Raw genomic sequence first — 230,686 nt, forward strand, 5'->3', positions numbered from 1 at the left:
ATGTCAGGTAGTGGTTCATTATGTAAAATGGAACGAGCAGCTTCTAGCATAGAAGGTGAAGGTTCATAGAAACCATTGATTATTTCCTCTATCGTCAAAGTTTGTACTTCAGTTTTATCTAATATTCGGTTAATAATACTTTCCAATCCATCAACTGTTGAAAGGGTTACTTGAAAATCTTTTTGGAATTCCCATTGTTCACCTTCATAGTTTGTAAGCAGTAGAACACCTATGACTTGCATGTTAGATTGTTGAATAGCTGAGTGATAATGCTGGAGATCACGCATATAAAGTGATGTTTGAATGTATTCAGAAGGTGAAACGTGATTATAACTTTTACACTCGATGACTATCAAATAACCATTGATTAATAAAAGTATATCTGGACGGCGGCCACCTCCGCGTAAAATCTCATATTCAAAAATAAGTGATGCATCTAAATTAGGAAATCGATTAAATAAATCTTGTAGTTTATTGTAACTATCAATCCATGCTCTCTTTTGAGAAGCTATTTTAGAATCATTTGCATTGGTTTTATAGACATGATATTGCAATTGTTTAATGAATGATCTTAAATCTAATTCTTTAAATTGTTCAATAGTTCCAGCCCAGCCATAGTTCAAGATAAATGCCTCCTTAAGAAGTAGTAGAATATATGTAAACCTTTTAATTTTATACATATAGCAAACTTATTCGAAATTGTTCTTCTTTCTGTGAAACGTCGTGACTTTGTTCTAAATCTATATTAGCATTTGTGTATATAAAGTGAAAATAAGAGGGGCTACCATATGAAAATAAAAAAAATAACATATAGCATGATGATAAGTTTACTACTATTAACATCATGTGATATATCGAATAAAGAAATTGAACAAAAAGCACAAAATTATACAAAATCGGAGTATGGTCTTTCTGTTAAACTAGATCAAGTTGAAACAATTGGAAACGGTAAGGATATACTAGGGCCAGATGTACGAATAGCCCATGTACAGCAAGTAGATAAACCGTATTTACAATTTCAATTATCATTCGATGGACAAGTTTCTCCAAAAGTAGTGAATGATAATTATAAAATAAAAAAAGAAGCGAATGATTTAAAAGAAAAATTCAATACATATTATGCTGGAAAAGGAAATAATGATTTATTTACGTTTGAACAAATGTATACAGGAGATGCTGTTTTCGATAAAAAGGCTGAAGCAGAAATAGAAAAGAAAAATTCAAAGAAATATGTTACAGCAGTTTTTAGAAGTAATATCTTTTTGGATGTAAATAATCCCGCACATATGGAAAAATTAGCGGATCTTGCAAAAAGTGTCCAAGAATTTAATAAAACAATTGAAAATAATAAAAGTAGCGTGGAAGATATAACAATTCAGCTGCCAAATGCTAAGAAGGAATTATTACAAAACATTATAGTAGATTATGTATTAACGGCAGAAAATGCAAAAAAGACACTTGAGAGGAAAGAGGATTATATGAAAGCATTACAGCATACAAAGTAAAAAAGTAATGCTTTCAATTCTGTTGTCTAGATTCAATTCCTGTACCAGAAGAACATAGTAGATAAAGAAATAGGTTTTGCAATTAATAGGAGATGAGTACAAATAACTTTGAGTATAGCCTTCATGGTATCACCTTTTATATTATTCCATATGAACTGATAGGCTTCTAGATAATACTTGCATTGAGAAAGGAACAAAGCCATAGAATTTGATGTGTTTGAGAAGACGTAATAATCTTTGATACGTAATCTAAATGTTTTCTCAGAACCGAATGGAACAGTATAAGAGCTAACTGAGTCTAAAGAAGTCCCCACATATATAACACCATTAACAGTTAAAGCCTCAGAATATGAATGGGGTGTTTCCACTTCACTTACTTTCACATAAAGGTAATCGCCTTTAAGAACAGGAATAGATAAGTAATAACTTTGCACTATACATTTTGTTATTATCGCCTACAGCAGTAATGTTAACACTTCGTAGTGGGGAATAATCCGACTTTGAAATAAATGGTAAAAATGCTAGTGTAAGTGCAAAACATATAGCTAGTACGCTTGTCCCAGCAGGGGCATATAGATTGGTTTACAGATAAAGAACATAATCGGTATATTTTCCTAAAAGTTCCGGAGCTTTTAGCTGCATTAGCAGTCGAAGCTTTGGTTAGTGAGGCCAGCAGAATGGAATTTGAACAAGTTATTGATTATGTTTTAAAGAAGAGCGAAAGGCTTCCTTATCGCGACATAATTGAGGCTAACGTATTTGATCGGCTTAGTTGTGAAGGGGAATTCTCTTTATATGAATTCATAGTTTACTTAATTAATAGTTGTATGGTCAATGCTGAAATTTTAAATGAATGTTAAGTATTTTCACCGATTAATGTAAGACTAGAACATGAAATTAGAGCATATATACAAGGAAATTAATGAAGTTATTTTCTTGTATATAAAAAATGCTTATAGGTATTCATACTTTATATATTAAATTAGAATGCAATTTTAGGGATCACTTTTGTGGTCTCTTTTTTTGTAGATCGATCTAGATATCCCTGAGCGAGTTTATCCATACTAAAAATAAAAAAGTAAGGAGGTGTAATGTGTCGTTCCCATTAATCCTCTAAGGTAATTTGACTTGGTTTATTGAGTAATTCCTTGTTATTTATTTTAAATCTAAAGAAGGTAAAGATGTAAAATGAATGTGTTTATAACTAAGAAATGTTGTGAAATGAAAATATCAGTAGAGCCATAATGTGTAGAGAAATAAAGGAAATGAAACGACGGAGCAATCAGTCGTTCTTTTTGTATATACGGATGATATTATTCACATACAAACAGCGATAGTTTAATCTCTTAAGAAGATACGGTCATACAATATTAATTTTAAAAATCTTAGTTGTAATAGATAAAATTGTATTATAATAATAAAGTGTTTTTGGAATTTAAAAGAAAAAAGGTTTATCTAGATAGGAAGTGAAGTATGTGAAAGTGGAAAATGAACCAAAGAAGAATAAATTTATTGCGTGGTGTAAAGATTATAAATCTGATTTTAGTAAGATAATATTTAGTTTTTTAATGGGATATTCTTCAGTAATAGTTGTAGTTGTGATTCTATCATTTATTAATCAAGACTTTTTTAAAATTATATCAAGTAATAATACTCTTTATTCTATTTTAGGATGTTGCAGCAGTATGTTAGCGGTTGCTTCTGTATCTTTTGAAAAAAATAATACATCATATAACATATTACCTATGTTATATAATATTTTGTTTATATTACCGATTTTTGGGTTTATGAGTTATTTTTTAGTTGATAATAGTATCCAAATAAATACGGGAATTTTAACTACTATAACAATTATTGGTGTATTGTTATCATTTTATTATTTGGTAATATCGACAAATGAGGAAAGAATAAAAAGAAAAAAATTTGAAGATATGAGTCGTAATACGAAAAATCTTAGAAAACAAAGTGAAAAGACAACTCAAGGTAGTGTTGCTGGCACAAAGTTTGATGTTTGAGTAAGAAGATATTGAGGTGAATATATGAAAACTTTAAATTTAAAAGTAGAAAAGGTTATACAGCCAATAGGTGAGTTTTACGTAGCTCAAATTGAAAGTGAAATATTATACTCAATGGCAAAAGCGGATATCATGAGAATATCTAATGAGGAAGATACTTTATACGAAGGAATACAAAGAGAGTTAGATTTAAGGAAAGTAGAAAAGATTGAAAAATATTTAGAGTCAAAAGATGCTACTTTTCCTAATTCAATAATTTTAAATTTAAATAAAGATTTTTTAGTCGAGTTAACAGATAATAATTTGAAACTAAAAGTTAATGAAAATTCTTTTTCAATTATTGATGGACAACATCGACTTGAAGGTTTAAAAAATTATAATGGAAAGTTTAGTTTAAGTTGCTCTATTTTTATTGGTTTAGATATAAGAGAGCAATCAAGGATATTTGTTACGATTAATTCAGAGCAAACAAAAGTTAATCCTTCTGTGTCGGTGTATCAAGAATATGAGGATAATATAATGACGCCAAGAAAATTTGCTGCTGAAATAGCGGTTGCGTTTGCTACAGATGAAAAATCAAAATGGTATAAACAGATTAAACTTAGAGGATTTAAAGATGAAATCTCAGAACAAGGGAAAATTAGCCTCAGTGCATTTTATAAACCGATTTTAAATTTAATTTATGATGATGATTTCTATTATGAAGTTAGAAATATGTTAACGGAGGAGGGAAACAATCCTTTAATTCTAAAACAAGATTTTCATTATAATGTGAAATATAGTAATTCTGAAAAATATATATTTTGGGATTTGTATGTAGAAAATAAAAAAGAATTATTGTACAAGATATTAAATAATTACTTTGATGTTATAGCAGATGTGTTACCTATTGATTGGAAGTCAGAAAATAAGAGTATTATACAAAAAACTACAGGATATAATGCTATGATGATGCTATTTCAAGATTTGTTTGTTATTGGTTTGAAAAAAGGAACACTTACTAAAGAATTCTTTTTTAAATATTTAAGTAAATTGACGGTTCTTAATGGGGAAATTAATGCGAATAATTTTGAATCAAGTGGTCAACAATCAGCAAGATATTTATATTTTGAGTTCAGGAGAATTATATTTTCGTAAGGACAGTATTGCTTTTTAAATTGAATCAATTCATCCCTTTTCTAAATCAAATTTCAAAAACAAGCTGACACACCCCAACTTTTTAAGGGGTTTATATAAATGGAATTCTATTATAAAAGACTATGGTTATTGTAGGTTCTATGACCATTTGTGGTCACAAAATTATATTATTCACTGCCTGTATAATAGTAAAAAGAATGAGTTACCTCATTCTTTTTTTTGTAGTGTGTAGAAATTTTTTGTATTTAATGAAATTACTGACAATCAAATAAGTATCGGAGGCATTCAATGGATTGGTATTTATAGTGGCGGTTTAATTATTTTTACCATTGTAGTCTCGATAGTACTTGCTTTTATACGTGACAAAGGAAGATTATATAAAATTATGAAGTTTTTTAAATTCACGGCTTCACCATTTGATAACTTATGGGATGAAATCGTCTTTATTTATAGTTTAGAAAAGCAAGCACCCGTAATAATTGTTCATTTTGAAGAAGAGAGTTATGTAGGTTATTTACATCGTTCTTCCTTTGAATTAGATAAAAGTAATACAAAAGAGATCATTTTGGCTAAGCCTAGATATCGAAAAAAAGAAGATGTGAATTGGCAGGTTTGTCAAGAAAACATGGTTTATCTTAATCTAGATGATGTTAAATCTATACGTTTTTTTAATGGAGATATTCTGTTAAACTCAAAATTATAAGGTATATCCCTGTTAAGTGAACCAGTATAACCGCTCATCATCTACCACTTTTTCAGCTTATAAAAACATTTAGGATGGGTAGTATACATTGAAGAATAAGGCAGATGTTTTTAATTGTTCCAAAAACGAAAAAGGTGAATTGTTCATTTGAAAGGCGCGATTGTTGAGCAACACAGTTAAAAAATGATCAACCTTTTTTATAAACTAGACACTTAAATAGCAAAAGAAGAATCCATTTTGAACAAACTGTCTTTCAAAATGGATTCTTTTTATTTGTCTTAAATTTAATAAAATTACTGTTAATCGACAGTTTATTCATGTCCATCATAATAACCCATCATAGCGATCCATAAAACTACGAATGCCAGTTAGTATAAGCGATTCATCGGTCTCATTCTTATAGAGTTTTCGCGGTGTAAGAATTGGTATACCACTATGAGTATTCACTTGTGTTTCAATTTTGTCCTGATAAATAGAAATGTTTATACAATCATTCATATCACACTCTTCATTTCCGAATTTTAAATGACGATATTCATTTTTATGAGGATATTCCTTTATGAAAGTGACAATATAGTATCTATTTTTTAACGTTTTCTGGTTCTTAATGTATTGAGAGAGAGTATGCATTTCTTGTATATCGGTTAAGTCCATTGTAAATACACCTTTCATATTAGAATTCAAGTATAAAATTTAAAGATAATGAAAAAAATGAATTGGATAAGTTAATTATAATTTAAAAATCAATTATTGTCAGATTGGAGGTAAGAAAATGGATCGTGAATTATTGCAAGTCACTCTTTTTGAGACCGGACAGGGAGATTCTTTTTCAGAAATACATATGACATTTTCAGATTATAAGGTATTTCTTGAACATATAAAACAAGAGGGTATGAAGTATGATGATGGTGATATTGTACACAGTTATAAATATAAAAAAGTAGACCTTCGCCTTACTAAGGGGAAATTTGGTAATAAAGTATATAGAGCTGATGTAACTTTTTTTAAGGAAAGCGATTTATCATAGATGGATTTGTAAATAAAATTTTAATATTGCATCCAGTGTTGAGTTGAAATAAATTTTTATTAGAAATGATTTGAAAACCCTTATTGAATGAGCACTAAAAAGAATCCATTTTGAACAAACTGTCTTTCAAAATGGATTCTTTTCTATTCAAATAAACATTTGTTTATAAAAATGTTTGATTAAAATTCAATTAGAATTCTTTAATTAAAAGGGTAAAATATCGTAACTCAAAATTTCAGTAAAAGTTTGGTAAGCGCAATACATTAACAAAAATATTTTTGTTAAAAAAGTAAATATGATAGATTCCGAATATATTTTATAACAATATTTTAATGAAAGGAGTTTATTATTAGTGAAAATTAATAGAGAAGCATTTGATGAATTTAATCAAGTATGTAATGATTACTTTGAAAAAAATGCAAATAAACATTTTGAAATAAACACTAAAATTATGTCATCTAGAGCAGTTATAAATTATGCTTTGCAAGATATAAACAATAAAAATGATGATATTAATGTGTATGAATTAATATCAGTTTCAGACAAAATATTAACATCAATAGAATATTTGTTAAGAAAATTAACAGTCTATGACAAAAAGAACGACAAAAACGAGTATTATGGTGTTAAAAGTATAAAAAGGGATAAATATGATTATTTCAAAGCGATTAGATCATATATAATTGCTCATCCTCTAGAAACAACACATAAAGAATTTTTAAGGTTTGGATTTGGTGAAAATGTAGTATTTGAGGATATTTAAAAGACAAAAGAATTTCATAAAACTTTAATGAAAGAAATGATAGAAAATATTGAAACGGCTGATTATGTTATGACGTTTACAAGAATTAATTTTGATTTTGAAAATATTGATAACTTGGGCGAAACGTTTAAAAAAGGACTTAATATAGAAAAAGACATATTGAATCTAATTAGATATGCTATTGATAACAGGAAGGTCATAACAGAGCATTTAAAAGTTATGTGTTCTCAAAATGAGACCTTTTTTAATTGAGTAGTCTTTTTTTATTTTAATATTTTGATGGTAAAAATAAAAGTGATACAATTTGTCTATAATATCAATAGGGTATATGGAGGAATTTTAGATGAACGAATTAGCTAATCTTAAAGCGTTGAGAGATGATATGAAGTCAAAAGATGAAAATTTTGATATTTTTAAATTTCAATATAAAAAAAGAAATTACTTTGTGATAGTAGAGGTTTTTAATCGAGATGAAAAACCTCGATATGCGCTTGCAAAATTAATATTTTTACGTGCTAACAACGTAGCAGATAAGTTTGAAACATGGGCACAGTCGAATGGATTCTATAAAAATGATACTCAAAAAACCATAAAGTTTTTTGGTATTGAATATGGAAGTATAGGTACTATGTTTCAATCTCTATACACAGCATTAGGTGAGGTAATACCCAAAAGTTTTAATAAAGAGAGAAAAGATGAAAGAGATAACAAAACTGCTCTAACAGAGCATGTTATAACTAGTGATCCAAAAGACCCGAATAAAAAATATTGTTTTGGTGTAGGGAGAACTAGAGGTAATCGAAGTGCTTATAATGCTGAAAAGACTAAATTGCTGAAACCAGAACTTTATGAAGCTTTAGGGGAATATAAGGAACTCAGTTTTTTTTATTCGACAGATAAAAGCGAGGAAAAAGATAGTGCTACAATAATTGCTAATTTTACTGAAAGAAATAAAAATAGATAAAAAAGGAATGTTTCCAGTTCTTAATATGAATTGAAATGTATAATAGTTTTTATTTTACTAGGGTTTGTCAGTACTGAAAGCGCTTTTTCTGATATGATCTAGTAAGAAAGGCAGATAAAACTTTACTAGAACATCAGAGAGTAAGTGATTAAATGGCAGAAAACGAGCATATCATTGCCATTGAATATATTGAAATGCATATTCGCGAATTCATAAAATAAAGCACCCTGTACTTTACAAGGTGCTTTACTCATATTTTCAATTCTACGCACGGCGGTGCGGATATAAATTAACTACGTTTTGAAATCAACTAACGCAAGTATAAATAAACTCAAATTTTGTACAAAGTCCATTTTATAAGGCTAAAACGCTGTAAGTTTATGTAAGTAAAATGGTAGATTACATCATACCAATGTAATGATTATATTGCTGAGCTAGGTAAAAGGCATGCGTATGGTGTATGAACAGCATGCTCCCAGATAAAAAAGGGAATCCATATCTAGAAGCACATCATGTGGAAGTGCTATCAGAAGGCGGGAAAGATACAATTTGTAACACTGTTGGAGTATGTGCAAATTGTCATCGAAAGTTGCATGTTTTAAGCCTACATGAAGATGTTGCAAAATTAGAGGGGAAGCTAAAGCGGTATAAACAAGAAGACGAGAAGTAAAGAGTTTAAGTATTGAATAAGATGTGAAAGAAGTGACGATTCATGAAGAAGAAAGTATCGGTTGTTGGAGCTGTCATTTTTAATGAGAAAAATGAAGTACTATGTGCATTACGTTCTCCTAAAATGTCATTACCGAACTATTGGGAGTTTCCGGGTGGGGAAATTAATGAGGGGGAAATGCCGCAAGAAGCATTGGTGCGTGAGATTAAAGAAGAACTAGGATGTTTGATTAACGTAGGTGAAAAAATAGAAGAAGTGGATTATGAGTATGAGAATATTATAGTTCATCTAGTTACTTATAAGGCAAACATAAAGTCCGGTATACTTAAAGCACTTGAGCATGCAGAACTCAAGTGGGTTCAAGATAAAAAATTATTAGAGTTAAAGTGGGCACCTGCGGATATTCCAACTGTAAAGATATTAAGCTTATTGTTTTAATGTCTATTTAAAATTCTGCTTCAGCTTACTTATGTGTAAATAATTAAACTGAGTAGTTATCTATTGTTATTTTTATTAAATACAGAAATAAAGTTGGATTTATTAGTGTTAGAAACGCCCCTATAAATTAGTTATTTAGACAAAAATTTATTAAAGATGATAGAAGGTGAAATTTTATGGGGATTTATCGAGTGCCTGATTCTGTTTGGTTGGCCACAGCAATAATGGCTTATGAAACTTTTCATGAGTCAATTAATCCAACTTCAGAAATGATGTATTTTGAGCAAGGAGATATACAGAGGAAAGCTCAGGGTCTATGTAAACAGAATGTGGATAACGCAAGGATTTCACAATGGTGTACTGCAGATCATGCCAATAGTACATATAATTACCTATGTTCAGGAGATAGTTCTAAAAGACGTTTATCATTTCAAGATGAATTCGGTGGAAATAAGGAAGCGCCAGATTTAAAGCTAGATAATGTAGTAGATACTAGACTAGGTCCAAAAGTAATTAAAGAGATAATAAAGTTTATTAATAAGGAATATACTTTGTTATTTGCTAATAATACTTTTCAAACAGGTGATATTAAATGTACATCAATCTTGGATTATCTTGACGATTATGGAGAGCGGCACTATGAAAGCCCTGAAAAAGCAGATCAATATAAGAAACCTCAACTTTTAGAGATAAAGACTGCAGGTGGAGCTGCTGTTAAAGAACTAGATAAAATGGCCGAATTATGTGAGAGACAGTTTGAATTACAGAAGTATGGTTCTTCTAAATGGTTAAATGGTGGAAACAATAAAGTTAGGAAGTACCTATGGAGGCAATTGAAACTTAAGGGCCATGAGGATTGTCCTACAAGTATATCTTTATTTGCAGAGATAGTTGAAGGGAAAGCACGTTTTAAATTTTCAGTGGAACTACACGAGGCACAGAGCAAGAAAGAAGATTATATGGAGCATCATAGGATATTAGATAAGGATATATTAGATCCGTCAGACAATTTAATATATATTTTAAGTGGTAATAGTTCTGAAGATGAAATGAAAGATTTAAATTTATCAACAAAAGAAGTTAAACAGTATGTTGATAACGGGACATATAGAAAAATTCAAATTGCTCGGATTATTACTAGAGATGATATCGAAACTGAACTTCATGATGATAACGGGATCATACATGCAATGTTGACAGCCGTTAACGCCTTAATGCCTTATTATGGGCTTGTTCTCGGTAAGGATATTAATAAACGCTCTATAAAGTATCCACTAAATAGAGGTAAAGATGGTATGAGCTCAGTTGATGGGAAGGGGAAATTCAAAGTGTTAGAGGAGAACAAAAACATCATTTTATATGGTCCTCCTGGAACTGGTAAGACATATAATACTATAATTTATGCTGTAGCAATTGTTGAAGGGAAATCATTTGATGATATTAGTAGTGAAAAGTATAGTTCAGTTTTTGAAAGATATAAAGAATACAAAAATCAAGGAAAAGTTGCATTTACTACTTTTCATCAATCATATGGGTATGAAGAGTTTATTGAAGGTATAAAGCCACAATTGGCAGCTTCTGATGATGAGACAACAGAGAACTTAGAATACAAAATAGAGTCTGGCACATTTAAAAAATTTTGTGAGAGAGCAAAGCGTATTAAGGTTCAGACTGCATCACTAGGAATTAATTCTAATCCTACTATATGGAAAGTTTCTTTAAAGGGAAGCGGTAACAATGAGGTTAAAGATGACTGTTTTAAAAAGAATAGGATAAGGATAGGGTGGGCAAATAGAGACAAAGTTTTAACAGATGAGTCCATATTCCAATCAAATAAAGAAAAGGGTATTTTAATGTACTTTCAGGATGAAATGAAAGTTGGTGATATAGTTCTGACTTTGTTAGATCAAGAACATATTGATGGAATTGGGATTATTACTGGGGATGCTGAATGGCTTGATGATGGTGATCATTATCCTAGAAGTAGGTCAGTTCAATGGATAGCAACTGGAATTAAAGAAAATATTATAACTGTAAATCAAGGGACTAAGTTGACAAGTTCAACTGTTTATAGACTCGACAAGATTGATCAAACGGCAATTCATAAGATGATTGAGAAATACTCAATAAATAAAGATGTCGTTATAGAAGAGAATAAAAGTAACCATGTGTTTATAATTGATGAGATAAACAGAGGAAACATTTCTAAAATATTTGGTGAATTAATTACTTTAATTGAATCCACTAAACGTTTAGGAGAAAAGGAAGAAATAACAGCAAAATTGCCATACTCAGGAACTGAATTTGGTGTACCAAATAATGTTTTTATTCTTGGGACTATGAATACCGCAGATAGATCTATTGCATTAATGGATACAGCATTAAGACGAAGATTTAAGTTTATGGAAATGATGCCTAAAGTAGAAGTACTAACGGGAATTAAAGTTGGTGGAATTGATATTGCGAGGATGTTAAAAGCGATAAATGCAAGGATTGAATTTTTATATGACAGGGAACACACTGTTGGTCATGCATACTTTACATCACTTGCAAAAGAGCCAACATTAGAAAAATTAGCTGACATCTTCCAAAACTCAATTCTTCCATTAATGCAGGAATATTTCTATGAGGATTATAGTAAGATACAACTTATTTTTGGTGATAATGCAAAGGATGATAATGTTAAATTTATTAAGGATGAGTCATTTAAAATAATGGATATTTTTAAAGGTAATCCGGATGTTGACTTACCTGAAAAGAGATATATCATTCAAAAAGAGGCTTTTTATAAAGAGAAAAGCTACATTCAAATATATGAGTAGAGTGTGAAGAGCTTATGCAGAAGTTGTTGGAAGTTAGAGAGTATGACTCGATTACATGTAATATTGAATTACAAGATAATAGTCAATATAAGTATCTGGATGAAGAATCATTTAATCAATTAGAAGACCTTATTCTTTCCTTCAGCATGTAATGTGGGTTGCATGAGGATATGCTCAACCAGAAGCTGAGTGTCTAAGCAGAAGGGAGCTAGGGAAAGAGTAGTATGGTTAACGATAAGTGAATCTCTATAAGCATCGTCACCACAGTCGTTAGATAAGGCACGGTTAAGCTAACGTTTTATAGGTAGGGAAACTGTTCTCCCCTGAACAGTTTCATTGCAACCCATAAGCCTATCGGTGTATTGGAGAAACCTAACCTACTCATATCTGACAGAAGTCGAACTTGGTAAGTCCAATTGGGGTCCTTCATTGAAGGTAAGTCTAGCGTAAGCGAAACCCAATTCCCCAAGTGGATATAGGAAGTTGGAGCAAGCGAATGTTACCTTGCCGAAAGGCAACAGGAATCGGAAATAACTGGGTGAATAATGCCATTTGGCATAACCTGAAAGGGTGCTGACTTCCAACTGGTATGCAACATGGTAATAAAGCGTTGAAGAATTAATTGAAAGGATGGTAACAGTCGATGAACACTTCTACTAAGAAGTCCGCATTACCAGACATTACTGATTGGAACGACATCAATTGGTTAAGTATCAGTCAGTATGTAGAGAAATTACAGCAACGAATATACCATGCCGAACGTCTTGGAGAAATCCGCAAAGTAAGAAACTTACAAAGGTTGCTAATGAGGAGTCAAGCCGCACTTCTTCTATCAATTAGGAGAGTAACTCAAATTAACAAAGGCAAGCGGACTGCGGGTGTTGATGGATATAAAGCTCTGACCCCGTATGAGAGAGTCGAACTTTACAATATCATGAAGGGTATGAATATTTACAACCATAGACCTAAGCCTGCTTATCGCACGTATATTGAGAAAAAGAACGGAAAACTCAGACCTCTTGGGATACCAACTATTAAAGATAGAGTCTATCAAAATATCGCTAAATTAGCACTAGAACCACAATGGGAAGCTAAATTTGAACCCACCTCTTATGGCTTTAGACCAAAAAGGAATTGTCATGATGCGATTGAAAGGATCTTCAATACGATTGGAAACAAAAAGCAATGGATTTTCGAAGGTGATTTTAAAGGATGCTTTGACAATCTAAATCATGACTATATTCTTCAACAAATCAAAGGTTTTCCAGCATTAGATGTGGTAGAAAAGTGGCTGAAGGCAGGATTTGTAGACAACAACGTATTTCATACGACAGAGAACGGTACTCCACAGGGAGGAATTATATCACCTCTACTAGCAAACATTGCATTGCATGGTCTAGAAGACTTACTAGATATTAGCTATCGTGAGGTAAATAGGAAAACAAAAGTAACCTATGAAAACCGTTCTAAATTTGCAGTAGTAAAATATGCAGACGACTTCTTAATCTTATGTGAATCGGAAGAAGATGCTAACGGAATGTATAAAACCCTAGAACCCTATTTGGAAACTAGAGGTTTAGAGTTAGCAATGGATAAGACGAAAGTTACTCACATTGAAAAAGGATTTGACTTCTTAGGATTTAATATACGAAAATATAAAACTCATAATGGTAGTAAAGTTCTTATCAAACCTTCTAAAGATAGCATTAAAACGGCGAAAAGAAAGCTTGCAGATAAAATTAGACAACTTTATGGCAAAAATGTTCAAGTGCTTATCAGTACACTGAATCCTATTATTATAGGGACGGCAAATTATTGGAGTCCAAGTGTAGCAAAGGAAATCTTCTCCGAAATGGATTTCCACATCTGGAAAATCCAATACAAGTTCCTAAGAAGGCTCCATCCAAAGAAGAGCTGGAATTGGATTAAACATAGATACTATAAGCTAGACAAAACAGGGCAAAGTAAAAATAAATGGATACTAACAGACCCTATCACTAATAACCAACTCAAAAGAATGGCATGGACACCTATAGTAAGACATGTACAGATAAAGCATGATTATAGCCCTTTTAATACTGAACTCAAAGAATACTTTGAGAAACGTGATATTAAAGAGTTCGATAAAAACAATGTGGCGTATAGACAGAAATTAGCTAAAAAACAAAAATACAAATGTCCTTTGTGGGGTCATTCAATTACAGACGGCTCAGAAGGTTTAGAAACACACCATAAAACCCCAAGAGTCAAAGGCGGTACAGATGAATATAAAAATCTAGAGTTAGTCCATATATCATGTCATTTAGAATACCATAAGGTATTCCCTGCAAAAGGAGATATTCCAAACGATGCTCAATTTAGAGCAGTTAAGAAATATATCCGTAATAAGAAACTTTCAGGACTAATCTAGCAAGGCGTGGATAAAGGCATGCTTGAGCCGTATGTCAGGAAACTGACACGTACGGTTCTTAGGGGGGAAAGGAGTGGTAACACTCCTGACCTACCCGACAAAAGATGGAGATAACTTCAAAGTCTTACCTATTGCTATCTTCAGGCCATAGTATGGAATCTCAAGAAGATGTTGAAGTAACTAAGCGATTAAAAGAATGTGGAATTATTATTGGTATCCCTGTACTCTTATCTTAATCAAAAATATAGGGCAAAATTAGATTGGAGCTGAAAATACTCATGTATCTAATTTTTGCACTATGTTATTTTAGAATTTGTTTTAAGTACTTTAAAATGTGGCGAAAATTAATTATATGTAGTCGGATTTCTAATTTTGTAAAAGTAGATTATAAATTGGAGTTTATTTCTAAAAAGTCTCTTTTCTAATTGTGCATTATATAAATTTAAATGGTTTTTATAAAAATAAAAACAAACCCTTCTTTCTAAGTGCTTTAGAGAAATAAGGGTTTGTTTTTTTTACTTTCCTTGAGTTTGGTCATAAGTACAATTGTTATTTAATTTTCTAGATATCTGTATAACGTAGATTTACTAATTCCTGTTTCATCTTTTATTTGAGCTAGGCTATAATCCCCACTTTGATACATAATAATGGCGCGTTTTACATTTTCATCAGGTTTTCTTGGACGTCCTGGATTAACACCTTTTTGCTTAGCTTCATATAACCCTTTTTTTGTCTTTTCACTTATTACGTCACTTTGAAAATTAACAAGGTGTTTAACAATATGATTGAATTGATATCCAGCCGAATTGCTTGTATCGATGCCTTCGATCAGAGATTGAAAATAAGCACCTTTCATATCAATTTGTTCGATTAACTCCACTAAATGACGTGTCGAATCCGCCAATGCAAAAAGCTTTGTAACAACTATTTTATCCCCTTGTTTAAGGTTATTTATCATATTCTGGAGCTGTGTTCTTTTCTTCGCCGATGAATGTTCCTCTAAAATGATTGTTGCACAGTTTACTGTTTCTAAGTTTTTTAGTTGGTCTTTGCATTTTAGATCATCTTGATATGGTCTCATATATCCAATTAACATACTTGTTCTCCTAACAGTTAAGACATTTCTTTTATCATACCATAACTTGGTCTTGTAAAATTAGTATCAAAAAGGTTCCTTTTTGGGACGATAAATGTTAGACTGTTTTTATTAAATCGTGAAAGGGGCTTTTATGAGACTTAAAAGCCAAAAAATAAATGATATGAGGTGTATAAAACAGTGGTAGAAAAATTAAAAACAGAATGGTTTTCAAATGTTAGGGCAGATATCCTTGCGGGGATTGTGGTTGCACTAGCATTAATCCCGGAGGCGATTGCATTTTCCATTATTGCAGGGGTAGATCCAATGGTAGGGTTATATGCATCTTTTTGTATTGCGGTAATCATTGCATTCGTAGGTGGACGTCCTGGAATGATTTCAGCGGCAACTGGTGCAATGGCACTACTTATGGTTCCTTTGGTTAAAGAACATGGGCTAAATTATTTATTAGCAGCCACAATTTTGACAGGTGTTATACAAATTATTTTTGGGGTATTCAAAGTAGCAAGATTAATGAAATTTATTCCACGTGCGGTCATGATTGGTTTTGTTAATGCATTAGCAATTTTAATTTTTATGGCTCAAGTACCGCACTTTATCGGCATTTCTAATCTAACATATGTATTTGTTGCAATTACATTAGCAATTGTTTATATCGTACCTAGATTTATTAAATCTATTCCAGCGCCATTAATAGCTATCGTATTGTTAACAGCCGTAGCAATTTTTATGCATCTAGACTTACGAACAGTTGGTGACTTAGGAGCGATTACAAGAACATTACCATCATTCTTTATTCCAGACGTACCATTTACGTTTGAAACGTTACAAATTATTTTCCCATATTCAATCGCATTAGCAATTGTAGGCTTATTAGAATCTTTATTAACAGCATCCATTGTAGATGATATGACAGGAACCGATAGCAATAAGAATCAAGAATCAAGAGGACAAGGAATTGCCAATATTATTAATGGTTTCTTTGGTGGTATGGCAGGTTGTGCAATGATTGGGCAATCAGTAATTAACGTAAAATCAGGTGGACGTGGTAGATTGTCTACGCTAATTGCAGGATTATTTTTAATGTTTCTCATCATTGTGTTAGGAGATTTAGTTGTCCAAATTCCAATGCCTGTTTTAGTAGGTATTATGATTATGGTCTCCATTGGTACATTTGATTGGTCTTCTTTTTCTTATTTAGTAAAAGCACCAAAAAGTGATGCAGCAGTTATGTTAGTAACAGTTATTATCGTGGTTGCAACGCATGATTTATCAAAAGGTGTAATTGCTGGTGTGTTACTAAGCGCACTATTCTTTGTCTCTAAAATTTCAAAGATAAAAGTAACGAAACGACAAATTGATTCCTATATAACATTTGATGTAGAGGGTCAATTATTCTTTGCGTCAGTGGAAAGTTTTTTAGATGCATTTGATTTCAATGTTAAAAACAGGAGTATTATTATTGACTTCTCAAATATCCATGTTTGGGATGATTCAGGAGTCGGGGCTATCGATAAGGTAGTTATTAAATATCGTGAAAACAGTAATATTGTTACTATACAGAATTTAAATTCTTCTAGTAAAAAACTCGTAGAAAAATTAGCTGTATATAATAATCCAAATAGGAAAGCTTCATCTCATTAATCCAGTATTGGGAGTGAAAATCATGTATAAAAAAATACTATTAGCTGTTGATGGCTCTGAACATTCCTTACGTGCAACACAAGAGGCAGTCAAAATCGCTTCTTTAATAAATGATTGTAAAGTTGAAATTGTATTTGTGGTTGATTTTTCAAAAGCAAAGAACGAAGTTCTTCATGCGCATGGAAAAGAAGAATTAGAGTTGTCACGCCGTAAGAGACTTTTACCCATTGAGGAAAAATTGCTATCGGCTGGTGTATTTTATGAGATTAAGATCTTACATGGGGAACCTGGACCAACAATTGTAGATTATGCGAATAAAGGGAGTTTTGATTTAGTCGTGTTAGGTAGTCGAGGACTTAATGCCTTACAAGAAATGGTACTAGGAAGTGTAAGCCATAAAGTTGCAAAAAGGGTACAGTGCCCTGTACTGATTGTGAAATAGCATATAACGTTCATACTATTCCTGATTTTAAAGATTGTTCTTTTTAAATCAGGAATTTTTATAATTAGATATAAAGGAGTTGGAACATGGAGAAAATAGAAGTTGGGAAAACAAAGGTTTTTGCTTTAGGGGGACTTGGAGAAATTGGAAAAAACATGTATGTTGTTGAATACAACAATGAGATTCTTATTATCGATTCTGGGTTTAAATTTCCTGAAACAGAATTATTGGGGATTGACTATGTTATACCAGATTACACGTATTTAGAAAGAAATAAAGATAAAATAAAAGGTCTGTTCATTACACATGGACATGAAGATCATATTGGTGGAGTTCCTTTTTTATTTAAGCGCATACAAGTACCAATATATGCTGGGAAATTAGCCACAGCACTCATTAAAAGCAAGTTAGAGGAACATAATATCCGTCATGTTGAAATAAGAAATATTTTTGATGAAACAGAGGTTGAATTTCAACACACGAAAGTCCGGTTTTACCGAACAACACATAGTATTCCCGATGCATTTGGCGTGGTAATAACGACTCCAAACGGAAATATTGTACATACTGGTGATTTTAAATTTGATTTTACACCTGTTGGTACAGAGGCGAATCTACACAAGATTGCTGAAATCGGCAAGGAAGGTGTATTGTGTTTACTATCCGACAGTACAAATAGTGAGGTTCCTGGTTTTTCAATGTCAGAAAAAAAGGTTGGGAAATCTATAAAAGAGATTTTTTCAGAAGCACAAGGACGTATCTTATTTGCGACTTTTGCATCAAATATTCACAGATTACAACAAGTTGTAGAAGCTTCTATTTTGTATAATCGTAAAATTGTAGTTGTAGGAAGAAGCATGGAAAAAACAATTCAAATAGGAAAAGATTTAGGGTATATCCAAGCCCCTGACGACATATTCGTTGGAATACATGAAATAAATCATATTTCAAGTCATCAAGTAACAATTATATGTACAGGAAGTCAAGGGGAACCCATGGCAGCTTTATCTCGAATTGGAAATGGAAATCATCGCTATATTCAAATTATCCCTGGAGATACTGTTGTGCTTTCTTCCTCTCCGATTCCTGGAAATGTATTAAGTGTTAACAGAATTGTGAATCAATTATACCGAGTAGGTGCAAATGTAATCCATCACAAAATAAGTGATATTCATACATCTGGACATGGTGCACAGGAAGAACAAAAATTAATGCTCAAACTTTTAAAACCGAAATACTTTATGCCTATTCATGGAGAATATCGTATGCTAAAAAAGCATGTGGAATTAGCTATGGAGTGTGGTGTCCCTCAGGAAAACTGTTTTATTATGAACAATGGTCAAGTATTAGAAATCTCTGGGAGAGAGGCAAAAATTAGTAGTGAAACTATTCCTTCTCAAGCTGTATATGTTGACGGGAGTGGTATAGGTGACATTGGAACCATTGTATTGCGTGATCGTAAAATACTGTCAGAAGAAGGAATAATTATTATAAGTTTAAATTTGGATTGCAAACAAAAGAAGGTAGTATCTTCTCCAGCAATTGTTACCAGAGGTTTTGTATATATGCGTGAGTCAGAAGAACTCATAAAAAAAATGGAAACCATTGTAGTTGATTGTGTATTTGCTTTACTAAATGAAGAGATAACAAATTGGGGACAAATAAAACAAAAGCTTGTAGAGGTGTTAAGTCCATTCTTATATACTGAAACGGGACGGCGTCCTATGCTTCTACCAATTATTATGGAAGTGTAGCAACCTATTCTATAAAATTTAGAATTTAATAAAAAAATGATAGAAACACTTGTTTGTATTAGGCGAATCTGAGATAATATAACTATCGTGAGTAATTGCTAATCGAATTGAGGAAAATGGGGGATACAGATATGAAGAATATCAACGAAAGGGGATATTCAACCATTTTATAGCAATCGAGGTGATTACATATATGATAAGAATTTGCTACAAGAAAAATGGTGAAGATACAGAAATGTATTTTGAATGTAATTTCAAAAATATAATTCCTGTATTCACAACACCACCAGTCATCATTGAACTTATCAAACAATTATTTTTTTAATATATAATAAAAACAAAAAGCTAATCTCCTGTATAGTGAGATTAGCTTTTTGTTTAACAATTACCTGTTTCAGCGGATTGCTTAATACATTCACTAATTTCACAATCAACTTGAATTAGTGAAACAAGTCCATCTTAGAAGTCAAAAGATTTTGTCTGGAGAAACTATTTTCTGTTTTTCTGTTTTTGTAAGTTAAGTATTAACTCATTTTATAATTTGGTGAAAAACATAAGCTACTTTTTGAGCGAATAGTATTGGATTTTCAATTGAGCTAAAATGCACAAACATAAGTAATGGGTCCATAAACAACCAATGATTATGTAGGGAGTTAACAAATATTCCTTGCTGTTGTAGAAGTGATGTAAAAGGATATACCTCTTCTTGCCTTAAAGCAGTTTCTCCTAAATTTAAAGCATTTCCCTGTTCATCTAGGCTTTCAAATGAGAACATAGCTCCAATGACATGATCAGATACAGCATTCCTTCCCATAATCGAGGTATGTAAATTATTTCTTTTTATTTTTACTGAGCAAACTCCGTTCTCGATTGTATGTTTCCCACCTAAAATTTGTCCAAATTGTTCGCATAAAGTATATATATTAGGCATGAACATTGCTCCTTTTAAATAAGATTTATACTATAATTTTTATTTAAAAGGAGCAAGACATAGAACAGATAATGAACCCTTCTGAAATGAAAAAATATAGCTATAAATTTAAAATAAAATAGCAGCTCTCAGGAAACTACTGAGCATTCCTTCTTAATGCATACTAAGATTTTAGATTTTGGAAGTTTGAAATAACCTATAAATAATTTTATTGACTATTTGCTCCACAGCATTTAGTAATGAATTTTTATTTTTGTTTATTATAGAGAGTCCTGTGTTATACTCATCCAAATTAAACTTATTTTCTATATAATCAATACTTTTTATCATGTGTTGATAAGCGTTTGATATTTCATCTAACCCTTTTATAAGGATGGAATGTTCTTTTAGTATGAAGTTTGGAGGTATTGTTTTTTTTAGAGTTCTCAAATTTTTATCAAGATTCTTATTGTATGTCACTAATTTTTGATGCGTATCTTCCCCATAAGAGTTAGAAAGTAAAGCTAATTCATCAGATGATTCAATAAGAATTAAACCTATATTTTGTAAGTGTTTTCCGTATTCCGTGAGGTTAACGTTCATATACATCTTCCTTTCAATGGTGGAAAGAGTGTGGAAGGGATTTTTTATCCATGTATTTATTGAGTATACATTGTACTTTGTCAACCAAATCACATTGTCTATTTGATTTTTGATTAATAATTTTATTTATGGTTGAGGTTATACTATGCACCACTTTATATTTAGGTGAATACATTTCTTTTTGTATATATTGTCAATTAAAGTGCACCCTAAAAAATAAAAATGTTGTATATAGAAGGGTGATAATGTGAATTTTATTTGGCAATCGTTAATTTTAATTCTTGCGGGAATTCTGTTATTAAGAATTGCAGGAAGAAAATCAATCTCACAAATGACTTTAGCACAAACTATTGTCATGATTTCAATAGGTACAATTATTGTTCAACCCATCGTAGAAAAAAGTGTTAGTAAGGCTATTGCTAGTGCTTTTATTTTTGTAGTTACTGTTATTCTTTTGGAGTACTTTCAATTAAAGTCTAATGCTTTTGAAAAATTTATTACTGGTAAATCTAAAGTGGTAATTGAAAACGGTGCACTTAATATTTCAAACTTAACTAAACTACGGTTAACAGTCGATCAGTTAGAAATGCGTTTACGTAATCAAGGGATTTCTAAAATAGAAGATGTAAAAACAGCGACACTTGAGCCTAATGGTCAATTGGGATATGAATTGAAAGATGATGCAAAACCTTTAACAGTAAGGGATTTTCACAAATTAATGCAATCTTATTCTACTAATAATAAGTCCCTATGCGATATATATTATGAAGAGGAAGAAAATAATAATATATTTCAAGAAGTAAAAAAAACAAATAACCAGAATCATAAAAAGCTTAAATAAAATTTTTTTATCATGCCTTGGTTTAGGGATAAAAGAATTTAGTTTTAATTAATATGCTATGTTTTGCAAATATAGAGTGAACATAGCATATATGTAATTATATTTATTACTAAAAAAGAAATCTTATCAAAGGATAAATATAAATTAATAATTTTTTTGTATAAAAAGCCCATCTCCTTCTAGCCATTCTGCTAAAAAAACATCATTATAACTAGAGATATTTTGGGAAAGGAGTTGTTTTTTTAACCAGGATTCATCAAAGTTTAAATCTTTTAATTCATCCCATAAGACTTTTCCATCCCTTATAAGTGTTACAGGAACATACACTGGCGTATCAGGCATGTTAAAATCTTCTCGAGTAGTTTTTTGATATTGTATTTTTTTTAAGATGCTAATGGCCCCATTAGCTTCCAAATAACAAAACGCAACTTCTCGAATTGAAAAAGTCTCACTCTGTCTTAGTAAACTTTGTAATTGATTAATATTCATCTTATTGTTCTTTAAAGCTTCCCTGTCAATTATGCCATTTTTTATAAGTGCAGATGGCTTTCCTTCAAAAGCTCCTCTAAAAAATAAAAATTTTTGGCCAAGGTACTCCACAATAAAAAGTAAAAATCCCCATAAAGTCATAGAATAGATAATATGATAAACACTAATATTTTTGTCATAAACTGCATTTCCGAGTAATTCACCTAAGACTATGGCAGAGATAAATGTGAATGGGGTAATTTGATTAATAATTTTCCTGCCAACAAACTTAATTATTATAAAAAGAAGAAAAAAACCAATAATAAGTTCAGTAGTTAGATGCATATATATCATATTTTAAAAACTCCAATCATAAAGTTTTTAACAAAAGTAGTTCTAATAGAAAAATGAATTATAAGAAATATGGGAAGGAAGTTATAGTAGATAGTAAACTGTATTTTTGTTTAATCTCAAAAGGATATATTTTATGTTATTTCCAGCATATATGTTGCATATACATATCTCAATTTAATAAGGGGATTGACCAATTAAATAACATAAAAAACATGCTAATACATTGTTAGGAGTAAAAAATGAATTTCCCTCGCATAGGATAATTTGAACAAGAAATGGTTAATTTCTTGTTCGTCATAGTTTGAATTAGTTGTCACACAGTTCAGCCATATTAAACGTTTATGAATAATAGTTTTACGTATTAAGGGTACGGCAATAATCTTTTTTGGAGTCACTCACAAATTTATGATAAGAGGTAGTTCAAATAGTTAACTAACTACTTGAACTACCTCTTTGTTTTACCTAATTTGAGTACAGAAATGATTATAATTTAACCAATTAAGATTTTTTCTTCAGCATAACGAATCTTATTATGCTCATTTTTGGCCATAGCAAGCGCAAATGCCATCGTCAATGGTCCTAATCTTCCAATAAACATCATGATTGTAATCAAAATACGCCCTACAGGAGTAAGGTCTCCTGTTAATCCTGCGCTAAGTCCAACTGTTCCAAATGCAGAAACCGTTTCAAATAAAATTTGAGAGAATTCAGCATGTTTTTCAGTAATTGTTAATAAGAAAAATATAATAAAGATAAACATAACCGCTGTCGTAGCAATAGCGATTGCTCGATTCACTAAATTTTGGGGAATTCTTCTTTTAAATATATGAATTTCCTCTCTATTTCGTATGATTGCTGTAATGGATAATAAAAGCAGGAATGCTGTTGTTACCTTAATTCCACCACCAGTTGATCCAGAGGATGCTCCTATAAACATTAATGCAATCATATAGACTTGAGAACTCATTGCCATTTGTCCAATATCAATGGTATTAAATCCTGCTGTCCTAGGGACAACACCTTGGAAATATGATGCCCATATTTTATCATCGAACGACAATGTTCCTAATGTTGCAGGGTTATTGTATTCTAAAAATAAAATAATGATGGAACTTATGACGTTAAGAAACAGTGTGGCTACTAAAACAAGTTTGGTATGCAGCGAGAAATCTCTGATTTTTCTTTTCTTAATCACATCTAAAATTACAATAAAACCAATTCCACCACTTATAAATAAGAACGTAATTATTATATTGACTACAGGATCTCCTACCCACTTACTTAAACTGTCTGGTTCTAACCCAAATCCAGCATTATTAAATGCGGAAATCGTATGGAATACCCCATAATATATCGCTTTTGGCCAAGGCATTTCATATGACCAGCGAATCGCTAAAACAGTTGCTCCAACTAATTCAATCACAAGTGTAATCAAAATAATTTGTTGTACTAATTTTATAATTCCTTGCAAAGACAAAGAATTAATGGACTCCTGAAGTAACAGTCTCTTCTTTATCCCGATTTTTTTCCCTAAAATAAGAAACATCAAAATTCCACTTGTCATAAAACCCCAACCACCAAGCTGGATAAGGATAAGCAAAACAATTTGTCCAAATACAGTAAATGTGCTTCCTGTATCAACTACTGCAAGTCCTGTTACGCACACAGCCGATGTCGCCTCAAAAAGAGCATCAATAAACGATAAATGATGACGATCTTGGGTAGAAACAGGTAACATAAGTAAAAATGTTCCAATTAAAATCAAACCTAAAAAACCTAATACTAAAATATGTGCTGGATTTAGTTTAAAGACTAGGTTTTGTTTTTTGAAAATTTTATGAACCAAAATACTAACTCCCCTCAAATGATAAATGTATATGTGTGATTGCTTTTCCCATAAAAACAATATCATATAAAGAATAACAGTGTGATATAAATGTAAAAAATCCTCTTTTCGCTTGTCAGCTAAAAAGAGGATTTTTTACATATAGGATTCAATGGAATAAATTGTGAAAAGGTTGAATCTAGATAACAACTGGATACCTAAAAGTCAGTATATTTCGATGAGTTTGCCTTAAAAAGAGTTAAGGAAAAGCGATATTAAAACATTTAGAGGTGCAACTAAGATATATATATATTGGTTGAATCCTTTTATCATTTTGCAGAATTCTTCTTACACAAAAAACCCTGTGCACAATAGTGGATAATATCTCTTCTTTTAACAATACCTATAAAAATACCCTCATCATCTGTAACGGGAACAAAGTTTTGCTCCATAGCTCTTGATACAAGGTCTTCAATTTCTGCATTGATGGAAACAGGTTCATTAAATCGGTGTAATGAAATCTCACTTACCAGAACTTGATGGGTATTGTTAAAGTTTAAAGATGATGTTTTTTTTGAGCGTCCAGAGTAAATCACCTTCTGTAAGTGTACCTGCATATTCACCCTTATCATTGACTAAGGGAATAGCTGTATATCGATAGTGTTCTAATTTCTCTAAAGCCTGGCCCATTGTTGAATTCATGTTTATATATACAAGCTCACTCTTAGGAGTAAGAAAAAATGCAATGTTCATTTTATTGAATCTCCTTTAATAATTCATTCTCTAATTAATCTTTATATTTTATTCATAGCATTATTTAAAATCCAAAGTTTAAACTATGGATTTTTGACATAAATCTCGCATTTAATGGATTATCTCGTATTTCTTTTGAATAAACAAGTAGCTCTTTATTAAAGTTTATTAAAAACACTACATTGTCCTATTAAAAAGATGATGAAATATACAGAATAACCAAAAGAAAAAAGGTATGGCTCCCTTGTAATAAACCGACTGTTTATGGGACTGTATATATTTTTATCTAAATCCAAGAAAATACTATTTAAAATTAGTTTCAAAATGTATTATCAAAAATAAAAGTTCCTAACATATTAGTTATGTATAATATGTTAGGAATTTAATTGTTTTATGTGTTCTTGGATTTAGGACTTGATAAATTTAAAATAGTATAAAATTTACAAAGAACTCTTCAAAAATTATAAATAGCGAAATATAACAAAGGTGGTATATCTTTTTCATAAATCATATTCTGGGGGATTATCTTGGTTCTTGTTGTTTGGCTGTAAAGGAATTACTTTAGGAGAATTTAAATGTTTTATAGTTTGATAATCTAAATGCTTTTCTAATTCTTGTATAAATGATGTTGGATTTTCAAAGGTTTCTTGTAATGCTAAGTTTATGATATGTGATTTAGAGTTACCTGTATTTAGCATATTTACGAGTTCATTTTCTTTGTTACTATAGGTAAACATGGCTAATAATGATTTTTGAATTCTATAATTTTTTTGTTTTAGACTCTGAATGGTCAATTCTTGTTTATTTAATTTATTTTGTAATTTATTATTTTTATCTTCCAATTGTTTAATTTTTGCAGCGATATTGTACAAATGTTTATCATAAGGCTCTAAATACTCCCACAGTAAATCTTTGTTTTTCCCGCCATACTTATCAATCAGCTCTTTAATATCAATTAAGTCTAGTTCTATTGATTGAGAAATAGAGACTTTTTGTGACTGTATAGTATTAACTGTATCGACTAACTGACGGCCAATACGATCTTTCTTTTTCCAAAAATCATAGCTTGTTTTGATAGAGAATGTGCCTTGTTCATAAAGGTTAGTAGCATATTCCCAAATATGTTTATATTTTATTTGAGGGTAAGGATTGTGGTTTTGGTTATAAATTCTAAGTAAATATAGTATCTCTTGTTTAAGCTTTTCATTGAGTTCATATTTTTTTGGTCTGCCGGGTCCTTTATTTGAGTTCATCAATCTCCACTCCTAATAGGTATTGTAATCTTGCAATAGAAGTTTTGTCGTATTCTATTCTTTCAAATGTTGTCCTTAGCTCAGTTTTTAATTGAGGATTAATTTTTCCGAATTCATCTAAATGGTGTAAATTATATAGCCCTACTAAGTAATTAATCTTTTTTTGGATATTTTTATAAATTAAACTAATTTCTGTAATGATTAATTCTCGTTTTTCTTGCAACTCATGTAGTGATATGCCCCAATGTTTGCAGAAGTAACATCCTGTAAAGTTCCAATTGAATGAGGGACAGGGCATTGTTTTATCTTTACAATAACCCAGGTTCAATTCGATAAAATTACTGGATGCATTACGATTGTAGGTGTTACATTCACTATAAGCAATGTCATCGTATAGTTTTTCATATTCTTAAATACCATGTGGTGACACGAAGTTCTCTGTATTTTGTAATATAAATTGGTTTGTTAATCTTTGTATATCTGTGTCAATCCAAAATTTCATATGGTTCCCATAAGAATATTGTGTGTTAAGGTCAAAGTGGCCTGCCAGTCTCTCAATCTCGACTCGGTCATATCCTTGCATCATTAGTGATATGATAGCTATATGTCTCAAATCACCGGGTTTAAGTTGATGGTTAATCTCTAAGTTATATTCCTCTTTAATAACCTCCATATAAAAACATTCAATTAATTTTTGTAAATATTCTCGAGTGAATATTTTTTGTTCATAGTTTATAGAGCTCTTTATATTCTTTAATGTTAGTTCCTTAAAGGCTTCGAAAGATATTAGGTATTCGGAAGATTCATATTCTGATGTTAGCTGTAAGTATTGTGTAATTTTACCGTTTAATTCTTTTGGGATTGGCAATGTATCGTATGTTAGTTCAGTTCTGTTTTTTTTATTCCGTCTTTGCTTAAGACGAGGGAAAGTTAGGGTATTCTCTGTAAGAGAGAGACAATCTTTCTTAATTAAACAAAATTCACTAGGGCGCATTGGTATAATGGATGTTATATCCCACCATAGGATGACTGGGAAGAATTTAGTTAGCTTATTGAATTTTAATTTGTCTGTTATCTTATCTTGATGGGTTATAAAAAAATATTCTATACAGTCTTTAAAGACTAAGATATCTTTTGGTGGAGGCAAATCACGATTGCTTGTAGATGATTTTATTTTAGCTCTTTCATTTTCTAATATCTGAATGTAATACGGATCTATAGGGAGATCTGTATAAAATTTTGAAAAGCTAAGAAAACTATTTATAAAGCGTAGTATGGTTTCGGGAGCCACAGCTTTGGTTACATAGTCATTACTTCTAGAGTTTTTTCTACTATAGACTTTACCGGAGTTAATTAATTGGATTAAATTTTCATAGTTCGTTTGAAATCCTTTTGTGAGTCGACAAATAGAGTATAAATTACTAAAAAGTTTATAGGTTACCGAGGGGGATTTAGAATCTAAATGTAAAATAATCCAACATTTTAAAGCTAGTATACATTCATTAACTACTAAATTACTATTAAACTTAAGCAATGGTTGAAAAGATTCAAAATTGAAATAATAAGTTTGACCATTGATTAATTCAGTAAATGACCAGATATTACTTTCGAAATCCTTTGTTTGATTAAAAGATTTTATATCGAAATACTCGTTAAATAATTGTTGAGCCTCTATAACATTTTCATTAATATCAAATACGTTATCAAGGGTTGAAAGGTCTTCTAAAACTTTATGATTAATTTTTAACAAGCGAATCCTCCTTCATTACGCAATTGTATTTAATAGATTCCGTCTGTCAAATATTTTTTAGTCTTTGGTAATTGTTGAGAAAGGAGCGTGAATTTTTCTTTGCCACCTTCAACAAAATCATATATTAAATCACCAAACTGTACTTTAGCTGATTGAACTTGTACCCAAAGCAAGTAGAAATGATTGGCCATTTTTTTCTGTTCTCCTTCTTTAGCACTATCAAAATGAGAAATTATATGATGAATCCCTTTTAGATACGTGTTCATTAAATTTGATAAGGCATATACATTAACAATAGAAAAGGGACAACAGGTGCAGTCTCTATTACTGGTTATATCGTCATATTTGCATCTAGAAAAGACACACTGGTAATATTCTTGTTTAGAATATAATGTATTGGCCATTGCTTCAGAGAGGAGATGTTGAATCTCCTCTTTTTTTAAGCCGTTTATTAAATCTATAACTTCCCATTGTTCAGTTGCTAGACGATCTATGAGGCCAGAAGATACTTCTATTTTTTGAACATCACCAAATTTCTTTGTTAACTCTAGCATTTTTTGTGTTTCTACATTTTTTTCAATGCTTAATCCATCAAATAATTTGTTAGTTAATAGCTGAGTTATATAGCCGAAGGAACTTCTTTCAAAGATTTGCTCTATTAAATGAGTAAGTTGCTTCTCATCTAATTTAATGTAGTGCATTGTTGAATCTTCATTAAAGTGAGATCTTGAAACTTTAGCGGCGTTTAAAGATCTTAATACAGACCAAATCAAAGTAGTAAGCGTACGATTCATTTTTCGATTAGAAAATTTAAATTCATTTTTGAAATATTAAAAAAAGACTTTATGTATTGTATGTCTCGGTTGAACTGTATAACGAGTTTTAATCCATATTAAAGCACCTACATTTTTGGGGATATTCTTAGGTGATGTGTTTTTTTGATTTGAACTTGGAGCAACGATATGATAAGCGCTTACGCGTAATTGACAAATACTTATGGCTGTTGCAAAAGCGATTTTTAAAGGATCAGCAATCCGAAAAATGCTGTCTGCGCCAGTTTTGTGGATCTTTTTTACATAACGACCTACCTGGAAGATTATAGAGTTAGCATCATCTATTGAAGGGTTATTTTGTTTTAACCAATCTAGGTCTGTAATCGAAGTATTCGATAAGTCTACTTCTGGAATTTGAGTTATAACTGTTGCATGGCGCCAATTATTTGTAAGTTGTATTAATATGTATAACCAATAACTGTCATAATTACAGTATTTGTTTCCCTTAAGAAAAGATTCGACATCTTGAATTGCAGTAAGTTTGTGTATTGATAAGTCATTGACAAATCGATATAAATCTTTGTACTCCTCATAGGTATATCTAGATAAATCTACATCACGTTGATTTAAAAAATGGTTAGGATTAGTAAGTTTGTCCAGTGTGTAAGGTGGTTTTTGTGTAACCTCATAAATAGAAGCATAAACTTCTCGGCAAAAATGATATAGGATGCGCTGGTAAGTACGAGGTATGTTTGAGTTTTCTTCAAAAAAGAATTTGTTTAAGGATGATGCAGAATAACTATAGATTTCTTTAGTTAATAAATCTGCTAAATGGAAACTTGTTTTTGAGAGTTGGTTAATGTAAATGCTAATATTTGAACTTCTGGTAGCGTGTAATTGTTTTCGAACATATTGAAACCACAGATCTTTAGTTCGTATTAATTTTTTTGAAAAAGAAATTTGTAAAAGTGTTTCTGTTTTGTAAATGAACTCTTTAAAAGGGTCGTCCATTTCGATACTAATTAGGTTTTTGCTGTTTTTACGATCTAATAAATATTGGTGAACATCTTCTTTTCGAAATAAATTCTTACTGCCATTGTATCTTTTTAATACACCCATTAATAAAGAGGGACATTCAGTAGGTTGAATATTGTTTCTTGGTATATAGGAATACAAAAAATTTGTAGTAGAACCATCTTTGTCCATAAGTAATTTAATCTCCTGGATTGTGTAATATTCTTGCTTATATTGACGTTTTAGAAGCGTTTGTTTTTCGATTAAGTTATGGATTTCATCTTTTGAAAAGAAGTAAATAAAACTTATTTTATCTGTATTGAATTTGTATTCTAATATTTCTACGGGTTTAATGTCATAGTGATCTAATACAGTATTGATGTAATCACTACTGAGTGAAAGATAATTCATTACTTGCTTCTTTGTATAATATTTTTCCCTATACTCAATATATTTGTCATTGCGCTGGGCGTAACTGCCATTCCCTCCACTAGTAATTCCTTTTCTATACGTCTGTAAGTAGTGGTAATCGTTTTTTGAAATAAATTTGCCATCGTGGCTACTGCCATAAAGCGTATGTATTTTTATATTAATGTGATGTAAGAGGGTGACTAAGTTACTTCGCCCCATAGATAATTCATTTAATACTTTGTTGATACTCACATGTTGTTCAAAAAAATTAACGATTTTCTCACGAAGAAAAACATGGTGTTGGGGTTGAGTTATATTTTTGAAATATAAAGGTATTGTAAGTTCCTTGTAACCCAATAAGTTATTTAAATTGTATTTTTGAATGTTGTTAATCACACTTAGTAATGCCCGGCGTGGGAAAAATTTTTTTGATTTTTTATCTATAGAGCTTATTCTTAATAAATCATATCCAGTAATGTATTTATCATCGGTTATATACTTTTCAATGAATTCTAGTGGAATAAAAATATCTTTGTATATTGTGTTGAACTTATGTAGAGGAATATTATGTGTTTTACATAGCTTTCTTAATGTTTGAGGAGAAATATTACAGCTATCCATGATTTGTTTACCAGACATGTGTTTTGCTAGGTAGGCAGAGTCTTCATGTTGATTTAGAAAAAGTTTTGTATCATTTGTCTCCCAAACATCTAGAATATTTGCAGTGGCTAATTGTTTTAGTGTTTGTGTATACAGGTGTTTTGAAAAAAAGGTGCTGATGGATTTAAGCCAATTCTTTCTGCAAACTGATCACTACTAATTACAGCTTCTTTAATCTGTAAATTCTGTGTATCGGTTATCTGGATTAGCAAAGTGCATGACATCCTTCCATGTTTTATTCAATTCAATCTCTTCAAATTCATAGGATGAATCACTAGATTTAGGGGATATAATATCTATTGCGCGTATAATGCTACTTGTTGCAGTTAAAATATCGGTGTAGTCTAACATTGCTTGAGGTGATCTATCTCCTCTTAAGATAGCAGTTTGTACAGCACTGTAGAGCATCTAAGCAAAGGTTGGTAAAGGCACCACGTCCGATGTGTGTACTCCATTTTGTCTCACGAAACTCTTTGAAATCTTCATATCGCCCATTTGTATTTTTTAACATTCCTAAGTAAAAGCGTTTCAAATTATTGAACGTATTTCGGTAAGTATGGGTCTGCATTGCTTCCCCACGACTATTAATAAATAAAGCTAAATTACTTTTAAACTTACTTTTCCCTTTCATGGAACGATGCTTTTTATTCAACCAATCTAAATGTTTTTTGTATAAGTAAGGAACAAGTGGATCTAGTAAAACAGCTTGATCCCGTGGACGTTTCACTTGGTTGTTACTTTGAGGAGAATATAAAGGAAATAAATTTGATTGCCTATCTCGAATTTTTAAAATTATTCCTTTTTCCCCATATTGTGAGTTGTTTTGGGGCAGTACAGAATTTATATCAAGGTTCATACATTCGGCTGCACGTAACCCACCGAATATCTGTAAGCAAACTGCAAATGCTATATGAGGAAATTCTATTTTCGCTAGCATTAAAAATTCTCTTATTATTTTTAAACGTATGGCTTGTTTTTCTTGTGGTGTTGTCCACTTTTGAGTTAGGAAATCTTTTTTCTTAATTACGTCAAGGTCATAGTCTTGTTGTTTGGGCTTCTTATAATAGAGATTTACATTGAAGGTACTTGTTTGTCTATATGATTTGTTTCCATTTAAATTGTTGGAATGGCTTGATCTATTTATCAGAGGTGTATTCTTTAAAACTTTTTTTTGGATTCCAAAAAAGTAATAAAAATGTAGAAGGTAATATTCTTTGCGTTTAACAGTATCACGTAGGTTCCCTTTTTCTCCACAATACTCTAGAAAAGCTTCCATATGGCATAATCTTAAATCAGCGATACCTCTTATCTTTTTAAATATCGAATGACCACTGTTCTTTTGATGGAGTATATAGTTTAGAAATTGTACCAAGGTATCTGCAACTGCCTTTTCGCTGTTTATTGAACCTGATTCATTATATTAATTCTTATCAAGGAAGTCTGTAACTGGGTGAGGGATTATAATTTCATCTTCTATTAGAAGACCAATTATATATCGACTATCTGAAATGTATTCATTGCCTTTCATTCGGTATATGGGAACTTCTCTTTTAACGAATTTTATTGTATCTTCGTTAGACTCTAAATCCATATGTCCACCTATTCCTATTTTATAGTTAAATGCTTTAAAAGAATTTACTTCTATTCTAAGGGTTAGTTATCTTAATTTTAGCACAATTTTTGTAGAAAGGGCGTAAAAAGAAAGCTCTATACAGATGGTCTCTAGAGGGGATTCTTGAAAGAAATGATAGGATTCTATAATTTGCTCTTTTTTGTTTGGATATCTTCTAGATCATGTCATCATTGGAGATAATAGTTATGTAAGTTTATTGAAAAAGGGGATTATCTAATACAAAGCAATAAGCTAACTATGTTTAAGGGCATGTATGGAGGAATAGGAAGATTCCAGAGCGTTTATTCGCATGGATCTTCTTATTTTTTATTTGTAAGGTTGATTTATAAATGAATTCATAATATGTGATTCGTGGAAATGGATAGATTAAAAGTTCAGAAATATAGGATAAGAAAAAAAGGATCTATGCCTAATAAACTAACAAGATAGCTCTAACCTAAAGCGAGCAAAATTAGCTTAAAGGCTTTTGATATGAAGGAAAAAGAAGTAGCAAGCTGCTCAAGTGATAGAAAAGTAGTAGAAGAAAATCCAATAGCATTCAACGAGCAAACTTTGGAGTTAGTAAACCGTTTGTAGCTGAAGGGAATAATGCGGGGATTGAAGATTTGAATGCACAATTTGTTCTCAAGGCAATGGAAATAGCCTTAGAAAAGAATGCGCTTAAGGTGAACGTAAACGTTTAGAACAAGTATTAGCTAAATATCGAAAAGAAGCTTAAGTCAAATGGAATTTTCTTCCCTAAAAGAGCTGTTCCATTGTTATACATAAGAACCCCTCTTGAATATCAAGGAGGGAACGGTATAATCTCGTTTGGGTTCGAACCAGCGACCGCTACCTTGTTAAGGTGGCGGTCTTTTTGATATATTAATCTTCTTTCTGTATTATAAATTCCCAAAACTTCTTTAATTCCTCTCGCTTTTGGGGAGAGGCACTTTTAATTGATGTAAACCATTGCTCTAATTCTGTATTATGTACTTCGGTACTATCTTTTGCAATGAATCCTATTTCTTCTAATAAGGATTTAGTACTTATATTCATGGCGTTTGCTATCTTTTCTATTACTAATAGTGTTGGTTCTACAGGTTTTCCTGTTCTGGAATCTACGCCTTTTTCAAGTTTGTCTATATAAGTATGACTAACATCGCATTTTTGAGCAAAATCGCGCAAGGATAGTTTATTTGTTAATCGATAATTTTTAATAATTTCACCAAGAGTTTTCTTCATATGTAATCCTCCTATTACAATTGTAAACAATAATTTACAAAAAGAAACTAAAATAGAGAAAAAACATGTAAAACATTGTTGACGATTCAGTAAACTATGGTTTACAATTGATTTGTAATCATATGAATACATAAGCGGAGAGGAGTAGAGAAGTGAATAAGATAGCTGAATTACGGAAAGAAAAACTTATATCACAAGAAAAATTAGCGGAACAAGTTGGTTTATCGCGCACTTATATTTCTGAGATAGAGAATAATAAAAAACAACCAAACGTTAAGTTAGCTATAAAAATAGCAAAGGTTTTGGGAAAAAGCGTTGAATCTATTTTTGGGCCCAATTGTAAACTATAGTTTACAATTGGGTGAGTGAGAATTCAATTACCTTACATAGCAGCTACCTCATAATCTAAACAATTTAATTAACGGTAAAAAATACGGAGAAGGAAGTGGTTAAATATGAACATGAAAACATTTGAAATGCGTGAAAAACGATTAGCAGAACTACTAGGTGCGAAAGTATTATGGGAATTTATAAGTGCTGTAACAGAGGAAATTGAAAAGCAGGAATTAGAGTCGACACCAGGTTTGTTAGAAGATCTATTCATACATGTGAAAGAAACCATTCAAATTCAAAATATGAATCAACGCATAACAAAAGCCCCTGTAAAAACAGAGGCTGGTAGTATAGATAAAGAGACATTATATATAGAAGCATATGTAGAATTAATTAATCATAAGTTTCTTATTTCTGAATTAGCTGTAGAGCTTTCATCTGTTCTAAAAGAATTAAATTGTTTTGTTCAATCATCTTTGCCACAGCTTCAAAGTGAGCTTGATTCTCAAGAACCTCAATCTGCTTCTCTTTAGGGAGTGATTGAAGTATTTCTTTTATTTCTTTACACTCGTATATGTTATTCTCCGAGTCTTCGATTAATTTATTGCGACGATTGGTGTATTCAAGTGCACCTAAAGTCGCTAATGCGCGAGGATCTAATCCTAGAATTTCCATGTATCCCTCTCCTTTCCTCTACAATAATTCGATAGGGGGAAGGAGATTCCTTTAATGAATTAGTAGAGTCTTTATATAGCTATACAAATTGTAAATGATTAGTAGACATGTTACCTAGCAGGAATGTAATAGAATTAGACTTTAAAGAGCTTCTAAAAAGGATGAAAAGAAAGGAGAATCCAGTAATTCTTACTCTTTTCTCTTAAATAATCTACATATGATACGTTTGTTTTCTTTTATCATGAATTCTACATTGGATTCTTTGGGGAAGATTAGGGAGATATATAGGATATGGGGGATGGATGAATAGATAAACAAAATGAAAGAGAATTGTAAGAATTACAGGGATTGTTAAGGGGCTATTAGGTAATAAATTTTAAAGTATTTAAGAGTGGGAAGATGTGTATCACTCGTTACTTAAAAAGTAAAAGATTAGACATTAGAATAGGGAAAAGTATTTAAGTTACTTGTATAGATGAAATAATGGAGCATATGAAATTAAAGCATGATGAAACATGTTGAAATAAATAGAAGGGGATCTTTAGGTAGGCTAAGCAGAGAAATAAGGCATGCTGAGAAAGTGGCTATTGAATTCGAAGAAGTTAAATTGTAAAAGGTATCACTTATGTAAGAATATCTATTACTAATTTACTCTATATAAAAAAGCAGCTGTACAAAAGTACAGCTAGTCTTCTTCGCAAATTTATATGGCCTGGATGACGAATTGGGATTTAGGTATATATAGTAATTGTGCTGCTAAGGAAGTTGTTGTGTTAGCAAATGGATATGCTTCCTTATAAAGAAATTTACTATACACTATTTCATTCATTTCAAAGGTCGTATACTGTTTTTTAAGGATTTGTTGAGAAATTTTATTTGTACAAGCAGCAATAAAATCATAATCTCTTTTACTTATTTCTTGAATGGCATGTGAAAGAAGGGTAGTGACTATACCACTTCCCATCCAATCTGGATGACAAGCGCCCATATCTAGATAGACCAATTTTTCTTTATCTAAATGAGAAAACTCAATAGATTCTGTCTCTAATGTATCTAAAAGTTGAAAAATAGGTTCCATTTGCGGGCATAGTTCAACCGCTTTCTCTGTATCTATTAGTGGCTGGGTTACTTTTTTTGTTAAAAGAACTCCAACAATTTGAAAATTTTCTATTGCCACAAATGACATAGCTTGAGATACAGCTTGTTTCATCATTTCTTCGCACATTTTGTGAAAAGGAGCAAAAGGAATTTGTAAACTGCTTACAAGAGGTTCATTATTCACAAAAGAATGTGCAAGTAAATGTGCTGCATCTTTCACGTGGTGTGTATCAAGTAGCTCTATATTCATATGTTTTTCCTCTTTCCTGATGTAATTAATAGTAATTAAAAGGATTAAAAATTTTATTTAATTTAGTTAAGTTTAACTATTAAAGCGCTAACAAAAATGGTTATTAAACATATGAATAAATCTGTTTAGTAGCAATCGAAATATGTTCATAAAGAAATTCTACGATCTCATCTATACATTCAACAGTTGTATATGGAGAGATAGAAAAGAATTTTAATGTAGAAATTGGATTTCTATCATAACTGTTTATTACATCTACTACACAAGAACGAGTTGTATCACCAAAAAATACTTGATCACGATTTTTTCCTAGGTAATTAAATAGTTCTATATTTAATCGGTTTGTATCCTCAATCTCTTCTTTTGTTGCAAGGCCTATTCGTTCTTTTTCCCAATTTTCTTGGCCATCTCCATTCATATAGAAACGGAAAGTTGTAATTGGCCCAAATGTAAAATCATTTGTGATTGCGACTTGAGGTAGAGCCTCACGCAACTTCTCTCTAAATAATAGGTTTACACGAACATAATTTGCTAATAATTTTTGATATCCATCAATTCCAAAGGCTACTAGATTGATATACATGGGAATAGCACTACCAGCTCGTGAACATTCTAAAGTATAGCCTGTATGATAACTCCCATATGATCTATTACCAAGATAAGGTGTATCATCTTGGTCAATGTCCATCAGTTGTAAATCAGTATGATTTTTTACGATTAAAATACTTGAAGCATAAGGTGTTTGTCCTAATTTATGAAAATCAAAACATACACTATCTGCAAGAGACATATATTGCATTTTATCTTGTACGTATTGTAAGGCATTTTTTACATTAGGTTCAAATGAGAGTGGATTTTCTTCAAAATTATAATTATTAAAGAAGCTATAGAATCCGCCCATTGCAGAATCAGCATGGATATAAATAGGCTTTAATTTATATTTTTTCTGTATTGTTTCAGCGCTCTCTTTAATTTTTTTTATATCATCAATGGTAAATGTATCTGTGGACCCCATAGTAGCTAGAATATAGAGGGGGATACCGCCATTTTTAATAACCTGTATCATTTTATTCTCTAAATCTTCTATATCCATAGAATTTGTATAAGGATCAGTTTTTACTTTTATTAAGTGATTTGACCCGATGCCAGTTGCTTCAGCTGACTTTAATAAACTATAATGTGCATTTTCAGAAGCAAAGCAATATACATTTTGTGGAGCGCCATGTTCTTTTGCTGATGGGAATTGTTTAGAAATTGCTAAGCGCAAGCTCGAAAACACGCATCCTTGTCCACCCCATGTTGTATAGCCACCGCTATTATGGGGATTATAACCAATCAGTTTTGAAAGCATGGATACAACTTTTACTTCTGCTTCAGCTGCCCCTGGACCATATACATCCCAAACACCATTACCATTTAAAAGGGCCATGGTTATTACACCTAATAGTGAAGGTATACTTGGTAGTGGTACAGCGTTAGACAAGTAATATTTATTTGGATAAGGATGACCATTCATAAATTGGTTTAGCTCTTCTATAACCTCAGACATAGTGATTCCAGCTAGTGGAATATGACTTTGGTGAATTAAGCCATTGTAGTATCCTTCGGATTTTTCCTCACATTTACCTAAAGAAGCTCGCTCTTCATTTTTTAATCGGTCAAGATTTTTAATTATTTTCTGCATAGATTCTAATAAAAGTTGTTGTTTTTCTTCATTTCCGTCAACGCTCGGAAATAGTTTTAAAATATCTTGCATGCAGTCACTTCTCCTTGTGAAAAACTGGATTTTTATTTTACTTGGTTAAACATAAGGGTATAATGATTTGTAATTGCCCTTTCGAACACTTAGAAATGAGGAGCTATTTAGAAAAAAATGTAATTCCATAGAAGATTATATGAACTATGGAATTTAAAGTAAAGAAAAATTTTTTGATTTATTTTAAAAAAGTAATTGTGAGATAATGAAGTTTCTAAAAATATTTCTGAATTAATTGTTTATTCGGTTTGGATGTTGCCCTAGCATGTATTCAACTAGTGTAATAGATATTTTTATATAATGTAGAACGTATTATAAGGTAGTTGAATATAAGAGCTCAACTACCTTATAAACTGTAGATATTGTTGGAGAAAGATAAAAGAAATAGGTTGGAAGTGCTAAAGATATATTCTAGTGGAGAAGAAGTAGTAGTATGGATTTGGTAGAAAAATCAGCATAATTTTTTATGGAAGAATAATTACTTGATCAAAGTTGTTTAATGAATTCAATTTCATTATCTAATAATAATGGACGAATTAAATGTGGAGAGTTTTCTTTAACCTGATTAGAATTTTTTGCACCAGGAATAGCAACTGAAACGGCTGGGTGAAGGAGAAAAGGATGAGAATAGATCTACCAGATAAAGTAACAAAATATGATCATGTAGATTTATATGATGAGAATGGGAGTAAAATGGATGTTAAAAGTCCAGATGCCCTTATTCTATATACAAAGTAAGAATTGAGGTCGAAAAATGAGCGTAAGGAGAATACAAGCAAAATTCGAAGAGTTACACTATTGTGATGCATGGGTTACTAAATTAGTATGAGACTATTTTGGTGATGAGGTACATCTAACTTATAAGAATGAAAATGGTGACGTAGATTTTCAATTTAGCGGTTGCTATAGAATAGATTTCAAACATAGCATGGGATATGTAAAAGAAAAACCAATAAAAACATTTACATATGAACAGTTACCATATTTTCTTCATGATATTGAAATTGGTGAAGTAGAAAAAGAGGGCTTGAAATTATATACCTGTAATATAATTATGCCCCCTATGGAATTAGAAATATGGTGTAAGGATATAAAAATTGAAAGCTAAGTATTATAATAAAAAACGCTCCAATTATCGTTAAAAATTTACAAGTATTGGATGTGAAAATACTAGGATTTCCTACAGGTTTCAATATGAGAATAAATCTTGCAAATGCGTTTACGGACTGAGCTAATAGAATAGCAAGCCATAAGATTGATATTCCAGCTGCGAGAAATATTGATAACATTGATTTATGTAATGTGTTATATGACCTGGGTGTACCACAGGAAAAAACGTTAAGTTTATAGCGGGCTAAAAGTCTGCTAATCAATTCATGACAACATCATAGACTTTGTTTCTATACTGAGATGAAATAGAGAGGATATTTATTATAGAAACAATCCAATTAGATAACGGAAATTTACAAGTAAAGAGATAATGCATAAAATATTGAAAAATAAATTAGATTTACCGAATTATTATGGAGAGAATGCTGATGCATTGTGGGCTTGCTTAACAGCATGGGTTACTCTTCCTTTAACAATAGAATGGGAGTTTTTTTAAGATAGTAAGAATATGTTAGGCTCTGAAGCGGATTTGATTTTAGAAACATTTCAAGATGCTCAAGAAGAAATGACAGGTGAATTCTATATTGTTATAAGATAATGGAAAGAACCTTGAGTAAACATAAAACTGTGGAAATATTTAATTTCTGCGGTTTTTATTATATTAATTTCGATGATTTTAATTTTAAAAATTAAATTTTTGGTTGATAGGAGCTTGTATATGAAAGTAAAGTGTATAAAAAATTCAGGAGATACATTTTCAGAGGAGTTATTAAAACAAGGATATAATCGAGATTCAATAATAAATTTAGAAATCCATAAGGAATATGTGGTTTATGGTATGAGTTTATTCAATGGAGAATTAGACTATCTAATCTTAGGGAAAAATGAAAACTTGCCTTCATGGTACCCAGGTGAATTGTTTGAAGTGTCGAATCCTTTACAACCTTTAGAATGGTATTTTGCAGATCATAAACATAGTAAAGCGACAACAATAGAATATATATGGGGTTATAAAGAATTAGCTTTAAACGATAGACATGCTCTAGGTTTAATGGAAAGAGAGAATAAAGATATAGAAATATTTTTAAAGCGTAAAGCTGAAATGGATGAATTTGAGGAATTATAATAGTATATGAATTAATTGATTAACCTATAAAAAGCGTAGAAATTAAATATTTCTACGTTTTTTTGTACATAACATTTAAATAAACAGCTTATTTTTGGAAAAGTTGAAAGATGTCATTTATGTTGGCGCAAATATCTATTACAATGTATTCTATATAAAAATGTGCTGCAAGTGCAACTACTTTTTCATAAAAACATTATGATTCAAATAACACCTTTAGCGTAAACTTGCGCTTAATGGTACTTGAGAATAAACTGTGAAATTGTTACCATAAGTACCGTGTCTTGAAAATGAGGAAGAAATTGAACTGTTCCAACTTTTGTAGGTAGCCCCAGATGTATCTGTTCTTAGAAGTACATTTGAAAAGCTAGCTTGGCTAAAGGAGTTACGTCCAGTATCTTCAACCCCCTGAACCATTTTTACTGGCTCATATTGAGAAAATGAGCCATATACAGGCTGATTTGCATATCTAGGGTTTCCATTTACGTACATAGTAACCGTACCATTTCCGTTATTAACTATTTTAAGATTTACTCGATCACCATCTTTAATTGACGCATCAAACTGTGTGTTCCAATACTTACTGTTTTGACCTGATTCATTATATCCTGAATTTAGAAATACTTTATATCCACTTGGTGTTTTGGAAATACCACCCTCAACTTTAGATGCTCCAATACCTAAATACCAATTCACATATCCATCTTTAACAACAACTGATTTTGGTAGATTTATATCAGCTGCAATCCCAGTATAGGTACTATTTGTAACACTTTTTACAGCACCTTCTGTAGCTGCAAAACTAGTAGTTGAAAACATTGATAGAGAAATTAGAAGTGAACCAACTAGATACATCATTTTTTTCTTACTTTTTCTTAATACTTGATTCATTTTAGATCCCCCATATTTTAAATTATTAAATTTTATGGAAAGTTGGCCAACTAACTACAACTTACAAACTAAAGATATATCAGGTTTCATTTAATGTATATATTTTCCTGTTAGAAGTCATCGAAATGTCAAATAGATTTGTTTTTTCGTATTTATCAATATAGGTGGAGTTGACAGATTAAAGTAGTATGTCTATTTAAATGTAAGAAAATTTTGTTAAAAACCCTATAAAAACCTATAAATGTATTGAGGATAATATGTACTATGATTCATTTAGGAGAGAAAAATATGGAATGAATATAGTGGGATCTATCAAAGAGTATATCTGAAATGTTTATAAATAGATTAAATTCAAAGAAAATAAATAAATCGTTTTTCTTAAGGAATTCATTGAAATAGTCCGTAGATTAAGGGGAATATATGATTTATAAGATATGGATTTCCTATATAAAAGAAGAAAGGGGATCCAGGTATGGGAATTACAAATACAAGATCGAAGTTAGATAATGCAGCTATTGAAGAGGCTATAGAGGCATTAAAAGAGGAAAATGAATGTTTACGTATGGAAATTGATTACTTAAAAAAGTTAAAGGCCTTCGTTCAAAAAGAGATGGAATGACATAGCAAGACAAAGCAAGAGTAATTTATCTTACAAAATTCGAAAGTATAGAACATATTAAGATAGTATTTTAGATAATTATAGAGTTCATTACAATCGCAAAAAAATAAAAATACAGTTAAAAGGAATGAGTCCAGTACAATACCGGACTCACATTTAAACAGCCGCTTAATTTTTTGTTTAATTCTTCAGGTCCAATTCATTATAGGCAATCGAAAGTTGGCTTGCTACGCCTAGTGATTGTTATTCTTTAACTTATCTCATATTACGTTAGTTTAAGTATTTAGAGTAAAAGAATAGAAATAGAAAAATTAATGTTTTGCTAAATAATCTATTAAAGAAACTTAAAGGAATAACAAGTTCTCCTATTGTAAGGATTTTAAGTTTATCCTTATTTAATCCTTTTATTAATTCTTTTAATGTTTGGAAATTTATTTTATTAACGAAAGACCAATTTGGCACAGCTTTTGTATCTGAACCTATTTTGAAAATGATATGAATACTATGTGCATGAAAACCGCTTATTATTAAAATAAGCATAAACCCTAAAATAATGAACCAAGTCATTTTTCAACATCTCCTTTCAGTATTTAATATTAAGATATTAAAACTGTTGAGAAAGTGTGCTGTTGTCCATGAAAAATATTGAGAATTTGTTGAGGAAATGTTGAGAATGTTGCAATGTGATTGATTGTAGGGGAGTTAGAGTTAATAATGCTTGTCAGATTATATGCGTGAAAAAAGGAAATAGGTAAGAGAACAGTTGCGTAGACTGTTCTCTTAAGGAGCGGAAGTGCTGAACATTTTCAATGACAATGATTCAACCATTCCGTTAATAGTATGTGCAAATATTTATAATTCATACAAGAAAGGCGGCTATTAAAAATAGCCGCCTTTCCTCAGGGAGAATTCAAGAAAATCAGAGATTCATTATGAGAATAGATTGGTTTTCACCAATGCATTCTCATAATTGGAAATAATCTCATAAATTATTCTTAGGTTAAAATCTCAATTCATTGTAGGATGAGTGACATGCAAAGTAAAAAGAGCACTTTTTAAAAGTGCTCTTTTTAAGGTGTGTATTAGGACTTGAAAGAGGCATCAATGACAATTTAGAAAGAGATATCTCTATACAACATATGGAGGTACTATGGAAGGGTGACGATAAAAAATAAAAAGAGCAGTTAGAATGAACTAACTGCTCAGCTCTAGGGGAAATGAATAGTTTCAATTATCGAGACAATAAAAGGATAAGCAAAAAGGATTGAATTTGAAGAAAGTGTGTTGTTTTAATTGTATTAGGAGTTTTAATCATCGTATAACTATCTCTCCTATATGAATGAATAAATTGGAAAGAAGTCTTTGTATATCCTATAGGCTTAATTCTATGTATGATACTTGGACATTTTGGGTTACTAGAGTTTTATCATTTTAGCCAACAAGATTCCTTTCTCAAGGAACGCGAAGTGAGTAGGTGGGAGATGAATTGGCTTCGAACAAGGGATGGCAGAAAGCCATCTTAATTGTTCGACATACATAAAGTGTTACTTCACTATCCACCGAATATACGTTCGGTATATAATAGTCATATACCGAAATGGAGGTGAATCAAATGATAATTAATAAAGCCTATAAGTTTCGTATCTATCCAAATCAAGCACAAACAATTCTAATTAACAAAACAATAGGTTGTTCTCGCTTTGTATTCAATCATTTCCTATCCCTATGGGATTACGCATACAAAGAGACTGGAAAAGGTTTAACATATGGTACATGCTCTGCCAAACTTCCTGCCATGAAGAAAGAGTTTGTTTGGCTCAAAGAAGTGGATAGTATTGCAATTCAGTCGTCTGTTCGCAACCTTGCGGATGCATATACACGATTTTTCAAAAAACAAAATAGTGTCCCGCGTTTCAAATCTAAGAAGAATAATGTACAATCTTATACCACAAAACAAACAAATGAAAATATTGCCGTTGTAGGGAACAAAATAAAGTTGCCGAAACTAGGCCTTGTTCGATTTGCCAAAAGTCGCGAAGTAGAGGGACGTATTGTAAATGCGACTGTTAGACGAAACCCTTCTGGCAGATATTTTGTGTCACTATTAGTTGAAACAGAAGTACAAGAACTTCCGAAAACACATTCTTACATTGGAATAGATGTAGGACTAAAAGATTTCGCTATTTTGTCAGATGGAAAACCCTATAAAAATCCGAAGTTTTTCCGATCATTGGAAGATAAGTTGGCGAAAGCACAGCGTGTTCTTTCTAGAAGAATGAAAGGATCTTCTCGCTGGAATAAACAACGAGTCAAGGTAGCTAGAATTCATGAATACATATCAAATGCTAGAAAAGATTACTTGGATAAAATCTCAACTGACATCATCAAAAACCACGATGTGATCGGTATAGAGGATTTGCAAGTATTGAATATGTTAAAGAATCATAAGTTAGCAAAAGCAATTAGTGAGGTATCATGGTAACAATTTCGAACTATGTTGGAATATAAAGCAAAATGGTATGGCAAACAAGTCATTGTCGTATCGAAAACATTTCCTTCCAGCCAATTATGTTCATGTTGTGGATATCAAAATAAAGACGTTAAAAATTTAAACCTACGTGAATGGGACTGTCCTTCTTGTTGTACACACCATGATAGGGATATTAACGCAAGTATCAATATAAAGAATGAAGCGATAAGGCTTCTAACCGCAAGGACTGCGGGGTTAGCCTAATCAACTAGAGTTCGATAGAACTCTTTACTTAGGAATCCCTCACTTCTAAACGAAGTGAAAGTGGGGGTAGTTCAAATATGAGTAGGGTTAGTATGGTATGTATTGTATGAGGTATTCTTAGGGCAATAGGAATTAGTGTTATATAGAAAAAGGAACCCAGAAGGGTTCCTTTTCTTATTCCGATCTATCTTAAGCGCATATAAGATAATGTTATTTTACATCTTAATATTAGGAATTACAATAAAGAAGTAAAGATTACCATGAGGTGGTGTAAATAGGAGAAAGAACCATAAGTATTACTGCATGATCTGGTTGTAATGAGCCTTGCATGTGGATATTAAATGTCTATTAAGTAAATCGGTCAAATTTTTTCTACAGGTGTTTCATAAAGGTAGATTAATTCGTAAATATGAAGCGTTACGCTATAAGATAGAAATACTTACAAATTTTAAAAGAATTCTATTTGTGTACCAAGAAGTAAAATCTATTTATGATAAAATATAGAAAAAGATGATTAAGAAGGGACAATTAAAGTGAAACCAACAATTTATGATGTTGCGGAAAAAGCAGGTGTATCAATAGCGACTGTATCCAAGGTAATTAATCAAACTGGGCGTATTAGTGAAAAAACAATAAACAAAGTAAATCAGGTAATGGATGAATTAGATTACCAGCCGAGTAGTGTAGCAGCAGCGTTAACAGGTAAAAAAACATATACGATTGGGGTACTTGTCCCAGATATCTCAAATCCATTTTTTGCAGAAGTAGCAAGAGCTTTTGAAAATAGTGCGCGAGAATCAGGGTATACACTCATTTTATGTAGTACAGATCATCAAACAAAACGTGAGCACGAGTATATTGATTTATTATTTAAAAAGCAAGTAGATGGCATTATTATTGCGACGGAACTAAATGATTATAAACTTGTTAAAAAAATCGTGAATCGGGATTTGCCACTTGTTTTATTCACTGTAGATCATCCTTCCATCACGACTCATGTTGTGACAACTGATGATATGAGGGGAGGCTATCTAGCTGGAAGTTATCTAACTCAGAAAGGCCATACATCTTTAACGATTATGATGGAGAAGGATAGAAAAAGTAGCTTAGGGAGATTGACTGGTTTCAAACAAGCTCTTACAGATTCAGAGATTTCACTAGATGATGATGCTATAATTAGCTGCTATTCGACTGTGGAAGATAGCAAACGTGCAAGTAAAGAGTTACTTAATTTACCTAACAGACCCACAGCGGTTTTTGCTTGTACAGATTTGATTGCTATATGCCTATTGAATGAAGCAAGAAAACAAGGGCTTTCGATTCCGGAAGATTTATCAATTATCGGATTTGATAATACAATCTATGCTGAGATTGCAGATCCTGGGTTAACGACGATTGAACAGCCAATTAAACAAATGGCAGCCTGTACGTTTGAACAACTCTTAAAAACGATGGAAATGAAGGAGCATGCTAAGCAAAAAATTACTATTATTCCTCAATTAGTAGAACGATCCTCAGTAAAGGATATTACATGATAGCTTTTTTAATAGCCTATTTGAATGTAACGAAAAGAAGGTCATCGTAACCATGTGCAGTTATGATGACCTTCTTTTTATTTAGAGTTTATACTGAGAATTGCTCGCTGCTTTTCGTATTTAAATCCTGCTTCATTTCATTTTCCTTTGGAATAGTAAGGAAATGAGTTAAAAATGCACCAAAGAAGTACAAACCGGCAAAAATCCACATCACGCCGCCAACACCTAATGGACCGATAAAAGCAGTTACTACTAATGGCCCAACAAATGCTGATAATCCGGACCCTAAATTTAAGACAGACATTGCCGCTCCTTTGTTTTCAGGAGATAAAGATGGAACTAATGCTGTAAGAGGTACATAACCGGCAAGTGTTGCTCCATAGCAACAGGCAACAAATAATATTGCCCAATAATTATGTCCTACCATTTGTGGCACATAATAGAGTGCAAGAGTTACAATACCACAACCGACTCCACCGAACCATTTAATTGTATTTACCCAACCAAATTTGTCCCCAACGATACCAAAAATAATATTAAACACCATATTTACAAAGAATAGAGTACCCCAAATTTGAAGCCATTCAGTCATCGTAAAATTATATTTCATCATATAGGTAGGTAAGAAAACAACAAATCCAAACTGAGCAGCCGAGTTTATAATTTTAACAATACCACCTATACCAACTTTAGGATGTTCAAATGCGATGGTAATGCCTTTTAGTAATTCGCTTGATTTGTTAGAGCTTACGATTTGTGCTTTAAACTTGTCCTTATTTACAACAATTGAGAATAATCCCCCGATGACAACAAAAATTAAAGCGCTCCATAAAGTGGCGATTTCTCCGATTTTAGGAACCATATAACTAGAATAGAAGGCTCCGATAACACTAAGTCCAAGCTGGAATACGAACCAGAACCAGCCAACTGCTCTTGAGAGTATTTGCTGAGGAGTACTGTAAGATACCCAAACTAGGAAAGAATAGGCAAATAAGGGATAACCAAACCCTCGTAAGGCATAGCAAATTAATATTACGGGATAATTCATATGTTGAATTCCTATACCGATGAATCCGATTGAACCTAAAATGAATGATACTAAACCAAACGTCATGACTTTTCTTGGTCCCCACATTTGTACAAATACCCCTGAAAACCAAGAAGAAGCAGATACAGTAATTCCGTAAATAGTAAACAAGAAAGCAGCGTGTTCTAGCGTTAGTCCTTTTTCAACGAGATAAGGGGATAACCATCCCTGTTCTAAACCATCCCCAATCATAAAAACAATAATCCCTATATATCCCCAAGTTAAATTAGAAGGGATCCCAATCCTGTCCATAAATGTTTTGTTTGAACTAATAGCGTTCATTCTCCCACCACCGATAAGTTATTTTTGGTTAAGCGCTTAATTCTTTTTGATAAAAAAAGTATACGCTTACATTACGAGGTCGTCAATTTAATTTTTTGACAATTTACAACTTTCTTTTATAGAGGCATTCTATTTACTTATTGGACAATAAAATAATAGTGAGTATGAAAAGAAAGAAATACCTTATAGATGGGGGTTACTATTTAAAAGGCTTGGTTTTCTTTGTTATATCAGTATTTTAAAAGAATATATTTATAGCTTTTTAGATTATTTATTTCTAATTATTATTCTTTATTTTTATGTAATACGTTTATTGAAGGAACTTAAAATTCGGATGAAAAGGTAAGTATTCAAAAAAATAAAAATGTTTTCAATTTAGAATCAAGTGTGTATAATGAAGAAAAATAGGGAAAGCGCTTAACTTAAATAATTACGCTAAACCTTATAGACTTTCATTTTTTTCTTAAATTTAAATAAAGAGGGAGAAATCATATGAATGTATTAACGATTGGAATTATTGGGGCTGGACGAATTGGGAAACTACATGTTGATAATTTGCAGCTGATGCCACAAGTGAAAATTAAAGCGGTTTCAGATGTTGTGATTAGTCATCTGGAAAAGTGGGCCGAGGATAAAGGGATTTCCACTCTGACTACAAACTATCAGGATTTATTAGCAGATCCAGAAATTGATGCTGTCTTTATTTGTTCACCAACAAATACACATGCGCAAATTATAAAAGAAGCGGCTCTTGCGAAAAAACATATTTTCTGCGAAAAACCTGTTAGTTTCTCAGTAGAAGAAACATTAGATGCATTAGAAGTAGTAAAAGAACAAGGGGTATCTCTTCAAGTAGGTTTTAATCGTCGTTTCGATCCTAACTTCAGGAAAGTCTATGATCTTATTCAACAAGGAGAAGTAGGACAACCGCATATTTTAAAAATTACGTCACGCGATCCACAACCACCAAGTATAGAGTATGTTCGCTCTTCAGGCGGATTGTTTATGGATATGATGATTCATGATTTTGATATGGCTCGTTATGTGATGAATAGTGAAGTCGTTGAAGTATTTGCATATGGCACAACATTAATTGATCCATCCATTCAGGAAGTAAATGATGTTGATACAGCAATAGTCACATTGAAATTTGCGAATGGAGCTTTAGGAGTAATTGATAATAGCCGCCAAGCTGTTTATGGATATGACCAGCGTGTTGAAGTATTTGGTGAAAAAGGCGCGGTCGCTGCGGATAATTGTTGCCCGACAACAGTACAAGTTTCAAAAACAGAAGGTGTTGTAAAAGATAAGCCACTTTATTTCTTCTTAGAGCGTTACACGCAGGCGTATATTGAGGAAGTAACACAATTTACAAAGTCAATTATAGAAGGAAAAGCTGTTATTTGCAGTGGTAATGATGGATTACAAGCAGAGCGAATTGCGAAAGCTGCGAAGGAATCTTTGCTAACAGGAAAACCCGTTCAAATTGAACATAAACAGACTGCATTAAATCAATAAAGAGAGCGCTTACTTATAGATAGATAAAGAGTAATGAATAGTAAGTTTATAAAAATATGAACCATATCATTCACTCATTCATAAAGCATGGGAGGTAGAAATAATGAATCCACTTATTTTTAAAGAAGATTGTCCATTAGACCTAATTGCAGTTGGACGTTTATGCGTTGATTTAAATGCCAATGAAACACAACGTCCTATGGAAGAAACAAGAACGTTTACTAAGTACGTGGGGGGATCTCCTGCGAATATCGCAATTGGTGCGGCGCGTCTTGGCTTACAAACAGGATTTATCGGTAAAGTGTCCGATGATCAAATGGGCCGTTTTATTACAGGGTACCTAAAGGATAACAATATTAATACAGATCAGATATGTATTGATCGTACTGGTGCAGTGACAGGTTTAGCTTTCACAGAAATTAAAAGCCCTGAAGATTGCAGTATTTTAATGTATCGCGACAATGTCGCAGATTTAAATCTTGATCCAACAGAAGTTTCTGAGGACTATATTAAACAATCAAAAGCTCTCTTAATTTCAGGAACAGCTTTAGCGAAAAGTCCTTCTCGCGAGGCGGTATTTTTAGCGCTAGAATATGCGCGTAAGCATGATGTAGTTGTATTTTTTGATGTTGATTACCGCCCTTATACATGGCAGTCAGAGGCTGAAACGGCTGTGTATTATAATCTAGCGGCTGAAAAGTCTGATGTCATTATTGGAACGCGTGAAGAATTCGATATGATGGAGAAACTATTAAACTACGAACAATCGAATGATCGAGTTACGGCTGAAAGATGGTTTTCTCATCATGCGAAAATCGTAGTAATTAAGCACGGCGGGGATGGTTCAATCGCTTATACGAGAGACGGTCAATCTCACCGCGGCGGTATCTTTAAAACAAAGGTATTAAAGACGTTTGGCGCTGGCGACTCGTATGCTTCTGCGTTTATTTATGGCTTAATGCAAGGGCTTGAGATTCCTCAAGCGATGCGATTAGGAGGCGCTTCGGCTTCGATTGTTATTTCTAAACATAGCTGTTCTGATGCAATGCCAACAAGGGCAGAGATTTCAGCATTCATGGAAACGGCTGAAGAAATTGTATAGAAACATCATAAATGAGTAATCAAGTAAGGGCGTATCCTATGTACGCTTCTACATTACATAAAAGGGAGAGAATGAATATGACAGTACAAACAGCACAAATCGTAAAAAACTACATTGGCGGCGAATGGGTAGAATCCATTTCAACTAAGACGGAAGCTGTATATAATCCTGCAACAGGAGAAGTAATTGCACAGGTACCACTTTCAACAAAAGTAGATGTTGAACAAGCTGTATTAGCAGCAAATGAAGCATTCAAATCTTGGTCCAAAACAGCTGTGCCAAAACGTGCTCGTATTCTATTTAAATATCAACAATTACTAGTAGATAACTGGGAAGAGTTAGCGAAACTTATTACGATTGAAAACGGAAAAAGCTATAACGAAGCTTACGGTGAAGTTCTTCGTGGTATTGAGTGCGTGGAGTTTGCTGCAGGTGCTCCTACATTAATGATGGGAAAACAACTTCCTGATATTGCGACAGGTATTGAGTCTGGTATGTATCGTTACCCAATTGGTGTTATAGGCGGCATTACACCTTTTAACTTCCCAATGATGGTTCCATGCTGGATGTTCCCACTTGCAATTGCTTGTGGTAATACATTTGTATTAAAACCTTCAGAGCGTACACCACTCTTAGCAGCAAAATTAGCCGAATTAGCTGAAGAAGCTGGTTTACCTAAAGGTGTATTAAATATCGTAAATGGAGCACACGATGTAGTGAATGGTCTTCTGGAACATAAATTAGTGAAGGCAATTTCATTTGTAGGTTCTCAGCCTGTCGCAGAATATGTATACAAAAAAGGAACAGAAAACCTAAAACGCGTTCAAGCATTAGCGGGTGCGAAAAACCATTCCATTGTATTAAATGATGCGAATCTTGAACTAGCAACAAAGCAAATTATTAGTGCTGCATTCGGTTCAGCTGGTGAGCGTTGTATGGCTGCTTCTGTTGTAACAGTAGAAGAAGAAATTGCAGATCAATTAGTTGGAAAACTAGTAGAAGAAGCGAACAAAATTGTCATCGGAAATGGTCTTGATGAAGATGTATTTTTAGGACCAGTTATTCGTGATAACCATAAAGAGCGCACAATTGGTTACATCGATTCAGGTGTAGAGCAGGGCGCTACATTAGTTCGTGATGGACGAGAAGATACAGCTGTAAAAGGAGCTGGCTACTTCGTTGGTCCAACAATTTTTGACCATGTTACAAAAGAAATGAAAATCTGGCAAGATGAGATTTTTGCTCCTGTTTTATCTATTGTTCGTGTGAAATCATTGGATGAAGCGATTGACATTGCGAATGAGTCTCGTTTTGCAAATGGAGCTTGCATTTATACCGATAGCGGGGCAAGTGTACGTCAATTTCGTGAAACAATTGAATCAGGTATGTTAGGTGTGAATGTTGGGGTTCCGGCGCCAATGGCATTCTTCCCGTTCTCTGGCTGGAAAGATTCTTTCTATGGTGATCTTCATGCGAATGGTACTGACGGCGTTGAGTTTTATACAAGAAAGAAAATGCTTACATCTCGTTGGGAAAAGTAATCATTAAGAGAGAGGTAGACTCTTTCTAGTTGTTTGTAAGCGAAAGTAATGCAAGTGGTAAAACATAAGAAGGAAGTATTAGGAGTCTTTCAAATTCCTAATACTCCTTTTTCATATGCAGAATGACTGTTAGAGATAGAAAGGAGCAAATCATATGCAAACTGTTAGAATGACGACGGCGCAAGCATTGGTGAAATTTTTAAATCAGCAATACGTAGAGTTTGATGGAGAGCAACAAAAGTTTATTAAGGGAATCTTTACGATTTTTGGTCATGGAAATGTAGTAGGACTAGGTCAAGCTTTAGAAGAAGACGCAGGGGAATTAGAGGTATATCAAGGGAGAAATGAACAAGGAATGGCAAATGCTGCGATGGCTTTTGCGAAACAAAAACATAGAAAACAAATTATGGCATGTACTTCTTCTGTTGGTCCTGGATCAGCAAATATGATTACCTCTGCAGCAACAGCTTCTGCAAATAATATTCCCGTTTTACTGCTTCCAGGTGATGTATTTGCAACGAGACAACCTGATCCTGTTCTTCAACAAATTGAACAAACGCATGACTTATCTATTTCTACGAATGATGCTTTCCGTGCGGTAAGTAAGTATTGGGACCGGGTGAATCGTCCTGAGCAATTGATGACAGCTATGATTCAAGCCATGCGTGTTTTAACGAATCCGGCAGATACAGGTGCTGTAACAATTTGTTTACCACAAGACGTCCAAGGGGAAGCTTGGGATTTTCCAAGTTACTTCTTCCAAAAGCGTGTTCATCGTATTGAACGTCGCCTACCTACAAAAGCCAGCTTAGCGGATGCGGTTGAAATGATTAAGAGAAAGAAAAAGCCAATTATGATTTGCGGTGGTGGTGTAAGATACGCAGAAGCGGCAGAGGAACTGAAACAGTTTGCTGAGACATTCCGCATTCCATTTGGAGAAACGCAAGCTGGGAAAAGCGCGATAGAAAGTAGTCACTCATATAATCTTGGCGGCATTGGGGTAACTGGGAATTTAGCAGCTAATACAATTGCAAAGGAAGCGGACCTTGTTATTGGAATTGGGACAAGATTTACTGATTTTACAACAGCATCTAAGCAATTGTTCCAGAATAAAGAGGTTGAGTTTTTAAACATCAACATTTCGGAATTCCATGCGAACAAACTTGATGCATTGAAGGTTATAGCAGATGCGAAAGAAGCGCTTCATACTCTAATGGATGAACTGCAAGCAATTGATTATCAATCTAGTTACACAGTAGAAATCACTAATGTAAAAGAGGCTTGGGAAAAAGAATTAGCACGTCTACATAATATTCGCTTTACAGATCAAGGTTTCATGCCGGAAGTTGAAGGTCATTTCGATGAGAATTTAAATGAGTATGTAGACGCGCTTCGTACACAATTAACACAGACTACGGTCATTGGACAAATCAATACATTAATTGATGAAGATGCAATTATTGTTGGCGCGGCAGGAAGTCTTCCGGGTGATTTACAAAGAATGTGGGTAGCAAGAAAACCTAATACATATCACATGGAGTATGGGTACTCTTGCATGGGCTATGAGGTTGCAGGTGCACTTGGTGCAAAGCTAGCTGAACCATCGAAGGAAGTATATGCAATGGTAGGGGATGGCAGTTACCAAATGCTTCATTCTGAGCTTGTCACAAGTCTGCAAGAAAACAAAAAAATTAATGTTTTATTGTTTGATAACTCCGGATTTGGCTGCATTAATAACTTGCAAATGGGCAACGGAATGAGCAGCTTTGGAACAGAGTTTCGCTACCGAAACCAAGAAACACGTAAATTAAACGGGGCTATTATGAAAATTGATTTTGCAGCTAGCGCAGCTGGATATGGCGTAAAAACATATCGCGTTACATCGATAGAACAATTACGGGAAGCACTTAAGGATGCAAAAAAACAAACGGTTTCTACATTAATTGATATTAAAGTATTACCAAAAACAATGACAAATGGATACGATTCATGGTGGCATGTAGGTGTTGCAGAAGTATCTAATAGTCCAAGTGTACAAGCTTCGTATGAGAGTAAAGTAAGTAACTTGCAACAGGCAAGGTCTTATTAGATTAGGGCACAAAGAGAGCTTTTTATCTACATGCATATCGATTAGGAAGCTCTCTTTTTAATGACCAGTTAAGAGAATTTGGCGAAATTCTATCACATTTTGTAAAGAGGAGAGACAAGGGGATGTTCAAAGAAAATACAATTAAGCTTGGAATTGCACCAATTGCTTGGACAAATGATGATATTCCGGAGCTAGGAGCAGAAAATACGTTTGAACAATGTATTAGTGAGATGGCACTAGCTGGATTTAATGGAAGTGAAGTAGGGAATAAATACCCGAGAAATACAGTTGTATTAAAAAAATCTTTGGAATTACGAAACTTGGAGATTGCTAGTGCATGGTTTAGTACGTTTTTAACAACGAAGCCGATTGAAGAGACGGTAGAAGAATTTATTAAGCATAGGGATTTCTTGCATGACATGGGTGCAAAAGTCATCGTTGTTTCAGAGCAAGGGCATAGTATTCAAGGTTTAATGGATGTACCACTATTTAAAAATAAGCCTGTTTTTACAGAAGAAGAGTGGGAAAAGCTAGTGGATGGGTTACATCACCTCGGTAAATTAGCTCAGGAAAAGAGGCTACATATTGTATACCATCACCATATGGGTACGGGTGTTCAAACAACGGCCGAAATTGAAAAGTTAATGGATATGACGAATCCAGAGCTTGTATCCCTACTTTTTGATACAGGTCATCTTGTTTTTTCAGGAGAAGAGCCGCTTTATGTTTTGAAAAAATATTTACCTCGTATTAAACATGTACATTTAAAAGATATTCGCCAGGAAGTAGTTGATGCTGTAAAGGAAAACGAACTAAGCTTCTTGCAGGCAGTGAAGAAGGGGGCATTTACAGTTCCCGGGGATGGCGTAATAGGATTTGATGAAGTGTTTACTATTCTTGCAAACTCTGAATATAAAGGATGGTTTGTGGTAGAAGCAGAGCAAGATCCAGCTTTAGCGAATCCTTTTGAATACGCATTAAAAGCTCGAAAATTTATACAAGAAAAAGCAGGTTTGTAATTTAAGCATTTTAAGATTATCCCTAAGTAAATGATATGGTAATCAACATGTCTTCTTACAAAAGGGGTAAAAAGACGTGACGGTTGGTTTTACATTTAATAAATAATATTGAAATAGGGGAGTATGTAATGCCATTAGTTCAAATGAAAGATATTTTAATAAAGGCCAATCAAGAGAAATATGGGGTTGGAGCTTTTAGTGTCGCTAATATGGAAATGGTAATGGGAGCTATTCAAGCAGCTGAAGAGTTACGTTCCCCGCTCATTCTACAAATTGCGGAAGTTCGTTTGAATCATTCGCCCATTCATATGATTGGTCCTTTGATGGTAGCTGCAGCGAAAAAAGCAACTGTTCCAGTAGCAGTTCACTTTGATCACGGTATGACATTTGAAAAGATTCAAGAGACGTTAGAAATTGGTTTTAGTTCGGTTATGTTTGATGGCTCTCACTATCCGTTAGAAGAGAATATCCAAAGGACAAAAGAAGTTGTGGAGCTTGCGAAACAGTACGGAGCGACAGTAGAGGCTGAGATTGGCAGAGTAGGTGGTAGTGAGGACGGATCAGAAGATATTGAAATGATGCTGACAAGTACTAAAGAAGCAAAAAGATTTGCAGAAGAAACAGATGTTGATGCGTTAGCTGTTGCGATTGGAAATGCGCACGGGATGTACAATGGAGACCCTGATTTACGATTAGACCGCTTGCAGGAGATTAATGGGATAGTCGATATTCCTTTAGTATTACATGGTGGGTCTGGCATTAGCCCAGAGGATTTCAAGCAATGTATTCAACATGGTGTTCGAAAAATTAATGTAGCAACAGCGACATTTCAGCATGTAATTACTGCGGTTAACACTGCTGCCCTAAATACTCCGTATTCAGATTACTTTACGTATCATCAAGATGTAATTGAGGCTGCATACGAAAACGTTAAAAATCATATACGAATATTCGGAAGTGAAAACAAAGCATAATCAGAAAAACTTTCTTGATTAATAGTTAGAGGAAACTCGGAATTTAGTTAGCTGACAAAAGTGGAGAATGCGAGAGAAGCCATTAATTAAAAGGAGGAGAAAGCCATGTTAGGAAAATTAGGTGAATTAAATGAGGGGTATAATGTATTAACAGAAATGAACGGTCAATGCAGTGATATGTTAATGGATATAGGCATATATAAGATGTCTAATGGAAAAGAAGAGTTGCTATTTGATAATAAGAACGAAACGGCAGTACTTTTACTAGAAGGGGCAATACGTTTAGAGTGGGATGGAATGGAACAAGTTATTCAAAGGCAGTCTGTTTTTGAAGAAAACCCTTGGTGTTTACATGTGGCTAAAAATGTGAAGGTTACAATTACTGCTCTTTCAGATAGTGAAGTGCTTGTCCAAAAAACAGATAATGACCAAGAATTTGCGTCCAAGTTGTATACTCCAAATGAGTGTCAAAGTGTTGTAGCTGGAGAAGGAGTATGGGAGGGAACAGCGCAGCGTGTTATTCGGACAATTTTTGATTATAATAATGCAGCATATTCTAACATGGTTGTAGGAGAAGTTATTTCTTATCCAGGGAGATGGTCCAGTTATCCACCGCATCATCATGATCAACCGGAGGTATATTATTATCGTTTTAATAAACCGCAGGGATTTGGATGTGCGATGGTAGGTGAGAATGCTTATCGCGTTGTACATAATAGTTTTATTACAATTCCAGGTGAACTAGACCACCCACAAGCAACTGCGCCTGGATATGCAATGTATTTTTGTTGGATGATTCGACATCTTGAGAATAACCCATGGAATGATCGTATCATGGAGGAAGACCACAAGTGGTTATTAGAACCAAACGCGAAAATTTGGCCAGAAAAGGAATAGACGAAAATAAATACGAGCACTCCTATTTTTAGTAATAGGGTGCTCTTTTTTCTGTTTATGCTCAGAAAGGAAAATCCTTCTTACTGTTATCGTCGGATTATCGTCCTGCACACATTAGAAGAAGGAGAATTTCAATCTAATAAAATAAGATAGGATTTGATATTTTCTTAGTTTTGGTTAGGTAAGTTTATATACTTAAATTAAAGAACTTAATTTCAATTAAGGGGGAGAATAATTTGGAGGTATATAACTCAGTTGCTCCTGCGCAAACAAAAAACGAAGATTTACCATTCGATATTTCGTGGATGACTGATTGGATTATAGACTGGTTTAGTTCTTTGTTTAACGGCAGCAGTGATGTAATAAAAGATGGGGGAGACAAAATAGATGGGGCAGTTCATGCGAGTGTGCCTGCATTCTTTGATGTTATTTTCCTTATACTTTCTGTAGTAATTTTAATATCATTATTAGTTTTTGGGGCTTCGTTATGGTTTAAACATATAAAGTGGAAAAAAAGATCTATATATTTTGGAGTAGGTTCATTTATTCTCATACTTTTAATAAGGATTCTACCAGTGTTAATGTTGACGACACGTTCTTTTGATTTTCAAACCTTTATAAGTAATATGGTGGGCTTAATTACTTCTATAATTTTAGGAACAGCTGTATTAATGTTTTTGATATCTTTAGCATTAGGTATGCTTTATAAGAAATTTGAACATCCCAAATATGGAAAATGGAGTTCAAGTTTGAGATATAGTTCCATTTTTATATTTGTAACGACATTGTTAGTACCGGCCTTACTGCGACATTTATAATTTTGGTTTATATAAGGAGAAAGAGGAATAGCGAAGGTAACATTTATATTATTTCTTCTAAATATATTAGTACTTTTTCTCCTTTCGGTTTCTAATTTAAATCTAATAAGTTAAAAAGCTTTTTGTTGTATGAGGCTTTGGTAAGGGGGGATGGGTACTAGTGACTACGTTTATTGTAATGGTTAGTATTTTCTTAATTCTATTCGTAATTGGTCCTAAAGCGACTAAGAGAAAAGAAGAAAAAGAAAGAATAGAAAAGGAACATAAGCAGAAAATGGGGGATTTAGAGGAAGAAAAGATTGATTTAGATATCAATGGGACTAAAGTACGTTTACACAAGAAGCCTAAGCTAAAGAACAGTATATATAAAATAAAGGATAACGGGTAATTACTCAATTTTTTCATTTTGGCCAAGAAGACTTCTTCCTCAAGGAACGCGAAGTGAGTAGGTGGGAGATGAATCGGCTTCGGACAAGGGATGGAAAGAATTAGAACGTCACAAAATTTGTAATGTAACACAGTTAACAGAGTTATTAAATGTACCTCAATCTACTGTTTCTCAACATTTATCTAAAATGCGTGGAAAGATTCTGAGTTCAGAAAGAAAAGGATTAAAGATGTACTATCATATTGTGAATTCCAAAGCATGTCAGATTGTTAGTGTTTTAAGTCTATAAAGATTATGGATAAAAGAGTGAAAGAATGTTTATTAGTAAAATGGAATAAAGCTTAAATAGAAAATAATAAGGTTGAATTAAATTTGAAAGTATCAACGTATAATCTTATATCGAAACGTTATAGCACCATATACTAGCAAAACTGATCTTGTAAAATGTTTCTCAATATTCTTAATATATGAAATGTGGTAACATGAGAATAAAACTTATCTATACTAAGGATAAAGGGGGAGACAAAATGAATATTCAACTACAAGAAAACGATAAAGTTACACAGAAGTTAAATAGTTGGTATCATGAAATTCGTAAAAGAAATATCGAGAAATCTCGTGAATTAAAAGCTGAAATTGATTTATATATGCAAAACATAGATAAGAATCCAGATTTAGCTTTATATTATGCCTTATTAGAATTTAGGTTTGAATATTTAATAGGCCATTTAAATATTGGCAAAGGTAGCTTTGATAAAATTGAAGGACTTGAACAGTCACCGGATAATTTATTGTCCTATTACTATCATTTTTTTAAGGCTATGTATTTGGCGATAACTGGAGATTATAAGTTGGCGAAAAAACACTATGAAGAAGCTGAAGTGAAACTGCAGCATATTCCAGATGAATTAGAACATGCAGAATTCTATTATAAAATAGCTACATTTTACTGTCATAACCAACAATATGTTTTAGCTCTACAACAAGTAGATAAGGCTAAAGAGATCTTTAGTAAGCATAACGATTATGAATTAAATATAGGATACTGTAATAATCTTTATGGATTACTTTGTATTCATTTAAAAGAATATGAATTAGCTGAAGAGCGTTTAGTTTCTGCTTTGGATATATTTAAGAAAAATGAAGATAAGCATGCTAGTCTTATCGGTCGTCATAATTTAGGGTTTCTATACAGCAATCAAAATTTATCAGAATTAGCAATCCGTCATATATCTGAAGTAATTGCCGAGTCTCCTAACAATTATAGAGCACTTTTAATTTTGGCTTGTGAACTTGCAAAAGTGGGGGAAAAAGATAAAGCATTAAATGTATTTGAAACAGGATTGGAAATTAGTAATGATTTAAAAAATATAGAATATCAGCATCATTTCCAAATCTTAAAAGGCATACATCTAGATATTTCAGGAGAAGAGTTAGAAAAACTTATAGTATCTGGGAATGATTATTATACAAAGGAAAATTTATATGAATATATTCAAGAATATAATGAAAAATTAGCCATAAAATATTATGATGAAGATAATCATATGAAAGCATCTAGATACTTTTACTTAAGTTCAAAGGCAAATAGTGTGAATAAAGAAAGGGTGGGGTTAAAATGAAAAAATTAATATATTTATTGGCAGGAATCTCTACCGTTTTCGTTTTTAGTTTAGCGAGTGCAAATATTCAAAAAGAAACTTCAATAGTAACACAAGAAGTGACGCAATACTCACATGGAAACACTGGTGGTTAATAGAAAGGCTGCACTGGAACTTAGCGGAAAACCTTGCAATTTTGTAGGAATGCAAGGTTTTTTTCTTTATTCCAATTTAATTTCACCTTTATACTGATGTGAAATGAAATTGAGGATTTACAAAGAATTTAATATACGAATAAAAAAACATTGATTGTTAGCTGTATGCCTGACAAATTTTGAATTCGTTAGAAAAGGACTTTGAAATGTAAAATAGTATGTGAAATTTTAAAGCTTATTGGAGTTTTAGATTTATTATTGTTTTATTTATGAAGCTATTTGTAGTTGAGAAAATGTAAAAGCCCTGTTATGAAAGACAGGGCTTTTCAAAAAGGAATGACAGTTAACAACTGAAGGCACCTTTATATTACCATTATTAGTATTTTAATTCTATTTAGTTATGTTGAGAAATAATATATGTTTTGACACTCCCGCGGATAAAGCCACAAGCTGACTAACGTCAGTGGGATTCTTGCTACTAAAGGCGAATTCTATTTCTAGTATCGCTGACGTGCAAGATTGCGGTGTGCCATCACCACTCCGTATCCAGTGCATATAGCAGATACGGCACTCATTTTATTACCAAACGAGTCAGATTGTGAGTTCTCAAATGTGTTTTAGCGTCTTGTGCTTGACGACTCAATACATTTTACGGAGTAGAAGAATTTGTTACTCCAACCTCCTATGTATTCTGTTTTCAGAGAACAAGATTATTTTAGAGACTTTTACTTGTCTATTATGAAAATGATACCATTTCAAATTCTTGATGTACGGAACGTACCTTCGTTTTTTTTATTTGTACATCGTATTTGACCTCACTCTCATCCCACCCCTAAAGTGGGGGCTATCACACCGTAGTGGGCTTTCTCGTTCGGAAAATCTGTAAAAGGTGAGATGAACAGAGATTTCTTATACGTGTTACAATATAAAAAGTTAAATATCGAATTTAAAATTGTCTTTAAAGAAGGAGACAATTGCTTAATGAAGCTTATTAAGCCTTATTCAAAGTTATGTAAAAGAATAATTTCATAAACATTAATAAAATTAACAAAAAATATTCTAGCTAAAAATTAGAGGACATCCATTCATTGAAGCAGAAAAAATGTTTTCAGGATAGATGTCCTTTTTGTATTAAAAAAAGAATATATTTTCTCAACAGGACAAATAGTAATTATCTATAAGTGTTACTTATAGGGATAATAGGAGAATAGAAATTAATGATAAAGGAGAATGCGAAATGTTAACATTAATATCTAATAGTGATCTAGCTAAAATCCGTGAAGAAGATGTAGATGTATTAAAGGTAATGTCGCATCCGGTTCGATTAAAAATCATAAGTGAATTAATGCATCATAAAATGTGTAATGTTACACAGTTAACGGAAATATTAGGACTTCCACAGTCCACTGTTTCACAACATTTAGCAAAATTAAAAGGAATCGTACTCCGTGCAGATAGAAGAGGTTTAGAGATGCACTATTATATTGAGAATGCTAAAGCTCGTCAGATTGTAGAAATTTTAGGATTATAGGTCAATTTTTCAGAGTGTGGGGAACCCCTTTAGGATTTCCCACACTCTGAAAAAAAGACACCTTTCGAGTGTCTTTTCTTGTTGGTAAAAAGCCCACTCACATATTGATGAATTAGATAAGAAGCCATAACTCTACTATGGAATAAACAACGTAAAAAATTCTAACATCATCTGGAAAGAGAATAATATGTAATATTGCATTTGTTAGTCTGTATCTATATTGGTAGATAAAAAGGACATGCAGTCGTAACTGCTGCCCTTTTAGGAGGAATTCAAGATACCAACAGGACGCGTATTGGTAAACAGGTTCAAAAATAGTATATGTGTTAAGAAAAAGTCCTATACAAAAAAACTACTGTAAGCAAGCCTATTTGTATGTGATATAAAGAAGGGCCGTCCTATTTGGAGGGCTCTTCTCGTTTGAAGAATTAATATTCAGATAGTTTATCCATTAAATTTTGAATTTCACGTCTTCTTTTTTTCTATTTTCTTTTTATCAATTGTATACTAATTACCCTCAATTATTAATTGAGGGTAAAGAAGTAACTGTTGAGACTAAGTTTACTGAAAAAGAAAAAAGGTTTTGTAAAGCTAGCCATTACTTTCGTTGGTACTAAACAGCAAGAAAGAGAAAAAGTAGTGTTTGAAGACTTATTACATAAAGGTCAAGTAATTGTAACATACCCTGATGTTAATCAGATTTGGAAAAAGAAAAACAAATTTACACACTATACTTGGCATCTAGATGAGACTTATATCAAAGTCAAAGGAGAGTGGGATTATCTTTATTGTACAAGGGAGCAAGATGGAGTTAATGATGAATAGTTAATTTCATAATTAAGAAATAGTTAAGAAATAGTTAAGCCCGGTTTAAAATTTGCTTTCTATACTAAAAACATAAGCATACAAGAAAGTTGGTGTTCTTACATGAGCGCAATAATAAAGACTACAAATTTAACAAAGATTTATGGCAATCAGAAATCAGTGGATAATCTTAATATAACCGTAAATCAAGGAGAAATTTACGGCTTTTTAGGTCGAAATGGTGCAGGGAAGACGACTACAATTAGAATGTTATTAGGATTGATAAAGCCCACCCATGGAAAGATTGAAATATTTGGAGAAGATTTATTAAAAAATCAAAAAGAAATCCTTAAAAGAATTGGGTCTATTGTTGAAGTTCCTGGATTTTATGAGAATCTTACAGCACGGGAAAATCTACTAATTAATGCGAAAATTATTGGGATACACAAAAAAAATGCAATTGATGAAGCGTTAGAAATCGTGGGATTGCAACATGAAACTAAAAAGCTTGTGGGTAAATATTCTTTAGGGATGAAGCAAAGATTAGGGATTGCTAGAGCTCTTCTTCATTACCCAGAATTATTAATATTAGATGAGCCTACTAATGGTTTGGATCCAATAGGAATTAAGGAAATTAGAAGATTGATACAAAATTTGGCTAAAGAAAGAAAAATTACTTTATTAATATCCAGCCACATTTTATCAGAAATAGAACAGTTAGTAGATCATATGGGGATTATTCATGAAGGTAAGCTCTTAGAGGAAATCGAATTTAACAGCCTTAGAAAAAAGAATCGCAAATATATTGAGTTTCAAGTATCGAATGACAATAAAGCTACAAAAATCTTAGAGAAAAACTTTGGTATTTTTGATTATGAGGTTCATAATGAGGGGATTATTCGCGTGTATTCTAAACTTGGGCAACAAGGAGATATAAATAAAATATTTGTACAAAATGATATTCAGGTTTTGAAAATCTTGATGAGTGAAGACAGATTAGAAGATTACTTCACAAAATTAGTTGGAGGTGGAACAATTGGTTAATCTGTTATATACAGAATTATTAAAGCTAAAACGATCCCATATGTTCTTAATTAGTATTCTCGGTGCATCGGTAGTACCTTTTATGGTAGTAGTAGCATCATTTGTAAGCCTAAAAACTAAACATCCTACTCCTACTATTGTATTTAGTCAATTGTTTGGTGAAGTAAATTTATATACTGTTCTAATAATAGGAGTACCACTATATGGGGTAGTAACCGCCTACCTATTTATTCGGGAATATACAGAAGATACATTAAAGAATTTATTAACTATACCTGTATCACGTATGAATTTTCTTATAAGTAAATTCCTACTTCTATTTTCGTGGATTATGATGTTAACTTTTGTAGCATGGGGATTAACATTATTATTAGGGATAATATTTCAATTTGATGGACTAAGTTCATCCTTAATAAGGGAATCTTTTGTACAGTTTTTGATAGGTGGATTATTGCTTTTTATTTTATCAACACCAATCATACTTTTAACAATTGTACTTAAGAATTACGTACCGACCATTGTATTTACAGTTGTAATAACCATGATTAATTTAATGACAGCAAATTCAGAACATAGAGGATTGTTTCCATGGGCAGCAGCAGGTGATATCTCAAGAAATACGCTTCAGCCCACTTATCCTCCCGAGTACTCCTATATAGGTATATTCGGAACATCTATTATTGGATTAGTATTATTGATTTCATATTTTAAAAAGGTAGATATTCATTAAGAACAATAAAATGGGACCATCTAAAACTATTAGGTAGTAACAAAAAGTAGATTAAAAAATTTTAATTAGCGTTTGATTTATATATATGGTAAGGAGGAGTTTGAAAATGTCTTTTTCTCAGTTCAATATTGATGCTTTTCGAGCCGTTAACGATTTAGGTAAACAGTACCCATTTCTCAATTCTACTATGACGTTCGTGGCAGAATATATGGTATATTTCTTAGCTTTAATTATTGTAGTGTATTGGTTTACTCGATCTAACCAAAATCGAATGATGATTGTTCAAGCGATGATTGCTTTTGTGATTGCTGAGGTTATCGGGAAAATAGCAGGGAAGTTTCATTCAAATTATCAACCATTTGCAGAGTTACCCAATGTTAATAAATTGGTAGAGCATGCTGTTGATAATTCATTTCCAAGTGACCATACAATTTTATTCTTTTCAATTTGTTTTTCATTTTGGCTTGTTCATAAAAAGATTGGTTGGTTATGGATTACACTTGCATTCTGTGTAGCCATTTCTCGTATCTGGGTAGGAGTTCATTATCCTTTCGATGTTATAACAGGTGCTATTTTAGGGATTGTTTCAGCGATAATTGCTTATTGGTTAGTACCGAAAGTTACTTTCTTGAAAAGAATACTTTCTATATATGAAAAAGGGGAAAACTACATTTTACCTGCAAAAGATAAATCAAAAAATTTTTAAGGAAAAACATCTGAATTATAAGTAGCTTTTTGCTTATAGTGTTAATTTGATGTTAGATAAAGATGCAACATTTCTAGGACAATTGAAGTGGCTTAAACTTGCCACTTCAATTGTCCTAGAATGACTGATTAAAAATATGGTTTATATATGTATCATAAATACGAATAACGTTTTCTTGGTAAGAATTTACTCATTACAATTTTTTTGGAAGACTAAACCTCATAGACATCCCCCATATCATTTTCGCTTCAAAAATGAATTTCATACTTAAGTTAAAACAGTTATAAGGGATAGGATAACATTGGTGTTCATTCCTTTTTGTAATAATTGTGGATATACATAAATGTTTTTTGGAAAACAATTTACAGTAATATTACGTTTTTTAGAGGAGAAATCAAGTTGTCAAAATCACTAATAAATATGATTTATTAGTGATTTTGACAACTTGAGAAAATAATTCGTTTATTATTTTGATTACAATATAAGGTAGTATTAGAATGTAGCGTGGAAAGTTAGAGAAAATAAACTGCATATCAAAAGGAGGATGCTTTTGGATAGTTATGTTTGGATTATGAATATCAGAATGAAAAACTATACAATTTAATGAGTGGTAGTGTACATTTGGACGTGTAATCCGCGATAGAAATCCTAATGGCAAATTATATCTTAAAGCAGTGTGTTAGGCTCTAACCAAAGGAACTGCGATGAACGTTAGGGATTTAGATATTCTACGTTTCAAACATAGCAAAGGTGTTAAATTCTGAATAATTAGAATTAAGTCAAATTAAATGGGGAGTCCTTATGAAGAAAATTTTAGTTATATTTCAAAATGGGAATTACTCGAGGCTATTTTTTGCATCTTTTACTTCACAAATGGGCAGTACAATTGGTTTAACTGCACTTATGTTTTATTTTTTAAATCGTTTTTCGCACCAACCTGCATATGCTACTATTACGGAGTTGATGTTGTCTTTGCCCACATTAGTAGTATTTTTTCTTGTTGGTGTAGTTACTGATAGGATTGATCGACAAAAAATAGCTCAAAATTGTGATTGGATCTGTTCTATATTATCGCTTTTATTATTGTGGTCTCTTTTTCTAAACTGGATGCCAGTAGCATTTGCGCTGTTATTTTTAAGAAGCATGGTAAAGAGCTTTTTTACACCCGCGCAATCATCCCTTGTACAGGGTGTTTTAACAAGAGATGATTATGCTACTGCAGTTGGTTTGAATCAGATGGTTACAAGTTTGTTTATGCTTTTTGGTAGTGGTATCGGGATTTATTGTTATTGGGTAATCGGTATTTATGGTGCAATCTTAATTGATGCAATTAGTTTTTTTATTAGTGCTCTTCTTATAAAATCTTGTAGAATGTCAGAAGAAATTCGTATGCCAAACGGAAAACATAATATCAAGGATTTGAACATTTCAATTGTAATGAAGGATTTTGTGAAGGGAATACGTTATATTTTGAACCACAACTTGTTACTTACACTTATCTCCGGATTTATAGTTTTCGGAATTTTAAATGGAGGGCTCTCAGTGATGCAGGTATTTATTTTAAAATACAAACTAGCCCCAAGAAACTATGAAGAAGTTTCAATTATATTAAGTATAGTCTTTGGTATCGGGATTTTACTTGGTAGTGTTATAGCATCTATACTTTCTCAAAAAATAAAGCTTTATCATTTACTAATTTTAGCTTTGTTTATTGGAGGAGGAGCGACTATTTTGAGCTCATTAGTCAATACAGTTTGGCTGTATGTTATTTGTACGGGCTTAGTTGCCCTAGCACTTCCGATGATTAATGTAGCTATTGGAGGTTGGATTCCAAAAATAGTAAATCCAAAAATGATGGGAAGAGTACACGGGTGTATTAATCCTTTGATGATGCTCTCACAGTCACTAACCTTACTTTTTATTGCTGGATTTTACCCAGGTATTCTTGCAGTTGAAACTCTTTTTTGGATAGTTGGCGGATGTTTAATATTTGTAGGAGTTTTTTACATGATTAGCATTCCACGATTAATGAAGGTAGAAAAATCAGCTAGCATAACGCTCGAATAATTGTAGTTGATCAATTAATTTAACTAGGATTTGTGAGGGGTTTTATGGAAATTTTTGTTACCAAAATTAAAGATATGAATGATCGAAAATTAGAAAAAATTTGTTCGTGGATAGATGAAGAGAAAAGATATAGAATAAAAAAATTTATTAATAAAAAAGATAAAATTAGAACCTTGATTGGTGAATTACTAGTAAGGACTCTAACAAATAAAAAGCTTAAAATCGGTAATGAAAGAATAGTATGGGGGAAAAATAATTATGGAAAACCTTATTTAAAGGGGTATCCGAATTATTACTTTAACATTTCACATTCGGGAGAATTTGTAGTATGTGCAATTAGTAATAACCCTATTGGAATTGATATTGAACAAATAAAACATATTGAATATGAAGAAATAGCAAAAAGTTTTTTCTGTGATAGTGAATATGCTTATATACAAAAAGGTGATGTTAATCATCAATTGAGGAAGTTTTATGAGGTATGGACATTGAAAGAGAGTTATATTAAATGCTATGGAAGCGGATTATCAATGTCACTAAAATCATTTTCTATTAATATAGATAGTCACAAAGCTGTTCATATATTTTTCGATAATAGAGAAAAGAGTAATTCTTATTCAATGGCGATTTTTGATATAGAGTTAGAATACAAAATGGCTGTATGTTCATTAAATGAAGAAATTTCTAGTAATATAACAGTGATTAACCAAGATATTATTATTAATGATTTTTACAAACTTTTATCAGATAGAGGTGCATTTTAATGATGTTATTTTGTTTGCCTTATGCAGGAGGATCCGAAGCGTTATATTATAAATGGGGTGATTATCTAACCCCATCTATAAATCTATGTCCAGTACTGTTAAAAGGAAGAGGGAAAAGATTCAATGAACCATTTTATAATAGCTTAGAAGAAGCGGTAGATGACATCTTTGATAATATTCGGGACAAAATATGTGAGGAAGATTATGCAATTTATGGACATAGTATGGGGAGCCTATTAGCGTATGAATTATACTATAAAATAATAGGAATGGGATTCAAGAAACCCAAGCATATCTTTTTTTCTGGATACAAAGCACCGAGTGAAAGGGAAAAGAAGGAGATAACTTATAATTTACCAAATAACGAGTTTAAAAATAGAGTTATAGAATTAGGGGGAACTCCAGAAGAATTAATTCGTAACGAAGAATTGTTCGAATTTTTCATTCCTTTACTAAAACATGATTTTAAAATAGTTGAAACATATGAATATAAAGAAAAAACGGACAAAATCACATGCGATATTACTGTATTAAACGGAATAGAAGATTTAATTAGTCTAAAAGGCATAATTGGTTGGAAGAAACATACTTGTGGAAATTTTAAGATTTATAATTTGGAAGGAAATCATTTCTTTATAAATAACAATGTAAAAAAAATTACAACAATAATAAATGATACGTTAACTGAGGTTGAGAACTACTCGCCACTTAGCAAAGCTTGAAGTGGGAGCTTCTCAGTTCCACGACGAAAGTAACCTTTCGTCTCCCTGAGCGTTACTTCGGGGTGTTACATCCCTAGATGTCCAACGCATGGATGTTCTGTTGGTACGGTTGATATTTTACGCAGGAACCGAATGGCTTGGTTTTCGCACTCTATTTTCTTCCTGCAACCTTCTATATCAAGTTATCAAAGAACTTCATATAGCAAGTTTATCAAAAGTTTTTGGCTATGCCAAACCGAAAGTCATCTCCGACCTATCGTAGGGCTACGCCCTTCACACGCTTGAGGAAGGAGAATTCTTTCGGGGAATACGTTAAATTAGATTCCTCAGATATATACCAATAGTTATCTTTACTTATTCATTTTCTTAATTATGTGCTGTAGTAGCGTTATCTGTAACTTGTGATATGAGGTTTAATATTTGTCTTTAATTTAATTATCGTAAAAAAATTCTGATTATTTTAATTTTTTAGATAAATTTTTATCATATGTTTTTTGCATGAAAATAAGGAAATTTTTCTCGTAGTAAGTTAAATTCTTTTATAGAATTCCTTTTAGTAACTTCTAAATAGGGGGGATTGTATACCTTGTTATGAACGATGAATTTTTTATTTAATTCATTCTCTATATTTTTAACAGTAATAAAATAATAAATAATTTTGGTAATGGATAATTACTAAAAAAGGGGAAATCCAACATGTCTATTAAGAATTCTGGTGAAATAAACAAGGGTGGTATAAGAACTTACGATGAGATTACAGTAGCAGAGCAAGATATGATATTAAATAAATTCAATTCTACAAAAACCGAATATCCAAGAAATAAGACCATAAACCAGCTATTTGAAGAACAAGTGGAGAGAACACCTGAAAATATTGCAGTTGTGTTTAAAGATAAACAACTCACATACAGGGAACTTAACGAGAAATCCAATCAATTAGCAAGGATGTTAAGGAATAAGGGTGTTAATACAGACGCTATTATAGGATTAATGATTGATAGATCACTTGAAATGATAATTGGAATAATGGGTATTTTAAAATCTGGAGCAGCTTACCTCCCAATTGATCCTGATACTCCAAAAGCAAGAATTGATTATATGTTACGGGATAGTCATACCATGATTTTATTGACTCAAGAGAAATTCATTAAGAAAATCGAATATGATTTAGAAATAATTAATTTGGACGAGCTAGATTCAAGTGACTTAAGTACAGATAATCTGAAACATGTAAATCGTTCTGATGATACAGCTTATATTATTTATACATCGGGTTCTACTGGAATACCAAAGGGAGTTATCATTTCGCATTATAGTGCTATCAGAGTCGTTCGAAATACAAATTACATAGAAATAAAAAATAATGATACCATTCTGCAGCTTTCGAATTATTCTTTTGATGGATCAATTTTTGATATATATGGTGCGCTGTTAAATGGGGCGAAATTAGTAGTGATAGAAAAAGATACAGTCACGGATATAAATAAGCTTGGAAATATAATTAAGCAAGAAAACATAAACGTGATGTTTATTACAACTGCTTTATTTAATGCGCTTGTAGATATGAAAATAGATTGTTTAATCAATATAAGAAAAATATTATTTGGTGGAGAAAGAATTTCAGTCTCCCATGCAAGAAAAGCATTAGAATTTCTGGGGAAAGATAAACTCATTCATGTATACGGACCAACGGAAAGTACTGTTTTTGCCACATATTACTTTATAAATGAAATAGATGAGAATGTTGACACTCTACCTATAGGTAAACCGTTAGCAAATACTTCAGTTTACATAGTAGATGAAAAGAAAAATTTACTGCCTATTGGTGAACCTGGAGAACTTTGTATTTCTGGTGATGGATTAACTAAAGGGTACTTAAATAATGAGCAGCTAACATTAGAGAAATTCGTTAAAAACCCATTTGCAGAAGGAGAGCGTTTATACCACACAGGAGATTTGGCTAGGTGGTTACCTGATGGGAATATTGAATTTATAGGAAGAATTGACCATCAAGTAAAGGTTCGGGGATTTAGGATTGAACTTGGAGAGATAGAGAGTCAGTTATTAAAGCATCAAAATGTAAAAGAAACTGTAGTTGTAGCAAGAGAAGAAAAGGACAAGAGCAATTATATTTGTGCATATCTAACATTAGTAGGAGAAGTTACGGTTGAAGAATTAAGAAGATTTTTAGGTGAAAAGTTACCTGATTATATGATTCCTACTTATTTTCTTAAGTTAGATAAAATGCCGTTAACAGCAAATGGAAAAATAGATAAAAAGTCTTTACCTGAACCAGATCGAAGTTTTAATACCGAGGTTGAATATGAGGAACCAAGAAATGAGATTGAAAAACAGCTCGTTTTAATGTGGCAGGAAACTTTGAATCTAAATAAAGTTGGTATTAATGACAGTTTTGCAGTTCTTGGTGGGCATTCAATAAACGCAATGGAGCTTTTATCTAAAATGAATGACAGGTTAAGTGTTGATTTACCATTAAAGGAACTGTTTAAATTATCTACAATAAAGAAAATAAGTGCTTACATCGAAACAAACAAGGGAGAAATTATAGAGAACCGACAATTTACAAAAACTACAGATTTAAAGAATTTACATGAACCTTTCCCACTTACAGGTATACAATTAGCCTATTTAATAGGTAGAGATCCGGCTTTTGAAATTGGTGGAGCAGCTACAAATTTAACGGTTGAATTTGAAATAGATATTAATATAGATAGGTTTAATAGTGCATTACAAAAATTAATTAATAGACATCCAATACTAAGAACAATAGTTTTTGAAAATGGAACACAAAGAATCTTAGAAGGAGAACTATTTTATTCTGTAGACACAGTAGATGTAAGGAATTTAAATCAAGAAGATATAATGATACGTATATTGGAACAAAGACAAAAAATGATAGCTAAAATCATAGATCCAAGTACTTGGCCATTATTTGAGATAAAAGCATTTATATTACCCAATAATCAAAAATATTTTTGTTTAAATATAGATCCACTAATTTGTGATGACAGTAGTATGAAAATATTAATCAAGGAATTTAAAATGTTTTACAATCAGCCAAGTCTGCAGCTGCCTGAGCTGGAGTATAATTTTAGAGACTATGTTTTAGCAACCAATGAATTTAGGCAATCTAATCGATATAAAAAAGATGAGAAGTACTGGTTAAATAAATTGGATAATTTCCCAAGTGCACCAGCATTGCCTTTAAAATGCAACCCATTAGAAATTGAGAAACCTACATTCAATAAATGTTCGGAATTTTTAGAACGTGAAACATGGGATAAATTAAAACAAAAAGCAAGAGAAAAAAATCTTACCCCTACATCGGTTTTATGTGCTGCATATGCTTATGTCCTAGCATATTGGAGTAATCAGAGTCAATTTGCAGTAAATTTAACTGTTTTTAATCGGATACCGTTTCATCAAGACGTAAAAAAAATCATTGGGGATTTCACAACTCTAATGTTATTAGATATTAATGCGAAAGATAGTATTGATTCATTTTGGAAATTTGCTGCGAAGGTACAGGATACATTGTTAGAAGCCCTTGAACATAGACATTATGATGGTGTGGATTTTATAAGAGCTATTGGGAAAAAACATAGAATGGTTAATCAAGCTATAATGCCTGTTGTATTTACAAGTGTATTGAGTGAGGACTCAGATGATTCATTTAATCATTTGATAGATTTTGAAAAAATTAAATTTTTTAGTACAAGAACATCCCAAGTTTATATAGATAACCAAGTTTATGAATTAAATGGAGGTTTATATATTACATGGGATTACGTTGAACAATTATTTGAGATTAATGTTATTAAATCAATGTTTGAACAATATATAAATGTATTAAATCAGGTTATATTTCATGATCAAGTGTCAGGTATTAACCTTAGTGAGAATAGCATAAAAGTTATTGAAACCTATAATGATACAAACAAAAAGTTTGATAAGTGTACTTTACATGAAATGTTTGTGAATCGAGCAAAACTAGTACCAGATAAGGTAGCTGTAATTCATCATGATGATTCGATAACTTATAAAGAACTAAATGAAAAATCGAATCAAATTGCAAGATACTTAATGGATAAGGGAGTTAGAAAAGGTGATTACATTGGTGTGATAGGTAAGCGATGTATAGATACCATTATAAATTTGTTTGCTGTTTTAAAGGCTGGAGCAGCATATATACCGCTTGATCCTGATTATCCTGAAGAAAGAAAAGAATATATAAAAAAGAAAAGTAATTGTAAGTTCTTTATAACACCGTCTACCTATAAAGATGAAAATATTAGGGAATATTCTGGTGATGAAGTCAATATAAAAGTAGATGAAACAGATATGGCATATGTTATTTTTACTTCTGGTAGTACAGGGAAACCTAAAGGAGTTCAAATAACTCATGGTGCAGCAACAAATACAATTATAGATATTAACGAAAAATTCTGTGTGACAGAAAATGATAAAATTATGGGGATTTCTTCACTGTGCTTTGATTTGTCAGTTTATGATGTTTTTGGTGCATTGAGCTGTGGAGCGGCCCTTGTAATTATAGATGATCAAAGGGATGTATATAACCTAAAAAAAGTTGTAAAGAAAGAAGGAATCACAATTTGGAACTCAGTTCCAGCAATTATGGAACTGACAGTGGACTTATATAATGATGGTGAACAGGATGATAGTCTAAGGCTTGTATTGCTTAGTGGGGACTGGATACCGCTGGAACTTCCTCAGAAGATAAAGAAAACTTTCAAAAATGCGGAAGTTATTAGCTTAGGTGGAGCAACTGAGGGGTCAATATGGTCCATATATTACCCTATTAAGGAAATTAAGGGTGATTGGAAAAGTATACCATATGGAATGCCGTTGGCTAACCAGAAAATTTATGTATTAAATCAAAATAAGCAATTGTGTCCCGTAGATGTAGAGGGAGAATTGTACATTGGTGGAGTGGGAGTAGCAAGTGGGTATATAAATGATATTGAAAAAACTAAGATGTCATTTATTTCGCACGAAGAATTAGGATATATTTACAAAACTGGTGATTATGGTGTGTTAAAAAAGGACGGATATGTCGAATTTTTAGGAAGAAAAGACAGTCAAGTTAAGATAAGGGGATATAGGGTAGAATTAGGGGAAATTGAAAATTGTATAATCAAATATAAAGGTGTAAATAAAACAGTAGTAATTGACTATACAAACGATAATAAAATGAAAAGCCTGTATGCTTTTGTAGTTTCAGATGAAGACATAAACCCAAATGAACTAAAACAATATTTGCAAAATCAGCTCCCGAATTATATGATTCCATCAAGATTTTTCAAAATAGATGAAATACCATTGACTGTAAATGGGAAAGTAAATAAGAGTATTTTGGGGGAATTAATAAAAAATCATGAACTAGATGAAGTTGCAGCAACTACATGTGAAGAAGCAGAAAATGAAATTCAAGCCCAAATATTAGATATATGGAAAGATGTATTTGGAATAGAAAACATAGGAATAGATACTAATTACTATGAAATAGGCGGAGATTCATTAAAAGCGATATCGATTGTTACTGAAATTAAAAAGAGAATGAATATAGAGGTGCCTATAGGAGAAATATTTAAAAATGACACTATAAAGGTATTAGATCAATATTTGAAAAATAGCCAAGACAATCATAGGGGAAATATGATTGAAAGGGTATCGAAAAAGGATTATTATGCTACATCGCCTTCTCAAAAACGAATGTACATGCTTTCTATGATGGAAAATAATAGAGGAGCATATCATATTCCTATGGCGTTACTTGTCGAAGGTGAAATCGAATGTAATAGACTTGAAAATGCATTTAGAAAATTTATAGATAGACATGAAATCCTGAGAACAGGATTTGAAGTATTAGATAATGAATTAGTTCAAAAGGTTTATGATAAAGTTGATTTTGATTTGGAATACCAATGTTTAGATATAGTCGTAACAGATGATGAAGGTTTAAGAGATTTAACTAGCAAAATGTGTAAGGAATCAACAAAGCCTTTTGATTTAAGTAAACCATCATTAATGAGAGCTAAACTAATTAAAATCGGAGTAGAGAAGCATATATTGGTTGTTAACTTCCATCACATAATAGCAGATGGGGTATCACAAGGAATATTTATGAATGAAATACTCGATTTATATAACAATCTTGATTTACCTAAGATAAATATACAATACAAGGATTATGTAGAATGGAATAATACGTATAATCAATCTAATGCTATAAAAAAACAAGAGCAATATTGGCTGAATTTATACAGTCATCTGCCATCTAAATTAGAATTACCTTATGATTATAGAAAAGAAAATATTGATACCTTTGCAGGAGAAAATGCATACTTTCATATAGAAAAAGAGTTATCTGAACAGATAAGAAGGGTAGCTAAGGATACAGGGTCAACTTTATATATGCTTATGCTTAGCGCTTATCATATATTACTTCATAAATATACTGGAAAAACTGATATCGTTGTCGGAACAGCAGCATCAGGTAGGTTACATCAAGATTTACAAAATATTTTTGGTGTGTTCGTCAATACTATTGCTTTAAGAAACAATATAGATGCTACAAAAAGTTTTAAAGAAATTTTGGAACAGGTAAAAGAAAATACAATTACAGCATTTGAAAACTCAGAGTATCAGTTTGATGAACTAGTTCGCAGTATAGACTATGAAAGAGACTCTAATAGAAACCCTTTATTTGATACTATGTTTGTATTGGAAGACGCTAAATTATTTACTAAGAAGCAAGGTGCTTTAAATCTTAGTCCAATAATATTTGAATTAGATAATGCAAAATTCGATATCACTTTTAATATTTTAGATTATGACGATGAGATCGTGTTAAATGTCGAATATAGTACTGGATTATTCAAAAGAGACACAATATTAAGAATGACAGAAAATTATATTAATATTCTGAGGGAAATATCAAGGAATCTTTCGATAAGTGTAAATAAAATAGATATGATCCCACAAGAAGAAAAGCACTTTTTATTGTATGAACATAACGATACAAATGTAGATTTCTCTAAAAACCAGTTAATACACAAGTTATTTGAAGAACAAGTAGAACGAACGCCAGATAGCATTGCAGTTGTTTTTGAAGATAAGAAATTGACATATAGGGAGTTAAATGAAAAATCTAATCAATTGGCAAGAGCGTTAAGAGAAAATGGTGTTGGTTCTGATAAAATAGTAGGAATATTATTAGAACGTTCAGTTGATGTGATTGTGGGAATTATGGGGATTTTAAAAGCTGGTGGTGCGTATTTACCAATTGATCCTACATATCCTATAGATAGAATTAAATATATACTTCAAGATAGTCAAACTGAAATATTATTGACCCAGGATAAATTAATTAATTTAGTTGATTGTACAGAAGTTGATGATATTAGCATTATTAATATTCATAATGAGCATTTGTTTAAATACGGAACCGAAAACTTACGTATTGATAGCAGCAGTAAAGATTTAGTCTATGTCATTTATACATCTGGTTCTACTGGAAAGCCAAAAGGAGTTATGGTGGAGCATCATTCATTGGTGAACTTATGTAATTGGCATAATTCCTTCAATGAAATAAGTGAAACTGATAAAAATGCTAGTTATGCAAGTATAAGTTTTGATGCATTTGCTTGGGAAGTATTTCCTTATATCATAGCGGGTGCAGAGATTCATATTATAAATGATAATTTAAAATTAGATATTACGAAATTAAACAAATATTTTATTGAAAAAGAGATTTCAATAAGCTTTTTACCTACACAAGTATGTGAACAATTTTTAATGCTTGAGAATACATCTTTAAGAAGATTATTAACAGGTGGAGATAAACTAAATTATTTTGAAAATAAAAGTTACCAGATTGTTAATAACTATGGTCCTACAGAGAATTCAGTAGTAACAACAAGCTTTATTATAGAAAATTCTTATGACAATATACCGATAGGAAAACCAATATGTAATACAAAAGTCTTTATTTTAAACGAATCTAATGGGCTTTGTCCATTGGGAGTGCCAGGCGAGCTTTGTATCAGCGGAGAAGGTTTGGCCCGTGGTTATTTAAATAGACCAGAGCTCACAGCAGAAAAATTCATTCCAAATCCGTTCATTCCAGGAGAGAGAATGTATCGAACAGGAGACCTTGTGAGAATGTTACCTGATGGAAATATTGAGTTTTTAGGAAGAATTGACCATCAAGTGAAAATTCGTGGTTTTAGGATTGAACTGGGTGAGATAGAGAGTCAACTTCTAAAACATAAGGAAGTAAAAGAAGCTGTTGTTATCGCAAGAGAAGATAATAGTCATCATCAATATCTATGTGCGTACTTTACTTCCGAATCATCGAAGGGCGAGACTAGGGTTCAAGAAATTCGAAAGTTTTTGGCAAAAGAGTTACCAGAGTATATGATTCCTGCTTTTTTTGTTCAGCTAGACAAGCTACCACTTACTACAAATGGGAAAGTGGATCGAAAGGCTTTACCAAGTCCTGATGAAAGCTCGGTTGCAGGAGTAGTAGAGTATGAGGCGCCAAGGAATACAGTCGAAGAAAAGCTTGTATCCATTTGGCAAGATATTTTAGATATAGAAAACATAGGAATTCAACACAACTTTTTTGAAATTGGAGGCCATTCACTGAAAGCGACTACGATGGTTTCTAGAATCCATAAGGAACTTATGGTGGAGATACCTTTAGGACAAATATTCCAAGCACCTACTATAAAAGGGATTGGAGAATTTATTGACTCTACAAAAGAAAGTGTATATGCATCCATCAAAAAAGTAGAAGAACAAGATTATTATCCGCTTTCATCTGCCCAAAGAAGACTCTACATTTTAAACAAAATAGAGGGTAGCGGAGTATCTTATAATATGCCTTTCGCTATGAAAATAAAAGGTGATTTAGATGTTCATCAGCTTGAACAGGCTTTCCATAAATTAATCGAAAGACATGAAGCTTTAAGAACTTCTTTTGTAATGGTAGATGGTGAACCAGTTCAAAAGATTGAAAAAGACATAGATTTCCAAGTGACGTATAGAGAAATGGGTACCAATAAGCTAGATGATATAATCAATGGATTTGTTAAACCGTTTGATTTGGAGAAGGCTCCTCTTTTACGGGTTGAAATCATACATGTTACAGATGATGAGCACGTGATGGTATTAGATATGCATCATATCATTTCAGATGGTGTATCAATGGGGATTTTCATGCAGGAATTAGCTGAATTATATAATGGTCAAAAATTATCTCCATTAAGCATTCAATATAAAGATTATTCTGCGTGGCAAAGAGGCTTGTTTACTCAAGAAGAAATCACAAAGCAAGAAAAGTATTGGATGAATGTGTTCAATGAAGAAGTACCAGTACTAAATATGCCAACGGACTATAAAAGGCCAAAAAGAAGAAGTTTTGCTGGAGATAGAATCAATTTAAAAATCAATAGTGAAACTTATAATCAGTTAAACAAGTTGGCTACAGAAAATGAAGTTACTATGTATATGCTGATGTTAGCAGGATACACGACTTTGCTTTCTAAATATTCAGGGCAAGAGGATATAGTAGTAGGATCACCAATTGCAGGAAGAAAACATGTAGATTTAAATAATGTAATGGGAATGTTTGTGAATACCCTTGCGATGAGAAATTATCCAAAGGGCAATAGATCTTTTAGAGAGTACTTAAAAGAAGTAAAAGAAAATACATTGAAAGCATATGAAAATCAGGATTATCAATTTGAAGAATTGGTAGAAAAGGTAAATGTAAGAAGAGACATTTCACGAAATCCACTATTTGATACGATGCTGGTATTTCAACACACTGATAATATGCTATTAAATTTGGATGGACTAAAGGTTAGCATGTTAGAAGATCAGAGGAAAATAGTTAAGTTTGATATTACTATACATGTAAGTGAGTTAGAGGACGGATTAGGATTAGAAATTGAATACTGTACGGCTCTCTATAAAAAGGAAACAATAGAGAGGTTTTTAGAGCATTTTATAAACGTCTTAAGAGAAGTAGTAGAAAATCCAGAACAGAAATTAAGTGAAATAAATATATTAACAGAGAAAGAAAAAAGTAAGTTATTAAACGAATTTAATAATACCAAAGGAAAATATGCTAAAGAAAAAACACTTCCAGAGCTTTTTGAAGAACAGGTAGAGAAGACACCTAATAATGTGGCACTTGTTTTTGAAAATCAAAGTATAACATATAAAGAGCTAAACGAAAGGGCAAATAGCCTTGCGCATATACTTCGCGAAAAAGGAGTTGGTCCTGACGTAGTAACGGGAATAATGGTGGAACGCTCTATTGAAATGATAGTAGGTATAATGGGGATTTTAAAAGCTGGAGGAGCTTATTTACCGATTGATCCAACTTATCCTAGGACAAGAAAAGAATATATGTTACGTAATAGCCATATAGAGATACTATGCGTAACGAATGAGGTTCATAGCGATATATCTTTTCATGGACAAATTATACAATTAGATAAGTTAGAATATAAAGAAAATAGAGCGAATATCAGTAAATTAAATAGTCCCCGAAATTTAGCTTATGTAATATATACATCAGGTTCTACAGGGAATCCTAAAGGGGTAATGATAGAACAAAATAGTGTAAATAACTTAGTCAATGGGTTAAATGATGTAATTTATAAAAGGTTCAATACTAATGTTAATGTCGCGTTGCTAGCACCATTTATATTTGATGCATCGGTGAAACAAATATTTGCAACATTACTTTTAGGGCATACCTTATTTGTTGTGCCAAAGGAAGTAAGTTGGAATGCAATGAGTTTAATTGAGTATTATGCAACAAATAAAATACATGTATCGGATGCTACTCCGGCACATTTAACAATGCTTAGCTATGTAAATAAAATAGAACAAGAATTAGAAATTAAAGAATTTATTGTAGGAGGAGAGGCATTAACGCCTTATTTAATCAAAGGTTTATTTGGAAAGTTTGCTGATTTTAAACCTAATATCACAAATGTTTATGGGCCTACAGAGTGTTGTGTAGATTCCACAAGTTATAGAATTGAGTTTGATCAAATAAGCGGTGATAAGGTAATTCCGATTGGAAAACCAATTTTAAACACTAATATATATATATTAGACAAGGGAAATAATCTTCAGCCAATTGGAGTAGCTGGGGAACTGTGTGTATCAGGTGAGGGGATAGCAAGAGGATATTTGAATAATCTAGAATTAACAGCTGAAAGGTTTATTGAAAATCCATTTAATAACGGTAAATCTATGTATCGAACTGGAGATCTTGCAAGGTGGTTACCTGATGGGAATATAGAATTTTTAGGACGGATAGATCATCAGGTGAAAATACGTGGTTATCGAATTGAACTTGGAGAAATAGAAAGTCAACTGTCAACTCATCAAGATATCGAAGAAACGATTGTTATAGCTAGAGAAGATAAGGAAAGTAATCAATATTTATGTGCGTATATCGTTTCACAAAAAGAATTACATGCAAGGGAAATTCGAGAATATTTAGAACAGAAACTTCCGGATTATATGATTCCTGGATATTTTGTGAAATTAGATAAACTTCCGTTGACAACGAACGGGAAAGTAGACAGAAAAGCACTTCCTGAACCAGATGGAAGTATTAATACTGGGGTAGAGTATGAGGAACCGAGAAATGAAGTGGAAGAAAAGCTCGTTGAAATTTGGAGAAGTATTATTGGGATAGAGGATATAGGGATTAATCATAATTTCTTTGTATCTGGAGGAGATTCCATTAAGGCAATCCAAATTATATCTAGATTATCTAGAATTGGTCTTAAACTAGAAATGAAAGATTTATTTGCAAATCCAAAAATTAAAAATCTTGGAAAATATATAAAACGAGAAAAGAAAGAACAAAAGGTTCATGAAATAGTAAAGGGGGAAGTAGAATTAACCCCGATACAAAGCTGGTATTTTGAGAAAAACCAAGAAGAGATACATCATTTTAATCAATCGTTCATGCTATTTAGAGAAAATGGATTTGATGAAAAACAGATAGAAGAAGTATTTAATAAAATTATGGAACATCATGATGCTTTACGCATGATATATAAAGAAAAAGAGGGAGAAATAATTCAATATAATAGGGGTTATGACAAGAACCTATTTGATTTATATATTCATGATGTTAAGGGCGTTGAGAATAAGGAAGAGAAGGTATATGAAATTGCTACAAATATTCAAAAAGAGATGGATATTAAAGAAGGTAAACTTGTAAAGCTTTGTATATTTAAATCGGATGAAGGAGATCATCTTCTGATTGCGATTCATCACCTTGTAGTGGATGGAGTATCATGGAGAATCCTACTCGAAGATTTGGAGACTTTATATTCACAACTAGAAAAGGGTGAAAAGCTAGAAATAGGATTCAAAACAGATTCCTATAAAGAATTTGCATCAAAGTTAAAAGCTTATAGCGTGAGTAGGGAATTAATGAAAGAAAGGGAATATTGGACAAGTATATCAAAAGAGAATGTACAGTTTATCCCTAAAAAGAAAGAAATCACAAAAAACAACTTTGAAAATAGTAGTACAGTAAGTATTACATTAGATAAAGAACTCACTACATCTTTACTTAGAAATACAAATAGGGCATATAACACAGAAATAAATGATATTTTATTAACAGCTTTAGCAGTTGGAACCAGAGAATTGACGGGGAAATACAAGCTAAAAGTAAATATGGAAGGGCATGGAAGAGAGGACGTAATAGAGAATTTCGAAATCAATAGGACTGTTGGCTGGTTCACGACGATGTATCCAGTGCTTTTAGATATAGGGAATGAAAATGAACTTTCGACCAACATAAAGACAGTTAAAGAAACTTTGAGGAAAATACCAAATAAAGGAATAGGTTATGGGGTATTAAAACATTTAGCAAAAGATAAGGGATTTATGAATGAAGAAAAGGCACCAATTTCATTTAACTATTTAGGTGAATTGGATCAAGATATTAACAGGAGAGAATTCTCTGCATCGAAATGGTCTATAGGTGAAACAGTGGGTAAGAAAATTAATAGGAATACATCTATAGAAATGAATTCAATGGTTTTAAATGGTGAATTGGTTATTCATACAACATTTAATGAATTAGAATACAGTGAAAAAATGATAAAGGACTTAAATCAGAAATATAAAGAAAGTCTTGAAATGATAATTAATCATTGTGCGAATAAAGTAGAACCAGAACAAACACCTTTTGATTATGGAGATATAAATATAACATTAGAAGAACTTGAAGAAATAAAAGAAAAATACAATGGTTTTATTATTGAGAAAATATATCCGTTAGCAAATATGCAAAAAGGGATGTTATTCCACGCATTAGAAGATAAAAATTCAAGTATGTATTTTGAACAAATTGTAATGGATATAAAAGGGACTGTGGATGTAGATATTTTAGAAAAATCATTTAATACAATAATGAGGAGACACGAAATATTAAGAGCAGCATTTGAGTATGAATTAGTGGAGGAACCAAGACACGTCATACTTCAAGATAGAAAAGTAGGTTTCAAACATTATGATATTCAAGACGAAAGCATTGAGCAGAAAACAAAGTTTATAGAGAATTATTTACAAAATGATAAACAAAAAGGCTTTAATTTAAGTGAAGACACATTAATGAGAATTAGCTTAATTCAAATGAATCAGGATTCATATAAATTGGTATGGAGTCATCATCACATATTGTTAGATGGATGGTGTCTTGGGATTATATTAGGTGAGTTATTTGATGTTTATGGAAGAAAGATGAAAGGTGAAGATAGCCATTTAGCGGAGCCAACACCATATAGTGATTATATAAGATGGCTGGAAGAACAGGATAAAGAAGAAGGATTAGCACATTGGAAGAGCTATTTGGATGGATATGAAGAACAAGCACAGGTTCCTAAAATCTTGAATAAAGTTAATGAGTATAAAAGAAAAGAAAAAATGATAGAATTTTCAAAAGCAATGACCCGTAACATTATTCAACTCGCAAATAGAAATCAAGTTACTTTTAATACCGTACTGCAGGCAATTTGGGGCATTCTTTTAGCGAGGTACAATAATATAGAAGATGTTGTATTTGGAACAGTCGTATCAGGAAGAGAGGCAAAAGTAGAAGGAATTGAAGCGATGGTAGGATTATTCATTAATACAATTCCGACTCGAGTTAAACTGGAAAAAGATAGTAGTTTTAAAGAGGTTTTAAGAAATGTCCAGGATGAATCAATAGAAAATAATAAATATAACTATATAAATTTAGCTGAAATTCAATCTTTACATGATCTAAAAAGAAATTTAATTGATCATGTAATGGTATTTCAAAATTATTCACTGGATGATAGTAGTTTTAATCATGCAGAAAGTAATACAGGTTTTATGTGTCAAAATATAAGGGGAGAAGAGCAAACCAATTATGGATTCAACATTGTAGCAATTCCTGGAGAACAGTTAGTATTAAAATTAACTTATAACGAAAAGATTTATCCACAGGAAATAATAGACAATATAGAAATGCATCTTAAAAAAGTAACGGAACAAGTTGTTATAAATGAGGATAAGAAATTAAATGAGATAGACATAATCCCAGAGAAAGAGCGAGATGTATTATTGTATAAATTTAATGATACAAAGACGAATTATCCGAAGGATAAGACTATACATCAGCTGTTTGAGGAACAGGTAGAGAAAACGCCTAATCATATTGCCGTTGAATTTGAAGGCACTAAAATGACGTATCAAGAATTAAATGAAAGGTCTAATCAAGTTGCTAGATGGTTACGAGATAAAGGAATTACTGCAAATACAATTGTGGGAATTATGGTTGAGAGATCCCCTGAGATGATAATTGGAATAATGGGTATCTTAAAATCAGGTTCAGCTTATTTGCCGATAGATCCTAAATCTCCTCAGGATAGAATTAAATTTATGATACAAGATAGTGATATTCAAATTCTATTAACGCAGGAGAAGTTCATTAATGATTCCTCATTGGATGTAGAGATGGTTAGTTTAGATAAGAGTGAGAATTTTCAATTGAGTAAAGAGAATTTAGCTCCTATAAATGATTCTGAGAACATAGCTTATATCATATATACATCGGGCTCTACTGGAGTACCAAAAGGTGTGGTTACATCACATTCTAATGCAGTAAGGGTTGTTCGTGACACAAACTATATTAAGATTGATGCAGATGATATTATTTTACAGCTTTCAAATTATTCTTTTGATGGATCCGTATTTGACATCTACGGTGCATTGTTAAATGGTGCAAAATTAGTGATGGTATCAATAGATACAGTATTGAATTTAAGTAAGCTAACAAAATTAATAAAAGAAGAAAAAATTAGTGTTATGTTTATAACTACAGCCTTATTTAATACATTGGTTGATTTAGAAATAGAGTGTTTATCTAATATAAGAAAAATCCTCTTTGGTGGTGAAAGAATTTCAGTATCACATACAAAACGAGCATTGGAGTATTTAGGGAAAGATAAGCTGATTCATGTATACGGTCCGACAGAAAGTACTGTTTTTGCTACGTATTATTGTATAAATGAAATCAATAAAGAATTCGACACAATACCAATTGGGAAGCCATTAGCAAATACTTCAGCATTTATAGTAGATGGAAATCAGAGACTACTTCCAATCGGCGTAGCTGGAGAACTTTGTTTAAGTGGAGCAGGATTGGCTCATGGATATTTAAACCGACCAGATTTGACAGCAGAAAAGTTTGTCTCAAATCCATTTATACCAGAAGAAAAAATGTATCGAACAGGGGATCTCGTTAGGATGTTGCCTGATGGAAATATTGAGTTCTTAGGTAGAATAGATCATCAAGTGAAAGTTCGTGGTTTCAGGATTGAACTTGGTGAGATAGAGAGTCAGCTACTTAAATATAAAAAAGTAAAGGAAGCTATTGTTATCGTAAGAGATGATATTCATGGTGAAAAATATATATGCGCTTACTTTACTTCTGAAACATGGAAAGATGAATTAATAATTCAAGAAATTAGAAAGTATCTAACTAAAAAGCTTCCAGAGTATATGATTCCTGCATTTTTTGTTCAACTTGATAAGCTACCGCTAACTACAAATGGGAAAGTAGACCGAAAGTCATTACCAAAGCCTGATGGGAATGTAACAACTGAGGCAGAGTACGTAGCACCAAGTAATTTTGTAGAAGAGACTATTATTTCAATTTGGGAAGAAATCCTAGGCATCAAATCTATTGGAATTTCTCATAACTTCTTTGAAATAGGAGGAAATTCACTGAAGTTAATGAGTGCTGTTGCTGCTATTAATAAAGTTTTAAATACAGATATAAGCATTCACAATTTCTTTGAGAATCCAAGTGTAATGGGTTTAGCAAATTATATCCTATCAACTGAACATGATCGTCAAAATAGTTCTTATGATTATGTTGAGGAAGAGGTATAACGGTTTAAAATGAAATTCATTTCTTTTGGAGGTAAAAGATATTAGTAATAGGTGTAAAAAGGCAGATTTTCTATAATGTTGATTGTTTTGAGATTTCAGATTTAATTATAAGAAAAGGGGATTTATCCTAGGAAAACTGTACAATCTATACTTCTTCTCAGCAGAGAAAAAGGAATAGATTGTGCAGTTAAGCTAGGCCCAATGGTTTGAATTTCAAAGATGTATATGAAATTTGATAGTTGTTTTAGTTATTTACTAATAGTGTGAGAAATTGAATGGGCACCGCGAAGGGAATGATTCTAGTTATGGATATTAAAGGGTTTATAAATGATTTGAAAAAATCAAACATTTTCTTATATCAGAATCAAGGGAAGATAAAAATTATTGGACCTCGTGAACTAATAACAGCTGAATTAAAGGGGAAAATAAAGTTATATAAAGAAAAAATTATTATAGCTTTAAAAAATGAAGATATAGAAAAAAAGAATGAAATTCCAAAAGCGAAACAATCAGAAAATAATTGTTATACCTTATCAATGGCACAAAAAAGGATGCTTATTTTAAATAATTTGGAATCTAAAGGTACGACATATAATATTCCTTTAGTTATCAAAATCGTGGGCGATTTTCAAATGCAAGTTTTTGAGAATGCTTTTAAGGTACTAATTGATAGACATGAAGCATTAAGAACATCCTTTGTAATGATTGATGGAGAACCAGTTCAAAAGATAGAAAAAGAAATAGATTTTAAAATTGAATATAGTGAATTAGGAGAAGATAGCGTATCAGAACGAGTGGCACGATTTATAAGACCTTTTGATTTAGAGATAGCGCCGCTTCTAAGGGTAGAGATTTTACGTGTTAATCAGAATGAGCATATCATGATGCTTGATATGCATCATATTATTTCAGATGGAGTATCAATGGGCATTTTAATGAAGGAGTTAGCTGATTTAGTTAGAGAAAAAGAATTAGCACCATTAAAAGTTCAGTATAAAGACTATTCGGAATGGCAAAAAGAATACTATAAAGGAGATAACATAAAGCAGCAGGAGGAATATTGGCTCAAGGTATTTGAGGGTGACATTCCAGTTCTGAATATGCCAACTGATTTTCCAAGACCACAAATACAAAGTAGTGAGGGAGATAGGCTTGGTTTTGAAATAGATTCTGAACTAACAAAGAAACTTAAATTTCTTGCAAGGGAAAATGGAGTTACTATGTATATGCTTCTTTTAGCAGTATATAAAACGCTTCTTTCTAAATATACAAGGCAAGAGGACATAATAGTTGGTTCACCAATTGCGGGAAGAACACATGATGATTTAAAAAATACAATTGGCATGTTTGTCAATACCCTTGCAATGAGAAGTTATCCAAAAGCAGATACTAAATTCATTGATTATTTAAAACAAGTAAAAGAAAACACATTAAATGCTTATGAGAATCAAGAATATCAATTTGATACATTAGTAGAGAAACTAAATTTAAGAAAAGAAACAAGTAGAAGCGCATTGTTTGATACGATGTTTGATATACAAACTCAAAATAATTTTGAGTTTAATATAAATGGAGTAACCACTGAGGTTTGCGATATTGATTTTAATGTGGCGAAATTTGATTTAAGTCTTACGGCGATAGAATATACAGATCATTTGAAATTTGATTTGCAATATTGCACAAAATTATTTAAAAAAGAAACAATCAAAAGACTTGCAGGTCATTTAGTAAATGTAATAAAGGAAATTACCAATAATCCGGGGCTTAAATTAGGAGAAATAAATTTACTTTCAGAAGAAGAAACGGAAATCATATTACACAAATTTAATGATACTATGGCCGAATTTCCTAAAAATAAGACCTTAAACCATGTATTTGAAGAGCAGGTTCTAAAAACACCAAATCATATTGCAGTTATATTTGAAGAGGAACAATTAACATATAAACAACTAAATGAAAAAGCAAATCGACTGGCAAGGTTGCTTAGAAAAAATGGTGCAAAGCCGGATACTGTAATAGGAATTATGGCGGATAAATCCCCAGAAATGATAATTGGCATATTGGCGATTTTAAAAGCTGGAGCAGCATATTTACCAATTGACCCTGAGTATCCTGAAGAAAGAATTGAATATATGCTAAAAGATAGTGAAGCAAAATTAGTTGTTACTCAGGAGCACTTACAATTCAAAGTAAGAACAGTTCCAGGTATTTTATTTAATGATGAAGAAATTAGTTCTTTAAATAAGGACAACCTAGAAAATTTAAATCATTCATCTGATTTAGCTTATTTAATATATACGTCAGGTTCTAGTGGAAAGCCTAAAGGGGTTATGACTACACATCGTAACGTCATTAACTATATTTATGCATTTTCAAAACAAATTACTTTAAATGAAGAAGATTCTATATTACAAGTAGTTTCATTTTCATTTGATGCTTTTACGGAAGAAACATTTCCTATTTTGGCTAATTCAGGGAAATTAATCATTAGTAAAAAAATTGGTGATCTGAACATAGATGAGCTAGTTAAAAATATTGAAAAATATAATGTGACTTTAGTAAGCTGTTCACCACTGTTACTCAATGAAATTGATAAAAATAAGCATTTAATACTTAATAAAAATATGAAATTTATTAGTGGTGGAGATGTTTTAAAGTATGAATATATAAAAAATATTATTGAGATTGCCGATGTTTATAATTCATATGGTCCTACAGAAACAACTGTTTGTGCAACATATTATAAGGTCAGTTCCAATGATTGTATGGGAATGAGTGTACCTATAGGTAAACCACTAAGCAATTATAAATTGTATGTTTTGGATAATAATGCTCAATTACTGCCGATAGGAATACCTGGTGAATTATATATAGGTGGAGAAGGTGTAGCGCGAGGATACAAAAATAAAAAAGAATTAACTGAAGAAAAATTCAAGTCTAATGCTTTTAGTTTAGGAGAACGAGTGTATCGGACTGGAGATTTAGTAAGATGGCTACCTGATGGAAATATTGAATTTTTAGGTAGAATAGATAATCAGGTAAAAATTCACGGTTTTAGAATTGAACTGGAAGAAATTGAATATCACTTATTAAGACAATCGAACATAAAAGAAGCTAAAGTAATTGATAAAGAGGGGATAGATGGAAACAGATATCTTTGCGCATTTATTACAGTTAATGATTTGAATGAAGAACTGAACTTAGATAAAGTGAGAGAGTTGCTTGCCAAAGAGCTTCCTGGTTACATGATTCCTTTGCATTTCATAGAGATGGAAAAATTGCCGATTACACTTAATGGAAAATTGGATGTGAAAGCATTACCGGAACCAGATTTCAATAAATTTATAGAAAATCATTATGAAGCACCTCGAAATCTAGTAGAAGAGAAGTTGGCTTTAGTGTGGAAGGACGTTTTGGGTATAGAGAAAATTGGAATAAATCATAACTTCTTTGAAGCTGGAGGACATTCACTAAAAGCTTTTTCATTGGTATCAAAGATACACAAAGAATTAAATGTTGAAATACCATTAAAACAAATATTTAATTTTCCTACTATCAAAGGCATTGGCGAATATATAAAAGGGAAAGAAACGAGTACTTACTCAAAAATAAAGAAAGCTGAGGAAAAGCAATTTTATAATCTTTCATCGGCTCAAAAAAGGCTATATATTTTAAATCAAATAGAGGATAGTGGAATTACTTACAATCTACCAGTTGTTATACAAATGAAGGGGCGCTTTCAATTGGACACTTTTGAAAAAGCCTTTAAAGCATTAATTGATAGACATGAAGCATTAAGAACTTCTTTTGTAATGATTGATGGAGAACCAGTTCAAAAGATAGAAAAAGAAATAGATTTTAAAATTGAATATAGTGAATTAGGGAAAGAGAACGTATCAGAACGAGTGGCGCGATTCATAAGACCCTTTAATCTAGAGGTAGCTCCTCTTCTAAGGGTAGAAATCGTACAAGTTAGTCAGGATGTGCATATCATGATGCTTGATATGCATCATATTATTTCAGACGGAGTATCAATGAGCATTTTGATGAAAGAGTTAACAGATATATTTGGAGAAAAAAAATTAGCGCCATTAGAAATTCAATATAAAGACTATTCAGAATGGAAAGAAAAGTTTTGTAACGGTGATAATATAAAGAAACAGGAGGAATATTGGCTTAAAGTATTTGAGGATGAGATACCAGTTCTGAATATGCCAACTGACTTTCCAAGACCACAAATACAAAGTAGCGAGGGAGATAGATTAAGTTTTGAAATAGATTCTGAACTAACAAACAAGCTTAAAATGTTTGCAAGGGAAAATGGAGTTACTATGTATATGCTTCTTTTAGCAGCATATACAACGCTACTTTCGAAATATACGGGACAAGAAGACATTATAGTTGGCTCGCCAACTGCAGGAAGACAACATGATGATTTGAAAAATACTATTGGTATGTTTGTTAATACTCTTGTGATGAGAAATCGTCCTAAAGCAGACAGTAGATTCATTGATTATTTGAAGAAAGTAAAAGAAAACACCTTAAATGCTTATGAAAATCAAGATTATCAATTTGATGAGTTAGTTGAAAAGCTAGCCTTAAAAAGGGATATTAGTAGAAACGCATTGTTTGATACGATGTTTTCTATTCAAAATTTAGATAATCTAGAGTTGAATATAAAAGGCTTAAAAATCGAACCGTATGACATTGATTTTAAAGCGGCAAAGTTTGATTTAAGTTTATCGGCAATTGAAAATACAGATCATATAGAATTTATTTTAGAGTATTGCACAAAATTATTTAAAAAAGAAACTATACAAAGAATTGGAAATCATGTAGTTAATATCTTAAAAGAAATTGTTAATAATCCTGAACAAAAATTAAGTGAAATAAATTTGCTTTCACAAGAAGAAAGAGAAATGATATTAAACAAGTATAATAATACTGCTGTTGAATATCCAGTAGGTACTATACACGAACTTTTTGAAGAGCAGGTTAAAAAAACACCAAATCATATAGCTGTAGTGTTCGAAGAAAAGCAGTTGACCTATGAAGAATTGAATAAAAAAGCAAATAAACTAGCTAGAACTTTGAGAGAAAAAGGTGTTGTACAAAATAGTATAGTTGCAATAATGGTGGATAGATCAGTAGAAATGATTGTAGGAATATTGGGGGTTCTAAAAGCTGGAGGAGCATATCTGCCGATAGATCCAGAATACCCTACAGAGAGAATAGAATTTATGCTTGAGGATAGTAATGCGGACATTATTATTACCCAAGAACATCTAACGGATAAAAATGGTTCCTACGGTGAAGTAGTAAATATAAATCATATAGATATATATGATATCGATGAAGATAATTTGAATCATATCAATTCACCAGATGATTTAGTGTATATCATATATACATCAGGAACAACTGGAAACCCTAAAGGTGTGTTAGTAGAGCATAAAAATTTGGTTAATGCCCATTACACTTGGAGAGATCACTATGAATTGTCAAAGTATGAAGTAAATTTATTACAAATGGCTAGTATGTCGTTTGATGTATTTGCAGGGGACTTATGTAGAAGTTTATTAAATGGCGGGACAATGTATATAGTACCGAGTCATATCAAGCTAGAACTGGATTTATTATATAAGACAATTAAGAAGTATAAGATTAATATTTTTGAATCCACTCCAAGTCTTATTATACCTTTTATGAATTATGTATATGAAAATAATATTGATCTCACGACATTACGATTATTAATATTAGGTTCTGATAGCTGTCCTATACATGAGTACAAAAATTTGGTTAAAAGATATGGGGAGAATATGAGAGTAATTAATAGCTATGGAGTTACAGAAGCAACTATTGATTCTAGCTATTATGAAGAAGAGTACGATTATATACCACAAATGGTAAATACTCCTATAGGAAAGCCGTTAAATAACACAAAATATTATGTTTTAAACGCTTTATTAGAACCACAACCTATAGGGGTGTATGGTGAATTGTACATTGGTGGAAAAGGTCTTGCAAAAGGATACTTAAACAAGCCAGATCTTACTCATGAAAGGTTTGTTTCAAATGGCTTTATACCTGGTGAAAAAATGTATAAAACAGGAGATTTGGTAAGATGGCTTTCAGATGGAAATATTGAGTTTTTAGGAAGAATAGACAATCAAGTAAAGGTTCGAGGGTTTAGGGTAGAAATAGGAGAAATTGAAGCTAAACTATTAGGTAATCAAAATATAAATCAGGCGGTAGTAATTGATCGGAAAGATAATGCTGGTTTTACCTATTTATGTGCATACATAATAGCTAAAGAGGAGCTAACTACAAGTGAATTAAGAGACTACTTGTCAAATTATTTACCAGATTATATGATTCCTTCATTTTTTATTCAATTAGATAAAATGCCTCTTACACCGAATGGAAAAATAGATAGAAAAGCATTGCCTCTTGTACAAGAGGGGGACCTTTCTAAGGGAACAGATTATGAAGCGCCTCGAAATGAAGTGGAAGAACATCTTGTATCAGCTTGGCAGGATGTCTTGGGTATTAAAGAAATTGGAATTAACGATAGTTTTTTTGAGGTTGGTGGAGATTCTATAAAAGCGTTACAAATAGTTTCTAAACTATCGAAAGTGAATCTTAAACTCAAAATTAAAGATTTATTTGAAAACCCGAAAATTAAAAATCTTAGTAAGTATGTAAAAAATGAATCGAGAGTAAAGAAAAACTATGAAATAATTCAGGGAAATGTTCCTTTAATGCCAATACAGAAAAGACATTTTGTATTAAACGAAGCATTAAATAATAAAGAGCTAAATCACTATAATCAATCATTTATGCTGTATAGAAAAAATGGATTTGAAGAACAGATTGTAGAAAAGGTGTTTCGTAAAATTTGTGAAAAACACGATGCTTTACGAATGATTTATAAAGAGGAAAATGGTGAAATTATTCAATATAATCGTGATTTAAATGGGGATTTCTTTGATTTATATGTCCATGATATTAAGAATCAAGATAATCAACAGGAGATAGTGGGTCAACTAGCAACAAATATACAAAAAGAAATTTCGATTACTGACGGTAAAATGTTAAAACTTTGCATTTTTAGAACAAATGAGGGTGATCATTTGCTTATTACTATCCATCATCTTGTAATAGATGGAGTATCATGGCGAATATTATTCGAAGATTTCGAAATGTTATACAAACAAGCATATCTCAATGAAAAACTTGATATAGGTTTTAAAACGGATTCATTTAAGGAGTTTTCAGAAAAGTTAATGGATTATGCGGTAGGTAATAAACTTCTAAAAGAAAAAAAATATTGGGCAGACATATCTAAAATGAAAGTAGATTTTTTAGCAAAAAATGAAGAAATAGATGTGACCGATTATAAAAATAGCAAGACCTTAACCATTTCACTAAATAAGGAGAACACTCAAAAGTTATTGGGAGAAACAAACAAAACATATAATACTCAAATAAATGATATCCTTTTAGCGGCTTTGTTAGTAACGGTAAGAGATTTAACAGGAGAAAACAGGCTGAAAATTCTCATGGAAGGTCATGGAAGAGAAGAAGTCATTGAAAACATAGATGTTAGTAGGACTATTGGTTGGTTTACTACAATATACCCTGTATATTTTGATTTAGGTAAAGAAAAAGAAATTTCTATGAGTATAAAATTGGTAAAAGAGACTTTAAGAAAAATTCCTAATAACGGAATAGGATATGGGGTTTTAAAATACCTAAAAAAGGATCAAGATTTGTTAAATGATGAAACGGCACCTATATTATTTAATTATTTGGGAGAAATGAGTAAAAAAGCGACCGATGAAGAATTTTCTGCATCATGGCTATCACCTGGCGAAAGTATAGGTGGCGAAAATGCAAGAGATGCTTCTATAGAAATTAATTCAATAATTGTAGAGGATACATTAATAATAAACACTACCTTCAATGAAGGGGAATATTCTGAATTTTTAATCGCTGATTTTAACCTAAAGTATAAAGAGAACCTTGAAATGATAATCAATCATTGTATTAATCAAACGGAATCAGAAAAAACAGCTTCCGATTATGGTTACAATAAAATGTCACTAGAAGAGCTTGATGAGTTACTAGGTGAATATGAATTCATCGATAATTAAAGCCTGGAGGCAAAACACAATCATAGCGACTAATTAATTGTACAAATCATATTTATAATTTTTGTGCCTTTTCCGACGGAAACTATTTAGGGGGATAAATTTATGAAAGTTAATAAAGTTGAGAAAATCTATCCATTGTCAAATATGCAAAAGGGGATACTGTTTCATGCTATTGAAGATAAAAATTCAGATGCATATTTTGAACAAATTATATTAGATATAAAAGGTTATGTAGATGAAACTATTTTTGAGGAAAGTTTCAACGAGATTATGAAACGGCACGAAGTGTTAAGAGCATCATTTAATTATAAATTGGACGAGCCATTACATGTAATATTAAGGGATAGAAAAATTAAGTTTAGCTACAATGATGTAAGTAATTTAGATTTAAACACTAAAGATTTATATGTGGAAAAATATATAGTAGATGATAAGGTGAAGGGCTTTGACCTAACAAAAGAAACCCTTATGAGAATTTGTTTGATCAAAACAAATGATAACTCATATAAAGTAATTTGGAGCTTTCATCATATATTACTTGATGGTTGGTGTATTGGGATTATATTAGATGAGTTATTTACTATCTATTCACATAAAATGAAAGGTGAAGAGCATCAATTAGAAGATCCTAGACCCTATAGTGATTATATAAATTGGCTAAATAATCAGGATAATGAAGAAGGATTGAAGTATTGGAGTAAGTATCTGGAGGAGTATGAGTTAACTGCTACCCTCCCTAAATTTAATAACTCTAGTGCTGGAAAGTATCAGAGAAGAGAAAAAGTGATAGAGTTTTCAAAAGAGTTAACTGATAAGATTACACAACTGGCAAATAAAAATAACGTCACCTTAAATACAGTGATGCAGAGTATTTGGGGGCTTATTCTAGCGAAGTATAACAATAGTGAGGATGTTGTTTTTGGAACAGTTGTCTCAGGCAGAGATGCAGCTGTAGAAGGTATAGAGAATATGTTAGGTTTATTTATAAATACAATACCAACTAGAATAAAGTTGCAAAGTGAAAAATCATTTAAAGAAGTTTTAAAAGCAACTCAACATGATGCAATAGAGGGTAATGATTATAATTATATTAATTTAGCCGAAGTTCAAGCTCTTAGCAACTTAAAAAGTAATCTTATTGATCATATATTAGTATTTGAAAATTATGCTATTGATGAAAAAGGATTGGAAGAAAAGGAAAGTGGATTAGGGTTCGAAGTTGTATCTGTAACCGACGAAGAGAGAAGTAATTATAGCCTAAGCCTTACTGTAGGAATAGGAGAGAAATTGAAACTAACAATTGTATATGATGAAAATGTATATGAAGAAAGACTAATCAATAATCTAGAGTGTCATATTCAAAATGTAACGAAGCAAGTTATCGAAAATGATGCTAAGAAATTGATCGATATAGATTTAATTTCAGAAGAGGAAAGAAACATCCTTCTTTATAAATTTAATGAAACAACCGTTGAATATCCTAAAGATAAGTTGATACATCAATTGTTTGAGGAACAGGTTGAGAAGACACCTGACCGTGTGGCAGTTAGCTTTAAAAGTAATAACCTAACTTATAGGGAATTAAATGAAAAATCAAATCAAATAGCTAGACTACTGCGAGAAAAAGGTGTTCAATCAAACACAATTGTAGGAATCATGGTCGACCGTTCTTTAGAAATGATTATAGGAATTATGGGGATTTTAAAATCCGGAGCGGCTTATTTACCAATTGATCCTGAGACTCCTAAAGAGAGAATTGACTACATGTTACAAGATAGTAATGTGAAATTTTTATTGACTCAAGATAGATGTATAAGTCAACTTAATTTGAATGTGGAGTTAATTAATTTAGATCAAGAGAATTTTTTAAGGCTAAGTACAGATAATTTGAATTTGATAAATCATTCAAGTGATACAGCTTATATCATTTATACTTCAGGATCAACAGGAACACCAAAAGGAGTAGTTATTCCGCATTATAGTGCAATTAGAGTAGTTAAGAATACAAATTATATTGAAATTAATGAGAATGATACGATACTACAACTTTCGAATTATGCTTTTGATGGGTCTATATTTGATATTTATGGTGCGCTTCTAAATGGTGCAAAGTTAATAATGGTTGAGAAGGACACTGTATTAAGTCTTGTTAAACTAGCTAAGTTAATAAAGGAAGAACAAATAAGTATTATGTTTATTACCACAGCTTTATTTAATGCGCTTGTAGATTTAGAAATAGATTGTTTAGATAAAATAAGAAAAATATTATTCGGTGGTGAAAGAGTTTCAGTTTCACATGTGAACAAAGCCCTTGAGAAATTGGGCAAAGATAAAATTATTCATGTTTATGGTCCAACTGAAAGCACGGTATATGCTACTTATTATTTTGTTAATGAAGTAACTGAGGTTATCCCAATAGGAAAACCGTTAGCAAATACTTCGGTTTTTGTAGTAGATAAAAATTCTAACCTGCTTCCATTTGGTGTGCCTGGAGAACTATGTATTTCTGGAGACGGATTAAGTAAAGGGTATTTAAATAACGAGAGATTAACAGTTCAGAAATTCGTTCCAAATCCGTTCATTCTAGGAGAGAGAATGTATCGAACAGGAGACCTTGTGAGAATGCTACCTGATGGAAATATTGAGTTTTTAGGAAGAATTGACCATCAAGTGAAAATTCGTGGTTTCAGGATTGAACTGGGTGAGATAGAGAGTCAACTTCTAAAACATAAGGAAGTAAAAGAAGCTGTTGTTATCGCAAGAGAAGATAGTAATAATCATCAATATTTATGTGCGTACTTTACTTCCGAATCATCGAAGGGCGAGACTAGGGTTCAAGAAATTCGAAAGTTTTTGGCAAAAGAGTTACCAGAGTATATGATTCCTGCTTTTTTTGTTCAGCTAGACAAGCTACCACTTACTACAAATGGGAAAGTGGATCGAAAGGCTTTACCAAGTCCTGATGGAAGTTCGGTTGCAGGAGTAGTAGAGTATGAGGCGCCAAGGAATACAGTCGAAGAAAAGCTGGTATCCATTTGGCAAGATATTTTAGATATAGAAAACATAGGAATTCAACACAACTTTTTTGAAATTGGAGGCCATTCACTGAAAGCGACTACGATGGTTTCTAGAATCCATAAGGAACTTATGGTGGAGCTACCTTTACGACAAATCTTCCAAACACCTACTATAAAAGGAATTGGAGAATATATTGACTCTACGAAAGAAAGTGTATATGCATCGATCAAAAAAGTAGAAGAACAGGATTATTATCCGCTCTCATCTGCCCAAAGAAGACTCTACATTTTAAACAAAATAGAGGGTAGCGGAGTATCTTATAATATGCCTTTCGCTATGAAAATAAAAGGTGATTTGGATGTTCATCAGCTTGAGAATGCATTCTATAAACTAATCGAAAGACATGAGGCCTTAAGAACTTCTTTCGTAATGGTAGATGGTGAACCAGTTCAAAAGATTGAAAAAGAGATAGATTTCCAAGTGACGTATAGAGAAATGGGTACCAATAAGCTAGATGATATGATTAATGGATTTGTTAAACCGTTTGATTTGGAGAAAGGTCCTCTTTTACGGGTTGAAATTATACATGTCACAGATGATGAGCACGTGATGGTCCTAGATATGCACCATATCATTTCAGATGGAGTTTCAATGAACATTTTAAATAGAGAGCTCTGTAAACTGTATGAAGGGAAAGAGTTATCCCCATTGGACCTACAGTATAAAGATTATGCAGTATGGCAAAAAGACTTGTTTACTCAAGAGGAAATGAAGAAGCAAGAAGAATATTGGATAAATGTTTTTAAAGAAGAAGTACCTATTTTAAATATGCCAACAGATTATAAAAGGCCGCCGACACAAAGTGTTGAAGGGGCTCGAAGAAGTTTTGAAATAGATAGTGAGTTGACAAAGAACCTTAATAGAATTGCAAAAGAAAATGGGGTTACCATGTATATGCTTCTGTTAGCTGGATATACAACTTTACTTTCAAGATATACGGGTCAAGATGATATTGTGGTAGGATCTCCAATTGCAGGAAGAAGCCATCATGATTTTAAAAATATTGTCGGAATGTTTGTGAATACCCTTGCGATGAGAAATTATCCAAATGAAGATAAAACATTTCGTAATTATTTAAGAGAAGTAAAAGAAAATGCATTAAAGGCTTATGAAAATCAAGATTATCCTTTGGATGAACTGGTTGAAAAGCTGGACTTACAAAGAGATATGAGTAGAAGTGCATTATTTGATACGATGTTTGTGCTACAAAACTTAGATACCTCTAATGAAGAGATTAAAGGGTTAAGTTTTGAAACATATGATAGTGAACTTAATATAGCAAATTTTGATTTAACATTATCAGCAGTAGAAACTAATAACATCATAAAATTTGATTTAGAATATTGTACAAAATTGTTTAAGAAAGAGACAATAGCTAAAATATCAGAGCACTTTGTTAGTATTTTAAGAGAAATTACTAATAATCAGGAAGTTTGTTTAGGTCAAATAGATATGCTTTCGGGAGAAGAAAAGCACATTCTTTTGAATGAATTTAATGAAACTTATATGGATTATCCAAAGAATAAAACCATTTATCAATTATTTGAGGAGCAGGTAGAGAGAACTCCAAACAAGGTTGCCGTAGAATTTGAGGGGCAACAAGTTACTTATAAGGAGCTAAATGAAAAATCCAATCAAGTAGCTAGAGTACTTTATGATAAGGGTGTTCATCCAGAAATGATTGTAGGAATTATGGTGGAACGTTCTTTAGATATGATTGTCGGTATCATGGGTATATTAAAATCAGGGGCAGCGTATTTACCAATAGACCCTGAATATCCTGAAGAGCGAATTAAATATATGGTAGAAGATAGTAACGCAAAATTCGTATTAACGCAGACTCATTTATACGATAAACTTCATTTTATCAATAATGAATGTATAACTAAAATCTCAATTAATGATGAAACAATAAAAAATCAAGAGCAAATTAATATGGAAAGGCGTAATAATAGAAATGATTTAGCCTATGTCATTTATACGTCTGGTTCCACGGGTTTACCAAAAGGGGTGTTAGTGGAACATCATTCCTTAGTCAATTTATGTAATTGGTATGTAGATTTTCATAAAATAACAGAAAGAGATCGAATTACAAACTATTTGAAAGTCTCATTTGATGCATCTATTGGAGAAATTTTCCCTTGTTTAATCACCGGAGCTACTTTGCACGTTTTAGGCAAAGATATGAGGCTTGATCTAGATAAATTAAATGAATATATGAATAGTAAAGACATAACAGTTGCAACATTCCCATCTAAGGTAAGTGAACAATTTATATTACAAGATAATCATTCTTTAAGAATGTTAGTATCCGGTGGCGAAAAGTTAATTTTAAATAAGAATACTCGCTATCAACTTGTAAATGCCTACGGTCCAACCGAAAATACAGTAGTAACTACAAGTTTCTTAATGAATAACAATGATGATAATATTCCAATTGGAAAACCGGTGTATAATACTAAAGTTTATATAATAAATAAGTATAATCAGCTTTGTCCAATTGGAGTAACAGGAGAGTTATGTATATCTGGAGTTGGATTGGCAAGAGGTTATTTAAATAATCCAGCCTTAACTGCCGAGAAATTTGTGGGAAATCCTTTCGTCAGTGGAGAAAAAATGTATCGTACAGGTGATCTTGTAAGATGGATGCCTGATGGAAATGTTGAATTCATAGGAAGAATTGACCATCAAGTAAAAATACGTGGGTATAGAATAGAACTTGGTGAAATAGAGAGCCAGTTGTTAAAACATCAAGATATAAAAGAGGTCGTAGTAGTAGCAAAAGAGGATAAGAAAAATCATACGTATATAAGTGCTTATATTGTGTCTGAAAAAGCAATATCTTCAGCCAAGATAAGAGAATTTTTAGAAAAGGAACTTCCTGATTACATGATTCCCTCTTATTTTGTTCAACTTGACCAGTTACCACTTACATCAAACGATAAAGTGGATCGAAAAGCACTTCCAGAGCCAGATAGAAGTAGTCAATCAGGGGTAGAATATGAGGCGCCAAGAAATGAAGTTGAAACACATCTTGTTGAGATTTGGAGGGATATCCTAGGCATAGAGGATATAGGGATAAATCATCATTTCTTTGTATCAGGTGGAGATTCTATTAAGGCTCTGCAAATTGTGTCCAGGTTGTCTAGAATAAATCTTAAGTTAGAAGTGAAAGATCTATTTGCAAACCCTAAAATTAAAGATCTTAGTAAGTATGTAAAAAAGCAAAACAAACGGTTAAAACCTTATGAAATAGTTACAGGAGAAGTAATATTATCTCCAATTCAAAAATGGTATTTTGAGAAAAATAAAGAAGAACTAGATCATTTTAATCAATCATTTATGCTGTTTAGGGAAGATGGATTTGATCAAAAGAGAATAGAGAGAGTCTTTAATAAGATATTAGAGCAGCATGATGCCCTTAGAATGATTTATAGAGAAAATGATGGAGAGATCATTCAGTATAATAGAGGCTATAAGGATAATCTCTTTGATTTATACGTTCATGATGTTGAGGGAGTAGAGAATAAGGAAGAGAAAATATATGAATTAGCGACAAATATCCAAAAGAAATCTTCCATCAAAAATGGTAAACTCGTTAATCTTTGTTTATTTAAAACGAATCAAGGTGATCATCTGCTTATTACCATTCATCATCTTGTAGTAGATGGAGTATCATGGAGAATAATATTAGAAGATTTTGAAACTCTATATTCTCAGGATTTAAGAGGTGAGAAGTTAGACGTTGGATTCAAGACTGAATCCTTTAAAGAATTTTCCTCTAAGCTGAGGGAGTATGCTAGTAGCAATAAATTATTAAAGGAAAAAGAGTATTGGCAAGAGATAGCAAATACTGAGGTTGCATTTATACCTAGAAAAAAAGAGCTCAAAAGTGACACATTCGAAAATAGTAAAACAGTTAGTATTTCTTTAAATAAGGAAAAGACTATAAGTTTATTAAGAAAATCCAATAGGGCATACAATACAGAAATAAATGATATATTGTTAACTTCCTTATTATTAGGTGCTAGAGAGATAACAAGTGAAAATTGTATAAAAATAAATATGGAGGGACATGGAAGAGAAGATATCTTAGAAAATGTAGATATTAGTAGGACTGTAGGTTGGTTTACAACTATGTATCCAGTACTTATAGATTTAGGCAATGAGACCGATCTTGCTACTAATATAAAAATGGTAAAAGAAACTTTAAGGAAAATTCCTAACAAGGGAATCGGATTTGGAATACTAAAATATTTATCAAAAGAGAAGTATCTATTAAATGAACAAAAAGCACCAATTTCATTTAACTATTTAGGTGAAATGGATAATGATGTTAACAGAAATGAATTTTCTGAATCAAAATTTTCTTATGGGGAAACAATTGGAGGAAAGATTTCAAGAAATAATTCGATAGAAATCAATTCGATAATTATTAATAATGAATTGGTTATAAATACTACCTTTAATGAGCTAGAGTTTGATGAACTAACAATCAGGAAATTAAATGATAAGTTTAAAGAAAGTCTTGAAACTATAATTGATCATTGTGTTAGTCAAATAGAGGTGGAAAAAACGCCTTATGACTATGGGGATACTAAATTAACTCTAAGTGAACTTAAGGATATTAAAGAAAAGTATAAAGATTTCGAAATTGAAAAGATTTACCCGTTAGCAAATATGCAAAAAGGAATGCTGTTCCATGCTTTGGAAAACAAAAATTCAAAAGCATATTTTGAACAAACTGTCATGGATATAACAGGATACGTTGATGTAGAGATATTAAAAACAAGTTTTAATAAAATCATGCAAAGATACGAAATACTAAGAGCATCATTTGAATATGAAATAGTTGAGGAGCCTAGACAAATAATAATAGCGGATAGAGAAATAGGTTTTCAATATTGCGATATAAGTGAAAGAGGAACTATAGAAAAAGAGTTATTCATAAAAAATTATAGAGAAGAAGATACAGAAAAGGGATTTAACTTAAGTAAAGATACTTTAATGAGAGTATGTTTGATTAGAACAGATGAAAACTTATATAAATTGGTATGGAGTCATCACCATATTTTATTGGACGGTTGGTGTCTTGGAATCGTATTAGGTGAGTTATTCACTGTATATGGAAAATTAATAAATGGTGAAGAATATGAGTTAGAAGAAACGAAACCTTATAGCGATTATATAAAATGGCTGGAAGAGCAAGATAAAGAAGAAGGTAAAAGTTATTGGGAGCAATATTTAGATGGTTATGAAGAGAAAGCGCAAATACCAAAATTACAGATTACTAAGAATAATAGTGAGTATTTAAGAAGAGAAAAAGTAATTGAATTTTCGAACGAACTAACAAATAAGATTACACAGCTTGCTAATAGGAATAGCGTAACCTTTAATACAGTATTCCAGAGTATTTGGGGTATTATTTTGGCGAAGTATAATAATACAGACGAAGTAGTATTTGGAACTATTGTATCGGGAAGGGAAGCACCAGTAGACGGAATTGAAAAGATGATTGGTTTATTTATTAATGCCATTCCAACTAGAATAAACCTTGGAAAGAATCAGAAGTTTAAAGAGGTTTTAACGGTTGTACAGAGTGAAGCTATAGCTAGCAATAATTATAACTATATGAATTTAGCTGAAGTTCAAGCAATGAGTAAATTAAAGAATGATCTTATTGATCATATAATTGTGTTTGAGAACTATGCTGTTGATAAACGTATTGCTGGAAATGAAAAAATGGATATAGGTTTTGAGGTAGAAGATATACATGCAGAAGAGCAGAGCAATTATAGTTTTAGTATTGCTGCAACTCCAGGTGAGAAGTTAAATTTAGTTTTAACTTATGATGGCAATATTTATGATGACAAAATAATAGATAATATCGAAATGCACATTAAAAAAGTAACTGAACAAGTGATTGCAGATGAGAATAAGAAAATAAATGAAATAGACATAATTTCAGAAGAAGAAAGAACAACTTTATTGTATGAATTTAATGATACAAAAGTAGATTATCCAAAAGAGAAGACGATACATCAATTGTTCCAAGAACAGGTAGAAAGGACACCTGAAAATATTGCAGTTGTGTTTGAAAATCAACAATTGACTTATTGGGAACTTAACGAAAAATCTAATCAAATCGCTACTCTGCTAAGAGAAAAAGGTGTGAAATCTAATACTGTGGTTGGTATTATGGTTGAACGTTCGATTGAAATGATAGTTGGTATGATGGCGATATTAAAAGCCGGGGGAGCATACCTTCCAATTGATCCTGAGTATCCAGAGGATAGAAGAAGATATATGTTAGAAGACAGTGGTATAGAAATATTGTTAAAACAAGAAAATAAACATGTAGATTATGATTTAACTTGTATTGATATAAATGTACAAAAGATTAAGGATAGATTTACAGAAAACTTGCCTAGTCTAAATAAGTCCTCTGACATGGCTTATATAATATACACTTCAGGTTCAACAGGAAAACCAAAGGGTGTTATGGTGAATCATAAATCTATTCTCAATACGTTATGTTGGAGAATAGAATCATATCAATATAGTGAAAGTGATATTACGTTGCAGATGCCTTCTTTCTCTTTTGACAGCTCTGTTGAAGATATTTTTACTACTTTGCTTTCTGGAGGTAAATTAATTTTAATAGAAGATATAAGAATGAATTTCAGTAAATTTATAAATATTATTCAAAATAATAAAGTAACTAATTTGTTAGCTGTTCCAAGCTATTATAATAATCTATTAAACACTATTGATAAGCCTTTAGTAGATTTGAGATTTGTGACAATTGCAGGTGAAGGTTTTAATGAAAATCTAATTACAAAACATTTTCAGAAAATGCCTCACGTAAAATTGTTTAATGAATATGGTCCAACAGAAAATAGTGTTTGTTCTACAATATGTGAATTAAAACAGGAAGATCAGAAGGTACTTATTGGTAAACCAATAAGTAATAACAGGGTTTATATCCTTGATATGGAAAATAATTTATTGCCATTAGGAGTTGCAGGTGAACTTTGTGTAAGTGGGGAAGGTTTGGCACGTGGTTATTTAAACAGACCAGAGCTCACAGCGGAGAAGTTTGTTCCAAATCCATTCATTCCAGGGGAAAGGATGTACCGGACAGGAGATCTTGCAAGGTTATTGCCTAATGGGAATATCGAATTTTTAGGTAGAATTGACCATCAAGTGAAAATTCGAGGTTTCAGGATTGAACTAGGTGAGGTAGAGAATCAACTTTTGAAACAGAAAGAGATTAAAGAAGCCGTTGTCATCGCAAGAGAGGATAATAATGGTCAACCATATTTATGTGCTTATTTTACGTCTGAAACACGTAAGAAAGAATCCATATTACAAGAAATTCGGAAGGTTTTGGCGCAAGAGCTTCCAGAGTATATGATTCCTGCGTTTTTCGTTCAGTTGGATAAACTGCCACTTACAGCAAATGGAAAAGTGGACCGAAAGGCCTTACCAGAACCTGATGAAAGTGCAGTTGTGGGAGTAGAGTATGAGGCACCAAGGAATGAAGTCGAAGAAAGACTTGTATCCATTTGGCAGGAAATTTTAGGAGTGGAAAAAATCGGTATCAACCAGCACTTTTTTGAAGTAGGAGGTCATTCTCTTAAAGCAACTACGATGGTTTCTAAAATCCATAAGGAACTTATGGTGGAGATACCTTTACGACAAATCTTCCAAACACCTACTATAAAAGGGATTGGAGAATTTATTGACTCTACAAAAGAAAGTGTATATGCATCGATCAAAAAAGTAGAAGAACAAGATTATTATCCACTTTCATCTGCACAAAAAAGACTCTATATTTTAAACAAAATAGAGGGTAGCGGAGTATCTTACAATATACCGTTCGCCATGAAGATAAAAGGTGATTTGGATGTTCAGCAACTTGAGAAGGCTTTCCATAAATTAATCGAAAGACATGAAGCTTTAAGAACTTCTTTTGTAATGGTAGATGGTGAACCAGTTCAAAAGATTGAAAAAGACATAGATTTCCAAGTGATGTATAGAGAAATGGGTACCAATAAGCTAGATGATATGATCAATGGATTTGTTAAACCGTTTGATTTGGAGAAGGCTCCTCTTTTACGGGTTGAAATCATACATGTTACAGATGATGAGCACGTGATGGTATTAGATATGCACCATATTATATCAGATGGTGTATCAATGGGGATCTTTACACAGGAATTAGCTGAGTTATACAACGGGAAAGAATTATCTCCATTAAGCATTCAATATAAAGATTATTCTGTATGGCAAAGAGAATTGTTTACTCAAGAAGAAATGAAAAAACAAGAAGAGTATTGGATGCATGTATTTAAAGAAGAAGTACCAGTACTAAATATGCCGACAGATTATAAAAGACCGCCAATTCAAAGTACAGAAGGTGACCTTGTACATTTTGAAATCGATAGTGACATATATGTTAATCTTAAGAAGATGGCGAAGGAACATGGTGTGACGCTGTATATGCTTCTGTTAGCGGGATACACAACACTGCTTTCAAAATATACGGGGCAAGAGGAAATCGTAGTGGGATCTCCAATCGCAGGAAGACCTCATGATGATTTGAAACAGATTATGGGTATTTTTGTTAATACTCTTGCAATGAGAAATTATCCAAAACGAGACGTTTCATTCCAAGATTATTTAAAAGAAGTTAAAGAGAATGCTTTAAAAGCCTATGAAAATCAGGATTATCCATTTGATGAATTAGTTGAAAAATTAGATTTAAAGAGAGATATGAGCAGAAGTGCTTTGTTTGATACAATGCTCGTCTTACAAAACTTTGACTATGATGATTTTGAAATACAAGGTTTAACTTTCTCACCATATCAAATGAAGGCGCATGTTTCTAAATTTGATTTAACACTTACCGCTGTTGAAGAAGAGCGTAGTATCAAATGTGTATTAAATTACAGAACTAAATTATTTAAGAAGGAAACTGTAGAAAGATTAGCTAAACATTTAATCCAGGTTTTTAAAGAAATTATTGAGAAGCCAGAACAAAGCATTCAGGATATTATGTTGCTTTCAGAAGAAGAAGTGCAGATGCTATTGCAGGATGATAAAGATACAAAAGCTGATTATCCGAAAGATAAAACAATTTCACAATTATTTGAGGAACAGGTGAAACGAACACCTCACCATGTAGCCGTGATATTTAAAAATCAGAAACTTACGTATCTGGAACTGAATGAAAGAGCGAATCAAATGGCAAGGTTGCTTCAAGAAAAAGGAGCAAAGCCAGGGATAACAGTAGGTATGTTAGTGGAAGAATCTCTTGAAATGATTATTGGAATTATGGCCGTATTAAAAGCAGGAGCGACTTACTTACCAATAGATCCTGAACAACTGGATAAAAGAACGAATGTCATTTTAAAGGATAGTAATGCTAGCCTATTGATAGTAAAAGGAGAAAGGAAAGAAACTCTCCAATTTAATGGAGAAATAATCTCCATGGAAGATGATTCTATAAAAGAGAGAGATACATCAAATTTATTAGTCAATTATAAATGGAATCATAATGCGTATATCATCTATACATCAGGTTCGACTGGTACACCTAAAGGTGTATGTGTTCAGCACAACAACGTTGTAAACTATATGACTTGGTTTACAAAGGAAGCGAATCTAAAAGAAACAGATAAGGCAATGTTAGTATCTTCCTATGCATTTGACTTGGGCTATACAAGTCTATATTCATCACTTTTAAATGGATGTGAACTGCATCTCGTTACAAAAGAAGTATATACTAATGCTCAGAAGGCATTACAGTATATAGAAGAACAAGGGATTTCTTATTTGAAATTAACACCGTCTCTCTTTAACGTCTTGGTAAATGATCCGAGTTTCTCAAATAATCAGAGCTGTAAAACTTTGAGATTAGTCGTGTTAGGTGGAGAGAAAATCAATCCAATAGATGTTGAAAAATTCTATAAACATTACCCAAATCATGCGGTAATGAATCACTATGGACCTACAGAGGCGACAATTGGTTCGGTATATCAAGTTATTGAATATGATACAATGGCAGCTTTCAAAGAATGCCCTGTGATTGGAAGACCAATTCAGAATATGAAGGCTTACGTAGTGGATCAACAAATGAAACTTGTCCCAGAAGGTATTTATGGTGAATTATGCTTATCAGGAGATGGCGTAGCAAGTGGATATTTAAACAGAGCAGATTTGACAGAAGAAAAATTTGTTCAAAATCCGTTTGAACCAAATAAAAAAATGTATCGGACAGGGGATCTTGCTCGAAGACTATCAGATGGTAGAATTGAGCTTGCAGGTAGGATTGACGGTCAAGTGAAAATAAGAGGTTATCGAATTGAAACAGAAGAGATTAAGCGTCATTTAGTTAAACACGAACAAATTAAAGAAGCATTCGTGATTGATCGAGAAGGTCAGGACGGAAGAAGATATCTATGTGCATATATTACGTCCCAGAGGGACCTATCATTTGAAGAATTAAGAGCGTACTTAAAAGTAGAAATCCCTGAATACATGATTCCATCTTATTTTGTTCAGATGGAGCGTATTCCACTTACGGGAAATGGAAAAGTAGACGAAAAAGCCTTACCAGAGCCAGATGTGAGTAAGGGAGTAGATTATGAAAAACCAAGAAATCAGGTAGAAGAAAAACTTGTGAAGGTATGGGAAGATATATTAGGAGTCAAGCCAATTGGGATTAGCCATAACTTTTTTGCTTCGGGTGGAGATTCTATTAAAGCTTTACAAATTATCTCACGTTTATCACGAGAAGGTATCACGTTAGAGATGAAAGATCTATTTACCTATCCGGAAATCAAGTTTTTAAGCAACTATGTCAATATTGAGACAATACAAGAAGGCTCTTATGAAATTGAAACAGGAGATGTGTTGCTCACTCCAATTCAAAAAGCGTATTTTATGAATGGAAAAGAAGAAGTAAATCATTATAATCATGCAGTTATGTTGTATAGGAAAGATGGATTCCGTGAGGAAATGATAAAAGAAGTTATGGAAGCAATTTTTGTACATCATGACGCATTACGAATGATTTATAAAGAGGAGAATAATGAAGTACTTCAATTCAATCGAGAAGTGGAAAAAAATCAATTTGGTTTTAATGTTTATGAAGTTTCGAGAGAAGATAATCCAGATGTGAAAATTCAAGAACTTGCGACAATATTACAGAAGAAAATTGATATACAAGAAGGACCTCTTGTAAATGTAGCACAGTTTAAGACGAATGTTGGAGACCATCTGTTACTTATTATTCATCACCTTGTGGTGGATGGAATCTCTTGGAGAATCCTATTTGAAGATTTTGTACTTGGATACAGCCAGCTAATGAAAGGCGAGCCAATAGCGTTTTATCCAAAAACGACTTCTTATAAAGAGTATGCTACTCAGCTCAACGAGTATGCTAAGAGTGCAAAAATCCTTAGAGAAAAGCAATATTGGGTGAACACATTAAAGGATAATGTTAACTTTTTAGAGAAAAAAGAGGAAGTTGGACTATTCCGATATGAGGATAGTGATACTTTTAGTACCGCTCTCGGAATAGAGGAAACAAGCCGATTGTTAAGAGAAACAAATCAAGCATATCATACTGAAATCAATGATTTACTGATTAGTGCTCTTTTAATAGCTACAAGGAGAGTAACTGGTGAAAATAAAATTAGGATTAGTCTAGAGGGCCATGGTAGAGAACGGATTATAAAAAATGTAGATATTAGCCGAACAGTTGGATGGTTTACAACCAAATATCCTGTATACATCAATTTAGGAGATGAAAAGGACCTTTCAATGACTATTAAAACAGTGAAAGAGTCTCTTAGAAGAATTCCGAATAAGGGAATAGGCTATGGGGTTTTAAAACAATTGAGTGGAGATCCAGATTTATGGAATATTGAACAGCCACCTATTTTGTTTAATTACTTAGGTCAAATGGATACAGATCTCAATAATACAATTTTTTCTTCTTCTTGGATATCGGCAGGAGAGTCGATTGGAGGTAAACATACAAGAGAAACACCTATAGAAATGAATGCTATTGTCTTAGATGGAAAGCTCACTATTGATACGACTTATAATACAAAAGTATATGCAGAGGATGTCGTAGTGGAGTTTACAGAAGCTTTCAAGGCTGCTCTTCTTGATGTAATCCATCATTGCATTTCTAAGGAACAGGCTGAAAAAACACCATTTGACTATGGAGACAAAGAATTAAGCTTCGAACAACTAGAGGAAATCAAGGCGAAAAATAGGTGGGGAGAAATAGAAAAGATTTATCCATTAGCTAATATGCAACAGGGTATGCTATTCCATGCATTAGAAGATCCACAATCAGGTGCATACTTTGAACAACTTGTCATTGATGTCAAAGGGTTTATTGATGTCAACTTATTCGAGGAAAGCTTGAACGATATTATGAAAAGACATGAAATCCTTCGGACAGCAATTGAATATGAAATTACAGAACAACCAAAAAATGTAATTATAAAAGGTCGAAAGATTGGCTTTAGATACCGAGATATTAGACAGCAAGGAATAGATCAGCAAAAAGAAAGTATAACAACCTACATTGAACAAGATCGAGAAAAAGGTTTTGATTTTAGTAAAGATGTCTTAATTAGACTGGAACTTATTCAAACTGATGATAAGGCTTATACAATTATATGGAGTAATCATCACATCTTGTTCGATGGATGGGGCAGAGGTATTATTTTGGGAGAATTGTTCCATATCTATGGAAACAAACAAGTAGGACAGTATCCTAATTTAGAAGAGCCAAGACCATATAGTGATTATATTAGATGGTTAGGAGAACAGGAAAAAGAAGAGGGAATTCAATATTGGAAACAATATTTAGCAGGATATCAAAAACCCGCGAAAGTTCCATCGTTCAAAATTGATAGTACAAGAGAGTACCATGGACAAGAGACGCTCATTGAATTTTCAAGGGAACTTACGAAAAAAATGACTGAATTGGCTTATCAAAATAATGTTACGTTAAACACTGTGCTACAAACTTTATGGGGGATTATTTTAGCCAAGTATAATCATACAGACGATGTTGTATTCGGTTCTGTCGTTTCTGGTAGAGATGCCAAAGTAGCTGGAATTGAAAAAATGGTTGGATTATTCATTAATGCAATTCCAACGAGAATTAATATAAAAGAACAGAAGAGCTTTAAAAATATTTTAAAAGAGGTACAGCAACAAGCAATAGAAAGCCAAGCATACAACTATATGAATCTTTCAGATATACAGTCTCTTAGTGATTTAAAAAGGGATTTAATTGATCATGTAATGATTTTTGAGAATTATGCACTTGATGAACGTTTACTTCAGGAAGAAGAAAGTAAGAGTAGTTTCGTGTTTAAGGATATTAAAGGGATTGAACAAACCAACTATGGATTTACAATAGTTGTCGTTCCAGGTGAACAGCTTGTTCTCAAAATATCATATGATGGAAATCTCTATTCAGAAAAACTCATCCAGAACATAGCAAATCATCTGAAAAATGTTACGGACCAAGTTGTGCAGGATGAACATAAAAATGTGAATCAATTAGAAATCCTTTCAAAAGAAGAAAAGCATTATTTCTTGAATGAGTTTAATGAAACAAAGGCAGAGTATCCAAAAGAAAAAACAATTCATCGCTTATTTGAAGAACAGGTAGAACGGACTCCAAATAAGGTAGCTGTGGTATTTGATAAGCAGCAACTTACTTATAAAGAACTTAATGAAAAATCTAACCAAATAGCTAGGATACTCCAGAATAAAGGAGTTCAACCAGACACAGTTGTAGGTATCATGCTTGAACGTTCTCTAGAGATGATTATAGGAATTATGGGGATTTTAAAATCTGGAGCAGCATATTTACCAATAGATCCTGAATATCCTGAAGAACGAATTAAGTATATAGTAGAAGATAGTGGAACAAATATAATACTTACAAAAGGTAAAGATGCAGTGAGGTTAAGCAAAGAAATAGTATTTTTAGATGAAGAGTATAATCATTATTCTACTGAAAATATAAAAGTAACAAGTAATACTAACAATCTAGCTTATATGATTTATACTTCGGGTTCTACAGGTATGCCAAAGGGAACTATGCTTAAGCAACGAGGCCTAGTCAATTATATAACATGGGCAAATAAGGAATATGTCAAAGGAGAGGCCTTAGATTTTGCCTTATATTCATCTTTCTCATTTGACCTTACAATTACATCATTATTCACACCATTAATTTCTGGAAATAAAATAGTTATTTACAATAATGATGGGGATGAACCAATTATAAGAAAAATCTTTAAGGATAATAGAGTAGGTATAGTAAAATTGACACCATCCCATTTAAGATTGATAAGAGATATTGATAACAGCAATTCAAGTATAAAACGATTAATAGTGGGTGGAGAAGATTTAAAGACTGAGTTAGCAAGAGAGATTTCAAAAAGTTTCAATCATAATGTTGAAATCTATAATGAGTATGGTCCAACAGAAACAACAATTGGCTGTATGATTTATAAATATAGCCTTAATGACGATAAACACATATCGGTACCTATTGGGAAGCCAATTGATAATGTTCAAATTTATATATTGGATGATAATCAAAATATATTACCAGTAGGAATAGAAGGAGAACTTTATATAAGTGGAGATGGTGTTGCTGCAGGTTATTTAAATAGACCTGAATTGACAGCAGAAAAATTTATATCAAATCCATATGTACCTGGAGCAAAGATGTATCGAACAGGGGATCTTGCAAGATGGTTGCCTAGTGGAAATATCGAATTTATAGGGAGAACTGACCATCAAGTAAAAATTCGTGGTTATAGAATTGAATTAGGAGAAATAGAGAATCAAATTCTAAAATTAGATAATATAAAAGAAACAAAAGTTGTTGCAAGAATAGACGGTGAGAATAGTCAGTATCTTTGTGCATATGTTGTTTTAGAGAATAAAGAAAAAGCAATTACTGTTACAGAGATGCGAAGATATTTATCAAAAGAACTTCCAAATTATATGATACCGGCATTTTTTACACAGCTTAAGGAATTGCCGTTGACAACAAATGGTAAAATAGATATAAATTCATTACCAGCACCAGATGGAAATGTCAAATATGAATTAGAATACGAACCACCAAGAAATGATTTAGAAGAAAAAATTGTTAGAATATGGGAAGAAATTTTAAATATCAAAAAAATAGGTATGAATACTAATTTATTTGATATCGGAGCGAACTCTTTAAACGTTATGACATTTGTTTCAAGGATAGTTGCAGAGTTAAACTTTAGAGTACCGTTTAAAGATGTATTTGATAAACCTACAGTCCGAAGTTTTTCAGCGTTCTTAGAAGGCGCAAAAGAAATGTTAAAGGATTATACAGAGGATTGTATTCAACTTAGTAGCTCAACAAGCACCAATAAAAAACTATTTTGTTTCCCACCTGCTGCTTCAATAGGAATAGCATATATGGGGCTAGCAAAGCATATTGAGTCATATTCGGTTTACAGTTTTAATTTTATTAAATCTGAAAATAGAATTGCACAATATGTTAAAATAATAAAAGATATTCAATCAGAAGGACCGTACACATTAGTGGGATATTCAGCTGGTGGAATTCTTGCCTTCGATGTGGCGAAAGAATTGAATAGACAAGGTTTAGAAGTAGAAAATCTTATTCTTATTGATTCAAAATACCGTACGATTGTAGAACAGAATCTTTATACAGAGGAAGAGTGTAAGAGAGAGCTTCATGAAAAATTCAATCTGAAAAAATATAAAGATTTAGAGAAATTAGCTAGTGATTATTTGATAGAATTAATTATGAAGTCTTATATGTATGTACAGAGTACAACAACAAATGGTAGTATTGATGGAAATATAAGTTATATAAAATCAGTAAAAGAAAAAGAAGATGAAAATAATTTACTGTGGGAGAATGCTACTACGAAGAATTTCAGGATAATTCAAGGGTACGGAACTCATATGGAAATGTTATCAAATTCAAAGCTAGATATTCTTAAAAAGAATGCTAATATAATAAACGACATATTGGCGTTTGAAACAGTTTAATTTTTGAGAATTGGCATTTCTTTAAAGAAATGCCAATTTTCTTATTTTAATGACTTGTAAATTAAAGAGAATAAGCACAATAATTTTGGACATGTATAATAGAAATTATGAAAGCAGGTGTTATTTTGCGAGAAATTAGAATTCTTATAGCGGATGATGAAAAAGAAATTAGAGATTTATTAAAAAAATATATGGAGCGAGAATTATATAAGGTTGATGTTGCTATAGATGGCGAGCACGCTCTTTCGTTATTTAATAAAAACAAATATGATCTGTTTATATTAGATCTTATGATGCCAAAAATTGATGGGATTGAGGTCTGCAGAAAATTAAGAGAAAAAACGAATGTTCCTATTCTAATGCTCACTGCTAAAAATCATGAAACTGATAAGATATTAGGTTTAAGTATGGGCGCAGATGATTATATTACAAAACCTTTTAGTATAAATGAGGTAGTAGCTAGAGTTAAAGCTCTTATGAGGAGATTTTTAGTTTTAGGAAGTGAAGCAGGGGATAGAGAACAAACACGTATAGAGTTTAAAGAAATCTCAATTGATATGAAAAAATATACTGTTTTCAAAGAGGGGAAAGAGATTCCTTTAACTGCAAAAGAGATGGAACTACTAAGGTTTTTTGCTTTAAATCCGGAGCAAGTGTTTACAAAATCTCAGTTGTTCCGTAATGTTTGGGGGGACAACTATTTAGAAGATGATAATACTGTCATGGTCCATATTCGAAAACTTAGAAAAAAAATAGAAGTGGATCCCTCTAATCCTCAATTAATACAAACAGTTTGGGGAATCGGATATAAGTTTGTAGGTGACCAAAATGTATAGCGATAAAATTATCTTACTTAATATTCTTCAATTATTATGTATTATAGGACTTTTTTTTACAGATTTAAATAATCAGCTATTAGGAATAAATAAACTTGTTTTGTACATAGTACTATTTTTCTTTACGACTTTTCTCTTACTTATAAGGTTCCACTTCGTTAATCGTTTGAAAATAATGATTGAGGAGTTACAACGTGTAATTAAAGGGAATTTAACAACAAGGTTAATTGTAAATGAAGATAATGTATTTAATAAAATGATATTTTCTGTGAATGAATTAATTGAACAGTTAGAGAGAGTTCAAATCGAATCCATTAAAGCTCAAAATGCGAGAAAAAGGCTCTTATCAAGTATTTCTCATGATATCAGAACTCCTCTTACATCTATTATAGGATATATTGATGCTTTAAAAGATGATATAGCTGTTTCTCGAGAAGAGAAAAAAGAGTATCTTGAAATTATTTCAAAAAAATCCAGCAACTTAAAGCAATTAATCAATGAAATATTTAATATGGCAAAGCTAGATGCAGATGAAGTTTTAATAAATCCTGAATCTCTAGAATTAACTGAAATTACCAGAGAAGTATTAATTGAGTATTTGCCTGAAATCAAGAAGAATAATTTGGAGTTAAAGCTTAGTTTGCCAAAAACAAAATGTTTTATCACGGCTGATTATCTAAGTATTATAAGAATTATAGATAACCTAATAAAAAATGCTATTTTATATGGGAAAGAAGGAAAAGTACTTGGGATAGAACTCATGGAATCAAATCAAGAATTCCAATTGCTTGTTTGGGATAAAGGACAGGGAATCGCGGAACATGATTTAGATCATGTATTTGAACGAATGTATCGTGGTGACCAATCAAGAAATTCTATTAATGGAGGTAGCGGATTAGGGCTTGCTATTGCTAAATCCTTAGTAGAAAAAAACCAGGGCAGGATATGGGTTGAAAGTAGTCCATGGAATAAAACAGTTTTTGGTATCTCATTTCCAAAAACAGAAAAGGTTTAATAAATATAGATAATATATGGTTTAAATTAAAATTTGCCCCAAATAATGTAGTAAAGTAGTTATACAATATAGGTTTATGTATTAGTGACCTCTTAAAACTAAAGGTTACAGGTTTGAAAGGGAGTTATATCTTAATGCTTGAAATGAAGAGCAGTAAGCAGTAATGTATCTAGATTACTGCGGCATTAAGAAGAGATTTAAATAGGTACATTGAAGATATGGAAGACCATGAGTATCTAATTAAGAGTAGGCAGGGAAAGAATAGAAAGAAGTACAGCATATAAGTTACTTAGTAACACTGCGACAGAGTTTGAACTAGATGAAATAGGAACACATACATTATGTAAGAGATTTGTAAATCATATGTATATGCAGACAAAGAATATAGCCTTGCTTATAAAGAAATTTATGTGAATAGAGTTGTTTAATTTACAATAAAGTCCTTTGAAAAATAATATAGTTGTTTAATTCTTATTGAACTAACGGTGCAGGATAGTTGAATAAGGATGATGATATACTTAAGGGGGAATTTACTTTATTTTATAATTTATGAGGTGGAAAATGGACTCTTTAGAATTAAACAAATCTAAATATATTGTCTCTAATATCAAAGAAATTTTGCATAAAAAGCTTATTCTTGATATACCGTTAACTAAAGATGAGGTGAAAAAATTAAACCTAGTTAATCCCCCTATATACGAAAATGAGAAGTATCTCATTCAAAAACGGTGGTTTTATAGTATTAATATCGGAGAATGGGAAGATGTGGATATTATTATTCAAGGGAATAATGAAAATCCCGATGTGGAGATTATCGAAATGGCAGAAAAAACATTCGATGAACTCCATCTACATATAAGCTGTGCATTAAAATATTTACAAAAATTCTTCCCTAATCAAGAAATGAAGAACTACTATCTATCCACAATATGTTTTGGAAAGATGGTTAATTTTGACGATTATATATTTTCTGGATTTAGTTTAGCTTTTATTTATGATGGTCACTTTGAGTTTCAGTATAAAGTAAAATTTAAAGACGATGGATGGCCTATTGGTTTTGAAGGTGGCCCACTTTAATAATAATAGATAATTTTTTGTTATTGAACTAACGGTGCAGTTTAGTTTAATAACAAAAAAATCCAGAACTAATGTATAATCCATTATGAATATTTAAAAAGTGGAGGGTTGCATACACAACACCTCCTATTCTTTTTCTGCCGCATTTATGGGCTTCTTGTGTAGCTTTGAAAATATAGCGTGAAATCATGAAATGTGTTCTTATAAAGGGAAAAACTCCCCATAGCTCATCCCGATTACTCTGATGCAAAAGCGTAGAATTTCTATATTAGCTGAACTTTCAACCTAATGTCTCCTGTATTGAACTACCCCCACTTTCACTTCGTTTAGAAGTGGAGGATTCCTAAGTAAAGAGTTCTATCGAACTCTAATTGATTAGGCTAACCCCGCAGTCCTTGCGGTTAGAAGCCTTATCGCTTCATTCTTTAAATTAATACTTGCGTTAATATCCCTATCATGGTATGTACGACAAGAAGGACACTTCCATTTACGTAGGTTTAGGTTTTTAACGTCTTTATTTTGATACCCACAACATGAACATAATTGGCTGGAAGCAAACGTTTTCGATACGACAATGACTTGTTTGCCATACCATTTTGCTTTATATTCCAACATGGCTCGAAACTGTGACCAAGATACCTCACTAATTGCTTTTGCTAACTTATGATTCTTTAACATATTCGATACTTGCAAATCCTCTATACCAATAACATCGTGGTTTTTGATGATTTCAGTCGAGATTTTGTCCAAGTAATCTTTTCTAGCATTTGCCATGTATTCATGAATTCTAGCTACTTTTACTCGTTGTTTATTCCAGCGATAAGATCCTTTCATTCTTCTAGAAAGAACACGCTGTGCTTTTGCCAACTTCTCTTCTAACAATCGAAAAAACTTCGGATTTTTATAGGTTGTTCCATCTGACAAAATGGCGAAATCTTTTAGTCCCACATCCATTCCAATGTAAAAATTTGTTTTCGGAAGTTCTTGCACTTCTGTCTCCACTAACAATGACACGAAGTATCTACCAGAAGGGTTCCGTCTAACCGTAGCATTTAAAATACGTCCCTTTACTTCACGACTTTTGGCAAATCGAACAAGACCTAGTTTTGGCAATTTCATTTTATTTCCTACAACGGCAATGTTTTCATTTGTTTGTTTTGTGGTGTAAGATTGTACGTTGTTCTTCTTAGATTTGAAACGCGGGGCACTGTTTTGTTTTTTGAAAAAGCGTGTATACGCATCCGCAAGGTTGCGAACAGATGACTGAATCGCAATACTATCGACTTCTTTTAGCCAAACAAACTCTTTCTTCAAGGCAGGAAGTTTGACAGAGCATGTACCATATGTCAAACCTTTTCCTGTTTCTTTATATGCATGATCCCATAGAGATAGGAAGTGATTGAATACAAAACGAGAACAACCAATCGTTTTATTGATTAGTGTCGCTTGTGCTTTATTTGGATAGATACGAAATTTATATGCTTTATTGATCAACATTCATTTCACCCCCATTTCGGTATAATTCTATTATATAACAAACGTACATTCGGTTGGTAGTAAAGTAACAGTTTATGTATGTCGAACAATTAAGATGGCTTTCTGCCATCCCTTGTCCGAAGCCAATTCATCTCCCACCTACTCACCTCGCGTTCCTTGAGGAAGGAGTCTTTTTGGCTAAAATGATAAATTACACCCTTTCTATTTAATAGTTAATCTGGCGATTTGTGGACAGTGAAAATCCCAGCATAAAATTGGATGAAGTAAAGAAGTTAGGCGGGAGAACAACTACTAGTAAAATTCTGACGGATTCAGCTGAATATATGAACTTAAAGACACAAGAGTACAACTTAATGTAATAAAAAAGAGCCATATATGATGCTATGGCTCTTTTTAAGTATTAAAATATTTCTCCGTGTTCTCTCATTACGTAATGGATAGAGTTATCCTGTACTTTTGGTGCAAATGTTTCTCCGTGTTCAGCATTTTGTATTGTGTTGTTTGAAGTACAACCAAAAACGGCTACTAATCCTAGAGTGATACCTAAAACTTGAATTACTTTCTTCATTTTCTTCTGTGAATATTCAAAAATAAGTTTCTCAAGTTAAAATATTGTGAATATATTTATAAATGCAAGTATACCGTGATAATATTTGATAAAAGGGGGTAGGAGCAGATGAGTGTTAACCTCATTTCTAACGAAAAAATCACCAAATTATTAAATGACTGGTATCAAGCTATGATTGCACAACGTGTATTACAGTCTGAAAAGATAAAAGAAGATATTGAAAGTAAAATTAATTATATCAAGGAAGATCAAACAATATTAATGTATTACGCTTTACTAAATGCGCGGTACAGCCTTCTAATTCGTGATACGAAGGGTTCAAAAGATATTTTAGACAAAGTCGAACCTTTACCAGACAAAAATGAAACATTTTTAGAGTGCTATTATCATTTATTTAAAGCTATTTACGCCATCAATACGGCCAACAATAGTGAAGCAAGGAGTCATTTTGAAGAAGCTGAAAAGCTTCTAGATTACATGCATGATGAAATTGAAAAAGCAGAATTTAATTATTGGCTTGCTGTTTACTACTACCATATAATGAAACCAATTCTAGCAATTCAATATGCTATGAAGGCAAATGAAATATTTATAAATAACGCAGGATATGAACTGAAAATAGCAGCATGTTTAAATACTTTAGGAATGGCAAACATACGACTAAATGAATTTGAAAGTGCAGAAGAATATTTACTTTCAGCATTAGACACTTTCAAAAAATCAGGTGATGAAATTCTAATTAAACGCGTTAAGCATAATTTAGGACTTTTATATGCAAGTCAAAATATGCCAGAGTTAGCAGTTAAACATTTAGAGAATTCATTAGAGAATAACTTTAAAACTATGTTTCTTTTAGCGAGAGAACATTTCAAGCTAGGAAAGCATACTATTGCTAATGAATATATTGAACAAGGTTATAAGCTTAGTGATGTAGGTTATCGTCATCATTTCGAAATCTTAAGGGCATTACATAATAAAGCACCACTCGAAGAATTCGAGAAATTAGTTATAGAAGGTATTTCTTATTTTGAAGCAGAAGAATTATATGAGTGGGTAAAAGAATATGCTTCTCTTTTAGGTGACCAATTCTACAATTCAAAAAATCATGAAAAGGCAAGCAAATATTTACACATTGCTTTAGACGCAGACAAAATAAGCAAAGAAAGAAGGGCGCTAAAATGAAAAAAGCTATCTTATTAATGATGATGTTGTCCACCGTTTTTACTTTTGGTCTTACTAATGTAAAAGACGTACCACAACAAGAATCAATTGAAGTATTTATGGATCATGGGGAGCATATTTAATTTTCTAAAAAGAGGCTAATAAAGTTTTATTTAATCTAATTATTAAACAGAGATCTGAGCGTATTACTGATGCTTGGATCTTTTTTAATAATAGGGATTTGTGAACATAACTATTGGTTGAGTACGGAAATAATGATTGTGGGGGAAAAAGATGAAATGGGGAATAGAAGCAATAAAGAGTTATGAATTAAATTGTAATGACTTAGATCGATATACATTTTTAGGGGAAGAATACCAAAGTACAAACTGGAGTTATTTATCTCTCTCGCATCTTCAAAATTTCTTAGAAACATCAGGTTTGGATAGAGATATGATATTAGAACTGCTGCCAATTAATTTTAAAGGAATTGTATGGAAGTCTCTCGAGAGCGAGGACTTGGAATTTCTAAATACTTTAACAAACCCTATTAGATGTTTGGAGATTTTAGATAGATATAACTTAATGGATTCTGCAGCAACTCATACACCAAGCATGGAATATAAACTGAGATGGTTAAAAGAGCGCTGGATGAAAGGATATTATATTTTCGCCAACTGTTGAGATAAAGCTTGAATAATAGAAAGGAGGATATATTTGAGAGGACCGACTCATGTAGCAGCAGGGGCAGCATTCGCTTTAATTACACATAATTATGCGGGAATAGGGGATGATTCCTATTTATGAAAGCTGGTTTCAAGGTACAGATATTAAAGTAAAAGATTATTTATTTGCGTCTGGCAATATCATCTGCTAGTTTAATCAATTCCTCCATAGTAATCTTTCCACGTAACTTATCCTTTATGACTTTCTCCATTTCCTTTGTAACAGTCAATCCCTCAATTGCTAAGGTCGCCTTTGCTGCTTCAAAAGCTTTTTGTAGCTCTTCCTCATTTTTAAACATAATTTGGATCACCTCTTTCAATTTGAATTTATTTTTAATTCTTATTTCTGCCTACTAAACCTAAAAATATATAAAAATAAGTTGAATGGGGGTTGCTCCATTACAACTTTATGAAAATAAAACGGGATTCAATATCTAATCATTAAAAGGATCAAGTTATATATAAAGAATCTAAAACAGAGATATCTAGTACGGAATTATATTATGAGAACAGAGCATATCAAGTTGAAAAGGATGTATCTATGAATTTGCTTTTCCAGTACGTAAAAAACAGGGTACTACATGTTTTTTGTCTGGTCGTAAATGTAAGAAGAATAAATCGTTTGTTAATAAGCGGGAATTTCCGGTGATTCATTACTTTTAAATGATAAAACAAGCACCCATTCGAGTGCTTGTTTTATCACGATTTAGAAGGTTACTCATAACCATGATTTCTATGACTAGGATTTATTCCATCCCTATTTGAGTTTTACTTACTGCTAATTTTTGTCCATCTTTTTCAATGAAACTAACGGTGAAATTAGCTCCTGTGCCACCTTTTGCATTTTTACTCCAACTAGCAGTATACGTTTTTACATTTTTACTTGTAGAATCAGATTTGATGTCAGGTTCACCATATTTAGCAACTAGATCCTCGTATTTATCTCCGCCTTCACCAGTTACAGGATCACCAGTTTTAATAGTATCCACATCGGCAACCGTTATCTTCTTTTTATCGTCCTTTTTCGTTTCTTGTTTTTGGTCTTGTTTTGCTTCTTTCTTAGCCTCTTGTTTTGGTTCATCTTTCTTTTCTGTAGAAGCTTTGTTTGACGAATCATCACAAGCAACTAGACTCATCGCCAAAGCACTTCCTAATGCAATGGTACTCAACTTTTTGAACATGTTTAATTCCTCCATTTTGAAAATTGTAAAATTCCACAGATGATTATACCAAATTAAGATAAATGGTGATGTCGTATTCTGTCGAGATAAGAAAAAAACAATAACGCAAGTTCTACCGTACACTCTAATTGGTAACGAATCGTTATTTGAAGTGTATTGGAAATGCTACTATATATCGTTTTTTTCTGAATTTTACAATAGAGGGGAAGGAGGTTTTCACATGGGAGGTGTAATCGGTGATGTATTAGGAGGACTCTTTATGTCCATCCCTTCAAAAAGGGAAAAAGTCATTCGTAAAAATTTTAAGCTTTTGGAAAAAGAAGTGTGGTTTAAAGAAATAGAGCATAGATATGGTAGGTTAATGGTTTTTAACCATTCTATTAGAGATTTTGTAGCAAATGAGAACCTAGAGGATATCTTAAAGGATGTTGAGAAAACTCATATATTTCTTCATGAATTAGAAAAACTACTGCAGCAAGAAAAGATTTAATTGCCGTAGCAGTGAAGGAAGGTTTGATTCGTAAAGGATACTTCGAGCGTAGAAGTCTAAGGATATAGGTCTAGATGAAACAAGAAATCAATTATATGAAAAATTGCTTTATTGAGTGATATATTCAGCTCTTGGAGAATTATTTCTTGTTTAGTGGATAGAATAATTCAATTTGCATGAACAGCGTCAAATAGAGCAAATCAAAAAAGGAAAATTGTTTTGTGAAGCTTGGTACTGATCCATACAAAGAAAAGACACCAAAGGCGCCTTTCTCTGTATGGAAGCATCTTAAGTTTAATGTTATGGATAAGATTTCTAACCAAAATGATTGTTGCAATTTAATATATTTTTAATACATGGCTGTGTGCATTCTTATGACAAATAGATTATGCACTATCATGCAAGTTAGTATTTTATTAGTAATCATTTTCATCTGAGTTACTATTATAACTAGAATTATAAGAAGGACTATCATACCTAGAGGAATCTTCATTTTTGTAACTAGAAGTGCTGTTATAATTGGAGTTACTATATGAACTTTCAGAACTTGAACTATTAGAAGAGCTATAATAGCTAGGGGAACTGTAGTCGTCATAATAGTCGTTAAAATCATCTTCATCATCCAAATCAGAATTTACAACTTTATTTGTATTTGCTTTCTTTCCAACTGATTGAACTCTATAAGACGCATTCCTTTTTTTATTTTGTTTTCTTTTTCCATTTCCTTTAGATTGCAACGAAGGTGTATACGTTATAGGTATTACTCTAGATAATCCTCTTACAAATAATCGAACAATACATACTAAAATCCACATGCAAATAATAAATACAAAGACATAAAGAGCAATGTTGTAAATCATATTGTTTATTGTATCTATCATCGCACCCTTTGAAATATTAAACATAAAATCAATCACCGCCATTTTTCTATAAGTTTTATATTAAAAACGTAATATTAATCTAAATAGAATTATAAAATATTTTTTCCACTTTTTATATAAAAAATATGAATTTGTTACCGCGGATTAGAATTAAGAAAAAGACACCCTGAGGTGCCTTTCAATGACCTTAGTATCATTTTTAGTGTGAAAAGGAAAATTGTATACAGTTTGATACTCTCGCTGGATTATTTCATTTGTATATAAATTATTTTAAACTTTTTCTCATTTTCATGCATTTGAAATTTAATAGTGAGGGATAACGCTACATGCCCATCAACTTAAGAAAAATAAATGTCCCAAAAATTATAAAAAGAACAAATTAATTTACTCCTTTTTTACTTGAATTCCACATGAAATTTAGTATCAATGATTCCAAAAGCAACTTTACATGGGAACGGATTTTTTCCTTTTGAAGCATCACGCATACATGAAAGCACCCAATAATCCAATTCTAAGGGTAAACGGAATACTTGGATACTACTATCATCGTTTTTTACTGTTACGATTGGTGTATTTACCCTAGTTGTAGTGAAACCGTCCGTTGTTATCATTGCTACTGCATCATTATTATGAAAACCAGCGCTTAAAACCTCGTAAGTTATTCCATCATTCTCATTAATAATCATAGGTATATTTAAATAGGGATAGTTATTTATATTGTTATGAATAACTGTTCTTGCTGTATTCTTTCTTATCTGATTCCCTTGCATTTTATACACTCCTTTATAACAATCCAAACGTTTAAATCTATTCTATTTTACATCCAGTATATCCGAAAATTGTAGTGTCAACTTATTATAGAAAGCATCCGTACATATGATAGCGCTATTTAACGGATCTATATCAATGATGGTCATATAGTTAGTAAGTAAATAGCCGCCTTCATAATATGTAATTAGTATTTCTTCTTCGGATAATAAGGAACATAAAAGCATGTTCTCAATCAGTTCTTTTTCTTCAGAGGTTAAAATGGGACGTGCTATTTTATTTTTCTCTTTGATTATTTCACGTATTCCGGCGAATTGTTCTGGCATTGCTGCGAACGGAGACCATTTGATCATTCCTCTTCCTTTTGGCATATTGGCGTTACTCATGATTTATGTCCTCCTATTAGTGTGTTTCTGTGTCTAGCTGTAGCGCTATGCGTGTAGGAAATCCCTCGTAAAATACTGTTTTTCCCAAACTTTGTGCGTATTTCATCCATTACTTTTGTCAACTTCACTTCTTGTTCTCGTTTTGTGACATCATCAAAAAGAGAAATTTGTTCTTCCCCTTCTTGAATTAGGTTTGTTAAGGATATGTTTATGCTACGAATGGGTTCACCAGTATATTGCTGATGTAAAAAGTATGTACAGATATGATAAATATCCATTGTTAAATTTGTAGGACGGCTTAAACTATGTGTTTTTCTAATGCCACCTGCATTATCCTTGCTATAACCAACAGAGAAATGAACGGTTCGAGCAAGTTTGTTTTGTTGTCTTAATCGATAGCAAACTTCTTCGGTATGTTCCAGTAGGATAATTGGAAATTCTTCTATTGTATAATCACGCATTAAAATTTGGCTTTTTCCTATAGAAGTTGTAACCGGAACATATTTCTCTGAAATTCGACTAAAATCAATCCCATTACTATGTAAGTGTAATTCTTCTCCAATCACACCGAAGCTTTGTTTTAAATATTTAAGAGGATAATTAGCTAAATCTCCAATAGAATGTATTCCTTTTTGATTTAATTTTGTTTCTGTTTTATGCGAAATACCCCAAAACTTACTAAGCGGCCGTATGCTCCATAATTTTGTAGGTATATCTTCGTATGTCCAATAAGCGACTCCGTCTTTATTTTTCTTTGCTTCAATATCTAAAGCTACCTTACTCATCAATAGGTTAGGTGCAATCCCGATTGTGCATTCAATTCGTGTGTGTTCATATATTTCACGTTTAAACTGTAATGCAAATTCATTTGGATTTCGGGCAAATAGATGGATGCTATCGGTAATATCCATAAAAAATTCATCGATGCTGTATTGATGAAAGTCTTCAATAGGAACATATTGTAGAGCTAACTTCGTTATGTAATTGGAGCACTTAATATAGGTTCCCATAATTGGATTCACAATAAGGATATCTTTTTGCCTAGGAATCTCGTATAGCCTTGTCAACTTCTTTACTCCCATTGCTTTTAAAGGTGGAGTTGCGGCTAAAACAATGGACCCATTCCTATTCACATCACCGACTACAGCTAATTTTGTATGAAGTGGGTCTAATCCCATTTTGATGCAACTAACAGAAGCATAAAAGCTACGAAGATCAACACATAAAATGATTCTATTCGGTAAAATTGAATAGTCATACACTATAACTCCTCCTAATAATAAAGAGAACATTCGTTCTTGTTATTATTATACACGAACCTATGTTCTTTGATGAAGTGGTTTTTGAAAAAATATTTAATTATATGTAGTAGAAATATGTTGAACGACAGAGAGAAGTAACAGCCTAATGTTTTTGAGGTTTCTAGGATATAAATGTTTTTATCTATATTAGAAAGTACAGGAAGAAAAGAAGTATCAAGATCAAGCAAGTCAATTTTGGAAGGACCTCGCTTTGGAACTAAAAGATCCCCCCGCGGTGGTTGGTTATAATATTATAAATGAACCACATCCAGAAACAGCTAAAAATAATAGATATAATGATTTTTGGACGGAAGATTACGAGAAATGGTATGCAAAAGTGGAGGGAACGACAGCGGATTTAAACAGATTTTATCAAAAGGTAATCAATTCCATTCGTGAAGTAGACCAAGAAACACCGGTTATTTTAGATTCAGGTTTATATGCTACTCCATGGGCCTTTAAATACTTAAAGCCAGTAAAGGATAAAAAAACGCTTTACGCATTTCATATGTATGAACCATATGAATTAACGAGTCAAGGTGAAAAGAAAAATAAAGAATATCAATATCCAGGATTAGTAAAAGTAGGAGACTTAGAGAAACCTGTAATGTGGAATAAGTAGGGATTAGAGAAGTTTTTGAAGCCAATTCAATAATGGTCTAAGAAAAATCATGAACCATCTAATCGAATTATTGCAGAGGAGTTTGGAATTAACCGTACTGTTCCAGGTGCTACCCAATACATGCAAGATATTATTTCTATCTTTAACCAAAAAGGATGGCATAAATCATTCTATGCATTCCGTGAAGACACATGGACAGGGATGAATTATGAATTGGGAACAGAAAAAATAAAATGGGATGAAGAGGGTAAACCGATGCGTCAAGATAATTCACTCTGGGATGTAATAAAAAAAGATTTACAAACGCGTAAATAGTTTAGAATATTAGGCTTAAGGACTAAATGTAAGCATCTAATTCAAATAGAATTAGATGCTTTTTATTTTGAAAAAAGGTGGAATTGAATTAAAGATTCCATCTTTTCTTTTGCATAAAGAGTACCAATCAGGTTTATTTACAACGAAAAATAAGATTTTTAGAGAATAGCTTAGAAAAAAATTATAGAGGTTCAAACAAATGTGGTCACAATTGTTTAAACTTTTAAAGTAAAAAAGTTTTATGAATTTTTCGTGAGATCTCAACCTTTAAATGTTGTAATTTATTTACTTATTTCCCTAATTAGATATATTTCTCTAATTGGATGGAAGTTTAGAATACAGAATCAAAACATAATAGGCTGTTATCGATGAGTTTATCTTAAATTTGTTATTTAATGTGTCATCAAATAACATTTATATACAATAATACATAAAGAAAAGGAGATATTTATGAAAAAATATAGAGTAATAGACACAAATTAAATAGTATGAATAGCTTAGATTGTAAAAACATGGAGAAGAAAACAAAAAAACTTAAGAGTACTAAGGAAAAATGAGGGAGATAATATGGGGAATAATTCAAAACATAAAACTAGAAAAATACTTGCGGCCACTGCTACAGTAACTATGCTTGCGACTGGAATGATTTCTTCATCAGATGTCTTTGCGGAGCAAAAGGAGCAGCAAAAAAATTTATCGACATCACTGCAAAATGAAAAGTCAGTTAAATCAGAAAATAGAACATTTACAGTCCCAGGAAAAGGGGATGTTGAGGTACTGAAACAACAGGAAAGAAAAAGTATGGCATTTAGTCCATATGAACCAACTGGTTTATATGCAAAGCCAAATGAACAAATAACGATTAATGTAGAAGGTAATCAAGATATTCAGGTATATATTGGAACGTATTCGTATGATGCTTCTTGGAGAGAAGATTCTAAGATAAAATCATTTACATTAAAACCTGGTGTAAACACAATCCAATCTCCAAATGGGGGGCTGATTTATTTTTATAATAAACAGCAAGGTGGTACCATTCGAACAACAATTACAACAGGCGGAACGACTACGCCTTTCTTTGAACTAGGAAAGCATACGAAACAAGATTTAATTAACATGCTGGACCAATATCCAAATGCACATGCAGTGGAGTTAAAAGGCGAACGTGTATTAATTACGGCCAGCCCTGCACGTGTTAAGAAATATTTGTTGGGTTCTAATACAGATCCTGTACAACTCTTAAAAAAGATGGATGAAGCTACTCGAATTCAAGACAAAGTAGCTGGATTATCTGAAGAACAAGTAGATAAACATTATGTTCATTACGTAGAAGAAAATCATTCTCCTGATTATTATATGTATGCAACTTCTTATCGAACAGCATATGTAGGAGATGCAATCCAATACGTGTTAGATATTAATAAATTTATAACAGATGGCTGGGGCCCTTGGCATGAGGCAGGACATTTGAGACAACAATCGCCCTGGAAGTTTTATAATATGACAGAAGTACAAAATAATATATACAGCCTTTCTGTAGAAAAAGCATTTAATCAACCATCCAACTTAGAGAAAAGTGGAATTTATCCAAAGGCATTTCAATATCTAGAACAAGCGAATAAAAATTATGACGAAATTAGTGATGTTTTTGTAAAACTTGTTATGCTTTGGCAACTACAGTTAGCGTATGGAGAGGATTTCTATCCTAAATTGCATCAATTGTATAGGGACATGCCTTCAAGTGAACTTCCACAAACTGATGAAAATAAAAAACAATTATTTATGATTTCAGCATCAAAAGTAGCCAAACAAAATTTGATTCCCTTCTTTGAGAAGTGGGGATTACGTCCAAATAACGATACCATTCAAAAATTATCTGCATTAGGATATCCAATTTTAACAGCAGAGATTTGGAAGGGTACGGATTCTAATCCAATTAAACCAGATATGCCTAATGTAAATAATATTTTAGAAGGAAACCAGTTTGCATGGTCACTAAAAGGAATTAGTGATTTCGAGTTTGCTAAAATTAATTTCAATAAATCGACAGAAGAAATGCAAGTAGACTTAAAAGCAGGCGTACCGCATCATTATTTTAATGAAACATATGCGAGTATTAAAGTACAAAATGCATCAGGGAAAGTAGTATACAATAAAGACATTTATGGAAATAAACAACAAAATGCTGAATCGCAAAAAGTTTCAGTCAAAGTAGGAGATTATATTGAGTTAACACATCTAGAAGGTGTGCATAGAGCTACTCTCACAAATGTAGATAATAGTAAACAAGAGAGCTTTGGAAAAAAAGCCATGTACGAAGTTACAAAGGAAGGTCTGAAGAAAGTAAATCAAATTGTTAATCCGAAACCGGACACAGAAGCTCCAACACAGCCACAAGGATTATATGCAAGCAACCTTACTTCTAACAGTGTAGAGCTAAAATGGAATCCTTCTACAGATAATGTAGGTGTAAAAGAATATCAGGTACTACGCGATGGACAATTGATTCAAACGGTACAAGGAACGACGTTTACTGATCAAAACTTAACAGTTAATAAGGAATATAAATATGCAGTGAAGGCTGTAGATGCAGCTGGAAATACATCAATCCAAAGTGAAATTCTTCTTGTAAAAACCAAAGATCAAAATGTATCTTATGAAAAATGGGATCCAAAGAAGGCATATACAAAGGGCGATAAAGTAGAACATCAAGGGACAGTGTATGAAGCTGTTCAAAATCATCAAGGAAATGGTGACCCGAATTGGATATTTGCACTATCGTTATGGAAAGCAATTACAATCAATTAATATGTAAGAATCAGATGTAAAGATAGAACAACATCCAGTATTTTAAAGAATTACTGGATGTTGTTTGAATTTTGATAGATTTCTCTACTACGTTAGTATTCAATAATAAAAATTAGAAAAGGATGTAGATTAGTGATTAGTCAGAAAACAAAGCAAAGATTTAATAAAGTTATTATAATTACCGCAGCATGTAGCATGTTTTCTATGTTTGGAACGTCTATTTTGCACACTAAAGCTGCAACACATTCAGCTGCTCCAGCAGTTTATGTGAGTCCCCAAAATATACCTGCCTCAGATATTATTAGTATAGACTGGTCACCAGTTCAGACACCACCTTATACGTACTGGGCTGTACACAACTGGAATGCAGGTGGTGAAGCTGGAGGATATGCTGGTTTTCAACAACAAAGTGGGTTTGATGAAAATGGAAAACGTACTTTACATTTTGCCTTATGGGATCCAATTTCCTCTAAAGAAGCAATAAAGGCCGAATACTTATCTCCGAATTCGCAAGCTGGACCCTTTGGAGGAGAAGGAACAGGAATGAAGGTTCAAACAACTTATGGTTGGAAAGACTACAATTGGTACACGATGACAATGCGTTCATGGCAAGAAAATGGTCATACTAAATTTGGACAATGGATGAAAGATGTAACAAAGAATAAATGGCATCAAATTGCAATTATGGACTTTCCGGTTGCTAATGTTGCATTTAATCATGGTTTAGGAATGTTTCAAGAAGACTGGGCTGATAGTGGACAGAATGTTCGAGAAGCGCGCTTGAAAAATGGTTATAGCCGAAAATTAGTTGATAAACAATGGAGTTCTTGGAATAATCAAAGTATTTCTGGAACGCATGATAATACTTATCAATATGATGGAGGATCTACTTCAGAATATGTATGGGTCAAAGCAGGAGGTAATACGCAGTCTACTATTGGGGCAGGAAAAATATTCACGCTAAATCAACCTACTCAACCTGAAATAGGAAAACTAGATTTTGATATCCAATCTATATATTATGAAAATGAAAAATTAAATGTATCTTGGAAACTAAAAGAAAATAGTACACCGCAATTTAAGGGGAAAATTGAAATTTATAACAATGAAAATATGACGGGCCAACCTATTAACGTAATTAATGATATTAAATCTTATCAAAATGGAATCAGTCAATCTATATCATTACCAACAAATGCTTATGCAAAAATTGTATTAACGGATATATTTGATCAAACTGTTGAGAAAAAGGTACAAATCAAAAATGAATCTCCAAACATTTTTGAAGGTAATGAATTTGCATGGTCGCTGAAAGGGATTGGAGATTTTGAATTTGCGAAAGTAAATTTAAATAAATCAACAGAAGAAATGCAAATTGATCTAAAAGCAGGTGTACCACATGACTACTTTGATAGTACATATGCAAGTATTAAAGTGCAAAACACATCAGGTAAAGTGGTCTATAACAAAGAGATTTATGGAAACAAACAGCAAAATGCTGAATCGCAGAAAGTTCCAGTCAAAGTAGGCGATTATATAGAGTTAACACATCTAGAAGGTGTACATAGAGCTACTCTTACAAATGTAGATAATAGTAAACAAGAGAGCTTTGGAAAAAAAGCCCTATACGAAGTTACAAAGGAAGGCCTGAAGAAAGTAGAAAAAATGCCAGAAACAACGGTTTTAGATGGAAATCATTTTGGGTGGTCTTTAAAAGGATATAGCGATAGAGAAATCGCAAAAGTTAATTATAATAGGACAACAGAGAAAATGCAGGTGAATTTAGAAGCAGGCGTACCACATTCTTACTTTAATAATACGTATGCAAGTATTACAGTAAAGAATTCAACCGGTAGTGTTGGGTATAATAAGGAAATAGTGGGAAACAGACAACAAACTGCTGAATTCCAAATGGTGCCCGTAAAAACGGGAGATTACATTGAGTTTACCCATATAGAAGGGGAAGCAGTAAAGGAAAAGACACGTGCAACACTTATTAACCCTGAGAATAATAAACAAGAATATATAGGCAAAAAAAGAACCTATCAAGTTACTTCAACGGGATTAAACAAAATAGATTAACATGAAGAACCTTCTAATTATTCGTTAGATGCAAATAGTCGTTCATTATGAACGGCTATTTGGCTTTTATTTAAAGAAAAGTGAAATGAAAATACTCTCTCTTTTGTCTATACTCTCGTTGCTATCAACTGCTACATTTTTTTATTACGAGAAAATAATTTAAAAAATGTGCTTGAGAATTGATACATGTTTAAGTGCTATAGATTTGAGAAAAAAGAAACAGAATAGTAAGGTATTTATTGATAAACTCTCTCTAGCATTACAATATTTTACATATTTGGTATGATGTATATGAGTTCTATGTATATTGAGGGAGGAATGGGAATGAAGAGGTTCATAACACGTGCAAGTGGTAATACAATCTCAAAAAAGTTAGTTTTAATGATGTTGCCGATGGTTTTAATGATATTGATGATTACATCATCGAATGATGTATCGGCAGCAAATCTATCAAAAGCAGGTTCACTAAAAGGCGTGAATTTATTTAATGGAAGTTGGACAGTTGCTATACAGGCAGCAAATTTACAATATGTTTCTGCTGAGCCTTTGGGAAATGTAACAGCAAATCGTAATGTAGTTAATGAATGGGAGAAATTTGAATTAATTCCGACTGGAGAATTATATACGTACGCTTTAAAAGCCAAAAGTAATGGGAAGTATGTTTCGTTTGAGCCAAATGGTAGAGTAGTAGCAGATCGTACATCAATTGGGACATGGGAAAAGTTTATCTTATATAATGGTGGAGACAATAGGATATATGTATTACAAGCACTCAGTAATGGTAGGTATATATCAGCAAATGGTGGTAGAGAATTAACGGCTACTAGTTATGTAGCTGGAAGCTGGGAAAGATTTGTTATTGTATACTTCTAAACTTTGAAGTGTAAAGGGCTGCAGGTAATTAGCAGTCCTTTTTACATGCTAAATAAGGACTTACTGAGGTTATAATGAAAAGAATACGTGACATTGTATGCGTTTTTTTCTCTTTGTGTAGTTTATCAACAAAAAAGAGCGCTTTTAAAGGCGTCCAATGATCAAGATTTATGTAAAAAAGGTGCACAAGATATGGTATGTATGCTTCTTAATCTTGGTGCAGATTTAATACAAAATCCTTATTTGAAAACAAGAAGCCTTAGAGTTAGGGCTCTAGGGCTTCTTGTTTTGGTATTCTCACATGGTTTTTCAAAAAGAATAGAACATATTGAAGATAACATGTGAATGTTTCATAAATGTATCAAAAAAGTGAACAAAATTGCTATTGCAGAAGAAGCAGAAATGAAGTTTCTAATACGTAAGTACGTGAAAGGTATTATTTCCAGTGGATAAAATGCGCATGGGACACCTAATCATTATTTTATCGGGGGAAAAGAATATGTTATGAACTTGGTGGAATGAAAAAATGAAAATTTTACTTTTAGAGTGAAACTAAACAAAAATGCTATTTTGTAGAGCTTTAATTCCATGAGAAAAGAGCACTTCGTAAAAGTGCTCTTTTGACCAAAATCCATTTTGTAAAAGAGAGGAATACGTAATATCATATGAATTTATTTTTAAATGTGTTTAAAATCGTATAAAAACTTCTTTTTGCAAAACAAAGCAGCCAGCTTAATTAACTAACTGCTTGTTGTACAAAAGAAAATTAGGCCCTACAAGTAAAAGATATGTAACTTTAATTTACAACTATATTATAAGCAGAATTAAACATGTTATGCGGTAGTAAAAATAAGCTTAATCAAACTTTCATTTTGTATTAAGTTGGAGTATAAAAAGAGCACTTAGTAAAGTGCTCTCGTGACGAGTCTCATTTTATAACGACTATTTTATAAAGAAAGGAACTCAGGATATTATATGTGCGCCAGTCAATTGAGTACCTTGTACAAATAAAGAGCAGCTAACAAAAGTTAACTGCTCAAGTTGTATTATGAGTAGTATTGTTAGAATATCGAATTTTATCCGTTTAATAAAAAAAGCAGCTAGCAAAAGCTAGCTACTTAGCCCCAAGGAAGGGAGAGGAGCAATCAATTAGGTCTAAGTTTGGAATAAGGTTTTTAGATTTTAAGATCTAACCTAAGTATAGTATCGATTTTATTTGAGTTATTAGGCATATAAATGGTTCCTCGTGAACTACCCGCCACTTAACGTCCTAACGGACTGTTTGAAGTGGGGGCTTCTCGGTTAGTCGTTACTTTTGGTAGCTAACGAATTCGTCCTAAGACAGCCGAGCTAACTCCCTTGTTCCAAGGGTTATTTTATTGCTATCTATGCTAACACCAATAGGCGTATTGCTTCATTTTTGATATTGATAGCTGCGTTATAATCTCTATCGATATTTACACCGCATATACAAGTATATATTCGCTCAGACAATGACATATTTTTCACATTTCCACAACTGCTACATGTTTTTGTGGAAGGAAACCATTTGTCTATTTTCACAAGCTGTTTTCCTTGTTCATTTAGTTTATAAGCTAAGAAAGTGGTGAACATACCCCAAGCATTATCAGCGACGCTTTTTCCAAAATGAAGTGCTTGCGACATTCCCTTCATATTTAGATCTTCAATAGCGACAACATCAAAATGAGTAGCTAACTCTTTAGACTTATGATGAAGAAAGTTCTTACGTTGGTTTGCTACTTTTTCATGTAGCTTAGCTACACGGATACGTTGTTTATTCCAACGCCCTGAACCTTTTGTACGTCTTGATAATACTCGTTGAGCCTTTGCTAATCGGTCTAACATTTCACGATAGAACTTAGGATAATTGGCTCTCTCATCCTCAGAACTGACGTATAATTGATCCATCGCAAAGTCTAATCCAACAACTGTTTCTACTTCTTTTTGTACGATCTCTTTTTCGTATTCAGTCAAAATGGACACATAGTATTTACCAGTAGGTGTCATAGAAATCGTACATGACTTGATTATATGGCCTTGTGGTATTTCTCTATGCTGTTTGATACGTACCATTTTCAGTTTTGGCAATTTGATATGACCGTTAAGCAACATAATATTTCCGTTCACTACATTCGTTGTATAAGACTTTCTGTCTTTTTTGCTTTTGAATGTTGGGAAGTCATTTTGACCACGAAAGAAATTTTTATAGGCAATTTGCAAGTTTAGTTGAGCATTTGCCAAAGCTAATGAATCAACTTCTTTTAACCACTCAAATTCTGCTTTGTATTTTGCAGGCGTGGGAAGATTTTGTTTCTTTAGTTGATCCTTATCATCTTTATGTTTTTCATACGCTTCTTTCCGTTCAGCTAACATTCTGTTATACACGAAACGTACACAACCGAAGGTTTTACGTATAAGATGTGCTTGGTCTCCTGTTGGATACAAACGGAATTTATATGCTTTATTCTGCTTTGTCATATCATTTCACCTCACTTTTCACTTTGATTTTCAATATATATTTTTACTAAGTCTATTGGCGAACCACCAGTAGTTAGCAAGCAAAAACTTCTTGACCAAAACATCTCTTTCCAAAGTTTCTTTTTCACTTGTGGAAAGTCTCTTTTAATAAGTCGAGAACTTGCACTTTTATAAGCATTGATCAATTTTGTCATTTCTGTATTAGGGTGTGCCTTGAACAAAATATGAACATGGTCTACATCATGATTCCATTCAACTAATGTGATGTTATAGTTTTCAGATAGTCGAACAAACATATCTTTTGCATAGTCTGACATATGATCATCAAACACATTTCTTCTGTATTTCACGACCAACACAAGGTGATAATATAACAAGAATACTGAATGGTTATTACTATCTAATTTCATTTATATACCAGCCTTTATAATTGATAAGACTGATTATATCAGAGGCAAAATAAAAAGGAAAACCTTGTGGCTACGCCAAACCGAAATTCATCTCCCACCTACCGTTGGGCTATGCCCTTCACACGCTTGAGGAAGGAGAATTCTTTCGGGAAATTCGTTAAATTATTGCCTTTTTAAGAGAACGGAAAGAGTTTTTCGAGTTAGCATCTTTTGCATAATAATTATTAAAGAGGGAATTTCCACTTAGAAATACTTTTAAGCAGAAGAATAGACTAGTTTAATTTCTAATGGTCCCAGTATCTTTTATTTTGACATGTGTCTTTACATTTATTTTAGCCTCTGCTAACGCTTGCGACCAATCTCCTTTTACTTTTTTCCACTCTTTATATTGAAATGCTCTAGCATATAGGGATAATCCGATTGGATCAATTTTATTCTGCTGTATTTCATACAACATATTTTGTAAATTATTATTAATTTCTTTTTGAATAGCACTTTTTAAATTATTTATATTTTTTTTATTATTATAGTACCCCTTAATTAAATTCGGATTAGTTTTTTCTATTAAAGCTACATTAGCATATATATCGAGATTAAATATAAACTTTCCATTTTGAAAAGTTACATCTACCTTCCTTGTCGCGTTCTGTACGAAGATAGAAGTATTTGTTTTTTTGTTGGAATTTTTAGGAGGAAGTGCAAGGTGTAGTATCATTCGCCCGTTACTTTTTGGCTTATTTATAAGATTGAAAAATTTAACATCTTTTTTAGGGATATGAGTCAAATATTTCCCTTTTCGATTTAAAAATGCAATTCCTACTGTGTCGATTTCATCCTTTGTTTTTTTGATAATTGGAACAGTTTGCGTCATTCCTTCTTCATTTTGTTCTCTCATTAATTGTTGAATTGTAGAAGAGACTGATTGGTTATTTTGAATTGACGATTCAATTACACCATTTATATAAGATGAAAGTGATGGTTTACTAGGCTTATGAATTTTAAAAATTTCTTCTGCAGGTCCATCTACAAGTACTACTTTAGCATTAATGGTAGCGTAAGGATCACGGTAAGAAGAATCAAGCTCCTGCAACCAGTTTGCTTCTTGCGCTAATTTTTTCCCAATTAAAATGATTTGAGCTTTGGAAGCTGTCAGATATCCTGTTAACTTCGTATCTATCTTACTGAATCCATTATATACAGTTGATGCTTGTGTCCAATGCTCTATAGTACTTTTTTGCTGCTTATGATGAAAGAGTGGTATGCTTGTTCCAACTTTTATGTCTCCATTAGAGGTTCTATCCAAGCCAATTAAAAGGATTAATGAAACCTTCTCAAGAGGAACTCTCTGACTACAACCAATTATATACACACAACAAATTACAATCCATATCCATTTTCGAATCAAAGTTGTTTCCTCCTAGTAACCCAAGTAAAAAGAATACTGTAAGCGAAAAATAAGATTGGTAAAAGAATAAAGAAAATGACATTTAAGATATCCATAAGAGAATATATAAACAAATATTGATCCACATCGGGATTTAGGAAAATAAATAGCCCAACTATAAATAACATAAAAGCAAGCAGCGCCCAATTTCGGGCGTTTTTTTGAAGTGATATGGTCATAGATTCAAAACTGAAAAATAAATACGGATATAAAGTAGTGGAGAATACAATTAAATAGTAAGCGATATAAATAATTTCTAATCGTTCCATGAAAGAAAAACGAACCCCTTGTAACAAATGAAATACGGGCCAAATTACGTCTTTTATCCCCTCGGGGCTAAAGTATATATAAGAAAGAATAGTCACATATAGATAAAAAATCATGGTTCCAGTATTAGCTATTAGTAGTCCTTTTATGGCCTTTTGTTTTTTTTGTAAGAACGGATATATATAATATGCAATTTCTAAGCCAGCATAAGGAGTAATAGTTTCTTTTGTTCCCTTTAAAATAGGGTAGAATCCCTCTTTAAAAATAGGTAGTAGGTGTAAAGGGGTGTAGTTACTCTTTAGTGAAAAAAGAAGAAATAGTGGCATCCAAGTAGTGAAGAAGAAAACAAGCATAGAATAACTAGTAAGAGCCCTTAACCCACTCAGAGCTAAAATAATAAAAGGTAATAGTAATAATATGGTGATTTGATAAGCAGGAGTGGAAGGGAATATCCAAACTTTTACAATATTAGTTGCCTTTAGTAAAGTATTAAAGCCAGCAAAAAATAGATAACAGGCATATAAAAGAAAAAGAATCGTCCCTAGCCATTTACCAAAGTATGTTTTTAAGATTTGCGAGAAATTTTTGTTGGGATTTTTTTGTAACATTAATATAATAAATACACCGATTATAGAAGTAACCATCCATCCAAGAATGATTGAAATCCAACCATCTGTGCCAGCAGTAGTAGCAAGTGGGCTTGGCATAATTAACATACCAGATGCAAGTTGCAGCGAATGGATGAAAATAATAAATTCGAATAAAGTTATATTTTTGAATTTAAGATTCCCCATGTTAACCACCTTCTTTTTTCTTTCTTTGTTTCGGCTGCCCTGTACTCGAACGACTGGTAAGCATAGAAATAGGAAATCTTACAAAAGAATCTTTTAACTCTTGGAGACGAAATGGCGCAATTGGTAATCCATATGGTGAACCATATGAAGTTAGTGAAACAAAATGAGCAAACAAGAGCATTAATCCACTAACAATACCTACAATGCCATAAAAGTAAGCCAATAACATCATTGGAAAACGAATAAGGCGTATAGAACTTGATAAATCATAATTAGAAACAATAAATGAAGCAATGGCTGTAATAGATACGATAATAACCATAACGTTACTAACAAGACCAGCTTGAACAGCCGCCTGTCCAATTACAATCCCTCCAACTATTCCAATGGTTTGTCCAATTGGTTGTGGTAAGCGAATACCAGCTTCACGTAGCATTTCTAGTGTGATTTCCATTATAAAAGCTTCCAATAAGGGAGAGAAAGGGACTTTGACTCTTGACGTTGCAATAGAAGTGTATAAATCTATAGGAATGATTTCAAAGTGAAAAGAGACTATAGCTATATAAAATGCTGGTAAAAAAATAGCTATAATAAATCCTGCAAATCGTAATAAGCGAAAAAATGAAGCAATGAGCCAATGAATATTATAATCATCTGGAGTTTGAAAGAATCCAATTAAATTCATTGGAACAATCATTGCGCCAGGGGATCTATCCATTAACACCGCTACTTTTCCATCAAGTATATGGTTTGAAATAGCATCTGGGCGTTCGCTTAAATAAGCCTGTGGAAAAGGAGACCAATTTTGATCCTTTGTAAAATTAGATAGTTCACCAATGCTTAATACCGCATCCGTTTTAATTCTACAGATTCTGTTTTCTATTTCTTGAACTACATCTGCATTCGCAACGTCACCTAAATAAATTAAATAAACAACAGAAGTTGCTCGTTCTCCAATCGTCAGCTTTTTGATTTTTAACTCTGCAGAAGGAAGATATCGACGAATTAAGCCTATATTTTTTGTGGCATTCTCAATAAATCCATCATGCGATCCTTTAATAGTAACTTCTGAAATTGGTTCTTGAATTGCTCTCTCTGCCCAGCCTTTTGTATTTATTAGAAGTGAACGATTTTCTCCTTCCATAAATAGTACACATTGACCTTCAAGTAATCCTTCTTTAATTTCATTCCATGTATATACTATTTTGGTATGAGTAGCGATAATATTAGAATTAAATATTTGACTGTCTTCATTTACTTCTTGTAATAATGGTGTAACAACATTGCCTTTTAAAGCAACACCATCAGTAAGGCCTTCAAAGTAATATAGTAGAATATTCGTATTTGTTTTTAATTGCAAAGGGTGTTCAATTAAATCTGCACTAATATCAAAGATGTTATCTAATGTATTTTTAAGTTCTTTTAAGTTACTTGTTTGGATCTTTTCAATGTTTTTATCTGTTTTAGTTTCTAAGATCTCTTCATTTAAAGACAAAATTGACACCTCTTTAATATATAACGATTAGTTGTATTTATTATTTTTATAAGATGGAATTTTATTCACAAATTTAAACAAATTGGGAACGGAAATTAATAATTGAGAGCAAAAAAGTAGAGATGATTTGTGGGGGAATCTAAGTATCAAGATAGAATTGAAATTTGAATGATTATAACAAAAAAGAACCCTTGATAGGCTCTTTTTCATAGTTGATAAATATATTGTCAACAATAGATGGCGTTTAAGGTAGTAATTTAGATGTCTTTAAGTTCATCAGCTGAATTTTGTAGGAAGAATTCTTTTTTCATATCTTAATGCTCAATTAAAAAGACATTATATTTATTTGGGTGTTCTAGTGTAATTAAAGTTTGCGCGCTAACAAATTTTGTTTAGGGACAAAATGTTTTTTTCTGAATTAACAGAAAAAGATATGCGCAAAATTCCTATTAGCTATTTTGGTAGGTATCAAATATTGCTTTGGCCTTATTTTCTTGAGATTACCGTACGTTTATATGTTTCTAAGGGAAAGAAATACTTTCATTTTTATGACCATCTATTGTTTGATTAAGATGGTAACACGAAATAGAAGCGTTTACAACCAGAAAATAAAGAAAAAATATTAAAATTAGACTTTTTTCGACAATTATTTTATGTTTATATTTCATTTTATTATAGGAAAAGGCGGGGGAAAGCGGACCTTTTCCTATAAAATGTTTTGTTGGAATTAGAAATAACTAAAAAAGTAATATTATCTTAAAATTAAAATGAAATTCAATGATAAGGTTATAATTGAATTTTTAAACCTCATGTGTATTGAAAATATGGTCAAATCTTAATCCACGTTGCGTTTCTTCCTTTTGTAACTAGCTTAATATGGCCAAACACTTGCAAGGAATTTAAAGCCTTACTGATTGTACTTTCTGCAATGTCTGGATAAGTGTTACGAATACTTTCCTTAGTAAAAGGTTGTTTTTGTTTAAGTATAAAATCCTGAATTCTCTCAACTTTAGTATGTTTACATATAGAATCTAGAACTGTGTTATGTAGATCTTTGTAAGCCTCTAATATAATTGTTAAAAACGTTTTTAACCAAAAGCTATTATTATGTTCCTCGCAGTACCAATTCACTGAAGATTTATAAATCGAATTGTAATAATCAGATTCGTTTTTCTTAATATATTTATCCAAACATACATATTTTACAAATGTATGTCCACTCTTAATTAATAGCAATTGCATTAACATAAATGCCAGCCTGTTATTACCTTGATTGAAAGGGACTATGCAATAAAAATTTAATATAAAACGAGCTATTAATAAAAGTGAATGTAGCCCCTTACTAGTATTTAATGAGTTGTATTGATCACATAATTGCTCCATAAACTGTGGAATGAGTTCATGCGGAAGAATGCGGTAACTATTCAAGTGCATTCCATGCTCGGGAATACCTGGAATAATAAAAGGTTTTTCACGCCATTTGGCACTGTCAGAGGTAAGGTAATGTATTAGTTGAAAATGTAATTCCTGTATAGTTGCTGGATTAATTGATAAAGTACAGGAGTTTTTATGTACAAAAGAAAGTGTTTGATAATAACAAAAAATAGCATCTTCAGAAATATTTTGAGGTACTATATCATCTAAAATAAGTTCTTTTAATCTTTTATTAGGAACTTTTATATCCTCATAAATAGTTGTGAAATTTTTTATGTAATGTAGTGGTATAGTTTTTTCTAAACTATTAAATATGTCAGGGTTTTGTTCCTGATAAGCAGCTAATTTTCCTTTGAATTCGCTAATTTCACTTATTAAATTGATTAACCTCCTTTTTAATTCAATATTTTTGTACTTATCATCAAAAAAGTCTCTCATTTTTGTTCCTCCTGTAACCCCTTAACACGTTGTTGCATATATCTTTCCATTCTAAAGGTATGCCACGACATCATTGTAAAATAAAGATATTTTAGGTCTGATTTTGAATATATATATCAGAATCTATATTTTTATTTAACAATTAAAATATGGAAATTATAAAGAAGAATCGTTAGGATTCAATTTTAATAGGCATAATCCTAACATCAAATGCAAAAATGTACAATAAAAAAATATAAAATATAAAACTATCGAATCTTTTGAAAGATTATCTAAAAGAGTTTTAAGAAATTGTAGGTATAGATGTGCTTTGGTTTAGGAGTAAATAATAAAGCGGTAATAGAGTTTTCATAGGTAATTAAAAAGTAGATAGACTATTAATTTGTGACAATTACGTGCCTAATCTATCATATGCTTTTATGAGAATTCTAAAATTAAATCCTAACGAGCTGAATTTTCTACATTTAGCATAAATATTAGGGAGGCGTGCTGATGAAATGTATCATTTTATATAGAAATATGTAACGTTTAACACTCGTATTGTAAAATATTTTGACATACGTTAATTTAAATATTAGGTACAGGAACATTTAATAAAAACTCAGTACTAAAGTACCCTTTAAACGTTTCACCCTAAGAACGTTTCTCAAGCACACTGAAGTTTACCCGTTGTTTCTGTGCCTTATTAGATAAAAATAATATAATAAATTTTTAGAATATGATAATGGAAAATGGGTTTTCAAATCTTTCCTCCTTAAACATTAACAATCTCTTGATGATCTGTTTAAAGTAAGGAAATGCAGGGTAGACAATGGTATTCATAAAGAAAATACAGTTAAGCTAGATACCTTAAGTTATTTTATAAGTAATTAAGCGTTAGATTGAATTAGTAAGAATATTATATGTGTTTGCTAAATGGCTTATTTTAATTGGTCTGTTACTATTAATTTATGAATTTTAACATTTAGAAGCTAGTCAACATATAGGTTATATTAGTTATGTGGGTTTTAACCTCAAGTGTATATGTTTAAGGTTAAAGGACTTGTGAGTGGTATAAAAGAAGTGAAAGTCTGGAAGAAACGGATATAATCGGTTTCTTCCAGACTTTTTTTGCTTTTTTGTAATATAAAAAAATTATTTTTCCTACATGATTTAATTATCTGTTTTAATATTTGAATTTTTTGTGAAATTAAACGAAGTGTTTATTCTTCTTTAAATACATAATGTTACAAAATAGCGTAATTGTATTTACTTTATTTTTAAATGAGATTAAAAATAATAATAAACGTACCAATGTATGAGAGGTATTAGTATATTTATTAGTAATTTGTTCGTTTATCTCTATATTGCTATTATATTAGCGATAACAATAATAAATTTGGGGGAAAAGAATGAATTTGAAATTAACATCTAAATTGGAAAGATTAAGAAAAAGTAAAAAAGGAATTGGTGCTTGTGTTTTAGCTGCAGGGGTAACGGCTATTACTATGATTCCTCAAAGTGCTTATGCACATGGATTTGTTGAAAAGCCAAGTAGCCGTGCTGCTTTATGTAGTCAGAATTATGGAGCACTGAATTTAAATTGTGGAAATATAATGTACGAACCTCAAAGCCTAGAAGCACCTAAAGGATTCCCAGATGGGGGACCGATTGATGGAAAAATCGCTTCGGCAGGAGGACTGTTTGGAGGAATTCTTGACCAACAAACATCAAATCGCTGGTTCAAAAACACGATTAAGGGTGGAGCAAATACCTTTACATGGAAATATACAGCTGCACATCCTACAAGTAATTGGCATTATTACATTACAAAAAAGGGATGGGATCCTAATAAACCATTAACACGTGCTGAATTAGAACCAATTGGAACTGTGAAACATGATGGTTCTGCCGCATCAAATAATTTAACACATACAATTAATGTACCAACTGATCGCAATGGTTATCATGTTATTTTAGCTGTATGGGATGTAGCAGATACGTCAAATGCGTTTTATAATGTTATTGATGTAAATCTAGTAAATAATGAAACTCCCGATACAGTAGCTCCAAGTCAACCAACTGAATTAAATGCGTCTAAAGTTACTGCCAATAGTGTTGCACTAACATGGAAGGCTTCTACGGATAATATAGGTGTAACGGAATATCAAGTGTTACGCAATGGGGAAGCAATTGATACGGTACCAGGTACAACATTTATTGATAAAAAATTAAAAGCAGATACGGAATATACCTATACAATAAAGGCATTAGACTCTGCTGGGAACATATCAAAAGAAAGTGAAAAACTAAAGGTTAAGACAACACATGCAATCCCAGATATAGAGGCTCCAACTCAACCAAAAGGATTACATAGTATGGGTACAACAGCGACAACTGTTGACTTGATGTGGAGTCCGTCTGAAGATAATGTAGGCGTAGACCATTATATTGTATATAGAGAAAGCGCTGGGGTTATGAATAAAATTGGGACAGCGGCTAATACATCCTTTATGGATAAAGATTTGGAGGCTAATACATCGTATAAATATGTAGTGACGGCGGTTGATTTAGCTGGAAATGAATCTAGTAGAAGTGATGTTTTGAATGTAACAACAAAATCAGAGGATTCCACATATGAAAAATGGGATGCAAGAAAAGCATATACTAAGGGTGATAGAGTAGTACATGAGGGAAAAGTGTATGAAGCGGTTCAAGATCATCAAGGAAATGGTGACTCAAATTGGATTTTTGCCTTATCGCTTTGGAAGCCAATTTTGAATAAATGATAAGGTGGAAAAGGTAGTTAACAATTTTGAATTTCTCTTTAAAAAGTAAGGGCCGTTCCAAACATGAATTATCTAATGGTTTAAATGGTATATAAATAAATTTAATCATCATCCTAATGTTAACGAATTAAAATCAAAAAAGAATCCGAATGGTATTCCATCAAAAAGGAATTCCATTTGGATTCTTTATTTTTTAATTTGTAATAGCATATATTTTCACTGTGAATTTGCTAGTGGCACCAATTGGACTTGCAATATAATATTTAGTATTTGTGTAAGCTTCAGTCCTAGATCCATGTAAAATGTTTTTCCAACGAGTAGAATCTATTCCTAGGGGAACATCAATTATTACATTGAAAGAGATAGTAGAAGGATAATCCTTTTCTGAAGGCTCAATAACCCATTTCTTGGTGTGGATGGTTACTAGATTATAAAACAGAGACTTTAATAATTCTAGATGAGGAAAAGGTTAAAGTTGAGGAAGTCATTAGGGAATTTGAATCTATTGGGCTAGATAATATTGTTGCTTTTGCACCTTTAAAAGTAATAAAAAAATTTGATATATTAGAAGGCTACAAGGAAAAAACATCAATTGAATTATATCGGCATATAAAAGATAGAAGTGTTAAGGTTATCGATGTACGTAGTAAAAAAGAGTGGGGGAAGGGCACCTTCATGATGCAATACATATTACGTTAGGTAATCTATTTGAGAAGATAGATTCTGTACCGAAAGATTGTCCAATAGTTTTACAATGTCGAACTGGTTTGCGTTCCGCTATAGCAGCTAGCATCTTACAAAAAGCTGGTATAAAGGAAGTAGTTAATTTAAAAGGCGGATTTCTCGAGTGGAAAAAGTTTGGATTAACATACGAGAATTAATTTTTATCTAGTAATTCATTAAATTAGATATTTATCTTATTAATAAATTGCTTATGTTATTATAATTATAATAAATATTGGGTAATAAAACCAGTCTTGTAGTATATTGTATATCGTATTAATATTTATATATTCTTGTTAAATATTATAGGATTGGGTGATGATATTGATGAAAACAATTAAATCTATAACATGTATGTCAGTTTTATTATTCATTTTTACATTATTTTTACCAAAAAATTTAGCATTTGCAGAAGAGATGGATAAGGTTTGGGATCCAGAGAAAGGGACTATTTCTGGTTATATCTGGTTTGATGAAAATGAGGATGGTTGGATTGATCCTGAGGAACAAACAATCGCACCTGAAATAGGTGAAATAAAGTTATATTTAATTAATGAAAATGAAGAAATAGTTGAAGAAAAAATAGTGTCTAGATTACAAAATGGACAAGCTCATTACTATTTTGAGGTAGAAGAAGGAAAGTATAAAATACGAGCTGAGTTTACTGAAAAGGGAAAATATCAGCTTACTAGAGATGGAAGAGATTCATTTTTCAATTCTACAACAAACGAAACAAGGTATTATGAAATTATGAAGTCATACAATATAGATAGTATTCAGCTGGGGTATAAAAAGCTTCTTAAGTCTATTTAAAGTAAGGAAAAAAGCTACAGATGATAGTAAAAAGTTTGGATTTCAATTTTAAGTGGGGCATGCGCCTCTCTTTTTTTTATAACAGATTTGTTGATTATATTATTTGATGTGATGTTATATGAGAAAAGTGGAGGCGTTTATCGTTGATGATTTTTGGACGATTAGATCGTGAACAGAGCTTTAATGTTTTATTTTGTATCTTTACTGTAATGGAATTATGTACGACTACAGCACCAGAACATTGAGTTTTCTAGTTCTTTAAAATAGAGACTTGTACTTTATTGTATCATTAGATTAATCTCACAGAATGAGAAAATGTAATATGGCCCTATTTGAAGGATTTTTTTATTATTGGTAATTTCATGTACCGTATTTAAAAATAAATCCAATTAGGAAGAAGTGAAGCAGGATGAGCTTCCTAATTTATAGGGATTTTAATTTAAATCTTTCAAATTCAACAGTTACTTATCAAAACAAGTCTGTAGAATTAACTAAAAATGAAGTTGAAATACTCTCATGCTTAATAAACAATCGCGGAAATATTGTAAAAAGAGATTCATTCATAGAAACTTTATGGAAATCTGATTATTTTGTGGATGATAGCACCTTAACTGTTAATATAAATAGATTAAGAAAAAAGCTTGAAGAGATAGGTATAGAAAATCTAATTGCAACAAGAAGAAGCTTAGGGTATATAATGCCATGAATATAGGTAGATAAAATGGTAGTAATACTATCTAATGTACTGTTATTTATTATACTAGCAGGTATATTGCTGACTGCAAATGTTCAGTTCATTATAATATTCTTTGTCTTTTGTCTTTTCCATTAATTTCATATATGGTTATAGAATTTATAAAATGTAAAAATTATTATAATGAGATTAATGGCATATTAGAAAACTTGGAGAAAAAATACCTACTACCAGAGGTCGTAAAGGAAGCAAACTTTATACACGGTGAAAAGCTTAACGCTATACTGAAAGAAGTAAGTAGAGATATGCATGAAAATGTAAAGTATTATAGAGACATACAGTTGGATTACAGAGAATATATAGAGACATACAGTTGGATTACAGAGAATATATAGAGACATGGGTGCATGAAATTAAGACAATAGCTTCTACAAAGCTTATAATTGAAAATAATCAAAATGAAGTAACGAATAAAATTGACTCTCAAATGGATCGAATTGAGGGGTTTGTAGAACAGGTTCTATATTATTCTCGAAGCAATAACGTTAATAAAGACTATATGATAAGGCCAATCAACCTTGATAATGTAGTAAGGAATGTAATTAAAAGAAACTATAGGGATTTTATTCATAAGAGAATAAAATTAGATATACAGGATATTGATGAGATTGTATATAGTGATGGGAAATGGATTGAATTTATTATTAATCAAATAATAGGAAATTCTATAAAGTACTCAAATAACAAAGAACAAATGATACGTATATACTCAATTAAGAAAACTAACTCAGTAATACTAACCATAGAGGATAATGGAGTAGGGATAGTAATTAGAGATATAAATAGAGTTTTTGAGAAAGGATTTACTGGAGAGAATAGAAGAAAATTTAGCAAAAGTACAGGAATGGGCTTGTATCTATGCGAAAAACTGTGCTCAAAATTAGGTATGAAAATTGCCATTGATTCAGAAGTGAATAAAGGAACTAGAGTTACATTAATATTTCCGTTGTCAGCTATGGTAACTTTTGAGCCTTATTTATAAAAGAGATGCTGCTATCTTTCCACCAATTTCGTATGAAACTTAAAAACAAACGTAAAACGGTATGAAAAGACTAGAAATTCTCTTCATACCGTTTGTATTATTTAGTCATTTAACGTAAGAGTTGGTTTGGTTGCTACACAGACCTTGTAAGTGAGAAATTGTACACTATATAAAACAGTAAAATAAATATCCGATCCCTTAGCGTACAAGGAATCGGATATTTTGTGTCTAAATTGTGTTCAAACGTACAGTTTTCTTTTTTTATATGGTGACTCTATACCAATCAAGCTAAGATTTTTAATTACCCCTAAAACGAAAAAGTTATTTCTCTACAATCATTTATGAACTATTAATACTTCATAAAAGTTATTGTGAATTTTGTAAATGAGTGTTTTTGGCTTTCTACTTTAATAAATCCATGATGAGCTTCGATAATTGATTTTGCTAGTGCTAAGCCAATTCCAATGGATCCTTCTTTATTAGAATTTTTTGTTTTGTAAAATCTATCGAATATATATGGCAAATCTTCTGATGCAATACCTTCACCAAAATCTTGAATTATTATTTCAGTATGAACAGGAGAGTTTGTTACTTCAATATAAATAGAACTATTATCATTTGAATGTTCAATGGAATTCTTTAAAATATTTAATAAAGCTTCTTGCATCCAAATACTGTCATGGAAAAGTGATATTTTTTCATTGGTTTTTAAATGTATGTTCATATTTTTTTTATTTAATTTACTGTTCAAACTAGCAATGACCTCATAAATTGTATCAATAATATCAGAGTTTTCTTTTTCAAATAGTATTGCCCTAGCATCTATTTTTGAAACTTTTAATAAATTATGTATTAAAAAGCTGATTCTTGAAATTTGAACATCATTATTGTGTAAAAAATGATATTGTTGTTCATTTAATTTACCTTGTAATAAGATATCATTGTTCACTGTTAGTGTTGAGAGTGGTGTTTTTAGTTGATGAGAAATATCTTGTAAAGTTTGAATTAAAAATTGTTTCTCTTCCATTAAATTATGCATACTTTTTCTAATAACATTTTTCAGTTTATGAAAAGAATTAGTAAGTTTAGCTAAATCTCCTTCTCTATTTTCCTTGATATCAATGGTGTAATCGCCTTCAATAATTTTATTCGCTGCAGCTGTTACATTTCTAATTTTTAAGAAAAAAGATTTAAATTGTAAGTAATTTAGAAAAATTAGGATTAAACTGAACCCTATTGCTCCAAGGTACATGTATATATTGTTTTGGGATATATGTTTATTTAAATAAGGAAAAATTCTTGAATCCAATTCAGCAGATAGACCATATTGTTTTAATAGCATTTCTCCATCACTGGAATAATCTTTTTTATTGGCTGTATCATTTGTAAGTGCTTGTATTATTTCGTATTCATTTTCTGGGTTTTGTTCAATTAGTTTTCCAGTAATTTCACTCCAAATAGTAATATAATCATTTTTTAAATGGTCATATAGAATATGAACTGTGATAACTTGATATATAATAAATAAAAAAGAAATTAATGCTAATGTAAGTATATTAATTTTTATTTCTCTATTTATCATTAAATTACTCCTTACTGACGTCTTTATTCCAGAAATATCCGACACCTCTTTGTGTGATTATACAGTCAGGATTTTGTGGATTATCCTCAATTTTACTTCTCAATCTTTTTACATAAACAGAAAGAGTATTTTCATCGAAAAACACTTCACCTTCATCTGCTATTTTTTTCAATATCTCATTTCTTTGTAACACTTTATGAGGATTTAGCATTAACGTTAATAAGAGTTTGTATTCTAAATGTGTTAAATTTATACTTTTTTCATGCTTAAAGGCTCTGGCCGCTTCAACTTCAAGCTGTATATTTTCAGACCTCAATATAGTATTAGAAGCTGTTTTAATTTTTTTTCTTAATTGTACTTTTACTCTAGATAATAGCTCTTTTACCCTGAAGGGTTTTGTTATATAATCATCTCCACCGATATCAAGGCCCATTACTACATTTGCCTCCTCATCCAGTGCTGTGAGAAAAATAATAGGTATATCACCTTTTCTTTTAAGATAGGTACATAAATCATACCCATTTCCATCTGGGAGTCCAACATCCAATATAGCTAAGTCAAATTTATTATTTTCGTATTGGTCTTTTGCATCTTGTACAGTAGAAACTCTTATAACCTCAAGTCCTTCTCCTTTTAGAGTAAACTCAATAGCCATTCCTAGATCGTTATCGTCTTCAACGAATAATACTTTATCCATAGTATCTCTCCTCATTTGTCTTTGATTATGGCAGTATTTTAGATTATGACAGTTATTTTACACGTTGATTGGCTAATTTAAAATAGTTTAGTATGGAAATGGACTTTTAGAGGCTTTTCTGAGTATAAGCATAATACCCAAATCGGCTTAAAGCTTTTCAGTACATAATGAGATACAACAATTACTTAAAGCAGAATATTCACGTAATTCATACATGTACTTGCTTATATTTTGAAAAACCTTGTAATATTGTTGAATTTGTACGTTTTTATACAATCAGTAATGTTTTGTTTAAGTTATCTTATACAAAAATGTTAAATGAAATTTGAATTCGCATTAATTATGTAAATGAATTTTAAAAAACAAATCATGGAGAATAAGAGCCGAATGGGAGCTGATTTTTGAGAATTTGAAAAGTATGTGTGTACTTAAATAAGTGTATAAAAACTATTTAATTTTAAAGTATATCTTGATCAGAGTTACGAGTATATAAAAAGTTAGATTTAGTAATCTTACTAAACTGTAAGATTAAAGTATACATAGTAAGACAAGAGTTATTCAATTAACAATTAAAGACGTCTATACTGAGGGTAATCATTCTTTATTAAGACTTATAGCATTTTAGCCACTGTTGATATAAAGAAAAAACTTACTGTTCGAATCCCAGATTAAACATAGTATATGAGGAGGAAGAAAATGAAAAAGATAATAGGATTTCTAGTAGTAACAGCAATTTTTATAGGTATAGGGTTTGCTGTAAATCGGTATATAAATGGTCCCTCACAACCAGTAAACGGTATCATGGTATCTGGAACGAAAGAAAATATATCAGCTGTCAAAAATCTGTATAAAGATCAAAACGTAAGAACAGCAGATTATAGTTATAAATTGGTTACAGAAATAATAAAACAAGAATTCACTACCGAACAGAAAGAAGAAATTAAGAAAGAATGGAAAGAAAAAGGAGGAAATATGACTGAAGAAGAGATAGACAAGGAACTTAATAAACCATCTGTTACAAAGAAACAATATGCGGTTATTACAAAATCTACAGCTGAAAAATTCTTAAAAAAAGGAATTATAAGAACACCCTTATCTAAAGAAGATAGTTCAATGACTTCAGCCTCGGTAAAAGAAATAAAAGAATTAGCAAGCGAAAAAAACATATTTTATAGAAAAAATACGGAAGATGAGGAAGTTAAGGATGGAAATTTAAATTTAAATGGACAAATGATACCTGTTCAACATATTGAACAAAATAATTGGATTGGCTATTTTTCATCACCGATAGTAATTGTTAATGAGGAAACATATAAACAATTAAAAGAAAAAGAAGTAAGCCTTTCGTTAATTCAGTTTGCAAAAGAAAATTTTGATTATAAAAATAAAAACAAGGTAAAAAAGGTGGTCGAATACGTTTCAAAAGTGTATGCAGTGAAAGACGAGAATGGTGAACACGATAAGGATAAAATCTATTTTGTAGAGATTCAAAATTAATCTGTGAAAAGGATGAGTTGTATGGAGGTTGTTAGATTAGAAAATGTAGTAAAAACATATGGAGAGGGAGAAACGCAAGTACAGGCGTTAAAAGGAATTAATCTTTCCATTCATAGAGGAGAATTCGTAACCATAGTTGGAGCATCAGGTTCTGGTAAAAGTACCTTATTGCATATTTTAGGAGGTCTGGATCGTCCGAGTTCGGGAAATGTGTTTATAGGTGATGAAAATATCTACAATTATAAAGATAATGAACTGTCTATTTTTCGCCGAAGAAAAGTTGGATTTATATTTCAGTTTTTCAATTTAATTCCTGTATTGAATGTACAAGAAAATATTGCTTTGCCAGCTCTATTGGACGAAGAACAGGTAGATGATCATTACCTGAATGAAATTATAAGAACTCTAGGATTAAATGAAAGACGAGATCATTTGCCTTCTGAATTATCGGGTGGTCAACAACAAAGGGTATCTATTGGTAGATCTCTTATAAATAAACCCGATATTATCTTAGCGGATGAACCAACCGGAAATCTAGATACAAAAAATACAAAAGAAGTTCTGAATTTATTAAAAGTAACGGCTAAAAAATATAATCAGACGGTGATTTTAATTACCCATGACCCTGCTATCGCATCAAATTCTGATCGAATTATAACCATTACAGATGGCATGATTATTTCAGATAAACAATTAGTGCAAAATCAAGAGAAATGTGGAGGAGAGGAGTATTGATTCATAGTTACAAACAGTTAAGTCAAAAATATCTCAGAAGTAATATAAAACGTACTCTGCTAACATTAACAGGTATTATTCTAGCATTTGCGCTAATAACAACGATTGGACTTTTTTTTAATAGTGGATACACTTCGGGAATTGAAAATGCTAAAAAAGGTTCTATGGGTTCTGCAAATATTTCAGTTGAAAATTATAATCAAAAGCTTTTCAATATGATAAAAAGTAATCCGAATATATCTTCTTATGGCATCATAACTCCAGGAGAGGTGCTCCAATTTGATGAGATAGCTGTCTCTTATATGTATGCAGATCATCAAGCATTGAAGCTGTTAAAGTCTAGTATTCCTGTAGAAGGTAAGCTACCTTCAAATGAAAACGAGGCTGTTTTGGAAAAATGGATGCTGCCTTACTTCGGGCCCAATCTTAAATTAGACGGTATGTTTACTATTCATGAAAAAAAATATAAACTTGTTGGTTTGCTAAATAAGTCTAGTAGTACTCAGGAAAATAAAACCGGTCAATTATTAACATATAAAAATAAGTTTAAAGTTGGAGAAGGTAGTGTATTGATTGAATTGCATAAATACGCAAACTTCGATGAAGTTGAAAATCAATTTAAATTATTGACGAATAAAGAAAATATGAGAGTGAATGATGAATTAAAGAGAGTCTTAAAGCCTAGTGTGGAGATAATGGTAGCAGCCGCTATTAGTATTGGGATTGTTGTGATTTCTACAATTGTTATTATTTATAATGCATTTCAAATTAGTATAGTAGAGCGAATGAAACAGTTTGGGCTATTGAGGAGTATAGGAGCTACAAAAAAACAAATCAGAAAAATTGTGATAAGAGAAGCAACATTTCTTTCTATTATTGCTATCTTTTTTGGGATTTTGTGCAGTATATTAGTAGTCTTTTTACTTAATCAAGTACTTATAAACGTACTTCAAAACTCTATGGGATATACAATTAAATTAGATTGGTTAATTATATGTGTAAGTTCTTTAATTACATTGATAACAGTTTATATTTCAAGCTATTTTCCTGCTTTTTTTGCAGGTAGAATTTCACCGTTATTGGCCGTAAGTAGCCGATTAGCTATAAAAAAAGAAAAAATAAAGAAAAAAAAGAGAACAAAACTAAAGAAACCACTATCTTTTCCGTTAAGTATGGCATTAAAAAATATCCAAAGGAATCCCAATAGATATACAGTTACAATCTTATCTATCATCATAAGTAGTGTACTGTATATCACGTTTACGTTTCTTATAGATACTGTCATTCAGCGTAAACAACCGGAAATTCAAGCTCTAAAATCGGACATATCAGTTACGGTTAATTCAAATTTAGACAAGCCTAGCATAGATCGTTTGAGTCAAAATATTTATAAAGTTAATAACGTAGAGAATCTGTACAAGCAATATCAGGCAAATGATTTTTACACAAAAGTACCAAAAAATAAACAAATTAAAGAATTACAAGGAAATGAATCGCTGTATCAAAAAGTAAAATATAATGATCAAACTGTAGAAATTATGGAAACACAAATAAAAGCATACGATGAGAATAGTTTAAAGAAACTAGCTGAAAATGTAACTAGTGGAAGAATTGATATTTCAAAATTAAATCGTGAAAAAGAGGTTATTTTAGTAAAACAAGCTGCATCAAATGATATGAATACAAGTAAAAAATATATAGGTTCTCTAAGTACTTTTCAGGTAGGGGATGAAATCCAAATAACAAGTCGGCAGGAAAGAAAGCCTATAGAGGAAATCTCTTACAATGAAGATAATCTAGAAACTTTAAAAATAGCTGCTATTGTAGAATTGGACATTTTTAATATGAGCAGAGTGATGGATACCATAACTTTTATTACTAGTGAACAAATAGCCGAATATATTACACCATCTCCACAAAAATTAACAGGTTTTGAAATTGATTTAGAGAATCAATCTCGGGCTGATGCTACAATTTTAGATATACAAAAGAAACTGGGTGGAGATGCATCTATAGATGTACAAAATAATATTGTTCAAAGTAATTTCCATACAGACAATATACTTTATATAAAAATATTAGGGTACGGATTTATAGCTGTTATTACACTAATTGGTTGTGTAAATATTTTAAATACCATTACAGTCAGCATCATTATGAGAAGAAAAGAATTGGCTGCTTTAAAATCGATTGGTATGTCGCAGAAGGATTTGAAAAAGATGGTTATATATGAAGGACTTCTGTACGGTTTCTTTGGAAGCATACAAGGGATCTTTTTCGGCTGTATGCTGTCGTATATTCTTTATGTAGCACTGTCAAATACGGTGTCGTTTGAATGGATTATACCTTATCAATCTAGCTTTATCACATTTATAACTGCACTTTTGATTAGTTATGTATCGGTACTAATTCCGCTTCGGAAAATTAAAAAGGATAACGTTATAGATGTAATTAGAGAAGAATAGCAGTAGTTAAAACAATATGTGATTCTGAAGTTTAACTGAGATACGTATAAAACGGTTCGTAATCTGTATTATATTTCAACTTTACAGTTCAAATCGAGGAATTCTAAAACATAAAATACAAAAGTACCTTATATTATATAAGGTACTTTTGTATTTTTTAAAATGACATAAGATACGTTTACTTGAGTTTTTTAGGTAGTTAGGGTTTGATATACTAACTTAAAATAAAAAAGTTGAGTAGTTCATTTTCAGTATACATCAATATATCTGAATTAAAAATGCAATTTTGCATCGAAATATCTGCAGTACCAATTCCATAATAGTCTCAAGTCTATTACAGTGGGAGCATTGTTGTTACTAGTTGGTGGAGTCATTTTCTTAAAACATAAAAATACATAAAAAGAGAAGTAAGGACGAGTTACGTAAAGTTGTATATGATTACACGCAGTGAGAAACAAGAATTAGAAATGTGTATGATGTATTGATGGCTACATGTTATGGGGGGAGGATACTTGTTATTGGAAAAAGTATTTAGTGAAAACATAAATTGAAGTGTTTGTATAAAAAACCTCCCAAAGGAGGCTTTTTATGAAGATAAACGTTTTGAAGCAGTCATCTTTTTAACTTTCATAATAATTTCACGTTCTAACATTTCATTTTTCTTACCAATTCGGCTTCCAATAAAGAAAACATCGATTAAAGCCCAGAAACCAAGCCCTCCAAGAGTCAGTGTCATGGCAATTGCCATACCAAAGTCACGTGCGTAGTAGCGGTGACCACCAAGTCCGCCTAGAAAAAACCAAATTAGGTAAGCAAGTCCTTTTGATTTTTTCTTTTTCTCAAACTCTGAAGTAACAAGAACCATTTGATCCGTTGTTAAGTCCTTTTTCAATAGTAGGTTATCCATTAAAATTCTCCCTTTAAATGTAAGATATAATTATTCCGAATATAAATATATCACAATATTAACTTTAATGTAATAACCCAGAAAAATATTATTGGTAATTCAAAAATTAATGATTAAATACAATTTAAAGAATATGGTCAATCATTTGTGTGAAATAGCTTGTGTATACCATTTGGGATACTATAATTAATTTCCAATTTCATTTCAAGAACAACGGAAACAAAAGAGAAATCGAAACGAAATCATGAAAGAAACTATATTAAAAGCACTACGATTTAAAAATAGAAAAGGCCTCATCAAATAAAGATGACATAGGTGGATCAGTTTCAAGTTGTATAAAATTTAAAGCGCATTTGTAGAATCATGGAGAAATAAGAGATTGTTTGTTCGGTTCGCATAGCGAATCTGTTATTTAATTAAAACAAGAGATTAAGAAATATATAACATACATAATTATTATAGATGTCAATGGAATTATTGTTGATGCCAATTTAAATAAAAATGTAAGAGAATAAAAAAATCGTCAGTTGCTTTTTAAAAGCGCTGACGATTTTTTGTATAGTCTCATAGCTAGACTTAATTATTAAAAGTTAAATAAATTTCTATATAGTTTAAATTTAAAGAAATAAAATAGGAATTTTGGGCTATATTTGTTTTAAAGGGATTGAGGTGGATCTAATTTCATTGAATCTATCATAACTTTAATATTTTTCGAATTGCCTTTAACAGATAGTTTCACTTTTTCAATTTCCAATGTTATTGAAAATCTAACTAAGGATAAAGTTATGGAACGCATCAATAAACGGATTATTAAGGATGGAAAATAACGGATAAATAGCAGAGAGATGAATATGAACGGAAGAAAATCTTGTGGCTCACAAAGAATTTAAGAGCTAGAGATATAAATAACAGTACAGATAAGGTTGAAGAAATCTACAAAAGGCTTTATCAATTCTAGCTAAATGATAAAAGCCCTGCAGGGGATGCAGGGCAAGACTAAGGGTATTGAAGAATTGTCGATTCTAAAAGTAAAGGACTTCTTGGAATGTTTTAAGTTTAACACGTAATATATTGAAACGTTATATAAAGATGTTACAGAAATATGAATATAAAAAAACTCTCATAAATATTATGAAAAAGTTGAGAATCTATAGAAGCTATAAGGGATTATATTTGCAATGGTGTCTTTATAGAGTTAATAGGACAGGCTTTTGTTTGTCTTAGTATTCGGGAATCTAGTAGAATTCCCGAATACTAAGACAGGTTCCTGGGTATTACGAAGCATTAAAGCATCAAAAAAGCCCGTACAGAAGCACAGGCCGGTTGATACACATATCGGTAACTAAATATTAACAGAAATAGTTAGTAAGTACTATTGAAAAAATAAAAAACTGCTTTCCTCCTAAGACGGTTTGAAGAAAACACATATAATAAAGCACTTATATTATACCAAATGTTTTCTCCTAATTAATATATAGTATATATTAATCATCCAGCAGAGGTGCTTTTTACTTCTTTTATAGAATTTACACATTAAACATATATGTATACGCATTGCATTGTTACTACACGCTCAGGAATAGTAATAAAAAGATGATACCAATAAAACTGTATAAAAACAAAAAGAATCCTAATAGGGGTAATTCTTTATGAAAGTTGAGCATGACAAACCTCCTTGGATATATAGAATATTTTAATATATTGTTGGTCTATTTAAAAAGAAAAACATAACTTAGTACATTGGATTAGAGGATATCTATATGAATAGGTAGAATCTAATTATCTGGTTCACATTTTAAACCAAGGGGTACAAATTCGATGCGACGTGAAAAGGATTTGTTGAAACAATGGAAGGCGGATTTGCAAGCTATCCAAGAAGAGAAAAGGCTGAAGAAGAAGTCTAAGAAAAAGAATAAGAAATATAGCATTCCTGGTAATACAGCTGACTTCATGAATGGAAAGAATACTTTTCGTAAAGAGAATGGGGTATGGAAGCAAAGAAATAAATAATGTGAGGATAAATGATTTTGATTAAATGTATAGGATTTATAGTAGGCGCTGCCTTGATTTTGGCGACGTCTTATTTGTTGTTAAGGAAAGATAACAAAACAAATAAATACAAGGTAAAAGGATATTAACGAAAAAGCCAAATTAGTAGGAAGTAAATTTAAAAAGTCCTGTCTTTTGACAGGACTTTCAAAAAGGGAACAACAGTTAACAATTGAAGGTACCTTTATATTACCATTACTGGTAATATAATTCCATGTGTTATGTGTTGAGAAATAATCTTCTATAAGATGAAAAAAAGTAACCAATGAAGTTAAGTAACGAATTGATGTGAAAATGACATTTGGACCTGTAAGTAATGGATATGAAACATATAGTTATAGTCAAGAAAATGAACAGTTCATAAGCTAGAAATTTTAGCTTGCATATAGTATATGTTGTAAAGAAAGGGTGGGGATGAAGCATGGAACGACCGAACTGGGGCATTGGGGGATAGTATTCGTGGGCTGTACGTTTCTTGGCGCGGGAGTGGGATCTATGTTTGGGGGTGCCAAAACTGGGTGGATGATTGGGATGGGCGCTGGGTTTCTTGGTATGGCTTTGACGAGATGGATTGGGAAATAATATAACAGGTTCACTTTCTTCGATAAATAAAGCGATATGCACATAAGAATGTACTTACATAGGATTTCAAAAAGAGACACCAAAGGGCGTCTCTGCATACTTACATTTCCACTTTAATTATTACAATACCCTTTTAACATACCTTTAGAAAAACGATTTGGATATAAAGCAATAAGCATCCCGTAGGGGCTTCCTTTCCAATAGCGTTGTAAGGGTGTCCGTAATTTTTGTTTTATGAGCCATCGTTGATTGAATACGTTTAATAGCTGTTTTTCATCCAGTTTTTCTTTCTCTTCAATGGTCCATCTTAATGCTTCTAGTGCTTTACATTTGGACCAAAAGCCAACTGGTGTAACTTTAAATTCCCATTCTTTAAAGCGACCTGGATATAAGTCGTTTATCATTTTAAATGGACTATTTCCCCACATTAATTGACATGGAGACGCTAATCTGTGAGTCTTTAGCCACTTTATACTGTAAACATCCAGTATTTGTTCGGGCGTTAATTTTTCTTTTTCTTCAATGGTCCATTTCAATGCTTCTAATGCTTTTTCTTTTGTCCAGAAGTTATTGGGCGTCATGAGAAATTCCCATTCTTTAAAACGACTAGGGTACAAATCGTTAATCATTGCAAACGGACTACTATTCCAGTACATAGCCAGAGGGGCACTAAGTTTGTTTTTCTCCAACCATTTTTTGCCGTATACGCGTAAGAGCTTTTCGTTCGATAAACCTTTTTTTTCTTCAATCATCCATCTCAAAATCGTTAATGCCTTTTCTTTCGTCCAAAAATTTAAAGGAGTCATACCAAACTCCCATTCTTTAAACTCACTTGGGTATAAATCATTTATTGCTTTAAAAGGGCTATTTTCGTATCTATGTTTGAGTAATCCTCGTAATTTATACTTTACAAGTAATTGAGTGTTCCATTTTTTTCTGATGTCTTCCTTATCCCATTTTAAAATACTGTGTAATAAATATGTGATTACTCTGCGGGCGAGTTTATTATCCAAATCTTCTTTCCAAGTATTTGGAGGGAATCGTTTCCTTTTGCCATCCAATATTTCTTGATAAATTTCTTCTATCGTAACTGCTTTCATTGCCAATATATAAATCCTCCTATATTTATATTTATATTTGTACAATATCACTATCAGAATTATTATATATATATTATATAATTTACATAAAATTATCATCGAAAACAACACATAAATTAGTTTTTTCTTAAAAATCTAATTATTACACAAATAAAAATTTATTCAAATTTTCTATTTTTTGGTATATACTTAAAAATGAATTATTATATTTGTATATTAGGAGTGTATTTGTATGGAGAAGCTTAACAAAAGCGATATCATTCGCACCGTTCCACAAAATGGTTTCTTTGGACATCCAAAAGGGCTATTTACCCTATTCTTTACAGAATTTTGGGAGCGATTTTCTTACTATGGAATGAGAGCAATATTACTTTACTATATGTACTATTCCATTTCTAAAGGTGGCTTAGGGATGGATCACGCCACAGCTGCATCCATTATGGCTATCTATGGTTCGTTAGTTTACATGTCTGGCATTATTGGTGGGTGGATTGCTGACCGCCTATTAGGTTCAAGTAGAACAATATTTTGGGGTGGTGTTTTAATAATGATTGGTCATCTCATCTTAGCTCTACCAGGAACGGTTAGTACATTATTTATCTCAATGGTATTTTTAGTACTTGGAACAGGGTTATTAAAACCGAATGTATCTAGTATTGTTGGTGATTTATATAGTGAAACAGATACTCGTCGTGATTCAGGTTTCAGTATTTTCTATATGGGTATTAATTTAGGAGCACTATTATCTCCGTTTGTGATTGGAACACTCGGTCAAAAGTATAACTTCCACTTAGGTTTTGGTGTGGCAGCAATTGGTATGCTATTTGGATTAATTATGTATGTTCTTACGAAAAAGAAAAATCTAGGATTAGCAGGAACGCAAGTACCAAATCCTTTAACAGACAAGGAAAGAAAAAAGATCCTTATACAGTTTAGTATTGGTATTATCGCAATTGCACTAGTTTGTGTGTTAACAATTCCAACAGGTATTTTAACGATTGATCGATTTACTTTACTTGTAAGTATCTTAGGTATTCTAATTCCAACAGGCTACTTTGTCTTTATGTATCGTAGTCCAAAGACGACAGAAGTTGAAAAATCTCGCTTAATTGCTTACATACCACTATTTATCGCTGCTACAATGTTCTGGGCGATTCAAGAGCAGGGAGCAATCATCTTAGCTAGTTATGCTGATCAACGTACGCAGTTAAACTTTGCAGGATTGGAGGTTCAATCTTCATGGTTCCAATCATTAAACCCTATTTATATTGTTTTACTAGCACCAGTATTTGCTTGGCTTTGGGTAAAGCTGAATTCACGCCAACCAAGTACAGCAAATAAATTTGCTATCGGTTTATTATTTGCTGGTTTATCATTCTTAGTGATGATTATTCCTGCATATATCCATGGTACCGAATCCCTTGTTAGCCCAATTTGGTTAGTCATTAGTTTCCTTCTAGTCGTAATCGGGGAACTTTGTTTATCACCTGTAGGTTTATCTATTACTACAAAACTAGCTCCAGCAGCGTTCTCTGCTCAAACAATGAGTCTATGGTTTTTAACGAGTGCATCTGCACAAGCTATCAATGCGCAGCTTGTGCGATTATATAATCCTGAAACAGAGATTATTTATTTCGGTGTAATTGGCGGAGTATCCATTGTTTTAAGTGTTATTTTATATTTCATGGCTCCAAAGATTCAGGTACTTATGAAAGGGATTAAATAATAGAACTGTGCCAAAAACTTGTTACCATGCAGGTTTTTGTGCACAGTTTTTTTAGTGCTTTATCGTATGTAAAACTAGCTCCTTTTAAACGAAGAACAACAAAGGTAAATTGATCAGAAGTAAGTCATTTATCGATATGGATGATTAGGAGAAAGCATTTACGGTAACCCCAAGTCGAGAATATTCCGATGCTAATATAGTTTATACATCTAACCCTATTTAATAGGTTAGTTTTGAAAGATGGAACTCCCGCATTCGAAAATGATGTACATAAGTTTTCCGAATGGGCAGCTTATTTTTTGTTTTGGGGTTACTTCAATATCTAAGCTAAATGCCTATGGAGCAAAACTAAAAAAAGACGCCAAATGGCGCCCCCAACTTGGGTTAATGAGGTTTTAGTTTTCCAATCTAAAGAAATATTGTATCAGCTCACAAACAGAGTATATCATAACATCCAAGTGAAATAATATGCATTATTACATATCGAAATAAATTTTGTATTCTTGCACTGACGGACTAGGAATAGCAAGATATGAAGCAAATAAGCGCTGTAAAAATATCAATTCATAGAAGCGATTAATTTCTGATATAACATGTTTTAATATCACAAAAGCCATCACGAAATGATGATTGCATGATGGCTTTTGTTGTTTTCTTATTTCTTTGTCTCATTGACCCATGTAACGATGTCCTGGATGACATACGCAGGAACATTAGAAGGGACTTCGTATTCACTAGGGTGACTGAATTCCCCGTCGCCCTCCGTGAAGATGTGATTCAATTTCGGATATTCTTTGAACTGAACATTACTGCGGCTTGAAAGCCCTTCTTGCCATCTCGTAAAATCGTCTTTTACAGTTACTTGATAATCACGTGCACCTTGCAGAATCAGTAATGGCTCTTTTCGTGATTTCGCTTCCTCAACTGGACGCCAACGAGTCACATCATACATGAAATGTGGAGAAGGATAATTATAACTAGCTGGTGGGTGATCTGGATCAAAAGTAGGATCCTTAATATAAGCGAATTGTTTTTTTAGTTCATCAATAAAATCCTTAGGTGCCCCGAGGTACTGATACTGATCAAGGAGCATATCAGTAAAAGGACGTGCAGGAGGTGCCATTAAAATACTTCCTCTTACAAGTGATGAAGGTGCTTTGCTTAGTATACGCGGCATGGTGCCAGCTCCTTGGCTATGTCCGAGAATGAAAATGTTACCTGGGTCAATACCTTCCTGCTGCGCTGCTGATTTCGCTGCATATATGGCATCATCTGTAGTATCTTGGTCTAATGTAGCAGGTTCTGCACTCATTTTAAAACCGTGTTCTAAGGAACGTTTCTCGTAACGTAACACTGCGATACCGCTTGATGAAAGACCAGCTGCGAGGTCTCTAAAGATTTTAGCTCCCATAATTGTACTGTCACGATCTTGCGGACCCGAACCGTGAACAAGAACAACAACAGGCACTTTTTCGCCAGGTTTATGTTTTGGAACCGTTAATGTGGCTGGTAACGGGTATGTAGTATTTCCAATTACGATTTCACGTTCTTGGTAGGAATCAGGTTGGTCATAACTAGGATGAGGGATGGTATAAGATTTCTGTTGCATCGTCCTTACGCCAACTTCATCAACTTTGCCGCCAGGCGTGAATTTAAGGAGTAGTGGAATAGTAGTTCCTTCGATAGCTCCTGGAATTTCAACCGTTTGATGGACTAAGTTTCGTTCTTTAATAACAGGTGTTCCCATGTTTGTAATCCTGCTCCCGCCACTTTGTGTCCACCAGTTTTGTAATATGTTTGCCGTAAACTTGGATTGAAAAGCAGCAGACGTCAACTGAAGTGCTTCTACATATTTACCTTGCTGGAGATAGTCAAAAAATAATGACGTACGCTCCGTTAAAGAGACTTGTTTCTTTTCTGCAGTTTGTGCCCCTTGTGTATCCGCATGAATGGTTGTTGTAAGCGGAAAAGAAGAAATACCTAAAGAAAAGAGTAGGGTAAAAGAAAGTGCTGATTTTTGTAATTTCTTTTTTTTCATCCTGTTTAACCTCCAAAATGTAATGGTATGAAATGGGGATGGTAATTAGTGGAATGATTCCTTATTGGGGTTTCGGTATATGTATGGGTGAATCCTGCATACATATCATAAAAAGTCCGTATGAAAGAGTAGAAGAGTCCAGCAATGGATGTATACAAAAAACTTTGCTACATCATAGAAGTCCATCGTTTTTCCAACAATAATTCCAATCTCGTTATGATGTCAGGAAAGAAAACAAGAAGAGAAGGAGGCATACGATGAAGAAATTTTTATGGTTCATTTCTACATTGTGCATGATTTTAGGATTGGTAACAGGGTGTAGTAGCAAAGATGACACTGGAATTTCCGTTACAAGAAATGTAGCGGAGAAAGACCAGCAGAAAGGAAGCGAAACAAAGAGAAACAAAGCAAAATTAGAAAGAAGAGAATAGTTATGAGGCAGCAGCGTCCGTACCTGTAAAAAAAGAAGAGTTTACGGGTAAACTGCAGTATCCAGAATTGGCCGAGCAGGCAATGAACCTAGTACCTGGGCAGAGTAAGAAACAAAATGCTAATAGAATCATCAAAGCTACGATACTGGATCATATCGACGGTGATACGTTTCGATTGAAGTTAGCAAACGGTAAGGTAGAAGTTGTGAGATTCCTATGTATTGATACGCCTGAAGTACATCATCCAAGACTAGGACTCCAATAGGTTATTTAACAGAAGTGTAAGAACAGGCGCAACCCATATGCGTTTTGTGACGTATGAAACATAAACGCCGAGTCCGATAACGAAAACTGGCACAAGAAAAAGTTGACGTACGAAAGAATCTATCTTGTTCAAAAAATCCATTTGACATCCTCCTTTTTACTTCATTTTACATATTTTATACGATAGAGCTTGGCAGGTCCCTTTTGGAATCGTTTCTATATGATAGTGGGTATTGTATAAAAGTACTTAAAAATAAAAAAGAACCCTCATCAGGTTCTTTTTTAATCGTGCTAGGATAACTAGAGTTGGAATAATTACTAATAATTACTAATTAAAGTAATGGTAAAGAGGCAAGAGCCAATAAGTAATGCATTTAGAAATGGTTATTCTCCAGCGTATATCTTTTTATATTGAATGCTTGGCTTACCTTTGTATTCGATTAGCCCTACATAGTGAATATAGTCGCCTGTCAAACTGAAGTGGTATAAATGCTTTTCAGAACCACCTAATAGTCCCCCTACACCTGCGCGTGTAATTGCTTCTGATTCAATACTTCTCATTGCTTTACCGCCAGTAGTAGTATTATACACGTCAAACTTTAATTTTGAACCATTGTTTGTGTTAGCAATGACGTATTTTGCATTTGCAGCGATAAGGGTTTGACCGTAGTTTATCCCATACTTTAATTTTTGACCTTGTTTATCATACACATAATCACCCTTGTTTATATCAAATACTGTTTTTCCAGAGCCATCATATAGTAAGTTTTGTTTTAAATCAATATAGATATTGTTAGTGCCATAATCCTTTAATTTCAGATTTTGTATCTCCTTTTTCGAACTGTCATCTAAATGCAGGAAGACCTTTTCTCCCTCTTGTACTAAAAGAGCGCTACCGTTCGAGGTTTGTACATAATGATATGTATTGGCTGTATTTTGGCTATTACTGATATTATTAAAAGAGGAACTCTCTAGGTTGGTATCAATCTCTACCATTTTAGCTTGTTCATCCATAAGAGAGGTTCTTGCTACTAAACCATTTGAAATGATGTGTGCATCTCCAAAGAGTGTAGAAGATACGCCGTCTTCTCCATTATAAAAATGTTGATCTTTTATAATCCATTTTCCTTCTTTATCGTCTATTTTGCCGATTGATACAAAAGTCTTATCTTTTTGCTCTTCTTGGATGTATTTTTGGAACATGACGTAAATGTAATCACCCTTTCGAGCAACACCAAGTTCTTTCACTTTTCTATCGTCTAATAAATTAGAAAAGCTTTCTCCGCCGAATTGATCTATAGTAATTTCTTTATGGTCTTTGGCATTTTCCTTCTTTTTAGACGAATCAGAATTACTAGTATCTCCTATTTTTGACCCGCTGGCCACTTGGTCTTTAGTTGTACTTTCATTCGCAGATGCAGTTGTTTTACTTCCTTCTTTTGGTTCTGAATTGTTGGAAGAGCAACTTACCAATAAGCTAAACGTACAACCTGCTAATAATATGTTCTTACTTGCTTTAAGTATATTTCTTTTCATAATTTCCTCCTACAGATATGTTGATTGATACGATTATACTATATATAATTATATATTAATATACTATTAAATAGATTTTAATAATAGAAACATACTAATAATGAAAGGGTGTTTAAATAGTGAAAAAAGTAGTGTCATATATTGTTAGTTTAGGAATACTGTTAACAGCATGCTCAAACGAAGACAAATTAAAGTGTAGATCAGAGAGTCGTGCAAACACAAATGAAGAATCTGTCGGTCAAGTAGAAAACGATAAAGTAAAGGATAATGATCATGCTTCACCATATAATGAGGAAATGGCAAGAGTAGCCATACAAAAAATGATGAAGAAATATCCAAAAGAAGCTGGGAAGAACGTGTTACAAATTGAGAGAAGGGCAATGGATATTTTTCATGTTACAACGGATAAGGTAGAAGTTCAAATGCAGTTTAAAGATGCTGGGAGTGGAACGGTGGAATGGATTATGTGCGACTGGAATACAGGTCAACCGTTATATCAAAGTGATAAATGGAATGCTTATAGCTAATTACAACTTATAATTATCACATAGGGAATAGATAATAGATAAAAAGAATTAGCACTCAAATGAGTTCAAAGTAGTATATTGATTTTAGGCAGAAAACATTCAATACGTATAACTGGGAGAGTCGACTTATGGACTTAGAATTAAAGGTAAAGAAAGAAAAAATAAATAAATACATACTAAAAAAGCTACATAATGAAGAAAATCCGAATGCCTGGAAGCTGGATTGTATAGAGAATTGGCATGAGCTTCGTAGTGAAGGTGAAGTGAAAACAGGTTCTAGTTTAAAAGAGTAAATGTATGAGTAGGAGTTGCTGGTACATTACACAGGTAGTCTTCATATAGAATTGAATTTTATGTACCTATTACTTTAGGAAAGCATTCTGTATGCAATTCAAACAAATGCAAATCAAATCATGCATTTACAGATACAAAAAAGGAGCTGTTAGTAAAGCTAACTGTTCCAGCTCAAGGAATCTCCAAGGGGAAAGGAGAAAGACTAAGGACTTTAAATGAGTTTTGGCTAATGCCTACCCGTATTATTGAATGAATAATAAGTTTTATTCATTTATAACGAAAGTAATGTGTAAGTATGTTACAAGAATAGTCCAATACCTATCCATGCAACTCCTAATATAGACAATGATTCGATAATAATTAAACGTTTAGCCTCATCTTGTTTTGGCGTAGTTAGCTTCCTAATTAGGGAGAATACCCCACTTATTCCGAACAAAGTAAGAGCTAATAGTAGCAAAGTGCTTGTCATCCTGCCCACTCCCAGTATATGGATATTATTGTTGTATACCAAGCTAAAGACTCTAAAAATAGTAATGTTATCGTATCTTCTCTATGAAGTATGTAAAGTGTGACGTGAATCTTCAATGGATAGAGGTCGTGTAAGGTAACTTTCAGTATTAGAAGTATGAATATTGCGTGAAAGGAATGCAGACTGTTGAAAATATAAAAAACGTATAGTACAATAAGGGTGTAAGCTAGATTATAACGAACAAGAAGTCGGGTGGTTCTGATTCTCGTTCTATTGATAGGTCGTAAGCTTTTTGAAAAGTCTTGGTTTGGTCACCAAGGCTTTTTTCGTACGCAGACAGGAATAAAAGCACTGTATGTCGCAATACTATATAGAGTAGTAAGCTGGGTTTCAACGTCTTTGCACTTCAAAATGATGCTGCATTGGTCGTGTGCAATGAAAGTATGGTCAGTACTTCACCTTGGAACCCAATCATAACTACAAACTGGTCTTAGTGTCGCTACTTATAGCGGCACTTTTTTATTTAAGAAGATGTCTTACATATTCAGTTATACCCTTACCTATTTCACTTTTGGTGAAAAAGTAATGTATATTTCTAAGGAAACTGAATGCTGTAACGATTGTGCCAAAAGAAAAAAGACACTTACGTTTCTTTTCTCTCTCTGAACGTTTACGGGTGGTTCTAGTATTCTCCACGTTCTATTGTCACCTCCTCTAAAAAGAGAAGGGCAAAGACGGCACGTATTCAGTGTACAGTGTTTGACAAATCTCTACAAGAACTTATTTTCTGGTATGGAACATTCGAATATGTGGGATCAATTTCGAGTAAGATGTTTGAAGAAACGTACAAAGGTTATATGTACTGATTCTCTTTTACTAGATAAATAGTATCAGTGGATTTAAGATTTTTTTCATGTTGTAATTAAGATAAGTTAATGGAATACTATGATGAAATTTAGTGTGATAAAGGGCATAAGTGAATGGAGGGAATTGGATGGTTCATAACATAATACATAATAGATTCAAACTACGAGAAATCGAAGAAAATGATTGGAAGGATATATACACATCACAGTCCATTGTGTGCCGATACCAAGCATGGGGCCCTAATTCGGAAACGGAAACAAAAGAATTTGTAAACCAAGTTCTTCAAGATGCAAGTAAGGTCCCGAGAAGTCGATTTTCTTTTGCATTGGTTGAATTGGAGTACGAAAGAGTGGTAGGGGCAGGTGCGATTACGATTCGAGATTTTACTAATAGGGAGGGAGAAATAGGGTATAACATAAATCCAGATTATTGGGGAAAGGGACTTGCAACGGGAGTCGCAAAGTTGCTGGTTACATTTAGATTTGAGGAATTAAATCTTCATCGTATTATTATGATGAATACGAATACTGATATAAGGATTTGCACTTACATGAAGCAGAAAGTACACAGAATGTGGTTACATCGAGTGGTAAAGTAGGGGGGGATGTGACTTGAAAAACGGCTATATAAAGGGATTTACAATAAATTACTTTTAATCAGTTTACATAACATATCTAATAGGGATTTATAAAAAACAAGTGAATAAATCTCAAAACGAAAAGAATACTTATATCATTGAGACGGAAAGAGAAATTTAGTAGTTACATCTTGAAATTTGCATTTAAATAAGATTTAGCAGAATGCTTAGCTAAACCAGCTATAATAAAAAGAATTAAAGGAAATGCTCTATTTCGACATCACAACAATTAAATTTTGTAAAATACACCATCTATTTAGTCTTAAGCAGTTAAAGTAAACTGTTTCGCATTAAAATGTTGTATATTGGATATGTTCTATAAGCAATCATTTATAATATTAATATGTATAGCTGAACGTACCAGAAACTAAAAGAAATTTATACTGATGAAAGGTAGGGTATATGATGCCTTTATAAAAGCGTAGAAAAATAATCACCAACAACTTCGCACGAAATACCAATTTTACGAACAATAAGATAGGTAAATAAAAATATACTACAGTATTTAGGGATTTCAAGCTCGGCTGCATGAGTTTTCATATATTGGTATGTATTTATATAATTCATGCTTTATATAGAAATCATTAAATGCTAAACTATTCGTTAAAAATTTTTATAGTAAATTATCTTTTAGTATATAGGATTTTTTCTTATGTTGATCTAATTAATCCCTCATAATCATGATTAAATTAGCTATTTCATATTAGATAACGAATTTTAAACTGTTTTCATTTATTGATTTTTTGTATGAATTTATATATAAAAATTGTTTTATTTTACATACATTTATATGTAGTTTTCACACTAATTTTTATGGTCTTATACAAATTTATCACTTAATTAGCTATAATTTTTATTTGATTAACTACACTATACCATTCAATTTTGAGTATATTTTAGTATTTCATAATTTAATTATGTAAATAAGTTCGTGTAAAAATTGAATTTAACGCGAACTTGTGTTCGATTTCGTTTTCTGTTATATTATATATGAGGTGATTTTTATGGACTACAGCAAGCAACGTCAAAAATCCGTACATCGTAAAAAATTATACGAAAATCTAAACGAAATGCCCTTTTACATAGAAGAATTTGTGGAGTACAAAGAATTGCATGACGCCTCTCCCTCCACCCTACTGAATTATGTATATGATTTTAGAGTCTTCTTTAATTGGCTATTATCTGAACAAGTTATTGAATTAAAACCCATTAAAGACATATCCTTCGCTGATTTGGAGAATTTAAAGAAAAAAGATGTTGAGAACTTTATGAGATTTCTAAAACTACAACAGAACATGCAGAATTCTTCTGTTAACAGAAAAATTTCAGCCTTAAAATCCTTATTTAAATACCTTACCTCCCTATCAGAGAATGAAGATGGAGAATGTTATTTTTATAGAAATGTAATGGCTAAAATCGAAATACATAAAGATAAAGAAACATTAAATGCTCGTGCAAAACGTATGAGATCTAAAATATTTCATAATAATGATGATCAAGAGTTTTTAAATTACGTTAAGTATGAGCACGAAAAATCTTTAACAAAGCATCAGTTGTTCTATTTCCTAAGAGATAAAGATCGCGACGTAGCAATCCTCTCGCTTTTTCTTGGCAGTGGCATTCGTGTAAGTGAATTGGCGGATCTTCGTATGGAAGATATAAACTTAAAAGAAAGACTCATTGATGTAATACGAAAAGGAAACAAAGAAGATTCTGTATGGATTACACCAATTGCATTAAATGATCTTGAAAAATATATGGAAATTCGAGATAACAAATACGCTCCAGGGAAAGAATTGAAAAATGTGTTTCTATCAAAATATAAACATACTGCACAGCCTCTTTCAGTTAGGGCTATCCAAGATATAGTAGAAAAATATACTAAAGCTTATGGAAGAAGAATGTCTCCTCATAAATTAAGACATACATTGGCAAATAAATTATATATGGAAGAGAAAGACTCATTACAAGTCATGCAGCAACTTGGACATACGAGTCAAGATACAGCTTTGCTATATACACAACTTGGGGAAACAACTATTAAAGATAGTTTAGGCAGAATAGGAAAGAATAAGGAATAAAAGTTCAGCAATTTTGCATTGTTGAACTTTTATTTTTTTACATACTTAAGTTAAGCTTTAAAAGCTATTTATTATTCGTTTTAAATTTGATTTTATTATGTAAAAAATACATAATTTGAATCCTTCTATAATTGGTATATAACTCTCTCTTGTGAATTATAAATAAAAATTTTAGATTACTACAATTGTTGGTTACTTTAAACTCATTTTTAACGAATAATTTTAGATATACTGAAATAAAAATAATTATTTCAAATTATTTTTATTTTTAATGGTAGTGAAGGAAGAGGACTATCGTTAAAAGCATCCCAAAACCAAAAGTCATAATTGCTTAACTCCTTAAACAATTCTCCATGGTTTATCATAATCCCCATTGTAGGTATGTGATATATGCTAATCACTATGGTTTTAAAATTTTTTGTTTTTAAATAGATTAATATTTAAATGTATTGGAATGATGAACGGATGTTGAGAGTGTGCAATATGTGAGAAATTGGAGTAACTGCCGCCCTGGCAACGGAATCTGATTCATAATTGAATCAAGATTTCCTTACCAGAAGAACTTCAACATAAATCTAAGTTTTTAAATATTCTATGGAACCTAGTTCTATCAATGAATTTAAGATAAGAATAAGTTCAGAATAACCTTAGTATGTTGTCGCAACTAATTCTTTAGATCTATCTCATATTATTCTGAATTAATTCTAAGGTTATTCTGTTTACTTTAATACTCATAATAAAACTAAATACTCGTTTATTCTCAATATGTTGTACGTTAGCACTTTTTTAAAACATAAACCAGAGAAGATTCCTACTATTTAGTAACAATGTAAAATTGAATTTATCATGGATAAACCATTTAACATATAGTTTGCAGCACTGTATGATTTACAAAAGAATACCCATCGATACACTACAAATAAAAATAATCAGCTAATCGAGGGAATATAATTATTTTTATTTAATTCGCACTTGTACTTCTTGTTCTTGTATTACTTGAATGATTAACTCCAATACAATATTTTGTATTAACTGATGCTCATTATCATGAAGTGTACTTTGTTCTGATATGTATTGAATACATTGATATATATACCCTTCTACCAATAAGCTCCCTTTTTCAACTGTAAGTGTATTTTGCCCATTCTTTTTTACCTTTGGTATTAAAAATTCGTTTTTTGTCAAAATAACCTCCTGTTCAACCTCTTTTATTCCTATGACTTTTTCTTTAAATACAACCTTTTCTCGTAAACTAATTTCACCTTTATATCTTGCTATTTCTATTGGTAGTTTCGCTGTAATAAAATTATTTACATCTTCCTCATTTTCACTCTCTAATATTATACTGTGAATAGGAATCCATGAAGATGCCTCTACCTTATTCTCTTCTTTATTCCCTTTATTTTTTGGGTTATATAATTCAAAATGAACTCTCTTCTCATGAAGATTTAAAGAAACTAATTTACAATAACTATCCGAATGATATTGTTGCACTGTATTTAATAACTTACAATCTAATTCACGCCCTTCTACACCTTTTTCATTCCTAAATACAAATGCTTCTTGATTTTTTACATTTATTTTTGGAAATATTTTAAAACTAGTTACTTCTGAAAAAATAGAAAATGGAGTTTTGACCACCAGTGAGCGTATTAAAGACCCTATTTGTGATTCAGACGCTTGACCTTCTTTCTCTAATTTTGATGCTACATCTTCTTCCTTTAATTCAGGTGGTACTTCTTCTTTTCCACCTCTTTTTTCGTGTAAATTATCTTGTATATTCAGGTTTTTATACTTGTAAATTTCATCCCATATTCCCTTACCAATCCATGGGTTTTTCATCACCATCCCCCCGTCTGATGAAATTCAAAAAATTTGTTTTTTTTATGTGACCATTTCATCATTATATATGTTGTATAAAAATAAAAAGAAATTGTCTTTGTTAAAAAGACAATTTCTTTTTATTTTTATAGTGCTACTTGTACTTGTTGTACTTGTAAAACTTTTAAAGTAAGATCTAGTACAATTTTTTCACGAAGCGTATCAAATGGTTCGTTTAGGTCTGTAGAACAAGGTGAAAAATCTAATTCAAAAAATTGAGCGCTTACTAATTCACAATATGGTTGTTCGTTATAAAAAACTGCATTTTCAAAGAAATATTTGTCTAGACGTGGTAAATCACCGTTTTTAGGATTTATAAAATGAGAAGTAGTGTCCGAAGAAGAAGCTACTAAAGCTAATGATAGAAAATCACCTTCTGTCAGATCTGCAAAACCAGAAAATGGAACATTTGCAATACGATCATATAAAACTCCATTACACTCGTTATTTGCATATTCAATATTTTTACGAATATAGCCTTGTACAAATAATTTTGCTCTTGTAACTCGTCGGTAAGGTGTACCTGGTACTGGTACGAATGCTACAGGCACTAACTTACATTGTGTTAAAAATACGTTTTTTAATATGCGTTTAATTTCGACTGCTGGAGGCTCTAATGAAATATCAGACTCTACAACAATTTGAAGCGTTCTTTCAGCTAATACAACCGGAATCTTTACAATGGGTGCTCCTGGAGTAACAATTGGTGTTGCAGTCTCATCACTTAATGGTGTTTGGGTTTGCCCTGCTACCTGACATGGTACATTAATTGGACATTGTTCGCTCATGTTTTATGCTCCTCTTTTTATAAGATTTTAGAGTTTATGAAATTTTCAAACTCATAATACCTGTATATGTCTTTCTTCTATTAATGTTTGGGTTCTATAGTAGTCTCTTTAATCATTATCATTAAGTTGGTATAATCTAATCATTTTTATTGAAAATTCAGAAAATAATTATTTTTAGACAGATACTAGATTATAGTAATTAAAAAGCTGACTAAAATTATTTTCAGTTTTTTAGCTTGCGAAGCTGAAGCTTCAATGTACTTAAAACCTTTCACCGTTTTTATCATTGACCAGGCTTTCTTTAATTCTTGCCAAGATGTTTCGATTACTTGGTTTAATTCATCATTTTTACCACTTTTCTTGGAGCATGAATTCCCATTTTATTAGTATTTGCTGGGTCAATTCACTTTGCTTGCAAGAAAGCAAAAAGTAATTAATTAAAAGAAAATTATTAATATATATCAGATGATTCACTGTTTATTTTTTAAGTACATATACTTATACAGACTATAAAAATAAACACTATAGTTCTTGGTCCAAGAGAACCATACGCCCTAATGGTTCTCTTTTCGATTAGTTGCGATAGGTAAGACTTTGAAGTTATCTCCATCTTTTCCCCCACTTAACACTGTACGTGCGACTTTCATCGCATACTGCGTCCCATCTTATTCTTCTATACTAAAGTAACTAGATTACAAGCTTTACGGAGGTTTTTGGGGGCGAAAAATTCTAATTCCTTCTCTTTATCTTCTTTATCATAACCTACTAATTTATATGTGTAGTTTTTCCCCATCTATTGTCATTCTTATTTTTTGTTTTGGATTTGCTGTTACTACCCAAGCATTCGGTAAATAACGATCTTCATGGGATAAAGTAGAAGGTAAATTTATAACCTTTCCTCCTAAATATAACGTAGCCCCCTATACTATGCGTCTGTCTACCGTCAATGACTAGAAACATAATTGTACCATCTTCTTTTTGGGCCATAATACTCCGCGGAGCAGAACCCCATCCCCCGTCTCCTTCTGTAATCATTTTTTCTCCATTCACGATTAACTGTGGCATAAATCCAGCTACGGAAACGACTTTTTTATCCAACAGTTGTTGTGTAGAATAATTTCCTGTTATCATTTGTCCAAACTTTGTTAAACCTGTAATAATTGTAGGGGTATTTTTATCTATATTTGTATCAATAGCTTTTCCATTTTCTATTACTATGCCAGTTGCAAAATTTCCTCCACCCCTTCCTGTTTCATCAGCAAATCCACTTGCATTCACAGCAACAAGTGCATGATTACGCTTTGCCATTACGCTAATTTTTTCTCCTCTGTTAGCGCCCTGAGTTCCTTGATGGCTAACAAGTTTAACATTGAAGGGATTGCTAATAGTAACTAATTTTCCTTCAAAAAGAAAGCGACTATCTTTGTTACTTTTAATCGTTTCTACATCCATTTCTAAGGGCTGACTTTTAAATTCTTCTAATCTTTTTCCTGCTATTTTTTTATAAATATGCTCATCACTATTTGACTATTTCGGATGATTAATTCTATTTTGCAATTTATCTAATTCTTTTTGGGATAGGAATGTATATTTCGCATATTGTGGATGCCAAGAAGTTATTATACTCCCAGCCATTGTTATACGAAGCTCTCGGCCATAGCTAGTACCAGATAGTATTCCTACGCCAATAATCATTAAAATAGAAGCAAAATTCGTTTGAAGATTTTTCTTAGATATTTCATAGTTTTATCCTCCAGCATTCATTACATTCAATAAATCTATTAAAATATTATTTATCTAAAGACAAAAGTGTTTGATTTCCTCATGCCTGAATTCCCCACTATATTTTAGCAATTAAGGCAACATACTTATTCCGAATTTTGTTTTTTCAGTGTATATTTATAAATTTAATAACGTTATTCATTTTAATACCTAAAAAGGCAGGCATAAATTTATGCTTGCCTCCCGTTCTCAAAATTAATTACACCTAAAACAACGTGGGGTAAAGCAAATATAAATACTGACTTCTACCCTCTATTTTTTACTTTTCTAAAACAATTTCTGCTATTTCATTAGCATGTTTTTTAGAATCAAATCCATCATAGTTACTTAAAACTACAACGGACAAATATTCTTGTGGAAACCGCATGAAGTGTGAACGATAACCCGCCCAACTTCCTGAATGTTCCAAGTACCGACAGTTAAAACCTTCAGCAAGCCTTAGTCCAAAAGCATAATCTTCATTGTCAATAATCGTCTTCCCAGTTGGGGAAATTTTCGGACCTATTTCGCTCATTCTTTTAACAAGTTCTTTTCCACCAACGGTACCTGTAGTTAAATTCTCCCCCCACTTTACCAGGTCTTCAACTGTTGCATGAACTGCCCCATCCCCTGTGTGTTCCCAAGGGCTTTCATAGATTTTATATGTTCCTTGCTCATTCTTCGAATACCCACTAGTAATTGGTATAGTAGTTGGGTAGTAATCTATAATTGTTGTGTCTCTCATATTTAAAGGGTCAAAAATACGATCCTTTGTAAACTGACGTAGAGACTTGCCGCTTACCTTCTCTACCACTTGTGATAATAAAAAATATCCTGTATTGCTATACTCAAATTTTGTACCAGCTGCGAACCTTGCAATTTGATGACTATTAAGGTGGTTTAGCGATTCTTCCACAGTTAATGAATCAGTAAATTTAATATTTGCTGATTCAGCTAATGCCATATAATCAACTAGTCCACCAGTATGATGAATTAGATGTTTCAATGTTACAGGTTCAGCATATGTTCCTATAAAAGGGACGAACCTTACAATTGAATCATCTAAACTCAATCTTCCCTCTTGTTCTAAGAGTAATATAGAAAATGCAGTGAATTGTTTAGAAACTGAGGCAATATTAAAAATATTTTTTGTGGTTATAGGTAAATTTTTCTCTATAGAAGCTAAGCCAACCGTACCTTTATAAGTTACCCCGCTATCAAAACTAGCAATATATGCAAAGCCAGGAGCTTTTGGTGAAAACTTGTTAAATAATTGTTTAATCAATGTATGTGTCTTTTCATGATATGAATTATTCATCTCAATCTCATACCCCTTTCATTAAATAATTCAAAATAGATTACCCTATTATCTTTCTCATATTGAATTCAATTAACCTTCATATCGAATGTTTGATATAGGGGAAATCTCAAGTTAACTCATTTTAGTTTCCAAGGAAACTAAAATGAGTTATAATTATATTTGCACAATAGATATCGTTTACAAATCCATTGTGCAAATTCTTGTATTAGCTCTTAATTAAATAAAAAAATGGAGGGCATGACATGGAAAATTATTATGATGTAGCGGTAGTTGGCGGTGGTCCGGTTGGACTTATGACAGCATGTGAATTAGCTATTCAAGGTGTAAAAGTTGTCGTTTTAGAGAGAAGATTAAATCGGATAAGAAATTCTAGAGCACTCACACTTCACCCCCGCTCCTTAGAATTAATGGCTATGAGAGGTATTGAAAATCGATTTTTATCTAGAGGGAAGAAATCAGATACCAGCCATTTTGCTGCCCTAGATACAAGATTAAACTTTAAAAATTTAGATACTGATTTTCCATATACGCTTTTTATTCCCCAATCTATTACAGAAGAAATATTAGAAGAGCGTGCGTTAGAATTAGGTGTAGACATTAAACGTGGTCATACTTTAAAAAATTTAAAACAGTATGAAACATTCGTACAACTAGAAATAGAACAAGCAGAAACAATATATAAAATAGAAGTTCAATATGTAGTAGGCGCTGATGGCGCAAGAAGCGTAGTTCGTGAGTTATCACATATACCTTTTAATGGAACAGATACAACAACTACAGCTATATTAGGCGATGTCATTTTAGAATATGTACCAGATAACCCATTTTTTTCTACATCTAATATAAATGGGTTAATAATAATGGTACCTATTGCACCTAATGTATTTCGTTTTGCAATTGTAGATCCTAAGAATCAGACAATACCTGTTCATGTTGCTGTCACAGAAAAAGAGCTTATCGATAGTATTTATAGTATTACAGGTGAACATGTTCAAATTAATAGCTCAATATGGCTTTCTCGTTTTGGAAATGCAACCAAACTAGCAAATACTTATCAACATAAGCGTGTATTCTTGGCAGGTGATGCAGCGCATATTCATTTCCCTGCAGGAGGACAAGGTTTGAATATAGGTTTACAAGATGCTTTTAATTTAGGATGGAAATTGGGACTCGCTATAAAACAAAAAAAATATGAAAGCCTATTAGAAAGTTATCATTTTGAACGACATGCTGTGGGAAAACAATTTTTAAAGGATGTACAAGCACAAGAACAATTAATGATAAACTTTTCAAATGCAGGTATAGAATTAAGAGAGTTATTCTCGCATTTACTCACATACCCAGAGATGAATAAAGATTTAGCTGAAAGAGTAAGTGGCTTAGGGGTTATATATTCCTCTATGCATACGAAAGAAAAGCATCCATTAATAGGGAAAAGATGTACAAATCTTACTATTTCTTCTCAAAATAAGAAAACTTATAAACTCTTTGAATTGATGCAAGATGGTAAATATATTTTATTAATACATCCTTCTTATAAAGAAGAAATAGATAAAATAAACATTGATTCGCACACAAAGGTGGTTGTAGGAGAAATACAGGATTATCAATTAAAAAATATTGATGTCATTTTAATTCGCCCCGATGGTCACATAGCTTACATTGAGTATGATGAAAGAAAAGACTGTACAGATTTGAAAATAAAATTGAATAATTTTTAAAAACTACTATTTATGTAATGTTCTTATGGCAGTTAGCTTTTGCTAACTGCTTTTTATTATTAAGTATGTCCTCATCAAAATGATGAATCCCTAACTATTAGCTCAGCTCTTTCTATCTAGAAGAGTAGTTTGTACTTTTACTTAAAATTCCTTGAAAACAATTTGAGCATAAATTTTTCACATTAAAAAAGGAGAGATTATAATCTCTCCTTCTAATCCATACACTATATAATTAGCAAGTGAATCGACCGAAAAGTTGTTCCTCAGCCATTGCTATTAGACGTTTTGTAATTTCACCACCAACAGTCTGTTTGGACGAGCGGTTGCGTCTGCACCAAGTTGTATATCAAACTCTTATGCGATTTTATATTTCATTTGATCAATTACACTTTCAGTACCATGAACTAATAATCCGTTACGGCTTCCACTATTCTTATGTATACTCGTCAAATTTCATGTCCATACTGTTTAGAGACGGTAGTCCATGCCATTCGGATTGACCTCCAGCACATGATAAATTTATAACCGTTCCTATAAATTAGGAGCGGTCTTATTTCATTTCCTATAATTCTAATGATAAGAAATCATTATTTGTTCCCTTTCGATAGCTATCTATAGTCACCTTTAGAGGGAAACATATCAATTTATTAGGAGAAAACCTTTTTAATATGGATAATATAGTATCATTAGATTCCTTAAAGCCACTAAAACTCTCTTAACGTTTTTAAAAATGAAGGAAGCGTCTTAAAAATGGGCATAGCGTTGTAAACCCGCATTTTTCTGATGGTACCCCATGATTATCAACATAATAATTTTATAAAACCCCCAGGATGAAAATTTTGTGTTTCTGATAGAGGGCAACTTATTTTTTCGTTTTGGGGAAGAATGTATTTCTTAACTTGATAGCAATGTAGTGAGACCGAATATCCGTCAAGCTAAACAAAGCAAGATGAATTTTTCATTGTAAATTAAAACGAAATTTCGTTTTTGGTGGTACTCTATGTCCCACTCTGACAGTGTTTACAGTACCCGTGTGTCCTTCCTGCATAGAAGAAAGCTGCAATCCCCAGTGTTATCCCCAAAAAGTAAATTCCTGCAAAAATTAATCCTACTCCACACCATACATATGTTGTCCATAAGGTCCTGCGTGGCTGCTCATTTAATCTTGGTTTTTACAGATTATTATTTTTCTTATTTTCAGCTAAAACTTCTTCTCTTTTTTTTTAGTGTTTTTCAATATATTTTTGTTATACAAGTACAGTATAAGACACGTTAATCACAAAAAAGTCTAAAATAAATCCATTTTTCTAATTTATGTATATTATTTAACTAATTTTCTGATTAATCTTCTTTGCTACTTTTAGATCTTTTGTTTTAAATCCGCTATTTATAGCCCATCTATAAAATAGAAATGCAACAATTGAAATCAGTACCATATCCCATCCATAAGTTATAATATTTAATCCACCAAATCTTTCACTTCCAATGTACGATATACAAATCATAAATAATAAATACCCCACAATCCATAATCCAGCTAAAAAATTCTTCTTAAATCCAACCCATTTTCTTTTTAATTGATAATAAAAATATATAGGTAAACCCATAAGTATAATAAACATTACTTCTCCTGTTAATGGCCATCTTGCCCAATATAATGTTAATGATGCAAAAATGAAACCTAAAGGTGCGATAATGTTTAATCTTCTTATATAGAAAGGACGATGGAAATTGGGTGCAGTTTTTCTTAGAGTCATTACTGTTATAGGTCCAGTAACATATGAAATTAATGTAGCTACTGAAATAACTTCAGCTAAAACACCCCATCCTTTAAATAAAAATAAAAAAACAAAACAAATCATTAAATTAAACATCATGGAAAATCTAGGCACACCATATATAGGATGTAATTTCCCAAAAACTTTAGGGAAATATCCATTCTTCTCCATTCCGTATATCATGCGTGATGTGGTTGCCATATAAGTAGTACCTGTACCAGAAGGAGATACAAAAGCATCTAAATATAATACAATAACTAACCAATTAATATTTAGTGCTATCGCTAAATCAGCAAATGGTGAATTGAAATTTAAATTCGACCATCCATTAATTATCATATTAGGATTTACAGCACCGATAAAAGCAATTTGTAATAATACATATATTACAGTTGCAATTAAAATGGATCCTACAACTGCCCGAGGAATAGATTTCCCTGGGTTCTTTGCTTCACCAGCCATATTAATTGGGCTTTGAAAACCATTGAATGCAAAAATAACACCAGATGTTGCCATAGCAGTTAATACATTTGACCAATTAGATACATGAAAGTCCTGATGACTAGTAAAGTTCTCTCCATGAAATCCAACAAATAGCAATGCACCAATTGTAAGACCAGGAATTACAATTTTAAATATAGTAATTAATGAATTAATTTTTGCAAATAGACTAACTGTCCAATAATTTAAAAAGAAATATATGATTATAAGTAAAGAAGCCGCTGCAAGACCTTTGGAAGTCAACATCCCATTGTCTACTAAATCCTTGGCCCAACTTGCCCACTCCCATGGCCATGAACTCATATATTGTATAGACGCTATTGCTTCAACCGGGATAACTGAGACGATGGCTATCCAATTAGCCCATGCAGCAATAAATCCTACGAAATCTCCATGTGAGTATTGTGTATATTTTACCATTCCGCCAGCCTCTGGAATCATGGCTCCTAACTCGCTATATGGTAAGGCAATAAATAATATTACAATCATTCCTAAGACCCAAGAAAAGATAGCGGCCCCTCCTGATATTTTGGCGGCCTTCCATGCACCAAATAACCAGCCAGACCCTAAAATCGAACCAATCCCAGTCATTGTAAGTGCAAAGGTTCCTAGCTTACGTTTCATATTTTTCATTTTTCACACGCTCCTCGTTCACAAAATAAATAGAATCCTCTTATTCATTAACCTTTTCCTCATATATACTCCCCACCTTTTTATTTAAAGTAAGAATGTAAGTTTTATAGACCGATTCACTATAAAGTTTATCTCTAACCAACTCTTTATAATGTATGTATACCCTCTATAGCTCTCTCTAAACCTAAAAACTTTTAACGATATTTGTTACGGAAAAACATCATAATCTAGTATGCCTCTATATTGAGGGTTCAACGAATCATGTTAGTGAAGCACTAATAACCACATTTGTTTGAGTGTACCTCTGTATTAAGAATATTTCAGTTTTAAAAGACGAAGTTCATCTTGTCTATATTTTTAATTTGATAGGCATAAGACGCTCCCCCAGATGCATTCAAGATAGACACGAAAATGAAGGAAACTGTTATAGAAATTTCTACATTTCTTTGGTAATGTATCGCTCCTTTCTTACAAAAAAACCAACTCTATTACGTCAAAAAGGTTCATTATGAAAATATGTAGAATTAGCACATATACGGTATTTTATAAATGGAGAGGTGATTGTGTTGAAGCATTTAACAAAATCAAAAAACTCATCAACAGGTCTGAGAGGGTATTTGGAATCCTATCCGTTAACTTCATTTTTTGTAATGGCATATTTATTCTCGTGGGTTGTATTAATTCCATTTATCTTATCACAATGGGGTATTTTTCCTAAAACAAAGGCATTTGATATTTTCTTTTTTGCCAATGCATTTGTAGGCCCTATGTTAGCGGCGTATATCATGTTTCGAATCCTTGAAGGTAAAGAGTCATGGAAAAAAGTTAGAAAAAGTATCCTATCTACTAAAGTCGGTTTGAAGTGGCTCTTGTTTACCCTCATTGTTATCCCCGCTGCAATGTTTCTAGGTATGGTGATATTAAATGGAGAGATACCTACTTTCCGTAACCTTAATTTTGAATTTTTTATAACCTATCTCATCTCTTTTGTAGCAATTTTCTTTCTCGGTGGACCTTTACCGGAGGAAATTGGATGGCGTGGTTTCGCTCTGCCTAGATTACAATCAAAATTTGGACCGTTAAAAGCTACATTACTACTTAGTGTTTTGTGGACTTTTTGGCATCTTCCACATTTCTTAACGGCTGCACAAAGGGGTGGACCGGGTTCTGACCTTTCTCTCCTATATATTCACTTGCCAATTTTTATTTTATTGTGTTTGCCGATCTCAATCATTCTCACTTGGATCTATAACTGTAATCACGGTAACTTATTTATTGTCATGCTAGTTCATGCAAGTGTAAATACGTTTAGCTTGGTACAAACTCATTCCACCAACGCTGTTTTAAAGAATACAGATACATTTGTAGTGATAGGGCTGGGGTTTATTGCCTTGCTTATTCTTATTTTCACACGAGGCAACCTGGGATATAAACAAACTTCTAATGGAGTAAAGTTCAGTAACAATGAAAATATAAGTAAATAGAAAAGAGATCCCTATAATAATAGGTTGATGGCAATGCTATCAAATTAAGAATTATATTCTTCCTCAAAACGAAAAAACGTCACACTTTATTGAAAGTGAAATAGAATTGTAAGTAAAGAAATTCTACCGATATTTGTTAGCATATACCTTGAATTAATTAGCTAAAGAAATAGGATTTGTTCAGTAGGAAAAGAATTTATAGATAAAGAATATAACTATATTGAATATAATGACGTGATTTTAACTTTAAGGAGGCGATGTCGATGAGAAAATATTTTTATTTGATTGGGCAAAAAAACAAGAGGATAACGTTTTACTAGCCCATAAACTACGTGGTTCCTCTTCAATATTAGAAGGAGAGTATCAAATTGAAGAAAATTTATTTAAAGCCTATTGACAAAAGTAATTGGGAAGAAGCAATTAGACTGTCTGTTAAAGAAGAACAGCAAACATTTATTTCCTCCAACCTCTATTCTATCGCAGAAGTTCAATTTTTAGATCATTTCTATGCAAAGGGTATTTATCTTGATGAAAAAATGATAGGATTTACTATGTTTGGAATTGATCCTGATGATAATAATTATTGGATTTATAGACTTATGATTGATGAAAGATTTCAAGGGAAAGGTGTAGGTAAAAAAGCTATATATCGGGTTATCGATGAGATAAGACAAAATAATCAGACAAATATTCCTTTAATTATGATTGGATATGCTCCTGAAAATCTTACAGCTAAATTTGTATATAAAAAAGCAGGATTTATAGAGACTGAATTTTCACCTTGGGGTGAACAATTAGCTAAGTATTCTTTATAAGCACTTGAATTCTCAACGTTGACTTTTGGGCTTATAAAAAACAGTTCAATAGTATAACAATGTAGATAGGAAATGATTTATGCTATATTTTAACTCGTAACATCCTAAAACATGCAATAGATAAAAAAGGACGACGCTGAATACGTCGTCTTTTTTATAAAGAGTAAAGTGATTTCTCAAGTTTTTCTTATTACATCAAAGCCAATTATCTCTTAGTTTATATTCAGGTAAAGCTTACACTGTTTTCCATAATGATAAAGCATAAATCCAGTTTGGATCCCCATGCCCTTGATGATTCTGGACTGCTTCATACACTTTTCCCTCGTGTAGAACTCTATCTCCCTTTTTATATGCTTTCTTTGCATCCCATGCTTCATATGGAGCGTTTTCAGTTTTTGTAGTAACTGTGAAAGTATCACTCTGTACAGATTCATTTCCAGCTACATCAACAGCTTTCACTACATATTTATAAATAGTATTAGCAACTAAGTTTTTATCCAAATAAGAAGTCGTAGTGGATGTTGCAATCTTTTTCATTGATCCTTCTGTTTCTCTATAAATATCGTAATGGTCTACACCAATATTATCGTCAGATGGACTCCACATTAAATCTACACTTGACGCTGTTGTTCCCATACTATGTAATCCTTTTGGTTGTGTTGGTGCTTCTGTATCAGGAGCCTCAACAGTCGTTATCACTGTAAGCGCTTCACTTTCTTTTGATACATTTCCAGCTGTGTCAATTGCTTTTACAGTATAAGTGTATTCCATACTTGGTTGTAATTTTTTATTAATAAAATGAGTGCCTGGTACGGTATCAATCATCTCTCCATTACGGAATACTTGATATCCTTTTACCCCTACATTATCTGTAGAAGCGTTCCATGTTAGTTCAATACTATTTGCTGTTACTTTTTGAGCTTGAAGACCATTTGGAATACTTGGTGCCTCTGTGTCTGGTTTCACATCATTAATCAGATTCACATCAATAACATTATAGAACGCATTCACAGTATCCGCTACATCCCATACAGCTAAAATCACATGGTATCCATTACGGTCAGTAGGTACATTGATTTTATGCGCTACATTATTTGAGGCTGCAGAACCATCATGTTGTACAGTACCAATTGGCTCAAAGTCTGCTCTTGTTAACGCTTTATTTGGATCCCATCCTTTTTTTGTAATGTAATAATGCCACTTGCTTGTTAAGTGTGGCGCTGTAAATTTCCAAGTAAACGTATTTTCCCCGCCATTAATTGTATTTTTAAACCAACGATCTATTGTTTGTTGATCTAAAATACCACCAAATTTGCCGCCGGCAGAAGCAATTTGTCCATCAATTGGGCCGGCTTGCGGAAATCCCTTTGGAGCTTCTAAACTTTGTGGTTCGTACATAATGCTTCCACAGTTTACATTCAGCGCACCGTAAGTTTGGCTACATAAAGCGGAACGGCTACCAGGTTTTTCAACAAATCCGTGCGCGTACGCATTTTGAGGAATAAGAGTTGTGCCAATAATTCCAGCTGCTAATGCAACAGCTCCTAGACTTTTTTTGTTCATTTTTAAATTTTTCAGATGTTTAATCATTCGGTTATTCATGTTCATGTCCCCTTCTTGTTATGCTTTGTAGTGTATGTGGGCTTTGATGTAAAAGTATAACAAGAGAGTAAATTGTTTCGGGTACGCGTAAGTTACGCAGGAAATATAGTGAAGATGTATCCTACCCTATATGTGAAACATTTCACTTGACTGATATATCATCACATAGAAACTACTTATATATGTGCAGAAGTTGTGCAGAAATATTTAACTTTTTATTAACAAAAATAACAATCAATGCTAAAATCAACAATTAAAAAGTAAGATTTATATAGCGGATTGTTTAAATGTATCGGGAGACATATATCGAGATAAATCTTCGAAAAATAATGACAACCCTTGTTTTTGATGCATATTCATAAATAAAGTTGGCTCTAATACAACCTGTACCAGAGCCAAACTATTTACTTTATATGAATAATTTCAATTTTAGCAGGGAAAGATTTCAGTCCATATACAGAACTAACACTTGAGATAGGGACAGGAAGATTATGGTCAATGAACGAAAATGATTTATATTTTTTCATTAATTCCGTCAATACAATTTTTGCTTCTAATCTAGCTAGGGGAGCACCTAAGCAAAAGTGTATTCCATGGCCAAATGCAAGATGGGGATTTCGACTACGATGTATGTTAAAACTATCAGGTTCTTTAAAATGAAGAGCGTCACGATTAGCTGATCCGAGCCAAGCTGAGATGATTTGATCTACTTGTAGAGTTTGGCCTCCTAATTGAACCTCTTTTTTTACTTTTCGTACAATTCTTTGAGCTGGTGAACGATACCGCAGTACTTCTTCAATTGCTTTTGGAACAAGAGATATATCCTGTTGTATTTGCTTATAAACATCTGGATGTTCTATTAAACAATATAATGAGTTTCCAAGTAAGTTAGTTGTAGTTTCATTTCCTGCTACCAATAGTAATTTACAAAATGATACTACTTCCTTGCCCGAAATATTTTTGTCTACTTCACTTTGAACTAATAAAGAAATAATGTCATTGGAATCTTTTTTTGATTTTCCTCGATTGAGTTGTATGATTTCTTCAAAAAATTCCTCTAATTCATTTTCTGCTTGTAAACGTATATGAAAAAATTCTTTCAAATAATCCGGATCATCATGACTGGGTGAACTTACTATAATATCAGACCACTTCTTGAATCTTTCCATATCATTAACAGAAACACCTAACATTTCAGCAATTACTATAACCGGTAAAGGATAAAATAACTCTCGGACAATATCAAAAGTTTCACGATTAGATAATTGAATAAGAATATCACTTGTGATTTGTTGAATTCTCGGCTCCCATACCTTTAATGCTTTAGGAGTAAAAGACCGATGTACAATAGACCGAATTTGCGTATGTTTTGGTGGATCCATCCCAAGGATACTTTGTGGAAATGGAGACTTTTTTTTCTCAGGCATAACATTAGAAAAAAACTCTTTATCCTCTAAAACTCTTTTTACATCTTCGTACAAAAAGACATTCCACATGTCAGCTTGAGAATTAAAATAAATAGGTTCTTTTTCTCGCATCTCCTTATACCATGCAAATGGTTCATATGGGTCTCCTAAGGCCTGTTTTCCTACTAGCTTATTTGTAGGAATCATAAAGATTGATTGATAAGGTGTTTTCATATATAACAATCTCCCCTCAAAAAATAATTTGCATTATACCGAATGATATTCACCGAATACCATTCGGTGTAATGCAAATTATACAATAATAATCAAAAGTTTCAAAATTCTTTTTCACTTTCAAGATATCAGTTACTATATAGGTAAGGGGGAATAAGGGTTGCATAAAAAAAATTTAACAAAAAGAAAACAACAAGCTCTACAAACACAGAACAATATATTTCTTGTATTTTTAAATTTAACGAAAAAAAAAGAAATTGAAAATATAACTATTGAAGATATTTGTAAAAAAGCAAATATCTCTATTGGTACTTTCTATCATTATTTCTCTTCCAAAGAAGATATTTATCAAAAGTTATTTCAACAAATTGAAGAAAACCTAAATGAAGAATTGGAAAGTATAACTCAACATACGACAATACAAAAAACTATTTTGAATTTCTTTCAATGCATAGCTAAATATACTACTAAATTAGAGTTACATATAAATCTCCTTAACGATTTCAACAAAAAAATATTTGCATATGAACCTTCATTAATTTACAAAACTCTAAACACTTTTGTTAATCAAGGAAGATTTGAAAAAGAATTAACAAATGATATGAGTGTAGAAGAAATAACAACATATCTTTTTACAGTTGCTAGAGGGATTATATTAGACTGGTGTCTTTTAGGTGGAGAGTACTCTCTAGAGCAGCGAATGAATTCTTATATGAAATTAACCCTGAAATCTTTAAAACCATAAATTTTAGTCACACGGTATGTTTTCTTATCCCAAGTCGTACTTTTAGCTAAATTTTATCATTTAAAATCATATGAATATCTTGATTTTAAAAAAGCAGACCCTTCATAAATGCCTTTTGTTTCTTATGTGGAATTAAATTTCAGTTGAATTTCACAATTAATTAGATTTTACTGAGAACTAAAAAAGAGAGCGTAGCTCTCTTTTTTAACTATTTACTATTTAGTTTTGTTTCAAATTCAGGTAAATTAGTTGAAGCGTTACTAAAATTTTGTTCAGAAAGTTGTATAGATTTTTGTGTTTCTTTCATTGGAGCAACACCTCGTACTCCTTCCAGTACAGCATTTGCTAATCTTTTTAAAAATTTTTAGAATTTCACTTGTGCATGTGTAGTAGTTTCTGTAAATTTATCAGATTGACTAGCTGAAACTCCGAATGTAAGAGGTGAAAACGATATAGACGGAGAAACTTGGAATGTTGTTTCTTGATGCAAGTACTTACCATAAGCATCTAACTGAGTAGTAGCTGCTAATTTATCAACTGTATAATAAGAGAATGCGGATAAAGTTAGTACTTTTTCGTTATAACAAGCGTAGGATTTAGTAACATTATTAGGTAAATCAATATTTAAAGCATAGCCAGAAGGCCCTTTTGACCATTTGTTGCTGTCCTTGGTATAAGTTGCACTCTTAGATTTAGTTTTGTTACAATCATACTTTAGCTTCCATTTTTGTTGTCCGTATTGTGATCCTTGAGAAGGAGCCCAAAAAGAACTGTTAATACTTGTTCCTATAACATCTATTTTTCTATTACTAGGCATAACACTCCATTCTATTGAAGTTTTTACTCTGTATTTTTGTTTCGCTTTTAATGAGACTATATTAGTTGTAACTTTTTTATAAGATGTGGTACTTGTATCGCTAGAAAGTTTTGCCACACCATTGCTTTTTTGAACTCTTTTTGCTTCTTCAAGTTGAATTCCATTTAAATATGTGTTCTGATCAATTTCAATTTCTTTACTTGAATTATTAACCCCATTTTCAGTAACTTTAATAAACTTTTCATTGGTAGCTACAACTTGGCCATCAATTTCTAAGTTTTTCATTATTTCCATTTCAGGCATGTCCGAAATTTCTTCTTTAGTGAAACCTAAAGACTCTAAATGTTTTATTTGCTCTACATTTAGCTCAGCAGCTTCAACTTTAATACCATCCAAATTAAATACTATAAACCCCATCAAAAAACCAACACACAAGTATATTTTTTTCAAAATAATCCCCCTTAGTTATTTTTATATTTAAATTTAATGATATATAATAAAGTTGTTGCATTTCAAAGGTTTTACTATTGAATTCGAATTTTTATAAATCTGCTTGATAAACCATATATCGACCACTAGAAAGGGTAACGAATACTTGGTTATCTTTAATTTTTACTACAGTGCCGTTAGAAGTATAATTATTTAATTTTGTTTTTGCTTTAACAGAAATTTTATTATTTCCGTCAATCTGAACCAAAAGCATCTGACCAGTGGAACTAATTACTATTGCATGTTTATCCTTGAGGGCCACCACTTTATTCCATTTATAATTTTTACTTTCTTGATCAGTCAGTTCTGAACTCTCAATCTTTTCCCCTTCTTTATTAAAAAGGGCGAATTTTGCACCCTCTCCAACAGCTATTATAGTACCATCAGAAAGTCTGTCAATTGACGTAATATCATGTTTTGTTGATCCCCAATCCCCAAAGTTGATTACGTTTCCATTTGTTAGTGACATGACTTGATATTTTCCTTTATCACCTACCATCAAGATCAGGTGTCCACATAACTGAATTGAATCGTTAATATTCCAATCATTTGGCCATTTTCCTGTTCGTGTTACGCCATAAGAATCACCATCAAGAATAGCATAATAACCTTTATCGTAAACTAATAAAAGCCTTCCATCCAATAGTTTCTTAACAAATCTCGGATTACGTTTGTCCGATAGTTGTCCTTGATCAACTAAACCTGCAGATGAATCTACAACTTTCCATTTTCCTGATGTACCCGCAATAAAAAAGTTACCATCAGATGTTTTTACAATGCCTTTTGTAGGAAAAGAAGGTTTGTTCTTTTCAAGTGCAACCATTGATCCACCAGATTCAGTGCTTAATACAGCTAAATCAGTAGAATTTCCAACAAAAATAGTATCCCCATCGATACCTACAGCTTCCTGAATAGTGCCAATTCCATCCCATTTATTACTCACAACACCATAAAGATTTGCTGCACTTGCACTTGTAGGTAATACCAGTAAAGCGCTTACAAGTAATAATGTAGATAATTTCTTGAATTTAATCATTTTTCCACTCCTTCAAAATATATTTAATAAACTGTATATTAACATATTAACACAACAGGTAATAAAAGGTAAATGCTGCACTATATTTATCAAAAGGATTCAGAATAATTAATTATATCATTCGATATGTATATTCGATTATAAAGGTCTTTCTTTAAATCTGGACCTAATATTCCTGTTACTTTAATTTATAAAAACAACTAACTTTTACAGTACTTCTTCAATAACGTAAATTTTTTCTTTTTCACCAAACGGAAGAAGATTCTTGACTGTTAGCGCTTTGCGTATTACTCAAACCCGACAACAAACATGCGTTCTCCGCCAGGTGTACTTCAGCAAAAGTACTAAATCCTGAAGTGTCATCTGTATGCCTCCCAATCGAAACACAGGTTGGAAGCTTAGTTTCATCCTTATAAATAAAAAAATAGGAGGAGTCTATCGTAACAGACTCCTCCTAAAGAAAACCCTTATATATATGTTGGAAATAAATTCATTTTACTAATAATGAATATTCACCATTTTTATCATCGAATTTATAAACATTCAAATAATATTTGCCTGGTTTCGCTACGAATTTCCCCTTTATAGTATTTCCTTCATCTTCACCACAAGCTACGTAATTTTGCATGTCTGATTCATGATAAAGTACCCATGTCATCCCAATATTTTGTTCATTTACTACAGAAATATCTACTTCTTTTGAATCTGTAACATTAAACGTATAAACATCTGTTTGATCAGGAGTAACCAGATTTCCTTTTACAAGCGTATTAAACGGGAGTAGCTTCTCTTCTTCAAGGGAACCGCCTGTTTGCGGATCTTGTTTTACAGTAACTTTTGTCTGTTCTTTACTTTCTTTTCCTCTACTATCTTTCACAGTTAGTTCCACAGTATATGTTCCTTTTTCTCCATATACGTGGGTAGGATTCGCTTTTGTACTTGTTGTACCATCGCCAAAGTTCCATAGATAAGAAATAACTTTTCCATTTTCACTTGTTGTACCATCGCTATGGAAATGAATTTCTTCATTTACTATCCCGCTGTATGGTCCATTCATATTTACTATAGTACTCGTTTTTTCTTTTTCCTCGGTCGCAACACCATGAAAAACAATATCATATTCATACTGATTAGCTGCATTTACACGATAGTTTACAAAATAAGCTGTAACTGTTTTATAGCCACTCCACTCTTTTTGGGATAACTGCTCTAAAGTTTGGTTTACTTGTTTACTCATCGCTTTCCAATCTTCAGACTCACCTTTTGATGTACCACCTGTGTACTTGCCTTCCACAATAAATGTATTAAAGAATTGCGACTCATATTTTGTAATTTGTGCATCTTTTATATTTGCTACATCTACAATTTCGTTTTTCACTTCAGCTAACGGCTTTGGTGCGTGTTGAATTAAATAATCATTTGTTACTTGCGGTACATTATATTTATCTTGATTATCAATCAACTGCTGCATATATGCTTGATATTCTGCATTCAATTGTGTATTTTTGCTTAATAATTCACGATACGCGTCATAATTTCTCACATCGTTTGCACGGATTAAATCTTGAATCTTATCAAATGTGTCAAATTGATGATTATACAAATAAGACTGCAGTGCAAAGGAATACTTATAAAAGTCCCAAGATCCATATTTGGCGAACAAAGTTTGCTTTGCTGTATAACGGCTTGCTGGATCAGATGATAAGCCACTTATAATACTTTTACGCGGAACAACATTATTTGTACGTGTAGATCCTGCAAAAAATTCTGCATTCCCTTCTTGGAACCAGGTTAAACGTTCATTTTGATACATTTCTCCGCTTCCAAATAAACCAGGAACCTCATATCTTCCTTGTAAATAGTGAGTGAATTCATGACGGAACAGCTCTTCTAAACTATAAATACTCTGCTTTGGCGTACGCTCATATGTAAAGAAAGTCCCCTTCTCTTCAATATAAATTCCACCGTTGTTTGTTTCATATCCATATAATTGTCTATTTAATTGATATTCATCTGGATTATTATAAATTACTATTGTTAGTACATCATCAGCATTACCCGGTTCTAGTGCTTTATCATTTCCAATTACACGGTGATATTGTGCTTTTACTTCCTTGGCTGCCCAATATAATCTCTTAATTTTTTCTTCTGTTACTTTATCTCCCGTCTTAAAGACAATAGATCCGTCATCAAATGTATATGTTTTAGGTAAGTATTGTTGTTTCCCTTCTTCACGTATTTTCTGTAAATCTACTGCATTTCCACTATAATCTTTTCCACCATAGTTTGTTTTCATTTGTTCTACGGCTACAAAATATGCTCCACTTAAACGAGGATACAAGTTCATCGCTTGTGTAATAACTTCCAATCCTTTGTTTGGATTACTATGAAATTTCCCTAAACGTCCTGCATAATAAATGCCATTATTAATTAACCAACTATTTTCATTTGTTATATTCCCCAAGAGTGCAATTCTACTAACCTCATTTATAAAGTTATCAATCTTTCCATACCACATTGTTTCATTAGGTTTCTTATTCGTATTCTGTAAATAAGACTGTATATCATAATCAATTCCTTTTACAATTTCATATACAGCTTGTCCTTTTGCATAATTACTTACATACGTAGAAAGGTTATCATTATATTGTCTTAAAATATTTACCGCATACTGTACTGTTTCAGTATCACTAGAAGCATTACTAATTAATTTTCCATACGCAGCTACTACTCTATCTTGCTCGGCTGTACCTAATGCAAAGTTGGGATTTTTTGCAATCGCTTTTAATGCTGGTAAACATTTGTCATGGAAGCTTCTCTCTTTTAAGTAACTTAATTCATTATTATAATATCCCACATAAAAAGCAGAACGTAATACTTCAACAAATGTTTCAATGCCCTTTGAGTCCTCTTTCGTAAACGATTTTCCTCGTTGTCCTAATTCATTAATGATAACGTTCATGCGTTCTTTATTCTGATAAAATGCTTTCGTATCTTGATTAAATTGAAATAAATCAGTAATTTGATTCCAAGAAATTTTTGAGAGTGTATCAATGAGTTCGTTATCAGGCATTTTATTCAGTTCTGCCAGAGAGTAGCTTTGCTTTAATTGAATTTCATCACGTTTCATAACCAGAGTAGGACGTTGTGAAAAATCGCCTACTTTTAAACGCTCTTCAAAAGTCAATGTTTCGTCAGTTTTTGTAGCATGTACGATTTCATCTTTTGAAGTTTCTGTCCCAATTGGTTTCATCTGTAAGATATTATAGGGTACTTTTTCTTCTGCTGATACCTGTGTTTGAATACTTCCAAATGATAATGCCACCGTACTAATCCCAATCATCATTTGAGTAAATTTTAAATTCTTGTTCATAATGTTTCCTCCAATTATATATTCCATCAAAGAATATAACATTTTACATACAGTAATTATTTAAATATGTAATATTTCATATTATATTAAATGCATTTATAGATAATATAATTCAAGGAGTAACATTATTAAATTACTATCTTCTTCCCATCCTTTCATATGAATTATTTAATTTTTTTGTTTGGTATTTACATATTCGTTATACGAATCCAATATCTCTAGTAAGGTCTCGTTAGATATTTGGAGATAATAGTTATAATTCATCAAATAAAATATACCTAATCACATATCTATATAGTGAGATACTACCTCATGTTTGTATACACACAATTTACAATATGCATACTGTATTAAGAGCCCTCCTATGACATAGAAATCTTAGTCACTTACTCTAAAAAATTAAAAAAATCCAAACCCACCAATACCTCTGTAGGTGTGGATGTGGATTTTTAACTTTATTTAGAAATGTAAAATGTTTAAAAATTCTACCTATGTAATTTATAAACTTATAAATTATAACGTAACTAATCCTATTCAACACATACATAGGGCACTAGCAGTTTTTAATTTTTTATCATCTAAAAAAAGAATTATGTACTTTTATACCGATACATTCTAAATAATGGCACTTACAATTATTTAAGGATGTGAAATACCAGTGGGTATAACTGCAAATACTTTTTAGTAATTTCATGAATCGGGAAATTGAATCAGTTGTAGATTCATTTTTAAATAAAGGATATTTTATAATGTAGGATTATGTATTAATGAAGAAATAATTCTGTTTACAAGATCATCTGTTATCCACTCTGTTTGCATATCGTCGGAATCACTTTGATTCATCGAATCAATAAACTTTTTAAATTTCGGAAATAAGACTATAGAGGTAATCCAATAAATCGCATGGTTTGTCGAAAAGAAATGAAAAACCCCTTGTTCTTTCCCTTCCAATAAGATTTCTTTTAATTGTCCAAAATTCCCAATAATATATGGTTTTATTTTTTCTAATTGTGAACTTTCTTTGATAATTGCCTCATATGCAAGCGTTCCAATTTCAGGATGTTGTTTTATATGTGCAATAAAGAAAGTTAAATATTGTCTTAGAGCAGTTTTAGGGTTATGCTGCGTTTCTTCAAGAAAATTTGGTAGTTTTTTTGCAAAACCATATTTTTTAAATACCTCTAAGTAAAGGTTCTCTTTTCCGTTAAAGTAATACGAGGCCATAGCAACATTCACCTTTGCTTCTTTTGCAATTTCTTGGATACTTGTACCATCATATCCACTCACTCCAAATTTTTTCTTAGCCGCTTCTAAAATATTTTCAATTGTTTGTTCGCGAGATTTCCCCATTTTATACACCTCATATTAAAATTAATGAATTTCAAAAATATTATGTGCTTTATATCACAATTTTTTCATGAGATTTAATTATATATTTCAAATAACAATTTAACAAATAATTGAATATTAAGCACTCCTTATAAACCCCTATTCTCCCCACTAATAAAAAAGACTTGAGACTATCTATTTCAATAGTTAATCTCTAGCCTTTTACTGGCATAATTAAAAGTTAAAGGGTATTGGATTTTTTTAATCTCAATATCCGATCCTTTTATTTTTAGATTATTAATTGTATTAGCAATATAATTCACAATGGTTGAATATAATATTCGTAATCAGTTACAAAAATTCACAAAAATGAATATGAAACGCCTTTGTATTCCACTGGCTCAACTTTAAAATTGGCTTCTCGATCTTGATAGCGATGTGGAGGGACCTCAGATAATAATAGCTTAATTTTTAATAATGTTCATTTATACCGTCTACTAAACAATTTAAACCAATCTTCTACTCAAACTGAAGCTTATTAATGAACCTCACTAGTATGTTTGAAGGTTGCTTGTCTTTACTAAGGACCCATCCATAAGACAGAGGCTCAAGGTTAGGTACATCTAATACAATAGAAACCATTTCTTTTTGATTATTTAATAGATTATGTTTGAATGAATAATCCAATCCAATTGTAATAGCTAGTTCTTGCTTCACTGCATTTTCTATTGCTTGCGTATTATTAGAGATGAATAATATATCCACATTCCCATACTTAGAAAATAACTTATTAATGCTATCCCGAATGTATTCATCATCATATAAAACCAAATCCTGATTTACTAACTGTTCTGGTACAAGGATTTTCTCTAATGCAAGTGGAGAATTTTTATTAACTCCCACAACTATTTTAACGTCTATTATTTTTTTAAATGTAAAATTATTATGCCTCTCTCTAAACTTCTCTGATGATGCAATAAATCCAATATCAATCTCGCCTTTTTGAAGGTCTTCTAGTATTTTTTTATGATCTTTTTCATAAACCTTTATATTTACATAAGGATGCTCCTTTTTAAATGTCGAAATTATATTTATTAGTACATGCATAGGTCCAGGGATTGTCGCAATTCTTAACTCCCCGTTTAAAGTATGATTGTAGATTTGCGCTTCTTCTTTCAATTCTTTTACTTGTAGTAGAATATCACTAGCTTTTTTTATAATCGATTTCCCCTCGGAAGTCGGAACTGCCCCCAACCCTCGTGAACGTGCGAAGAGTTTTACTCCCAGTTCATTTTCTAACAAGGAAATAGATTGACTAATTGCTGATAAAGTAACGTGAGACTGGAGTGCAGCCTTAGTAAATGATCCAGTATTCGCTACCGCTACGATATACTCTATTTGTTCAAAATTCATCTTAATACTCCCTTTATTAAGATTTACTTAATTATTAGTAAATATATCTAAATTTTAATGAATTATAAATAGAGTTACAATACAGATAGTTGTTATTAATCTTTCAATTAATAACAATTTTGTATAAACACATTTAACATTCATTATATAAAAATAAAGGAGATGGATAACACTAAACCCGAGAAGAGTCGCTTTTATCACTGGTTGAGACAGAAGAATTGGTAAAGAAACTACATAAAAGTTTGCTCAAAAGAAAATCAAGGTGTAATAGCTAATTTTAATGTGGAGCTAGGTAATGCAACCGCTATAGCCAACCAGGAAAATGTTGGAGGATCGATTGTTATAAAAACAATTGTTTCAAAGTTTAAAGGAACTGAGTGATTAATAGAAAAAACTGTTCAAGCTTTTGAAAGAATTTACATTATGTTTAACAATGCCGGTATTGGCTATCCCACTGCTGTTTTAGAATATGACTTGAATGATTACCATCGTATCATTTATATCAATCAACACGGCGGAACCTATGGTATTATTGGCACCGCTAAAAAACGCGTGAATTACATATTCATGGTGTAATTATTAATATTGCCTCTGTTTTTAGTTTTCTAGCATCAATAGGTACTTATGCTTATCCTGTTTCAAAGGGTGCTGTTATTATGATGACAAAATCAGCAACTTTAGAGTAAGACGATTATGGAATACGGATATTTGCAATTGCACAAGCAATTGTTGATACACCTATTAGCTGGTATCTAGATAGCAGGCAATGCAACTAAAAACAACTAAAAATCAAGGATATGCATCATTTAAATAAGCATTATTAATATGATTAAAAACTTATTACTAAACAAAAAATTTATAGAAATACTATGATGTTTACTAATCAAATGGAAAGTAGGTATTATATATGTGCGGAATAGCGGGATGGGTTGATTGGTCAATGGACCTTTCTAAACAAAAAGAAACTTTAAAAAACATGACAAATTCTATTATACATCGTGGACCAGATGCAGAAGGATTTTGGTTCTCTAAACATGCAGCTTTTGGTCACCGTCGTCTTATTGTAATTGATCCTGAAGGTGGTCTACAACCCATGTTGTATAAGGATGAGGAGACAACTGTTTCACTAACATTTAATGGAGAAATTTATAACTACCAAGAACTACGTATTGAACTAGAGCATTTGGGCCATGTATTTCAAACAAAATCAGATACCGAGGTATTATTACACGCATATCTAGAATGGAAAGAAGATTGTGTACAACACCTTAACGGGATTTTCGCCTTTGGTATTTGGGACGAGAAATTACAGCGACTCATGTTAGCCCGTGATCATTTAGGGGTGAAACCACTCTTTTTTGCACAACGTGATAATTCGATTATCTTCGGATCTGAAATAAAAGTATTACTTTCTCATCCAAATGTACAAGCAGAAGTGGATACAGAAGGACTTTCCGAAATCTTCTGTCTTGGTCCAATGCGAACACCTGGTCATGCAGTATTTAAAGATTTACATGAAGTGCGTGGAGGACACTACATTCTGTTTACTTCTAATAAAACTGAAAGTAAGCAATACTGGAAGCTAGAAAGCAAACCACATACAGATGATATAAATACTACAGTTAATACAATTCAATCTATTTTAGAGGATACAGTGAAACGACAATTAGTTGCCGATAGACCCGTGGTTACAATGTTATCAGGAGGCTTAGATTCCAGTGGTTTAACTGGATTAGCAGGAAATGAATTCAAACAAATCGGAAAGACACTTCATACTTATTCTCTAACTTTTACAAATGAAGAACGAGATTTCGAAGAAGATTTTCTTCGCCGTGATCGGGATGAACCTTGGGTAAAACGTGTATCTGAGCATGTTGGAACACAACATCATTCTTTTGAATTAGGATCTGAAAAGCTCATTGAAAATTTATTAATTCCAATGAGGGCTCGTGACTTACCAGGTGTTGGGGAACTTGAAACATCTTTGTATCTTCTCTTTAAAGAAATAAAAAAAGATGCTACAGTAGCCCTTTCAGGAGAATCAGCCGATGAAGTTTTTTCTGGATATCCTTGGTTCCATCAAGAAGAGTTTTTAAAAGCGGATATTTTCCCTTGGAATGTAAACTATTCTTATATTACAGAAATTTTATCAGAAGACTTAAAAACAAAAATAAATCCTATCAACTATCAAAAACAACGTTTTCAAGAAGCTGTAAATGAAATACCCTTTTTAGAAGGAGAAAATGATTTACAAGCAAAACAACGTCAAATGTCTTATATGTTTATTACGCGATTCCTACCTTTTATGTTAGAGAGAAAAGATCGTACTAGCATGATGACAGGTTTTGAAGTACGTGTTCCATTTTGTGATTATAGACTGGTTGAATATCTCTGGAATGTACCGTTTGAAATAAAAAGTATCGATAATATTGAAAAGGGAATTTTACGTCGAGCTTTCCAAACTGTTCTTCCCACAGATGTATGTTATCGTAAAAAAAGTGCATATCCAAGTACAAAAGATAACGCCTATTTACAAGGAATTAGTGTATGGATGCTAGATGTATTAAACAATAATACCTCTCCTATTCTACCTCTTATTAACGTAGAAAAGGTTCGTTCAATTGCACTAGGTACAGATGAAATCATTACTGGTAATGAGGCTAGAGGTTTAATTGATTATCTACTTCAAGTGAATAGCTGGCTTCAAGAATATCAAATTAAACTTATCTAAAATATATTCGATAGATAGCACAGTAACATTTTATATATGTCGAACAATTAAGATGGATCCCTGCCATCCCTTGTTCGAAGCCAATTCATCTCCCGCCTACTCACTGGGCTGTAACCCTTCACGCTCCTTGAGGAAGGAGTCTTCTTGGCTAAAATGATAAAAACCGTAAAGATTAGAAATCCTTACGGTTTTTATTTGGATTATTTACATGCGTTGCGTATTCGGATTTATATAGTTATTCTGAATCACTTTATTTTTAAAAATTTAACTTCATTAGATTTATTTAATTGTAGCCTCCACTTTTATTTGTTCTTTTTGGGTATTGTTATCTATAGCTATATATATTTTTTCAATTTTATAGACGGTATTTCTTGGCAATAATAATTCGTATTGCCCTGGATATGCAGTCAAGTCATCTGAATTCATATAAGCACCATGAGTCCCAGAGCCTACCTTAAATTCTGTCATAACTGGTCTTGTTTTGGCATATCCGGCATCAATAAGTATAGAAGTACTTATATATCCAAATTCTGTTATTGTTTTTCCTTGGAATTTTTTTTGTATTTCCTTGAATTTCTCTCTATCAACCTTGCCATTTTTTATTATGGAATTATCATACTCCTTTCCAAAAATCCATGCATCATCCCCTCGATACACTTTTATATTGTCATTCACTTTTGCCTCTTTTCTATTTAATGCTTTATCTAAGGATTCAATTTTTTTCTTCATTGTAGGATCAGAATCTAATTTACCCGCATGCGTCCTTAAGAATTCATTATACGGCCTTGCATTTTTTGTATAATCTCTTATGGCCGATTTCTCTTCTTTGCTCCACTTACTAAATTGTTTTTTTCCCCAAGCATCAGCTTCTTCTTTGTTTGTACACAGCTTATATTTGTCTACATTATTACAGTCCTTGGGCTTTGACGGTATATTTCCTATATATTTTGATGTGAATTGAAACATCACATTATCATTTGGCTCAGTCATCGCAAATGTAGAGGTAGTACCACCAAATACAGTTAAACCTAATGATAGAATAGTAGCTATAGCTAGACTTTGTTTTTTCATACTAAAACTCCTCTTATTCTGTATTTTTTAAAAATTAAAGGTTTCCATTCTCCAAAATTATGTTTATATAGATCCGTAGAGCTATCATGACTATGAACTTTTACAAATGGGTAACATAGTCATAAAACAATAGAAAAGTATTATAGAAATAGTATTCAATTTAAAGAATAAACTAACCCATTAGAACTCGTACCTTAATAGTTATTCCTATAATTTACCCCTGGTTATTTATTGTATATAAAGTGAAGTGCGCATTGTATTGAATGGGAAATTAATAGAGGTTTTTTGATATTCAAATGTCCCCTGTTGATGTCCAGATGCATCCCACTTATAATACCAACCAACAATTGGGTTGCCGCCAATTACAGTTGATCCAATACTCTTTACTGCTGAACCATTCATTTTTGCAATCGGATTTTGTCCATATCCAATTTCTTTTGTGTAAATATATAGGTAACTTCCCCCATGGTTTCTTGTTGTACTAAAGCTATTAGTATTGATAGTCTCTATCCCACCTTGCTCAGACTCTACTTGTACAACGTTTAATGAAGATAATGGTGCTGCAGGACCAGCAGATGCCTCTGTTGCCATTCCTAAACCTACAAATGTAGTGATTGCTAACGACGAAATCCCTAATACTACTTTTTTAAACATAATAAGATCCCTTCCCTCCATTTATTGTATATCATCACAAACATAACTTCGTTTCCTAAATATGTAAATATATTGAAGTTTTAGAAATATAAAACAGAATATTCTGTTTTATATTTCTACAGCTTTATCAACACAAGAGATAGGCTTTTCGCCTTTTTACGTAGATCGTATTATATGCATGTCTAATTGTTCATCCTTTACTACTCTGTGGGATTAGGTTATCAAATTGATAAATTTAACAATTTATTTTCAAGATATTTATTAACTAGAGTATTATTAATGAAAGAACGATTATAGGGATACGAAAACGATATTAGGTATGAGGTGTCACCATTGGCATTAATTAAAAATAAAAAAAGAACTTTATTCAAGTTCTTTTAACCAATGAGACTAGGTGATCTAGCTGACACCTCTAATTTGACATATTTCTTCATTGTAAATTCTCTTTTTCCTTTTAATCCATTAATGTGTGTAGTTTTGTAGACATACCGCCAATATTTTAACGAGAATATAAGCTAAGCAAGATTTCACATAAGAAAACGTTACTTTATTTCTTATTCCTATAAAAAATCACAGTGTGCAATCCAATCATTAGTTTTACTATTTTTAGCAAAATAAATTCCGCCGCCATGAATAATCTTTAAATGTGCTTTTGGGTCATCTGTTATTTGAAAAATATATTCATAATCCGCGGGCCATTGGATACCTGATTGGGCAAAACAAGCATAGCCACCTAACTTATGTATGTAATGATTTTCTTCAAAAATATCCTCGTAGTAGTCAATATCAATTGTGTTTTCAAGTTCTAAAATTCTATCTTGCATGTTGTTTGGAAAATCTTCCGTATCCCATTGTGGAAACTCATCAGTTACTAATCTAGGTATTAAGGGAAAAGGTTTTAGATTGGGAAACGTAAGTGACATCTCATTTGGTACTAGTTCCTCTAAAGAATCATATTCTCTAATACAAAAACTCCCTGATAAGTTGGTCAAGTCTTTAGCAAAGTTTGGAGAAAGAAATACTGCGATGGCTTTCATATCTTTTACTGCTTCTGGAACAAAAGGTACTTGAGTTAAATTAAGCATCATGATTGCATACATTTTTTCTTCATAGCGGTCGATTGGGTAAGTTTCATTTGGTAATGAATAAGGAATCTTTCCAATCCAACTTTCATTTATAGATAACTCGGGTCTTTTCCCTCCTGTTTGAAAGATAATTGCTCTTTTTCTTAGGATATTCTTTATTTGATCTATTTCCAAAGTATTTCTCCTCCTAAATGTGTATTCTGTTTTCTCATAATTTTAATAGGTAATTATATTGTATCAATAATGAAAAAATACGCTATTCTTTCTGTAAAATCATAGGAAAAGATAACGTATTTTAATCATTTTGAGGACCACATAATGAGTATAGGGTATCAGAAAAAACTTGTTAAGGTTAGTAATTCTATACTCTTTCATTTCATACAAAAGGAATTTGCTCATTATTAACGAAAGTGTATGTTAACTTGATGAATTCATTCATATACCGTACTACAAATAAACATGAGAACAATCTTATCCTACGATACATAATTATAATCTGTTTTGAAAACTAGTAAAATTAAGGAGCAATATTGTATGGGGAAAAAAGTACTGTTTTTTGGGGATTTCGGAATTGACGATACGATAGCTATCATATATGCGCATTTGACAGATAAAATTGATGTTATAGGAATTGTTGCAGACTATGGGAACGTACCTAAAGCTGAAGTTGTTAGAAATGTTCGCTTTTTACTTAAAAGTGTAGGTAAAGAATATGTAAAAGTTTTTGGTGGGGCGGAGCATTCCATGTCTTCAGAAGCTGAAACTTTTTATCCAGAAGTTCACGGTAAATTTGGGATAGGACCCATTTACACAGGACTAGAGATTCAGACATTTGAGAATTTTTTCGAGGTGCTCACACTTATTAAGCAGCATAAAAATGAACTTATTATCGTGAATACCGGGCGGCTAACTTCACTTGCAACTTTATTTCTCCTTTATGGTGATGTGATGGAATATGTACATTCTTATTATATTATGGGAGGAGCTTTTCTATATCCAGGAAATGTTACTCCCATTGCTGAAGCTAATTTTTATGGCGATCCTGGATCAGCCAATATTGTAATGAGATACGCAAAGAATCTATCAATTTATCCTTTGAATGTTACACAATCGGCTATTGTGACACCGGAAATGGTCAATTATATCCACTCTAAAGGGAAAACTAAATTTTTAAAGCCTCTTTTAGACTATTACTATTATCAATTTTATCAAAAAAAAGTTCCTGGAATACAAGGTAGCCCGGTTCATGATGCACTTACTTTAATTGCGATTAATCGTGATGATATTTTTACGTACCATCAATCAGCAGTGACAGTTCATGTACTTGATACTGTAAGAGGACAAAGTATAGGAGATTTTAGATCTACTTTTGAACCGGAAACATTCGGTAATCGTCCAAAACATAGGATTGCAATACAAATGAATTATGAAAAGTTTTTTAAGGAGTTTATGACTGTAATGACTGGAGAACTATTTTAGGTAACTCCCTTATATATAAGTATATGTTTTGCTATCAAGCTAAGATTTTAAAGTACCCTCTAAATGGAAATTTGTTGTTTTTATAGACCTGGAATTTAATTATGTTTGGGGGTAACTTATTCCCCTAAGTTGATGGTGATGTTGTTGAGACTCCTAAAACATTTTATGATTCTGATACTGCGCATAATTATAGTAGATTTGTAACACCAATTACATCAGTTTATGACCCTGGATCATATGTAGCTGTTATGAGACTTGGAGAAAATTATTATTATTATTATGGTGGCAGCTTTAAAATTAAAAAATAATAGAAGTTAATTTCACTAATGATAATATTTTTGATATGATCAATGTATAATAAAAACATAACTCATGTAATAGTCTAAGGCGGTATACTTGACCAACGGCCGCTTAGCTAATGAGTTATACCCCTTAGAAAAGGCACCTTGCAGCAGGGGTGCCTTTTCTTTTATTTTTTTAGTGGTACATCATTCTAAATTGAAGCTATATAGTTAAAAAGTATAATGATTAAATTTTGACACTCCCACGGCTAAAGCCGCAAGTCCTACACCTTACGGTGTAACGGATGGGATTCTTGAATGACTAAGCATTCGCAGTCCATTTCTGTTTTGAACAGCCTTCAAGATGAGGGTGTGCCATCACCCCTCCTAAGACAGACCATATAGGTTCTTAGGCTGATTGACTATTACCGCCAACCACAGTTGCGTAGCGAATATTCATCGCCCCAACGATATCACGATGTTTCTCAAATCCACATTGGCACTTGTATTTTCTGTCTTGCGCCTTGTTCTTTTCAGAACATTTCGGACATGTTTGACTTGTATAAGAAGGGTCCACATATTCGACCTTTATGCCAACTAATGTCGCTTTGTACTCGATGAATTGTGCTAAACGATGGAATGACCAAGTGTGTAGATTTTTTTCGTTTTTACGGCTTGTTCGTGCCGTCTGTCGAATGTTCGTTAGTTGCTCTAATCGAATGACAGAAATATTATTATCCTTTGCAAAATCAACGATTACACGACTTACTTTGTGGTCTTGGTCTTGCATCCATCTTTGTTCTTTATCATCAAGTTGACGAAGGGCATTCAGTTTCTTAGCTTCTCCTAACTTCTTGCGAACACTGCGAAACTTACGTTTCATAAATTTGTTTTGCCTACCGTTCCCGAAGAAACGAACTTTATCATCATCTGTGATGGCTACCGCAGGAACTTTAAGACCTAAGTCTACTCCTAAAATCTTTGTTCCCGTTTTTTCGTTTGTAGGAATCGTGACAGATATTTGAGCAATCCATTTAGCAGATTTCTTCGTGATACGGAGTGTACCTAACTTGTGCTTCAACAATTCAAAATTGCGATTATATTTGTCTATTAATAAAGCGCGAACCTTTAAACGAGTTGACTTTCCGTTTACCATAAACGGAATTGAAATGTGCGTGAAGTCAAATGAATAGTTTTGGTTATTCCATACACAAACAGGTCTTTTTAGAATCGGAACGATTTTGTATTTACTCTTTTTCACCTTTGTAGAAAACACACTTTTCGCATCTTTAATTGCTTGATTTTTCACCGCACTTGGGATATTGGCTTCAATATCCTTTGTACTTTTCTTCGTGCTTTTCTTTGATTCAATCATTTCAGATACAAGGGCATTAATGACTTTTATATACTCGTGGCTACTTTGTTCCAATAGCATGATTTGTTGTTTTGTTGGAAGCAATTTAACTTTAACTGTGATGGTTTGTGGCACAAGTTTCACCCCCTCGTTTTTTGATTTTCAACATAATGTTTTATTGTCTCACTTGATACATTTCCAGTAGTAGAAACAAAATAAGAACGCGTCCATAGGCTCGGCAAGTGTTGAAGATGAGGAAACTCTTCTCTCAAACGTTTTGATGTCACTCCTTTAATTTTTGCCATTGTATCAGCAGGACTAAGTGTTGGTGGTGTATTTAAGAACAAGTGAACGTGGTCTTTGTCGCATTCCATTGCAACAATAGAAACATCCAATTCTCCGCATATTTCTTGAACCAACTCTTTGAAACGTTCTTCTACTTTTGTATTAAGAAAAATCTTTCTTCTGTATCGTGGACAAAACACAAAATGATAGTTAATTAATGACACGGTTGTTTTGGTTCTTCTATAATCATTCATCCTGTTTGCATTTTATCAGTTGGATTATAAGCAACACGAAAGAGAAAAAAATAAAAGATACCAATATTTTGGATACTTAGAGTGCCACAAACCTTGCGGTTTTTAGTAGCACTCCTTATCCAACCTCCCTTTCATCCCCTGCCTAAACGCGAGGGGCTTTCTCGTTCGGGAAGGGCTGTAATAGAAGCTATGGGGCTTAATTTGAAGGAGCGTATGATCTTATGCCAAAAGAACAATATAGATACAAACATAATGTTTTCTCCGATTAATTGAATTGCAATCCCAGGCGTTTTGTGAAGCATATTAGTAATCCCCTCATTCCTAATAGGATTAGATGTTCCTTTGAATGTTGTAAAAGATATTAGTACGGCTAAAAATAACAACATAATAGCATAAATAATGAAAGCATAAAAAAAAGAAATTTTTAGCTGCTGGGAAGTGATTTTTTTAGAAAACAAGGATTTTTGATTTCGCATTATAAATAGGAAAACTATTGAAATAGGAAAAGAAAAATAAACGGATTTAATTATGTATTGCATTAGTAGATCTAATTCATTTATATAATTAAGTGTAAATGAAGGGAAAGGTATGTAAACTGTAATAATACAAAATATGACAAGTATTAAAAACTGCAGATACGTTTTAGTTTGTACTAAGCAATCTAAATATGTGTTGGCAGTATTTAACGTGTTTAAAGACAGTTTCCACTTTCTAAAAACAGCGTTCATAACATCCCTCCATTTTTATAATAGTAAATACATTTGACTCATACTCTTACATTCTAGTCACCCCTACTTTTATTAAATGTAATCTTATATCACCCCACTTTATAAAATTTCACGTACTTTAATTTTTAATTATTTTTAAAAATATAGTCAACAAGTGGATTTCTATTCCAATAGAAAAAGCACCCCTCTGGATGCTTTTTTATTATATATCTACTATTTCATCTTGATGGCTATGCGGGTTATTTCATTGAATTTATCTTTAAAACATGGAAATCATTTTTTCGTATTCATCACTGTAATTCTGTAAATTTTCAATGATTTTAATGTATACTTTTTTGTCTATTTTTATAATGTCAATGAAACTAGATAGAAGTCAATGTTTAAGCGGAAACGAAAGTAAACTTTTGGATAAAAGTTTACTTTCGAGTTTCCAGTCATTTATAGCTAATTTTTAAATAAATTTCTAAATATAGATAAACTTGTTATATATGGTTTTTATATAGAACGTTAACAAAAAATATAATATTATAAAAATTAAGCTGTTTTCTGTCACTTGTTTTTCCCTTATGCTAAAGATAAGATCATATACTTAGATCTTATCTTTTTTATTTAAAATTCCAACAGGAATGGAGTTCGTGAATTTTATAAAAAGAGAGAGGGTAATTTTTTACTCTTTTTCTACATCAACTTATATTGTATATTTTGTGGTTACTTGACGTTTACATTTATTTGAAAAAAAGTACTCGTATGAGTACTTTTTTCAAATAAATGTAAAAACATTCTAAACTTACTTACATGCATACAATTATCAAAGATAGTTATATAATTGGGAATGTTGTAAATTATCAATCTATATCTATGTTGATTAGGAAAGGAGCTAAAAATGTTAGAAATTATTTTTGTTGCTGTATTACTTTTATCTAGTATCATTCCCATCTTTATCAAACGGGGTTTGACGAAAAAAAATGGAGTCATTTTACTAATAAATTATGCATTATTATTTGCCACCATCATTGTAATTGGTGCAAACTGGCGTATGATTCCTGCCTATTTCTTATTGTTCGTTTTAACATTACAAGTTTTTTTGAAACCAAAAACTACAGCCGTTTCTAAAAAGTTAGTGATGAAAGTTTTAAAAGGTTTAGGAATTATCGTAACTGCTATCGCAATGTTTACATTACCCTTACTTTTTCCGATCATAACACTCCCAGAGCCTACTGGAAAATATACAGTAGGAACGAAAGCTTTTCATTTAATTGATATAAATCGAAAAGAAACAACTGTACCAAATAATCATGGAAATCGTGAGTTAATGATACAAGTATACTATCCTGCCGCAAAAGGATCAGGGAATCCTTCTGCCTATTTTGAGAACATAAACGAGCTGGGTGAACAATTGTCAGTCCTAAATGGTGCTCCGTATATCGTAACGACACATTTAGGACTGACAAAAACACATTCTTATCAAAATGCTAAGCCACTTCAAGATAAAGAAAAATTCCCCCTCCTTTTATTCGGCCATGGGATGGGATTATATGGTCAACAAAATACATTCCAGTTAGAGGAATTAGCTAGTCAAGGCTATGTAGTAATCGCTCTTAATTTCACAGGATATGCAGCAACAACGATTTTCCCTAACGGAAACCGAGTAGACTCTATACCAGTTGAATATACACCTACCGCCTTAAATACCATAGCTCAAAAATGGGAACAGGATACTACTTTTGTTTTAAATGAAGTAATAAAAGGCAATTTCGATAAAAGTTTTAAAACTATCGCAGACTTAATTGATTATGACAAAATTGGAATGTTCGGTCACTCTATTGGCGGTGCAACTGCCGCACAAATGTTAGTGAAGGATACACGTATTAAAGCCGCAATTGATATGGATGGCGCATTGTTTGGCGATCCAATGCCTAAAGACGGTCCTCAGAAACCATTCATGTTGATGAATGCTGAGACTACGATTCATTATATGAAAGAAGCTAAGAATCAAAAGACAACCGGAATCCAAAATGAATTATTGGAAATATCCTATTTAAGAAATAAAACTATTGAAAAACCTGGCGTGTACACAGTGGTAATTCCAAAAACAAACCATATCAGTTTTACAGATTTAGCAGCATTTTTACCTATTATTAACGAACCAGACGAAGATGTAGCCGCAAATTATACACTCATTAATAAACTAGTAACTAGCTTTTTCGATCAAACTTTAAAAGGCCAAAGCGAAAATCATTTAGAAGAAATTCAGAAACACCACCCTGAACTTCATCTCATTAAACACAAATAACTATTTTCCTAGTTATGTAACCCCTACTTATGCTTGATAGGTTTCTGCTTTAACATAATTATAAAAAAGGCCCCATTACTGGGGCTCTCAAAAAATAATACGAATAAATGAATTAAAACAAATAATAGATAACTAAAATATATACTATATTTATGCCGATAAGCGGAGAGACCGTTAATTGATAAAAAACAATAGTCGCACCTATTTTACAATCACTAGCAAATTCAGAAGGGAAATCTGGGGTCCCACCCCATACCCATCAACTTAAGGATTTAGGATATTTTTAAAGCTAATAGCACGTTACTATTTTCTTATGTTAATGAGAAAGGGTGACGTGCTTTTTATGAATATGCAACAAAAACAAGAGTTATCTTTATTTGCCGAAGAACTATATCGATATATGTCTCCCGCTACACTTAATCAATTAGCTATAGAAGCCCAGTTACGACACTTCTTCTGTACCAATACAATAAAAAAAGGATTTAGTATTCACGAAGTTGCGAATTAAGCTAGGCATTCTAACATCCATACAACGTTAATTTACACATATCCAAATCAACTGCAGTAAAAAAATAAGCTTGATGGTGATGTGGCGGTACCCCTGTAAGAGGATATTTTAAGTTCATATTAAATTATTAAAATAAACCACACCAAAGTTTTCATTAAATCTTTTACACCAAACAGAAACCGAACCATATTCATTTACATCTATCCCTTCAGGAATTTCGTAGTTTTGGTCTCCTTTATTTCCCTTTAATTTTCCTAATTCAATATACCGATAGTTTTTCACGTCTTCATTATTTTTCAAACGATTTGTAGGAACTAATACAACTCGTACATCTGGCCCATTAGATGTTGCAAAATTAGAAAGTCGTAAAACACGTTTTCCATCCGCTAATTGGTGAATTTTTGCCGTTCCGGTTGTTTCATGGACACCGTTTTGAAACTGACCTTCCCTTATTACTCGATCACTTTGCTGCTTTACTTCAGTTGATTGTATCTCTGCTTGTGGCAATGATTCATTTACGTGCTTATCAATAAATAATTTCTCTGGTCGGAACAATGACCATAAAATCCCCAATACAATTATCAAACCACCTATAAGCCATACATATTTTCTTTTCATAAAGTAAAAAACCTCCTGTAACATACTGTGTAGTAGTATGTTAACAAGAAGGTCTTTCATTTTTCTAACGTAAATGTTACAAAAGTCTTTCAGCCATCTTATTTTTTTACTGATGTGATGGGAAGAGTGAACCAAAATTCACTTCCCTGCTTACCATCTGCGCGATTCCTTACACCAATTTCCCCTTTGTGCATTTCAATTAATGATTTTGCAATAGCTAATCCAAGTCCGGAACCTCCAGATTGTGAACTTCTTGATCGATCTGTTCTAAAAAAGCGTTCAAATACACGTAATTGATCATTTGGAGAAATTCCTATTCCTTCATCCCGCAAAGTGAATTGGACCTGTTGAGTTAGTTTATTTTCCACTACAGTCAACTCGATTGTTCCAGAGATAGGAGAATATCGAATTGCATTATGTAATAAATTACCTATGACCCTTTCTATTTTACAAGGCATAATCAAAAGTCGAGGTAATGTATCAGGGACATCCAATTGCACATGGATTTGTTTGTCCCCTAATAAGACAGAATGTGACTCTAATACATCTAATAGAACTTTATCTAAATGTGTGAAACTTGGATGAAAATCTACTTGCTCAAACTCTAACTTTGAAAGATCAAATAAGTCGTTAATTAATCCATTTAATCTTTCTATTTCTTTTAAAACCGTTGCTAAGTATTGCTTTTTCATTTCAGGATCTTCAATCAGGTTATCTTGTAATGCTTCTATCACCATTTGCATACTAGCCATAGGTGTTCGTAAGTCATGTGAGATATTGGTAATTAGCTCCTTACGAGAGTTTTCCTGTTCCTCTAACTTAGTAAACCCTTCTTCTAATTTTTTTGCCATCTGTTGAAAGGCTGTTGCTAATTCTTTAAACTCACGTGGTTCTTGCCCAATTATATACATCGTTTCAAAGTGTCTATCACTAAATTGTTTCGTCAATTTTATTAAATTTTGTATAGATCTCATGATAGGACGTGTCATTAACCAATAAATAAACGTTGAAATAATGAATGCCACAAATGCAATTACTGTTAATAACCGCGTTTGTTCCGGTTCTAGTAACATTTTGGTCTCACTATACCATATAGCAATTACCATAATACTAGTACTTAATAGATTCATGAGTAACAATTGAATACGTAATCTCATGTTTCATTTCCTCCATTTGGCTCAAAGCGATATCCTATACCCCAAACCGTATGAATCCAACGATTCTTTATCGTATGCTTCTCGAGCTTTTCACGTAAACGACTCACTAATACGGTAACTGTATTTGAGGCCCCTTCATGTCCAAAATCCCAAATTAATTCAAGAAGCTGCGAGCGAGAAAATACTTGTTTTGGATGCTTTGCCATGAGATAAAGTACCTCAAACTCTTTCACCGTTAACTCCACTTCTTTATCACAAACAAGTACATATCTTGTCTTTGGATATATTTTTAAATCTGGAAACTCTATCACTTCCAATAGGGATTCTTTCGCTTGTATTGGTACATAGCTTCCTCTTCTTAGTATAATTTGAACCCTTAATACTAATTCACGAGGGGAAAATGGCTTGGTTAAATAATCATCTGCCCCCATTGTTAAGCCTAAAATTCGATCCCTTTCCTCTCCCTTAGCAGTTAACATAATAATAGGGACATTTGACTGTTGACGAATTTCCTCGCATAATTCCCATCCATCTTTTTTTGGCATCATCAAATCTAATATAATTAAATCTGGTTGATGTGTAAGAAATAAATCCCAACCTTCTTTACCATTTACAGCGGTATAAACTTCATATTCTTCTCTTTCTAAATACCGTTTGCATACTTCTCGAATATTTTCTTCATCTTCTACGATTAAAATTCTTTTCTTCATATACTATCCTCACTTCTTTTTCACCAATAACACAAAATTTATTTTTTCTATTATTCAATAAAAATATCTTTATAGGTAAAGATATTGAAACTAATCATATAAATAAATCAGAATTCCACATTTCAGCCTCGAAACAAATGAAAATTCGGGAAATAAATTATGTAATATAGATAGTAATCTTAACATTTGATTACCTATATGACTAGATAAGTATTTAAAATAGTAGTTACTAAATCATATAAATTAAAAGAAATGAGTCCGATTCAACATCGAACTCATTCCTTATTAGTAGCCTAAATTATTGTATCTAACTTTTCGGATTCAATTCATTTCCGTTTCTCTTTCCAAACTTAGCAACAGAATTATTACCTATTACTGAACTCTTGATAGATTCCATGCTATAGTATCAGTTCCATTCTCTCCATTACCATATTTCATATAATCGATTAAATATCCTACTTTTAACTTGTTACCATTCGATAGTATGTTCCATTGCTTATGGTGTCCAGTGAAATTCTTTGGATATGCATGATTAAATTTAAAAGTACTTGCGTTCTGTTTTTGATCTAAATGGATATAACTATCTTGAAGTTTTAAATATGCATAATCTGAATAAATAGGATTTTGAAATTTAATTAATACCTCTTCATCCTTTTTAATTGGCTTTCCAGGTTTAGGTTGACCTACTCTTTCAATAATTACATTCACTTTTTCATCGCTAGATTTTTCAGACCAAAGATACTCCCATTTATTCCCGGCATGATGACTTCCCCAATAAACTGTATTTCCATATGAGGCCACAGTATAAGGAACTCCTTCTGTAACAAATTCACCTGAATTATCTACTACATAATCTTCAAATTCTTTATTAGCTTTAATTTCAGTATCAATCTTTTGTGTAGGCGTTAAATTGTGTGCGTCATTGATTTCAAATGTAACTTTTCTGTGCGCAGCAATTTCAGATTTAATAGGGTGTATATTTTCTCTAGACTCATATGTAAATCCATTCTCACGTTTAACTAGTGTTACTGTTTGTGACGGAGCATTCCATTTCTTGTTATACGTAGTAGGAATCTCTTTACTCACTCCAAATAAACCAGGTAAAATTGTTGCCCTAATCTTTTGAGTCACAGAATCATAACTACCTTCTACTAATGTTGGTTGCTGTAGTTTTGCAAAAGCACCGTGTACAGAGTCTTTATGTAAATAACCGCGACCTCCCCGTCCCGCTTTTAAATCGTTTAATGCATCAGTTCCATTATTAGCTGAAACCACCGATACGTTATTAGTACTTTTAGCCTTGTTTACAATATGATTTACTTTTTTCGTATCTATATTTACATGTTGAAAAACTTCGTTATAGGATAAAACTGGCTTATCAGCAAGGGATTTGTCTTTAGGAGTATATACCCTAAACTTTGGTATATTTCCTATATCTGTTTCTAATTGTTCAGTAGCTGCATTCACTCTAGACTCATATCTCCCTGAATCCCCCAAATGCATAATTTCTTCACCTTTTTCAATAGATAAATCCATTGTACTTGTAGGTAAAACTTCAATTGAAAGAAGTTCCCCTTGTTCAACAGCTTTTAATTCATCCAAAGATAAGACAATATTTGCATCTGCTTGTCCTTCTAAACTGTCAATTACTACTTCTGTTTTATTCCGTCCACCTTTTTCTGTACTTAAATAGTTTGCTTTATAACGATCTTGTGTTGCCTTTACAGTATTAATAATTTTGTTTCCTAAACGAATATTAAAATGTGGCGAAACATTTTCAGCGGATGCTGTTCCTACATTCTTATATTCCAAATGTACCCGTAATTTTGCTGCGTTCGCTGTATCAACAGTTGTTGCAGTAGACCAATCAAAATTATTTGTATAACTCTCCGTTTCTGTAGTTGTTTTTGAATATCCATATCCCAAATTTGCTGAAACACTTCCGGAAGGAACAGGACCGGCTGCTGAGCCTTCTACACCACCTGAACCACTTAAACCTACATTAAATGAATGTTGTGTAGATACACTTTTTTCCCATCCTCTGCTAACTGATCCGCCATTATTATCCGTAATGGTTGCAATAGGAATTACTTCAATTCGTTTGACACCAATTTGCAAATTCGGCATGTTGGCAACTATCGGATTGAAATTAGTATCAGAATCGTTGTTATAATTCTCAACCTCATACATATCAGTAAAAGGATCACCATCCGTATTTGCATTCATAGGATTCGATATAAATTTTGGTTTCCCTTTATCCTTCTCAGGATCCCATGCTTTCGCTTCATTTTTTCCAGTTTGTGAATTGAATTCAATTTTATAACCATTAATCTCTAAGTCGTTAGAAATACCATCTTTGTCCCAATCATTGTTTGCCATTTCAATGTTTTGTGTAATGAGCGAACCTATCTCCCCATCAGATCCGAGCGTGAAATTCTTATCTTCTTTTTTTGCATTTGCATTCTCTTTGAATATTTCAACTGTACTTCCTGGATTCGGTTGTGTTACATCTGCTAAAGCAGGAGATGCTAGAGTCAGTGCCATCGATACACTACCTAATACACTAATTGCTGGCTTTAATTGTTTCATTGTTATTTTTCCTCCTTGGTTTCTAGGTCAATTAGAACACCTACTAATAAGATTAATCTCATCATATATAACGAATCTTTCTTTTCTCTCTCATAACTGTTAAAAAAGTCTCTCGTAAATGTTACAAAACACTTACGAAGTTTTTAAAATCTATATATGAAACATCAAAAAGCCGTAATAGGAAGGATCGATTACAATATATAAAAAAAGCAGCTAGCCAAAGCTAACTGCTTACTAACTTATAAAATTTTAGTGAAAGATTGTATTAATTTTGAAGTGTGAAAATTATTTATTTCTTAATCATACGAAGAAATTATTTACGTCAGATACTTCAATTAATACGCTAATGTTTCAGGTAGTTTAAGCGTATTTACAAACTCCTTTAAATGAAACACTGTTTTTCAGCTCAATGTTACTCAAGAAAGTTACGCATTTTATTTTGTTATATTTGGAAATTTATTACCAATATTTCTTTTAAATTATGCTGTTATTTTAGAATTTTTAGATGAATTCTTACAAATTACACCTTAAAACAATAAAAAATAAAGATTTTAGGCGAAACAACGTTTAATAGACTTCAGGTTTCTTTTAAAGGGTTTAATGAGTTTATATACTTATTGTATTGTCACAACAAATAAAAACTCTTATAAATGAATCTGAGTGGTCGTTTTCAAGTTTCCAAAAACTATTTTCAGATTTTGTGTAAATAAAAGGAAGAAGGATTCATCTTAGAGAATCCTTCTTCCTTTTATTTTTTAATCTTAGTGTAATCTGTATTGTCCTGTTAATTGCTCTTCAGCCATTCGAACCAAGCGCTTTGTAATTTCTCCACCGACAGAGCCATTTGCACGTGATGATGTATCAGGTCCTAGTGTCACTCCCAATTCACGGGCAATTTCATACTTCATTTGCTCAATAGCACTTGCTGCAGCAGAAATAAGAATTTCATTTGTATTACTTTCGTGTCTTTGAATGTTCATAATTGCACCTCCACTATATTTGTATATAACATGTGCTTAATTATGATATTTATACGTAAGTAGACTATTTTCTTCTAGTATTTTTAGGAGAATTCTTTTTCGTTCTCTCTTTCCCGTATTCAACTAACTGAATTTGAAACACATCTGAATCCTGAATTCCTAACACATTCATTTCTTCCCTAAATGAACGCTGAGACTCTACCTTTATTGATTTTTCTTGCCATTTCTTTATGTGTAGATTTTTGAGTACTATATAATTAAACCTTCTCACATGTTAAATAATGTGCATTTAATTATGTAAAAAATACACAATTAAACATTTTTTCATATTAAAATTTCATACCAACATATCCGCAAATGTAGTCCCCACATTATTCTTCCGTTTCATATGTTTTTCTAAATAAATCTTTGTTGTTTGGATATTTTCGTGACCTAGTGTTTGCATTAAATGATATAGATCCGCATTTCCTTGTTCAACTGCCATGATTGCAAATGCATGACGGAATGTATGTGCCGTTACAGGATTTTCACGATACTTTAAGAAATCTAAATTTGTCTTTTTTATCATGTCTGTTACCTGATTTGATAAAGTTTTCGGATTATAAAAATTTCCTCTTTGATTCACGAATAAAGGACATTCATCTCCCCGATCCAATATAGTTGAGAATCCTCTTCTCCGTCTCATTTCGCTAATACACTGGAATAAATGCTCAGGAATGAAAAGTTCGCGTACTTTATCCCCTTTTCCTGTGACTTTTAACCAATACTTCCCGTCATAATGTAAGTCTTTCACTCTCGCAGTGCACAATTCCTGAATTCTTGCACCGGTACTTGCTAGAGCTAGTAAAATTGTATAGTTTACTAAATGCCCTTGTTCTTTATAAAACCCTAAAATTTTCATCACTTCATCATAGGATAGGTCCCGATTTGGCCGATCCTGTTCATTTACATTCGCGCGCTGCAGTTCTTGATAAAGAGGTCTTTCAATATAAGCAAATACATGAAGATGTTTTAGGAAAGAACGTATTAGTACTGATTTTTTTGCAAGTGTTGCGACCGCGTACGTATCCCCATTTCTACCGTTCTCTACCTGCTTCAACCAAGCATTATATTTACGAATATGCCAAGGTTGCAATGTTTTCAATAAAGAGTCATTTTGCTGTACCTCTTCCCCATTCAATTCGAATTCCTCTGCATGCTGCACCATGTACTGACAAAATGATAAGATTTCGGAAACATAACTCTTTTTCGTATCCTCTTTTCTATTCTTCTTCTCATCCATATCTTTTTGTAAATGTACGAAATGATAAATAACTTCCAGATCACTTAAATACGTATATTTACTCTTTCCCTCTTTTTCTGCAACCTCCATCTTCTCTTCCAACTTATCGACATAACGACTATCATGCAGGAATGGAACCATATCTCTTATACTTTCTACATATGTATCTATATCTTCACTCTGATTCATGATTATAGGTAAGTTCTCTTTTTTATTTTGTTTATCCATATTTCGAATTCACCTCTACTATTAAAGATTATGAATATAATTCTTTTTATTAACCTTACTTATCATTTTATTTTACTTCTATACATTATACAAATGATAATTCAATTTCTTTCTGTAAGAATGCACCATTCTTCTCTATTATCCTATACTTATGTTTTTTTATAATTTTTTAGTTAATAGATGTTGTTTAACAATTAACTAATTCCCTTTAAAAACTTATATACTGTTAAATTAACTATAAAACATTATTAAAGTATAAAATAAAATATAAATATTTTTAAACTATAAAATCGTATAAGAACTTTAATAAATTCTATTTCTTATTTTAAATGTAAGTCATATTCTGATATGATATATACATATCTAAATTACTAGCAAACAATAGTTATGGAGGTGTCCTTGCATGACACAAGATTTATTGTTCATTACCAAACCTACTGTAACGACAAAAGAGGCAGCCGACTTATTGGGAGTAACGGTACAAACAATTTTAAAAAAAGAAAAAGATGGATTAATAGAATGTGTATATAAAGATAACTGGAAGCAATTCGGTAGTAAGATTTTCTATTTAGAGGACATTGAACGTTTAAAAAATAAAAATGAGGTTAAAGGCCTTAGCACGAAAGAAGTAGCTGAAATTCTTAATGTTGCACCATCTACTATCTTTACATACATCAAATCTGGAAAATTACCCGCGACAATGGTAGAAAAACGTGGAAAACAAGTATATCTTATCGATGAAGAAGAGCTAGAGATTTTTATGCTTGATTATGAAAAAACTAAAACAAAAGAGCGAAAAACATTCATTACTAAGATTCAACAAGAAGAGATATATTTATATCAATTATTAACACATCAACATACCGGAAAAACAGCTAGGGTAATAGAAATCAATGGAGCAGACGGTAAGATTCTTACAGAAGACGAAGAAATTTTCCCTCTATCCACTTATAAGGAACATAATTACTCCTTTGAACCTTTCCATAAACAAGCTGTAATTACCAAACGAGGATATTTATCTTTTTCATTTAAAAAACCTCAGCTATTTAATTCCATTACTTATAATCTAATAAATTTATTTTACAAAGAGCTAGGTGTCACAAATATGCGATTGAGTATTTCATCTAATACTATTAAATTAGAAATTAAACCTTTCGTATTACAAGTTGATCCACTACAGTTTCAAGAAGAGATTAAATACTTATATTCTCATATGAAATCAGGTACTATTCTTCCACATGTAGAGGGAGTTTACTTTAAAAGTAATGTAGAGCCATTAACTTTTCATGCAGATTATGAATTCAAGCAAAAAGTAGTGCAAATGGCAGCGGATGCAGGTATGGGACAGGAAGAATTCTTATTGCAAGCTGTAAAATCTTATATAGCAAATCTAGAACGACAATAAATTTGTGATCAATTAGAAGAAGCGTAGAAATTAAATCTTTCTAGGCTTCTTAAGTTGCTGAATTTAAAATTCGGCGTTTGTAAATATTTTACTTTTGGACATATTCTAAAATTATAAGACATAAAATAAAAACGTCTTTCACGATTTGTGATTAATCCATTTATCGTTATAAAACATTATATATTTTTTAAAGAAAAGACACCCTAAGGTCCCTTTCTCCGGCTTAAACCACTTAATAACTACCCAGTGTTAACTGATAACAAGATTGAATTAGTATGTACTTCAAAAATCTGCATGTAAATTGTTGATAATTCCTTACAATTTACATGCAGCTCATTAATTAATAAATCTTAAAGCTCATTCCCTAACCCGGAGGATATAATGCTTCTTCTTGATAACATATTAAGGAAATAACGGTACATACATTATTACTTTCACTATTTTAAAATGGTTAATCAAAAGTTCTCTTAAGTAATTTACTAATATCATTAGCCACTTGCAGCAGCATCTTTTATTGCTATACTAGACCAATCTAGTTTCAAATACCTATAACCAAAAGCAACAAATAATCCCACAATGTAAATATAAAATCCTACCCAAGGACCGTAAATCCCAAAATCTAATAAAAAGGTAAATATAAAAGATAATGGTATAAACACGAACCACCCTAAAATCAAAGCGACTTTCATTGTATAATAATTATCTCCAATTCCTCTTAGTCCCCCAGCCAAAATTAACTGAAGTCCGTCAAAAATTACAAACAATGAAGCAAACCGTAATATCTCAACAGTTAAGGATAGTACCATTTCTTCTGTAGTAAATAATTTTGCGATATATTCCGCACCTAAAAAATAAATAATTGTAAAAGGAACTATAAAATATGTCCCTATTTTTACAACATCAATACCGATTTTTTTTGCAATCAATGGACTTCCTTTTCCAATCTGTTGACCTATTAATATAGTTGCTGTTACTCCAAATCCTATACCAGGTAAGTATGCAAGTGATATTACATTTAACACAATCTCCGTGGCAGCCAATTCTATATCACCTACTCTAGAAATGAACACAGTAAAGAGAAGCATCGCCCCACTCATTCCAAGTTCTTCTAGACCGATTTTTAAACCTTCGAAATTTACTAATTTGAATTTCGTTTCTTTAAAACTTATTAATTTCTTTGTAGCATACCAATTATTTTCTTTTAAATAACATACTAGTAAACAAGTAACCTGAACAATTTCTGAAACAATGAATGCCCAACCTGCCCCTAGCACACCTAATTTCGGGAAATATAAATAGCCATTTACTAGTAACAATGCTATTAAAACATTTAAAGTGTTACCCAGCATAGAAAAATACATTGGAGTTTTTGTATTTCCAATACCTCTAAAAAATCCATTTAATACTACACGAAACATATTTATAGAAAATGCGATTATTCTTAATCCTAAATATCCTATCCCTATCATTGCAATACTAGATGAAACTCCCATCACTTCAAAGATCCATTTAGGCGCAAAGAGTGCAAATAGTATAAAGAATGGAAGCAGGGCAATAACAGAATAGATTCCAGTATAAGTATATATACTACATTTTTTATATTCTCTAGCTCCATAAGATTGAGATACTAAGAAATTTACAGCAAAACCAATACCACTGAATAGAGCAAACAAATTTAAAATAATTACATTTGTAATGCCTACTGCAGCAATGGCTTCATAGCCTAAATGACCAATAATTATAAGGTTTATTACCCCCATAAAGTTAGTTGAACTCATTTCGATTATGGTAGGAATTGTCATCTTTAAAATTTGCTTATTTTTACTCATTTTCAACTCCTATAAAAAAGACATGTCACTGCTGCACCATTTCCCAAATTTACTACATCGCTTTGTTCACATGGTAAACCTCTTAACATTGCTCCTGCAAATTCTCCATTGATAACATAAAGCCCCCAACATAAAATGGCTTTCCTTAATTCAATTGATTTATTTATCAAAAAAGGAATCTCCTCTTCAATTGGATATACTCTCTCTTGAACAATATATACGGCATCAGTTTTTAATAAATTCGAAATTTTGTTTTCCCAATCATTTTCATTAAACTTCCACCCTAATAGTACCTCATTTCCCCCATATCCAATTGTAGGTTTAATAACAAGGTTATCTTTGTTTTTTATGATATAATCAATTCCATTAGTGTCCAAATTATTATCTGGAATTATAATGTCTTTTAAAAATCGCGTCCATGGGATACACCTTTCTATTAAATTCAACTCTTTTTTTGTAAATAAATGTTTATACTTTGGATCTGAAAGAAATGCAAAATTCCCTTTATTACTATAAAGCTCTGTATGAAATCCTGTTAATAGTTCCAAATTCCCTGCCTGGTAAGCTTGAACGATTGGTTTTACTTCTTCAGGATTATGAAGAGCATCATCACACAAAAATACTCGATATACAATATCAATTGTATGATTTCCTACTACTAGCATATCATTATTACATTCTACATCTTTTTGAGAACATATCACTGCCTTATATCCAGCTTCTATTAACCTTAATTTAATATAATTTAAAGTCCCATAATAACTATCCAAATATTCATCCCAATCCATAACAGCAATTGTTATTTCACTATTTTCTTTTCCAATTTTTATAGCTAAATCCTGGATACTCTTTATTAATTTATCCATCGGATCAATATAATTCCATCTTTCAGATCCTGTTAATGATTTGTAAAACCCATAAGATGTCATCATTTTATTTAAATGGCCTATATCGATTCCCCCGACACTACTATCCACATTTAATTCTAAAAATTTATGTCCAATTTTAGTGAAATATAAATCACTACGGGCTATTAAATTATCATTCTGATATGTCGACATCATTAATTCATATTGCTTCTCTGAAAACCCTAAAGCTGTGCACATATTTAAAATATTCCCCTTAAATATTCGTTCGGGTAAAGATACAATAATATCTAACAATGATTTAGTATCTTCACCAATAAGGTTTAATTGTAATTCATCTAAAATTCCCGGTTTTGGAATGATTTCTGTTTCCTTATCCAAATAATACTGCAGGATTCGGTCTTCAACCATTTTATTTTGTAATTTATTAAATGAATCAACTGCCAGGTGAGGCATATCTAAAACCTTTAAGTTGAAATCATCAATAAGTGTCCTCATATACTCGCTACCTCTTCTTTTATAGCTTTTAATGCTATTACTGGCTGCTCGTATCCACCTTGTCCCAAATTTATAACAGCTTTATCTGAAATACGCGATACAATACCAGCATATTTACCTCCAAACATAAATATATCAATGCCAAACTTTTTATTTTCTTTTATAATATTTTCGCCTTTACATTCCAATATCTGCACACTTGGAATTTCATTATACTCTTGGACTATCCAGTTTTCATTTTTATTATCATTTATAATTTTGGACCATGTCTCATGATTTGTATATTTACCTAAAAATACGTTTTCTCCACGTGTAGAATTGTCTACTTTTAAAACAAAAAGATCTTTATTTTCAATAATATATTGAATTAAATTTACTTCTTCTCCTTTGAAACTGGTAAAAGTTTCTTCTAATTTCCTTGTCCATAAAATATGCTTATTAACCATTTCAATTTGTTCTTTAGATAGATATTTTTCTTGGAATTTTGAATCTGTAAGTAACGCTAAAGTCATTTTACTCTCTCCAATAAACATAGAAGAATACGAGTTAACGTTACAGACCAATCCTCGTTCACATGCTTCAATTACATCCTTCATATCTTCATTTCCCAACTCTAATTGGTCAACTTTATTATAAATAATATCAATTGGTTGTTGATTAAACATTAACCGTTTTCCTTGTGAGTCTAATTTTAAATCTCTCAAATCACAAATAATAATTTTGTAACCCATTTCACACCCATATCTTTGAATATGCTTTAATTCATATGAGTATTTTTCAGCATAATTCGCAAGCACAATTTGAGGATTTTCCTCATTACCTCCCATTTCTCTATAAGCACTGACTAGTTCATTAAGGAATCCATTGGGTGTATCACACAGAAATTGCTTCTTTTCATAAGAATTAGTGATTTCTTTAATTATAGGCAAGTCAAACCATTTCTCTTTCAATTTTCCCAATACAACAACGCCTCCAGGACAACAAGCATTCGGTTCAACTACTTTAAATTCATATCCACCATTCCATATGCAGTCAAATCTTGAAATGCGTATCTTCCTCTCATAACCTGGATTGATATTAATTAGCTTTTCATATTTACTATAATATGAAAAGTATTCCCTAATCTCTGTATCTTTCTCATAAGCATCTAATACTATTTCTAGAGAATCAGATAATATTTCAGCAGCCCTCTTAAAATAATCGTTTTCTTCATCTGTAATTGCTAAAGGTTGTACAGAAAAAGGGAGTGCCTTTCCTTTAAAAACCAAACCCTCATTCTGAATTATTTGATCTACTTCCCTTAATGTTTCTTTTAAACCCACTTCATTTTTTGTTGCTAAAGAATGAAATTCTGATTCAATTTTTTTAAATAGCATATAAAACTCCTCCTTTTATTTTCTTTTATCAATTACACGAACGATTTTTCCAGAACTTTCAGAAACTTTCATTTTTTCTCTTCCTACTAAACTAACTTCCAATGGCTCAATAACTTGTAATTGAATCATTTGTTTTAATTTAGGTGTGAAGTTTAATATCCGATTTTTAATTATACTTATCAAATGTTCTTCAATTTTCTCATCCAGATTTTTTCCTGAAACTTCAAAGGACACTTGAATTTTATCTCTATTTTGATGTTTAGTTATTAACAATTGAAATTCCCCAGTTAACTCTTCTAAATGACTACATGCTTGGGCGAATATTTGTGGGAATATTTGTTCCCCACCTAATTTAATTATCTCTCCTTTTCTCCCCACTAATTTAATTTTAGGATTTGTTCTACCACATGGACATAGAGTATCTATTTTCATTACTAAATCGTTAGTTTGGTATCTAATAACTGGCATTAACTTTCTTTTTAAATTCGTAATAACAAGTTCACCAATATTCCCATCTTGTATAGGTTGACCTTTTTCATTTAAAACTTCAGTATATTGCAGCTGATCATGTATATGATACATACCTGGCTCACAGTAATCACACTGAAAACCTATAGTACCAACATCCATGCTTTGAAATACAGATTTAAAACTTTTTACTCCTAATACGGACTCTAAATAATTTTTTGTAGAAGAATACATTTTTTCGCCACCATAAACAATCTGATTTATTGAAAGAGTTTTGTTTGACTTCTCTATATATTGCGCTAACGGTATTACATCAGATGGCATAACTAATAGCGTTGTAACATTAAACATTTTTATATAATTAAACAGTCTTTCGAGGTCTGAGCTAATACCAATGGGAACAATTTTACATCCCGTTCTTTCAAGTCCTAGGTAAACAGTAAATTCAGATGTTAAAAATCCCGGCACTCCAAATGTAGCAACTGCATCATCTTCATTAATCCCAGCCATTGCATAACCTTTTCCATGAAAGAAAATATTCTCTTTCAATTCATCTGAGGTCAAATAAATAATTTTAGGTTCTCCAGTTGTCCCTCCACTTGTAAATACATACGAATTCCGAGGTGAACCTGTCAGCATATGTATGGGAGGTGTCGTTTTAATAATATCTTTAGAACTTATCATAGGAATTTTTTGGAACTCATCCAAACCATTAAGATTAACTTTCACTTCTTTATAAAATGTTTTATAAAATGATGAATATTCCTTAGCTAAAGATAAAACTTCATTAATTCTTTCTAGTTGCCATTTTTGTTTTTCTAAACCGGGGATAAAATCAGTCGTTTCCTCTAACTTTGAAAATATTAAAGTATTAATTAAAAATCCTCTCCTTTTTATTTAATCAAACTATGCAATACATATAGTATTTTTTATCACATCCAACCCCATAATTTCTAAATTATGTAATCAATGTTACAACCCAAAGTTTATACACCGGAATTATTTTTTGGAACGCAAAAAATACTACAATTTTTTACATTTTTCGATAATTGTGTATTTTTTCACATTTATTTATTTATTTATTTATTAGTAAATCCAAGCTATTTTTCATATTACTTCAAATTACAGTTTGAAATATATGTATGCTTTATACATAACTGAAAAATCGGAATTTTATTGATAAATCCAAGTCTAATTAAATATTTTTTATAAATATATATAGATTTTAAGTTATTATATTTGTTATTTTAATCATTTTTATACACCAAGGAACAAAATATGACACAGGGTTTCTACTTATTACTTTCGTTCTAATGACATTTCAAAATACTAAATGACCATTAATATTAACGCTTTATAATGCTTAAACTACAATCTCTAATTACTATATGTAATAAATCAACCACACTTTTCATATTTGATAGAACAAAAGAGTCTAGTTTCAAGCAGATACAATTTGAATAAAACACTGCTTTCAAACAAATATAATAATATTTCATTGTAAAAAAGCTGAGGATCCCCCAAACTTTTTAATACATCTAATCTCTTATTAAGGGGAGCACCATATCACTATCAAGCTAAGAAAAATAAATTCCCCCAAAACGAAAAACAAGCCGTCTTCTGTCAAAAACACACGTAATTTCCATCCTGAAGTGTTATACAATTCTTAAGTTGATGGGTATGGGGATATACCCCAAAATAAAAAAGCGTAGAAATAAAACCTTTCTACACTTTTTTATTACTTAACTAAATATAATTTCTCTTATTGAAATTTCTAATTACCTTATTCAAAATTACAAAAGAAACAATATATTACATCTTTTATTATGAATAAGATCAACTTTTAGTTTACCATAATTTTATTGTGGATAATATTTTAACTGTATAGTTTATATACTATTAATTCTTTATGGTGAAATCATTTTCTTATTTTAGATTTTCTTGTTTTGGCACAATTTTAATAGATCTTTTACTAATCCGTATAAGCATGCCAAAAGAGAGAAAGATAAAAAACCCACCAAATAGAGCAAATACAACTGTAGGCGTGAAATGTGCTAATAATACCCCCGAAACAATAGGTCCTACAGCCATTCCCATATATCTAATAAAGTTAAACATTCCCATTGCACTTCCTCTATTATGTTCAAATTCATTTGCAATCATAGTAGCAAATAAAGGAGTAAGGATACCAATTGATATACCGTGGAGAATTAAAGCAACTGTTACGCCAATTAAAGTTTTCGAGTGTGTCACAGCAAATAATATAACGCTCAAAGCTAAGACTACATTTCCAGTTATAAAAAGCTTTTTTTGTGAAATTTTTGATTGAATTGTTTTAAAAGTCATGCTGCCAATTATTAAACTAATAGCCATTGGTAAGTAAAGTAAACCCACTACCTGTAAACTTAATTGATAATGATCAGTTAATAAAATTGGTAAGTAAACAAGGAAGGAGAAATAAAGAAAAAATGCAAAGAAACTTAATATTAATATGGAACTGCCCACTTTGCTTTTAAATATAGAAGCATAGTGAGATATAAGTGTTTTCCCACTCAATTCTTTTTTACTTCCTACACGATCTTTAGGGAAATATATCCAATTAGTTATAAATAGAATTACAGATACTGCTACAAGTAGCCAGAAAACACCTGGGTAATTATATTTTTCCCCAATAAAACCTCCTAGCACTGGTGCAACAGCAGGTGCAATGGATAACATGGTTTGATATGTACCCATTGCACTTCCTCGTTGTTCTCCTTTAAATACAGTACCAATTGTAGTTGCAGCAATAAGTGGTATTGCAGCTGTCCCTACAGCCTGTAAAATTCTACATATTAAAAATACTATAAAGTTACTTGTAATTGCACAACCAATACTCGCTATAATTGTTAAAATAATACTCGGAATAAGAATAGTCCTAGCACCTTTAAAATCAATTATAGAACCAAAAACAATTTGCATAATTGCCGTAATAAAAATAAATATGGAAACGGAAAGGTTAACCATTGTTATAGATACTTGGAATGAATCCCGAATTATGGGGATTATTGGAGAATATATATTTTGATTTAAAGAAGCGAAAAAAGCACTAATACACAACAAATATAAAAGAAAAGAAGCACTTGATTTAACACGGTTCATGCTATCCCTCCTAAAAGATTATTAATAATTAGCTAATTTATTTAAGTTATAATAAATTTATTTCTCCAACATTTTATCGTTTATATTTTGTAAAAACTTCAATATTGCGTTTTGTTCAATTTCAGAAAATGAATCAACGAACTGATAAAATTCATTTTCTTTCTGGTCATGAATTTTCTGATGTAATTCACAAAGTGATTGTCCTGCCGGAGTAAGTTGATAATATACCTCCTTTTTGTTATCAACTGACTGAAAACGAGTGATTAAATTTTCTTTTATTAATTTGGTGTTAATTTTTGTGATATTCGCTTTAGATAAATTCATTTTCCTTGCAATTGTAATATTATTTATTGGCTGATTTTCACCAATACAGGCAATTACGTGTATACTTGTCATATTTGTCGGTACATGTTCTATTTCTTCCATTTTTGCTTGCTTAAAAAAAGTCTCAATATCCTTATCTGCCTTTTGTTCATTGAGATGTAACAAATGTAGATAATTATCGTAAATTTTCTGTTTTATGCCCTTATTCATTTAAATGTTTCTACCCTTCTTTGTCTATTTTATTTTTTGTTTACCGGTAAACTATTTTGATTTTATATCCTCATTTAGCAATTGTCAATTGCTAAATTGAAATTTAACTAATTATGTAATAACCTTTAATGTATCTATTTTTCACAATTTACCCTAATAAAGTCCTATTATATTAAAGAGTTAGTTTCAATGCATAAAAGTCGTTTTTTTAAATTGTTGACTTGATTATTGTTTACTGGTAAACTTTATATTGTTAACCGGTAAACAATAATTCTAGATAGGGGAAATTATTATGACAAATTTTGTCCATGAACAAACCTTAAAAGCTATTGAAGACTTTGTCATAACAAGAGAAAAGAAAAAATATGCATCTCAAGAGATGATAAAAGAATTAGTTAGTGAATATGAAAATATAAATAAAAATTGGACTCTAACGCAACTACATATTGTTTCGGTTATTCATGAGAGTAAACAACGAATGAATAACACTCTACTATCTATGGAACTTAATATTTCTAAAGCAACCATCTCTAAAGCTATTCGCGTTCTTATTGATAATAAAATTTTATTGACGCATCAAAATACAAATAATAAGAAGGAAATCTTTTATACTTTAACTGATAAGGGAATACAGTTAGCCATTGTTCATAAAAAATTACACAAAATTGCACATGAGCGTTACAGTGAGTTATTCCAACAATTTAATGATTCCGAGTTACAAGTTGTAACAAAATTTTTAGAAGCATGGAAACAATGTATTTAATTTTTTGTTATATCAGCTTAGAAGGTATATGTGTTGATCTTCTCATAAAAATAGAAAAACTAAGGGGTTTTAGCCCCTTAGTAAAAATTGAATTATATTAATAACTAAAATAGCCATGTTTTTTTAAACTAACTTATCAAAAAGAATAGGCATGGAAATAGGTCCACGTGTATAAAGTCCTTTTTCAACATATTGAAAATCTTCTTCTAATTTAATATTTTTCATATTATCTAAGACTACATTTACAACTATTTCAATTTCTGATTTCGCAAACGCTGCCCCTACGCAATTATGAATACCTGATCCGAATGCAAGATGTCTTGCAGCACCACTAAATGCCTTTTTAATATCAAGATCCGGACGATAAATGTTGAATTCATCAGGTCTTTCAAATGCATTAGGGTCACGGTTCGCTGCACCAATCATACAAAATACCGTAGTTCCTTTGGATAGTTGGATACCACTTATTTCCGTATCTTTTGACAATTGACGTGGGATCAATTGCACTGGTGGATTGTAACGTAAAGTTTCTGCAATAGCTAATGGTACTAATGAACGATCACTTAATACATCTTGCAGTTGTTTCGGTTGGTTAATTAAATTATAAATTAATAAAGCAAGAGTCTTATCACCAGGTTCTGTTGCAGCTAATAATATATTTAATATCAATGCTAGAATATCAGTATCAGTCATAGCTATTCCTTCATATTTAGCACTGCATAATTTAGAAATTAAATCTTCCTGTGGGTTTAATCGTCGCTCTTTAATAATTGGTTCTAAATAATTAGCCAACTGTTCGCTGCACCAAAGAGAATGTTTTTTTGCCTCTGGTGGTTGATTTATACTGGTAATAAAGTCAGCTACACCGCTATGCCATTCTCCTATCTTCTTATGATCTTTCTTATCTAATCCAATCATGTCCATTGTTACATAAACAGCAAATGTTCTGCCAAAATCATTAATTAAATCTATCTTTCCATTTGGAAGGTGTGGAAATAGTAAATCTTCTGCATTCTTTTTAATTAAAGGCATTAATTTTTGTAAAGCATCTCCCATAAAACTTCTTAAAACAATTTTTCTTTTTGCTACATGCTCTTTTCCACGCATTTGTGCTAATACTGGCCCACGCATTACCGGTTCAGCACGTTCAGCTAACGATTTTGTTGTAAATGTATCTGTATCATTTAATATATTACGGACATCTTGATATCTGCTAATAAAATAACTATCAATCTCAGGTTCATAATGTACTGGATCATTCTGACGTAGGTATGAAAAATACTTATATGGATCTTCTTGAAATTCTTCTGATAATATATTTACCGATTGCACTGTATTTGACATATTACTTCCCCCTTGTATTGGATACTTAATATTTATTAAGATAAATATTCCGTTTCTTGAACCATTAAATATCCTTGATTTGGTTTCATCCTGATAGAAAAATCATTTCTAACTATCTGTTCACCAAGCTCCCATGGTTTATGATAAATAAGTACAGCTTCTTGAGCTCCTAAAATTTCAGCTCCACCAATGAAAAATGGGAGTTCTGCAATTACATATTCTACTGCAATATTTAGCATGTCATTTGATATTTGATCAATATCTATATTAGTACCCCTTGCCCTACCTAAAATGGCCGCATGTGACATTTCTAAGCAAGCATTTCGAAAATCAGTTTCGCTTAAAAAAATATGTTCTGCTTCTGCCCTCATGCAGCTATATGCATTGTTGTCATTAAAATCAGAAAAAGTATGGATAGCATTTACATTACCACCATGCTCTTTAAGTGCCTTTTCAGCTGATCTTCTATTACGAGATACTTCTTTCCTAACTTTTCTTTCCGCTTTACCTTTTGGTGTTCCTAGAGCCTCAAGTAAATTTGCAGCTTCTTTTCCAGCTAATAAAACACTAACATCATCAAAAGTATGTAATGCCCATTCAATGAGTCTATTAATATATTCATCAGAAAATCTACTATTAAACGGACTAATACCTATTATTGCATGCTTACTACGTTTTAATATTTCAGCACAATTAGTAGATAAGGGTTGAGAACTAAACTTTCGTACATTTCTTACCGCTATAGCATTCGTCATACAATCATCCCTTTAAATAATTTTATCAATATAAACCGTTTTATTGATTTTAAGTAACCAAAAATATTTCAAACTACAAAAAAAGAGATAGAATATCTTGATGTTAGAAATGGTGAATAAAAATAATACTAAACAAAAAAATACATAATGTTCACCGGTGAACAAAACCAATTCTATATCGCTACCATTATTTTGTCAATATGTATTATTCAGAAAAAATAAATAAAACAAAAAATTAAAATTCTGTTCACAATTGTTTACAAAATAGAAATTTATTTCACAACTTACAGTTATTCATAATAAAAAAGTACAAGTCTTTAATTAAGGACCTGTACTTTTTTATATAATATATTTTATTTCTCGTTTTTTTGCTCTTCAATAATAAATTTAGAAAGCAATTCTGTTAATGCATTCACCTTTTCTTTCATCTTGTTGGATTGATTTGTAATTGTTTGAATTGAAACTGCTTGTGATTGAATTGATTGTACTGTTTGAATTGTTTCTCTTTCTACTTGTGTTGCAGTATCAGCTACTAGCGAAAGAGACGCATTTACTTCTTCTGTACCGGCAGACATTTCTTCTGTTGCTGCAGAGACTTCTTGAATTTGACTTGTGATTTTGTCAATATCTCTCATAATAGATGAGAATGTTTGGTCCGCTTGGTGGGCTGCTTCTTTTCCTTCTGCTGCCTTTTGTTCTCCTTTTTGCATGACATGAACTGTGTCTTGAGTATCTTGTTGAATAGATTTGACTAAATGGTTAATTTCATTTGCGGATTCTTTAGACTTTTCAGCTAAATCCCTCACTTCTGCTGCAACCACTGCAAACCCTTTCCCATTCTCTCCAGCACGTGCTGCTTCAATAGCAGCATTTAAAGCAAGAAGGTTAGTTTGCTCAGCAATATTAGTGATTGCATTCAGAGCTGTATCAATCTGTTGTGTACGTGTAACAAGTCTATCTATTACTTTTGATGTTTCCTCCACGACATCATGAACACTGTTCATTTGAAGAATTGAGTGCTTTATCACTTCACTACCAATATGTATTTGTTCTGTGGTAGTTACTGCTACCTCAGCAACTACAGCTGAAGATTCAGCTACAGTTTGCACACCAATTGTTATTTCATCCATTGAAGATGAACTCTGTTGAATGCTAGTTACCTGTCCTGCTATTTTTTCTTTTACTTCAGAAATAGTCTGAACAACCTCATTCGAAATATTAGATGCCCGCTTTGTATCTTGTAAAACCCCCTCCGTAGAAGAAATAACTTCTTGTGTTGTCGATTTAACACTCGCAATTAATTGTTGTAGATTATCTAACATACTATTAAAAGACTGTACAATATTACCCAGCTCATTATTTGCTTTATAAAAAGTACGTATTGTTAAATCACCAGCAGCTACTTTCTTCATATCGTTTTGCAATAATAATAGTGGTTGTCGTATAGTTAACTTAATAAGATATCCAATCAATATAACTATGATAATTGCTAAAATTGAAAGGCCTACAAACATTATCATTGTATTTTGAGCACCGTTATTGTTAACTTGTTGTAACTGCTCTGCATTATTACTGTTATATACAATTAGTTCACGAATGGACTGGATTGTTTTTTGCATATTGGGTTCGATTTCTTTTAAATAATAAGCGTAGGCTTCTTCATTATTAGATTTTCCTAATTCTTGTGCCTTTTTCATCTGTGTTCTTAATTCATTAAACTCTTCCTGAAATTTGCTGAATAGCTCTTTTTCTTTATTTGAACTAACTTTAGTTTCGAACAGCTTTAATAACTGATCATTTTCTTTACGAATTACATCCATTTCTTTTATCAAATCGTTCATTCTTTTTTCATCTTTGGATACCATTATTTCCATAAAATTCATATTAACATGATAAAAGTTAGATTCTATCGTCCCTATCCAATCAACTGATTTTAAATTATCTTCATACATATTAGAAGAAGCACTCTTTCCTCTTTCTAATCCCCAAAATCCTATTAGGGATAATACTATACAGGCAATACTTGATATACCTATTAGTATGTTTAATTTTGTACCAACCTTACTGTTTCTCAATAATTCCAACTAAAAACTCTCCATTCTTATATATAGTTCAGTTGATATATTGTATAATAATAATCTGGAATATACGATATTTATTTTTAAAATATATAAATATATATAATTTAAAAAAGTAATAATAATAAAAGTTTTCAGTAAAAGTTTTCGCCACTTGAGCATTAAGGTGTAGCACCACATACCCATCAGCTTAAAAATTCAAATGAGGAACTTTGATTTGTCTTGCAATCCCATCCAATGATACCTAACATTTTATAAAAGTCATGTTCCTCAAAACGTAGATATCTCATTGTCTGTCTCCACAATTCTGGACTTAATTCCTAGAGAATAATATGTATGCTAGTTGTGCTCAAGAAAAAACATAGTATGTCGTCACTACTTTATAAATCATTTAACATTCCCTTCATTTTCTTCCATGTTCTTCATCAACTCGAAGTCTTCCGTACCTTGAATATCCTCACCAATGACCATAATTATGAGGAGTCTAAACTTTGAAGAAAACAACAAAAATAGTGTAATTAAAAGCTACATACTATTTTTGTTGTTTTCTTTTTTAACCAGTAAAAATTTGTTAATTATTACAAGCATTTAATGTATTACACTTTTTTCGTCCTTTAATTTCCGCCGGCTGGGCACCAAGCCAATACGTTGGAAAAGCAGTCCCTTCAGTAACACCCCCATCACGATGCATGTAATAACGCTCATCATGGTTAGCTTTAAAGTTTCCTTCAAGTGCAAGTTCCACCCACTCTGCACCAAAACGAAAAATTTCTGCAGCTACTCCACCAAGTGGGTGAAATTCATTCTCATAGACGCGTATCTCCTTTGGTGCCTCTACAAACTCATAAAGACTTAATGCTTCTTCCAAACGGGTAAGTTCATCAAATTCTCCTATTCCCATAAAGACTGGACAAGTAATCTTTGGCGCTAATTTCCACAAATTCATCTGGCTACTCAATTCGTTTTCAAAAGCAACTTCATCAGTGTAACCAGACATGTACATAAAATTTGCTTTGAAACTCGGCTGCGCTCTGTTAAAGATGGTATCAAATTCACCATATACACCTTCAAAAGTCGCTATAGCGTTTATACGATTATCACTCGCAGCAGCTCGCATCCCCCAATACCCACTCATACTGATACCAAAAAATCCAATCCGCTTTGGATCAACCTCAGGCCGTTTTAATAGAAAATCGATATAACAACTAACGGCGCGTTCGTAATTAGTCAAATCGACTTTTAGACCTTCAGAAACAGATTCACCTTGACCCGGTCCTTCAATTGATAGAGCTACGATACCACGAGACGTATAATAACGTTGCGCAATCTGTATATAGTCTTCCTTAATCATATCCATACCTGGACCTAATATTACTGCTGGTGCATTGTGAACTTCACCTGAGGGCAAATGAAGTAGTGCATATATCTGTTTGCCTTCAAATTCTAGTACTATACGTTGTACTGTTCCCCCTCCAAGTGATGAAATAGCTGCCACACATTCGTTACAACGCTCTCGAAATGCCAATTTTCGTGGATCATCATTAAAATATGAGTATTGTGCACGTCCCCACATAACAGCAGCTCGCTGATATAGATCACGAGCAGTAACAGTAAATCCCTTTTGTTCATAATGTTTTGCACGTTCTTGAGCCTGAGAAGCAACCGTGGCCCATGCTTTTGGGATCATTGCTCCACTCTTTACTTGAGAAAAAACTTTATCAAAATCAGTGTGGTCGTGCCCTAACTGTTCCATAGTTGCCTTTGCTTCAGGATGCAAAGCATCAAACCCACCAAGTGCAAGAGCTATATCTAAAGCCCATCCTTGAGATTGTGAACGTTGAGTCATAATAATCATCCTTTACAATTTAATTAAGTACTTAACTGTTAAGTACTTAATTAAAATAATGATGTATTATATGTACTTTTGTCAAGACTATAAATAAAGGCGTTTTATTATTTTATTGATGATTTAAAGTGAGCCTATATAATATTGCTTGGAAAATGAATAGCCAGACTCTACTTAATTTGACTCTACTCTTATTCATATGTTAATGTTAACTTCATATAATTAAGTACTTAGTTAACGAGGAAATGGTGATGTTATGACAAATTCTTCAAATAAGTTAACTGCGATAGACGAACTTAGTCAGGCTATATATAGTCTGACTGCAGCCGATGGACGTTTAAGAGGGCGAGCTACTCGTACATTAGGGGCCGTTTCGATGGTCCATGCTCGAACCCTTAAAGTATTAGCTGAAGAAGGCGAATTGTCAGTCAAAGAATTAGCTGATCGAGCAGAAACTACTGCCGCTGGTATTACTCAATTAATCAATGGATTACAACAGGCCGGTTACGTTGAGCGTGTTCGTTCAAATAACGACCGGAGAGTTGTCAATATCCGACTTACGCCTAGTGGTTTAAATTGTCACTTAGAAAGAGAGAAAAAACTAAAACATATTCTTAATGCGAACCTTTCAAATTTTGATGAAGGTCAAATCGAGAAATCTTCTGAAATAATTAGATGTCTAGTCCATGTGCTTGACCAACTATAAGAGTATTTTAAAGCCTTTCTTGGGTTTTTAGAACTAACACATCGCTATTATGCTAAAATTTTATAGTAAC

General features: G+C 32.0%; 150 protein-coding genes and 27 pseudogenes (1 of these 177 running past the window's edge). 95 read left to right on the plus strand and 82 right to left on the minus strand.

From position 1 onward, the window contains the following. Positions 1-623, minus strand: the beginning of a protein-coding gene (locus tag ACTFRY_RS19120; protein WP_440032368.1) for a DNA/RNA helicase domain-containing protein. 1,213 nt of this gene lie to the left of the window's left edge; the window shows 623 of its 1,836 coding nt (coding positions 1-623); its start codon is at positions 621-623; its stop codon lies beyond the left edge, outside the window. Between the two features lie 165 nt (positions 624-788). Here ACTFRY_RS19120 and ACTFRY_RS19125 point away from each other — a divergent pair, with 165 nt between their 5' ends. Further along, positions 789-1,505, plus strand: coding sequence for a hypothetical protein (locus ACTFRY_RS19125; RefSeq protein WP_440032369.1), 717 nt, complete (start codon positions 789-791; stop codon positions 1,503-1,505). Positions 1,506-1,646: 141 nt separating this feature from the next. Here ACTFRY_RS19125 and ACTFRY_RS19130 read toward each other — a convergent pair. After that, positions 1,647-2,048 (minus strand): annotated as a pseudogene (locus ACTFRY_RS19130) (hypothetical protein). 11 nt (positions 2,049-2,059) lie between these two features. On the opposite strand from ACTFRY_RS19130, the gene ACTFRY_RS19135 reads away from it, so the two are divergent. From ACTFRY_RS19135 to ACTFRY_RS19150, 4 genes are all read left to right on the plus strand, one after another. Further along, complete coding sequence (locus tag ACTFRY_RS19135; RefSeq protein WP_440032370.1) at positions 2,060-2,365, plus strand: hypothetical protein; 306 nt, start codon at positions 2,060-2,062, stop codon at positions 2,363-2,365. Positions 2,366-2,980: 615 nt separating this feature from the next. After that, on the plus strand, positions 2,981-3,520 hold the full coding sequence (locus ACTFRY_RS19140; protein WP_440032371.1) for a hypothetical protein: 540 nt from the start codon (positions 2,981-2,983) through the stop codon (positions 3,518-3,520). Positions 3,521-3,544: 24 nt separating this feature from the next. Next, complete coding sequence (locus ACTFRY_RS19145; protein WP_440032372.1) at positions 3,545-4,657, plus strand: DGQHR domain-containing protein; 1,113 nt, start codon at positions 3,545-3,547, stop codon at positions 4,655-4,657. Positions 4,658-4,985: 328 nt separating this feature from the next. Further along, a complete protein-coding gene (locus ACTFRY_RS19150; protein ID WP_440032417.1) occupies positions 4,986-5,360 on the plus strand; it encodes a DUF6338 family protein in 375 nt (124 codons plus the stop codon). Positions 5,361-5,684: 324 nt separating this feature from the next. Here ACTFRY_RS19150 and ACTFRY_RS19155 read toward each other — a convergent pair whose 3' ends face one another. Then, complete coding sequence (locus ACTFRY_RS19155; RefSeq protein ID WP_440032373.1) at positions 5,685-6,014, minus strand: hypothetical protein; 330 nt, start codon at positions 6,012-6,014, stop codon at positions 5,685-5,687. 118 nt (positions 6,015-6,132) lie between these two features. Here ACTFRY_RS19155 and ACTFRY_RS19160 point away from each other — a divergent pair, with 118 nt between their 5' ends. The 9 genes and pseudogenes from ACTFRY_RS19160 to ACTFRY_RS19200 all read left to right on the plus strand — a co-directional run. Further along, positions 6,133-6,387 carry a hypothetical protein gene (locus ACTFRY_RS19160; protein WP_440032374.1) on the plus strand — a complete coding sequence of 85 codons (255 nt, stop codon included), beginning with the start codon at positions 6,133-6,135 and terminating at the stop codon, positions 6,385-6,387. Positions 6,388-6,739: 352 nt separating this feature from the next. Then, on the plus strand, positions 6,740-7,150 hold the full coding sequence (locus tag ACTFRY_RS19165) for a hypothetical protein (protein WP_440032375.1): 411 nt from the start codon (positions 6,740-6,742) through the stop codon (positions 7,148-7,150). Positions 7,151-7,493: 343 nt separating this feature from the next. Further along, positions 7,494-8,114 (plus strand): DUF6037 family protein, encoded by a 621-nt coding sequence (locus tag ACTFRY_RS19170; protein WP_327964515.1) that lies wholly within the window; start codon positions 7,494-7,496, stop codon positions 8,112-8,114. Positions 8,115-8,574: 460 nt separating this feature from the next. After that, complete coding sequence (locus ACTFRY_RS19175) at positions 8,575-8,784, plus strand: HNH endonuclease (RefSeq protein WP_440032376.1); 210 nt, start codon at positions 8,575-8,577, stop codon at positions 8,782-8,784. Positions 8,785-8,826: 42 nt separating this feature from the next. Beyond that, positions 8,827-9,222 carry a (deoxy)nucleoside triphosphate pyrophosphohydrolase gene (locus ACTFRY_RS19180; RefSeq protein WP_440032377.1) on the plus strand — a complete coding sequence of 132 codons (396 nt, stop codon included), beginning with the start codon at positions 8,827-8,829 and terminating at the stop codon, positions 9,220-9,222. Positions 9,223-9,398: 176 nt separating this feature from the next. Then, positions 9,399-12,044, plus strand: a complete 2,646-nt coding sequence (locus tag ACTFRY_RS19185) for an AAA family ATPase (RefSeq protein ID WP_440032378.1) — start codon at positions 9,399-9,401, stop codon at positions 12,042-12,044. Positions 12,045-12,058: 14 nt separating this feature from the next. Continuing rightward, on the plus strand, positions 12,059-12,196 hold the full coding sequence (locus tag ACTFRY_RS19190; protein WP_440032379.1) for a hypothetical protein: 138 nt from the start codon (positions 12,059-12,061) through the stop codon (positions 12,194-12,196). 491 nt (positions 12,197-12,687) lie between these two features. Next, positions 12,688-14,454: a group II intron reverse transcriptase/maturase gene (gene ltrA / locus ACTFRY_RS19195; RefSeq protein ID WP_440032380.1), complete on the plus strand. Its 1,767-nt coding sequence runs from the start codon at positions 12,688-12,690 to the stop codon at positions 14,452-14,454. 140 nt (positions 14,455-14,594) lie between these two features. Beyond that, positions 14,595-14,690 (plus strand): annotated as a pseudogene (locus tag ACTFRY_RS19200) (JAB domain-containing protein); the annotation flags it as partial. 317 nt (positions 14,691-15,007) lie between these two features. Here ACTFRY_RS19200 and ACTFRY_RS19205 read toward each other — a convergent pair. Continuing rightward, on the minus strand, positions 15,008-15,550 hold the full coding sequence (locus tag ACTFRY_RS19205; RefSeq protein WP_098405497.1) for a recombinase family protein: 543 nt from the start codon (positions 15,548-15,550) through the stop codon (positions 15,008-15,010). Positions 15,551-15,730: 180 nt separating this feature from the next. Between ACTFRY_RS19205 and ACTFRY_RS19210 the strand changes: the two genes are divergently transcribed. The 3 genes from ACTFRY_RS19210 (at position 15,731) to rnjA (ending at position 19,390) form a co-directional block, all read left to right on the plus strand. Next, entirely contained in the window at positions 15,731-17,194 is a 1,464-nt protein-coding gene (locus ACTFRY_RS19210) for a SulP family inorganic anion transporter (RefSeq protein ID WP_440032381.1), read from the plus strand. 22 nt (positions 17,195-17,216) lie between these two features. Next, positions 17,217-17,636: a universal stress protein gene (locus tag ACTFRY_RS19215; RefSeq protein WP_440032382.1), complete on the plus strand. Its 420-nt coding sequence runs from the start codon at positions 17,217-17,219 to the stop codon at positions 17,634-17,636. A gap of 86 nt (positions 17,637-17,722) precedes the next feature. After that, positions 17,723-19,390 (plus strand): ribonuclease J1, encoded by a 1,668-nt coding sequence (gene rnjA / locus ACTFRY_RS19220; RefSeq protein ID WP_440032383.1) that lies wholly within the window; start codon positions 17,723-17,725, stop codon positions 19,388-19,390. Between the two features lie 529 nt (positions 19,391-19,919). Here rnjA and ACTFRY_RS19225 read toward each other — a convergent pair. Together ACTFRY_RS19225 and ACTFRY_RS19230 are read right to left on the minus strand one after the other, a co-directional pair. Further along, positions 19,920-20,321, minus strand: coding sequence for a DUF1259 domain-containing protein (locus ACTFRY_RS19225; protein WP_440032384.1), 402 nt, complete (start codon positions 20,319-20,321; stop codon positions 19,920-19,922). 171 nt (positions 20,322-20,492) lie between these two features. After that, positions 20,493-20,903, minus strand: coding sequence for a hypothetical protein (locus tag ACTFRY_RS19230; RefSeq protein ID WP_440032385.1), 411 nt, complete (start codon positions 20,901-20,903; stop codon positions 20,493-20,495). A gap of 247 nt (positions 20,904-21,150) precedes the next feature. On the opposite strand from ACTFRY_RS19230, the gene ACTFRY_RS19235 reads away from it, so the two are divergent. Continuing rightward, positions 21,151-21,744 (plus strand): DUF421 domain-containing protein, encoded by a 594-nt coding sequence (locus ACTFRY_RS19235; protein ID WP_440032386.1) that lies wholly within the window; start codon positions 21,151-21,153, stop codon positions 21,742-21,744. Positions 21,745-21,888: 144 nt separating this feature from the next. On the opposite strand, the gene ACTFRY_RS19240 is transcribed toward ACTFRY_RS19235, so the two are convergent. From ACTFRY_RS19240 to ACTFRY_RS19280, 9 genes and pseudogenes are all read right to left on the minus strand, one after another. After that, on the minus strand, positions 21,889-22,566 hold the full coding sequence (locus tag ACTFRY_RS19240; protein WP_440032387.1) for a DUF421 domain-containing protein: 678 nt from the start codon (positions 22,564-22,566) through the stop codon (positions 21,889-21,891). 490 nt (positions 22,567-23,056) lie between these two features. Beyond that, positions 23,057-24,412: a TrkH family potassium uptake protein gene (locus ACTFRY_RS19245; RefSeq protein WP_440032388.1), complete on the minus strand. Its 1,356-nt coding sequence runs from the start codon at positions 24,410-24,412 to the stop codon at positions 23,057-23,059. A 308-nt stretch (positions 24,413-24,720) separates the two neighbouring features. Then, positions 24,721-25,144, minus strand: a pseudogene (locus tag ACTFRY_RS19250) (CBS domain-containing protein). Positions 25,145-25,644: 500 nt separating this feature from the next. Beyond that, complete coding sequence (locus ACTFRY_RS19255; protein WP_440032389.1) at positions 25,645-26,397, minus strand: hypothetical protein; 753 nt, start codon at positions 26,395-26,397, stop codon at positions 25,645-25,647. Between the two features lie 409 nt (positions 26,398-26,806). Beyond that, on the minus strand, positions 26,807-28,147 hold the full coding sequence (locus ACTFRY_RS19260) for a site-specific integrase (RefSeq protein WP_440032390.1): 1,341 nt from the start codon (positions 28,145-28,147) through the stop codon (positions 26,807-26,809). 29 nt (positions 28,148-28,176) lie between these two features. Next, positions 28,177-28,848 carry a hypothetical protein gene (locus ACTFRY_RS19265; protein ID WP_440032391.1) on the minus strand — a complete coding sequence of 224 codons (672 nt, stop codon included), beginning with the start codon at positions 28,846-28,848 and terminating at the stop codon, positions 28,177-28,179. Between the two features lie 129 nt (positions 28,849-28,977). Further along, on the minus strand, positions 28,978-30,984 hold the full coding sequence (locus ACTFRY_RS19270; RefSeq protein ID WP_440032392.1) for a hypothetical protein: 2,007 nt from the start codon (positions 30,982-30,984) through the stop codon (positions 28,978-28,980). A 385-nt stretch (positions 30,985-31,369) separates the two neighbouring features. Further along, positions 31,370-32,281 carry a hypothetical protein gene (locus ACTFRY_RS19275; RefSeq protein WP_440032393.1) on the minus strand — a complete coding sequence of 304 codons (912 nt, stop codon included), beginning with the start codon at positions 32,279-32,281 and terminating at the stop codon, positions 31,370-31,372. A 144-nt stretch (positions 32,282-32,425) separates the two neighbouring features. After that, positions 32,426-32,596 carry a hypothetical protein gene (locus ACTFRY_RS19280; RefSeq protein WP_440032394.1) on the minus strand — a complete coding sequence of 57 codons (171 nt, stop codon included), beginning with the start codon at positions 32,594-32,596 and terminating at the stop codon, positions 32,426-32,428. 187 nt (positions 32,597-32,783) lie between these two features. Between ACTFRY_RS19280 and ACTFRY_RS19285 the strand changes: the two are divergent. Together ACTFRY_RS19285 and ACTFRY_RS19290 are read left to right on the plus strand one after the other, a co-directional pair. Continuing rightward, a pseudogene (locus ACTFRY_RS19285) lies at positions 32,784-32,855 on the plus strand (JAB domain-containing protein); the annotation flags it as partial. Positions 32,856-33,115: 260 nt separating this feature from the next. Further along, positions 33,116-33,297: pseudogene (locus ACTFRY_RS19290) on the plus strand (DnaD domain-containing protein); the annotation flags it as partial. Positions 33,298-33,502: 205 nt separating this feature from the next. On the opposite strand, the gene ACTFRY_RS19295 reads toward ACTFRY_RS19290, so the two are convergent. Then, entirely contained in the window at positions 33,503-33,862 is a 360-nt protein-coding gene (locus tag ACTFRY_RS19295) for a helix-turn-helix domain-containing protein (RefSeq protein ID WP_440032395.1), read from the minus strand. A 152-nt stretch (positions 33,863-34,014) separates the two neighbouring features. Here ACTFRY_RS19295 and ACTFRY_RS19300 point away from each other — a divergent pair, with 152 nt between their 5' ends. Continuing rightward, complete coding sequence (locus ACTFRY_RS19300; RefSeq protein ID WP_440032396.1) at positions 34,015-34,212, plus strand: helix-turn-helix transcriptional regulator; 198 nt, start codon at positions 34,015-34,017, stop codon at positions 34,210-34,212. A 105-nt stretch (positions 34,213-34,317) separates the two neighbouring features. Beyond that, positions 34,318-34,728, plus strand: a complete 411-nt coding sequence (locus tag ACTFRY_RS19305) for a hypothetical protein (protein WP_440032397.1) — start codon at positions 34,318-34,320, stop codon at positions 34,726-34,728. 845 nt (positions 34,729-35,573) lie between these two features. Here the strand turns inward: ACTFRY_RS19305 and ACTFRY_RS19310 are convergent. From ACTFRY_RS19310 to ACTFRY_RS19320, 3 genes and pseudogenes are all read right to left on the minus strand, one after another. Then, complete coding sequence (locus tag ACTFRY_RS19310) at positions 35,574-36,218, minus strand: hypothetical protein (RefSeq protein WP_440032398.1); 645 nt, start codon at positions 36,216-36,218, stop codon at positions 35,574-35,576. A 103-nt stretch (positions 36,219-36,321) separates the two neighbouring features. Next, positions 36,322-37,974, minus strand: a complete 1,653-nt coding sequence (locus ACTFRY_RS19315) for a pyridoxal phosphate-dependent decarboxylase family protein (protein WP_440032399.1) — start codon at positions 37,972-37,974, stop codon at positions 36,322-36,324. A gap of 486 nt (positions 37,975-38,460) precedes the next feature. Further along, positions 38,461-38,589: pseudogene (locus tag ACTFRY_RS19320) on the minus strand (aldo/keto reductase); the annotation flags it as partial. 139 nt (positions 38,590-38,728) lie between these two features. On the opposite strand from ACTFRY_RS19320, the pseudogene ACTFRY_RS19325 reads away from it, so the two are divergent. From ACTFRY_RS19325 to ACTFRY_RS19340, 4 genes and pseudogenes are all read left to right on the plus strand, one after another. After that, positions 38,729-39,082 (plus strand): annotated as a pseudogene (locus ACTFRY_RS19325) (hypothetical protein). Between the two features lie 11 nt (positions 39,083-39,093). Further along, positions 39,094-39,294, plus strand: a pseudogene (locus ACTFRY_RS19330) (hypothetical protein); the annotation flags it as partial. Positions 39,295-39,407: 113 nt separating this feature from the next. Then, positions 39,408-39,682: pseudogene (locus ACTFRY_RS19335) on the plus strand (barstar family protein). Positions 39,683-39,802: 120 nt separating this feature from the next. After that, positions 39,803-40,210: a hypothetical protein gene (locus ACTFRY_RS19340; RefSeq protein ID WP_136985937.1), complete on the plus strand. Its 408-nt coding sequence runs from the start codon at positions 39,803-39,805 to the stop codon at positions 40,208-40,210. Between the two features lie 216 nt (positions 40,211-40,426). On the opposite strand, the gene ACTFRY_RS19345 is transcribed toward ACTFRY_RS19340, so the two are convergent. Beyond that, complete coding sequence (locus ACTFRY_RS19345) at positions 40,427-41,101, minus strand: hypothetical protein (RefSeq protein ID WP_064475141.1); 675 nt, start codon at positions 41,099-41,101, stop codon at positions 40,427-40,429. Positions 41,102-41,573: 472 nt separating this feature from the next. Here ACTFRY_RS19345 and ACTFRY_RS19350 point away from each other — a divergent pair, with 472 nt between their 5' ends. Together ACTFRY_RS19350 and ACTFRY_RS19355 are read left to right on the plus strand one after the other, a co-directional pair. Continuing rightward, the gene (locus ACTFRY_RS19350) at positions 41,574-41,720 is read left to right on the plus strand and encodes a hypothetical protein (RefSeq protein WP_170968593.1); all 147 of its coding nucleotides are present in this window, start codon (positions 41,574-41,576) and stop codon (positions 41,718-41,720) included. Between the two features lie 67 nt (positions 41,721-41,787). Further along, entirely contained in the window at positions 41,788-41,880 is a 93-nt protein-coding gene (locus tag ACTFRY_RS19355; RefSeq protein WP_098529239.1) for an IS3 family transposase, read from the plus strand. Positions 41,881-41,990: 110 nt separating this feature from the next. On the opposite strand, the gene ACTFRY_RS19360 is transcribed toward ACTFRY_RS19355, so the two are convergent. After that, on the minus strand, positions 41,991-42,287 hold the full coding sequence (locus ACTFRY_RS19360; protein WP_440032400.1) for a hypothetical protein: 297 nt from the start codon (positions 42,285-42,287) through the stop codon (positions 41,991-41,993). Positions 42,288-43,332: 1,045 nt separating this feature from the next. On the opposite strand from ACTFRY_RS19360, the pseudogene tnpB (ACTFRY_RS19365) reads away from it, so the two are divergent. Both tnpB (ACTFRY_RS19365) and ACTFRY_RS19370 read left to right on the plus strand, forming a co-directional pair. Next, positions 43,333-44,454: pseudogene (gene tnpB / locus ACTFRY_RS19365) on the plus strand (IS200/IS605 family element RNA-guided endonuclease TnpB). A gap of 533 nt (positions 44,455-44,987) precedes the next feature. After that, positions 44,988-45,989, plus strand: a complete 1,002-nt coding sequence (locus ACTFRY_RS19370) for a LacI family DNA-binding transcriptional regulator (RefSeq protein ID WP_074593217.1) — start codon at positions 44,988-44,990, stop codon at positions 45,987-45,989. 88 nt (positions 45,990-46,077) lie between these two features. Here ACTFRY_RS19370 and ACTFRY_RS19375 read toward each other — a convergent pair whose 3' ends face one another. After that, positions 46,078-47,358 carry an MFS transporter gene (locus ACTFRY_RS19375; RefSeq protein ID WP_440032401.1) on the minus strand — a complete coding sequence of 427 codons (1,281 nt, stop codon included), beginning with the start codon at positions 47,356-47,358 and terminating at the stop codon, positions 46,078-46,080. A gap of 492 nt (positions 47,359-47,850) precedes the next feature. On the opposite strand from ACTFRY_RS19375, the gene iolG reads away from it, so the two are divergent. The 27 genes and pseudogenes from iolG to ACTFRY_RS19510 all read left to right on the plus strand — a co-directional run bounded on the left by iolG (position 47,851) and on the right by ACTFRY_RS19510 (position 114,630). Next, complete coding sequence (gene iolG / locus ACTFRY_RS19380; RefSeq protein ID WP_440032402.1) at positions 47,851-48,876, plus strand: inositol 2-dehydrogenase; 1,026 nt, start codon at positions 47,851-47,853, stop codon at positions 48,874-48,876. Positions 48,877-48,979: 103 nt separating this feature from the next. Further along, positions 48,980-49,978, plus strand: a complete 999-nt coding sequence (gene iolC, locus ACTFRY_RS19385; protein ID WP_098869365.1) for a 5-dehydro-2-deoxygluconokinase — start codon at positions 48,980-48,982, stop codon at positions 49,976-49,978. 77 nt (positions 49,979-50,055) lie between these two features. Beyond that, a complete protein-coding gene (locus ACTFRY_RS19390) occupies positions 50,056-51,519 on the plus strand; it encodes a CoA-acylating methylmalonate-semialdehyde dehydrogenase (protein ID WP_074593221.1) in 1,464 nt (487 codons plus the stop codon). Between the two features lie 154 nt (positions 51,520-51,673). Then, a complete protein-coding gene (iolD, locus tag ACTFRY_RS19395; RefSeq protein WP_098617293.1) occupies positions 51,674-53,608 on the plus strand; it encodes a 3D-(3,5/4)-trihydroxycyclohexane-1,2-dione acylhydrolase (decyclizing) in 1,935 nt (644 codons plus the stop codon). Positions 53,609-53,730: 122 nt separating this feature from the next. Then, positions 53,731-54,627, plus strand: coding sequence for a myo-inosose-2 dehydratase (gene iolE, locus ACTFRY_RS19400; protein ID WP_098617294.1), 897 nt, complete (start codon positions 53,731-53,733; stop codon positions 54,625-54,627). A gap of 128 nt (positions 54,628-54,755) precedes the next feature. Continuing rightward, a complete protein-coding gene (locus ACTFRY_RS19405) occupies positions 54,756-55,601 on the plus strand; it encodes a class II fructose-bisphosphate aldolase (protein WP_086391303.1) in 846 nt (281 codons plus the stop codon). A gap of 105 nt (positions 55,602-55,706) precedes the next feature. Then, positions 55,707-56,498, plus strand: coding sequence for a 5-deoxy-glucuronate isomerase (locus ACTFRY_RS19410; protein WP_061655355.1), 792 nt, complete (start codon positions 55,707-55,709; stop codon positions 56,496-56,498). Between the two features lie 218 nt (positions 56,499-56,716). Continuing rightward, positions 56,717-57,316, plus strand: a complete 600-nt coding sequence (locus tag ACTFRY_RS19415) for a hypothetical protein (RefSeq protein ID WP_440032418.1) — start codon at positions 56,717-56,719, stop codon at positions 57,314-57,316. Positions 57,317-57,476: 160 nt separating this feature from the next. After that, positions 57,477-57,704 carry a hypothetical protein gene (locus tag ACTFRY_RS19420; protein WP_074593226.1) on the plus strand — a complete coding sequence of 76 codons (228 nt, stop codon included), beginning with the start codon at positions 57,477-57,479 and terminating at the stop codon, positions 57,702-57,704. 94 nt (positions 57,705-57,798) lie between these two features. Further along, positions 57,799-57,993 (plus strand): annotated as a pseudogene (locus ACTFRY_RS19425) (ArsR family transcriptional regulator); the annotation flags it as partial. 238 nt (positions 57,994-58,231) lie between these two features. Continuing rightward, entirely contained in the window at positions 58,232-59,326 is a 1,095-nt protein-coding gene (locus ACTFRY_RS19430) for a tetratricopeptide repeat protein (RefSeq protein ID WP_048535944.1), read from the plus strand. Further along, on the plus strand, positions 59,323-59,460 hold the full coding sequence (locus ACTFRY_RS19435; protein ID WP_170925766.1) for a hypothetical protein: 138 nt from the start codon (positions 59,323-59,325) through the stop codon (positions 59,458-59,460). The genes ACTFRY_RS19430 and ACTFRY_RS19435 overlap by 4 nt, the downstream gene beginning before the upstream one ends. A 1,237-nt stretch (positions 59,461-60,697) precedes the next feature. After that, positions 60,698-60,991, plus strand: coding sequence for an ArsR/SmtB family transcription factor (locus ACTFRY_RS19440; protein WP_074593230.1), 294 nt, complete (start codon positions 60,698-60,700; stop codon positions 60,989-60,991). A 696-nt stretch (positions 60,992-61,687) separates the two neighbouring features. Then, positions 61,688-61,804: pseudogene (locus ACTFRY_RS19445) on the plus strand (DDE-type integrase/transposase/recombinase); the annotation flags it as partial. Between the two features lie 114 nt (positions 61,805-61,918). After that, positions 61,919-62,839 (plus strand): ABC transporter ATP-binding protein, encoded by a 921-nt coding sequence (locus ACTFRY_RS19450; protein WP_001273091.1) that lies wholly within the window; start codon positions 61,919-61,921, stop codon positions 62,837-62,839. Further along, positions 62,832-63,569, plus strand: coding sequence for an ABC transporter permease (locus ACTFRY_RS19455; protein WP_000247702.1), 738 nt, complete (start codon positions 62,832-62,834; stop codon positions 63,567-63,569). The genes ACTFRY_RS19450 and ACTFRY_RS19455 overlap by 8 nt, the downstream gene beginning before the upstream one ends. 106 nt (positions 63,570-63,675) lie before the next feature. Further along, the gene (locus tag ACTFRY_RS19460) at positions 63,676-64,275 is read left to right on the plus strand and encodes an undecaprenyl-diphosphatase (RefSeq protein ID WP_000010573.1); all 600 of its coding nucleotides are present in this window, start codon (positions 63,676-63,678) and stop codon (positions 64,273-64,275) included. An 801-nt stretch (positions 64,276-65,076) separates the two neighbouring features. Beyond that, positions 65,077-66,342 (plus strand): MFS transporter, encoded by a 1,266-nt coding sequence (locus ACTFRY_RS19465; RefSeq protein WP_440032403.1) that lies wholly within the window; start codon positions 65,077-65,079, stop codon positions 66,340-66,342. Between the two features lie 44 nt (positions 66,343-66,386). Then, complete coding sequence (locus ACTFRY_RS19470; protein WP_086391306.1) at positions 66,387-67,106, plus strand: 4'-phosphopantetheinyl transferase family protein; 720 nt, start codon at positions 66,387-66,389, stop codon at positions 67,104-67,106. Continuing rightward, entirely contained in the window at positions 67,106-67,828 is a 723-nt protein-coding gene (locus ACTFRY_RS19475; RefSeq protein WP_000979067.1) for a thioesterase II family protein, read from the plus strand. The genes ACTFRY_RS19470 and ACTFRY_RS19475 overlap by 1 nt, the downstream gene beginning before the upstream one ends. A 696-nt stretch (positions 67,829-68,524) precedes the next feature. Next, positions 68,525-84,346, plus strand: coding sequence for an amino acid adenylation domain-containing protein (locus ACTFRY_RS19480; RefSeq protein ID WP_440032404.1), 15,822 nt, complete (start codon positions 68,525-68,527; stop codon positions 84,344-84,346). A 305-nt stretch (positions 84,347-84,651) separates the two neighbouring features. Next, on the plus strand, positions 84,652-92,505 hold the full coding sequence (locus tag ACTFRY_RS19485) for a non-ribosomal peptide synthetase (protein WP_141541514.1): 7,854 nt from the start codon (positions 84,652-84,654) through the stop codon (positions 92,503-92,505). Between the two features lie 102 nt (positions 92,506-92,607). Next, on the plus strand, positions 92,608-111,702 hold the full coding sequence (locus ACTFRY_RS19490; protein ID WP_440032405.1) for a non-ribosomal peptide synthase/polyketide synthase: 19,095 nt from the start codon (positions 92,608-92,610) through the stop codon (positions 111,700-111,702). Positions 111,703-111,827: 125 nt separating this feature from the next. After that, complete coding sequence (locus ACTFRY_RS19495) at positions 111,828-112,538, plus strand: response regulator transcription factor (RefSeq protein WP_001206988.1); 711 nt, start codon at positions 111,828-111,830, stop codon at positions 112,536-112,538. Beyond that, on the plus strand, positions 112,531-113,553 hold the full coding sequence (locus ACTFRY_RS19500; protein ID WP_000286657.1) for a sensor histidine kinase: 1,023 nt from the start codon (positions 112,531-112,533) through the stop codon (positions 113,551-113,553). The genes ACTFRY_RS19495 and ACTFRY_RS19500 overlap by 8 nt, the downstream gene beginning before the upstream one ends. Before the next feature lie 65 nt (positions 113,554-113,618). Further along, positions 113,619-113,961: pseudogene (locus tag ACTFRY_RS19505) on the plus strand (tyrosine-type recombinase/integrase); the annotation flags it as partial. 153 nt (positions 113,962-114,114) lie between these two features. Further along, positions 114,115-114,630: a hypothetical protein gene (locus ACTFRY_RS19510; protein ID WP_074594553.1), complete on the plus strand. Its 516-nt coding sequence runs from the start codon at positions 114,115-114,117 to the stop codon at positions 114,628-114,630. Between the two features lie 375 nt (positions 114,631-115,005). Here ACTFRY_RS19510 and tnpB (ACTFRY_RS19515) read toward each other — a convergent pair whose 3' ends face one another. Then, positions 115,006-116,127: an IS200/IS605 family element RNA-guided endonuclease TnpB gene (gene tnpB, locus ACTFRY_RS19515; RefSeq protein WP_098617336.1), complete on the minus strand. Its 1,122-nt coding sequence runs from the start codon at positions 116,125-116,127 to the stop codon at positions 115,006-115,008. Between the two features lie 676 nt (positions 116,128-116,803). Here tnpB (ACTFRY_RS19515) and ACTFRY_RS19520 point away from each other — a divergent pair. From ACTFRY_RS19520 to ACTFRY_RS19530, 3 genes are all read left to right on the plus strand, one after another. Beyond that, complete coding sequence (locus ACTFRY_RS19520) at positions 116,804-117,877, plus strand: hypothetical protein (protein WP_440032406.1); 1,074 nt, start codon at positions 116,804-116,806, stop codon at positions 117,875-117,877. Then, on the plus strand, positions 117,874-117,999 hold the full coding sequence (locus ACTFRY_RS19525; RefSeq protein ID WP_017658030.1) for a hypothetical protein: 126 nt from the start codon (positions 117,874-117,876) through the stop codon (positions 117,997-117,999). Before ACTFRY_RS19520 ends, ACTFRY_RS19525 begins: the two co-directional genes overlap by 4 nt. Positions 118,000-118,150: 151 nt before the next feature. After that, positions 118,151-118,540: a hypothetical protein gene (locus tag ACTFRY_RS19530; RefSeq protein ID WP_074593102.1), complete on the plus strand. Its 390-nt coding sequence runs from the start codon at positions 118,151-118,153 to the stop codon at positions 118,538-118,540. 163 nt (positions 118,541-118,703) lie between these two features. Here ACTFRY_RS19530 and ACTFRY_RS19535 read toward each other — a convergent pair whose 3' ends face one another. Together ACTFRY_RS19535 and ACTFRY_RS19540 are read right to left on the minus strand one after the other, a co-directional pair. Further along, on the minus strand, positions 118,704-118,880 hold the full coding sequence (locus tag ACTFRY_RS19535; protein WP_163051259.1) for an antitoxin VbhA family protein: 177 nt from the start codon (positions 118,878-118,880) through the stop codon (positions 118,704-118,706). 447 nt (positions 118,881-119,327) lie between these two features. After that, positions 119,328-119,762, minus strand: coding sequence for a hypothetical protein (locus ACTFRY_RS19540; protein ID WP_000473787.1), 435 nt, complete (start codon positions 119,760-119,762; stop codon positions 119,328-119,330). A 220-nt stretch (positions 119,763-119,982) separates the two neighbouring features. Here ACTFRY_RS19540 and ACTFRY_RS19545 point away from each other — a divergent pair, with 220 nt between their 5' ends. Next, complete coding sequence (locus ACTFRY_RS19545) at positions 119,983-120,252, plus strand: hypothetical protein (RefSeq protein ID WP_074593103.1); 270 nt, start codon at positions 119,983-119,985, stop codon at positions 120,250-120,252. A 416-nt stretch (positions 120,253-120,668) separates the two neighbouring features. Here ACTFRY_RS19545 and ACTFRY_RS19550 read toward each other — a convergent pair whose 3' ends face one another. The 4 genes from ACTFRY_RS19550 to ACTFRY_RS19565 all read right to left on the minus strand — a co-directional run bounded on the left by ACTFRY_RS19550 (position 120,669) and on the right by ACTFRY_RS19565 (position 123,549). Further along, positions 120,669-121,157 carry a hypothetical protein gene (locus tag ACTFRY_RS19550; RefSeq protein WP_074593104.1) on the minus strand — a complete coding sequence of 163 codons (489 nt, stop codon included), beginning with the start codon at positions 121,155-121,157 and terminating at the stop codon, positions 120,669-120,671. 371 nt (positions 121,158-121,528) lie between these two features. Beyond that, positions 121,529-121,903 (minus strand): hypothetical protein, encoded by a 375-nt coding sequence (locus ACTFRY_RS19555; RefSeq protein ID WP_074593105.1) that lies wholly within the window; start codon positions 121,901-121,903, stop codon positions 121,529-121,531. A 42-nt stretch (positions 121,904-121,945) separates the two neighbouring features. Continuing rightward, the gene (locus ACTFRY_RS19560) at positions 121,946-122,287 is read right to left on the minus strand and encodes a YolD-like family protein (protein WP_074593106.1); all 342 of its coding nucleotides are present in this window, start codon (positions 122,285-122,287) and stop codon (positions 121,946-121,948) included. After that, a complete protein-coding gene (locus ACTFRY_RS19565; protein ID WP_098592923.1) occupies positions 122,284-123,549 on the minus strand; it encodes a Y-family DNA polymerase in 1,266 nt (421 codons plus the stop codon). Before ACTFRY_RS19565 ends, ACTFRY_RS19560 begins: the two co-directional genes overlap by 4 nt. 190 nt (positions 123,550-123,739) lie before the next feature. Between ACTFRY_RS19565 and ACTFRY_RS19570 the strand changes: the two are divergent. The 4 genes and pseudogenes from ACTFRY_RS19570 to ACTFRY_RS19585 form a co-directional block, all read left to right on the plus strand. Continuing rightward, positions 123,740-124,525, plus strand: a pseudogene (locus tag ACTFRY_RS19570) (glycoside hydrolase family 5 protein); the annotation flags it as partial. Between the two features lie 567 nt (positions 124,526-125,092). Then, complete coding sequence (locus ACTFRY_RS19575) at positions 125,093-127,333, plus strand: M60 family metallopeptidase (RefSeq protein ID WP_440032407.1); 2,241 nt, start codon at positions 125,093-125,095, stop codon at positions 127,331-127,333. Between the two features lie 132 nt (positions 127,334-127,465). Continuing rightward, positions 127,466-129,412, plus strand: a pseudogene (locus ACTFRY_RS19580) (DUF3472 domain-containing protein); the annotation flags it as partial. A 327-nt stretch (positions 129,413-129,739) separates the two neighbouring features. Next, positions 129,740-130,288 (plus strand): fascin domain-containing protein, encoded by a 549-nt coding sequence (locus ACTFRY_RS19585; RefSeq protein WP_074593110.1) that lies wholly within the window; start codon positions 129,740-129,742, stop codon positions 130,286-130,288. A gap of 1,386 nt (positions 130,289-131,674) precedes the next feature. On the opposite strand, the gene ACTFRY_RS19590 is transcribed toward ACTFRY_RS19585, so the two are convergent. The 6 genes from ACTFRY_RS19590 to ACTFRY_RS19615 all read right to left on the minus strand — a co-directional run bounded on the left by ACTFRY_RS19590 (position 131,675) and on the right by ACTFRY_RS19615 (position 139,069). Next, a complete protein-coding gene (locus ACTFRY_RS19590; RefSeq protein WP_098542076.1) occupies positions 131,675-132,787 on the minus strand; it encodes an RNA-guided endonuclease TnpB family protein in 1,113 nt (370 codons plus the stop codon). 11 nt (positions 132,788-132,798) lie between these two features. After that, positions 132,799-133,197, minus strand: a complete 399-nt coding sequence (gene tnpA / locus ACTFRY_RS19595) for an IS200/IS605 family transposase (protein ID WP_440032408.1) — start codon at positions 133,195-133,197, stop codon at positions 132,799-132,801. A gap of 277 nt (positions 133,198-133,474) precedes the next feature. After that, entirely contained in the window at positions 133,475-134,602 is a 1,128-nt protein-coding gene (locus ACTFRY_RS19600) for a Ger(x)C family spore germination protein (RefSeq protein ID WP_098616317.1), read from the minus strand. Beyond that, the gene (locus ACTFRY_RS19605) at positions 134,599-135,702 is read right to left on the minus strand and encodes a GerAB/ArcD/ProY family transporter (protein WP_098616318.1); all 1,104 of its coding nucleotides are present in this window, start codon (positions 135,700-135,702) and stop codon (positions 134,599-134,601) included. The genes ACTFRY_RS19600 and ACTFRY_RS19605 overlap by 4 nt, the downstream gene beginning before the upstream one ends. Before the next feature lies 1 nt (position 135,703). After that, entirely contained in the window at positions 135,704-137,197 is a 1,494-nt protein-coding gene (locus ACTFRY_RS19610) for a spore germination protein (protein WP_000055695.1), read from the minus strand. An 828-nt stretch (positions 137,198-138,025) separates the two neighbouring features. Next, the gene (locus tag ACTFRY_RS19615; protein WP_001204221.1) at positions 138,026-139,069 is read right to left on the minus strand and encodes a Fic family protein; all 1,044 of its coding nucleotides are present in this window, start codon (positions 139,067-139,069) and stop codon (positions 138,026-138,028) included. 1,391 nt (positions 139,070-140,460) lie between these two features. On the opposite strand from ACTFRY_RS19615, the gene ACTFRY_RS19620 reads away from it, so the two are divergent. Then, positions 140,461-141,837, plus strand: coding sequence for a lytic polysaccharide monooxygenase (locus tag ACTFRY_RS19620; RefSeq protein ID WP_098616319.1), 1,377 nt, complete (start codon positions 140,461-140,463; stop codon positions 141,835-141,837). Positions 141,838-142,030: 193 nt separating this feature from the next. On the opposite strand, the pseudogene ACTFRY_RS19625 reads toward ACTFRY_RS19620, so the two are convergent. Then, a pseudogene (locus ACTFRY_RS19625) lies at positions 142,031-142,243 on the minus strand (phosphatidylinositol-specific phospholipase C); the annotation flags it as partial. Between ACTFRY_RS19625 and ACTFRY_RS19630 the strand changes: the two are divergent. The 4 genes and pseudogenes from ACTFRY_RS19630 to ACTFRY_RS19645 form a co-directional block, all read left to right on the plus strand. Beyond that, positions 142,243-142,718: pseudogene (locus ACTFRY_RS19630) on the plus strand (rhodanese-like domain-containing protein); the annotation flags it as partial. The pseudogenes ACTFRY_RS19625 and ACTFRY_RS19630 overlap by 1 nt on opposite strands. 169 nt (positions 142,719-142,887) lie before the next feature. Beyond that, complete coding sequence (locus tag ACTFRY_RS19635; protein WP_000849082.1) at positions 142,888-143,373, plus strand: SdrD B-like domain-containing protein; 486 nt, start codon at positions 142,888-142,890, stop codon at positions 143,371-143,373. Between the two features lie 418 nt (positions 143,374-143,791). Next, positions 143,792-144,079, plus strand: a pseudogene (locus ACTFRY_RS19640) (winged helix-turn-helix domain-containing protein); the annotation flags it as partial. 15 nt (positions 144,080-144,094) lie between these two features. Next, positions 144,095-145,109, plus strand: a pseudogene (locus ACTFRY_RS19645) (ATP-binding protein). Positions 145,110-145,458: 349 nt separating this feature from the next. On the opposite strand, the gene ACTFRY_RS19650 reads toward ACTFRY_RS19645, so the two are convergent. After that, on the minus strand, positions 145,459-146,691 hold the full coding sequence (locus tag ACTFRY_RS19650) for a HAMP domain-containing sensor histidine kinase (protein ID WP_098616320.1): 1,233 nt from the start codon (positions 146,689-146,691) through the stop codon (positions 145,459-145,461). 4 nt (positions 146,692-146,695) lie between these two features. Then, positions 146,696-147,388, minus strand: a complete 693-nt coding sequence (locus tag ACTFRY_RS19655; protein WP_098616321.1) for a response regulator transcription factor — start codon at positions 147,386-147,388, stop codon at positions 146,696-146,698. A gap of 696 nt (positions 147,389-148,084) precedes the next feature. On the opposite strand from ACTFRY_RS19655, the gene ACTFRY_RS19660 reads away from it, so the two are divergent. The 3 genes from ACTFRY_RS19660 to ACTFRY_RS19670 are packed head-to-tail and all read left to right on the plus strand — an operon-like array spanning position 148,085 to position 152,085. Beyond that, positions 148,085-148,885, plus strand: coding sequence for a lipoprotein BA_5634 family protein (locus ACTFRY_RS19660; protein ID WP_098616322.1), 801 nt, complete (start codon positions 148,085-148,087; stop codon positions 148,883-148,885). A gap of 21 nt (positions 148,886-148,906) precedes the next feature. Further along, positions 148,907-149,620 carry an ABC transporter ATP-binding protein gene (locus ACTFRY_RS19665; RefSeq protein ID WP_097855914.1) on the plus strand — a complete coding sequence of 238 codons (714 nt, stop codon included), beginning with the start codon at positions 148,907-148,909 and terminating at the stop codon, positions 149,618-149,620. Continuing rightward, positions 149,617-152,085: an ABC transporter permease gene (locus ACTFRY_RS19670; RefSeq protein WP_098616323.1), complete on the plus strand. Its 2,469-nt coding sequence runs from the start codon at positions 149,617-149,619 to the stop codon at positions 152,083-152,085. The genes ACTFRY_RS19665 and ACTFRY_RS19670 overlap by 4 nt, the downstream gene beginning before the upstream one ends. 586 nt (positions 152,086-152,671) lie before the next feature. Here the strand turns inward: ACTFRY_RS19670 and ACTFRY_RS19675 are convergent. After that, the gene (locus tag ACTFRY_RS19675; protein WP_000369371.1) at positions 152,672-152,992 is read right to left on the minus strand and encodes a TM2 domain-containing protein; all 321 of its coding nucleotides are present in this window, start codon (positions 152,990-152,992) and stop codon (positions 152,672-152,674) included. A gap of 112 nt (positions 152,993-153,104) precedes the next feature. Here ACTFRY_RS19675 and ACTFRY_RS19680 point away from each other — a divergent pair. From ACTFRY_RS19680 to ACTFRY_RS19690, 3 genes and pseudogenes are all read left to right on the plus strand, one after another. Next, positions 153,105-153,364 (plus strand): annotated as a pseudogene (locus ACTFRY_RS19680) (IS3 family transposase); the annotation flags it as partial. A gap of 1,446 nt (positions 153,365-154,810) precedes the next feature. Continuing rightward, a complete protein-coding gene (locus tag ACTFRY_RS19685) occupies positions 154,811-155,002 on the plus strand; it encodes a hypothetical protein (protein WP_001250597.1) in 192 nt (63 codons plus the stop codon). 498 nt (positions 155,003-155,500) lie between these two features. Then, positions 155,501-155,623, plus strand: coding sequence for a hypothetical protein (locus ACTFRY_RS19690; RefSeq protein WP_002063117.1), 123 nt, complete (start codon positions 155,501-155,503; stop codon positions 155,621-155,623). 113 nt (positions 155,624-155,736) lie between these two features. On the opposite strand, the gene ACTFRY_RS19695 is transcribed toward ACTFRY_RS19690, so the two are convergent. Beyond that, entirely contained in the window at positions 155,737-156,729 is a 993-nt protein-coding gene (locus tag ACTFRY_RS19695) for a DUF4046 domain-containing protein (protein ID WP_001240850.1), read from the minus strand. 226 nt (positions 156,730-156,955) lie between these two features. Here ACTFRY_RS19695 and ACTFRY_RS19700 point away from each other — a divergent pair, with 226 nt between their 5' ends. Beyond that, positions 156,956-158,449 (plus strand): peptide MFS transporter, encoded by a 1,494-nt coding sequence (locus ACTFRY_RS19700; protein WP_098616324.1) that lies wholly within the window; start codon positions 156,956-156,958, stop codon positions 158,447-158,449. Between the two features lie 655 nt (positions 158,450-159,104). Here the strand turns inward: ACTFRY_RS19700 and ACTFRY_RS19705 are convergent. Beyond that, the gene (locus ACTFRY_RS19705) at positions 159,105-160,487 is read right to left on the minus strand and encodes an alpha/beta hydrolase family protein (RefSeq protein WP_141541456.1); all 1,383 of its coding nucleotides are present in this window, start codon (positions 160,485-160,487) and stop codon (positions 159,105-159,107) included. 257 nt (positions 160,488-160,744) lie between these two features. Between ACTFRY_RS19705 and ACTFRY_RS19710 the strand changes: the two genes are divergently transcribed. Then, positions 160,745-160,918 (plus strand): hypothetical protein, encoded by a 174-nt coding sequence (locus tag ACTFRY_RS19710; protein WP_170952440.1) that lies wholly within the window; start codon positions 160,745-160,747, stop codon positions 160,916-160,918. Between the two features lie 250 nt (positions 160,919-161,168). Here the strand turns inward: ACTFRY_RS19710 and ACTFRY_RS19715 are convergent, their stop codons facing one another. Together ACTFRY_RS19715 and ACTFRY_RS19720 are read right to left on the minus strand one after the other, a co-directional pair. Continuing rightward, positions 161,169-161,324 (minus strand): hypothetical protein, encoded by a 156-nt coding sequence (locus tag ACTFRY_RS19715; RefSeq protein WP_163050577.1) that lies wholly within the window; start codon positions 161,322-161,324, stop codon positions 161,169-161,171. Between the two features lie 242 nt (positions 161,325-161,566). Then, positions 161,567-162,718 carry a hypothetical protein gene (locus ACTFRY_RS19720; protein WP_098616325.1) on the minus strand — a complete coding sequence of 384 codons (1,152 nt, stop codon included), beginning with the start codon at positions 162,716-162,718 and terminating at the stop codon, positions 161,567-161,569. 119 nt (positions 162,719-162,837) lie between these two features. On the opposite strand from ACTFRY_RS19720, the gene ACTFRY_RS19725 reads away from it, so the two are divergent. Beyond that, complete coding sequence (locus ACTFRY_RS19725) at positions 162,838-163,245, plus strand: hypothetical protein (RefSeq protein WP_098616326.1); 408 nt, start codon at positions 162,838-162,840, stop codon at positions 163,243-163,245. Positions 163,246-163,373: 128 nt separating this feature from the next. Further along, complete coding sequence (locus ACTFRY_RS19730; RefSeq protein WP_170964345.1) at positions 163,374-163,538, plus strand: hypothetical protein; 165 nt, start codon at positions 163,374-163,376, stop codon at positions 163,536-163,538. Between the two features lie 299 nt (positions 163,539-163,837). Here the strand turns inward: ACTFRY_RS19730 and ACTFRY_RS19735 are convergent, their stop codons facing one another. After that, positions 163,838-164,008 carry a hypothetical protein gene (locus ACTFRY_RS19735; RefSeq protein WP_017657634.1) on the minus strand — a complete coding sequence of 57 codons (171 nt, stop codon included), beginning with the start codon at positions 164,006-164,008 and terminating at the stop codon, positions 163,838-163,840. A gap of 994 nt (positions 164,009-165,002) precedes the next feature. Between ACTFRY_RS19735 and ACTFRY_RS19740 the strand changes: the two genes are divergently transcribed. Next, positions 165,003-165,473, plus strand: coding sequence for a GNAT family N-acetyltransferase (locus ACTFRY_RS19740; protein ID WP_098616327.1), 471 nt, complete (start codon positions 165,003-165,005; stop codon positions 165,471-165,473). 1,043 nt (positions 165,474-166,516) lie between these two features. After that, positions 166,517-167,593: a tyrosine recombinase XerS gene (gene xerS / locus ACTFRY_RS19745; protein ID WP_098616328.1), complete on the plus strand. Its 1,077-nt coding sequence runs from the start codon at positions 166,517-166,519 to the stop codon at positions 167,591-167,593. Between the two features lie 957 nt (positions 167,594-168,550). Here the strand turns inward: xerS and ACTFRY_RS19750 are convergent. From ACTFRY_RS19750 to ACTFRY_RS19775, 6 genes and pseudogenes are all read right to left on the minus strand, one after another. Continuing rightward, complete coding sequence (locus tag ACTFRY_RS19750; protein ID WP_136986485.1) at positions 168,551-169,435, minus strand: BC_2427 family protein; 885 nt, start codon at positions 169,433-169,435, stop codon at positions 168,551-168,553. Between the two features lie 125 nt (positions 169,436-169,560). Continuing rightward, positions 169,561-170,262, minus strand: a complete 702-nt coding sequence (locus ACTFRY_RS19755) for a CsxC family protein (protein WP_001294983.1) — start codon at positions 170,260-170,262, stop codon at positions 169,561-169,563. Between the two features lie 203 nt (positions 170,263-170,465). Continuing rightward, a pseudogene (locus ACTFRY_RS19760) lies at positions 170,466-170,606 on the minus strand (phage head closure protein); the annotation flags it as partial. A gap of 356 nt (positions 170,607-170,962) precedes the next feature. Then, positions 170,963-171,049: pseudogene (locus ACTFRY_RS19765) on the minus strand (YxeA family protein); the annotation flags it as partial. Continuing rightward, a pseudogene (locus ACTFRY_RS19770) lies at positions 171,033-172,004 on the minus strand (phosphodiester glycosidase family protein). The pseudogenes ACTFRY_RS19770 and ACTFRY_RS19765, both read right to left, overlap by 17 nt. Positions 172,005-172,303: 299 nt before the next feature. After that, positions 172,304-173,341, minus strand: a complete 1,038-nt coding sequence (locus ACTFRY_RS19775) for a serine hydrolase domain-containing protein (RefSeq protein WP_086391463.1) — start codon at positions 173,339-173,341, stop codon at positions 172,304-172,306. A 245-nt stretch (positions 173,342-173,586) separates the two neighbouring features. Here ACTFRY_RS19775 and ACTFRY_RS19780 point away from each other — a divergent pair, with 245 nt between their 5' ends. Then, positions 173,587-175,065, plus strand: a complete 1,479-nt coding sequence (locus ACTFRY_RS19780; RefSeq protein ID WP_086391464.1) for an FAD-dependent oxidoreductase — start codon at positions 173,587-173,589, stop codon at positions 175,063-175,065. A gap of 232 nt (positions 175,066-175,297) precedes the next feature. Here ACTFRY_RS19780 and ACTFRY_RS19785 read toward each other — a convergent pair. Both ACTFRY_RS19785 and ACTFRY_RS19790 read right to left on the minus strand, forming a co-directional pair. Next, a pseudogene (locus ACTFRY_RS19785) lies at positions 175,298-175,506 on the minus strand (small, acid-soluble spore protein, alpha/beta type). An 884-nt stretch (positions 175,507-176,390) separates the two neighbouring features. Continuing rightward, positions 176,391-177,977, minus strand: coding sequence for an APC family permease (locus tag ACTFRY_RS19790; RefSeq protein WP_440032409.1), 1,587 nt, complete (start codon positions 177,975-177,977; stop codon positions 176,391-176,393). Between the two features lie 563 nt (positions 177,978-178,540). Between ACTFRY_RS19790 and ACTFRY_RS19795 the strand changes: the two genes are divergently transcribed. Together ACTFRY_RS19795 and ACTFRY_RS19800 are read left to right on the plus strand one after the other, a co-directional pair. Beyond that, complete coding sequence (locus tag ACTFRY_RS19795) at positions 178,541-179,461, plus strand: CPBP family intramembrane glutamic endopeptidase (RefSeq protein WP_080451673.1); 921 nt, start codon at positions 178,541-178,543, stop codon at positions 179,459-179,461. A 368-nt stretch (positions 179,462-179,829) separates the two neighbouring features. Further along, positions 179,830-180,276, plus strand: a complete 447-nt coding sequence (locus ACTFRY_RS19800) for a GNAT family N-acetyltransferase (protein ID WP_061664243.1) — start codon at positions 179,830-179,832, stop codon at positions 180,274-180,276. A 234-nt stretch (positions 180,277-180,510) separates the two neighbouring features. Here the strand turns inward: ACTFRY_RS19800 and ACTFRY_RS19805 are convergent, their stop codons facing one another. Together ACTFRY_RS19805 and ACTFRY_RS19810 are read right to left on the minus strand one after the other, a co-directional pair. Beyond that, positions 180,511-181,878 (minus strand): lytic polysaccharide monooxygenase, encoded by a 1,368-nt coding sequence (locus tag ACTFRY_RS19805; RefSeq protein WP_071715022.1) that lies wholly within the window; start codon positions 181,876-181,878, stop codon positions 180,511-180,513. A 404-nt stretch (positions 181,879-182,282) separates the two neighbouring features. Further along, positions 182,283-183,518 (minus strand): cytochrome P450, encoded by a 1,236-nt coding sequence (locus tag ACTFRY_RS19810; protein WP_086391468.1) that lies wholly within the window; start codon positions 183,516-183,518, stop codon positions 182,283-182,285. 160 nt (positions 183,519-183,678) lie between these two features. Here ACTFRY_RS19810 and ACTFRY_RS19815 point away from each other — a divergent pair, with 160 nt between their 5' ends. Continuing rightward, positions 183,679-184,263: a TetR/AcrR family transcriptional regulator gene (locus tag ACTFRY_RS19815; protein ID WP_097863189.1), complete on the plus strand. Its 585-nt coding sequence runs from the start codon at positions 183,679-183,681 to the stop codon at positions 184,261-184,263. Positions 184,264-184,471: 208 nt separating this feature from the next. On the opposite strand, the pseudogene ACTFRY_RS19820 reads toward ACTFRY_RS19815, so the two are convergent. The 6 genes and pseudogenes from ACTFRY_RS19820 to ACTFRY_RS19845 all read right to left on the minus strand — a co-directional run. Then, a pseudogene (locus ACTFRY_RS19820) lies at positions 184,472-184,612 on the minus strand (ribonuclease); the annotation flags it as partial. 15 nt (positions 184,613-184,627) lie between these two features. Further along, positions 184,628-185,530 carry a hypothetical protein gene (locus tag ACTFRY_RS19825; RefSeq protein WP_074593953.1) on the minus strand — a complete coding sequence of 301 codons (903 nt, stop codon included), beginning with the start codon at positions 185,528-185,530 and terminating at the stop codon, positions 184,628-184,630. A gap of 91 nt (positions 185,531-185,621) precedes the next feature. Beyond that, positions 185,622-186,605 carry a hypothetical protein gene (locus tag ACTFRY_RS19830; RefSeq protein ID WP_086391471.1) on the minus strand — a complete coding sequence of 328 codons (984 nt, stop codon included), beginning with the start codon at positions 186,603-186,605 and terminating at the stop codon, positions 185,622-185,624. Between the two features lie 490 nt (positions 186,606-187,095). Continuing rightward, a complete protein-coding gene (gene colA / locus ACTFRY_RS19835; protein WP_440032410.1) occupies positions 187,096-189,978 on the minus strand; it encodes a collagenase ColA in 2,883 nt (960 codons plus the stop codon). Positions 189,979-190,722: 744 nt separating this feature from the next. Beyond that, positions 190,723-191,328 (minus strand): TetR/AcrR family transcriptional regulator, encoded by a 606-nt coding sequence (locus ACTFRY_RS19840; protein WP_074593956.1) that lies wholly within the window; start codon positions 191,326-191,328, stop codon positions 190,723-190,725. A 498-nt stretch (positions 191,329-191,826) separates the two neighbouring features. Then, positions 191,827-192,720 (minus strand): LysR family transcriptional regulator, encoded by an 894-nt coding sequence (locus ACTFRY_RS19845; RefSeq protein ID WP_086391473.1) that lies wholly within the window; start codon positions 192,718-192,720, stop codon positions 191,827-191,829. 578 nt (positions 192,721-193,298) lie between these two features. Between ACTFRY_RS19845 and ACTFRY_RS19850 the strand changes: the two genes are divergently transcribed. Both ACTFRY_RS19850 and asnB read left to right on the plus strand, forming a co-directional pair. After that, complete coding sequence (locus ACTFRY_RS19850; RefSeq protein WP_369126851.1) at positions 193,299-193,406, plus strand: hypothetical protein; 108 nt, start codon at positions 193,299-193,301, stop codon at positions 193,404-193,406. Positions 193,407-193,627: 221 nt separating this feature from the next. After that, entirely contained in the window at positions 193,628-195,451 is a 1,824-nt protein-coding gene (asnB, locus tag ACTFRY_RS19855; RefSeq protein ID WP_440032411.1) for an asparagine synthase (glutamine-hydrolyzing), read from the plus strand. A 279-nt stretch (positions 195,452-195,730) separates the two neighbouring features. On the opposite strand, the gene ACTFRY_RS19860 is transcribed toward asnB, so the two are convergent. The 3 genes from ACTFRY_RS19860 to ACTFRY_RS19870 all read right to left on the minus strand — a co-directional run bounded on the left by ACTFRY_RS19860 (position 195,731) and on the right by ACTFRY_RS19870 (position 198,435). Then, on the minus strand, positions 195,731-196,522 hold the full coding sequence (locus ACTFRY_RS19860; protein ID WP_069604262.1) for an ADP-ribosyltransferase: 792 nt from the start codon (positions 196,520-196,522) through the stop codon (positions 195,731-195,733). 228 nt (positions 196,523-196,750) lie between these two features. Beyond that, a complete protein-coding gene (locus tag ACTFRY_RS19865; protein ID WP_069604261.1) occupies positions 196,751-197,176 on the minus strand; it encodes a DUF4879 domain-containing protein in 426 nt (141 codons plus the stop codon). Positions 197,177-197,736: 560 nt separating this feature from the next. Continuing rightward, positions 197,737-198,435: a DUF1963 domain-containing protein gene (locus ACTFRY_RS19870; RefSeq protein ID WP_368661210.1), complete on the minus strand. Its 699-nt coding sequence runs from the start codon at positions 198,433-198,435 to the stop codon at positions 197,737-197,739. A gap of 360 nt (positions 198,436-198,795) precedes the next feature. Between ACTFRY_RS19870 and ACTFRY_RS19875 the strand changes: the two genes are divergently transcribed. After that, positions 198,796-199,740: a nucleoside hydrolase gene (locus ACTFRY_RS19875; protein ID WP_086391475.1), complete on the plus strand. Its 945-nt coding sequence runs from the start codon at positions 198,796-198,798 to the stop codon at positions 199,738-199,740. A 155-nt stretch (positions 199,741-199,895) separates the two neighbouring features. Next, positions 199,896-200,048, plus strand: a pseudogene (locus ACTFRY_RS19880) (DUF5065 family protein); the annotation flags it as partial. A gap of 382 nt (positions 200,049-200,430) precedes the next feature. Here ACTFRY_RS19880 and ACTFRY_RS19885 read toward each other — a convergent pair. The 3 genes and pseudogenes from ACTFRY_RS19885 to ACTFRY_RS19895 form a co-directional block, all read right to left on the minus strand. After that, complete coding sequence (locus ACTFRY_RS19885) at positions 200,431-201,510, minus strand: RNA-guided endonuclease InsQ/TnpB family protein (RefSeq protein WP_440032412.1); 1,080 nt, start codon at positions 201,508-201,510, stop codon at positions 200,431-200,433. A 5-nt stretch (positions 201,511-201,515) separates the two neighbouring features. Beyond that, on the minus strand, positions 201,516-201,914 hold the full coding sequence (gene tnpA / locus ACTFRY_RS19890) for an IS200/IS605 family transposase (protein WP_074593961.1): 399 nt from the start codon (positions 201,912-201,914) through the stop codon (positions 201,516-201,518). Between the two features lie 173 nt (positions 201,915-202,087). Further along, positions 202,088-202,642, minus strand: a pseudogene (locus ACTFRY_RS19895) (hypothetical protein); the annotation flags it as partial. An 883-nt stretch (positions 202,643-203,525) separates the two neighbouring features. Here ACTFRY_RS19895 and ACTFRY_RS19900 point away from each other — a divergent pair. Continuing rightward, the gene (locus ACTFRY_RS19900) at positions 203,526-204,935 is read left to right on the plus strand and encodes an alpha/beta hydrolase family protein (RefSeq protein WP_240853401.1); all 1,410 of its coding nucleotides are present in this window, start codon (positions 203,526-203,528) and stop codon (positions 204,933-204,935) included. Positions 204,936-205,278: 343 nt separating this feature from the next. Continuing rightward, positions 205,279-205,443, plus strand: coding sequence for a hypothetical protein (locus ACTFRY_RS19905; RefSeq protein WP_179877795.1), 165 nt, complete (start codon positions 205,279-205,281; stop codon positions 205,441-205,443). 114 nt (positions 205,444-205,557) lie between these two features. Here ACTFRY_RS19905 and ACTFRY_RS19910 read toward each other — a convergent pair whose 3' ends face one another. From ACTFRY_RS19910 to ACTFRY_RS19935, 6 genes are all read right to left on the minus strand, one after another. Continuing rightward, entirely contained in the window at positions 205,558-206,061 is a 504-nt protein-coding gene (locus ACTFRY_RS19910; RefSeq protein WP_074593964.1) for a DM13 domain-containing protein, read from the minus strand. A gap of 98 nt (positions 206,062-206,159) precedes the next feature. Then, positions 206,160-207,218: a sensor histidine kinase gene (locus ACTFRY_RS19915; RefSeq protein ID WP_440032413.1), complete on the minus strand. Its 1,059-nt coding sequence runs from the start codon at positions 207,216-207,218 to the stop codon at positions 206,160-206,162. Continuing rightward, positions 207,215-207,928 carry a response regulator transcription factor gene (locus ACTFRY_RS19920; RefSeq protein WP_086391258.1) on the minus strand — a complete coding sequence of 238 codons (714 nt, stop codon included), beginning with the start codon at positions 207,926-207,928 and terminating at the stop codon, positions 207,215-207,217. Before ACTFRY_RS19920 ends, ACTFRY_RS19915 begins: the two co-directional genes overlap by 4 nt. Positions 207,929-208,300: 372 nt before the next feature. Next, a complete protein-coding gene (locus ACTFRY_RS19925) occupies positions 208,301-210,517 on the minus strand; it encodes a binary toxin-like calcium binding domain-containing protein (protein WP_086391259.1) in 2,217 nt (738 codons plus the stop codon). Positions 210,518-211,278: 761 nt separating this feature from the next. Then, positions 211,279-211,497, minus strand: coding sequence for an alpha/beta-type small acid-soluble spore protein (locus ACTFRY_RS19930; RefSeq protein ID WP_001025758.1), 219 nt, complete (start codon positions 211,495-211,497; stop codon positions 211,279-211,281). A gap of 337 nt (positions 211,498-211,834) precedes the next feature. Beyond that, a complete protein-coding gene (locus ACTFRY_RS19935; protein WP_240853399.1) occupies positions 211,835-213,007 on the minus strand; it encodes a tyrosine-type recombinase/integrase in 1,173 nt (390 codons plus the stop codon). 403 nt (positions 213,008-213,410) lie between these two features. Here ACTFRY_RS19935 and ACTFRY_RS19940 point away from each other — a divergent pair, with 403 nt between their 5' ends. Further along, entirely contained in the window at positions 213,411-214,412 is a 1,002-nt protein-coding gene (locus ACTFRY_RS19940; RefSeq protein WP_086391262.1) for a helix-turn-helix domain-containing protein, read from the plus strand. A gap of 488 nt (positions 214,413-214,900) precedes the next feature. Here ACTFRY_RS19940 and ACTFRY_RS19945 read toward each other — a convergent pair whose 3' ends face one another. The 6 genes from ACTFRY_RS19945 to ACTFRY_RS19970 all read right to left on the minus strand — a co-directional run bounded on the left by ACTFRY_RS19945 (position 214,901) and on the right by ACTFRY_RS19970 (position 223,124). Beyond that, positions 214,901-216,241: an MATE family efflux transporter gene (locus ACTFRY_RS19945; RefSeq protein ID WP_086391263.1), complete on the minus strand. Its 1,341-nt coding sequence runs from the start codon at positions 216,239-216,241 to the stop codon at positions 214,901-214,903. 2 nt (positions 216,242-216,243) lie between these two features. Then, entirely contained in the window at positions 216,244-217,605 is a 1,362-nt protein-coding gene (locus ACTFRY_RS19950; RefSeq protein ID WP_086391264.1) for a hypothetical protein, read from the minus strand. After that, the gene (locus ACTFRY_RS19955; protein WP_000897694.1) at positions 217,602-218,981 is read right to left on the minus strand and encodes a glutathionylspermidine synthase family protein; all 1,380 of its coding nucleotides are present in this window, start codon (positions 218,979-218,981) and stop codon (positions 217,602-217,604) included. Before ACTFRY_RS19955 ends, ACTFRY_RS19950 begins: the two co-directional genes overlap by 4 nt. A 15-nt stretch (positions 218,982-218,996) precedes the next feature. Continuing rightward, the gene (locus ACTFRY_RS19960) at positions 218,997-220,133 is read right to left on the minus strand and encodes a phenylacetate--CoA ligase family protein (protein ID WP_440032414.1); all 1,137 of its coding nucleotides are present in this window, start codon (positions 220,131-220,133) and stop codon (positions 218,997-218,999) included. Positions 220,134-221,375: 1,242 nt separating this feature from the next. Then, positions 221,376-222,590 (minus strand): MFS transporter, encoded by a 1,215-nt coding sequence (locus ACTFRY_RS19965; RefSeq protein ID WP_086391265.1) that lies wholly within the window; start codon positions 222,588-222,590, stop codon positions 221,376-221,378. 57 nt (positions 222,591-222,647) lie between these two features. Next, on the minus strand, positions 222,648-223,124 hold the full coding sequence (locus ACTFRY_RS19970; protein ID WP_001032351.1) for a MarR family transcriptional regulator: 477 nt from the start codon (positions 223,122-223,124) through the stop codon (positions 222,648-222,650). A 292-nt stretch (positions 223,125-223,416) separates the two neighbouring features. Between ACTFRY_RS19970 and ACTFRY_RS19975 the strand changes: the two genes are divergently transcribed. Further along, positions 223,417-223,887, plus strand: coding sequence for a MarR family transcriptional regulator (locus ACTFRY_RS19975; protein ID WP_440032415.1), 471 nt, complete (start codon positions 223,417-223,419; stop codon positions 223,885-223,887). A 123-nt stretch (positions 223,888-224,010) separates the two neighbouring features. On the opposite strand, the gene ACTFRY_RS19980 is transcribed toward ACTFRY_RS19975, so the two are convergent. The 4 genes from ACTFRY_RS19980 to ACTFRY_RS19995 form a co-directional block, all read right to left on the minus strand. Continuing rightward, positions 224,011-225,231 carry a cytochrome P450, cyclodipeptide synthase-associated gene (locus ACTFRY_RS19980; RefSeq protein ID WP_086391266.1) on the minus strand — a complete coding sequence of 407 codons (1,221 nt, stop codon included), beginning with the start codon at positions 225,229-225,231 and terminating at the stop codon, positions 224,011-224,013. A gap of 35 nt (positions 225,232-225,266) precedes the next feature. Continuing rightward, complete coding sequence (locus tag ACTFRY_RS19985; RefSeq protein ID WP_086391267.1) at positions 225,267-225,986, minus strand: tRNA-dependent cyclodipeptide synthase; 720 nt, start codon at positions 225,984-225,986, stop codon at positions 225,267-225,269. A gap of 353 nt (positions 225,987-226,339) precedes the next feature. Then, a complete protein-coding gene (locus ACTFRY_RS19990) occupies positions 226,340-228,070 on the minus strand; it encodes a methyl-accepting chemotaxis protein (protein ID WP_086391268.1) in 1,731 nt (576 codons plus the stop codon). Between the two features lie 565 nt (positions 228,071-228,635). Then, complete coding sequence (locus ACTFRY_RS19995; protein WP_016083306.1) at positions 228,636-229,910, minus strand: alpha/beta hydrolase; 1,275 nt, start codon at positions 229,908-229,910, stop codon at positions 228,636-228,638. Positions 229,911-230,166: 256 nt separating this feature from the next. Here ACTFRY_RS19995 and ACTFRY_RS20000 point away from each other — a divergent pair, with 256 nt between their 5' ends. Next, positions 230,167-230,616: a MarR family winged helix-turn-helix transcriptional regulator gene (locus ACTFRY_RS20000; protein WP_000185334.1), complete on the plus strand. Its 450-nt coding sequence runs from the start codon at positions 230,167-230,169 to the stop codon at positions 230,614-230,616. The last annotated feature ends 70 nt before the right edge of the window (positions 230,617-230,686 follow it).

Origin of the sequence: Bacillus cereus group sp. MYBK195-1, from assembly GCF_051916605.1 — a bacterium.
GTDB lineage: Bacteria > Bacillota > Bacilli > Bacillales > Bacillaceae_G > Bacillus_A > Bacillus_A cereus.

Bases quoted from the DNA above. Each gene is read 5' to 3' on its own strand.
- ACTFRY_RS19125 (WP_440032369.1), top strand. From the start codon at position 789: ATGAAAATAAAAAAAATAACATATAGCATGATGATAAGTTTACTACTA.
- ACTFRY_RS19145 (WP_440032372.1), top strand. From the start codon at position 3,545: ATGAAAACTTTAAATTTAAAAGTAGAAAAGGTTATACAGCCAATAGGT.
- ACTFRY_RS19155 (WP_440032373.1), bottom strand. From the start codon at position 6,014: ATGGACTTAACCGATATACAAGAAATGCATACTCTCTCTCAATACATT.
- ACTFRY_RS19160 (WP_440032374.1), top strand. From the start codon at position 6,133: ATGGATCGTGAATTATTGCAAGTCACTCTTTTTGAGACCGGACAGGGA.
- ACTFRY_RS19170 (WP_327964515.1), top strand. From the start codon at position 7,494: ATGAACGAATTAGCTAATCTTAAAGCGTTGAGAGATGATATGAAGTCA.
- ACTFRY_RS19175 (WP_440032376.1), top strand. From the start codon at position 8,575: ATGAACAGCATGCTCCCAGATAAAAAAGGGAATCCATATCTAGAAGCA.
- ACTFRY_RS19180 (WP_440032377.1), top strand. From the start codon at position 8,827: ATGAAGAAGAAAGTATCGGTTGTTGGAGCTGTCATTTTTAATGAGAAA.
- ACTFRY_RS19185 (WP_440032378.1), top strand. From the start codon at position 9,399: ATGGGGATTTATCGAGTGCCTGATTCTGTTTGGTTGGCCACAGCAATA.
- ACTFRY_RS19190 (WP_440032379.1), top strand. From the start codon at position 12,059: ATGCAGAAGTTGTTGGAAGTTAGAGAGTATGACTCGATTACATGTAAT.
- ltrA (WP_440032380.1), top strand. From the start codon at position 12,688: ATGAACACTTCTACTAAGAAGTCCGCATTACCAGACATTACTGATTGG.
- ACTFRY_RS19205 (WP_098405497.1), bottom strand. From the start codon at position 15,550: ATGTTAATTGGATATATGAGACCATATCAAGATGATCTAAAATGCAAA.
- ACTFRY_RS19215 (WP_440032382.1), top strand. From the start codon at position 17,217: ATGTATAAAAAAATACTATTAGCTGTTGATGGCTCTGAACATTCCTTA.
- rnjA (WP_440032383.1), top strand. From the start codon at position 17,723: ATGGAGAAAATAGAAGTTGGGAAAACAAAGGTTTTTGCTTTAGGGGGA.
- ACTFRY_RS19225 (WP_440032384.1), bottom strand. From the start codon at position 20,321: ATGCCTAATATATATACTTTATGCGAACAATTTGGACAAATTTTAGGT.
- ACTFRY_RS19230 (WP_440032385.1), bottom strand. From the start codon at position 20,903: ATGAACGTTAACCTCACGGAATACGGAAAACACTTACAAAATATAGGT.
- ACTFRY_RS19240 (WP_440032387.1), bottom strand. From the start codon at position 22,566: ATGATATATATGCATCTAACTACTGAACTTATTATTGGTTTTTTTCTT.
- ACTFRY_RS19255 (WP_440032389.1), bottom strand. From the start codon at position 26,397: ATGAACTCAAATAAAGGACCCGGCAGACCAAAAAAATATGAACTCAAT.
- ACTFRY_RS19265 (WP_440032391.1), bottom strand. From the start codon at position 28,848: ATGCACTACATTAAATTAGATGAGAAGCAACTTACTCATTTAATAGAG.
- ACTFRY_RS19270 (WP_440032392.1), bottom strand. From the start codon at position 30,984: ATGTCTGGTAAACAAATCATGGATAGCTGTAATATTTCTCCTCAAACA.
- ACTFRY_RS19275 (WP_440032393.1), bottom strand. From the start codon at position 32,281: ATGGAAGCTTTTCTAGAGTATTGTGGAGAAAAAGGGAACCTACGTGAT.
- ACTFRY_RS19280 (WP_440032394.1), bottom strand. From the start codon at position 32,596: ATGGATTTAGAGTCTAACGAAGATACAATAAAATTCGTTAAAAGAGAA.
- ACTFRY_RS19295 (WP_440032395.1), bottom strand. From the start codon at position 33,862: ATGAAGAAAACTCTTGGTGAAATTATTAAAAATTATCGATTAACAAAT.
- ACTFRY_RS19305 (WP_440032397.1), top strand. From the start codon at position 34,318: ATGAACATGAAAACATTTGAAATGCGTGAAAAACGATTAGCAGAACTA.
- ACTFRY_RS19310 (WP_440032398.1), bottom strand. From the start codon at position 36,218: ATGAATATAGAGCTACTTGATACACACCACGTGAAAGATGCAGCACAT.
- ACTFRY_RS19315 (WP_440032399.1), bottom strand. From the start codon at position 37,974: ATGCAAGATATTTTAAAACTATTTCCGAGCGTTGACGGAAATGAAGAA.
- ACTFRY_RS19340 (WP_136985937.1), top strand. From the start codon at position 39,803: ATGAAAGTAAAGTGTATAAAAAATTCAGGAGATACATTTTCAGAGGAG.
- ACTFRY_RS19345 (WP_064475141.1), bottom strand. From the start codon at position 41,101: ATGAATCAAGTATTAAGAAAAAGTAAGAAAAAAATGATGTATCTAGTT.
- ACTFRY_RS19350 (WP_170968593.1), top strand. From the start codon at position 41,574: ATGGGAATTACAAATACAAGATCGAAGTTAGATAATGCAGCTATTGAA.
- ACTFRY_RS19360 (WP_440032400.1), bottom strand. From the start codon at position 42,287: ATGACTTGGTTCATTATTTTAGGGTTTATGCTTATTTTAATAATAAGC.
- ACTFRY_RS19375 (WP_440032401.1), bottom strand. From the start codon at position 47,358: ATGAACGCTATTAGTTCAAACAAAACATTTATGGACAGGATTGGGATC.
- iolG (WP_440032402.1), top strand. From the start codon at position 47,851: ATGAATGTATTAACGATTGGAATTATTGGGGCTGGACGAATTGGGAAA.
- iolC (WP_098869365.1), top strand. From the start codon at position 48,980: ATGAATCCACTTATTTTTAAAGAAGATTGTCCATTAGACCTAATTGCA.
- ACTFRY_RS19390 (WP_074593221.1), top strand. From the start codon at position 50,056: ATGACAGTACAAACAGCACAAATCGTAAAAAACTACATTGGCGGCGAA.
- iolD (WP_098617293.1), top strand. From the start codon at position 51,674: ATGCAAACTGTTAGAATGACGACGGCGCAAGCATTGGTGAAATTTTTA.
- iolE (WP_098617294.1), top strand. From the start codon at position 53,731: ATGTTCAAAGAAAATACAATTAAGCTTGGAATTGCACCAATTGCTTGG.
- ACTFRY_RS19405 (WP_086391303.1), top strand. From the start codon at position 54,756: ATGCCATTAGTTCAAATGAAAGATATTTTAATAAAGGCCAATCAAGAG.
- ACTFRY_RS19410 (WP_061655355.1), top strand. From the start codon at position 55,707: ATGTTAGGAAAATTAGGTGAATTAAATGAGGGGTATAATGTATTAACA.
- ACTFRY_RS19430 (WP_048535944.1), top strand. From the start codon at position 58,232: ATGAATATTCAACTACAAGAAAACGATAAAGTTACACAGAAGTTAAAT.
- ACTFRY_RS19435 (WP_170925766.1), top strand. From the start codon at position 59,323: ATGAAAAAATTAATATATTTATTGGCAGGAATCTCTACCGTTTTCGTT.
- ACTFRY_RS19440 (WP_074593230.1), top strand. From the start codon at position 60,698: ATGTTAACATTAATATCTAATAGTGATCTAGCTAAAATCCGTGAAGAA.
- ACTFRY_RS19450 (WP_001273091.1), top strand. From the start codon at position 61,919: ATGAGCGCAATAATAAAGACTACAAATTTAACAAAGATTTATGGCAAT.
- ACTFRY_RS19460 (WP_000010573.1), top strand. From the start codon at position 63,676: ATGTCTTTTTCTCAGTTCAATATTGATGCTTTTCGAGCCGTTAACGAT.
- ACTFRY_RS19465 (WP_440032403.1), top strand. From the start codon at position 65,077: ATGAAGAAAATTTTAGTTATATTTCAAAATGGGAATTACTCGAGGCTA.
- ACTFRY_RS19470 (WP_086391306.1), top strand. From the start codon at position 66,387: ATGGAAATTTTTGTTACCAAAATTAAAGATATGAATGATCGAAAATTA.
- ACTFRY_RS19475 (WP_000979067.1), top strand. From the start codon at position 67,106: ATGATGTTATTTTGTTTGCCTTATGCAGGAGGATCCGAAGCGTTATAT.
- ACTFRY_RS19480 (WP_440032404.1), top strand. From the start codon at position 68,525: ATGTCTATTAAGAATTCTGGTGAAATAAACAAGGGTGGTATAAGAACT.
- ACTFRY_RS19485 (WP_141541514.1), top strand. From the start codon at position 84,652: ATGGATATTAAAGGGTTTATAAATGATTTGAAAAAATCAAACATTTTC.
- ACTFRY_RS19490 (WP_440032405.1), top strand. From the start codon at position 92,608: ATGAAAGTTAATAAAGTTGAGAAAATCTATCCATTGTCAAATATGCAA.
- ACTFRY_RS19500 (WP_000286657.1), top strand. From the start codon at position 112,531: ATGTATAGCGATAAAATTATCTTACTTAATATTCTTCAATTATTATGT.
- ACTFRY_RS19510 (WP_074594553.1), top strand. From the start codon at position 114,115: ATGGACTCTTTAGAATTAAACAAATCTAAATATATTGTCTCTAATATC.
- tnpB (WP_098617336.1), bottom strand. From the start codon at position 116,127: ATGTTGATCAATAAAGCATATAAATTTCGTATCTATCCAAATAAAGCA.
- ACTFRY_RS19520 (WP_440032406.1), top strand. From the start codon at position 116,804: ATGAGTGTTAACCTCATTTCTAACGAAAAAATCACCAAATTATTAAAT.
- ACTFRY_RS19525 (WP_017658030.1), top strand. From the start codon at position 117,874: ATGAAAAAAGCTATCTTATTAATGATGATGTTGTCCACCGTTTTTACT.
- ACTFRY_RS19530 (WP_074593102.1), top strand. From the start codon at position 118,151: ATGAAATGGGGAATAGAAGCAATAAAGAGTTATGAATTAAATTGTAAT.
- ACTFRY_RS19535 (WP_163051259.1), bottom strand. From the start codon at position 118,880: ATGTTTAAAAATGAGGAAGAGCTACAAAAAGCTTTTGAAGCAGCAAAG.
- ACTFRY_RS19540 (WP_000473787.1), bottom strand. From the start codon at position 119,762: ATGTTCAAAAAGTTGAGTACCATTGCATTAGGAAGTGCTTTGGCGATG.
- ACTFRY_RS19545 (WP_074593103.1), top strand. From the start codon at position 119,983: ATGGGAGGTGTAATCGGTGATGTATTAGGAGGACTCTTTATGTCCATC.
- ACTFRY_RS19550 (WP_074593104.1), bottom strand. From the start codon at position 121,157: ATGTTTAATATTTCAAAGGGTGCGATGATAGATACAATAAACAATATG.
- ACTFRY_RS19555 (WP_074593105.1), bottom strand. From the start codon at position 121,903: ATGCAAGGGAATCAGATAAGAAAGAATACAGCAAGAACAGTTATTCAT.
- ACTFRY_RS19560 (WP_074593106.1), bottom strand. From the start codon at position 122,287: ATGAGTAACGCCAATATGCCAAAAGGAAGAGGAATGATCAAATGGTCT.
- ACTFRY_RS19575 (WP_440032407.1), top strand. From the start codon at position 125,093: ATGGGGAATAATTCAAAACATAAAACTAGAAAAATACTTGCGGCCACT.
- ACTFRY_RS19585 (WP_074593110.1), top strand. From the start codon at position 129,740: ATGAAGAGGTTCATAACACGTGCAAGTGGTAATACAATCTCAAAAAAG.
- ACTFRY_RS19590 (WP_098542076.1), bottom strand. From the start codon at position 132,787: ATGACAAAGCAGAATAAAGCATATAAATTCCGTTTGTATCCAACAGGA.
- tnpA (WP_440032408.1), bottom strand. From the start codon at position 133,197: ATGAAATTAGATAGTAATAACCATTCAGTATTCTTGTTATATTATCAC.
- ACTFRY_RS19605 (WP_098616318.1), bottom strand. From the start codon at position 135,702: ATGGGGAATCTTAAATTCAAAAATATAACTTTATTCGAATTTATTATT.
- ACTFRY_RS19615 (WP_001204221.1), bottom strand. From the start codon at position 139,069: ATGAGAGACTTTTTTGATGATAAGTACAAAAATATTGAATTAAAAAGG.
- ACTFRY_RS19620 (WP_098616319.1), top strand. From the start codon at position 140,461: ATGAATTTGAAATTAACATCTAAATTGGAAAGATTAAGAAAAAGTAAA.
- ACTFRY_RS19635 (WP_000849082.1), top strand. From the start codon at position 142,888: ATGAAAACAATTAAATCTATAACATGTATGTCAGTTTTATTATTCATT.
- ACTFRY_RS19650 (WP_098616320.1), bottom strand. From the start codon at position 146,691: ATGATAAATAGAGAAATAAAAATTAATATACTTACATTAGCATTAATT.
- ACTFRY_RS19655 (WP_098616321.1), bottom strand. From the start codon at position 147,388: ATGGATAAAGTATTATTCGTTGAAGACGATAACGATCTAGGAATGGCT.
- ACTFRY_RS19660 (WP_098616322.1), top strand. From the start codon at position 148,085: ATGAAAAAGATAATAGGATTTCTAGTAGTAACAGCAATTTTTATAGGT.
- ACTFRY_RS19665 (WP_097855914.1), top strand. From the start codon at position 148,907: ATGGAGGTTGTTAGATTAGAAAATGTAGTAAAAACATATGGAGAGGGA.
- ACTFRY_RS19675 (WP_000369371.1), bottom strand. From the start codon at position 152,992: ATGGATAACCTACTATTGAAAAAGGACTTAACAACGGATCAAATGGTT.
- ACTFRY_RS19685 (WP_001250597.1), top strand. From the start codon at position 154,811: ATGCGACGTGAAAAGGATTTGTTGAAACAATGGAAGGCGGATTTGCAA.
- ACTFRY_RS19700 (WP_098616324.1), top strand. From the start codon at position 156,956: ATGGAGAAGCTTAACAAAAGCGATATCATTCGCACCGTTCCACAAAAT.
- ACTFRY_RS19705 (WP_141541456.1), bottom strand. From the start codon at position 160,487: ATGAAAAAAAAGAAATTACAAAAATCAGCACTTTCTTTTACCCTACTC.
- ACTFRY_RS19710 (WP_170952440.1), top strand. From the start codon at position 160,745: ATGAAGAAATTTTTATGGTTCATTTCTACATTGTGCATGATTTTAGGA.
- ACTFRY_RS19715 (WP_163050577.1), bottom strand. From the start codon at position 161,324: ATGGATTTTTTGAACAAGATAGATTCTTTCGTACGTCAACTTTTTCTT.
- ACTFRY_RS19720 (WP_098616325.1), bottom strand. From the start codon at position 162,718: ATGAAAAGAAATATACTTAAAGCAAGTAAGAACATATTATTAGCAGGT.
- ACTFRY_RS19730 (WP_170964345.1), top strand. From the start codon at position 163,374: ATGGACTTAGAATTAAAGGTAAAGAAAGAAAAAATAAATAAATACATA.
- ACTFRY_RS19735 (WP_017657634.1), bottom strand. From the start codon at position 164,008: ATGACAAGCACTTTGCTACTATTAGCTCTTACTTTGTTCGGAATAAGT.
- ACTFRY_RS19740 (WP_098616327.1), top strand. From the start codon at position 165,003: ATGGTTCATAACATAATACATAATAGATTCAAACTACGAGAAATCGAA.
- xerS (WP_098616328.1), top strand. From the start codon at position 166,517: ATGGACTACAGCAAGCAACGTCAAAAATCCGTACATCGTAAAAAATTA.
- ACTFRY_RS19750 (WP_136986485.1), bottom strand. From the start codon at position 169,435: ATGAAAAACCCATGGATTGGTAAGGGAATATGGGATGAAATTTACAAG.
- ACTFRY_RS19755 (WP_001294983.1), bottom strand. From the start codon at position 170,262: ATGAGCGAACAATGTCCAATTAATGTACCATGTCAGGTAGCAGGGCAA.
- ACTFRY_RS19775 (WP_086391463.1), bottom strand. From the start codon at position 173,341: ATGAATAATTCATATCATGAAAAGACACATACATTGATTAAACAATTA.
- ACTFRY_RS19780 (WP_086391464.1), top strand. From the start codon at position 173,587: ATGGAAAATTATTATGATGTAGCGGTAGTTGGCGGTGGTCCGGTTGGA.
- ACTFRY_RS19790 (WP_440032409.1), bottom strand. From the start codon at position 177,977: ATGAAAAATATGAAACGTAAGCTAGGAACCTTTGCACTTACAATGACT.
- ACTFRY_RS19805 (WP_071715022.1), bottom strand. From the start codon at position 181,878: ATGAATAACCGAATGATTAAACATCTGAAAAATTTAAAAATGAACAAA.
- ACTFRY_RS19810 (WP_086391468.1), bottom strand. From the start codon at position 183,518: ATGAAAACACCTTATCAATCAATCTTTATGATTCCTACAAATAAGCTA.
- ACTFRY_RS19830 (WP_086391471.1), bottom strand. From the start codon at position 186,605: ATGATTAAATTCAAGAAATTATCTACATTATTACTTGTAAGCGCTTTA.
- colA (WP_440032410.1), bottom strand. From the start codon at position 189,978: ATGAACAAGAATTTAAAATTTACTCAAATGATGATTGGGATTAGTACG.
- ACTFRY_RS19840 (WP_074593956.1), bottom strand. From the start codon at position 191,328: ATGGGGAAATCTCGCGAACAAACAATTGAAAATATTTTAGAAGCGGCT.
- ACTFRY_RS19845 (WP_086391473.1), bottom strand. From the start codon at position 192,720: ATGAATTTTGAACAAATAGAGTATATCGTAGCGGTAGCGAATACTGGA.
- asnB (WP_440032411.1), top strand. From the start codon at position 193,628: ATGTGCGGAATAGCGGGATGGGTTGATTGGTCAATGGACCTTTCTAAA.
- ACTFRY_RS19860 (WP_069604262.1), bottom strand. From the start codon at position 196,522: ATGAAAAAACAAAGTCTAGCTATAGCTACTATTCTATCATTAGGTTTA.
- ACTFRY_RS19865 (WP_069604261.1), bottom strand. From the start codon at position 197,176: ATGTTTAAAAAAGTAGTATTAGGGATTTCGTCGTTAGCAATCACTACA.
- ACTFRY_RS19875 (WP_086391475.1), top strand. From the start codon at position 198,796: ATGGGGAAAAAAGTACTGTTTTTTGGGGATTTCGGAATTGACGATACG.
- tnpA (WP_074593961.1), bottom strand. From the start codon at position 201,914: ATGAATGATTATAGAAGAACCAAAACAACCGTGTCATTAATTAACTAT.
- ACTFRY_RS19900 (WP_240853401.1), top strand. From the start codon at position 203,526: ATGTTAGAAATTATTTTTGTTGCTGTATTACTTTTATCTAGTATCATT.
- ACTFRY_RS19905 (WP_179877795.1), top strand. From the start codon at position 205,279: ATGAATATGCAACAAAAACAAGAGTTATCTTTATTTGCCGAAGAACTA.
- ACTFRY_RS19910 (WP_074593964.1), bottom strand. From the start codon at position 206,061: ATGAAAAGAAAATATGTATGGCTTATAGGTGGTTTGATAATTGTATTG.
- ACTFRY_RS19915 (WP_440032413.1), bottom strand. From the start codon at position 207,218: ATGAGATTACGTATTCAATTGTTACTCATGAATCTATTAAGTACTAGT.
- ACTFRY_RS19920 (WP_086391258.1), bottom strand. From the start codon at position 207,928: ATGAAGAAAAGAATTTTAATCGTAGAAGATGAAGAAAATATTCGAGAA.
- ACTFRY_RS19925 (WP_086391259.1), bottom strand. From the start codon at position 210,517: ATGAAACAATTAAAGCCAGCAATTAGTGTATTAGGTAGTGTATCGATG.
- ACTFRY_RS19930 (WP_001025758.1), bottom strand. From the start codon at position 211,497: ATGAACATTCAAAGACACGAAAGTAATACAAATGAAATTCTTATTTCT.
- ACTFRY_RS19935 (WP_240853399.1), bottom strand. From the start codon at position 213,007: ATGGATAAACAAAATAAAAAAGAGAACTTACCTATAATCATGAATCAG.
- ACTFRY_RS19940 (WP_086391262.1), top strand. From the start codon at position 213,411: ATGACACAAGATTTATTGTTCATTACCAAACCTACTGTAACGACAAAA.
- ACTFRY_RS19945 (WP_086391263.1), bottom strand. From the start codon at position 216,241: ATGAGTAAAAATAAGCAAATTTTAAAGATGACAATTCCTACCATAATC.
- ACTFRY_RS19950 (WP_086391264.1), bottom strand. From the start codon at position 217,605: ATGAGGACACTTATTGATGATTTCAACTTAAAGGTTTTAGATATGCCT.
- ACTFRY_RS19955 (WP_000897694.1), bottom strand. From the start codon at position 218,981: ATGCTATTTAAAAAAATTGAATCAGAATTTCATTCTTTAGCAACAAAA.
- ACTFRY_RS19960 (WP_440032414.1), bottom strand. From the start codon at position 220,133: ATGATAAGTTCTAAAGATATTATTAAAACGACACCTCCCATACATATG.
- ACTFRY_RS19965 (WP_086391265.1), bottom strand. From the start codon at position 222,590: ATGAACCGTGTTAAATCAAGTGCTTCTTTTCTTTTATATTTGTTGTGT.
- ACTFRY_RS19970 (WP_001032351.1), bottom strand. From the start codon at position 223,124: ATGAATAAGGGCATAAAACAGAAAATTTACGATAATTATCTACATTTG.
- ACTFRY_RS19975 (WP_440032415.1), top strand. From the start codon at position 223,417: ATGACAAATTTTGTCCATGAACAAACCTTAAAAGCTATTGAAGACTTT.
- ACTFRY_RS19980 (WP_086391266.1), bottom strand. From the start codon at position 225,231: ATGTCAAATACAGTGCAATCGGTAAATATATTATCAGAAGAATTTCAA.
- ACTFRY_RS19985 (WP_086391267.1), bottom strand. From the start codon at position 225,986: ATGACGAATGCTATAGCGGTAAGAAATGTACGAAAGTTTAGTTCTCAA.
- ACTFRY_RS19995 (WP_016083306.1), bottom strand. From the start codon at position 229,910: ATGACTCAACGTTCACAATCTCAAGGATGGGCTTTAGATATAGCTCTT.
- ACTFRY_RS20000 (WP_000185334.1), top strand. From the start codon at position 230,167: ATGACAAATTCTTCAAATAAGTTAACTGCGATAGACGAACTTAGTCAG.